General features: G+C 63.4%; 206 protein-coding genes, 1 tRNA gene, 1 other RNA gene, 9 pseudogenes and 1 riboswitch (2 of these 218 cut by a window edge). Of the genes and pseudogenes, 88 read left to right on the top strand and 129 right to left on the bottom strand.

The window, feature by feature from the left end:
• Window positions 1-190, top strand: partial view of an MFS transporter gene (locus ACSQ3Z_RS01040; RefSeq protein WP_436169562.1) — the 3' portion only. It extends 992 nt beyond the left edge of the window; the window shows 190 of its 1182 coding nt (coding positions 993-1182); its start codon lies beyond the left edge, outside the window; it ends in the stop codon at window positions 188-190.
• Here the strand turns inward: ACSQ3Z_RS01040 and ACSQ3Z_RS01045 are convergent.
• Window positions 148-1062, bottom strand: a complete 915-nt coding sequence (locus ACSQ3Z_RS01045; protein WP_436169563.1) for a LysR family transcriptional regulator — start codon at window positions 1060-1062, stop codon at window positions 148-150. The genes ACSQ3Z_RS01040 and ACSQ3Z_RS01045 overlap by 43 nt on opposite strands.
• A 95-nt stretch (window positions 1063-1157) precedes the next feature.
• On the opposite strand from ACSQ3Z_RS01045, the gene ACSQ3Z_RS01050 reads away from it, so the two are divergent.
• Complete coding sequence (locus tag ACSQ3Z_RS01050) at window positions 1158-2123, top strand: SDR family oxidoreductase (RefSeq protein ID WP_436169564.1); 966 nt, start codon at window positions 1158-1160, stop codon at window positions 2121-2123.
• 67 nt (window positions 2124-2190) lie between these two features.
• On the opposite strand, the gene ACSQ3Z_RS01055 is transcribed toward ACSQ3Z_RS01050, so the two are convergent.
• The 6 genes from ACSQ3Z_RS01055 to ACSQ3Z_RS01080 all read right to left on the bottom strand — a co-directional run bounded on the left by ACSQ3Z_RS01055 (window position 2191) and on the right by ACSQ3Z_RS01080 (window position 11194).
• Entirely contained in the window at window positions 2191-2349 is a 159-nt protein-coding gene (locus ACSQ3Z_RS01055; RefSeq protein ID WP_006203743.1) for a DUF3309 family protein, read from the bottom strand.
• Window positions 2350-2446: 97 nt separating this feature from the next.
• On the bottom strand, window positions 2447-5623 hold the full coding sequence (locus ACSQ3Z_RS01060; protein WP_436169565.1) for an efflux RND transporter permease subunit: 3177 nt from the start codon (window positions 5621-5623) through the stop codon (window positions 2447-2449).
• Window positions 5624-5697: 74 nt separating this feature from the next.
• Window positions 5698-6879, bottom strand: a complete 1182-nt coding sequence (locus ACSQ3Z_RS01065; RefSeq protein ID WP_436169566.1) for an efflux RND transporter periplasmic adaptor subunit — start codon at window positions 6877-6879, stop codon at window positions 5698-5700.
• A 309-nt stretch (window positions 6880-7188) separates the two neighbouring features.
• Window positions 7189-8610 carry a coniferyl aldehyde dehydrogenase gene (locus ACSQ3Z_RS01070; RefSeq protein WP_436169567.1) on the bottom strand — a complete coding sequence of 474 codons (1422 nt, stop codon included), beginning with the start codon at window positions 8608-8610 and terminating at the stop codon, window positions 7189-7191.
• A gap of 150 nt (window positions 8611-8760) precedes the next feature.
• The gene (locus ACSQ3Z_RS01075) at window positions 8761-9891 is read right to left on the bottom strand and encodes a patatin-like phospholipase family protein (protein ID WP_436169568.1); all 1131 of its coding nucleotides are present in this window, start codon (window positions 9889-9891) and stop codon (window positions 8761-8763) included.
• A gap of 214 nt (window positions 9892-10105) precedes the next feature.
• The gene (locus ACSQ3Z_RS01080; RefSeq protein WP_436169569.1) at window positions 10106-11194 is read right to left on the bottom strand and encodes a citrate synthase/methylcitrate synthase; all 1089 of its coding nucleotides are present in this window, start codon (window positions 11192-11194) and stop codon (window positions 10106-10108) included.
• Window positions 11195-11288: 94 nt separating this feature from the next.
• On the opposite strand from ACSQ3Z_RS01080, the gene ACSQ3Z_RS01085 reads away from it, so the two are divergent.
• Entirely contained in the window at window positions 11289-12431 is a 1143-nt protein-coding gene (locus tag ACSQ3Z_RS01085) for a citrate/2-methylcitrate synthase (protein WP_436169570.1), read from the top strand.
• An 85-nt stretch (window positions 12432-12516) separates the two neighbouring features.
• On the opposite strand, the gene phaR is transcribed toward ACSQ3Z_RS01085, so the two are convergent.
• On the bottom strand, window positions 12517-13128 hold the full coding sequence (gene phaR / locus ACSQ3Z_RS01090; RefSeq protein ID WP_436169571.1) for a polyhydroxyalkanoate synthesis repressor PhaR: 612 nt from the start codon (window positions 13126-13128) through the stop codon (window positions 12517-12519).
• Between the two features lie 302 nt (window positions 13129-13430).
• On the opposite strand from phaR, the gene ACSQ3Z_RS01095 reads away from it, so the two are divergent.
• Entirely contained in the window at window positions 13431-14609 is a 1179-nt protein-coding gene (locus ACSQ3Z_RS01095) for an acetyl-CoA C-acetyltransferase (protein ID WP_436169572.1), read from the top strand.
• An 85-nt stretch (window positions 14610-14694) separates the two neighbouring features.
• Window positions 14695-15420 carry an acetoacetyl-CoA reductase gene (gene phbB, locus ACSQ3Z_RS01100; RefSeq protein WP_436169573.1) on the top strand — a complete coding sequence of 242 codons (726 nt, stop codon included), beginning with the start codon at window positions 14695-14697 and terminating at the stop codon, window positions 15418-15420.
• A gap of 99 nt (window positions 15421-15519) precedes the next feature.
• Here phbB and ACSQ3Z_RS01105 read toward each other — a convergent pair whose 3' ends face one another.
• Window positions 15520-16770: an FAD-dependent oxidoreductase gene (locus tag ACSQ3Z_RS01105; RefSeq protein ID WP_436169574.1), complete on the bottom strand. Its 1251-nt coding sequence runs from the start codon at window positions 16768-16770 to the stop codon at window positions 15520-15522.
• A gap of 84 nt (window positions 16771-16854) precedes the next feature.
• On the opposite strand from ACSQ3Z_RS01105, the gene ACSQ3Z_RS01110 reads away from it, so the two are divergent.
• From ACSQ3Z_RS01110 to ACSQ3Z_RS01130, 5 genes are all read left to right on the top strand, one after another.
• A complete protein-coding gene (locus ACSQ3Z_RS01110; protein WP_436169575.1) occupies window positions 16855-17439 on the top strand; it encodes a TetR family transcriptional regulator in 585 nt (194 codons plus the stop codon).
• 690 nt (window positions 17440-18129) lie between these two features.
• Window positions 18130-21537 carry a helicase-related protein gene (locus ACSQ3Z_RS01115; RefSeq protein WP_436171804.1) on the top strand — a complete coding sequence of 1136 codons (3408 nt, stop codon included), beginning with the start codon at window positions 18130-18132 and terminating at the stop codon, window positions 21535-21537.
• A 12-nt stretch (window positions 21538-21549) separates the two neighbouring features.
• Window positions 21550-21936: an RNA-binding S4 domain-containing protein gene (locus tag ACSQ3Z_RS01120; RefSeq protein ID WP_436169576.1), complete on the top strand. Its 387-nt coding sequence runs from the start codon at window positions 21550-21552 to the stop codon at window positions 21934-21936.
• A gap of 150 nt (window positions 21937-22086) precedes the next feature.
• Window positions 22087-22425, top strand: coding sequence for a ferredoxin FdxA (gene fdxA, locus ACSQ3Z_RS01125; RefSeq protein ID WP_006202440.1), 339 nt, complete (start codon window positions 22087-22089; stop codon window positions 22423-22425).
• 373 nt (window positions 22426-22798) lie between these two features.
• The gene (locus tag ACSQ3Z_RS01130; RefSeq protein ID WP_296745540.1) at window positions 22799-23380 is read left to right on the top strand and encodes a CarD family transcriptional regulator; all 582 of its coding nucleotides are present in this window, start codon (window positions 22799-22801) and stop codon (window positions 23378-23380) included.
• A gap of 48 nt (window positions 23381-23428) precedes the next feature.
• Here the strand turns inward: ACSQ3Z_RS01130 and ACSQ3Z_RS01135 are convergent, their stop codons facing one another.
• The 3 genes from ACSQ3Z_RS01135 to ACSQ3Z_RS01145 all read right to left on the bottom strand — a co-directional run bounded on the left by ACSQ3Z_RS01135 (window position 23429) and on the right by ACSQ3Z_RS01145 (window position 25801).
• Window positions 23429-24190 (bottom strand): amino acid ABC transporter ATP-binding protein, encoded by a 762-nt coding sequence (locus ACSQ3Z_RS01135; RefSeq protein WP_436169577.1) that lies wholly within the window; start codon window positions 24188-24190, stop codon window positions 23429-23431.
• Window positions 24187-24867 carry an amino acid ABC transporter permease gene (locus ACSQ3Z_RS01140; protein WP_436169578.1) on the bottom strand — a complete coding sequence of 227 codons (681 nt, stop codon included), beginning with the start codon at window positions 24865-24867 and terminating at the stop codon, window positions 24187-24189. Before ACSQ3Z_RS01140 ends, ACSQ3Z_RS01135 begins: the two co-directional genes overlap by 4 nt.
• Before the next feature lie 160 nt (window positions 24868-25027).
• Window positions 25028-25801, bottom strand: coding sequence for an amino acid ABC transporter substrate-binding protein (locus ACSQ3Z_RS01145; RefSeq protein ID WP_436169579.1), 774 nt, complete (start codon window positions 25799-25801; stop codon window positions 25028-25030).
• A 327-nt stretch (window positions 25802-26128) separates the two neighbouring features.
• On the opposite strand from ACSQ3Z_RS01145, the gene ACSQ3Z_RS01150 reads away from it, so the two are divergent.
• Window positions 26129-26992, top strand: a complete 864-nt coding sequence (locus ACSQ3Z_RS01150) for an RNA polymerase factor sigma-32 (RefSeq protein WP_006202434.1) — start codon at window positions 26129-26131, stop codon at window positions 26990-26992.
• A gap of 18 nt (window positions 26993-27010) precedes the next feature.
• Here the strand turns inward: ACSQ3Z_RS01150 and ACSQ3Z_RS01155 are convergent, their stop codons facing one another.
• The 4 genes from ACSQ3Z_RS01155 to thiB form a co-directional block, all read right to left on the bottom strand.
• The gene (locus ACSQ3Z_RS01155; RefSeq protein WP_436169580.1) at window positions 27011-28480 is read right to left on the bottom strand and encodes a M48 family metalloprotease; all 1470 of its coding nucleotides are present in this window, start codon (window positions 28478-28480) and stop codon (window positions 27011-27013) included.
• Window positions 28481-28634: 154 nt separating this feature from the next.
• Window positions 28635-29420: a thiamine ABC transporter ATP-binding protein gene (gene thiQ, locus ACSQ3Z_RS01160; protein WP_436169581.1), complete on the bottom strand. Its 786-nt coding sequence runs from the start codon at window positions 29418-29420 to the stop codon at window positions 28635-28637.
• Entirely contained in the window at window positions 29417-31027 is a 1611-nt protein-coding gene (gene thiP, locus ACSQ3Z_RS01165; RefSeq protein WP_436169582.1) for a thiamine/thiamine pyrophosphate ABC transporter permease, read from the bottom strand. Before thiP ends, thiQ begins: the two co-directional genes overlap by 4 nt.
• An 8-nt stretch (window positions 31028-31035) precedes the next feature.
• On the bottom strand, window positions 31036-32049 hold the full coding sequence (gene thiB, locus ACSQ3Z_RS01170; protein ID WP_436169583.1) for a thiamine ABC transporter substrate binding subunit: 1014 nt from the start codon (window positions 32047-32049) through the stop codon (window positions 31036-31038).
• Between the two features lie 42 nt (window positions 32050-32091).
• Window positions 32092-32206: riboswitch (TPP riboswitch) on the bottom strand.
• A 134-nt stretch (window positions 32207-32340) separates the two neighbouring features.
• Here thiB and ACSQ3Z_RS01175 point away from each other — a divergent pair.
• Window positions 32341-32985, top strand: a complete 645-nt coding sequence (locus ACSQ3Z_RS01175; protein WP_436169584.1) for a thiamine diphosphokinase — start codon at window positions 32341-32343, stop codon at window positions 32983-32985.
• Window positions 32985-34805, top strand: coding sequence for an ABC-F family ATP-binding cassette domain-containing protein (locus ACSQ3Z_RS01180; protein ID WP_436171805.1), 1821 nt, complete (start codon window positions 32985-32987; stop codon window positions 34803-34805). The genes ACSQ3Z_RS01175 and ACSQ3Z_RS01180 overlap by 1 nt, the downstream gene beginning before the upstream one ends.
• A 7-nt stretch (window positions 34806-34812) precedes the next feature.
• Here ACSQ3Z_RS01180 and ACSQ3Z_RS01185 read toward each other — a convergent pair whose 3' ends face one another.
• Window positions 34813-35751, bottom strand: a complete 939-nt coding sequence (locus ACSQ3Z_RS01185; protein ID WP_436169585.1) for a homocysteine S-methyltransferase family protein — start codon at window positions 35749-35751, stop codon at window positions 34813-34815.
• Window positions 35752-35915: 164 nt separating this feature from the next.
• Here ACSQ3Z_RS01185 and ACSQ3Z_RS01190 point away from each other — a divergent pair, with 164 nt between their 5' ends.
• A complete protein-coding gene (locus ACSQ3Z_RS01190; protein ID WP_436169586.1) occupies window positions 35916-36158 on the top strand; it encodes a type II toxin-antitoxin system CcdA family antitoxin in 243 nt (80 codons plus the stop codon).
• Window positions 36158-36457, top strand: coding sequence for a CcdB family protein (locus tag ACSQ3Z_RS01195; protein ID WP_436169587.1), 300 nt, complete (start codon window positions 36158-36160; stop codon window positions 36455-36457). Before ACSQ3Z_RS01190 ends, ACSQ3Z_RS01195 begins: the two co-directional genes overlap by 1 nt.
• A 20-nt stretch (window positions 36458-36477) precedes the next feature.
• Here ACSQ3Z_RS01195 and ACSQ3Z_RS01200 read toward each other — a convergent pair whose 3' ends face one another.
• The 7 genes from ACSQ3Z_RS01200 to glmM all read right to left on the bottom strand — a co-directional run bounded on the left by ACSQ3Z_RS01200 (window position 36478) and on the right by glmM (window position 46310).
• Window positions 36478-38178: a hypothetical protein gene (locus ACSQ3Z_RS01200; RefSeq protein ID WP_436169588.1), complete on the bottom strand. Its 1701-nt coding sequence runs from the start codon at window positions 38176-38178 to the stop codon at window positions 36478-36480.
• Window positions 38179-38252: 74 nt separating this feature from the next.
• The gene (locus ACSQ3Z_RS01205; RefSeq protein WP_436169589.1) at window positions 38253-39551 is read right to left on the bottom strand and encodes an adenylosuccinate synthase; all 1299 of its coding nucleotides are present in this window, start codon (window positions 39549-39551) and stop codon (window positions 38253-38255) included.
• Window positions 39552-39761: 210 nt separating this feature from the next.
• Window positions 39762-41363 carry a phosphoglycerate dehydrogenase gene (gene serA / locus ACSQ3Z_RS01210; RefSeq protein ID WP_436169590.1) on the bottom strand — a complete coding sequence of 534 codons (1602 nt, stop codon included), beginning with the start codon at window positions 41361-41363 and terminating at the stop codon, window positions 39762-39764.
• 70 nt (window positions 41364-41433) lie between these two features.
• Window positions 41434-42609: a phosphoserine transaminase gene (locus ACSQ3Z_RS01215; RefSeq protein ID WP_436169591.1), complete on the bottom strand. Its 1176-nt coding sequence runs from the start codon at window positions 42607-42609 to the stop codon at window positions 41434-41436.
• 196 nt (window positions 42610-42805) lie between these two features.
• Window positions 42806-43678 (bottom strand): outer membrane protein, encoded by an 873-nt coding sequence (locus ACSQ3Z_RS01220; protein ID WP_436169592.1) that lies wholly within the window; start codon window positions 43676-43678, stop codon window positions 42806-42808.
• A 205-nt stretch (window positions 43679-43883) separates the two neighbouring features.
• Window positions 43884-44696, bottom strand: coding sequence for an outer membrane protein (locus tag ACSQ3Z_RS01225; protein WP_436169593.1), 813 nt, complete (start codon window positions 44694-44696; stop codon window positions 43884-43886).
• Window positions 44697-44957: 261 nt separating this feature from the next.
• Entirely contained in the window at window positions 44958-46310 is a 1353-nt protein-coding gene (gene glmM / locus ACSQ3Z_RS01230; protein ID WP_436169594.1) for a phosphoglucosamine mutase, read from the bottom strand.
• A 705-nt stretch (window positions 46311-47015) separates the two neighbouring features.
• On the opposite strand from glmM, the gene ACSQ3Z_RS01235 reads away from it, so the two are divergent.
• Together ACSQ3Z_RS01235 and ACSQ3Z_RS01240 are read left to right on the top strand one after the other, a co-directional pair.
• A complete protein-coding gene (locus ACSQ3Z_RS01235; protein WP_436171806.1) occupies window positions 47016-47672 on the top strand; it encodes a hypothetical protein in 657 nt (218 codons plus the stop codon).
• Between the two features lie 253 nt (window positions 47673-47925).
• On the top strand, window positions 47926-48279 hold the full coding sequence (locus ACSQ3Z_RS01240) for a hypothetical protein (protein WP_436169595.1): 354 nt from the start codon (window positions 47926-47928) through the stop codon (window positions 48277-48279).
• 281 nt (window positions 48280-48560) lie between these two features.
• Here ACSQ3Z_RS01240 and ftsH read toward each other — a convergent pair whose 3' ends face one another.
• The 9 genes from ftsH to ybgC all read right to left on the bottom strand — a co-directional run bounded on the left by ftsH (window position 48561) and on the right by ybgC (window position 58510).
• Window positions 48561-50495: an ATP-dependent zinc metalloprotease FtsH gene (gene ftsH / locus ACSQ3Z_RS01245; RefSeq protein ID WP_006200109.1), complete on the bottom strand. Its 1935-nt coding sequence runs from the start codon at window positions 50493-50495 to the stop codon at window positions 48561-48563.
• Window positions 50496-50616: 121 nt separating this feature from the next.
• A complete protein-coding gene (gene tilS / locus ACSQ3Z_RS01250) occupies window positions 50617-52011 on the bottom strand; it encodes a tRNA lysidine(34) synthetase TilS (RefSeq protein ID WP_436169596.1) in 1395 nt (464 codons plus the stop codon).
• Complete coding sequence (ybgF, locus tag ACSQ3Z_RS01255) at window positions 52005-53072, bottom strand: tol-pal system protein YbgF (protein ID WP_436169597.1); 1068 nt, start codon at window positions 53070-53072, stop codon at window positions 52005-52007. The genes tilS and ybgF overlap by 7 nt, the downstream gene beginning before the upstream one ends.
• A 188-nt stretch (window positions 53073-53260) precedes the next feature.
• Window positions 53261-53767, bottom strand: coding sequence for a peptidoglycan-associated lipoprotein Pal (pal, locus tag ACSQ3Z_RS01260; protein WP_436169598.1), 507 nt, complete (start codon window positions 53765-53767; stop codon window positions 53261-53263).
• A gap of 269 nt (window positions 53768-54036) precedes the next feature.
• The gene (gene tolB / locus ACSQ3Z_RS01265) at window positions 54037-55308 is read right to left on the bottom strand and encodes a Tol-Pal system beta propeller repeat protein TolB (protein WP_436171807.1); all 1272 of its coding nucleotides are present in this window, start codon (window positions 55306-55308) and stop codon (window positions 54037-54039) included.
• A gap of 79 nt (window positions 55309-55387) precedes the next feature.
• On the bottom strand, window positions 55388-56545 hold the full coding sequence (locus ACSQ3Z_RS01270; protein ID WP_436169599.1) for a TonB family protein: 1158 nt from the start codon (window positions 56543-56545) through the stop codon (window positions 55388-55390).
• Between the two features lie 8 nt (window positions 56546-56553).
• Window positions 56554-57006 (bottom strand): protein TolR, encoded by a 453-nt coding sequence (gene tolR, locus ACSQ3Z_RS01275; protein ID WP_436169600.1) that lies wholly within the window; start codon window positions 57004-57006, stop codon window positions 56554-56556.
• A 9-nt stretch (window positions 57007-57015) separates the two neighbouring features.
• Complete coding sequence (gene tolQ, locus ACSQ3Z_RS01280) at window positions 57016-57726, bottom strand: protein TolQ (RefSeq protein ID WP_436169601.1); 711 nt, start codon at window positions 57724-57726, stop codon at window positions 57016-57018.
• Window positions 57727-58036: 310 nt separating this feature from the next.
• Window positions 58037-58510, bottom strand: a complete 474-nt coding sequence (gene ybgC, locus ACSQ3Z_RS01285; protein WP_436169602.1) for a tol-pal system-associated acyl-CoA thioesterase — start codon at window positions 58508-58510, stop codon at window positions 58037-58039.
• A 53-nt stretch (window positions 58511-58563) separates the two neighbouring features.
• On the opposite strand from ybgC, the gene ACSQ3Z_RS01290 reads away from it, so the two are divergent.
• A complete protein-coding gene (locus ACSQ3Z_RS01290; protein WP_436169603.1) occupies window positions 58564-59814 on the top strand; it encodes a glycoside hydrolase family 5 protein in 1251 nt (416 codons plus the stop codon).
• 21 nt (window positions 59815-59835) lie between these two features.
• Here the strand turns inward: ACSQ3Z_RS01290 and ACSQ3Z_RS01295 are convergent, their stop codons facing one another.
• From ACSQ3Z_RS01295 to rcdA, 5 genes are all read right to left on the bottom strand, one after another.
• Window positions 59836-60744 carry a metallophosphoesterase gene (locus ACSQ3Z_RS01295; RefSeq protein ID WP_436169604.1) on the bottom strand — a complete coding sequence of 303 codons (909 nt, stop codon included), beginning with the start codon at window positions 60742-60744 and terminating at the stop codon, window positions 59836-59838.
• A 125-nt stretch (window positions 60745-60869) separates the two neighbouring features.
• A complete protein-coding gene (gene ruvB / locus ACSQ3Z_RS01300; RefSeq protein WP_006200120.1) occupies window positions 60870-61907 on the bottom strand; it encodes a Holliday junction branch migration DNA helicase RuvB in 1038 nt (345 codons plus the stop codon).
• Between the two features lie 43 nt (window positions 61908-61950).
• The gene (gene ruvA, locus ACSQ3Z_RS01305) at window positions 61951-62571 is read right to left on the bottom strand and encodes a Holliday junction branch migration protein RuvA (protein ID WP_404282964.1); all 621 of its coding nucleotides are present in this window, start codon (window positions 62569-62571) and stop codon (window positions 61951-61953) included.
• Between the two features lie 10 nt (window positions 62572-62581).
• Window positions 62582-63091, bottom strand: a complete 510-nt coding sequence (gene ruvC / locus ACSQ3Z_RS01310) for a crossover junction endodeoxyribonuclease RuvC (RefSeq protein WP_436169605.1) — start codon at window positions 63089-63091, stop codon at window positions 62582-62584.
• A gap of 123 nt (window positions 63092-63214) precedes the next feature.
• Window positions 63215-63745 carry a protease adaptor protein RcdA gene (gene rcdA / locus ACSQ3Z_RS01315; protein WP_436169606.1) on the bottom strand — a complete coding sequence of 177 codons (531 nt, stop codon included), beginning with the start codon at window positions 63743-63745 and terminating at the stop codon, window positions 63215-63217.
• Between the two features lie 533 nt (window positions 63746-64278).
• Between rcdA and ACSQ3Z_RS01320 the strand changes: the two genes are divergently transcribed.
• A complete protein-coding gene (locus ACSQ3Z_RS01320; RefSeq protein ID WP_436169607.1) occupies window positions 64279-64830 on the top strand; it encodes a DUF2269 family protein in 552 nt (183 codons plus the stop codon).
• Between the two features lie 72 nt (window positions 64831-64902).
• Here ACSQ3Z_RS01320 and ACSQ3Z_RS01325 read toward each other — a convergent pair whose 3' ends face one another.
• Complete coding sequence (locus ACSQ3Z_RS01325; RefSeq protein ID WP_436169608.1) at window positions 64903-65673, bottom strand: sulfite exporter TauE/SafE family protein; 771 nt, start codon at window positions 65671-65673, stop codon at window positions 64903-64905.
• 186 nt (window positions 65674-65859) lie between these two features.
• Between ACSQ3Z_RS01325 and ACSQ3Z_RS01330 the strand changes: the two genes are divergently transcribed.
• Window positions 65860-66381, top strand: coding sequence for an N-acetyltransferase family protein (locus tag ACSQ3Z_RS01330; RefSeq protein ID WP_436169609.1), 522 nt, complete (start codon window positions 65860-65862; stop codon window positions 66379-66381).
• 40 nt (window positions 66382-66421) lie between these two features.
• On the opposite strand, the gene ACSQ3Z_RS01335 is transcribed toward ACSQ3Z_RS01330, so the two are convergent.
• Window positions 66422-66877, bottom strand: a complete 456-nt coding sequence (locus ACSQ3Z_RS01335; protein ID WP_436171808.1) for an Lrp/AsnC family transcriptional regulator — start codon at window positions 66875-66877, stop codon at window positions 66422-66424.
• A 133-nt stretch (window positions 66878-67010) separates the two neighbouring features.
• Here ACSQ3Z_RS01335 and ACSQ3Z_RS01340 point away from each other — a divergent pair, with 133 nt between their 5' ends.
• From ACSQ3Z_RS01340 to ACSQ3Z_RS01380, 9 genes are all read left to right on the top strand, one after another.
• Window positions 67011-67916, top strand: a complete 906-nt coding sequence (locus tag ACSQ3Z_RS01340) for a DMT family transporter (RefSeq protein WP_436169610.1) — start codon at window positions 67011-67013, stop codon at window positions 67914-67916.
• A 143-nt stretch (window positions 67917-68059) separates the two neighbouring features.
• Entirely contained in the window at window positions 68060-68707 is a 648-nt protein-coding gene (locus tag ACSQ3Z_RS01345; RefSeq protein WP_436169611.1) for a thiamine phosphate synthase, read from the top strand.
• A complete protein-coding gene (locus ACSQ3Z_RS01350) occupies window positions 68667-69743 on the top strand; it encodes a tetratricopeptide repeat protein (protein ID WP_436169612.1) in 1077 nt (358 codons plus the stop codon). Before ACSQ3Z_RS01345 ends, ACSQ3Z_RS01350 begins: the two co-directional genes overlap by 41 nt.
• A 197-nt stretch (window positions 69744-69940) precedes the next feature.
• A complete protein-coding gene (gene efp, locus ACSQ3Z_RS01355; RefSeq protein ID WP_006200133.1) occupies window positions 69941-70507 on the top strand; it encodes an elongation factor P in 567 nt (188 codons plus the stop codon).
• A 25-nt stretch (window positions 70508-70532) separates the two neighbouring features.
• The gene (locus ACSQ3Z_RS01360; protein WP_436169613.1) at window positions 70533-71333 is read left to right on the top strand and encodes an inositol monophosphatase family protein; all 801 of its coding nucleotides are present in this window, start codon (window positions 70533-70535) and stop codon (window positions 71331-71333) included.
• 81 nt (window positions 71334-71414) lie between these two features.
• A complete protein-coding gene (gene trhA, locus ACSQ3Z_RS01365; RefSeq protein WP_436169614.1) occupies window positions 71415-72107 on the top strand; it encodes a PAQR family membrane homeostasis protein TrhA in 693 nt (230 codons plus the stop codon).
• 104 nt (window positions 72108-72211) lie between these two features.
• Window positions 72212-73237 carry a MotA/TolQ/ExbB proton channel family protein gene (locus ACSQ3Z_RS01370; protein WP_436169615.1) on the top strand — a complete coding sequence of 342 codons (1026 nt, stop codon included), beginning with the start codon at window positions 72212-72214 and terminating at the stop codon, window positions 73235-73237.
• 1 nt (window position 73238) lies between these two features.
• Entirely contained in the window at window positions 73239-74270 is a 1032-nt protein-coding gene (locus ACSQ3Z_RS01375; RefSeq protein ID WP_436169616.1) for a peptidoglycan -binding protein, read from the top strand.
• A gap of 242 nt (window positions 74271-74512) precedes the next feature.
• Window positions 74513-74947, top strand: coding sequence for a hypothetical protein (locus tag ACSQ3Z_RS01380; RefSeq protein WP_436169617.1), 435 nt, complete (start codon window positions 74513-74515; stop codon window positions 74945-74947).
• A gap of 63 nt (window positions 74948-75010) precedes the next feature.
• On the opposite strand, the gene ACSQ3Z_RS01385 is transcribed toward ACSQ3Z_RS01380, so the two are convergent.
• Window positions 75011-75364, bottom strand: coding sequence for a DUF1304 domain-containing protein (locus tag ACSQ3Z_RS01385; RefSeq protein ID WP_436169618.1), 354 nt, complete (start codon window positions 75362-75364; stop codon window positions 75011-75013).
• 162 nt (window positions 75365-75526) lie between these two features.
• On the opposite strand from ACSQ3Z_RS01385, the gene ACSQ3Z_RS01390 reads away from it, so the two are divergent.
• A complete protein-coding gene (locus ACSQ3Z_RS01390; RefSeq protein ID WP_436169619.1) occupies window positions 75527-77011 on the top strand; it encodes a carboxypeptidase M32 in 1485 nt (494 codons plus the stop codon).
• 116 nt (window positions 77012-77127) lie between these two features.
• Window positions 77128-79236, top strand: coding sequence for a DUF3857 domain-containing protein (locus ACSQ3Z_RS01395; RefSeq protein WP_436169620.1), 2109 nt, complete (start codon window positions 77128-77130; stop codon window positions 79234-79236).
• Between the two features lie 22 nt (window positions 79237-79258).
• On the opposite strand, the gene ACSQ3Z_RS01400 is transcribed toward ACSQ3Z_RS01395, so the two are convergent.
• Window positions 79259-81061 carry an ABC transporter transmembrane domain-containing protein gene (locus ACSQ3Z_RS01400; RefSeq protein ID WP_436169621.1) on the bottom strand — a complete coding sequence of 601 codons (1803 nt, stop codon included), beginning with the start codon at window positions 81059-81061 and terminating at the stop codon, window positions 79259-79261.
• Window positions 81062-81265: 204 nt separating this feature from the next.
• Between ACSQ3Z_RS01400 and rpmE the strand changes: the two genes are divergently transcribed.
• Window positions 81266-81487 carry a 50S ribosomal protein L31 gene (gene rpmE, locus ACSQ3Z_RS01405; protein WP_006200144.1) on the top strand — a complete coding sequence of 74 codons (222 nt, stop codon included), beginning with the start codon at window positions 81266-81268 and terminating at the stop codon, window positions 81485-81487.
• Window positions 81488-81589: 102 nt separating this feature from the next.
• Window positions 81590-82090 carry a hypothetical protein gene (locus ACSQ3Z_RS01410; RefSeq protein ID WP_436169622.1) on the top strand — a complete coding sequence of 167 codons (501 nt, stop codon included), beginning with the start codon at window positions 81590-81592 and terminating at the stop codon, window positions 82088-82090.
• Between the two features lie 9 nt (window positions 82091-82099).
• Here ACSQ3Z_RS01410 and ACSQ3Z_RS01415 read toward each other — a convergent pair whose 3' ends face one another.
• On the bottom strand, window positions 82100-82735 hold the full coding sequence (locus tag ACSQ3Z_RS01415) for a TetR family transcriptional regulator (RefSeq protein WP_436169623.1): 636 nt from the start codon (window positions 82733-82735) through the stop codon (window positions 82100-82102).
• Window positions 82736-82844: 109 nt separating this feature from the next.
• Between ACSQ3Z_RS01415 and ACSQ3Z_RS01420 the strand changes: the two genes are divergently transcribed.
• Together ACSQ3Z_RS01420 and ACSQ3Z_RS01425 are read left to right on the top strand one after the other, a co-directional pair.
• Complete coding sequence (locus ACSQ3Z_RS01420; protein WP_436169624.1) at window positions 82845-83678, top strand: NAD(P)H-binding protein; 834 nt, start codon at window positions 82845-82847, stop codon at window positions 83676-83678.
• 1 nt (window position 83679) lies between these two features.
• On the top strand, window positions 83680-84156 hold the full coding sequence (locus tag ACSQ3Z_RS01425) for a DUF1772 domain-containing protein (RefSeq protein ID WP_436169625.1): 477 nt from the start codon (window positions 83680-83682) through the stop codon (window positions 84154-84156).
• A 33-nt stretch (window positions 84157-84189) separates the two neighbouring features.
• On the opposite strand, the gene ACSQ3Z_RS01430 is transcribed toward ACSQ3Z_RS01425, so the two are convergent.
• The 3 genes from ACSQ3Z_RS01430 to ACSQ3Z_RS01440 all read right to left on the bottom strand — a co-directional run bounded on the left by ACSQ3Z_RS01430 (window position 84190) and on the right by ACSQ3Z_RS01440 (window position 85795).
• Window positions 84190-84501 (bottom strand): SelT/SelW/SelH family protein, encoded by a 312-nt coding sequence (locus tag ACSQ3Z_RS01430; RefSeq protein ID WP_436169626.1) that lies wholly within the window; start codon window positions 84499-84501, stop codon window positions 84190-84192.
• Window positions 84498-85247: a YebC/PmpR family DNA-binding transcriptional regulator gene (locus tag ACSQ3Z_RS01435; RefSeq protein ID WP_436169627.1), complete on the bottom strand. Its 750-nt coding sequence runs from the start codon at window positions 85245-85247 to the stop codon at window positions 84498-84500. Before ACSQ3Z_RS01435 ends, ACSQ3Z_RS01430 begins: the two co-directional genes overlap by 4 nt.
• Before the next feature lie 224 nt (window positions 85248-85471).
• On the bottom strand, window positions 85472-85795 hold the full coding sequence (locus tag ACSQ3Z_RS01440) for an ArsR/SmtB family transcription factor (RefSeq protein WP_436169628.1): 324 nt from the start codon (window positions 85793-85795) through the stop codon (window positions 85472-85474).
• Between the two features lie 51 nt (window positions 85796-85846).
• Here ACSQ3Z_RS01440 and ACSQ3Z_RS01445 point away from each other — a divergent pair, with 51 nt between their 5' ends.
• The 4 genes from ACSQ3Z_RS01445 (at window position 85847) to ACSQ3Z_RS01460 (ending at window position 87669) form a co-directional block, all read left to right on the top strand.
• A complete protein-coding gene (locus ACSQ3Z_RS01445; protein WP_436169629.1) occupies window positions 85847-86329 on the top strand; it encodes an SRPBCC domain-containing protein in 483 nt (160 codons plus the stop codon).
• Between the two features lie 28 nt (window positions 86330-86357).
• Window positions 86358-86750: a VOC family protein gene (locus tag ACSQ3Z_RS01450; RefSeq protein ID WP_436169630.1), complete on the top strand. Its 393-nt coding sequence runs from the start codon at window positions 86358-86360 to the stop codon at window positions 86748-86750.
• Between the two features lie 63 nt (window positions 86751-86813).
• A complete protein-coding gene (locus ACSQ3Z_RS01455; protein WP_436169631.1) occupies window positions 86814-87176 on the top strand; it encodes a hypothetical protein in 363 nt (120 codons plus the stop codon).
• Window positions 87177-87201: 25 nt separating this feature from the next.
• Entirely contained in the window at window positions 87202-87669 is a 468-nt protein-coding gene (locus tag ACSQ3Z_RS01460) for an SRPBCC family protein (protein ID WP_436169632.1), read from the top strand.
• A gap of 76 nt (window positions 87670-87745) precedes the next feature.
• Here the strand turns inward: ACSQ3Z_RS01460 and ACSQ3Z_RS01465 are convergent, their stop codons facing one another.
• The 6 genes and pseudogenes from ACSQ3Z_RS01465 to ssrS all read right to left on the bottom strand — a co-directional run bounded on the left by ACSQ3Z_RS01465 (window position 87746) and on the right by ssrS (window position 90943).
• Window positions 87746-88513 (bottom strand): TerC family protein, encoded by a 768-nt coding sequence (locus ACSQ3Z_RS01465; RefSeq protein WP_436169633.1) that lies wholly within the window; start codon window positions 88511-88513, stop codon window positions 87746-87748.
• A gap of 71 nt (window positions 88514-88584) precedes the next feature.
• Window positions 88585-89409 carry a TIGR00282 family metallophosphoesterase gene (locus ACSQ3Z_RS01470; protein WP_436169634.1) on the bottom strand — a complete coding sequence of 275 codons (825 nt, stop codon included), beginning with the start codon at window positions 89407-89409 and terminating at the stop codon, window positions 88585-88587.
• Window positions 89410-89482: 73 nt separating this feature from the next.
• Window positions 89483-89569, bottom strand: a pseudogene (locus tag ACSQ3Z_RS01475) (5-formyltetrahydrofolate cyclo-ligase); the annotation flags it as partial.
• 29 nt (window positions 89570-89598) lie between these two features.
• Window positions 89599-90048 carry a hypothetical protein gene (locus ACSQ3Z_RS01480; protein ID WP_436169635.1) on the bottom strand — a complete coding sequence of 150 codons (450 nt, stop codon included), beginning with the start codon at window positions 90046-90048 and terminating at the stop codon, window positions 89599-89601.
• Between the two features lie 62 nt (window positions 90049-90110).
• Window positions 90111-90692: a 5-formyltetrahydrofolate cyclo-ligase gene (locus ACSQ3Z_RS01485; RefSeq protein WP_436169636.1), complete on the bottom strand. Its 582-nt coding sequence runs from the start codon at window positions 90690-90692 to the stop codon at window positions 90111-90113.
• A 95-nt stretch (window positions 90693-90787) separates the two neighbouring features.
• Window positions 90788-90943, bottom strand: a non-coding RNA gene (ssrS, locus tag ACSQ3Z_RS01490) — 6S RNA.
• A 157-nt stretch (window positions 90944-91100) separates the two neighbouring features.
• Between ssrS and ACSQ3Z_RS01495 the strand changes: the two genes are divergently transcribed.
• From ACSQ3Z_RS01495 to msrB, 5 genes are all read left to right on the top strand, one after another.
• Window positions 91101-91940: an AAA family ATPase gene (locus ACSQ3Z_RS01495; protein ID WP_436169637.1), complete on the top strand. Its 840-nt coding sequence runs from the start codon at window positions 91101-91103 to the stop codon at window positions 91938-91940.
• A 94-nt stretch (window positions 91941-92034) separates the two neighbouring features.
• Complete coding sequence (locus ACSQ3Z_RS01500) at window positions 92035-92481, top strand: N-acetyltransferase family protein (protein WP_436169638.1); 447 nt, start codon at window positions 92035-92037, stop codon at window positions 92479-92481.
• Between the two features lie 8 nt (window positions 92482-92489).
• Window positions 92490-93680, top strand: a complete 1191-nt coding sequence (locus tag ACSQ3Z_RS01505) for a vWA domain-containing protein (RefSeq protein ID WP_436169639.1) — start codon at window positions 92490-92492, stop codon at window positions 93678-93680.
• Between the two features lie 18 nt (window positions 93681-93698).
• On the top strand, window positions 93699-94496 hold the full coding sequence (locus ACSQ3Z_RS01510) for an MBL fold metallo-hydrolase (RefSeq protein ID WP_436169640.1): 798 nt from the start codon (window positions 93699-93701) through the stop codon (window positions 94494-94496).
• 193 nt (window positions 94497-94689) lie between these two features.
• Window positions 94690-95091, top strand: a complete 402-nt coding sequence (gene msrB / locus ACSQ3Z_RS01515; RefSeq protein WP_436169641.1) for a peptide-methionine (R)-S-oxide reductase MsrB — start codon at window positions 94690-94692, stop codon at window positions 95089-95091.
• Between the two features lie 128 nt (window positions 95092-95219).
• Here msrB and ACSQ3Z_RS01520 read toward each other — a convergent pair whose 3' ends face one another.
• Window positions 95220-95564, bottom strand: coding sequence for a hypothetical protein (locus ACSQ3Z_RS01520; RefSeq protein WP_436171809.1), 345 nt, complete (start codon window positions 95562-95564; stop codon window positions 95220-95222).
• Window positions 95565-95773: 209 nt separating this feature from the next.
• On the opposite strand from ACSQ3Z_RS01520, the gene ACSQ3Z_RS01525 reads away from it, so the two are divergent.
• Window positions 95774-96283 carry an arsenate reductase ArsC gene (locus tag ACSQ3Z_RS01525; protein WP_436171810.1) on the top strand — a complete coding sequence of 170 codons (510 nt, stop codon included), beginning with the start codon at window positions 95774-95776 and terminating at the stop codon, window positions 96281-96283.
• Window positions 96284-96321: 38 nt separating this feature from the next.
• Here the strand turns inward: ACSQ3Z_RS01525 and ACSQ3Z_RS01530 are convergent, their stop codons facing one another.
• The 12 genes and pseudogenes from ACSQ3Z_RS01530 to ACSQ3Z_RS01585 form a co-directional block, all read right to left on the bottom strand.
• Window positions 96322-96774 carry a hypothetical protein gene (locus tag ACSQ3Z_RS01530; protein ID WP_436169642.1) on the bottom strand — a complete coding sequence of 151 codons (453 nt, stop codon included), beginning with the start codon at window positions 96772-96774 and terminating at the stop codon, window positions 96322-96324.
• A gap of 108 nt (window positions 96775-96882) precedes the next feature.
• A pseudogene (locus ACSQ3Z_RS01535) lies at window positions 96883-99039 on the bottom strand (TonB-dependent siderophore receptor).
• Between the two features lie 380 nt (window positions 99040-99419).
• Window positions 99420-99680 (bottom strand): DUF2312 domain-containing protein, encoded by a 261-nt coding sequence (locus ACSQ3Z_RS01540; protein WP_006204859.1) that lies wholly within the window; start codon window positions 99678-99680, stop codon window positions 99420-99422.
• Window positions 99681-99979: 299 nt separating this feature from the next.
• Window positions 99980-103438, bottom strand: a complete 3459-nt coding sequence (gene pyc / locus ACSQ3Z_RS01545; RefSeq protein ID WP_436169643.1) for a pyruvate carboxylase — start codon at window positions 103436-103438, stop codon at window positions 99980-99982.
• A 177-nt stretch (window positions 103439-103615) separates the two neighbouring features.
• Complete coding sequence (locus ACSQ3Z_RS01550; protein ID WP_436169644.1) at window positions 103616-104734, bottom strand: branched-chain amino acid ABC transporter substrate-binding protein; 1119 nt, start codon at window positions 104732-104734, stop codon at window positions 103616-103618.
• Between the two features lie 139 nt (window positions 104735-104873).
• Complete coding sequence (locus ACSQ3Z_RS01555; RefSeq protein WP_436169645.1) at window positions 104874-105221, bottom strand: DUF6867 family protein; 348 nt, start codon at window positions 105219-105221, stop codon at window positions 104874-104876.
• A 113-nt stretch (window positions 105222-105334) separates the two neighbouring features.
• Window positions 105335-106063 carry an ABC transporter ATP-binding protein gene (locus ACSQ3Z_RS01560; protein WP_436169646.1) on the bottom strand — a complete coding sequence of 243 codons (729 nt, stop codon included), beginning with the start codon at window positions 106061-106063 and terminating at the stop codon, window positions 105335-105337.
• An 8-nt stretch (window positions 106064-106071) separates the two neighbouring features.
• Window positions 106072-107163 (bottom strand): annotated as a pseudogene (locus ACSQ3Z_RS01565) (ABC transporter ATP-binding protein); the annotation flags it as partial.
• Entirely contained in the window at window positions 107163-108554 is a 1392-nt protein-coding gene (livM, locus tag ACSQ3Z_RS01570) for a high-affinity branched-chain amino acid ABC transporter permease LivM (RefSeq protein WP_436169647.1), read from the bottom strand. The pseudogene ACSQ3Z_RS01565 and the gene livM, both read right to left, overlap by 1 nt.
• A gap of 4 nt (window positions 108555-108558) precedes the next feature.
• Window positions 108559-109461 (bottom strand): branched-chain amino acid ABC transporter permease, encoded by a 903-nt coding sequence (locus ACSQ3Z_RS01575; RefSeq protein WP_436169648.1) that lies wholly within the window; start codon window positions 109459-109461, stop codon window positions 108559-108561.
• Between the two features lie 336 nt (window positions 109462-109797).
• A pseudogene (locus ACSQ3Z_RS01580) lies at window positions 109798-109887 on the bottom strand (proline racemase family protein); the annotation flags it as partial.
• 18 nt (window positions 109888-109905) lie between these two features.
• A complete protein-coding gene (locus tag ACSQ3Z_RS01585; protein WP_436169649.1) occupies window positions 109906-110292 on the bottom strand; it encodes an ectoine synthase in 387 nt (128 codons plus the stop codon).
• 99 nt (window positions 110293-110391) lie between these two features.
• Between ACSQ3Z_RS01585 and ACSQ3Z_RS01590 the strand changes: the two genes are divergently transcribed.
• Window positions 110392-111300, top strand: coding sequence for a LysR substrate-binding domain-containing protein (locus tag ACSQ3Z_RS01590; protein ID WP_436169650.1), 909 nt, complete (start codon window positions 110392-110394; stop codon window positions 111298-111300).
• Here the strand turns inward: ACSQ3Z_RS01590 and ACSQ3Z_RS01595 are convergent.
• The 3 genes from ACSQ3Z_RS01595 to ACSQ3Z_RS01605 all read right to left on the bottom strand — a co-directional run bounded on the left by ACSQ3Z_RS01595 (window position 111293) and on the right by ACSQ3Z_RS01605 (window position 114659).
• Window positions 111293-112294, bottom strand: a complete 1002-nt coding sequence (locus tag ACSQ3Z_RS01595) for a 4-hydroxyproline epimerase (protein ID WP_436169651.1) — start codon at window positions 112292-112294, stop codon at window positions 111293-111295. The genes ACSQ3Z_RS01590 and ACSQ3Z_RS01595 overlap by 8 nt on opposite strands.
• Before the next feature lie 15 nt (window positions 112295-112309).
• Complete coding sequence (locus ACSQ3Z_RS01600; RefSeq protein ID WP_436169652.1) at window positions 112310-113647, bottom strand: NAD(P)/FAD-dependent oxidoreductase; 1338 nt, start codon at window positions 113645-113647, stop codon at window positions 112310-112312.
• 118 nt (window positions 113648-113765) lie between these two features.
• On the bottom strand, window positions 113766-114659 hold the full coding sequence (locus ACSQ3Z_RS01605) for a dihydrodipicolinate synthase family protein (protein ID WP_436169653.1): 894 nt from the start codon (window positions 114657-114659) through the stop codon (window positions 113766-113768).
• 100 nt (window positions 114660-114759) lie between these two features.
• On the opposite strand from ACSQ3Z_RS01605, the gene ACSQ3Z_RS01610 reads away from it, so the two are divergent.
• Entirely contained in the window at window positions 114760-115419 is a 660-nt protein-coding gene (locus tag ACSQ3Z_RS01610) for a GntR family transcriptional regulator (protein WP_436169654.1), read from the top strand.
• Window positions 115420-115425: 6 nt separating this feature from the next.
• Here the strand turns inward: ACSQ3Z_RS01610 and ACSQ3Z_RS01615 are convergent, their stop codons facing one another.
• Entirely contained in the window at window positions 115426-115749 is a 324-nt protein-coding gene (locus ACSQ3Z_RS01615; RefSeq protein WP_436171811.1) for a winged helix-turn-helix transcriptional regulator, read from the bottom strand.
• Between the two features lie 156 nt (window positions 115750-115905).
• Here ACSQ3Z_RS01615 and ACSQ3Z_RS01620 point away from each other — a divergent pair, with 156 nt between their 5' ends.
• On the top strand, window positions 115906-116235 hold the full coding sequence (locus tag ACSQ3Z_RS01620) for a nuclear transport factor 2 family protein (RefSeq protein WP_436169655.1): 330 nt from the start codon (window positions 115906-115908) through the stop codon (window positions 116233-116235).
• Window positions 116236-116308: 73 nt separating this feature from the next.
• Here the strand turns inward: ACSQ3Z_RS01620 and ACSQ3Z_RS01625 are convergent, their stop codons facing one another.
• The 3 genes from ACSQ3Z_RS01625 to ACSQ3Z_RS01635 all read right to left on the bottom strand — a co-directional run bounded on the left by ACSQ3Z_RS01625 (window position 116309) and on the right by ACSQ3Z_RS01635 (window position 118904).
• Window positions 116309-116623 carry a hypothetical protein gene (locus ACSQ3Z_RS01625; protein WP_436169656.1) on the bottom strand — a complete coding sequence of 105 codons (315 nt, stop codon included), beginning with the start codon at window positions 116621-116623 and terminating at the stop codon, window positions 116309-116311.
• A gap of 272 nt (window positions 116624-116895) precedes the next feature.
• Window positions 116896-117195, bottom strand: a complete 300-nt coding sequence (locus tag ACSQ3Z_RS01630) for a hypothetical protein (protein WP_436169657.1) — start codon at window positions 117193-117195, stop codon at window positions 116896-116898.
• A 212-nt stretch (window positions 117196-117407) separates the two neighbouring features.
• Window positions 117408-118904, bottom strand: coding sequence for a CoA-acylating methylmalonate-semialdehyde dehydrogenase (locus ACSQ3Z_RS01635; protein WP_436169658.1), 1497 nt, complete (start codon window positions 118902-118904; stop codon window positions 117408-117410).
• A 372-nt stretch (window positions 118905-119276) separates the two neighbouring features.
• On the opposite strand from ACSQ3Z_RS01635, the gene ACSQ3Z_RS01640 reads away from it, so the two are divergent.
• From ACSQ3Z_RS01640 to ACSQ3Z_RS01650, 3 genes are all read left to right on the top strand, one after another.
• Entirely contained in the window at window positions 119277-120158 is an 882-nt protein-coding gene (locus ACSQ3Z_RS01640; RefSeq protein WP_436169659.1) for a LysR family transcriptional regulator, read from the top strand.
• 175 nt (window positions 120159-120333) lie between these two features.
• Window positions 120334-120693: a hypothetical protein gene (locus tag ACSQ3Z_RS01645; protein ID WP_436169660.1), complete on the top strand. Its 360-nt coding sequence runs from the start codon at window positions 120334-120336 to the stop codon at window positions 120691-120693.
• Entirely contained in the window at window positions 120690-122753 is a 2064-nt protein-coding gene (locus tag ACSQ3Z_RS01650) for a phospholipase D-like domain-containing protein (RefSeq protein WP_436169661.1), read from the top strand. Before ACSQ3Z_RS01645 ends, ACSQ3Z_RS01650 begins: the two co-directional genes overlap by 4 nt.
• A gap of 173 nt (window positions 122754-122926) precedes the next feature.
• On the opposite strand, the gene ACSQ3Z_RS01655 is transcribed toward ACSQ3Z_RS01650, so the two are convergent.
• The 8 genes from ACSQ3Z_RS01655 to rsfS form a co-directional block, all read right to left on the bottom strand.
• Window positions 122927-124183: a D-amino acid dehydrogenase gene (locus tag ACSQ3Z_RS01655; RefSeq protein ID WP_436169662.1), complete on the bottom strand. Its 1257-nt coding sequence runs from the start codon at window positions 124181-124183 to the stop codon at window positions 122927-122929.
• Between the two features lie 88 nt (window positions 124184-124271).
• Window positions 124272-125420, bottom strand: a complete 1149-nt coding sequence (gene alr, locus ACSQ3Z_RS01660) for an alanine racemase (RefSeq protein ID WP_436169663.1) — start codon at window positions 125418-125420, stop codon at window positions 124272-124274.
• Window positions 125421-125504: 84 nt separating this feature from the next.
• Entirely contained in the window at window positions 125505-126023 is a 519-nt protein-coding gene (locus ACSQ3Z_RS01665; protein ID WP_436169664.1) for an RNA pyrophosphohydrolase, read from the bottom strand.
• 70 nt (window positions 126024-126093) lie between these two features.
• Entirely contained in the window at window positions 126094-127269 is a 1176-nt protein-coding gene (locus ACSQ3Z_RS01670) for a divergent polysaccharide deacetylase family protein (protein WP_436169665.1), read from the bottom strand.
• 204 nt (window positions 127270-127473) lie between these two features.
• Entirely contained in the window at window positions 127474-128799 is a 1326-nt protein-coding gene (locus ACSQ3Z_RS01675; protein ID WP_436169666.1) for a S41 family peptidase, read from the bottom strand.
• Window position 128800: 1 nt separating this feature from the next.
• A complete protein-coding gene (locus tag ACSQ3Z_RS01680) occupies window positions 128801-130162 on the bottom strand; it encodes a murein hydrolase activator EnvC family protein (protein WP_436169667.1) in 1362 nt (453 codons plus the stop codon).
• A gap of 137 nt (window positions 130163-130299) precedes the next feature.
• Window positions 130300-130782, bottom strand: a complete 483-nt coding sequence (gene rlmH / locus ACSQ3Z_RS01685) for a 23S rRNA (pseudouridine(1915)-N(3))-methyltransferase RlmH (protein ID WP_436169668.1) — start codon at window positions 130780-130782, stop codon at window positions 130300-130302.
• A gap of 58 nt (window positions 130783-130840) precedes the next feature.
• Window positions 130841-131281: a ribosome silencing factor gene (gene rsfS / locus ACSQ3Z_RS01690; RefSeq protein ID WP_425277683.1), complete on the bottom strand. Its 441-nt coding sequence runs from the start codon at window positions 131279-131281 to the stop codon at window positions 130841-130843.
• Window positions 131282-131461: 180 nt separating this feature from the next.
• Here rsfS and ACSQ3Z_RS01695 point away from each other — a divergent pair, with 180 nt between their 5' ends.
• Window positions 131462-132319, top strand: coding sequence for a mechanosensitive ion channel family protein (locus tag ACSQ3Z_RS01695; protein ID WP_436169669.1), 858 nt, complete (start codon window positions 131462-131464; stop codon window positions 132317-132319).
• 10 nt (window positions 132320-132329) lie between these two features.
• On the opposite strand, the gene ACSQ3Z_RS01700 is transcribed toward ACSQ3Z_RS01695, so the two are convergent.
• From ACSQ3Z_RS01700 to obgE, 5 genes are all read right to left on the bottom strand, one after another.
• Window positions 132330-133619, bottom strand: a complete 1290-nt coding sequence (locus ACSQ3Z_RS01700; protein ID WP_436169670.1) for an MFS transporter — start codon at window positions 133617-133619, stop codon at window positions 132330-132332.
• Window positions 133620-133687: 68 nt separating this feature from the next.
• Window positions 133688-134275 (bottom strand): nicotinate-nucleotide adenylyltransferase, encoded by a 588-nt coding sequence (locus tag ACSQ3Z_RS01705; RefSeq protein ID WP_436171812.1) that lies wholly within the window; start codon window positions 134273-134275, stop codon window positions 133688-133690.
• 47 nt (window positions 134276-134322) lie between these two features.
• Window positions 134323-135609, bottom strand: a complete 1287-nt coding sequence (locus ACSQ3Z_RS01710; protein ID WP_436169671.1) for a glutamate-5-semialdehyde dehydrogenase — start codon at window positions 135607-135609, stop codon at window positions 134323-134325.
• 3 nt (window positions 135610-135612) lie between these two features.
• Window positions 135613-136770 carry a glutamate 5-kinase gene (gene proB, locus ACSQ3Z_RS01715; protein ID WP_436171813.1) on the bottom strand — a complete coding sequence of 386 codons (1158 nt, stop codon included), beginning with the start codon at window positions 136768-136770 and terminating at the stop codon, window positions 135613-135615.
• A 2-nt stretch (window positions 136771-136772) separates the two neighbouring features.
• Entirely contained in the window at window positions 136773-137801 is a 1029-nt protein-coding gene (obgE, locus tag ACSQ3Z_RS01720) for a GTPase ObgE (RefSeq protein WP_436169672.1), read from the bottom strand.
• A 205-nt stretch (window positions 137802-138006) separates the two neighbouring features.
• Between obgE and ACSQ3Z_RS01725 the strand changes: the two genes are divergently transcribed.
• A complete protein-coding gene (locus ACSQ3Z_RS01725; RefSeq protein ID WP_436169673.1) occupies window positions 138007-138870 on the top strand; it encodes an endonuclease/exonuclease/phosphatase family protein in 864 nt (287 codons plus the stop codon).
• Window positions 138871-139040: 170 nt separating this feature from the next.
• On the opposite strand, the gene ACSQ3Z_RS01730 is transcribed toward ACSQ3Z_RS01725, so the two are convergent.
• From ACSQ3Z_RS01730 to ACSQ3Z_RS01740, 3 genes are all read right to left on the bottom strand, one after another.
• Window positions 139041-139628, bottom strand: a complete 588-nt coding sequence (locus tag ACSQ3Z_RS01730; protein WP_436169674.1) for a GNAT family N-acetyltransferase — start codon at window positions 139626-139628, stop codon at window positions 139041-139043.
• A gap of 120 nt (window positions 139629-139748) precedes the next feature.
• Entirely contained in the window at window positions 139749-140018 is a 270-nt protein-coding gene (rpmA, locus tag ACSQ3Z_RS01735; protein ID WP_436169675.1) for a 50S ribosomal protein L27, read from the bottom strand.
• A gap of 100 nt (window positions 140019-140118) precedes the next feature.
• A complete protein-coding gene (locus ACSQ3Z_RS01740) occupies window positions 140119-140817 on the bottom strand; it encodes a 50S ribosomal protein L21 (protein ID WP_436169676.1) in 699 nt (232 codons plus the stop codon).
• 383 nt (window positions 140818-141200) lie between these two features.
• On the opposite strand from ACSQ3Z_RS01740, the gene ACSQ3Z_RS01745 reads away from it, so the two are divergent.
• Window positions 141201-141290: transfer RNA gene (locus tag ACSQ3Z_RS01745), tRNA-Ser, on the top strand.
• 820 nt (window positions 141291-142110) lie between these two features.
• On the opposite strand, the gene ACSQ3Z_RS01750 is transcribed toward ACSQ3Z_RS01745, so the two are convergent.
• Window positions 142111-142317: a hypothetical protein gene (locus tag ACSQ3Z_RS01750; RefSeq protein ID WP_436169677.1), complete on the bottom strand. Its 207-nt coding sequence runs from the start codon at window positions 142315-142317 to the stop codon at window positions 142111-142113.
• Window positions 142318-142518: 201 nt separating this feature from the next.
• Here ACSQ3Z_RS01750 and ACSQ3Z_RS01755 point away from each other — a divergent pair, with 201 nt between their 5' ends.
• A complete protein-coding gene (locus tag ACSQ3Z_RS01755; protein ID WP_436169678.1) occupies window positions 142519-143376 on the top strand; it encodes a hypothetical protein in 858 nt (285 codons plus the stop codon).
• A 358-nt stretch (window positions 143377-143734) separates the two neighbouring features.
• Here the strand turns inward: ACSQ3Z_RS01755 and ACSQ3Z_RS01760 are convergent, their stop codons facing one another.
• Window positions 143735-144088 carry a hypothetical protein gene (locus tag ACSQ3Z_RS01760; RefSeq protein ID WP_436169679.1) on the bottom strand — a complete coding sequence of 118 codons (354 nt, stop codon included), beginning with the start codon at window positions 144086-144088 and terminating at the stop codon, window positions 143735-143737.
• 109 nt (window positions 144089-144197) lie between these two features.
• Here ACSQ3Z_RS01760 and ACSQ3Z_RS01765 point away from each other — a divergent pair, with 109 nt between their 5' ends.
• Window positions 144198-144860 (top strand): hypothetical protein, encoded by a 663-nt coding sequence (locus tag ACSQ3Z_RS01765; RefSeq protein WP_436169680.1) that lies wholly within the window; start codon window positions 144198-144200, stop codon window positions 144858-144860.
• 27 nt (window positions 144861-144887) lie between these two features.
• Here the strand turns inward: ACSQ3Z_RS01765 and ACSQ3Z_RS01770 are convergent.
• A pseudogene (locus ACSQ3Z_RS01770) lies at window positions 144888-145750 on the bottom strand (ATP-dependent DNA ligase).
• Between the two features lie 684 nt (window positions 145751-146434).
• Window positions 146435-146710, bottom strand: coding sequence for a hypothetical protein (locus ACSQ3Z_RS01775; RefSeq protein WP_436169681.1), 276 nt, complete (start codon window positions 146708-146710; stop codon window positions 146435-146437).
• A gap of 431 nt (window positions 146711-147141) precedes the next feature.
• Here ACSQ3Z_RS01775 and ACSQ3Z_RS01780 point away from each other — a divergent pair, with 431 nt between their 5' ends.
• Together ACSQ3Z_RS01780 and ACSQ3Z_RS01785 are read left to right on the top strand one after the other, a co-directional pair.
• Window positions 147142-147594: a hypothetical protein gene (locus ACSQ3Z_RS01780; RefSeq protein WP_436171919.1), complete on the top strand. Its 453-nt coding sequence runs from the start codon at window positions 147142-147144 to the stop codon at window positions 147592-147594.
• Window positions 147488-147840: pseudogene (locus ACSQ3Z_RS01785) on the top strand (transposase); the annotation flags it as partial. The gene ACSQ3Z_RS01780 and the pseudogene ACSQ3Z_RS01785, both read left to right, overlap by 107 nt.
• Here ACSQ3Z_RS01785 and ACSQ3Z_RS01790 read toward each other — a convergent pair.
• Entirely contained in the window at window positions 147800-148897 is a 1098-nt protein-coding gene (locus tag ACSQ3Z_RS01790) for an MBL fold metallo-hydrolase (RefSeq protein ID WP_436169682.1), read from the bottom strand. The pseudogene ACSQ3Z_RS01785 and the gene ACSQ3Z_RS01790 overlap by 41 nt on opposite strands.
• Window positions 148898-148938: 41 nt before the next feature.
• Between ACSQ3Z_RS01790 and ACSQ3Z_RS01795 the strand changes: the two genes are divergently transcribed.
• The gene (locus ACSQ3Z_RS01795) at window positions 148939-149232 is read left to right on the top strand and encodes a hypothetical protein (RefSeq protein WP_436169683.1); all 294 of its coding nucleotides are present in this window, start codon (window positions 148939-148941) and stop codon (window positions 149230-149232) included.
• A 467-nt stretch (window positions 149233-149699) separates the two neighbouring features.
• On the opposite strand, the gene ACSQ3Z_RS01800 is transcribed toward ACSQ3Z_RS01795, so the two are convergent.
• The 3 genes and pseudogenes from ACSQ3Z_RS01800 to ACSQ3Z_RS01810 form a co-directional block, all read right to left on the bottom strand.
• Window positions 149700-150494: a hypothetical protein gene (locus ACSQ3Z_RS01800; RefSeq protein WP_436169684.1), complete on the bottom strand. Its 795-nt coding sequence runs from the start codon at window positions 150492-150494 to the stop codon at window positions 149700-149702.
• A 170-nt stretch (window positions 150495-150664) separates the two neighbouring features.
• Entirely contained in the window at window positions 150665-151102 is a 438-nt protein-coding gene (locus ACSQ3Z_RS01805) for a hypothetical protein (RefSeq protein ID WP_436169685.1), read from the bottom strand.
• Between the two features lie 312 nt (window positions 151103-151414).
• Window positions 151415-152144 (bottom strand): annotated as a pseudogene (locus ACSQ3Z_RS01810) (transporter).
• A gap of 701 nt (window positions 152145-152845) precedes the next feature.
• On the opposite strand from ACSQ3Z_RS01810, the gene ACSQ3Z_RS01815 reads away from it, so the two are divergent.
• The 4 genes from ACSQ3Z_RS01815 to ACSQ3Z_RS01830 all read left to right on the top strand — a co-directional run bounded on the left by ACSQ3Z_RS01815 (window position 152846) and on the right by ACSQ3Z_RS01830 (window position 156521).
• The gene (locus ACSQ3Z_RS01815; protein WP_436169686.1) at window positions 152846-154564 is read left to right on the top strand and encodes a hypothetical protein; all 1719 of its coding nucleotides are present in this window, start codon (window positions 152846-152848) and stop codon (window positions 154562-154564) included.
• A gap of 300 nt (window positions 154565-154864) precedes the next feature.
• Window positions 154865-155173 (top strand): hypothetical protein, encoded by a 309-nt coding sequence (locus ACSQ3Z_RS01820; protein ID WP_436169687.1) that lies wholly within the window; start codon window positions 154865-154867, stop codon window positions 155171-155173.
• A 12-nt stretch (window positions 155174-155185) separates the two neighbouring features.
• On the top strand, window positions 155186-155689 hold the full coding sequence (locus ACSQ3Z_RS01825; protein ID WP_436169688.1) for an ion channel: 504 nt from the start codon (window positions 155186-155188) through the stop codon (window positions 155687-155689).
• Between the two features lie 118 nt (window positions 155690-155807).
• On the top strand, window positions 155808-156521 hold the full coding sequence (locus tag ACSQ3Z_RS01830; protein WP_436169689.1) for an LssY C-terminal domain-containing protein: 714 nt from the start codon (window positions 155808-155810) through the stop codon (window positions 156519-156521).
• A 312-nt stretch (window positions 156522-156833) separates the two neighbouring features.
• On the opposite strand, the gene ACSQ3Z_RS01835 is transcribed toward ACSQ3Z_RS01830, so the two are convergent.
• Both ACSQ3Z_RS01835 and ACSQ3Z_RS01840 read right to left on the bottom strand, forming a co-directional pair.
• A complete protein-coding gene (locus tag ACSQ3Z_RS01835) occupies window positions 156834-158258 on the bottom strand; it encodes a DUF1254 domain-containing protein (RefSeq protein WP_436171814.1) in 1425 nt (474 codons plus the stop codon).
• Between the two features lie 654 nt (window positions 158259-158912).
• Window positions 158913-159110 carry a hypothetical protein gene (locus ACSQ3Z_RS01840; protein ID WP_436169690.1) on the bottom strand — a complete coding sequence of 66 codons (198 nt, stop codon included), beginning with the start codon at window positions 159108-159110 and terminating at the stop codon, window positions 158913-158915.
• On the opposite strand from ACSQ3Z_RS01840, the gene ACSQ3Z_RS01845 reads away from it, so the two are divergent.
• The 5 genes from ACSQ3Z_RS01845 to ACSQ3Z_RS01865 all read left to right on the top strand — a co-directional run bounded on the left by ACSQ3Z_RS01845 (window position 159110) and on the right by ACSQ3Z_RS01865 (window position 165391).
• Window positions 159110-159415 carry a hypothetical protein gene (locus ACSQ3Z_RS01845; protein WP_436169691.1) on the top strand — a complete coding sequence of 102 codons (306 nt, stop codon included), beginning with the start codon at window positions 159110-159112 and terminating at the stop codon, window positions 159413-159415. The genes ACSQ3Z_RS01840 and ACSQ3Z_RS01845 overlap by 1 nt on opposite strands.
• A 478-nt stretch (window positions 159416-159893) precedes the next feature.
• Window positions 159894-162137 carry a DUF3604 domain-containing protein gene (locus tag ACSQ3Z_RS01850; RefSeq protein WP_436169692.1) on the top strand — a complete coding sequence of 748 codons (2244 nt, stop codon included), beginning with the start codon at window positions 159894-159896 and terminating at the stop codon, window positions 162135-162137.
• Window positions 162138-162254: 117 nt separating this feature from the next.
• The gene (locus tag ACSQ3Z_RS01855; protein WP_436169693.1) at window positions 162255-163379 is read left to right on the top strand and encodes a hypothetical protein; all 1125 of its coding nucleotides are present in this window, start codon (window positions 162255-162257) and stop codon (window positions 163377-163379) included.
• 72 nt (window positions 163380-163451) lie between these two features.
• Window positions 163452-164378 (top strand): peptidyl-prolyl cis-trans isomerase, encoded by a 927-nt coding sequence (locus tag ACSQ3Z_RS01860; RefSeq protein ID WP_436169694.1) that lies wholly within the window; start codon window positions 163452-163454, stop codon window positions 164376-164378.
• Entirely contained in the window at window positions 164375-165391 is a 1017-nt protein-coding gene (locus ACSQ3Z_RS01865) for a HupE/UreJ family protein (protein WP_436169695.1), read from the top strand. Before ACSQ3Z_RS01860 ends, ACSQ3Z_RS01865 begins: the two co-directional genes overlap by 4 nt.
• 473 nt (window positions 165392-165864) lie before the next feature.
• Here ACSQ3Z_RS01865 and ACSQ3Z_RS01870 read toward each other — a convergent pair whose 3' ends face one another.
• Window positions 165865-166200, bottom strand: a complete 336-nt coding sequence (locus ACSQ3Z_RS01870; protein WP_436169696.1) for a hypothetical protein — start codon at window positions 166198-166200, stop codon at window positions 165865-165867.
• A 283-nt stretch (window positions 166201-166483) separates the two neighbouring features.
• On the bottom strand, window positions 166484-167323 hold the full coding sequence (locus tag ACSQ3Z_RS01875; RefSeq protein ID WP_436169697.1) for a class I SAM-dependent methyltransferase: 840 nt from the start codon (window positions 167321-167323) through the stop codon (window positions 166484-166486).
• Between the two features lie 283 nt (window positions 167324-167606).
• Here ACSQ3Z_RS01875 and ACSQ3Z_RS01880 point away from each other — a divergent pair, with 283 nt between their 5' ends.
• Window positions 167607-168377 (top strand): SDR family oxidoreductase, encoded by a 771-nt coding sequence (locus tag ACSQ3Z_RS01880; RefSeq protein ID WP_436169698.1) that lies wholly within the window; start codon window positions 167607-167609, stop codon window positions 168375-168377.
• A 66-nt stretch (window positions 168378-168443) separates the two neighbouring features.
• On the opposite strand, the gene recQ is transcribed toward ACSQ3Z_RS01880, so the two are convergent.
• The 4 genes and pseudogenes from recQ to uxaC form a co-directional block, all read right to left on the bottom strand.
• On the bottom strand, window positions 168444-170288 hold the full coding sequence (recQ, locus tag ACSQ3Z_RS01885; RefSeq protein ID WP_436169699.1) for a DNA helicase RecQ: 1845 nt from the start codon (window positions 170286-170288) through the stop codon (window positions 168444-168446).
• 267 nt (window positions 170289-170555) lie between these two features.
• The gene (locus tag ACSQ3Z_RS01890) at window positions 170556-170894 is read right to left on the bottom strand and encodes a cupin domain-containing protein (protein ID WP_436169700.1); all 339 of its coding nucleotides are present in this window, start codon (window positions 170892-170894) and stop codon (window positions 170556-170558) included.
• A 10-nt stretch (window positions 170895-170904) separates the two neighbouring features.
• Window positions 170905-171678, bottom strand: a complete 774-nt coding sequence (gene kduD / locus ACSQ3Z_RS01895) for a 2-dehydro-3-deoxy-D-gluconate 5-dehydrogenase KduD (RefSeq protein WP_436169701.1) — start codon at window positions 171676-171678, stop codon at window positions 170905-170907.
• 57 nt (window positions 171679-171735) lie between these two features.
• Window positions 171736-173138: pseudogene (uxaC, locus tag ACSQ3Z_RS01900) on the bottom strand (glucuronate isomerase).
• Window positions 173139-173307: 169 nt separating this feature from the next.
• On the opposite strand from uxaC, the gene ACSQ3Z_RS01905 reads away from it, so the two are divergent.
• Window positions 173308-174888 (top strand): mannitol dehydrogenase family protein, encoded by a 1581-nt coding sequence (locus ACSQ3Z_RS01905; RefSeq protein WP_436169702.1) that lies wholly within the window; start codon window positions 173308-173310, stop codon window positions 174886-174888.
• A gap of 28 nt (window positions 174889-174916) precedes the next feature.
• On the opposite strand, the gene lepB is transcribed toward ACSQ3Z_RS01905, so the two are convergent.
• From lepB to ACSQ3Z_RS01940, 7 genes are all read right to left on the bottom strand, one after another.
• Window positions 174917-175894: a signal peptidase I gene (lepB, locus tag ACSQ3Z_RS01910; protein ID WP_436169703.1), complete on the bottom strand. Its 978-nt coding sequence runs from the start codon at window positions 175892-175894 to the stop codon at window positions 174917-174919.
• A gap of 90 nt (window positions 175895-175984) precedes the next feature.
• The gene (locus ACSQ3Z_RS01915) at window positions 175985-176392 is read right to left on the bottom strand and encodes a F0F1 ATP synthase subunit epsilon (RefSeq protein ID WP_436169704.1); all 408 of its coding nucleotides are present in this window, start codon (window positions 176390-176392) and stop codon (window positions 175985-175987) included.
• A gap of 113 nt (window positions 176393-176505) precedes the next feature.
• Window positions 176506-178071 carry a F0F1 ATP synthase subunit beta gene (gene atpD, locus ACSQ3Z_RS01920; RefSeq protein ID WP_436169705.1) on the bottom strand — a complete coding sequence of 522 codons (1566 nt, stop codon included), beginning with the start codon at window positions 178069-178071 and terminating at the stop codon, window positions 176506-176508.
• A gap of 74 nt (window positions 178072-178145) precedes the next feature.
• A complete protein-coding gene (locus ACSQ3Z_RS01925; RefSeq protein ID WP_436169706.1) occupies window positions 178146-179030 on the bottom strand; it encodes a F0F1 ATP synthase subunit gamma in 885 nt (294 codons plus the stop codon).
• Window positions 179031-179063: 33 nt separating this feature from the next.
• Window positions 179064-180593, bottom strand: coding sequence for a F0F1 ATP synthase subunit alpha (gene atpA, locus ACSQ3Z_RS01930; protein WP_436169707.1), 1530 nt, complete (start codon window positions 180591-180593; stop codon window positions 179064-179066).
• Window positions 180593-181153, bottom strand: a complete 561-nt coding sequence (locus ACSQ3Z_RS01935; RefSeq protein WP_436169708.1) for a F0F1 ATP synthase subunit delta — start codon at window positions 181151-181153, stop codon at window positions 180593-180595. The genes atpA and ACSQ3Z_RS01935 overlap by 1 nt, the downstream gene beginning before the upstream one ends.
• A 235-nt stretch (window positions 181154-181388) precedes the next feature.
• Window positions 181389-181784 carry an AGROH133_08824 family phage infection protein gene (locus ACSQ3Z_RS01940; RefSeq protein ID WP_006206550.1) on the bottom strand — a complete coding sequence of 132 codons (396 nt, stop codon included), beginning with the start codon at window positions 181782-181784 and terminating at the stop codon, window positions 181389-181391.
• 358 nt (window positions 181785-182142) lie between these two features.
• Here ACSQ3Z_RS01940 and ACSQ3Z_RS01945 point away from each other — a divergent pair, with 358 nt between their 5' ends.
• Window positions 182143-185118: a hypothetical protein gene (locus ACSQ3Z_RS01945; RefSeq protein ID WP_436169709.1), complete on the top strand. Its 2976-nt coding sequence runs from the start codon at window positions 182143-182145 to the stop codon at window positions 185116-185118.
• On the opposite strand, the gene ACSQ3Z_RS01950 is transcribed toward ACSQ3Z_RS01945, so the two are convergent.
• Together ACSQ3Z_RS01950 and ACSQ3Z_RS01955 are read right to left on the bottom strand one after the other, a co-directional pair.
• The gene (locus ACSQ3Z_RS01950) at window positions 185119-185814 is read right to left on the bottom strand and encodes an aspartate/glutamate racemase family protein (RefSeq protein ID WP_436169710.1); all 696 of its coding nucleotides are present in this window, start codon (window positions 185812-185814) and stop codon (window positions 185119-185121) included.
• 31 nt (window positions 185815-185845) lie between these two features.
• Complete coding sequence (locus ACSQ3Z_RS01955) at window positions 185846-188029, bottom strand: primosomal protein N' (RefSeq protein ID WP_436169711.1); 2184 nt, start codon at window positions 188027-188029, stop codon at window positions 185846-185848.
• Window positions 188030-188120: 91 nt separating this feature from the next.
• Between ACSQ3Z_RS01955 and fsa the strand changes: the two genes are divergently transcribed.
• The gene (gene fsa / locus ACSQ3Z_RS01960) at window positions 188121-188777 is read left to right on the top strand and encodes a fructose-6-phosphate aldolase (RefSeq protein WP_436169712.1); all 657 of its coding nucleotides are present in this window, start codon (window positions 188121-188123) and stop codon (window positions 188775-188777) included.
• Window positions 188778-188892: 115 nt separating this feature from the next.
• On the opposite strand, the gene lptE is transcribed toward fsa, so the two are convergent.
• Together lptE and leuS are read right to left on the bottom strand one after the other, a co-directional pair.
• Window positions 188893-189468, bottom strand: a complete 576-nt coding sequence (gene lptE, locus ACSQ3Z_RS01965) for an LPS assembly lipoprotein LptE (protein WP_436169713.1) — start codon at window positions 189466-189468, stop codon at window positions 188893-188895.
• A complete protein-coding gene (gene leuS, locus ACSQ3Z_RS01970; RefSeq protein ID WP_436169714.1) occupies window positions 189455-192079 on the bottom strand; it encodes a leucine--tRNA ligase in 2625 nt (874 codons plus the stop codon). Before leuS ends, lptE begins: the two co-directional genes overlap by 14 nt.
• Window positions 192080-192227: 148 nt before the next feature.
• Between leuS and ACSQ3Z_RS01975 the strand changes: the two genes are divergently transcribed.
• Window positions 192228-192890 (top strand): YggS family pyridoxal phosphate-dependent enzyme, encoded by a 663-nt coding sequence (locus ACSQ3Z_RS01975; RefSeq protein ID WP_436169715.1) that lies wholly within the window; start codon window positions 192228-192230, stop codon window positions 192888-192890.
• Between the two features lie 105 nt (window positions 192891-192995).
• Complete coding sequence (locus ACSQ3Z_RS01980) at window positions 192996-194045, top strand: aldo/keto reductase (RefSeq protein ID WP_436169716.1); 1050 nt, start codon at window positions 192996-192998, stop codon at window positions 194043-194045.
• Between the two features lie 103 nt (window positions 194046-194148).
• Here the strand turns inward: ACSQ3Z_RS01980 and ACSQ3Z_RS01985 are convergent, their stop codons facing one another.
• Window positions 194149-195054, bottom strand: a complete 906-nt coding sequence (locus ACSQ3Z_RS01985; RefSeq protein ID WP_436169717.1) for a LysR family transcriptional regulator — start codon at window positions 195052-195054, stop codon at window positions 194149-194151.
• A gap of 122 nt (window positions 195055-195176) precedes the next feature.
• Between ACSQ3Z_RS01985 and ACSQ3Z_RS01990 the strand changes: the two genes are divergently transcribed.
• Together ACSQ3Z_RS01990 and ACSQ3Z_RS01995 are read left to right on the top strand one after the other, a co-directional pair.
• Window positions 195177-196358 (top strand): MFS transporter, encoded by a 1182-nt coding sequence (locus ACSQ3Z_RS01990; protein WP_436169718.1) that lies wholly within the window; start codon window positions 195177-195179, stop codon window positions 196356-196358.
• A gap of 44 nt (window positions 196359-196402) precedes the next feature.
• Window positions 196403-197437 carry an aldo/keto reductase gene (locus ACSQ3Z_RS01995; protein WP_436169719.1) on the top strand — a complete coding sequence of 345 codons (1035 nt, stop codon included), beginning with the start codon at window positions 196403-196405 and terminating at the stop codon, window positions 197435-197437.
• A 9-nt stretch (window positions 197438-197446) separates the two neighbouring features.
• Here ACSQ3Z_RS01995 and ACSQ3Z_RS02000 read toward each other — a convergent pair whose 3' ends face one another.
• Complete coding sequence (locus ACSQ3Z_RS02000; protein WP_436169720.1) at window positions 197447-198016, bottom strand: GNAT family N-acetyltransferase; 570 nt, start codon at window positions 198014-198016, stop codon at window positions 197447-197449.
• Window positions 198017-198028: 12 nt separating this feature from the next.
• Window positions 198029-198301: an usg protein gene (locus ACSQ3Z_RS02005; RefSeq protein ID WP_192181965.1), complete on the bottom strand. Its 273-nt coding sequence runs from the start codon at window positions 198299-198301 to the stop codon at window positions 198029-198031.
• A 308-nt stretch (window positions 198302-198609) separates the two neighbouring features.
• On the opposite strand from ACSQ3Z_RS02005, the gene acs reads away from it, so the two are divergent.
• Complete coding sequence (acs, locus tag ACSQ3Z_RS02010) at window positions 198610-200565, top strand: acetate--CoA ligase (RefSeq protein WP_436169721.1); 1956 nt, start codon at window positions 198610-198612, stop codon at window positions 200563-200565.
• Window positions 200565-201314 (top strand): MOSC domain-containing protein, encoded by a 750-nt coding sequence (locus tag ACSQ3Z_RS02015; protein ID WP_436169722.1) that lies wholly within the window; start codon window positions 200565-200567, stop codon window positions 201312-201314. The genes acs and ACSQ3Z_RS02015 overlap by 1 nt, the downstream gene beginning before the upstream one ends.
• A 7-nt stretch (window positions 201315-201321) precedes the next feature.
• Here ACSQ3Z_RS02015 and ACSQ3Z_RS02020 read toward each other — a convergent pair.
• The 3 genes and pseudogenes from ACSQ3Z_RS02020 to ACSQ3Z_RS02030 form a co-directional block, all read right to left on the bottom strand.
• Window positions 201322-201477 (bottom strand): annotated as a pseudogene (locus tag ACSQ3Z_RS02020) (SAM-dependent methyltransferase); the annotation flags it as partial.
• A 291-nt stretch (window positions 201478-201768) separates the two neighbouring features.
• On the bottom strand, window positions 201769-203130 hold the full coding sequence (locus tag ACSQ3Z_RS02025; protein WP_436169723.1) for a pilus assembly protein TadG-related protein: 1362 nt from the start codon (window positions 203128-203130) through the stop codon (window positions 201769-201771).
• A 313-nt stretch (window positions 203131-203443) separates the two neighbouring features.
• Window positions 203444-204313 carry a transglutaminase-like domain-containing protein gene (locus tag ACSQ3Z_RS02030; RefSeq protein ID WP_436169724.1) on the bottom strand — a complete coding sequence of 290 codons (870 nt, stop codon included), beginning with the start codon at window positions 204311-204313 and terminating at the stop codon, window positions 203444-203446.
• A 170-nt stretch (window positions 204314-204483) separates the two neighbouring features.
• Between ACSQ3Z_RS02030 and ACSQ3Z_RS02035 the strand changes: the two genes are divergently transcribed.
• Window positions 204484-205149: an HAD-IA family hydrolase gene (locus ACSQ3Z_RS02035; protein ID WP_436169725.1), complete on the top strand. Its 666-nt coding sequence runs from the start codon at window positions 204484-204486 to the stop codon at window positions 205147-205149.
• Between the two features lie 10 nt (window positions 205150-205159).
• On the opposite strand, the gene ACSQ3Z_RS02040 is transcribed toward ACSQ3Z_RS02035, so the two are convergent.
• Window positions 205160-205381, bottom strand: a complete 222-nt coding sequence (locus ACSQ3Z_RS02040; RefSeq protein WP_436169726.1) for a DUF1674 domain-containing protein — start codon at window positions 205379-205381, stop codon at window positions 205160-205162.
• Window positions 205382-205483: 102 nt separating this feature from the next.
• Here ACSQ3Z_RS02040 and htpX point away from each other — a divergent pair, with 102 nt between their 5' ends.
• The 5 genes from htpX to purH all read left to right on the top strand — a co-directional run bounded on the left by htpX (window position 205484) and on the right by purH (window position 211808).
• Complete coding sequence (htpX, locus tag ACSQ3Z_RS02045; protein WP_436169727.1) at window positions 205484-206503, top strand: zinc metalloprotease HtpX; 1020 nt, start codon at window positions 205484-205486, stop codon at window positions 206501-206503.
• 32 nt (window positions 206504-206535) lie between these two features.
• A complete protein-coding gene (locus ACSQ3Z_RS02050; RefSeq protein ID WP_436169728.1) occupies window positions 206536-206826 on the top strand; it encodes a hypothetical protein in 291 nt (96 codons plus the stop codon).
• Window positions 206823-208169: an RsmB/NOP family class I SAM-dependent RNA methyltransferase gene (locus tag ACSQ3Z_RS02055; protein ID WP_436169729.1), complete on the top strand. Its 1347-nt coding sequence runs from the start codon at window positions 206823-206825 to the stop codon at window positions 208167-208169. The genes ACSQ3Z_RS02050 and ACSQ3Z_RS02055 overlap by 4 nt, the downstream gene beginning before the upstream one ends.
• A gap of 201 nt (window positions 208170-208370) precedes the next feature.
• Complete coding sequence (locus ACSQ3Z_RS02060; protein ID WP_436169730.1) at window positions 208371-210095, top strand: heparinase II/III family protein; 1725 nt, start codon at window positions 208371-208373, stop codon at window positions 210093-210095.
• A 96-nt stretch (window positions 210096-210191) separates the two neighbouring features.
• On the top strand, window positions 210192-211808 hold the full coding sequence (gene purH, locus ACSQ3Z_RS02065) for a bifunctional phosphoribosylaminoimidazolecarboxamide formyltransferase/IMP cyclohydrolase (protein ID WP_436169731.1): 1617 nt from the start codon (window positions 210192-210194) through the stop codon (window positions 211806-211808).
• A gap of 255 nt (window positions 211809-212063) precedes the next feature.
• On the opposite strand, the gene ACSQ3Z_RS02070 is transcribed toward purH, so the two are convergent.
• Window positions 212064-213440, bottom strand: a complete 1377-nt coding sequence (locus ACSQ3Z_RS02070; protein ID WP_436169732.1) for an MFS transporter — start codon at window positions 213438-213440, stop codon at window positions 212064-212066.
• A gap of 85 nt (window positions 213441-213525) precedes the next feature.
• Entirely contained in the window at window positions 213526-218325 is a 4800-nt protein-coding gene (locus ACSQ3Z_RS02075) for an NAD-glutamate dehydrogenase (RefSeq protein ID WP_436169733.1), read from the bottom strand.
• 137 nt (window positions 218326-218462) lie between these two features.
• Here ACSQ3Z_RS02075 and ACSQ3Z_RS02080 point away from each other — a divergent pair, with 137 nt between their 5' ends.
• From ACSQ3Z_RS02080 to ACSQ3Z_RS02090, 3 genes are all read left to right on the top strand, one after another.
• The gene (locus ACSQ3Z_RS02080) at window positions 218463-219026 is read left to right on the top strand and encodes a peroxidase-related enzyme (protein ID WP_436169734.1); all 564 of its coding nucleotides are present in this window, start codon (window positions 218463-218465) and stop codon (window positions 219024-219026) included.
• A 3-nt stretch (window positions 219027-219029) separates the two neighbouring features.
• Window positions 219030-219470 carry a hypothetical protein gene (locus tag ACSQ3Z_RS02085; RefSeq protein ID WP_436169735.1) on the top strand — a complete coding sequence of 147 codons (441 nt, stop codon included), beginning with the start codon at window positions 219030-219032 and terminating at the stop codon, window positions 219468-219470.
• 124 nt (window positions 219471-219594) lie between these two features.
• Window positions 219595-219918 carry a hypothetical protein gene (locus ACSQ3Z_RS02090; protein ID WP_006201224.1) on the top strand — a complete coding sequence of 108 codons (324 nt, stop codon included), beginning with the start codon at window positions 219595-219597 and terminating at the stop codon, window positions 219916-219918.
• A gap of 4 nt (window positions 219919-219922) precedes the next feature.
• Here ACSQ3Z_RS02090 and ACSQ3Z_RS02095 read toward each other — a convergent pair whose 3' ends face one another.
• Window positions 219923-220537: a LysE family translocator gene (locus tag ACSQ3Z_RS02095; protein WP_436169736.1), complete on the bottom strand. Its 615-nt coding sequence runs from the start codon at window positions 220535-220537 to the stop codon at window positions 219923-219925.
• Between the two features lie 385 nt (window positions 220538-220922).
• On the opposite strand from ACSQ3Z_RS02095, the gene ACSQ3Z_RS02100 reads away from it, so the two are divergent.
• The gene (locus tag ACSQ3Z_RS02100; RefSeq protein WP_436169737.1) at window positions 220923-221549 is read left to right on the top strand and encodes a DUF1062 domain-containing protein; all 627 of its coding nucleotides are present in this window, start codon (window positions 220923-220925) and stop codon (window positions 221547-221549) included.
• Between the two features lie 58 nt (window positions 221550-221607).
• On the opposite strand, the gene ACSQ3Z_RS02105 is transcribed toward ACSQ3Z_RS02100, so the two are convergent.
• From ACSQ3Z_RS02105 to ACSQ3Z_RS02120, 4 genes are all read right to left on the bottom strand, one after another.
• Window positions 221608-221943 carry a hypothetical protein gene (locus tag ACSQ3Z_RS02105; RefSeq protein WP_436169738.1) on the bottom strand — a complete coding sequence of 112 codons (336 nt, stop codon included), beginning with the start codon at window positions 221941-221943 and terminating at the stop codon, window positions 221608-221610.
• A 164-nt stretch (window positions 221944-222107) separates the two neighbouring features.
• Window positions 222108-223223, bottom strand: coding sequence for an ABC transporter substrate-binding protein (locus ACSQ3Z_RS02110; RefSeq protein ID WP_436169739.1), 1116 nt, complete (start codon window positions 223221-223223; stop codon window positions 222108-222110).
• 48 nt (window positions 223224-223271) lie between these two features.
• Complete coding sequence (locus tag ACSQ3Z_RS02115; protein ID WP_436169740.1) at window positions 223272-224321, bottom strand: ABC transporter permease; 1050 nt, start codon at window positions 224319-224321, stop codon at window positions 223272-223274.
• An 18-nt stretch (window positions 224322-224339) separates the two neighbouring features.
• Window positions 224340-225609 carry the 3' portion of a sugar ABC transporter ATP-binding protein gene (locus tag ACSQ3Z_RS02120; RefSeq protein WP_436169741.1) on the bottom strand. It continues 227 nt past the right edge of the window, so 1270 of the gene's 1497 nt are visible here — the last part of the coding sequence; the start codon falls outside the window, past its right edge; its stop codon occupies window positions 224340-224342.

The raw sequence follows: 225609 nt of genomic DNA on the forward strand, positions 1-225609 counted from the left end.
CATGAGCGTCGTCACCACGATGGGTTACTCAGGCATTCTGGTGGCGCCGTCGGCGATCGGTTTCGTCGCCGAGCATTCAAGCTTCGGACCGATTTTCGTCGCGCTGTCAGGACTGCTCGTCATTGTGCTCTTGATGGCGGGACTTGCTCACCGCGCCGAATTCGCGCCCGAGCCGGCGCCGGCCGAATAGCGCTTCAGTTCCTCGTAGAGGAAATCCGCGACGCGGCGGATGCGCACGCTGCTGCGCACATCGCGGTGCATGGCCAACCACACCGGCAGCACCGGCAGTGTCAGCTCCGGCAGTACCGTCTCCACCAACGGATCTCGGTCGATCAACGGCCCCTGGCCGAAGCCAATGCCGTTTCCCGCCCGCACCGCCTCCCACAGCACGATCTGGTTGTCGGTCCTGAAGCGAAAGGCATTGCGCGTCAGCGAGATGCCGAACTGGGTAAAACCGCGAATGATCTCGTCGCTGCGGTCGAAGCCGATCAGGTCATGCCCGACAAGATCGCCGGGCTCGAGCGGCCAGCCCCGCCGCTCGAGATAGGATGATGCCGCGCAGAGGCAGAGCGGAATATCGGTGACCTTGCGCGCCACCAGTTCGTTCTGCGCCGGCTTCACCATGCGGATGGCAATATCGGCATCGCGGCGCAACAGGTTCTCGACCTGGTTCGAGGCGACGATCTCGACCTCGATGCCGGGTTCCTCGACACCGAGCCGCGCCGTCATCTCCGGCAGCACATAGGCCGCCACCACTTCGCTGGCGGCGATGCGCACCGTGCCCTCGATCGCCTCGACCGATCCCAGCGCCAGCAGCGAAAAGGCGCTCGCCTGCTCGCTCACCGCCCGGCCGCGTTCGTAGAGCGTGCTGCCGGCCTCCGTCAGTGCGTAGCCGCGTCGCCCGCGCCGGAACAGCGTCACCCCGAGTGCCTGCTCCACTTCCGCGATGTGGCGGCCAAGCGTCGGCTGACTCGCCGCCAGCTTTCGCGCGGCAGCAGACAGGCTGCCGGTTTCCGCCACGGTGACGAAACTCTTGATCAGGTTCCAGTCGATGTCAGTCATTCAAAATTGAATATCAGATTGCCAATCTCAGTCAATTTCCATTCGTTTGCAAAAGCCACACATTGGGGTCCTCAACGCAAACACGGAGACGAGAAATGACTGAGATCGCCATCCTCGGCGCCAATGGCCGGCTCGGCCGCGTGGTCGCCAAGGCCTTCATCGACGCCGGCTACGACGTCCGCACCGTCACCCGCAGCGGCAAGGTGCCGGCGGAACTCAAGGGCGCCACGGCGGTTGCCGGCGACGCGCTTGACCGCGAGGCCCTGATCCGCGCCACGCAAGGCGTCGACATCATCTTCAATGGCCTCAACCCGATCTACACCGACTGGGGCAAGTGCCTGCCGATGGCCGAAAACGTCATGGCCGCCTGCCGGGCGAATGGCGCCCTGCACCTTGCTCCGGGCAATGTCTACAATTTCGGCTCGCCCATCCCGGCGGTGATCACCGAAGACACGCCGTTCCACCCGACGACCGAAAAGGGCCGCATCCGCATCGCCATGGAGGAGCTGTTTCGCCGTGAGGCCGACGCCGGACGTGTCCGCACCATCCTGCTCAGGGGTGGTGATTTCTTCGGTGGCACCGGCAGCGGCTCCTGGTTCGACCTGATCGTCGCCGCCAAGATGAACAAGGGCGTCTATACCGCGCCCGGGCCGGTCGATCTCGTGCATGAGTGGGCCTATTTGCCGGATATGGCCACGGCCTTCGTCGGCCTGGTGGAGAACCTCGACAAGCTCGGGTCTTACGAGGCGCTGAACTTTCCGGGACATGCCGTCACCGATCTGGAGATCAAGGCGGCTGCCGAGAAAGCACTCGGACGCACGCTCAAGCTGACGACGATGCCCTGGTGGGTGTTGCGCGCCGGCAGCCCGTTCGTGGCGATGTGGCGCGAGATCGTCTCGATGTCCTATCTGCGTTTCGAGCCGCATCGGCTGGCTTCCACGCGCTTGGAAGGCATCATCGGGCCGGTCCCGCATACGCCGCTGGAGACGGCCGTTGCGGATGCCCTGAACGACATCGGCATTGCGACCATTGCCGCAACGGACAGCCGGAAGGCTGCCTGATCCAACCGGAAGAGCAACGCAGCGGCCGCCCGATGGGCCTCCGCTACCAGCTTGCCCGGGTCTCGGCTCAGATCCTGCCCATCAAGAGCAGGATCAGCAGCACCACCAGCAGGACGCCGACGATGCCCGACGGGCCATAGCCCCAGGCCCGCGAATGCGGCCATGCCGGCACCGCGCCGATCAAAATGAGGATCAGGATGATGATGAGAAGGGTGCTGATGGTCATGAGAGATCTCCCGCCTTGAAATGCCGATATGATGGGTCAATGCAAAAAGCCGCCCGTTGTTCCCGGGCGGCCTTTTAGGTCGGCTCATCAAATGCAGCTATTCGGCGGCCTTCGGGAAGGCGATTGCCGGCTCGGCGCCCAGGTCTGGTCCTGCCCCCTCAACCGAAACTTCGACCTTGCCGCGCCGGAACAGGCGGCTGAACCAGCCGCGCCGCGCGCCGGGCTTGACCTTGGCCCGGGTGAACACCATCAGCATCGACGGCGTCACCACCAGCGTCAGGATGGTGGCGAAGGACAGGCCGAAGACGATCGCCGACGACAGCGAAATCCACCATTGCGTCGACGGCGCGTTGATCGTCGTCTCGTGATGGAAGATTTCGAGGCCGAGGCCGAAGGCGATCGGCAGCACGCCGAGGATCGCCGACACCGCCGTCAACACCACCGGGCGGGCGCGTTCGCGGCAGGTCTGCAGAACCGCCTCCATCTTGTCCCAGCCCTCTTCGCGCAGCCGGTCATAGGTGTCGATCAGCACGATGTTGTTGTTCACCACCACGCCGGCCAGCGCGATGACGCCGATGCCCGACATGACGATGCCGAACGCCTCGCCCGTCAGCAGCAATCCGAGGAACACACCGATCGTCGCCATGACCACGCAGGACAGCACCAGCCAGACGCTGGTGAACTTGTTGAACTGCGCCAGCAGCACGAGGAAGATCAGGAAGATCGCCGCACCAAAGGCCTTGCTGAGGAAGGCGCTGGCCTCCGCGCTATCCTCGTTCGAGCCGGCGAGCTTCCAGCGTATGCCGCTGCCGAGATCCATGTCGGTGACGGCCTGGGTGACCTCCTGCTGGACGGCCGCGACCTGGGCGCCGGCGGCGACGTTGGCCTGGACGACCACCGTACGCGCACCGTCGATGCGGTTGAGCACACCGACCGTCGGTTCCGGCTTGCGGACGACGAAGTTCGAGATCGGCACCGCCCCTTGCGAGGTCTGCACCCTGAGCTCGTCGAGCGTCGACAGCGTGCGCCGGTCTTCCGGCAGGCGCAGCCGGATGTCGACGGCGTCATCGGCGCCCGCGGGCCGGTATTCCGAGAGCTTCAGCCCGTTGGTCACCAGCTGCACCACGGTGCCGACCGAGGTCGGGCTGATGCCGTACTGTGCCGCCTTGGCGCGGTCGACCTCGAGCGCCCAGTCGACGCCGGGTGGCGGCAGGCCGTCGGAAATGTCGATGACGCTGGGCACCTTGGCGATGCGCGCCGCCACGGCGCGCGCCTTGTCGTCGAGACCGGCCGGATCGGCGGCCGAAAGCCTGATCTGGATCGGCTTGCCGGTCGGCGGGCCGGCCTCGGGCACACGCACCTCGACATCGACGCCGGGAATGCCGGCCATGACGCCGCGCAGATCGTTCAGGATGTCGTTCGCCGATTTGCGCTCGCGCCAGTCGACGAACTCGTACTGGATCACGCCGACCACATCCTCCGGGATGTCCTGGCCACCGCCTTGCGTCTTGCCGACGCGGGTGTAGACCGACTTCACCCCCGGCCAGCCGAGCAGCCGGTTCTCCGCCTCCTTGGTCGCGGCATCCATTTCGGCAAGCGAAAGATTGCCGCGCGCGTGCACATAGAGCAGGCCGTAATCGGGCTCGACATTGGGGAAGAACTCGACGCCGGCGCCGAACTTCGAATAGGCGAAGCCAACACCGAACAACAGGGCGACGGTCAGCACGAGCACGGTGATGGGGAAGCGCACCGCCTGCTTGACCACGGCCATGTACCAGCCGTCGCGGTTGTCGTCCTCGTGATGTTTCGGCGCCTTGGCGAAGATCGCGCCCAGTGTTGGCGCGAAGACCAGCGCATAGAGCATCGAGGCCGACAGCGTGACGATCAGCGTGATCGGCATGTATTTCATGAAATCGCCGATGATGCCGGGCCAGAACAGCAGCGGCGAGAACGCGGCGATGCGCGTCATCGTCGCCGCGATGACCGGACCTGCCATGCGCCTTGCGGCAAGCGCGAACGCCTCTTCCTTCGGCATGCCTTCGCTCATCCGCCGTTCGGCGAATTCGGTGACGATGATGGCGTCGTCGACCAGCATGCCGACCGCCAGGATGAGGCTGAACAGCACGATCATGTTGATCGTGTAGCCCATCATGGCGAGCAGCAGGATGCCGATCAGGAAGGACGATGGAATGGCCAATCCGATCAGCAGCGAGGCGCGGCCGGACAGCGCGTAGAGAATGACGATGAACACCAGGATGACGGCGATCATGACGTGGTTCTGCAGGTCGCCGAGCAGCTGGTTGACGAAGACCGATTTGTCCTGCGTGTAGGTGACGTGCATGCCTTCCGGCATCGACTTGATGAAGGAGTCGGACACCGCCCGGACATTGGTCAGCGTGTCGATCAGGTTGGCGCCGATGCGCTTCTTCACCTCGATGGCGATCGCCGGCTTGCCGTCGAGCCGGGTCACCGTCTCGGCATCCTTGAAGGTAGAGCGGATGGTGGCGATGTCCTTCGCCTGGACGACCGCATCGGGCGTGGCGACCACCGGCAGATTGGCGACGTCTTCCGGCGTCTCGATCAGCGACGGCACCTTGACGGCGTATTTGCCTTCCGAGCCTTCGATGTTGCCGGCGGCAACAAGGCTGTTGGAGGCGATGACGCCTTGCATCATCTGGTCGAGCTGCAGCCCATAGGAGGACAGTTTCATTGGATCGATGACCACTTCGACCAGATCGTCGCGCGCGCCCTGCAGCGAGCCTTCGAGCACGCCCGGCACTTCCTCGATGCGATCGCGCAATTCGCGCGCCGCTGCCGTCAGCACGCGCTCCGGCACTTCGCCCGACAGCGTCACCACCAGCACCGGGAATTCGGAAACGTTGACCTCGGTGACCGTCGGCTCCTCGGCCGCTTGCGGCAGGTCGGCCTTGCCATCCTGCACCTTGCTGCGCGTATCCTGCAGCGCCGTCGCCAGGTTCGTCTGCGGCTGGAACTCGACCAGCACGTAGCCGCCGCCCTGGAAGGCGGCCGAGCGCATCTCCTTGAGCCCCTTCAGGCTCTTCAGCTTGCTCTCCATCGGCCGCAGCAGCAGGCGCTCCGAGTCCTCCGGCGAGATGCCCTGATAGATCAGGCTGACATACATCATCGGAATCGGAACGTCGGGCTCCGCTTCCTTCGGCGTCGACTGATAGGCGACCCAGCCGGCGAGCAGGAGGAAGACCAGGACCGAAATGGTCAGCCGGGCGTTGTGGATTGCGAGTCTTACGATATCCATGACTTAGGCCTGCTGTTGCTTTCGGGAGCTGCGCGGCAGCGTGTCGTCACCGGGGTGGAGCACCGGCGGTCACACTATTGGGTGCCGGCTGTCGCCTCGCCGATCAGCTTGTTGATTGTCGCCTGGTCGGCCTCGACCGGTTTGACCAAATCGCCTTCCTTCACCAGCTCCTGGCCGGCGACGATGATGCGCGCATCGTCTGGAATGCCGCCGAGCACCAGGCCGTTTGGCGTGTCGTCCACCAGGTCGATCGGGAAGAACGCGACCTTGCTGTCCTTGCCGACGGCGCGGATGCCGAGATCGCCCTTGTCGCCGAGCGTCACCACCGACCGCGGCAGCATGATCGCGTCGGTCGGCTGCGCGCTGAGCGCGATTTCCGCCGTCATGCCGGCCGGAATGCTGCCGTCCGCATTGGGGATCGCCACCTCGACGCGGAAAGTTCGGGTCTGCGACGAGGCATCGCGGCTGATGTAGCGCACCGTGCCGGTGACCTTCTGGTCATTGACCAGGCGCACATTGGCCTCGTCGCCGATCTTGATGTAGCGCAGGTCGCGCTCGCTGACCTCGCCACGGGCAATGATCGGATCGAGCTTGAGAATGGTCGCCACCTCGCCGCCCTGCATGACCGAGCTGCCAAGCTCCACCGGCACCCGGTCGATGACGCCGTCGAACGGCGCCTTGACCTCGTTGCGGTCGAGTTCGGCCTGCGCCGTCTCCAGCAAGGATTGCGCCGCCGTCAGGTTCGAGCGTGCCGTGTCGAGCAGCAGCTTGGGCAGGTTGCCGGTCTTCATCAGCCGCAGCGCCGCATCCAGTTCGGCCTGACGCTGCACCAGAAGCTGCTTGGCATTGTCGACGTTGGAGATCTTCTCTTCGGCGGCGAGCATCAGCACCAGATCGCCGGTCTTGACGCGCTGTCCCTGCTTGACCGGCAATTTGTCGATGACGCCGGCGACGCGTGTCGCCAGCACCGCGCGCTTGTCGGCCTCGGTCAATCCGGAAATGCGGATCGCGCGGGCATAGGTTTTGCGCGGCGGCGTCACCACCGCGACGGTGCGCGGCGCGGCCTTGGGCTGCTCGGCCTCGGCGGCCTTCGGCTTGTCGGTGCCCGCCGCCTTGGGCTGATCGGCTTCGCCGGCCTTGGGCTTGTTGTCAGGGGCAGCGCTGCCGACGGACGAGAACGCGCCTGTTCCCATCCAGACTGCGAATCCGATAAGCACGACAATTGCTGCAAGCTTATGAAACCTGATTTTCGGCATGTCGTTTTTTCCACTGCGGGGTCGGGCCAGGCCGCGTCTTCGAAACACGGGCGCGTCGCCGATATGGGTGCGCGCAAGGCCATGTTCAATTTGCCGTGAACGGCGAAGCGCGCTTCTACCTCAAAGTTGCATCGCAAAACAGTCAGAAAGTTTGATGGATCGTTGCGCCACCGGACAGTGTATGCCCGCCATTCTCCAGCTCTTGGCCGCCTGGCCGCCCGCCTTAACTGGGTCGGGACGTTCTGTGGCAGCAGGTGTCAGGATGATGCGAAACCTCTCATGCATTCGAGGAAACAGAGGGCAAATCTATCAGGTGATGAGCCTCAGCAGGCGGAAAAGCCGCTCGAACGTCTTGCCGTAGGGTGGGCGCAGAAGGGCGCCCGCGCTCAGCTTGGACTGGAGGAAAATCGGCTTTTCCTTGCTGAAGGTCCGAAAACCCCATTCGCCATGGTAGGCACCCATGCCGCTGGCGCCGACGCCACCGAATGGCTGGCGTTCCTGCACCAGGTGCAGCATGCAGTCGTTGACCGTCACGCCGCCGGCAATGGTTTCCTGCATCACCCGTTGGCGATTGCCGCTGTCGCGGCCGAACCAGTAGAGCGCCAGCGGACGTTCCGCCCGGTTCACGTGCTCGATCGCGTCATCGACCTTGGCGTATTCGATGATCGGCAGCACCGGCCCGAAAATCTCTTCGCGCATCAGCCGCAGATCCTCGCCCGCGTTCCTGACCAGCGTAGGCAGCATCTTGCGATCGGTGACGCCGAGTTTTTCGCCTGCCGGATTGACCTCCATGACATCGGCACCACTCTCACGCGCCTCGGCGACCATGTCGCTGAGGCGCCGATGGTGCCGCTCGCTGACGATTGCCGTATAGTCGGGATTGTCGCGCAGGCTCGGATAGAGCCGCGCCATCGCGGCCGCAAACTTCGTTGCAATCATCTCCGACTGCCCTTGCGGAACCAGCAGATAGTCCGGAGCGATGCAGGTCTGGCCTGCGTTCAAAAGCTTGCTGTAGGCGACGCTGGACACGGCTGCGTCGAGGTCGCATGACGCATCGAAGATAGCTGGCGACTTGCCACCAAGTTCGAGCGTCACTGGCGTAAGGTTCGCTGCCGCGGCCATCGCCACCTGGCGGCCGATCGCAGTCGAGCCAGTGAACAGCAAATGATCGAAGGGCACTGACACAAAGGCTTTTCCGACCTCGGCGTCGCCGACAACGACACTCATCTCGTCAGGCGCAAAATGCTCGCCGACCAGACGTTCGAGCAGGGCGGAAAATTTCGGTGTCAGTTCGGAGGGCTTGATCAGAACGCGGTTGCCGGCCGCCAGCGCAGCAGTGGCCGGCGCGATGGCAAGCTGGAAAGGATAGTTCCAGGGCGACACGATCCCGACCACACCGACCGGCTGGGGCAGAAGACGGTTGCGCCCCGGCAGGAACGGCAGGCTGGTGGCGACGCGGCGCTCCCGCATCCATCCCCGCAAATGCGCAAGCGCATGCCTTATCCCCGCGCCGACGACGAACAGCTCGGCAAGGCGTGTCTCGTGGGCAGACCGCGCGCTGAAATCGGAGTCGATGGCGGAGCATATCTCGGCCTCATGCTGCTCGGTGAGCGCCAGCAGACGCTTGAGACGATCCTTGCGGACATCAAGGCTTGGGAAAGGCTCTTTCTCGAATGCACCACGCTGCAATGCGAACTGTGCGCCGAGGGCATCCTGTCTGGTCTGCAGCATCGCAACCTCCCGTTTACGTGTAGGTAAGGCTACATCGCACCAGAGGTCGAATCCAGCACTTCCCCAGTTCCCTTGGGGAAGCACCGCGCCGACGGACATCTCGATGTCCGTCTTGCAGCAGGGCAACCACATTGCAGAAGATCGTACGATCTACGCCTGGCGGCCCGCCTGCTCCGGCCTCTTGCGCGCCGCCAAGAATTCCTTGACCCGCCGGCCGGGCGCCGGCCCGCGCACCGGCTTGAAGCCGTCGTCGAGCTCGCCGGAAAGATCGAGCGTCGGTCGCTTGCCGACGGCGTCGTAGTTCTCCTCCAGCCAGTCGCTCGCCGCAGTGCGGCCGAGATCGCGCAGATAGGCGAGAAAGGCCCATTCGGCATTGACCTTGGACGATGCCGACAGGTCCTTGAACGCCTCGTCGGCGTCGATGCGGTGCATGCGGATGTCGCGGTATTCGCCATGCGGCAGGCGGCCGGCGGCGATCAGTTCCTTGACGAAGGCAATCGAGCGGAATTCGTTCAGCAGCCCGGCATTGAAGGTGATCTCGTCGATGCGGTTCTGGATTTCGTTGGCGCTCTTTGGCGTCCCCTCGCGCACCACCGGATTGATCTGCACCAGAAGCACGTCCTCGGTCGCCGCCGTCTTGAAGAACGGGAACAGGGCCGGATTGCCACCATAGCCGCCGTCCCAATAGGGCACGCCCTTGATCTCGACGGCGCGGAACAATTGCGGCAGGCAGGCCGAGGCCATCACCGTATCGAGGTGGATCTCGCCGTCGGAGAAGACGCGCAATTGCCCGGTCTCGACATTGGTCGCCGAGATGAACAGCTCCATCGACTTGCAGGCGTGCACGTTCTTGAAATCGATCTCCTGTTCGACCACGTCGCGCAGCGGGTTGAGCCCGAGCGGATTGGCGACATAGGGCGAAAACACCCGCGACATGGTGTCGAAGAAGAAATAGCCCGGCGTGTTCTCGATCGACCAGTTGCCCCAGGCGACATCCCACGGCATACGCTGCACCGGGCTGAAGCGGCCCTTCGCCGCCACGGCGCGCCAGAAATCGTCGAGCTTCTGTCGCGCACCTTCGACACCGCCACGCACGAAGCCATCAGCCAGCGCCACCGCGTTCATGGCGCCGGCGCTGGTGCCGGAAACTGCCTGAATCTCGAGCCGCCCATCCTCCAGCAGCCGGTCGAGCACGCCCCAGGAAAAGGCGCCGTGCGAGCCGCCGCCCTGGAGCGCAATATTGATCTTCTTTTTTTCCTCCGCCTTGCCGTTCGTCGTCATGGCGTTCCTGTCGGTTTGGATGCTGCGTGCCTTGTCCTGCCCGGGAATCGGAGCAGTTCGGCCGCAACGGACTAATGTTGCAGTGCAGCATATAAGTCCTGACCAAGGCAAGAACACGAACACGGTCGCGTGATCACATGAAATTTCGGTCATGGAGAACAGCCTCTCCGCCTTGACGCGGAGAGGCAGCGTCAATCGAAACAGGTTGGAAGACTCAAGCCACCAGGTCCGGCACCGGGCCGACATAGCGCGACTGCGGCCGGATCAGCCGGCCGGTCGTCTGCTGCTCGCGCGCATGGGCGACCCAGCCAGCGACGCGCCCGGCAGCAAAGACATTGCTGAATGTCTCGGCAGGAAAACCAGCCGCTTCCAGCAGCAGCGCGGTGTAGAACTCGACATTGGTCTGGATCGAGCGCGATGGCTTGGCTTGCCGCAGCACCTCGAGCGCGGTCTGCTCCACCTCCTCTGCAAAGGCCAGCCGGCGGCCAGTTGCGCTCTCGGCGCCGAGTTGCCGCACCACCGCCTTCAGCACGTCGGCGCGTGGGTCGCGCACGCGGTAGATGCGATGGCCAAAGCCCATGATGCGCTCGCCGCGCGCGATCTCCGCGCGCAGCCAGGCGGCAGCATTGCCGCCTGGCTCGATCGCGTCGAGCATCTCGATCACCGGACCGGGCGCGCCGCCATGCAGCGGCCCCTTGAGCGCGCCGAGCCCGGCTAGTATGGCCGAGGTCAGGCCGGCCTGCGTCGAGGCCACGACGCGGGTGGCGAAGGTCGATGCGTTAAGACCATGATCGCAAACGGTGACAAGATAGGTGTCGAGCGCCTTGGCCAGGGCAGCCGATGCGTCGGTGCCGCCCAGCATCCGCAGCATGTCCGCGGCATGGTCCGCCTGCGGGTTCGGCGCGATCGCCGGACTTCCGCGCTTGCCGCGCAGCAAGGCGGGCGTCAGCACCGCCGGCGCCGCGATCAACAGCAAGGCGTCTGTCAACGTATCGCCGTCCGGCAGCAAGGCGATGCCGGCGCGCATACCGCTGTAGACATCGAGCGGCACCAGTGCCGGCAGCATCGGCTGCAAGCGCTCGAACACTTCCGCGCGTGCCCGGCCGATGGCCGGCGCAAGCTCGGCATCGCCGGGGAGATCGTCGAAGAAGCCGTCCAGCAACAGGCGAACCGCTTGCGGATAGCGCCAGCGGCCAGCCAGTTCCGGCAGCGAATGGCCCCTTATGGTGAGGCGGCCGCCAAGACCGTCGACATCGGAGAGCACGGTTTCCGCCGCCACCACGTCATCGAGCCCGTTTGCCATATCTGTCTCCTTGAGAGGTTTACCGACTGGAATTAATGGCGCATGATCAATGCATCAATCTTGATCAATAGAATCAATATAGGCTTGGAGCAACATGTCCGAGTGGCTGACACGTGAGGAAGCTCTGGGGCGGCTCAAGGTGCGACCGCAGACGCTCTATGCCTATGTCAGCCGCGGCCGCATCGGCATGCGGCCGGATCAGGCCGATCCGCGCCGCAGCCAGTATCGCGCCGACGACATCGCAGCACTTGCGACCCGCCGGGCGCGTGGACGAAGCCCGCAGGCGATCGCCGAAAGCGCCATCGCCTGGGGCGAGCCGGCCATTGCCACCTCGATCTCGACCATCGTCCACGGCCGCCTCGTCTATCGCGGCGAGGACGCAGTCACGCTCTCGGCCACCGCCACGCTGGAGCAGACGGCGAGCCTGCTTTGGGCAGCGGATGCTGGCGTGTCGTTTGGCTCGAAGGGGCCTGCCGATGGCGGCGAAGGCGGCCGCGCCGCGGCCTTCACGAGCCTTGCCCGGCTCGCGGCGGAAGGCCGGCCTTCCCTCGGACGCTTGCCGGCCATGCTGTATCAGGATGCGGCCGGCGCCATCGGCGCTCTGGCCGCGGCACTTGGCGCGGTTGCCGGACGCGGCGCCGTGCATGAAGGGCTGGCGCGCGGCTGGTCCGTCGGCGGCGCCGGCGCGGACCTGATCCGCAGGGCGCTGGTGCTGCTAGCCGATCATGAGCTGAACGCATCGACTTTTGCGGCGCGTGTTGCCGCCTCCACCGGAGCGCCGGTCGCCGCCTGCCTGATTGCCGGTCTCGCCACGCTTTCCGGTCCCCGGCATGGCGGCGCCGGCGAGGCGGCCCTTAATCTCGTCGAGGATGCGGAGCGGCTGGGAGCCGATAGCGCGGTCATGCGCTGGCTTGGCCATGACAGGCCGCTGCCAGGCTTCGGCCATCCGCTTTACCCCGAGGGCGATCCCAGGGCAGACGCCCTGCTGGCCGATATCGAGGTCGACGGCGGCCTTGCGCATCTGCGGGATGCCGTTCTCGCGGCGACCGGCGCGCGCCCGAACATCGACTTTGCGCTGGCCGCGCTGACCCGCAATTTGCGCCTGCCGCCAGACGGGCCGTTTCGCCTGTTCGCGCTCGGCCGCAGCATCGGCTGGACCGCGCATGCCGTCGAACAGGTGACCAGCAACGGATTGATCAGGCCCCGCGCCCGCTATGACGGGCCCATGAAACTCTAGATCGGCTCGGCGAATGACGGCAGCCCTGTGGGCTGCCGTTGCATCAGAAGTTTGCGGCGCCCGCTGGACCGGCGCCGTCCGGCGCTCACGACATGGTGTCGAGCTTGCGCTGCATGGCAGCGATCTGTTCCTTCAGCTCCTGAAGGTCGTCCGGCTTCTCCGGCGCTTCCTTCTTGACCGGCTCGGCCGGGGCAGGAGCAGGCCCGTTCGAACCGGCCGATGGGAATGGCGTGAACAGGCGCATCGCGTTCTGGAACATCTCCATGTTGCGGCGCGTCTGCTCCTCCAGCGCCTTGATCGGCGTGGCCATCTTCATCACGTCGATCGGCGACTTGCCGAAAGCGCCCTTCATCTGCTCGCGGAACCGTTCCTGTTCCTTGGAGAAGGCGATCATCGATTGTTCGAGGAAGCTCGGCACGATCATCTGCATCTGGTCGCCGTAGAAGGCGATCAGCTGGCGCAGGAACGGGATCGGCAGCATGTTCTGCCCGTCCTTGTTCTCCAGCTCGAAGATGATCTGTGTCAGCACCGGATGCGTGATGTCGTCGCCGGTCTTGGCGTCCTGGACGGTGAACTCCTCGCCCTTCTTGACCATGTCGGCCAGGTCCTCGAGCGTCACATAGGTGCTGGTGCCGGTGTTGTAGAGCCGGCGATTGGCATATTTCTTGATGATGATCGGATCGTCTTTCGCGGCCATCAGTATCCTCCCCGGACACCGGCGCATGTGAGTAAGCAGCCGGTAACGATTGCGCCCTTGCGAGGATATGCGCAAAAGCGTCACAATTCCAAGTGGTTTGTGCAGTGCGGCATCATTTAATGCTGCATGGCGGGCAAAAAATGCTGCGCAGCGAAAGCCGTGGCCGTTGCACTGACTGCCGGCAGCCTGCTTGCCGCGCATAGCTGGCATGCCTATTTCCGGTTTGACTTGGGTCATGGAACGGGCAAGAAAAGTCTCTAACGATACCCAAAAACACGCCACCTCGAAGTCTGGAGAAGAAAATGTCCAATGCCATCGTTGTCGCCGGCGCGGCACGCACGTCTGTTGGCTCCTTCAACGGCGCCTTCGCCGCCACTCCGGCGCACGAACTCGGCGCCGTCGTAATCCGGGAGTTGCTGTCGCGTACCGGTGTCGAACCGGGCGAGGTCGACGAGGTCATCCTCGGTCAGGTGCTGACCGCCGCGCAAGGCCAGAACCCTGCCCGTCAGGCCTCGATCAACGCCGGCCTGCCCAAGGAGACCACCGCCTGGGGCCTCAATCAGGTTTGCGGCTCGGGCCTGCGCGCCATCGCGCTCGGCATGCAGCAGATCGCCGCCGGCGACGCCAAGGTGATCGTCGCCGGTGGACAGGAATCGATGTCGCTCTCGGCGCATGCCCAGCATCTGCGCGCCGGCGTCAAGATGGGCGACTACAAGATGATCGACACCATGATCAAGGACGGGCTGTGGGACGCCTTCAATGGCTACCACATGGGCAACACCGCCGAAAACGTCGCTCGCCAGTTCCAGATCACCCGCGACGACCAGGACCAGTTCGCACTGGCCTCACAGAACAAGGCCGAGGCCGCGCAGAAGGCCGGCAAGTTCAGGGACGAGATCGTCGCCTTCACCATCAAGGGCAAGAAGGGCGACACCATCGTCGACCAGGACGAGTATATCCGCCACGGCGCCACCATCGACGCCATGACCAAGCTGAAGCCGGCGTTCGACAAGGACGGCACCGTGACCGCCGCCAACGCCTCCGGCATCAATGACGGCGCTGCCGGCGCGCTGTTGATGAGTGAAGCCGAAGCTGTCAGGCGCGGCATCACGCCATTGGCGCGCATCGTGTCCTGGGCCACTGCCGGCGTCGATCCGCAGATCATGGGCACCGGCCCCATTCCCGCTTCGCGCAAGGCGCTGGCCAAGGCCGGCTGGTCGGTCGGCGATCTCGACCTGGTCGAGGCCAATGAGGCCTTCGCCGCGCAGGCCTGCGCCGTCAACAAGGACATGGGCTGGGATCCCTCGATCGTCAACGTCAATGGCGGCGCCATCGCCATCGGCCATCCGATCGGCGCTTCCGGTGCCCGCATCTTCAACACGCTGGTTTTCGAAATGCGCCGCCGCGGTGCGAAGAAGGGCCTCGCTACGCTCTGCATCGGCGGCGGCATGGGCGTCGCCATGTGCATCGAAGCGCTGTAGCGACAGACTATCCGGGCGGCGCGAGCCGCCCGTTCCATTCTGCATGAAACGCCCGAAAACAGGGCGGTACCGAAAGGGGAAACGCATGAGCAAGGTTGCAATCGTCACGGGCGGGTCGCGCGGCATCGGCGCGGCGGTATCGGTCGCGTTGAAGAACGCCGGCTATTCGGTTGCCGCGAACTACGCCGGCAATGACGAGGCGGCGACGAAGTTCACCGCCGAGACCGGCATCAAGACCTACAAATGGTCGGTCGCCGACTATGACGCCTGCGCCGCCGGCATCAAGCAGGTCGAGGCCGATCTCGGTCCGATTTCCGTGTTGGTCAACAATGCCGGCATCACCCGCGACGGCATGTTCCACAAGATGACGCGCGAGCAGTGGAAGGAAGTCATCGACACCAACCTTTCCGGTGTCTTCAACATGACGCACCCTCTGTGGGGCGGCATGCGCGACCGCAAGTTCGGCCGTGTCATCACCATCTCCTCGATCAACGGCCAGAAGGGCCAAGCCGGTCAGGTCAACTATTCCGCCGCCAAGGCCGGCGACATCGGCTTCTCGAAGGCGCTTGCCCAGGAAGGCGCCCGCGCCGGCATCACCGTCAACATCATCTGCCCGGGCTACATCGCCACCGAGATGGTCAAGGCGATCGACGAGAAGGTGCTCAACGAACGCATCATCCCGCAAATCCCGGTCGGCCGCCTCGGCGAACCGGAAGAGATCGCGCGCTGCGTCGTCTTCCTCGCGTCCGATGAAGCCGGCTTCATCACCGGCTCGACCATATCCGCCAATGGCGGACAGTATTTCGCCTGAGGTTTCGAGTCCCCCGGCGGCAACTGATGTACCGGCCCAACGGCCGGTACAGACATACGATCCCACGATCGAGGCTCGTTGCCCTAACAATCGCAGCCGTCAGGCGGCAAGCTTCAGCGCTGGTTTGGCTGCAGGCTTGGCAGGGGAGATTGAACCCGGCCCACGCGAAGGTGCCGGCAGCCGGGCCAGCGGCGCGCGGCTGAGGCCTGACAGTTTCACGGCCATGCGACGCTTCAGCAATGGATTGAGGTTCGTCAGCGAGAGCAGCAGATTGCGGACGAACCGCTTCACCGGATTGCGGGTAAGCGCCATCTCGGTCATCTTGCCTGCCAGTTCAAGCACCTCCTGCGCCGCCGGACGGCGCAACGTTTCGTAGAGGTCGAGCTCGGCTTCCGACCGCACGCCGTTCACCACATCGCCAAGCAGTTCGCCAAGCACGACCGCGTCGATGATGCCGGTGTTCATGCCTTGCCCACCCGCGGGGCTGTGGACATGCGGGGCATCGCCCATGAGGAACAACCGCTCCTTGCGATACGACCGGACCAGGCGGTGATGCACGCGAAAGCGCGAGCTCCACGCCAGGCCGAGCACGCGAGCTCGTTGGCCGGTCGGCCCACGGCGGTCGAGCAGCGCCTGGATGTCGGCAACCGCAGGCTTTTCCGGCGCGTCATCCATTGTTGCAACGATGCGGTACGATCCGTCCGGAAGCGGCGCCACCACTACCAGCCCGGTCGGCGCAAAAAACAGCGACACTTCCTTCGGCCCAACCGGCCAGTCGAGGCGGACGTCGGCGAGCACGAACGACCCGTCATAGGCTGCGCCGTCGAACTCGATGCCGGCCGCGCCGCGCACCAGGCTGTTCATGCCATCGGCGCCGACGACGTAGCGCGCCGATATGAGCTTCTCGCGGCCGTTCTCGACCACCGTCACGCGGGCGCCGCTAATATCCTGAACAACCGCCTTGGCCTCGACTTCGCGATGAATGACGCCGCCCAGGGCTGCGATCCGCTCGGCCAACACCTGCTCGGTCAGGTTCTGGGGCAGCATCAACAGATAGGGATGCCTTGATGGAAGCTTGCCGAAATCGACATCGAGCAGCGCCCGGTTGCGGTCGCGGATGACGAAATTTTGCAGCTTCAGGGCAAGTTCGCCCAGCCGCCCGGTGACACCGAGAGGCTCCAGCGCTTCCAGCGTCTGCGCATGGATGACGCCGGCGCGCGAGGTCTGCAGGCCCTGCGCCAGCCTGTCGATCAGCACATGATCGACACCGGCCTGGTGCAGCATGATGGACAGCGCCATGCCGGTCGGGCCGGCACCAATGATCAGGACTTCCGTTGTATCGGGCAACATTTTTTTCTCTCCATTTATCAACAGATGTTGACTTTCTAATTGACGCCATTGCATTTGTCAACAGGTGTTGGCATATGAATTTTCATGACCCAGAATCAGGCGAAGACAATCAGCAAATCGGACCGCACGCGGGCCCATATCCTCGAGGCGGCGCGGCTACTGTTCGCCGAGCATGGTTATGACGGGGCTTCGATCCGCGATGTCGCGGCGCATGCCTCGATCGATCCGGCCATGGTGATCCGCTATTTCCGCAGCAAGGACGAACTGTTCGCCAGGGCGGCGGTCGTCGACCTGCATCTGCCGGAGCTGCGGGTGATTGACCGAGCCGCCATCGGCGAAACACTGATCAGGCGCTTTCTCGAAATCTGGGAAAGTCCGGCCAGCGGTCCTGGCATGACAATTCTGCTGCGTTCGGCGATGTCCAACGACTTTGCTGCCGAAAAGCTGCGCGAGGTGTTTGCCAGTCAGGTGAGGCCAGTGGTTGCGGCGGTCGGTGACCCCGCCGATGCGGGTCGACGGGCCGGTCTCGTCTCGAGCCAGTTGCTGGGTTTGGCGATGTGCCGATACCTGCTGCGGCTTCCTCCGGTCGTCGCCCTGTCGCACGATGAAATCATCCGGAACGTCGGCTCTGCCTTGCAGCGCTATGTGACGGAAGAGGACCTGGCCTGAAGCAGCCGTTTGGCATTGCTGTCCGAGCCTGGTTGTGGTGCTATGATCGGGCCGACCGATGCACCCAACACCGATCTGTGCCGGAGCGGCACGCAAAGGTTAACGGCAGTTGCCAAGTCTGTGCGAAACCCACGCCACAAGCTGTGACTTCTCGGTGGATAACCTGTTCACAACACAACATATTGGGGTGAACAAACCAAGAAAACCTGAGCATCGCTGATTCGTCGCCGATTCGTTCCGGCTTTGGCCGAAACATTAACGATGAGGGCCGAAAACATCGATCAAATCATTAAGGCCGCGTTAGGAAAAGTCAATAATTTCATAATGTTGGCTGAGGCCGATCGGGGTGCGGCGATCGTTCCCCGGCGAAGGTTAACAGCATTGTTCTCCTTGCATAAATCGGGCCAGTTTAGCGATTCAGCATGTGGTGAGACTCGCCGTCAAAAAATCCACATATAGCCGTGAACAAAACCTGAATCAGTGAGAGTCAGTGATTCGTCGCCGATTCGTTCCAGACTCGTTCCAACTCTTAATCGAGACCGGATTTTGCACGAGCCGGACGGCTCTTTGCCCCGCTTGCGGAACATTCCGCTTTCGCTTCGCGCCTGAAATCCTTATGTGTCGGCTGTCACACGCGCCACCACTGGCGTGCTCCCCGGCAACGAGCGGCAGAAGCGTATTTCCGAGCCGATGAATATCCAGCCGAAACACTCCCAGCCGCTGATCCTTTCGGGCCGCGACGTGACGGCCGTGCTCGGCCCGACCAACACCGGCAAGACCCATCTCGCCATCGAACGCATGGTGGCGCATGAAAGCGGCGTCATCGGCCTGCCGCTCAGGCTGCTGGCGCGCGAAGTCTACACGCGCGTCTGCGAGAAGGTCGGCGCCCACAAGGTGGCGCTCATCACCGGCGAGGAGAAAATCCAGCCGGTGGGCGCCAAATATTCGGTCTGCACAGTCGAGGCCATGCCGCGCGAGACCGACGCCGCCTTCGTCGCCATCGACGAGGTCCAGCTCGCCGGCGATCTCGAGCGCGGCCACATCTTCACCGACCGCATCCTGCATCTGCGCGGCCGCCAGGAAACGCTGCTCTTGGGTGCAGCCACCATGCACGGCATCCTGCAACGCCTCTTGAAGGGCGTTTCGGTGGTGACGCGGCCGCGGCTGTCGCATCTGGCCTATGCCGGCTCGAAGAAGCTGACCCGCCTGCCCCGGCGCACGGCGATCGTCGCTTTCTCGGCGGACGAGGTCTATGCCATCGCCGAACTGATCCGCCGCCAGCAGGGCGGTGCCGCCGTCGTGCTCGGCGCGCTCTCGCCGCGCACCCGCAACGCCCAGGTGGCGCTGTTCCAGTCCGGAGATGTCGATTACCTCGTTGCCACCGACGCCATCGGCATGGGCCTCAATCTCGACCTCGACCATGTCGCCTTCGCCCAGAACCGCAAATTCGACGGCTACCAATTTCGCGACCTCACGTCCGCCGAGCTCGGCCAGATCGCCGGCCGCGCCGGCCGCCATTTGCGCGACGGCACGTTCGGCGTCACCGGCCAGGTCGATCCGCTCGATGAGGACCTGGTCAAGAAGATCGAAAGCCACGATTTCGACCCGGTGAAGGTGCTGCAATGGCGCACTGCCAATTTCGATTTCGCCAGCCTTGATGCGCTGAAGCGCTCGATCGAGACCAACGCACCGGTCGAGGGCCTGACGCGGGCGCTGCCGGCGGTCGACGCGCAGGCGCTCGAGCACCTGTCGCGCGACGTGGATATCCGGGCTCTGGCCACAGACGCCAAGCGGGTGGCGCTGCTGTGGGAAGCCTGCGCGCTCCCCGACTACAGGAAGATCGCGCCGGCCCAGCATTCCGACCTCATCGCCTCGATCTACATGGACCTCGCCCGGCATGGCCATGTCGACGAAAACTACATGGCCGAGCAGGTGCGGCGTGCCGACACGACAGACGGCGACATCGACACGCTGTCGCACCGGATCGCCCAGATCCGCACCTGGACTTTCGTTTCCAATCGGCCCGGCTGGCTGGCCGATCAGGCACACTGGCAGGAAAAGACGCGCGAAATCGAAGACAGATTGTCGGATGCGCTGCATGAGCGGTTGACGAAACGCTTTGTAGACCGCAGGACTTCCGTCCTCATGCGGCGCCTTAGAGAAAATACCATGCCTGAAGCCGAAATTAGCCCTACCGGAACCGTCCTTGTCGAAGGCCATCATGTCGGCGAGTTGCAAGGGTTCCGCTTCACCGCCGACCAGAGCGCCGGCGGCGAGGATGCCAAAGCCGTGCGCACGGCGGCACAAAAGGCGCTTGCCACCGAATTCGAGGCGCGCGCCGAACGTTTCGGCGCCTGCGCCAATGGCGACATCGCACTCGGCTCCGACGGCACGCTGCGCTGGATCGGCGCGCCGGTCGGCACGCTGGTCGCCGGCGACGAGCCGCTGAAGCCGCGCCTTGTGCTTCTGGCCGACGAGCAACTCACCGGTCCCGCCCGCGACAAGGTCGCGGCGCGCGCCGAGCGTTTCGTCAACTTCCAGGTCGAATCCCTGCTGAAGCCGCTGGTCGACTTGAAGAACGCCGACCAGATCACCGGCATCGGCCGCGGCATCGCCTTCCAGCTGGTCGAGAATTTCGGCCTCATCAACCGCCGCGACATCGCCGAAGAGATGAAGTCGCTCGATCAGGAAGGCCGCGCCGCGTTGCGCCGGTTGGGCGTGCGCTTCGGCGCCTACCATGTCTTCGTGCCGGCGCTGGTCAAGCCGGCGCCTGCCGGACTGGTGACATTGCTTTGGGCGCTGAAGAATGACGGCAAGGACAAACCGGGCTTCGGCGACGTGGTTCACGCCCTGGCCTCCGGCCGCACCTCGGTGGTCATCGATCCCGTCTTCGACAAGTCCTTCTACAAGCTCGCCGGCTACCGCAATCTCGGCCGACGCGCGGTCCGCGTCGACATCCTCGAGCGGCTGGCCGATCTGATCCGTCCCGCGACCAACTGGAAGCCGGGCCTCGGACAGCGCCCCGACGGCGCCTATGACGGCCACGCCTTCATGGTGACGCCGCCGATGATGTCGATCCTCGGCGCCACTGCTGACGACATGGAAGAGATCCTGAAAGGCCTCGGCTACCGCGCCGAACCGAAGCCTGCCGCCGAGGTCAAGGCGCGGCTCGAAGCGCAGGACGATGCCGCGCGCGAGGCAGCTGCCGCAAAGCTGGTGGCGGAAGAAGCTGCGCGCGCCGAGCAGGCCGTGACGGCGGAAGCCACGACTGAAGTCGCAGTCGAGGCGCCGGTGGAGGGTTCTGAGCCTGATGCCGCTGTTGAGGCCTCAGCCGAAGCACTTGCCGAGCCCGTCGCCAAGGCAGTAGCGGAGCCTGTCGCGGAAGAGCAGACGGTAGCTGCGGCTGAAGTCGCGGACGAGACCGCGCCCGTAGCGGAAGCCGCAGCGGAAATACCGGCCGAACCTGCGTCGGTCGCCGAACCAGAATCCGAACCCGAGGTCGCCGAGGTTGAAGCCGCGACAGTCGAGGCGACCGAAGCTGCAACGCCCGCTCAGGAAGCGCTGCCGGCCGAGCCAGCCACGGTGGCGGAGGCCGCTGCCGGCGAGCCCGCTCCGGAAGCCGAGCAGCCAAAACCCATCCTGTTGTGGCGGCAGGGCCGTTTCGAGCAGCGCCCACGCCATCGCCATCACGACAACCGCCGCGACAATCGCCCGCGCAACGGCCAGGCCGCGCAGGGCCGAAGCGATGCCCCGGCGGATGCCGGCGGCGGACAGCCGGTGACCGCACCAGGCGAGCGGCCGGCCTACCAAGGCCGACGCGACCAGCGCGACGGCGCCGGCAAGCCGCGCTTCGATCGCTCAAAGTTCAAACCCAAGCCCCAGGGCGAAGGCGGCCGCGAAGCCAAACCGCAGGGCGAGCGTCCCGATCGCCGCGACAGCCGACCCGACTGGAAGGGCGGCAGGCCGGACGGCAAGGGCGGTGCACAAGGCGGCAAGCCTGCATTCCAGGCAAAACCGCGAGAGGAACGTCCGGTGCGTTTCGATCCGGACTCGCCCTTCGCCAAGCTCGCCGCTCTGCGCGACCAGTTGAAGAAGTAAGTCAAAGGTCCGATGGTTGCCGAAGGCCGCCAGAGAATAGACAAATGGCTGTTCTTTTCCCGCGCGGTGAAATCGCGCTCGCTGGCGGCGAAGCTGGTGGTCGCCGGACGCGTGCGCATCAATCGCGACAAAGCAGCGCAGGCCTCGGATCTGGTCAAGCCTGGCGATGTCCTGACCATCACGCTGGAGCGGCGCATCTTCGTCTGGAAGGTACTCGAAACGGGGGTCCGGCGCGGCCCGGCTGAAGAAGCGCGCCTGCTTTACGAGGACATGTCGCCACCGCCGGCACCGAAGGGCGAGGCCGTTCCGGATGCGATTCCGGCGCTGCGCGACGCCGGCAGCGGCCGGCCGACCAAGAAGGAACGACGCCAAACCGACCGGCTCATCGGCGAGGATTGAAGGCACGAGCAACTTTCGCCAGTGTCGCGCTCTGGAATTCCATTCCGGAGACGCCGACATCCTTGGGAATAGCCGCCCTTGCCAGCGGCAGGCAAAGGCGCTACCTCACCAAAAAAGCCCGACAAAAACGGGACGTCCCGGAGCCGACCGATGACCTACGTCGTGACCGACAATTGCATAAAATGCAAATACATGGACTGCATCGAGGTCTGTCCGGTCGACTGTTTCTACGAAGGCGAGAACATGCTCGTCATCCACCCCGACGAGTGCATCGACTGCGGCGTCTGCGAACCGGAGTGCCCGGCTGACGCGATCAAGCCCGATACGGAACCCGGCCTTGAAAAATGGCTGCAGGTCAACACCGAATACGCCGAGAAATGGCCCAACATCACCGCCAAGAAAGAGCCGCCGGCAGACGCCAAGACCTTCGATGGTGAGGCCGGCAAGTTCGAGAAATATTTCTCCGCCGAGCCCGGCGAAGGCGACTGACGGTCGTGCCGGTTCGGCCGGCATGACGCAGCGTAACGGGCATGAGACACGAACCGTCTTGACAGGCGGCGATGGCCGGTTGCCTTCGCTAATGCAGCAAAACCTTGATTCTTCCGACTTTTTGTGCTACATCAGCCAAACATGCCGGTGACACAACATCGATTTATGGCGCAAACGCCCCAAATCACTGAAAGGTGAACTTCTCAATCTGGACCAGAGCGATCTGGGGCAGGCGGTCGCGATATTGCGGTTTGCCGGTCCCGGCTTTTCCGGATGGGTTCGTCTGTTGTGCGGCTAACGGTCGGCCACCCCGATCGCGCGAAGTTTCAGCCGGCGCCGCCATGCCGGCGCTACAACAAGGAGTTCAGGGCGTATGGCAACGATCACCCCGCAGAAGAAGTCCACCGCAGCGCGTCACGGTTTCAAGACCGGCGAGTTCATCGTCTATCCGGCGCATGGCGTCGGCCAGATCGTGTCGATCGACGAGCAGGAAGTGGCAGGCCACAAGCTGGAACTCTTCGTTATCGACTTCCAGAAGGACAAGATGCGCCTGAAGGTGCCGGTCGCCAAGGCGACCTCGATCGGCATGCGCAAGCTGTCGGAAGAGGACTATGTCGACCGCGCGCTGAAGGTGGTGCAGGGCCGCGCCCGCATCAAGCGCACCATGTGGTCGCGCCGCGCCCAGGAATATGATGCGAAGATCAACTCGGGCGACCTGATCTCCATCTCGGAAGTGGTGCGCGACCTCTACCGCGCCGACAACCAGCCGGAGCAGTCCTATTCGGAGCGCCAGCTTTACGAGGCGGCACTCGACCGCATGGCGCGCGAGATCGCCGCCGTCAACCGCATGTCGGAGACCGAAGCGGTGCGCCTCATCGAGGTCAACCTCAACAAGGGTCCGAAGCGCGGCGCCAAGGCCGACAACGAGGAAGCCGAGCAGGAAGAAGCTGCCTGAGCTTTTCGCTCTTTGAATTCAGGAAAACCCGGCCTCGCGCCGGGTTTTTTATTGGGACTCGCCCGCCTCCTGCTTCAGCGTGGCGATGAAGCGCCTGGTGCGCTGATGCTCCGGGGTGCTGAACACCACGGAAGCCGGGCCTTTCTCGACGACGACACCGGCGTCGAGAAAGACCACTTCCTGCGCGATCTTGGAGGCGAGCCTGAGATCATGCGTCGCCATCACCATGGTCGTGCCTTCACTGGCGAGTTGGCCAAGCACGTCGACCACTTCCTGCGCCAGTTCCGGGTCGAGCGCCGATGTCGGCTCGTCGCAAAGCAGCACCTTTGGTGACGGCGCGAGCGCCCGCGCGATCGCCACGCGCTGCTGCTGGCCACCCGACAGCGTCGCCGGCCAGGCATCGGCCTTGTGCGCCATGCCGACCTTCTCGAGCAGAGCCATCGCCCGTTCTCGCGCCCTCTCAACCGGCCATTTCAGTACCGTCACCAGCCCTTCCATGACGTTCTCGATCGCGCTGCGGTGTGGGAACAGCTGGAAGTTCTGGAACACCATGCCGGTCTGCAGCCGCAGGCGCCGGATGTCCCTTGTGGCGACCTTGATGCCAGGCCGGAATTCGAGCGTCTCGTCGCCGATGCGCACCGTGCCGGAGGTCGGGATCTCCAGCAGGTTGATGCAGCGCAGCAGCGTGCTCTTGCCGCCGCCGGAGGGGCCGACAAGGGCGGTGACGCTGCCTTCCTCGATGGCGACGGTGACGCCCTTCAGCACAAGATTGTCGCCGAAGCGCTTCTCGATATTGGTGAGGCCGATCATGCCCGCGCCTCCAGGAAGCCGCCATAGCGATTGAGCCTGGCCTCCAGCCGCGTCTGCAGCGCCGACAGCACCGAGCTCAGCGCCAGATAGAGCGCCGCCGCCTCGACATAGAGGATCAGCGGCTCATAGCTGGTGGCGACGATGCGCTGCGCCGCCTGGAACATTTCCGGCACCGTGATGGCAGCGGCCAGCGAGGTGTCCTTGACCAATGAGATGAAGGTGTTGGACAGCGGCGGCACCGCGACGCGTCCGGCTTGCGGAAGGATCGTGCGGCGCATTGCCTGGCTCCAGCTCATGCCGATCGAATAGGCTGCCTCCCACTGCCCCTTCGGCACTGAACCGATGGCGGCGCGGATGATCTCCGACGTGTAGGCGCCGATGTTGAGCGTGAAGCCGATCAACGCGGCGGGAAAGGCGTCGAGCAATATGCCGACCGACGGCAGGCCGTAGAAGATCAGGAACAACTGCACCAGCAGCGGTGTCCCGCGAAAAATCCAGACATAGAAGCGGGCCACGGCAACCAACGGTTTCGGGCCAAACAGCCTGATCAGCGCCGTGGCCAGTCCGGCCGCGAGGCCGAAGGCAAACGACAGCAGCGTCAGCGGCACGGTGAAGATCAGCGCCGCCCACAACAGCGTCGGCAAGGAGTCCAGCATCAGTTGCAGCCAGTGCGGCACAGAAGGCCTCCTTGCCAGATCATCCGCGGTGCATCAGCCGGCATCCGTCGAGGCGCGGACACAGGACCGGATATCACGCGAAAACCGGCGAGCCGTCAAAGACGGGTCGCCGCAATATATGGAAAGCGGGCCGGTATCGGCCCGCCCGAGAAAAATGCGTTTACTGCGAGACGTCCTGGCCGAAATAGGTGTCGGCGATCTTCTTGTAGGTGCCGTCGGCCTTGATGTCGGCCAGCGCCTTGTTGATGGCGGCGACCAGTTCCGGATCGCCCTTGCGCACGATGACACCGGAGTAATCGGCGTTCTCTTCCTGCGCAGCGATCTTCACTTTGGCGTCGGGCTTGTGCTTCTTGAAGTCGAGGAAGGACAGGCTGTCGTTGATGGTGGCGTCGGCACGACCAGTGAGCAGCAGCTGGATCGACTGGTCGAAGCCGTCCGTGCCGACGAGCTCGGCGCCGTTGGTCTCGGCGAGCTTGCCGAAATTGGACGTCAGCGACTGTGCCGACTTCTTGCCCTTGAGATCGGCGAAACTCTTGATGTCGGTGTTGTCGCCGCGAACGATCAGCACCGCCTTGGAGGCGATATAGGGATCGGAGAAGTCGTACTTCGCCTTGCGCGCATCGGTGATGCCGACCTCGTTGATGACGGCGTCATAGCGGTTGGCGTCGAGGCCGGCGATCAGCCCGTCCCACTTGCCTTCGAGGAATTCGACTTTCACGCCGAGCTTGTCGGCGATCGCCTTGGCGATCTCGACGTCGAAGCCGACCAGCGCGCCTGAAGCGTCATGATAGGTGAAGGGCGCATAGGTGCCTTCCGTGCCGACCTTGATGACGCCAGCCTGCTTGATCTGGTCGAGGTTGGCGCCGGCGTGGCCTGACGTAACCGCCAGAACCTGCAGCGTTCCGGCAACGATGAGCGAAGTGAGCCATTTCATTTTTCTGTGATCCCGTCTTGGCCGGTGGTCGGCGCTTTGTGAAGGGCCGGAAACTGGCAGATGCAGCTCGGCAAAATAAGGAATTGGATTTCAAAGATAGGTCATTTCCGAAATCCCATTCTCAAAATCCGCACCGACGAACGCGGCGCCAACCTTCGGCGCTCCCGCAGCGCTCCGCTCCGTTCAACCGCAGGACGATCGCGCCGGGGAACATTCCTCGGCGTGGCGAGTTTTGCTGTTGTAGGGCGCAGCGCCGACATTTCAACCGAAGCGCCGACAAGATCGCGGGGGCGAGCCCGCCGGCAAGACCCGGAACAGGAGCGCGGCATGATCGAAGATACGGCAGGACGAACCATGGTCCGCGCGGCGATGAAGGCTCCCTATCTCGAGCGCGAGGAGGAGCATCTTCTGGCCTTGCGCTGGAAAGAGGACAACGACCAGCAGGCGCTGCACCGGATCACCGTCGCGCATATGCGGCTGGTCATTTCCATGGCCTCGCGGTTTCGCCATTACGGCCTGCCGCTCGGCGACCTGATCCAGGAGGGCCATGTCGGCCTGCTGGAAGCCGCGGCGCGTTTCGAGCCGGACCGCGAGGTGCGGTTTTCGACGTATGCGACCTGGTGGATCCGCGCTTCGATGCAGGACTACATCCTGCGCAACTGGTCGATCGTGCGCGGCGGCACCAGCTCGGCGCAAAAGGCCCTGTTCTTCAACCTGCGGCGCCTGCGCGCCCGGCTGGCGAACGGTGCCGAGCCAATCTCCAACGCCTCGCTCTACCGCGAAGTTTCCGTCGCGCTCGGCGTCTCCGAGGCCGACGTGGCAATGATGGATTCCCGCCTTTCGGCTCCCGACTCTTCGCTCAACGCGCCGCTTGCCGACGATGCCGGCACGGCCGAGCGCATGGATTTCCTGATCTCGGACGATCCCTTGCCGGACGAAATCGTCGGCGACACGATCGACATCGAACGCCGCTCGCTTTGGCTGAAGGCAGCGCTCGGCGCGCTCAATGCCCGCGAACTCAGGATCATCGAGCAGCGCCGCCTGACCGACGAGGGCGCGACACTCGAATCGCTCGGCGAAGCGCTCGGCATTTCCAAGGAGCGCGTCCGCCAGATCGAGGCTCGCGCCATGGAAAAGCTCAAGGTCGCGCTGGTGGAACAGAACCCGGAATTCATGGCGACAGCCGCCTGAACCTTGCCGTCCTGAACCTTATCTATCTGTGACGATCTTGACCTTGTCGCCGGTCGAAACGGCGGCGCCCGGCGACATCGCGTTGAGCACCCTAAACAGGTCGAGCTTGCGGTCGACGCCGACCATCTGCGCGGCGAGCGAACCCATGGTCTGCCCCGCCTGCACGGTGACGACGCGGATATGCAGCGGCTTCAGCGCCGCCTTTTCGGCCGCGCTGAGGATGCGGAACGAGCCGCTGACCGAGCGCGCCACCGGCTCCAGCGTGGTGCTGGCCGAGGGTGCCGCCGTCAGCAGCCGGTAGACCTGGCCGCCGGCGCGGATCACCGCGATGTCGAATTGCCAGCCGTCGGCGCCGGCATGCGCTGTCGCCGCCTCGTTGCCGTTGATGGTTTCCTGCTTCACGCTCGCATCGTCGAGGCCGGCCACCCAGCCGCTGCGGATATAGTCGGTCAGCGGCCGGTTCTTGTCGATCGCAACGCCATCGAAGCGGATCGCCATGTCGCCCGGGCCGGTCGCCGTCACCGCAACCGCCGAATTGTCGATGACGAAGCCATCGGGCACGGTAAACGACACGCCGAGGCCAGGATGCAGGAAGGTCTGGCCGCGCACATAGCCTTCTTCCGGCGTGTCGCCGTAGAGCAGACCGTCTATGCCGGCGAGGAAAGCATCGCGGTCGCGCGTGCCCACGCCCGGCGGGCCGAACTGACGGGCATGCCGCTGTGCCAGGTCGATGCGCTGCGGCGTATTGGGGTGCGTCGCCAGGAAGTCGAGGCTGGCATCGGTGGCGCCGCTGATCGAGCGGAAATCGGTATAGGCCGACATCGACTGCAGGAAGCGGCCGGCGGCGTAAGGATCATAACCCGCCTCGCCGACCGACTTGATGCCGATGGCATCTGCTTCGAGCTCCTGGTTGCGCGAGAACTGCGCAAGCCTGAGCTTGCCGCGGATGAGTGCGGCCTTGGCGGTCGGGCTGTCGCCGAGCACATCGGAGACGACCTTGGTCGCCAGCCCCTCTTCGGCCTCCAGCTGCTGCCGCTGCAGGCCGTGGTTGGCGGTGACATGGCCCATCTCATGCGCGATGACGGCGGCAAGCTCGGCCGAATCATTGGCCAGCGCCAGCAGGCCGCGCGTGACGTAGAGATAGCCACCAGGCAGCGCGAAGGCGTTGACGTTGGGCGAATTGAGGATGGTGATGCGGTAGGTCTGGGTCGGATTTGCCGACACCACCGTCAGGCTGCCGACGACCTTGGCCACCATGCGCTCGAGCTTGGGATCGGAATATTCGCCGCCATAGGTGGCAAGGATGCGCGGATGCTGCGCCTTCGCCATCTCGGCGAGCTTGCTGTTGGCGACGACATTGTCGACGGTGACGGGCCTGTCGGACGGCTGGAAACCGGATTCCTGCACATCCGGCGGCGTGAACATCTGGCAGCTTGCCAGCGCCACGGCCAAGCTGGCCAGCGCAAGGAATCGCGCCAGCGGCTTCATCAACACTCTGTCCTTGCCGGTCGGCAGATCGGCGTCCCTTCTGTTCTTTGCGGCAAATCACGGCCAATGCCGGACCAGTATGGCCGGACCTAGCCACACTCCTCCGGTCAAGGCAAGCAAACGCCGCATCGTCCAAATCCGGTTTGGCCGTAAATTATGTCCGCTTCCGGGCAATATCTTGTGATCCGGCGTTGACCGGACCCGAGCCGATATAGCGCCGGAAGGCTTCCGGTCCAGAGCCGTCGAAGAAATCGGCCGCCGTCCCCGCCTCGGCGACCGTGCCATTGTCCAGAAACACCATGTTCTGGCCGATGCGGCGCGCATCTTCGGGCTGGTGGGTGACGAACAGAACCGTCATCTTCCGCTCGGCATGGACACTGGCCAAAAGATCCAGCATGTCGTCGCGCAAGGCCGGTCCGAGCGAGGCGAATGGCTCGTCGAGCAGAAGCACCGGCCGGTCGCGCACCAGCACGCGGGCAAGTGCGACGCGCTGCCGCTCGCCACCGGAGAGTTCGCGCGGCAGCCGGCTTTCCTTGCCGGCTAGGCCGACGCGCCGCAGCGCCTCGGCAATCGCCTCGCGGTCGGCGCCGGTCAGGCTGAGCGACGGCGAACGGCCGAGCCCGACATTGCGCTCCACCGAGAGATGGGCAAACAGATTGTTTTCCTGGAACACCATCGACACCGGCCGGGCCGAAGGCGGAGCGGCGCTGACATCCGCCTCGCCGATCAGCACGCGGCCCGACCCTGGCGCCTCGAAACCGGCCACCAGATTGAGCAGCGTCGATTTTCCAGAGCCGCTTGGCCCCATGATGGCGGTGATCCTGGAAGCGGCAAACTCGACATCGAAGAGAAACGACGCCTCGCCATAGCTGAACGAGACCTTGTCCAGCCGCACTGCTGCCCCCCGTTTCACGTCGGCGCCATCATGGGTGGGCGTCATGCTCGTTCTCCCCGCCCCAGCCGGTCCGCGACAAGCACGAGCGCCAGGCAAACCAAGCCGAGCAGCAAGGCCAGGCCGGCGGCATCCGCCGTCCGGTAACTGCCCATGCGCGCCAACAAAAGATAAGGCAAGGTCTGCACCGAATCGCTGCCGAACAGCGCGATCACGCCGAGATCGCCGAGCGACAGCGCCATGGCGAAGGCAAAGGCAGTGGCCAGCGGCCGCCTGAGCGATGGCCAGTCGACCAGAATGAGCCGGCTCCAGCCCGAGATGCCAAGTTGCGCGCAAAGCCGTTCATGGCGTTCGCTTGCCGCATCATAGGCGGGACGCACGGCACGGATGGCGAAGGGCATCGCCATCACCGCGTTGACGGCAACGACCATGACAGGGGCGACGGCAAAGACGTCGCTGACCGTACGCAACAAAAGGAACCAGCCGGCACCGACGACGATGGGCGGCACGACCAGCACGAAGCCGGCGCCGGTATCAGTGGCATGTTCGAGCAGCGTCCGAGGGCCGGCGCCCCGCATCAGCGCGAGTGCCCGCCGCGCCATGATGAGCGACAGCGACAGCGCCACCGCCAGCAGTGCCGACAGCAAGGCAAGCGCGACGCTGGTCAGCGTCGCCTGTCGCACGGCAGCCTCGCCCGCCAGCCGGCCGAGATCGGCGCCGAGCCCGGCTGCCAGCGTCGCTGCCATCGGTCCGGCGACGAACAGCAGTGCCAGGCAGATCAAGGTGACGTTCAACGCGGTCTCGGCCGTGCCGGCGGAAAGATACCGTCGCGGCGCCACCGGCAAATTGGCATCGCCAACCGTGTTGGCGCCGAGCCGCATCAAGGCCAGCACGACGACGAAGGTCAGAGCGATCTGCAGAAATGTTAGCGTTACGGCCCGCGCGGGATCGAAATCGAACCGCAGCGCCTGGTAGATGGCAACCTCCAGCGTCGTGGCGGCCGGGCCGCCGCCCAACGTCAGCACGATGGTGAAGGAGGTGATGCAGAGCATGAAGACGAGCCCGGCAATGCCCGGCAACGCCGCGCGTAGCGCCGGCCATTCGATCAGGCGGAAGGCCGGTTTTGCGCCCATGCCGAGCTGGCTCGCCAGGCGCCATTGGTTGGCCGGGATCGTCCCCAGCGCTTCGAGGAACAGCCTTGTGGCCAAAGGCAGGTTGAAGAAGACATGGGCCATGAGAATGCCTGACAGCCCGTAGATACCCGGCCAGCCCTGGTCGCCGAGCAAGCCGGCGAAATAACCGGCATTGCCATAGAGCGCTAGGATGCCGAGCGCCGCGACGATGGCCGGCAGCGCCAACGGCAGGGCGAAAAGCTGCAGGATCAAGCCGCGGCCGAAAAAGCGCGGGTGCCGCGACAGGGCGCGCGCCACGAACAGCGCCGGCATGACGGAAAGCAGCGTCGACAAAAGCGCCTGCCAGAGTGTGAAGCGGGCGACACGCAGGAGGTACGGGTCGAAGGCCGACGCAGCACCGGAAAGGTCGCGTGCGCCTTCGAGGATGAGCCCGGCAGACGCGCCGCCGATCAGCAGTGCAATGGCGGCAAGCGCGACGATGCCGGCGGTGACACGGGAATCGGTCGAACGCGCCGGCGCCATCCCGACCCCTACTTGCTCATCACCGCCAGCCATTCGTCGACCCAGGCCTTGCGGTTGGCCGCGACTTCTTCCGGGCTGAACAGCAAGGTCTTGGTCGGCTTGACCAGCTTGTCGAAGGCCGGGTTGAGCGTCTTGTCGGTCTTGCCGGCCGGGAACATCCAGTTGGTTTCCGGAATAATATTCTGGAACTTCGGCCCGGTCATGAAGGCCATGAACTTTTCCGCCAGCGGGTTCTTGGCGCCGGTCGTGGTGATGCCAGCAACCTCGATCTGCAGATACTCGCCTTCCTCGAAGGCGGCCGCCTGGTAGCGCTCGGTGTTTTCGGCGACCATGTGGTAGGCCGGCGACGTCGTGTAGGACAGCACCATCGGCGCTTCGCCCTTGGTGAACAGGCCGTACGCCTCGCTCCAGCCGGGCGTCACTGTCAGTACTTTCGACTTGAGCTTGGCCCAGGCCTCCGGCGCCTTGTCGCCATAGACCGACTTGACCCAGAGCAGCAGGCCGAGGCCCGGTGTCGAGGTGCGCGGATCCTGGATGACGATCTTGTCGGTTGCATCGCCCTCGACCAGTTCCTTCAGGCTCTTCGGCGGCACTTTCAACTTTTCGGTGTCGTAGACGACAGCGAAGTAGCCATAGTCGAACGGCACGAAGGTGTCGTCGCTCCAGCCGCCCGGCACGTTGACGTCGGACACCGCGCCATGCGGCGCAAACAGGCCGGTAGCCTTGGCTTCGGCGGTCAGATTGGTGTCGAGGCCGAGCACGATGTCGGCCTTGGTCGAGGCCCCTTCGAGCTTGACGCGGTTGAGCAGCGCCACGCCGTCGGCGACCGAGACGAAGTCGAGGGTGCAGCCGCATTCGACTTCGAATTCCTTCTTCACCACCGGGCCCGGACCCCACTCGGCGGTGAAACTCTCATAGGTGTAGACGGTGAGTTTTTCCTGGGCCGATGCCGGCCCGGACACGGCAAAAACGGATGCCGCGAGGACTGTTGCTGAGACAAGCGAGTGTAAAAGCGTGCGCATCGGCGCCTCCTTCGTTCGTGTGAAAGGAATTGAGGCGCCGGGTTGTCCGAAACGTCTAATCCCTCCGCCGGTACAAACCGGATCAGGTTCAGCGGGTTGGCGAGACTGCCTCTCAGCCGGTCCGCGAAGATCGCGTCCGGCACCCCGTTAGAGCGTTTCGACACATAGGCCCGGCCGATCAGCCGCGCAAGCGGAACTTTGCCGGGCATCCAATGCATGTTGCCCAAAGACGCGACGCACTTAAGGCGCGGCCTTCCGTTTCGCAGGCAGGGCTGGTAAGGGCCACGAGATATGAGCACATTCACCATCCTGCTTGGCGGCGATCTCATCCGCACGCCGCTGCTCGACCGCCAGATCGAGGGCACGCGCGTCATCGCCGCCGACGCCGGCATCGGCCATGCCCGGATGCTGGGGGTGATGCCCGAACTCTGGGTCGGCGATTTCGATTCCGTTCCCGCGGATTTGCCCGCCGATCTGGCCGCCGTGCCGCGCCACGTGTTTCCGCCCGAGAAAGACCAGACCGACGGCGAACTGGCGATATCAGCCGCACTCGAACGCGGCGCCACCAGCCTGGTTCTCGCCGGCGCCTTTGGCGGCAAGCGTGCCGACCACGCCTTCCTGCACCTGGCCCTCGCGGTGCGCCTGGCCGAAGGCGGAATGGATGTGCTTTTGACCAGCGGCGCGCAGGAAGGCACTCCGCTTTTGCCGGGAAAAGCCGGTTTCGACTATGCCGACGGCACGCTGTTTTCGGTGCTTGGTTTCTCCGATCTTGCCGGCCTCAGCGTCACCGGCGCCAAATGGCCGCTCGACCATGTCGAGGTTGCGTTCGGCTCGTCGTTGACCATTTCCAACGAGGTCAAGGGCCGGCTCGAAATCGCCTTGGGCAGCGGCCGCGCGCTGCTGCTTGCCCACCCATACCCCTTGCCCGAAAGCTGATCATGGCCCCGCTTCTCAATCTCGACGGGGTCAAGCTCACCTTCGGCGGCACGCCGCTGCTTGACGGCGCCGAACTCAGCGCCTCGGCCGGCGACAAGATCGCTCTGGTCGGCCGCAATGGCTCCGGCAAGTCGACGCTGCTGAAGATCGCCGCCGGGCTGATCGAGCCGCAGGACGGCGAAGTGTTCCGCCAGCCCTCGGCGACCGTGCGCTATCTGCCGCAAATGCCTGACATGGACGATTTCGCCAACGTTCGCGCCTATGTCGAGGCGGGACTGGGACCTGCCGACGATCCCTACCGCGCCACCTATCTGATGGAACACCTCGGCCTCACCGGCGAGGAGAAGCCGAATGATCTCTCCGGCGGCGAGGCAAGGCGCGCAGCACTCGCCCGCGTCATGGCGCCCGAGCCCGACATCTTGCTGCTTGATGAGCCGACCAACCATCTCGATTTGTCGGTGATTGAGTGGCTGGAAGAGGAGCTTGCCCGCACCTCGTCGGCACTGATCCTCATCTCGCATGACCGCCGTTTTCTCGAGCGCGTCTCGCGCGCCACAGTCTGGCTCGACCGCGGCCAAACCCGGCGGCTGGACAAGGGCTTTGGCCATTTCGAGGAATGGCGCGACCAGGTTCTGGAAGAGGAAGAGCGCGAGCAGCACAAACTCGGCCGCCAGATCGTGCGCGAGGAGCACTGGCTGCGCTACGGCGTGACGGCGCGGCGCAAGCGCAACATGCGCCGGCTTGGTGAACTGCAGACCATGCGCCAGCGCTTTCGCGGCCATCGCGGCGCCGAAGGCACGGCGACACTGGTGGCCAGCGACGCCGCCGAATCCGGCAAGCTGGTGATCGAGGCCAGGAACATCGAAAAGAGTTTTGGCAACCTCACCGTGGTCAAGGGCTTTTCGACCCGCATCCAGCGCGGCGATCGCGTCGGCCTGGTCGGGCCGAACGGCGCCGGCAAGACGACGCTTCTGAAGATGCTGACCGGCGAACTGACGCCGGATGCCGGCTCGGTGCGGCTCGGCGTCAATCTGGAGATCGCCACGCTCGACCAGAAGCGCGAGGCCGTCGACCCAGCCGAGACGCTGGCGCATTACCTCACCGACGGGCGCGGCGAGAACCTCGTCGTCAATGGCGAGCAGCGCCACGTCGTCTCCTATATGAAGGACTTCCTGTTCAAGCCGGAGCAGGCGCGCACGCCGGTGCGCGAGCTTTCCGGCGGCGAACGGGCGCGCCTGCTGCTGGCCCGCGTGCTGGCCAGGCCGGCAAATCTTCTGGTGCTCGACGAGCCGACCAACGATCTCGACATGGAGACGCTGGAGTTGCTGCAGGAACTGGTCGCCGGTTTTGCCGGCACTGTCATCCTGGTCAGCCACGATCGCGATTTCCTCGACCGCACCGTGACCAGCGTGATTGCGCCTGACGGCGGTGGCCGCTGGATCGAATATGCCGGCGGCTATTCCGACATGCTGGCACAGCGCGGCGGCACCAGGCTGGAAGACCGCAAGGCAAGGCCGAAGGCGGAGGCTGGCGAGGCGGTTGCGACCAGCAGGCCCGAGTCTTCTGCTCCGAAGGCCCCGGCGAAGAAACTGTCGTTCAAGCAGAAATTCGCCCTGGAATCCTTGCCCAAGAAAATCGAGGCGATCGCCGCTTCGATTTCCAGGCTGGAGAACAACATCGCCGATCCCGCCTACTACGAGCGCGACCCGGCCTCGTTTCAGAAGACCATTGCCGCCCTCGACAAGGAACGCGCCACGCTGGCCGCGCTCGAAGAGGAATGGCTGGAGTTGGAGATGCTGCGCGAGGAGATGGAAGGATAGCCGCCTGTCACAGGCAGGCCTCGCAGATCGCGGCAATGTGCCTTGCGTCCGTACCGCAGCAGCCGCCAAGCACGCCGATATGGCCGAAACGGTCGCGCATCGCGCGATAGCGCCGGCCGAGGTCGACCGGATCGCCCGGATCGAGCTCGGTCGCCGCGTCAAGCTCGGCATGGCTCTTGGCGGACGCGTTGGCGCGCATGCCGCGAATGCGGCCCACCCAGCCTCCGCCGCCGGCAAGAACGGCGTCGAAATGGCTGGGGTGCGCACAGTTGATCATGAAATAGGCCGGTGCGCCGTCGGTTTCGTCGTCAACGGTTTCGATGGCATCTTTCAGGCTCTCGCCGGAAGGCAGGCGCCCATCGATCTCGACAGTGAAGGAGATTACCGACGGAAGGCCCGATGCCATTGCGGCGCAGGCTATCCCGGTCGCCTCGTGCGAATAGGTCATGGTGATGGCGCTGACCATGTCGGCGCCGGCGTCGCGGAACGCCTTGATCTGGTCGATGTGATAGTTTTCAGCTTCGGCCGTCGTCATGACCGCATCGACCCGGTAGCCGTCGCCGCGCGGTCCGACCACTCCATTCACAAGGACGACCATCCCGCGCGCGGCGAAAGGCGCAGCGAGCGCCCGTGCCCACGAGACAGCGTGCCGGTTGGCGGCCGACAGCGCCTTGTCCGAATAGCCGAGTTTCCCGCCCCAGTCCGGATTGGCGCGCCATGTCGGCGTGTCGAGCACGAAGCCGACGCCGTGCTGTTCGGCGATATCCAGAAACTGGCGGAAATAGCGAGCGAGCCTCTCTTGGCCTTCTTCCTCGCCAAGCAGGGGAAAGGCGGCAAAGAACGGCAGATCGAGCCCATCCATGAAGACGAGCGACGTTTCGAGTCCGCCATCCGTCAGGAGAACGGTTTCGCCCAGCTCACGAAGATCGATCTTCGCATTGGTCATCGCCGTGCCCGATTTCGGCCTGCCGTTTGTGTGAGTATAGCATCTGAAGGCAATTTCGCCCATGTCCCCAGGAAGCAAGCTCGTGCGCGCGCGATCAGACACCGCATCGCCATTGCCGCGGCGCGCAAATGCGCATAGATTATGCGCATGTTGCGGAGGTCACCATGCGCAAGCTAGCCTCGAACGCGATCCGCCAGCCGGCGAACCTGTCGATCGATTCCAATCTCATGAAGGAAGCCAAGGGGCTGGACGTCAATGTCTCGCGCGCCGCGGAAGCCGGCATCGCAGAGGCCGTGGCTGCCGAAAAGACGCGACTGTGGAAGCTGGAGAACCGCGCCACGATGGAGGCGTGGAATGAATACGCCGAAAAGCAAGGAATACCGCTAGAAGAGCACCGGCAATTCTGATGGCCCGCTATGATGTCTTCACGGGTCGCGTCGAAGGCAGCTATTTGCTGAACGTGCAATCCGATCTGCTCGACCACCTCAAGACACGAGTGGTGATCCCGCTTCTCCCGATCCAGGCCGCACCGCCGGCGATTCGAAAACTGCATCCCATCGTCGAGATCAACGGCCGAAAGCTGCTTGTGGCCACCCATCTGATCGCCACGGTTCCGACCGGCGAACTGGGTGAAATCAGGTTGAACATCACCAAGAATCACGACGACATCGTCGGCGCGCTCGACATGCTGTTCCAGGGTTTTTGAATTGTCGGGCCGAGCCTTGCTCAGCCCGACGTCTTGGCCTGCCAGGCCTTCAGCGCCTCATCGAATACCTTCTCGCCGGGGATGCCCTTCTCCATGGTCAGCAGCGCCCGCCGTCCAGTCTTGTAGACAACCGGCACGTCGATCCAGTCCTGGCCGCGGAGCAGGGTCAGGTTGGCGTCCTCATCCGCCTTGGTGTCGTTGAGCGCGACGAGGAAGAAGCCGTCGGCGATCTTGGCCGGGATGCCGATCAGCGGGCTGCCGGCATCCTGCTCCGAGCTCTTCATAGCGATGCGCAGGATGTTGTCGACGCCGCCGCCGTCAAAGCCTTCCGGCGTCAGGAAGATCATCTCGATGATGTGGCTGGCCGGCAGCGTCTGGTCGGTGTTGCGCCTGATCGTCATGCGCAGCTGGATGTCCTTGCCCGGAATGGTCGCTTCGGCCCGGATCGCCGGCTCGGGCGGCAGGTCACCGCCGGGCGATTCCTGCACCAGAGACCAGACGATGTTGCCGGGCTCGGCCGAGCCTTGCGCGGTGCTGGTGCGCTCTTCGTAGAAGATCGCTTTCTGGCCGACCGGCAGCGCGGTCTCGGCGGGCGCGGCCGCCGGCGCGGCAGGCGCGGCCGGTGTGGTGCCAGCCGCCGGCGCAGTTGGAGCGGCGGCAGTCGCGTCAGCCGGTGCTGCGGGCGGCGCGGCACCGTCGGCTGGCGGCGTTGTTGCGGGTGCGGGCACTGCGGGAGCGCCTGCGGCTGCAGCCGGTTGACCAGCTGGCGCGGGCGCCGGAGTGGCCGAAGATGGCGCGGTCGAAGGTGGCGTGACCGGTGGCGGCGTGGTCAACGCGGCGACGGATTCGCCTTCGCCTATGCCGCTTTGTCCGGCGGCCGGACCGGGATCGGTCTCCTTGCCCTCGGGCGTCAGGCGCTGGGTGAACTTGGTTGTCTCGGCGGTGTCGGTGGCGCCCGCCGCCGGCGGTGCCGCGGCATCGGCCGCCGGCTTGGCCGGGGCCGCCGGTTTCACCAGCGGCTCGGTGGTGACGGTCTTCGACCCGCTAGGGCCGAACATCGAGCCGAACGCGTCCTTGTTCAGCCAGATGCCGTATCCGCCGCCGGCAATCACCAGCAGCACGGCCGCGGTCGCAATCAGCCCGCCATAGCTGCGTTTGCGCACAGCGGGGCGCAAGCGCTGGAACGTGTCCGCCGCCGCCGGTTGCTCGTCATTGGCAAAGACGTCGTCCTGGCCGTTCGGCGCCGACGCGTCCATCCCCGGAAGGCGGGTATCGGCATTGTCGAATGGCGGCGTCTGCGGCGCCTTCTGCCAGCTCGGTTCTGCCTTGGCAGCGGGCGGCGCTGGCCTGAAGGTCTCCGACTTCGCGGGTTCCGGCTGGGCCATAGGCGGCGGCGGCCAGGTCGGTTCCGTCTTTGCCGGTTGCCGAGTGTGGCTCGGCTGGTTCTTGTTGCGGTCTATGGACGAGAAGATGTGCTCCAGCTCCGCCAGCGGGTCGGCGGCAGGCACGCTCTTGGCGTAGTTCCGCTCGACGCTGGAAATGGCATCTTCAAGCGTGCGCTTCTGCTGGTCGGCGACCGACGGAGCCAAAGGCGGAACGTGATCCGCAAGCTTCTTCGCGATCGTCGCCCGGGCCTTGTCGTAGACCCTTGCGCGAATCTCCGGTGTGTTCTCACCGAGACCGTCGATCGTCTTTTTCAGAACAGCAACGAAATCTGCCATGCGTCAGTCGACCTGTATTTTGTTCCCGGACCGGCCCCCGCAAATCAGCCGCAATGCCCGGAAAGGCTCAGAAACTAGTCTTGAAACGGATCGGTCACAAGTATCGTATCGTCCCGTTCCGGGCTGGTGGAAAGGAGTGCTACCGGCGCGCCGATCAGCTCTTCGATGTAACGGACATATTTGACCGCCTGGGCCGGCAGATCGTTCCAGCTGCGCGCACCGGCGGTGGTGCCTTTCCACCCCTCCAGCGTCTCGTAGACCGGTTCGACGCGGGCCTGCGCGCCCTGGCTGGCCGGCAGATAGTCGATCGTCTCGCCGTCGAGACGGTAGCCGGTGCAGACCTTGATCTCGTCCAGCCCATCGAGCACGTCGAGCTTGGTCAGCGCGATGCCCTTGATGCCGTTGACAGCGACCGCCTGGCGCACCAGCACGGCGTCGAACCAGCCGCAGCGGCGCTTGCGGCCGGTGACCACGCCGAATTCATGGCCGCGCGTGCCGAGAAATTCGCCGATCTCGTTCTTCTGCTCGGTCGGGAACGGGCCTTCGCCGACACGCGTCGTGTAGGCCTTGGTGATGCCGAGCACATAGCCGATGGCACCGGGGCCGACGCCGGCGCCGGCCGCCGCCTGGCCGGCCACGGTATTGGACGAGGTGACGAACGGATAGGTGCCGTGGTCGATGTCGAGCAGCGTGCCTTGCGCGCCCTCGAACAGGATGCGTTCGCCGGCGCGGCGCCGGTCGTCGAGAACCTTCCAGACCCGGTCCATATAGGGCAGGATTTCGTCGGCGACCGAAGTCAGCTCGCCCATGATCGCGTCATGCGTGACCTCGGCATGGCCGAGCCCGCGGCGCAGCGCATTGTGGTGCGTCAGCAGCCTGTCGACCTTCAAGGGAAGCGTTTCCAAATCCGCCAGATCCATCACCCTGACCGCGCGACGGCCCACCTTGTCCTCGTAGGCAGGGCCGATGCCGCGGCGGGTCGTGCCAATCTTCGTTCCGGAATTGGAGGCGGCGTCCTCGCGGAATCCGTCCAGCTCCCGGTGCAGCGACAGGATAAGCGCGGTGTTTTCGGCTATTTTCAGGCGATCCGGCGTCACCTCCACGCCTTGCGCCTTCAGTTTCGCCACCTCGGCGACGAAGGCGTGCGGGTCGAAGACCACGCCATTGCCGATGATCGACAGCTTGCCTTGCCGCACCACGCCGGACGGCAGCAGCGACAGTTTGTAGACCTTGCCGTCGACGACCAGCGTGTGGCCGGCATTGTGGCCGCCCTGGAAGCGCACGACGACGTCCGCCCGTTCCGACAGCCAGTCGACGATCTTGCCCTTGCCTTCGTCGCCCCACTGCGAGCCGACGACCACCACATTGGCCATGTTTCTTTTCCCTTGAGATGCCGACCGGCGGCCTTGAAACGACAGGCCTCTATAGCGTCAAGAGCAGGCCGATGCGACCATTCTTTGCCGCTGGAAACGGCCTGAGGCACAACAATTTTCGCCTTCCGCATCATTTACTTGAGGAGCCGCCGCAAAAACAGAAAGGCGCGGACGGAACCGCGCCTTCGATAAAGCTTTGCTGGAATCAGGTCAGGCACTGCCGACGTCGAACCGCAGCCGCTTGGCCGAGTCGATCGACTTGTGCGCCCGCACCTGTTCCAGCACCTTTTCCGGGAACGGCGCATCGAGATAGAGCAGCGCGATGGCATCGCCGCCGGGCCGGTTGCGGCCAAGCTGGAAGTTGGCGATGTTGACGCCGTTCTCGCCGCACACCGTGCCGAGCAGGCCGATGATGCCGGGTGCGTCGGCATTGGTCGTGTAGAGCATGTGCTGGCCGACCTCGGCGTCGAGATTGATGCCCTTGATCTGGATGAAGCGCGGTTTGCCGTCGGAGAAGCAGGTGCCGGCGATCGAGCGCGTCTTGTGCTCGGTCTTGACGGTCAGCTTGATGTAGCCGTCGAACACGCCCGATTTGTCGCGCTTGACCTCGGCGACGATGATGCCGCGCTCCTTCACCATGATCGGCGCCGATACCATGTTGACGTCGGAGACCTGCGGCCGGATCAGGCCGGCAAGGGTGGCGCTGATCAGCGCGCGCGTGTTCATCGTCGCGGTCGAGCCGTCGAACAGGATCTCGACCTCCTTGATCGGATCCTCGGTGACCTGGCCGACAAAGGCGCCGAGCACTTCGGCGAGCTTGACGAAAGGCTTCAGCCGCGGCGCTTCCTCGGCGGTGATCGACGGCATGTTGATGGCGTTGGAAACGGCGCCCTTGATCAAATAGTCGGCCATCTGCTCGGCCACCTGTAGCGCGACGTTCTCCTGCGCCTCCGTGGTCGAGGCGCCGAGATGCGGCGTCGCCACGACATTGTCCATGCCGAACAGCTCATTCCTCTCCGCCGGTTCGACCTCGAACACGTCGATGCCGGCGCCGGCCACTTTGCCGCTCTTCAGCGCCGCCACCAGATCGGCCTCGACGATCAGGCCGCCGCGCGCGCAATTGATGATGCGCACCCCGTCCTTCATCTTGGCGATCGCCGACGCGTCGATGATGTCGCGCGTCTTGTCGGTCAGCGGTGTGTGCAGCGTGATGAAATCGGCACGGGCGAACAGCTCGTCCAGTTCGACCTTCACGACGCCAAGTTCTTCCGCACGGCTGTCCGACAGGAACGGGTCGAAGGCGATGACATGCATCTTCAGCCCGACGCCGCGTGTAGCGACGATGGAACCGATATTGCCGCAGCCGATCACGCCCAGCGTCTTGCCGGTGATCTCGATGCCCATGAAACGGTTCTTTTCCCATTTGCCGGCATGGGTGGAGGCATTGGCCTCCGGGATCTGGCGCGCCAGCGCGAAGATCATGGCAACCGCGTGCTCGGCCGTGGTGATCGAATTGCCGAAGGGCGTGTTCATCACGATGATGCCCCTGCGGCTCGCCGCCGGGATGTCGACATTGTCGACGCCGATGCCGGCGCGGCCGACTACCTTCAGATTGGTGGCGGCATTGATCAGCTTTTCGGTGACCTTGGTCGCCGAACGGATGGCGAGGCCATCATACTGGCCGATCACTTCAGCGAGCTTTTCCTTGTCCTTGCCGAGGTCGGGCAGGTAATCGACCTCGACGCCACGGTCCTTGAATATCTGCACGGCGGTGGTGGAAAGTTTGTCTGAGACGAGAACGCGGGGCGCCATGGCGGCCTCCTTGAAAATGGGATTGATCCGTACGGGAATCGGCGGCCCGAAGGCCGCCGCGCAATGAAACTCAGGCGGCCGCTTTCAGCGATGCCTTCTGCAAAGCAAAGGCCCAGTCGAGCCAGGGCAGCAATGCTTCGAGATCGGAGGCCTCGACCGTCGCGCCGCACCAGATGCGCAGGCCGGGCGGTGCGTCGCGATAGGCGCCGACATCGTAGGCGACGCCTTCCTTGTCGAGCGCTGAGACCAGGCCCTTGGCGAACGCCGCCTGGCCGTCAGCATCGAGTGCTGCGACATCCGGATCGGTGAAGGAAAGACAGACGGAGGTGTTCGATCGCGTCGCCGGCTCCACGGCCAGGTGTCCGAGCCACGAGGACTTGGCGACGAAGCGATCGAGCACCGCGGCATTGGCGTCGGCGCGGGCGATCAGGGCGTGGAGGCCGCCGATCGACTTCGCCCACTGCAGCGCGTCCAGATAATCCTCGACGCACAGCATCGACGGCGTGTTGATGGTCTCGCCCTTGAAGATGCCTTCGATCAGCTTGCCGCCCGAGGTCAGGCGGAAGATTTTCGGCAGCGGCCAGGCCGGCTTGTAGGTCTCCAGCCGCTCGACGGCGCGCGGGCTGAGGATCAGCATGCCGTGCGCGCCCTCGCCGCCCAGCACCTTCTGCCAGGAGAAGGTGACGACATCGAGCTTTTGGAAATCGAGCCTTTGTGCGAAGGCCGCCGACGTCGCGTCGCAGATGGTCAGGCCTTTGCGATCGGCCGGGATGAAATCGCCGTTCGGCACCCGCACGCCCGATGTCGTGCCGTTCCAGGTGAAGACCACGTCACGGTCGAAGTCGACCTTCGCCACATCAGGCAGTTCGCCGTAGCCGGCTTCGATCCTGCGCACGTCAGCGAGCTTCAGCTGCTTGACCACATCGGTGACCCAGCCGGAGCCGAAGCTCTCCCAGGCGACCATGTCGACGCCGCGCTCGCCGAGCAGCGACCACAGCGCCATCTCGACCGCGCCGGTGTCCGACGCCGGCACGATGCCGATCCGGTAATCCGCTGGGACCTGCAGGATCTCGCGCGTCAGCTCGATCGCCTGTTCGAGCTTGGTCTTGCCGATCTTGGCGCGATGGGAACGTCCGAGCGCGGCATTCTGGAGTGCCTCGACCGACCAGCCGGGGCGCTTTGCGCAGGGACCTGAGGAGAAATTGGGGTTTGCCGGACGGAGTCCGGGGTTCGTAAGCGTCGTCATCGTGGTCTATCCTTCCAGATAGTGGCCCCTCGTTGGGGAGGGGTGGCCCACGGACGGCGATATGCGTTCGGGCTTCCGGCGTCAAGAGGAAAGTTTTTGTCGCTGGCGGGATACTCGCGCGCCATGCAGTCTTAGGCGCATAAAGCAAACGGCGAGCCCGAGGCTCGCCGTCGATTCCTTGGGCTTCATTGCGCGCCTACCAGAGATCGTAGCGCAGGCCGAGTTTGACCGTCTGATAATTAATGCCTTTGTGAATGCCGAACGCGCCGTCATCATAGGCGACATATTTGGCGCTTGGGATCGAGAAATACTCGTAGCCCAGGTCAACCGAGACGTTCTTGCTCACTTGATAGGACAGGCCGGCGCCGATCGAATAAGCGAGATTGTATTTGGCCTCTGAGTCTTCCGACCCGCTGTATCCAGCCGGATCGTTACACTGGAAGCCACCCGCGCCCGACGTCGGATCGGGATCGATCGGAATGCAATCGCGCTCGCCCTGGGTCTTGAAATACTTGTTGTAGGCAATACCGACGCCGCCACCGATATAGGGTGTGATGCCTACATAGGTGCCGAGGTCCACATAGCCATTGGCCATCACGCTGTAACCCTTGTTGGTGCCGTAGTTTGAGGCCTCGCAATCCTGGGTCGTAGCCGTGGGAACAATGATGAAGCCGCCAGCCCCGTCCGGAAACAGGCTGTTCGTCGTGCCGGCGCACCCGCTTGGCACCAGTGCATGGTCGCCGAATTCGTTGGTCGGCAGAATTCCGCCGTTGAGTTCGACCCGAAGATAGTCGTTGATGTGATAACCCATGCCGATACTGCCCGTGAAAAGGCTGCTGTCGGACGTGAAAGTGGTCGATCCGCTCGCCGTTGTCTGTTGATCGAACGGATGGCTGAACGCGTAACCCAGATCGCCGCGCAGATACCATCCCGAACCGACCTCGACCGGCACATAGTCGGGTGCCTGGTCGACATAGATGGGCGGATCGTAGTCGGCCGACGACGCCTGCGTCACCGGCATCAGCACGATTGCGGCAAGCGCCAGCGCTATACGCGATTTGAGTACCATGGTCCCCAGGCTCCCGAACTTGGCGCGCATTGCAATCGCACGCGCCGTTTCAGGAAGCATTGTTAACCATAGTGGTTAAGTGCCGGTTAAGGATAACAGAGCGTTAGCGAATTGATTTCGAAGGGGCCTTCGTCGCAGGCAAAAGCTCAAACGAAAACCGCCCGGCAGAGCCGGACGGTTGAGGAACTCCTGGATTTCTCAGCGCCTACTTGGTGTAGACCGGCTCCGGTTGATAAGCAACCACAGGCGCTGCGCACCCATTGTTGCCGCCGAACTGATAGCGCAGACCGCCGCGTACCTCGTTCGTGCTGATACCGTCGTCGAAGCCTGGACCCGAGCTGGTAGTATCAAACTCAAACATGCGGCCGCCCTGGATGTGGCTGAAGCGGTAGCCTGCATCGAGGATGATCTTGTCGGTCAAGCAATAGGAAGCGCCCGCCATAAGCGCGTAGGCAAAACGCCAGTTGGTCGACCCGGGGTTGGTCTCGGTGGTGTTAGGATCGCGGACCGTGTCCCACTTGATGCGCGCGCCGCCGATGCCGGCGCCGATATAAGGCGTGATCCCGTGATAGGTGCCGAGATCGGCATACGCGTTTGCCAGCAGCAGGAAGGCGCTCATTTTCGAAACCTCGGTCGATGTCGTGACGAGATCCGAGGTCTGGCCGTTGAAGTCTGACTTGAACCAGTAGTCGGCAGTTAGATCAGTACGGAAGTAGTCGTTGACCTTGTAGCCAATGCCGCCGCCGAGCGAGAACCCGCCCTTTAGGTCGCCGAAATCGAAATCGTTGGTGCCGGGCGGCGGGCCGTACGTGATGTAGTCGATGCTACCCAAATTCGACCAGTGATAGTCGATGTCGCCGCGAATGTACCAGCCGCCAAAATCGGCCGGTTCTTGATAGGCCACCTGCGGCGGCGCCTGCTCGACCACGGGCGGTTCCACGAAATCGGCGGCGAAGACCGGTCCGGCCACGCCCGCCAACAGCGCGGCGAACAGTGCCATTCTTGCTGCATTGAACATGCTTGTCACCCCTAAGAAGCCTCGGAACGACGAATCCGCCCGAATGTGATTGACCTCGGCGTGGATAATGAATTGCAAAGGTTAAAAGGCGTTTAACCGTATCGATTAACCACGAATCTATAGAATTTTAGAAGTACAGCATGTTTGCCCCGGGCAACAGGCTGTTGCGGAAACACAAAAAGGCCCGCCTGGAGGCGGGCCTTTGCAACTCTGGAACAGACGCTTTTTTGCGCCGCCGCGCCCTCTCGGACGCGCCAGGGGTCAGGCGGCGCTGCGGGTCTCGGAAATGATGCCGACGATGTCGTTGACGACCGCCTCGACCAGTTGCGGATCGTCGCCCTCGGCCATGACGCGGATCAGCGGCTCGGTGCCGGAAGGACGGATGACCAGTCGCCCGGCCTTGCCGAGGCGGTGGCGGGCATCCTCGATCGCCGCCTTGACCGGCGCCTCCTCGAGCGGCTTGCCGCCGGCGATACGCACATTCTTCAAAAGCTGCGGCACCGCCTCGAACTTCTTCGACAGTTCGCTGACCGGCCGGTTCTGTCGCTTGATGCAGGCCAGCACCTGCAGCGCTGAGACCAGGCCGTCGCCCGTGGTCGAGAAGTCGGAGAGCACGATGTGGCCCGATTGCTCGCCGCCGACATTCAACCCATGCGCGCGCATATGCTCGACGACATAGCGGTCGCCCACCTTGGTGCGGTGCAGTTGCAGCTTCATGTCGCCAAGGAAGCGCTCAAGGCCGAGATTGGACATCACCGTGGAGACGACGCCGCCGCCGGCCAGCCGCCCGCTCTGGTGCCAGGACTCGGCGATCAGCGCCATGATCTGGTCGCCATCGACGATCGTGCCGTTCTCATCGACGATGACGACGCGGTCGGCGTCGCCGTCGAGCGCGATGCCGATATCGGCGCGCACCTCATGCACCTTCTTCTGCAGTCCGGCCGGATGGGTCGAGCCGCATTCCTTGTTGATGTTGAAACCGTTGGGCTCGACATTGATGGCCACCACCTCGGCGCCGAGTTCCCACAGCGCCTCGGGCGCCACCTTGTAGGCGGCGCCATTGGCACAATCGACGACGATCCTGAGTCCCGACAGCGACATCGAGCGCGGCAAGGTGCGTTTGGCGAATTCGATATAGCGGTCGTGCACGCCGTCGACGCGCTTGGCGCGGCCAAGCCCATCGGAATCGGCAAGCGCCAGCTCTATATCCTTGTCGAGCATCCCTTCGATGCGCTCCTCGATCTCGTCGGAGAGCTTGTAGCCGTCGGGGCCGAACAGCTTGATACCGTTGTCGTAATAGGGGTTGTGCGAGGCCGAGATCATCACGCCGATATCGGCGCGCAGCGAACGCACCAGCATGGCAACCGCGGGCGTCGGAATAGGACCGAGCAGGAACACGTCCATGCCGGCGGCGCACAGGCCCGACACCATCGCGTTCTCGATCATGTAGCCGGAAAGCCTGGTGTCCTTGCCGAGTACCACGCGGTGGCGATGGCTGCCGCGCTGGAACGACAGGCCGGCGGCCATGCCGACCCGCATGGCGATCTCCGCCGTCATCGGAAATTTGTTGGCGCGTCCGCGAATGCCGTCGGTGCCGAAATACTGCCCTGCCATACCTGCCTTGGTCCCCGTCGATTTTTCAGCCGCCCGTATTGCCACAATTGGGCTGCGTCCGAGCATCACATTGTGTGATTATGTATTACGATTCCTTAGAAAATCATTGTTGCGGGTAATTCAAGCGATTCGTCAGTCTACCACGATGACACTGTCTCGCCACAATAGACCAGTCGCGGCGGGCAGAACGGCACGGATTCGCCAGGCAACTCTTGGCCCGGCGGCCTTGGTCCGCAACGATTTCATCACCTTGTCGGCAGAACCCAGTTTCCGGCGACGTCCGCGCCAGCTAGCATCTGGCGCAACCGGTCGTTGAGAGCTATTGATTCCGCAAAGGGACATCTTGGGCGGCAGCAACGGAGAAACGCCATGCTCATCCACAGACTTGCAACACTGACGGGCCTTGCCGTCGCAACCCTGTTCCTGGCGGCGCCGGCCAACGCGCTGACCATGGCAGAGTGTAGCACCAAGTATAACGCGGCCAAAGATGCGGGAACACTTGGCGGGCAGACGTGGAACCAGTTCCGCAAGGCCGAGTGCAGCACCGACGCGGCGGCGACGACCGACACCAAGCCGGCCAAGAAGACGACCAAGGCCGACACTAACGCTGCTGCTGCCAGTGGCGACGATGCGGCCAAGGGTCTGACGGCGAAGGAATGCAGCACCAAGTACCAGGCCGCCAAGGCCGCCGGCACCCTGAACGGCATGAAGTGGAACGACTTCCGCAAGACCGAATGCGCCGCCGGCGCCACGGCCGCAGCCGAGCCCGCCAAGGCGACAACCAAGGCCGCCGCGGCCAGTGACGACGATGCGGCCAAGGGTCTGACGGCGAAGGAATGCAGCACCAAGTACCAGGCCGCCAAGGCCGCCGGCACCCTGAACGGCATGAAGTGGAACGACTTCCGCAAGACCGAATGCGCCGCCGGCGCCACGGCCGCGGCGGAACCCGCCAAGGCAACGACCAAGGCAGCCGCCGAAGACGGCAAGGGCCTGAGCATGGTCGATTGCAGCACCAAGTATCAGGCGGCCAAGGCAAGCAACTCGCTGGGCGGCAAGAAGTGGAACGACTTCCGCAAGAGCGAGTGCGGTGCTTCCGCCTCCGACGACGACACCGTGCCGGCCACCGACGAGGCGACCTACACCAGCGACCCCGAGAAGCCGACGGTTGCCGCGCCCGGGGGCGTCAAGTTCCCGACGGCGATTTCGAAGAAGTTTGCCGGCGAGACCCCTGCCAAGGGCCGCATGCACACCTGCCTCGAACTGTACTATGCCAACAAGGACGCCAACACGTTGGGCGGCCTGAAGTGGATCCAGAAGGGCGGCGGCTTCTACAGCCTCTGCAACGCTAAGCTGAAGAGCTGATCGCGAAACTTCGAGCCTGATCAAGAACCCCGCGGACCTTCCAGGCCGCGGGGTTTTTGTTTGCGCGACAGTTCCTCTGAACAGAGGATTTGACTGCTTTTTGATTAAGCTAACGGAGGCTGCGGATGATCCCTGCCACCAGCTTCCAACATCTATGAGCTTGGCCGCGTGCCACCACGCCTTCGTCATCAACTCTGAGGGACTAAGCCGTCACGGTAGGAGCGGAGCTCTTGACCTTGAGCGTGTCGGCGCGATGGCAGGCGATGCCGGCGCGCAAGCACTCTTCGAGCAGCAGGCCTTCATGGCCGCCGGTCGGTTTGCAGACCACGAGGTCTGCATGCTTATGGCTCTTGAGGAAGGCGCGGATCGCGCGCCGCTGGTTGTCGATGACATGGGTGGTGGTGCCGTCGGCGATGGTGATGGTGTCCTAGGCGATATCGAAACCGAGGCACCGCTGCGGCTGTTGATGCAAGCAGGCCATGCTGGTGGTATCCTTGTCAGGCTTCGGATTGTTTGCGGGCGTGGCAGCGCCAGCGGCCCAATCAACTCTCCAAGCGATGGCGGACAAGCAGGGACCTTGATGACGTCGGGTGTTACCCGATCCTAGGGACGGTCGCCTGCCGCCGGGACTGCCGGCTGTGATGGGCCTGCAGTCCTGGCCGCCAAACTACCTGATCCTTCTCAAACAATCCTGGGGTCTGCGCCGCGTCGCTTCGCTCCCTGCTTCGCCCAGGATGACGAGGTGCAAAGACCTCGGCCAATCTTCAACGTGTGCGATACCTCTGAACGGAGCAATCGACGGTCGCCAATGATCGGCAACCAGTCCTCCAAACAAAAACGCCGCGGGCCAGCCACGGCGTTCTCGAAATCACCCCTTTTGCCCGAACCTCAGCTCGAAGGCTGGGGCTCCATGCCGCCTTCGGGCTCTGGGCCCTTCTTGCGGCGGCCGCCGGTGCCGGCTTTCGGCACGGCCGAGCCACGGCTCGGCGGCGTATCGTCGCCGAGGTCGCGGGCCGGCTTGTGGCCGGCGATCAGCTGCTTGATCTCCTCGCCGGTGAGCGTCTCGTATTCGAGCAGCCCCTGCGCCAGCGCGATCCATTCCTTCTTCTTCTTGGTCAGCACGGCTTTCGCCGTCGAATAGGCGTCGTCGATCAGCCGGCGCACTTCGGCATCGATGATCTGCGCCGTCTCTTCCGAGATGTTCTGCGTGCGCGCCACCGAGTGGCCGAGGAAGACCTCTTCCTGGTTGTCGCCATAGGCGACATGGCCGAGCTTGTCGGAGAAGCCCCAGCGCGTGACCATGGCGCGCGCCAGCTTGGTTGCCTGCTCGATGTCCGAGGAGGCGCCCGAGGTGATGTTCTCCTTGCCGAACTTGAACTCCTCGGCGACGCGGCCGCCCATCATGATCGCAAGACGCGAGACCATGTATTTGTAGCTCATCGAATAGCGGTCGCCTTCCGGCAACTGCATGACCATGCCAAGCGCACGACCGCGCGGAATGATGGTCGCCTTGTGCAGCGGATCGGCGGACGGCACGTTCAGCGCCAGGATGGCGTGGCCGGCTTCGTGATAGGCGGTCAGTTCCTTCTCGGCCTGCGTCATCGCCGACGAGCGGCGCTCGGCGCCCATCATGATCTTGTCCTTGGCGTCCTCGAACTCGGCCATGGTGACGAGGCGCTTGTTGCGCCGCGCCGCCATCAGCGCGGATTCGTTGACGAGGTTCATCAGGTCGGCACCGGAAAAGCCCGGCGTGCCGCGCGCGATGACCTTGAGGTCGACGTTCGGCGCCAGCGGCACGTTGCGCACATGCACCTTGAGGATCTTCTCGCGGCCGACGATGTCGGGGTTCGGCACCACCACCTGACGGTCGAAGCGACCCGGACGCAACAGCGCCGGATCGAGCACGTCGGGCCGGTTGGTCGCGGCGATCAGGATGATGCTTTCGTTGGATTCGAAACCGTCCATCTCGACCAGCAGCTGGTTCAGCGTCTGTTCGCGCTCGTCATTGCCGCCGCCGAGGCCGGCACCGCGATGGCGGCCAACGGCGTCGATTTCGTCGATGAAGATGATGCAGGGCGCATTCTTCTTGGCCTGGTCGAACATGTCACGGACACGGCTCGCGCCGACGCCGACGAACATCTCGACGAAGTCCGAACCGGAAATGGTGAAGAACGGCACGTTGGCTTCGCCGGCGACCGAACGGGCGAGCAGCGTCTTGCCGGTGCCGGGAGGGCCGACCAGAAGCACGCCGCGCGGAATCTTGCCGCCGAGGCGCTGGAACTTTTGCGGATCGCGCAGGAATTCGACGATCTCTTCCAGGTCTTCCTTGGCTTCGTCGACGCCGGCGACGTCTTGGAAGGTGACGCGGCCATGCGCTTCGGTCAGAAGCTTGGCCTTCGACTTGCCGAAGCCCATGGCGCGGCCGGAGCCCGACTGCATCTGGCGCATGAAGAATATCCAGACGCCAAGGATCAGGATCATCGGCAGCCAGGAGATCAGGTAGCCGAACAGCGAGTTGGAACCGTCGGATTCAGGCCGGGCATTGATGGTGACGTTCTTGTCCTGCAGCCGCGTGACCAGCGAAGGGTCGCCGGGCGAATAGGTCTGGAAGCCGGTCGAACTGTCGGTGTAGGTGCCGGAGATGCGCGCGCCGGCGATCGTCACCGTCTTGACCCGGCCCGCCGCGACATCCTGCAGGAACTGCGAATACGGCACATCGCTCGAGGCGCCCCGCGTCTGCGGCGTCTGGAACAGGTTGAACAGGGCGATGAGCAGGACCGCTATGATCGCCCAGAGCGCGAGGTTGCGATAATTCGGATTCATCTAATGTCCCGTTAGCGCCCGCACGCGGACACACATGATGAGAGGAAGCTTGAGCCTAACATAGGGAGAGCGCCTCCCCTTGCCAAGCATAACAGCACGTCTGGGTTAAGCTTTCGCCCCATCATCGCCCGGCACTATGGCCGCGGAAAGGCAGGGCCGGTAGCGGCGCCGCGCCGATCAGCCCGGCAACGGCAGCGGCGGGTGCCAGATCGAAGGACGGCAGGAAGCGGGCAAAGGGTGCCACGACGGGAGACAAGCCGACCGTGGTCGGCACGCCGCTGTCGCCCGCAAAACCCAGGCATTCGGCTCCACGCCACAGCGCCGGCTCGGCGGCCAGCGCGGCGCGCGCAAGGCTGGACGGTATGCCGTCTTCGGCAATATCCCGCTTTGCAGCCGCGGCCTGTCCGAGCGGCGCGATCAACAATGCGCCTGAGCTGTCGCCCAATGTGATACGCCGACGGCCGTCCCAAAGGACATCGCCGGTCGCCGGCACGGCCAGGGGCAGGCCGCGCGCTTCACGGCGCAGGAAGATGCCGGCGCGCCGCGCGTCGACCACCGTCCGCGACAATGTGGCGCAAAGCGGTCCGGCCCGCAGCCGGGAAAACAGCGCCTGGCTGCGCGCCTCGTCGGGCAGGAAGGATACGCCGCCAATAGTCGCCAGCAGGATGCGCATGGCGTAGACAGCAGCCGGGGCATCACCAGATGCCGCAAATGCAGGATCCAAACGGACGAGCCCCGGGACTGGACAACAGGCAAAGTCACGGATCAGCACGGCTGCGCGCTGCCCGAGTTCTTCGCGCTCGGCGCCAGCCTGCCCGGCCCGCGCGATCAGCTCCGCGAAACGCCGCTCGCCGTCCTCGCCGGCAAGTGCGGCCCGGATGCGCGGCCGTTCGAAATGCGCGTCGACATTGGTTGGATCCTCGGCCCAGCCGGCATTGCGGTGCCGCAGCATGTCGCGCAGCGCTTCGCGCCGCATGCCGAGCAGCGGCCTGACGATCCAATGCCGCCAATCGTAGAGCGTGGCCGGCGCCATCCCGGCGAGGCCGCGGCCTGCCATTTCGGCAAGTCCTCGGCCCTCATCCCGCGCGTGCCGCATCAGCACGGTCTCGGCCTGGTCGTCGGCGGTATGGCCGGTCAGGATCAGGTCGATGCCTTCCTCTTGCGCGGCCTGCGTCAGCAATCGATAGCGCGCCTCGCGCGCGGCGGCGGGCAGGCCGCTCGACGGCTTTGGTCCGGACCAGCGAAGGGTGCGATGCGCGATGCCGCGCTCGGCGCAGAGGCTGGCTACGGCTCGCGCTTCCGCCGCCGCGCCAGGCCGCAGATCATGATCGATCGTCACCGCCAGCAGCCTGGTGGCCGGCGCGGTGCGGTCGAGATGGTTTTTGAGGAGAAGGAGGAGGGCGGTCGAGTCGCTGCCGCCGGATACGGCTGCAATGGCGCCGTTGGTAAAGTCGATCTTGGAAAAATCCGAAAGGTCAGGCCCAGTAAGGTCAGGCCTGGTATCGAGCGTCAGCACGCCGCGAGCGCCCTTTCCTGCTTGATACGTTCCTTGAGCGCGCTGGAAAGGTCGGGATAGCGCTTGCCGATCTCACCGAAAGTGGCGCAGGCCACGTCGTTCTGCTTCAGGCCGACCAGCGATACGCCGAGCTTCAAAAGCATGTCGGGAGCCTTCTTGGCCTTCGGATAGTCCTTGCTGGCAGCGAGGAAGATCTCGGCCGCGTCGCGGTATTTCTGCTGGCCGAGCAGCGATTCACCCAGCCAGTAATGCGCGTCCGCCGCCTTGGCGTCCTTGGGGAAGCGGCTGATGTGGTCGCGGAAACCCTGCTCCGCGGTGCCGTAGTCGCCCGACAGGATGAACTGGTAGGAGTTGCGATAGAGTTCGTCGGGATTGTTGGTGGACGGCAGCGCCGCGACCACCGTGCCGTCGGCCTTGGGCCCGGTTGCCGGAGCCTCGGTGGCTGGAGCAGCCGACTCCGCCGGCGCGCTCGCCTGCGTGTTGCCACCGGCCTCGACCACGTTGCCGTTCTTGTCGACGGTAATGGTGCCGAAGGTCTTCGGCGGCGCGCCGTTGATCACCTTGCCGGGATCGCCGGTCTGCGATTCGACGATGACCTCGCCGACGCTCTGGCCATCGGCCGGCGGCGTGGCCGCATCGGCAGGTGCCTGCGTCGCCGGGGCCTCGGCGACGCTGTTGTCGGTATTCTCCGGCGCCGCGTCCGACTTCTTCTGTGCCGGCTGCTGGGCCCCCTGGGTGCCCCCTTCAAGCTGCTGGAAGCGGAACTCGTTGTCTTCCTGCTGCTTGCGCATCTGCTCCTGCATCTGCAGGATCTGGAAATTGAGTTCCTCGATCTTGCCGTTCATCTGCCGCAGTTGGTCTTCCAAACCGGTGGCGCCGGCAGGATCCTGCTGCGCGACCTGCTGCTGGTCCGGCTTTTTCTTCTGGCCGAAAATACCCAGCGTCGGCAGGTGGAAGGAGAACCCGCTGTCTGCTGGCTGCCCGGTCTCGCTTGCCGGGGCGGCGATGCTTGATACGAGCAGCAGCGCAAGCGTGCCGCTCAGGACCGTTCTGAAATGCATTATGTCTCTCGCCGTGAAAATCGTTGGTCTGTTGCGCCCTTCCGATCAGAGTGGGACCAAGCGCCCTCGGCTCATAGCAGGGCCCGAGACTTCGGCCAAATTTTGTTTGGCCGAAGGATATCGAAGCGGCACATGAAAAAGGCGGCCCCGAGGCCGCCTTTCGCACAGGTGTGTTGTATTTTTGCCGATCAAGAACCGGCGCCGCCCAGCGTGGTGACGGCGCGGCGATTCTGCGACCAGCAGGAGATGTCGTCGCAGACCGCGACCGGACGTTCCTTGCCGTAGGAAATCGTCTTCAGGCGCTGCGCCGAGACACCCTTGGCGACCAGGAAGTCGCGGGTGGCGGCGGCGCGGCGGGCGCCAAGCGCCAGATTGTATTCGCGCGTGCCGCGCTCGTCGGCATGGCCTTCGATGACGATGGCATACTGCCTGTACTGGTTCAGCCACTGCGCCTGGCGGGCAAGCGTCGTCTGCGCGTCGGCGCGGATCGAGGACGAGTCGGTGTCGAAGAAGATGCGATCGCCGATGTTGACGGTGAAGTCCTGCGCCGAGCCGGGGGTCGCCGCGCCGGCGCCGTTGAGGCCGAGATCGGCGGCGCTGTTCGGGGTCTTCTTCGAGGCGCAACCGGTAATGGCGAGCATCGCGACCAGCGCGATCATCACCGGGTTTCGAGTAAGTGCTGCGATACGGCCCATGCCGCCTCTCCTTCGCATTTCGAGTGATTTCGTTGATCACCCAGTAACCACGTTTGGGTTAACCGGCATTCAAGAAACACGGTTAAAATTTGGTTTCGGCCGCCGTCCGCAGCCCTTTTGGCCGAGGCCACAATGGGCGCGGACCGTAGGCGGAAATGCGGCCAAAACGCGACCAAGACGTGAAAAAAGCCCCAAAATGGGGCTTTTCCGGCAGCGTTACCGAATTGCAACTGAGCACGGATGCTCGACTCGAGCATCCGTTGCCGGGACTACTCGAGCAGCGGCGACCAGGCCGGATCCGAGGCAAAGTTCGAGGTTGGGATCGACTGTTCGTTGCGGCCGGTAAGATCGACCGAAACCAGCTTCGGCCCGCCATTGGCATCGCGGAAGAACATCAGCACGCGGCCGTTCGGCGCCCAGGTCGGTCCCTCCTGCTGGAAGCCCGAGGACAGGATGCGCTCGCCGGAACCGTCGGTCTTCATGACGCCGATCTGGAACTCGCCGCCGGTCTGCTTGGTGAAGGCGATGAGGTCGCCGCGCGGCGACCACACCGGCGTCGAATAGACGCCGTCGCCGAAGGAGATGCGGGTTTGGCCCGAACCGTCGGCGCCCATGACATAGATCTGCGCGCGGCCGCCGCGGTCGGAGGTGAACACCACCTTGCTGCCGTCCGGCGAATAGGATGGCGAGGTGTCGATGGCGGTCGAATTGGTCAGCCGGGTGGTCGAACGGCTTCTCAAATCCATGGCGAAGATGTTGGAGTTGCCGTCGTCGCGCAGCAGGCTCATGATCACCTTCTGGCCGTCAGGCGAGAAGCGCGGTGCAAAGGTCATGCCGGGAAAGTTGCCGACCAATTCGCGCTGCCCGGTCTCGATCTGCAGCAGATAGACTTTCGGCTGGCCGCTCTCATAAGACATGTAGGTGATTTCCTGCCGGTTCGGCGAGAAACGCGGCGTCAGCACGATCGCCCGGCCGTCCGAGAGGTAGCGGACATTTGCGCCGTCCTGGTCCATGATGGCGAGACGCTTCTTGCGCGCGTTCTTGGCGCCGGATTCGTCGATGAAAACGACTCGGGTGTCGAAATAGCCCTTCTCGCCGGTCAGCCGCTCATAGATGGCATCGGCGATGATGTGGGCGACACGCCTGGTGTTGGCGTCGTTGGCGAAGAACTGCTCACCCGACATCTGCTGGCCGGCAAAGGTGTCCCACAGCCGGTACTGGGCGCGGATGCGGCCGTCGGCCTCCTTGCCGACGCTGCCGGTCACCAGCGCCTGCGCGTTGATCACCTTCCAGTCGTCGAAGCGGGGCTGGGCGTCGGGATTGGAGATCTTCTCGATGAAGGCGCTCTTGTCGATCGGCGCGAACAGACCCGAACGCTTGAGATCGGCGCTGACGATGTTGGAAATCTCCGCCCCCAGCGCATCGCCGCCCTGGAAGTCGGTGATGGCGATCGGCAGCGGCTCGACATTGCCCTTGTTGACGTTGAGCTCGACGAGCGCCCACGCCGGCAGCGGAGCCGCGGCTGTCATGCCCAGCGCCATCGCTGCAATCGTCAGGAGCGGCTTGAGGAAAGATCTCATATCTTCTCGCTTCTCTTCTTTGATTGTGTGGATGCCAGGCCTAGAGGCCAAGCATCTCCCTTGGATCGAAGGTGACCCGGATGTCGTTCCAGATGTCCTGCTTGCCGGCGGGAACCTGCAGGCCGGCCATGTCGCATTTCTGCACCGCGCGCACGGCGCTTTCGTCGAACTGGCGGTTGCCGCTCGATTGCTCGACTGCTGGACGGCCGTCCAGCTTGCCGGAGGTGTCCAGGTTGAACCGGACCACGACGACGAAATTCTCGGAACCCTCGAGCCCGACCGGCAGGGTCCAGCAACCACCGAGCTGACTTTCCAGTGCCCCCTGCTCCGACTTGGAAAGCTTCGCGCCCTGATCTTTGTCGCCGCCAAGCGTCGATTGCTGGGTCGAGCGCTTGGCGCCGCCGCCGGACGGCTTCTGCTTGTCGAGCATGGCGGAAATCTCGTCGGCGTTGAACTGCTTGTCCTCGGACTTGGGCTTCGATGAGGCTTCCTTGACCGGCTTTTCGGCGTCCTTGCGGTCCGGCGCCTTGGCGCTTTCGGCCTGCGCCGGCTGCGGCTTCGGCCGGGCTTCCGGCGCCGGAGCGGAGTCCGGCAGCTGCGTCGTCTCGGTCGGCGGCTCCTGGGCAATGGCCTCGGCGACGGCGTCGGGCTTGACCTCCGGCTTCGGCTCGATCGCAGCAGTCTTGTCCTCCGGCGGCGTGGGCGCAGGTTCCTTGGCCGGCGTCGGCTTGGGCTCCGTCTGCTTCACCGGTTCGGGCTTGACCTCTTCCTTCGGCTGCGGCACCGGCGCCACTTCCGTCGCCGGGATAGGCTTCGGCTTTTCCTGCGGCTTCGGCACGTCCTCGGGCTTCGGCTTCTCGACCGGCGTTGGTGCCGGCGGCGGCGCCGACGTCATATCGACCGGCTTCGGCTTGGCCTCCGGCGTTATCGGCTTGTCGGTATCGACGCTGTTTTCGCCAATCTTCTGGGCAGCGGGAATGATGTCGGGACGCTGGGTCGGCACCGGCGCCGGCTTGTCATGCATCACCGCCTTCTTGTCGCCCTGCAGCACCTGCGCCACAGCTTCCGTCGGCACGATGTCGACCGACACGGATTCCACATCGGCCGCCGGCAGCGCAGCCGGCGACGTCAGCGTGAACAGCCCGAGAGCGAGCGCCACCGCATGCAAGATTACCGATGTGGTGAGCCCGGTCCTCATCTTCTTGTCTATTGATCCTGTTCCTGCAGCGAAACCAGGCCGATATTCTTGTAGCCGGCGGCCGAAATGCGGGCCATGACCTTCATGGCGGTGCCGTAGTCCGTCAGCTTGTCGCCACGGATGAAGATGCGCTCGTCATAGCCGGTCTTCGAGATCGCCTGCAGCTTCGCCACCAGTTCCTCGATCGGGATCTCGGTTTCCTGCAGATAGATCTGGCCGGTGGCGTTGATGGAGACGGTGATCGGCTGGGTGTCGACATTCATCGCCTTGGCCTGCGTATCCGGCAGGTCGATCGGCACGCCGACCGTCAGCAGCGGTGCCGCGACCATGAAGATGATCAAAAGCACCAGCATCACGTCGACCATCGGCGTAACGTTGATTTCCGACATCAGCGCATGATGGCGGCCGCGCCGCCTGTGGCCGCGCCCGCCGCGTCCCGACATGCCTACGGACATACCCATGTTTGTACCTCAGGCCTTCTGCGCGACTTTTTCATCGATTTGGCGCGAGAGTATGGCGGAGAACTCATCCGAGAACCCTTCCATGCGCACCGCGATCTTGTTCGCGTCCGATGACAGCTTGTTGTAGGCGATGACGGCGGGAATGGCCGCGAGCAGGCCGATGGCTGTGGCCAACAGCGCTTCGGCGATGCCGGGCGCCACCACCGCCAGGCTGGTGTTCTTCGACGCTGCGATGGCCTGGAACGAGGTCATGATGCCGATGACGGTGCCGAACAGGCCGATGAAGGGCGCGGCCGAGCCGGTGGTGGCGAGGAAGCCGAGCCGTCCCTCCAGCCGCTCCATCTCGCGCGTCAGCGCCAGGTCCATCGCCTTGTCGATGCGGGTCTGCAGGCCGAGCGGCGATTTCGCACCCTTCTCGAAGCTCTTCTTCCATTCGCGCATGGCAGCGACGAAGATCGCGCCCATGCCGGTCGTCTTGCGGTCGGCGAGCGTGCGGTAAAGCTCCTCCAGCGACTGTCCCGACCAGAACACCTGTTCGAAGCGGTTGAGCGCCAGCCGCATGCGGGCATAGGCGACCAGCTTGTCGACGATGATCGCCCAGGTCCAGATCGAGGCGCCGAGCAGACCGATCATGACCAGCTTGACCACCCAGTTGGCCTGCATGAACAGCGCCCAAATCGACAGATGCGCGCCCGGTTCGGCGAGTGCGATGTTTTCCATGGTTACGTCCTTAAAGATTTTCCGGGCATTGCTGGCGGCTGGCCCATGGGCATCCCTTGTGATCCGTTCGCGCGAAGCTTGAAGCTTGCGGAGCAACCCCGAAATGCGCCGTTCTCGGCCTTTTCAGGGCAAATGTTGGTCAAAGGAAGGCGTTCGGATTCCGCCAATCTTCACCAATCTCTTCATGAACCGTTATGGTTAAGGATGGGTTAGGACATACAGCGCGGCGCATTGCCGCGCCTCTGGATCACTTGGCTGGCGGCTGCGTCTGTTATTCGAATGGTCGCCGAGGTCGCCTATGCGAGAAATATCAGCCGTTTGCCTTGGGTAGGAAAGCCGCCACCCAATCCTTCGGAAAGCGCCTTGGCCTTCCATTCTCGCCGATGATCGCTGCCTCGACCCGCGCTTTGACCAGCACTTCGCTGCCGCGCTTCAGCTGTTGCGCCATGACGATGCGGGCGCCGGAAATGTCCTCGGTGCGCGTGTCGATGGTCAGGATATCGTCCATGCGGGCCGGCGAGCGGAAATCGATCTCCATGCGCCTGACCACCCAGACGATCTTTTCGCCATGCTTGCCGTCGGCCAGCTCGGTATGGTGGACGCCGGCGAGCCTGAGATAGTCGGAACGGCCGCGCTCGAAGAATTCGAGATAGCGCGCATGATAGACGACGCCGGAGAAATCGGTGTCGGCATAGTAGACCCGCGCCATCAGCCGGTGGCCGAATTCCGTCAGCGCGCCGGAAAGCCCAGCCAGAAGCGTTGCCGATTCACCATGATCGTCCATCGCGCTTTCCTTTTCGAACCCGACGAGGCAGGTGTTTGTGGCGCAGGAACCGGATGGCACTGTTGAGAGCGATGATCAAGACCTTGCTGGCAACGCTGCTGGTGCTGGCTTCAGTGGCGCTGCATGGCCAGGCGGCAACCTTCTCCATGAAGCGCGGCCTCAACCTCGACCAGTGGACGACTTGGGTCGGCGAGGAGAAGTGGAACGACCCCAAAGCCATCCTGCCCTTTCCGGAATGGCGCAAATTCCTCAAGGACGCCGATCTCGAAGCGCTGAAGGACGCCGGTTTCGATTTCCTGCGCATGCCGGTCGACCCCTCGCCGTTCCTCTCCGACGAGACGGTGGCGCTGCGCGACGACCTCTATGCCAGCGTGCTGGACTCGGCGCGCATGATCAACCGCGCCGGGTTGAAGGTCATCGTCGACATGCACCTGATCCCGTCCGGCGGCAACCGCAAGATCGGCATGGGCGACGTGATGGACGACCCCGAGGCCTTCGACGCCTATGTCGAGATGGTGCGCAGGATGGCGCGCACTCTGGCCGCCGAAGATCCGCGCCAGGTCGCTTTCGAGCCGATGAACGAGCCAATCGTCGACTGCGACGGCGACGGCACCAGCCTGTGGCCCGACCGGCAGCTGAAACTGTTCGCGGCGGCGCGCGCCTCGGCGACGAAGCTCACCCTGATCCTGACCGGAGCTTGTTATTCCAACGCCGCCTCGCTGGCGAAGATCGATCCGAAGATGATCGCCGACGACAACATCATCTGGACCTTCCATTCCTATGATCCGTTCCTGCTCACTCATCAGGGCGCAACCTGGGCCGGCGATTTCATCCGCTATGTCACCGGCCTGCCCTTTCCGCTGACCGCGGTGCCGCATGCTCAGCTCGATGTGGCGCTGGATACGATCCGCGCCCGGATCAAGGCCGAAGCGCCATGGACACGACAAAACGGCATGCTTGCCTATCTTGACGAGCAGGTCGCCAGCATGGACACGGACGAAAAACTGCTTGGACTGATGGACGCGCCGTTCAAGACGGTGGAAAGCTGGGCCAAGGCCAATGGCATCAAGCTGGAAAACATCACGCTGGGCGAGTTCGGCATGATTCGCCAGGAATACGGCAATTCCTATGTGATGCCGGGCGATTACCGCGCAGCCTATGTCAGGGACATGATCGCGCGCGCCGAAGCGCACGGCTTTTCCTGGTCGGTGTGGAGTTTTGGCGGCGCCTTCGGCATCGTCGATGCCTTCGATGGCGACAAGGCCGAGCCTGAAGTGATGGACGCGATCAGGTCGCTTCACTGAGGCGCCTGAGGTTGAAGCGCTTCAGACGGAACCGAGATCGATCTGCAGGATTTCGGGGCGCATGCCGAAGCGCACCGGCATGATGCTGAAGCCGAGCCCGCCGGATACGATCAGGTTGCGGTCCTGTTCCACGACATGGCCATAGGCGTAGCGGTTGCCATACCGTGATGGCACGACAGGCGAATAGCCGAACAGCCTGACTTGTCCGCCATGGGTGTGGCCGGACAGGGTGAGCGAAACCTGCGACGGCACCTTCGGAAAGATATCGGGTTCATGCGCCAGCAGGATGACGGGCGCGCCGTCGCTGACTTTGGCAAGCGTGCCGTCGAAATCGTCCAGGCCCTTGAAGCCGGTCCGGCCCCACTCTGCGCCCGGCCGCAAGGCAAGCTGGTCGGCAAGTCCGGCGACCCAGAAACCGTGTCCGTCCTTTTCCAGGCGGATGGCATCGTTTTCCTGCACGGTAATGCCGACGCCCTCGAGCGCCGTGCGCGCCACTGTCGGCCCGGCTCCGGCCTTTTGCGCGGCATGATCGTGCCACCAGTCATGATTACCGAGGATCGACAAGACGCCGAGCGGTGCCTTGAGACCTGACAGAGCCGAGGCCCATTCCAGTTCAGTCACCTGGTCCGTCACCAGGCGCATGCCAGCAATATAGTCGCCAAGCAGTACGATCAGGTCCGGCTGCAAGGCGTTCGCCTCGGCAGCGAGCGAAGCAATCCGCTCGGGCGTCATCCAGGGACGGCACGCATGGATGTCGGCCAGCGCGACGACGCGCAGTTTGAGACCCGCCGGCCAATGCGGTAGTGTCAGCGAGTAACGCTTCACATGCGTCAACAGCATCGGCTCGATGCCGACCGCATAGGCGCCAAGCGACACCATCGACAGGAGCGAGCCGCCGATGAGGCGCAGGAAGCCACGTCTGGTGATCATCAATGAGCCCCGGCCTCTTGAGCAAGACTTGCCATGAAGCGGGCAATTGCGCCTTCACGCTGGCGGAGGCGAGGAGATTTTGCGCAGAAGAGCCGTTCCTCGGGCAACCGAAGAACAAATCTCCGTTACTCTTCCTGGAACAGGCTGATCTGCTGCTGCGCCAAATCCTTCGGCGCATCGAGGCCGAGGTGCCGCCAGGCGTTGGCGGTCAGCACACGCCCGCGCGGCGTGCGCTGGATGAAACCCTGCTGGATCAGGTAGGGCTCGATGATGTCCTCGATGGCGTCGCGCGGCTCGGAGAGCCCCGCGGCGATGGTCTCGATGCCGACCGGCCCGCCGCCGAAATTGCGGGCGATCATCGACAGATAGCGACGGTCGAGCGCATCGAGGCCGAGCGCATCGACCTCCAGCCTGGTCAGCGCCTCGTCGGCGATCCGGCGGTCGACATGACCGTCACCGGCGACCGATGCAAAATCGCGCACGCGGCGCAGCAGCCGGCCGGCGATACGCGGCGTGCCGCGCGCGCGCCGCGCTATCTCCAGCGCGCCGTCGTCGCCCAATGGCATCGACAGAATCCGGGCGCCGCGGCGCACGATCTGCTCCAGTTCCTCGACCGTGTAGAAATTGAGCCGGACCGGAATGCCGAAACGGTCGCGCAGCGGATTGGTCAACAGGCCGAGGCGAGTGGTGGCGGCAACGAGCGTGAAGCGGGCAAGGTCGATCTTGACGGAACGCGCCGCCGGCCCTTCGCCGATGATCAGGTCGAGCTGGAAATCCTCCATCGCCGGATAGAGGATTTCCTCAACCGCCGGATTGAGCCGGTGAATCTCGTCGATGAACAGCACGTCACGGTCTTCGAGATTGGTCAGCAGCGCCGCCAGATCGCCGGCCTTGGCGATGACCGGACCGGAGGTCGAGCGGAAATTGACGCCGAGCTCGCGCGCCATGATCTGCGCCAGCGTCGTCTTGCCGAGACCGGGCGGGCCGACGAACAGCACATGGTCGAGCGCCTCGCCGCGCCCCTTGGCGGCGTCGACGAAGACCTTGAGGTTGGCCCGCACCGCCGCCTGGCCAACGAAGTCGTCAAGCGTCTGCGGCCGCAAGGTCTGCTCGGCATCCTCGCCGCGTTTGTCGGGGGCGATCAGGCGGGGCGAAAGGCTCATGCTGCCTTCCTTGCACAGGGCAGGGAACGGAACAAGCAACGCCTCACCGCGCCAGTTCCTTCAGCCCAAATCGAATGAGCTTCGAGGCATCGGCGCCCTCGCCGGCCGTCTTAAGCGCCGCCGAGACTGCATTGGCGGCGATGTCGCGCGAATAGCCGAGATTGACCAGCGCCGAGACGGCATCGGTGATCGGCGCAGGTGCGACGCCCTCGCCGAGCTCCTGCTTCAGACCGATCGTGCCGGAGGCAGCACCGGCATAGGCCGGCGCCTTGTTCTTCAGTTCGGTGACGATGCGCTCGGCCACCTTCTTGCCGACGCCCGGCGCGCGAGAGACCATGGCGATGTCGCGCAACGCGATCGCATTGGCGAGATCGGCCGGCGCCAGCGTCGACAGGATCGCCAGCGCCACCTTGGCGCCGACACCCTGCACATTGTTCATCAGCAACCGGAACCATTCACGCTCCAGCACCGACTGGAAGCCGTAAAGCCGGATCATGTCCTCGCGCACATAGGTCTCGATGAACAGCACCACCGCCTCGCCGGGCGCCGGCAACGCGGCAAGTGTGCGCGCCGAGCAATAGGCGACATAGCCGACGCCATGCACATCGACGAGGCAGAAATCCTCCTCGATCTCGTCCAGCGTACCCTTCAGCTTGCCGATCATACGTGATCCCTCATGCCAGAGCCGCCATCCGGTAGGCGACGCTTTGCCGGTGATGTGCGTGGCAGATGGCGATGGCCAGCGCATCGGCGGCATCGTCGCTGTCGAAGGTCGCCTTCGGCATCAGCACCTTGACCATCATGTGGATCTGCTTCTTGTCGCCATGGCCGACGCCGATCACCGCCTTCTTGACGGCGTTGGGCGCATATTCGGCCACGACCAGCCCGGCGCGCGCCGGCACCAGCATGGCAATGCCGCGCGCCTGGCCGAGTTTCAACGTCGCCGTCGCATCCTTGTTGACGAAGGTCTGCTCGACCGCGGCCTCGTGCGGCATGGCGGCGTGCAGCACCTCGGCCAGCCCGTCATGCAGCTGGCAGAGCCGAACCGCCAGCGCCGCCTTGTCGTCGGAACGCACGGTTCCGGAGCCGACGAAGCGCAGCGAATTGCCGAGGCTCTCGACGATGCCCCAGCCGGTGCGCCTAAGCCCCGGATCGATACCGATGATGCGAATCGCTTCCCCCATCCGCCAACTTTACCCTTGGCGGCAAGCGATGCCAGTGAAATGTGAACAAACCAGAAACGATGCCTCACAGCAGCTCACTGGCTGATTGAGAGTTCGCTCTGTTGGGAGAAATGCCGCGGCTTTTCAGCCGCGGGCAAAGGCCGTGTTCAGCAAGCTGATCTGGTCGGAAACCGGATTGGCGCGACGGACCGCCGGAGGCGCGTCGGCGAAGGTGTTGCCGTAGATCTCCTCGTCCATGCGGCGCACCAGCGCCTGCAGGCGCAGCGAGCGGGTGACGAGGTCGAGAAAATCCGCCGGCAGTTCGGCCCAGCCGAGCGCTTCGTCATGCGCCGAAGCGGTGTCGAGACGCACCTTGGACTTTTCGGACGCGACCTGGTCGCGGGTCATCTCGCCGGAATTGGCTGCCCGCTGCAAAAGCAGCCAGGAAGCGACCTGCATCAACCTGGTGGTCAGCCGCATCGACTCGGCCGCATAGAGGGTTGCCGCCGTCCGCGACAGCTTCTTTGCCTCGGCGCGCCCCTTGCCGTCGAGATACTCGGCCGCCTGCTCGACCAGGCCCATACCCTCCTGGTAGAGTGGCTTGAAGGACTGGGAGAAAACCCGGCGCTCCGCCAATTTAATGGTTTTCGCGCTCCCCTTGGAAGGCTCGTTCATCGATACGCCCCTGCACTGCCGCAAGCCGATTCGGCATCGTATGCCGTCACGCCCTGAACCCTAAATGACTGAAGCTTGAAAATGCGCTTCGCCGCCGGTGAAGGCAAGCACATGTTTAACGAAGGGTTAACGGCGGAGGCGGCGTGGATGTCGTGCCGGCCGCGGACAAAAAAAGAGCCGCGGATAAGGCGGCTCTCAGGAGTTTAACAGGGAGGCGTCAAACAAAGTGGCTCCAACCACTCGGTAAGAATCCAGATCACTGGATGCGCATAGTAAACGCCCGTAAAGCTTAATGAACCCTTAACGGGGCCGGAAAAACTCTCATCGTGCCGCAAATCTGTACCGCTTCGGGACAGGGCAGGCATCGCCGCACCCGTGGACAAACGGGCTCGATCGAGCGGCGTGCGCATCGTCGATACAAGCCGGTCTCCCTCCCGACATCGTTCCGAAACAGCCGCCACGCTAAACGCCCGCTCCTCTGAACCGGGCGGCCGCGTCGCCTGCAATCATTTGGGATATCCAGGGAGAGACCCATGGACTGGTACTCGATCGTCAAATTCCTCCACATCGTCTCGGCCACCCTGTGGGTCGGCGGCGGTTTCGTGCTGTTCCTGCTTGGCGTGCTTGCCGAGCGCGCCGGCAACATCGAGGACAAGCTGCTGGCGATGCGCGCCAGCGGGCAGCTGGGCGGCCGTTTCTTCGCGCCGATGTCGATGCTGACGCTTATCTTCGGGCTCATCATGTGCGGCTTCTGGACCGGCTTCTCCGTCCTCTGGATCCTGATCGGCCTTGCCGGCTACGCCACCACCTTCTCGATCGGAATGTTCATCTTCAAGCCGACCGCCGAGCGTATTGCCGGCATGATCGCCAAGGACGGCGTGACGCCGGCCGCCCTTGCCGTGGGCCAGCGCATGATGAGCGTGGCGCGCTTCGACTATGCGGTGATGCTGGTGATCGTCGCCGACATGGTTCTCAAGCCGACCGCGCACGACCTCGCCGTCCTTGCCGGCATGGCGCTGGTCGTGGCGGCAGGCGCAACGCTCGCCTTTGGCGGCAGCCGCCGGCTGATGCCGAGCGCTGCCTGAAGCCGATGATGGTTGGGGGCTTCCGGATGGCCGCCCTCGTCGTCTCCCGATCTCATCGGAATGGAACAGGCTCTAGAAGAGGCCGGCAATCCCGTCCCACAGAAGCTTGACCGCGACGACCGCCACGGTCGCGTAGGTGAACGGATAAAAAACCTCCGGCCGCATGCGTCGCACCAGCCAGGCGCCGGCGATGGTCGAGAGCGGCGCCAATGGCATCAGCACCGCCGATGCGGTCAAATTGGTGGTGTCGAACTGGCCGAGCGCGAAGTAGGGGATGAGCTTCAGCGCATTGGTGGCGGCGAAGAAGATCGCCGATGTCCCCGACAGCACCTTCGGATCGAGCCGGATCGGCAGCGCATAGACCTGGAAGGGCGGGCCGCCGACATGGGCAACGAAGCTGGTGAAGCCGGCGACGGTGCCCCAGAAGGCTGCCGCCACGCGGTTGGGCGCCGCGGCATGGTCGGATCCGTGGCGGAACTGCAGATAGAGCCAGCGCAGCACGAAGATCAGCGCGACCGCGCCGACGATCAGCCGCACCATCTCTTCAGTGACCAAAGCTGCCGTCAGCCAGCCGAGGCCAATGCCAATCACCGCGCCTGGCATCATGTCGACCAGCATCTTGCGGTCGTAGACGCCCCACCATGTCCAGACCGAAACGATATCCATCAGGCACAGGATCGGCAGCAGGATGGCGGCGGCCTGGACCGGCGGCATCGTCAGCGCCATCAAGGGCACGCCGACAAAGCCGACCGCCCCGCCAAAGCCGCCTTTCGATAGGCCGACGAGAATAACCGCCGGAAGGGCGGCGGCATAGAACCACGGATCGGCGAGCAGACCTGACATGAGAGGAGAGAGGTGGCTGGAGGAACGGCGGGAGCCCTGCAATAACCCAGAAACCTTCGCGCCGCGACAGCCAATATTGGAGGCAGCGGCTGCTGGCGATCAACTGTCCGTAACTCGCCGCTCCAGATTTGCGGCGAGGCTGCTGCCGATGCATAAGGTCGCCGGCCTGTGCACGAGGTTTTGAGAATGAGCGAAATCATTATCCGCCGCGCGGAAGAAGCCGACCTCCCGGCCATCGTCGCCATGCTTGCGGACGATCCGCTTGGACGTGGCCGCGAAGATACCAGCCTACCGCTTGCCAAACCCTATCACGATGCCTTTGCGGCCGTAGACGCGGATCCCAACCAGTTTCTCGCCGTCATGACCGAAGGCAGCCGCATCATCGGCACGCTGCAGATCGCCTACCTTGCCGGGCTGTCGCTCCAGGGAGCCTTGCGCGGCCAGATCGAAGCCGTCCGCATCGCCGACGACCGGCGCGGAACAGGACTGGGGCAACGGCTGCTCGAGTGGGCGGTCGAAGAATGCCGCCGACGCGGCTGCAAGCTTGTCCAACTGACGACCAACAAGAGCCGCCTCGACGCGCATCGCTTCTATGAGCGGCTCGGCTTCAAGGCCAGCCATATAGGCTACAAGCTGGAACTCTCGAGCAATTCCAGGAAAAGTGTGAAACGGTTTTCCGTCCGGAATTGCGTCAAAACAAACAGATAGAGCGGTTCTGCGTTTCTGTGAAACAATGAACCGCTCTGGATCAGCTTCGTCCGGCGAGGGCCTCCAGCGGCGGCGGGCGGCGCCTGATCGGCTGCGCCTTGATGATGGCCGTGCTGGTTTCCGCCTTGTCGGCGATACGGTCGAGCAGGTGGTCCAGTTCGCCGATCGAACGCACGAACAGCCGCGCGACAAAGCAGTCGTCGCCCGTGACCTTGTCGCATTCGCCGAACTCTGGGATCTCCTCGATCAGCTTCTGCACAATATGCAGCTTGCCGGGCAAGGGGCGGATGCGCACGATCGCCTGCAGCGAAAAGCCCAGCGCCTGCGGATCGATCTCGATGGTGAAGGCCCGGATGACGCCGCGCTCCTCGAGCCGCCGCAGCCGCTCCGAGACGCTCGGCGACGACAGCCCGACCTGCTGCGCCAGATCCTTCAGCGAGGTTCGCGAATCCTTCACCAGGATCTCGAGAAGCTTCCTGTCCAGCTCATCCAGCATTTTTACTTCCTGAAATAAAAGCCCAAGAGCGCCTAATAAAATAAGGCTCTCTCTCGCCACCGCCTTTTCTATCTCATGGAACGCGCCCGAGCAACATGGGATTGTCAGGCATCGACGATCCTGGGAGCAAGCGATGGACAATACGGCGCGCGGCACGATCGAGATGACGGCGGCCATGGCGATCCTCGGCACGATCGGCTGGTTCGTCGTCATGTCGGGCCAGCCGATCATGGACGTGGTGTTCTGGCGCTGTGCCTTCGGCGCCGTCACGCTGCTGGTCATCTGCGCGGCACTTGGCTTGCTGCGCGGCAGGCTGACGCTTCGCATCGTGGCGATCGCCGCTCTCGGCGGCGCGGCCATTGTCATCAACTGGCTGCTTCTGTTCAGCGCCTTTTCGCGCGCCTCGATCTCGATCGCGACCGCCGTCTACAACACCCAGCCCTTCATGCTGGTCGGCTTCGGCGCGCTGTTCTTCGCCGAACGGCTGACCCTGACCAAGCTGACCTGGCTTGGCATTGCCTTCGCAGGCATGCTGCTGATCGTGCAGGCGACGCCTGACACCGGCGATGTCGGCACCGACTATTTCACCGGCATCGCGATGGCGCTTGGGGCGGCCTTCTTCTGGGCCGTCGCCGCCATCGTCACCAAGAAGCTCAAGGGCACGCCGCCACACCTGATCGCGCTGATCCAGGTCTGCGTCGGCGTCGTCATGCTGGTGCCCTTCGCCAATCTGTCCCAGCTTCCCGCCGACGCATGGAGCTGGGCCATGCTGGCGACGCTCGGCGTCGTCCACACCGGCCTGATGTACATACTGATGTATGGCGCCATCCAGAAGCTGCCGACGCATCTGCAGGGATCGCTGTCCTTCATCTATCCCGTCGTGGCGATCCTGGTCGATGTCGTTGCCTTCGGCCATCGGCTGCATCCCGCCCAGATCATCGGCGCCGCCGCCATCCTGATCGCCGCCGCCGGCATGAATCTCGGCTGGACACTGTGGAAGTCGAAGCCACCGGTCGAAAGCCCTCAAGCCGTCAAATGATCCACAGACTGGCTGCCCGCCGACGTTCGTAAACTAAGGCCATCGCAACGATCCCCGCCCGCCTGTTCAAGGCGGGCGCTTTGCTCTATGCCGCAATGCAACCATCTTCGCCCGGCATAGGCGAAAACCAGGATCGAAAGCCAATGAACGACGCCACACCGCCCAACCGCTGCCGCATCGTGCTGATCGCGCCGAAAGACGCGCCGGCCGAGCGCATTGCGGCGGCCTTCGAAGGCGGCGACGTCGCCTCGCTCATCCTGCCTGAAAACGGCATGGACGAGGCCTCCTTCCAGGCCTTCGCCGAACAGATCGTGCCGCTCGCACAGGCCGCCGGCATCGCCGTCATCATCGCCGGCGACAGCCGCATCGCCGGACGTGTCCAGGCCGACGGCATCCATGTCGAGGTCTCCAAGGCCGAACTCGCCGAGACCATCCAACATTTCCAGGGGAAAATGATGGTCGGCGCCGGCGGCGCCAAGACCCGCGACGATGCGCTGGAACTCGGTGAAGCCAGGCCCGACTACATCTTCTTCGGCCGCTTCGGCTACGACAACAAGCCTGAGCCGCATCCGCGCAACCTGTCGCTCGGGCAATGGTGGGCGGATATGATCCAGATTCCCTGCATCGTCATGGCCGGCTCCGACATCGCTTCCGTCGAAACCGTGGCCGCCACGGGTGCCGAATTCGTGGCGCTGTCCAGCGCCGTCTTTGCCGACGGCATCGACCCGAAGGCGGCGATCGCCACCGCCAATGCGATGCTTGACGAAACCGCGCCGCGTTTCGAGGACTGACGTGCGCTGGCCGCGGTTTCCTCTCCTGGCTCTGGTCGCGGCCGTTGCGGCCCAGTCCGCCTCTGCCGCGCAAAGCGTTCCGCTGCCGCAGCCCAAGCTTGATGCAGGCACGCATGTCGACAAGCCGATCGAGACGCCGCTGCCCCAGCCCGCCACCACGGCCCCGCTGCCGTCGGCCGACACCATCAACCCCGATCGTTTCGGCGCCAAGCCGGCGGATCCGGCCTACGGCGCCTTTCAGCGCGGACTCTACAAGACCGCCTACAATCTCGCTTTGGTGCGCGCGCAGAACGGCGATCCGGCGGCCGAGACGCTGGTGGCCGAGATCCTGTCGCGCGGGCTTGGCGTGCCGCTGAACGCGGCGGAAGCTGCGAAATGGTACGCGCTTGCCGCCGAGCAGGGCGTGCCGGAATCGCAGTTTCAGTACGCGCTGATGCTGCTCGACGGCCGCTACGTCAACAAGGACGAGAAGGGGGCCTATGCGCTGATGCAAGCCGCCGCCGAGGCCGGCAATCGTCTGGCGCAGTTCAATTTCGCGCAATTGCTTGTCCAGCAGGACCCGGGTGATGTCGGCATGGCCAAGGCCGCGTCCTACTACGAACGCGCCGCAGCCACCGGGCTCGCCGACGCGCAATATGCGATGGCGCAGATTTATGCCAACGGCATCGGCGGCAAGCCGCGCGACGATGCCCGGGCACGCACCCTTTTGGCGCAGGCCGCCAGGCAGAATTACGACACAGCGCAGATCGACCTCGCCACCTGGATGATCGAAGGGCGCGGCGGCACGCGCGACCTTAAATCCGGCTTCGGCTGGATGAAGCAGGCCGCTGAGGGCGGCAACGTCGCGGCCCAGAACCGCCTCGCCAAGCTCTACATGGAAGGCATCGGCACTGACCCCGACCTGGTCCTGGCCGGCGCCTGGTACATCGTCGCCCGCCGCGCCGGGCTGATCGATCCGCAGATGGACGATTTCCTGCAAGGCCTGACCGACGACCAGACCAGGCAGTCGCTGCAGAAGGCCAACCGCCTGCCTTGACCGGCCACGCATTGTCATGCGCAGGCCGCACGCGGACGGCAGGCCTGCGAGGGAACGGCCTCACCACGGTCGGGCCGCCGTGCGTCGCTCCCTTGCCTCTGCAGCGTGCCTCGCTCCCTTGCCTCTCCAGCCGATTTGTGGTCTTGGAGGCGCCAAATCGCCGTCAGGGCGACAATCTCATTCCGGAACAACTCAACATGGCCAAGATCAATGGCAACGAAATCCGTCCGGGCTACGTCATCGAGCACGATGGCGGCCTGTGGGTGGCGGTCAAGACCAACACCGTCAAGCCCGGCAAGGGCGGCGCCTACAACCAGGTCGAGCTGAAGAACCTCATCAACGGCACCAAGCTCAACGAGCGCTTCCGCTCGGCCGAGACGGTCGAGCAGATCAGGCTGGAGATGAAGGACTTTTCCTTCCTCTACGAGCAGGGTGACGCGCTGGTGTTCATGGATACCGAGAGCTACGAGCAGCTCGAACTGCAGAAGGATTTCGTCGGCGACCGCGCCGCCTTTCTACAGGACGGCATGATGGTGACGGTGCAGCTCTATGAAGAGCGGCCGATCGGTATTTCGCTGCCCGACCAGGTGACGCTGACCATCACCGAGGCCGACCCGGTGGTGAAAGGCCAGACGGCGGCCTCGTCCTATAAGCCGGCGATCCTGGAAAACGGCATCCGCGTTCTCGTGCCGCCGTTCATCGGCGCCGGCGAGCGCATTCTCGTCGACACCAACGAAATCACTTACATTCGCCGCGCCGAGTAGGCAGCGAGCAGCGGGAAGAACAAAAATGGCGCGTTCCGCGATCCTCAATGTCATGGTTCAGGCTGCGATGAAGGCCGGGCGCTCGCTGTCGCGCGACTTCGGCGAAGTGCAGAACCTGCAGGTATCGATGAAGGGGCCGGGCGACTATGTCAGCCAGGCCGACCGCAAGGCCGAGGACATCCTGTTCACCGAACTGTCGAAGGCTCGGCCGGGTTACTCCTTCCTGATGGAAGAGCGCGGCGCCGTCGAGGGCGATGACGGCCAGCACCGCTGGATCGTCGACCCGCTCGACGGCACCACCAACTTCCTGCATGGCATTCCGCTGTTTGCCATTTCGATCGCGCTCGAGCGCCAGGGCCAGATCGTCGCCGGCGTCATCTACAATCCGGCCATGGACGAGCTCTACACCGCCGAGCGTGGCGGCGGCGCCTTCATGAACGACCGCCGGCTGCGCGTCGCCGGCCGCACCAAGCTGGTCGACGCCGTGATCGGCTGCGGCATGCCGCATCTCGGCCGCGGCCAGCACGGCAATTTCCTTGTCGAACTGCGCAACGTGATGGCCGAGGTTTCGGGCGTGCGCCGCCTCGGCTCCGCCTCGCTCGATCTCGCCTATGTCGCCGCCGGCCGCATGGACGGGTTCTGGGAAGTCGGCCTGTCGGCCTGGGATATCGCCGCCGCCCTGCTCTTGATCCGCGAAGCAGGCGGCTTCGTCTCCGACTTCAACGGTGGCCAGGACATGCTGGACAACGGCTCGGTCGTCGCCGGCAACGAGATCATCCAGCGCGCGCTGTTGAAGACGGTGAAGAAGCCGGTTACGCCGCGCTGAAGCGCCGCAGTCGCAAAATCGCAACCAAAGCTTGAAATACTGTCCGGCAACCGCCCAGATACGGGCGATGCAGGACTATTCATGAGCGACACCGGACCGCAATCCCAGCTCGACATCCCGTTCATGGGCCGCTGGCACTATTCGCGCGCCGAAATGATCGCCGATGGCATCGTGCATGCGGTGGGCATCGTGCTGGCGATCTCGGCCGGCTCGGCATTCCTGGCGCTGGCTGCCTTCCATGCCGGTCCGGGCGAGTATATCGCCGCCGCCTTCTATGTCGTGTCGCTGCTCACCGTCTTGTCGGTGTCGCTGGCCTACAATCTCTGGCCGGCGTCTTCGCCGGCGAAGTGGATCCTGCGCCGCTTCGATCACGCCGCGATCTATCTCCTGATCGCCGCGACCTATACGCCCTTCCTCGCTCAGCTCGACGGCTCGCCGCTGGCTGTCTCGATGATCGTCCTGGTCTGGGTCTCGGCGGCGATCGGCATCGCCATAAAAGTGCTTCTTCCCGGCCGCTTCGACCGGCTGGCGGTCGTCTTCTATCTCGCCATCGGCTGGAGCGGCGTCGTCCTGGTCGGCCCGCTGGTGCAGACCTTGCCGACGATGTCGATCGCGCTGATCGTTGCCGGCGGCATCGTTTACTCCTGCGGCGTCATCTTCTTCGCCTGGAAGGGGCTGCGCTTCCACAACGCTGTCTGGCACGGCTTTGTCATCACCGGCGCCGGCCTGCATCTGGCCGCGATGGTGGACTGTCTGGTGATAAACCGCTTCTGAGCTTTGGCGGGCAATATTGCCAAGCGCCATTCAATTTGGTCACAATTCCGTTTAGAGTCGCGAACAAGTTGATCGACGGCAGCGGCATCGGAAACGGGGCACGAATGGCTTTTCTCAGATCCTTCGGCATCGGCAGACGCTCCGACGTTCTGATCTACGACCCCCATAAACTATCGAGCCCGCAGGTTTTTCTGCTGACCATGCTGATCTTCCTGGTCATCGTGGGCTTCATCGCCGCCATCCTGACCCGCCAGGTCTCGAGCGCATTCGTCACCAATCCGGGCCTTAACGGGCTGATCATCGGCGTGCTGGTGGTCGGCATCCTGCTTGCCTTCGCCCAGGTCGGGCGCCTGTTTCGCGAGGTGCGCTGGGTCAACTCCTTCCGCGCCGGCTCGGAAACCACCGAACCGGTGCTGCTGGCACCGATGAAGGCGATGATCGGCCGCTCGTCGACGGTGGCCTTCTCGACAAGCTCGATGCGCACCATGCTCGATTCGATCGCCACCCGCCTCGACGAAAGCCGCGACACCTCGCGCTATCTCGTCGGCCTCCTGGTGTTCCTCGGCCTGCTCGGCACCTTTTGGGGCCTGCTCAATACCATCGGGTCGATCCGCGAAACCATCGAATCGCTCGATCCCGGCACCGGTGACGCCGCCGCCGTGCTGGATTCGCTCAAGCAAGGCCTATCGGCGCCGCTGGCCGGCATGGGCACCGCCTTCTCGTCCTCGCTGTTCGGCCTGTCCGGCTCGCTGGTGCTCGGCTTCCTCGACCTGCAGGCCGGCCGTGCCCAGACCCGATTCTACACCGAGCTGGAGAACTGGCTGTCCTCGGTCACCGATCTCTCCTCCGACATCGTCGTTGCCGATCCAGTCAGGAACGAGCCGTCCGACGAGATCCGCCTGTTGTCGGAAAGGCTGCGCAGCCTGCAGGAAAATGGCGGCGGCTCCAATCCGCGCGTCGCCACCGCCATGGCCAATCTCGCCGACGGCATCTCAGGCCTGGTCAAGAACATGCGCTCCGAGCAGCAGATCATGCGCGATTGGGTCGAGGCCCAGTCCGATGAGCAGAAGGCGATGCGCAACACGCTGGAAAAGATCGCCGACGCCCTGAAGAAGCAGGGAGTCCACTAGCATGGCTCTCGCCAGGGCGCGGCGCGCCGATCGCCGCATCGACTATTGGCCGGGTTTCGTCGACGCGCTGTCGACGCTGCTCCTGGCGATCATGTTCCTGCTCACCGTGTTCGTGCTGGCGCAATTCCTGCTCGGCCGCGAAATCTCCGGAAAGGACACGGTGCTCAACCGCCTCAACTCGCAGATCAACGAACTGACCCAGCTTCTGGCGCTTGAGCGCTCGTCGACGCAGGACAAGGAGGATTCGCTCGCCAATCTGCAGGCTTCGCTCTCGGCGTCGGAGGCGGAAAAGAGCCGGCTCCAGCAATTGCTGGCGCAAGGCGCCGGCGCCGGCGACGCGGCCAACCAGCGTGCCACGGCCCTTTCCGGCGAGCTCGACAGTCAGCGCCAGATCAGCCAGCAGGCGCTGAGCCAGGTCGAGATCCTCAACCAGCAGATCGCAGCACTTCGCAAGCAGATCGGCGCGCTCGAAGACGCGCTGAACGTGTCCGAGACGCGCGATCGCGACTCCAACACCAAGATCGCCGATCTCGGTCGCCGCCTCAACGTGGCACTTGCGCAGCGTGTGCAGGAGCTGAACCGCTACCGCTCCGATTTCTTCGGCCGCCTGCGTGAAATCCTCGCCGACCGCGAGAACATCCGTATCGTCGGCGACCGTTTCGTCTTCCAGTCGGAAGTGCTGTTTCCGACCGGCTCCGAGGTGATCAACGATGCCGGCAAGGTCGAGATGAAGAAGCTCGCCGATGCCATCATCGAGCTGCAGAAGGAGATCCCGCCGGAGATCAACTGGGTGCTGCGCGTCGACGGCCACACCGACAACAAGCCGCTGTCCGGCACCGGCCGCTACCGCGACAATTGGGAGCTGTCGACGGCGCGCTCCACCTCGGTGGTGAAGTTCCTGATCGAGAACGGCGTGCCGGCCAACCGGCTGGTCGCGGCCGGCTTCGGCGAGTTCCAGCCGCTCGACCCCGCCGACACCGACGAGGCCCGCAACAAGAACCGCCGCATTGAACTGAAGCTCACCGAACGGTGATCGCGCATCACGCGAATTTGTTCGCCGGCTCAACGCTAGGGCGCAGACATCAGGCCGACAAGGCCTGAAAAGATTATCTTTTTTTAATTACACTTCGCCGCCGGCCGCTTCTAGTTTCCGCAGCGGAGGCCGAGAACCACCGGCGATGACTCCCATCATCGCGGCACGACGGAACCGGACGGCCCGTGACTGGAAGTTGGGCGCAGCAACCGCCCCTTCCACAGTAAGAGGAGGACGCAGCCATGCGCTCTTATGCTTCCAAGGCAACAATCAGGACTGCAACGATCGCCGCCTTTCTCGTGGCGGTTCCTTTGTCCGGCGCCTATGCCGCCGGACATCACAAGGGCGCTCTCGACGCAACCGACCCGACCGATATGGTCGGCCCGCGCGTGACCGGCCTGATCGAACAGGCGAAGGGCGTTGACGAAGGCATCGCGGACGCAAGGCAGGCGAACACGATCACGCCGGCCCAAGCGCAGCAACTGCACATGCGCGCCGCCCATATCAGCCAGGCTGCCGCAAGAACGGCTGCCGCGGATCATGGCAGTATACCGGCCGCGCAGTATCATGATTTGCTGCGCCGGCTCGACGATGTCGACCAGGCGCTCCGGATCGACACCGGCACCGGCTTCCTGATGGGTGACGGCGCCGATGGTGGGCACTATCCGAACGGCTGATCATCGGAACAAGAGGAAGGGACGACCTGGCGCCCAAGGGGCTCGCCCCACGGGCGTCTTTTTTCACCAGCCCAGCCAGAGCACGATCAGGGCAAGCACGGCCGGCACGGTCTGGATGAACAGGATCTTCCTGCTGACAGTCGCCGCGCCATAGAGGCCCGCTATGGCGACAAAGAGCAGGAAGAACACCTTGACCTGGAAGCCGGCCGCGCCAAGAGCGAGGCCCCAGATCAGACCGGCAGCAAGAAAGCCGTTGTAGAGCCCCTGGTTGGCGGCGAGAACCTTGGACGCCTTGGCAAAGTCAGGTGTCAGGCCGAACGCCTTGTGGCCGCGCGGCGTATCCCACAGCACCATCTCCAGATAGACGATGTAGCAGTGGATCAGCGCCACCAGCCAGACCAGAATGTTGCCGATCATTTTTCCCCTCCGTTTGCCGTCTTTGCGGCCAGCCAGCATTGATCACGCACGGGCCTCGCGGCGCAAGGTGCCTTGAGCTTAGCCCGCGCGAGGCTCAGGGTTGCCAACCTCGGCATGTTGGTATCTTTTCCCGCCAGCCAATCGAAGCTGACGGAATCCACAATGTCCTTTCAGAAACTTGACGGCCTCGGCCACAAGCTCGAAGCGCTGGAACATGCGCTCGCCATCCTCGGCGCCGACGAGGCGACCCATATGGCGGTAGGCGGCGGCGAGAAGCGCGCCGAGGCGATGTCGGCGCTCGCCGGCATGCTCCATGCCCGCGCAACGGCGCCCGAGATATCTGACTGGATCGCCGCAGCCGAACAAGAGGTGCTGAACGAGGAACAGCAGGCGGCGGTCAGGGAGTTGCGCCGGCAATACACCAACCTGACCTGCCTGCCGGTGGAGTTTGTCGAGCGCCAGACGACGGCGCGCATGCGCTCCGAACAGCTCTGGCGCGATCTGCGCGCCAAGAACGACTGGGCAGGCTTCCTGCCGGCGCTGGAAAGCGTAGTCGCCCTGGTGCGCGAGGAGGCGGCATTGCGCGCCGATGTGCTCGGCCTCGCCCCCTACGACGCGCTGATGGAACAGTACGATCCCGGCAACCGTGCCGCCGACATCACGCCGGTGTTCACCGAACTGAAGACCTTCCTTACAGGCTTTGTGCCGGAAGCACTGGCGGTGCAGGAGGCGCGGCTAGCCAAGCACCCGCTGAAGCCGCTCTCCGGCAGCTATGCGATCGACAGGCAGCGCGAACTCGGCCTTGCCATGATGGCGGCCGTCGGTTTCGACCTGACCCACGGCTCGTTGTCCGTGTCGCACCATCCCTTCTGCGGCGGCGTGCCGAGCGACGTGCGCATCACCACCCGCTACAAGACCTCGGATTTCCTGTCGGCGCTGATGGGCGTGCTGCACGAGACCGGCCATGCGCTTTACGAGCAGAACCTGCCCAAGGCCTGGTCGCATTGGCCGCTCGGCAAGGCGCGCGGCATGGCGGTGCATGAAAGCCAGAGCCTGTTCGTCGAAAAGCAGATCGGCCGCAACCCGGCCTTCTGGCGCTGGGCGCTGCCGATGGTCGAAAAGCATCTCGGCGAGGCCTGGTCGATCGACGACATCCTGCCGCATGTGCACCGGGTCGAACGCGGCCTGATCCGCGTCGACGCCGACGAGGTCACCTACCCGCTGCATGTCATCCTGCGCTACGAGCTTGAACAGGAGCTCGTTTCGGGGCGGCTGGAAGCGGCGAACCTGCCGGAGGCGTGGGACGCCAAGATGCGCGACTATCTCGGCCTCTCGACCATCGACAACCCCGCTGACGGCCCCATGCAGGACGTGCACTGGCCGGGCGCCGCGTTCGGCTATTTCCCGTCCTACACGCTGGGCGCCATGATGGCGGCGCAGCAATGGGCCGCGCTGACGCGTGACCACCCGGCTGCCGACAGTGATCTCGCGAAAGGCGACTTCAGTGCCATCAACGATTGGCGCCGTGAAAAAATATGGTCGCAAGGGTCGCGCTGGTCGACGCCGGACCTGCTCGAACGCGCCACCGGCGAGAAGCTGAATGCCGTGTATTTCACCGACCATTTGCGCAAACGCTATGGCAGATGAACGCCTTCGTCCTTTGCCACCGCCCCCTCATGGAGGCTGAAAAACCCGCGCAATAGACTTTACTTTGACTGAAAAGCCTCTGAAGAAAGAAGCTCCTTCAAAGTAAGCGAGCGTGGATGCCGGCCCGTAGCAGTTTTCGTGAGGTCAGGTCTTTCTGGTGCCTCATCGTTTTTTTGGTCTTACTGGTCGGCCTTAGTTCTCCTGCCAGGTCCGATGAGACGGTTCTCAAGGCTCCGGCGGAAAGCTGGACGAAGCTGATCGACGTTCCGACGGCAGACCCTGCACGAGCGGATCAGGTCAGGAACGGACTGTCCTGGCTGCTGTTGGACGAGCAGATCGTCCATCGGCCGGGCGGCCATGATGATTTTTCGCGCACGGTCTACAAGATTGTCGACCGACCTGGCCTTGAGCAAGGTGCGGGCATCGACCTGCAGTTCGACCCGTCGCGGCACAAGGTTACGCTGAACCATTTGCGCATTATCCGCGACGGCATCGTTCTGGACCGGCTGGCTGACGCGAAGTTCGACATCTTCCGGCAGGAAAAGGATGCTGAACGGGGCGTCTTCGACGGCTGGTTAACCGCTCATATCAACATCGATGACGTGCGTGTTGGCGACACGATCGACTACGCAACGACCTACAAGACAACGCCGCTTATCGGCAAGGATCTGTTCTTCTTCAATTTTTCGACCGAATGGGAAGAGCCGGTAGCGCTCATTCGCTCCAGCGTCACCTGGCCTGCCGATCAGCCGCTCGAGGTCAAGGCAAGGGGAACGCAGGTCAAACCGACAATCTCCTCGTCGGGCTCCGATACCGTCTATTTGTGGGAGATTCCAAGCCCGAAGCCGGTCAAGGTCGAGGACAACCTCCCGACCGAGTATCCGGCCCGAGGCTCGGTCGATGTGGCATCGACAGCAGACTGGCAAGGTGTGGTCGACGCGGTTGCCCCATACTACAAGCCGGCCACAACTTTCCCGCCGGCATTTGCAGCGCAACTCGACGCCATCACTCTCAAGCGTCCCATGCCCGAAGACCGCATGATACAGGCGATGCGGCTGGTGCAGGATCAGATACGTTATGTCAGCCTGTCGATCGGTACCGGATCCTATATTCCGCGCGACCCCGCGACGGTCATTTTGAGCGGATTTGGGGACTGCAAGGACAAGGCCTTGCTGCTTACCTCGTCGCTCGTGCGGCTTGGCATTTCCGCGCAAGTTGCGCTGACCGATCTCGACGAGGGGCGCGCGCTGGACCAGCATCTGCCGGCATTGCGCGCCTTCGACCATGCCATCGTCAAGGCGACGATCGGAAAGGAAACATATTGGCTGGACGCCACCAACTATCTTCAGGGCGGCAAGGCGCACGATTTCCCGCAAGCCGATTACGGCTTCGCACTGCCTCCCTTCGGCACCGGCAAGTTGGAGAAGATGCCCAGCGCTGTGCCTGCCAACCCATCGGTGCAGGTTGCCGAGGAGTTCGTTTTTCCCGACAAGCTGGGCGATCCGCTGTCGCTGACGGTATTCTCGACCTACGTAGGCGCCGACGCTGATTCAATGCGCAGCAGATTGGCGGGCCGATCGCTGAGCGATCTGTCGGACACGTATCTGAAATACTACAGCAAACAGTACCCAGGCATTCAAAGCGTGGCGAAGCTGGAGATAGTCGATCGCCGCGACGGCAACATCGTCAGCGTGAAAGAGAGTTACAAATTGCCGGCGCAGGCACTGGCGGCCAACGATCTGGCCAAGGACTTTCCGATTCGGGCGTCCGATCTCGGCAACTTTCTGCCGACCCCGACAATTGTGGGCCGTACCGGTCCTGTCTCGCTCGGCTCTGCGCTTTACCGGCGCCACAAGGTTACGGTGCGCAACCTCAAGGCCAGGTTCTCCGGTGGGCCGATGAAGAGCATCGCGACGCCCTACGTGTCGCTCAAGGCATCGTGGAGCAACACGCCGACCGAGTTCGAGGTGGAATGGAATTTTAAGACGCTGGCAACGGAAGTGCCGGCCAAGGCGATTGCCGACTACCTGAAATCCGTCGACGATATTTCGAGGGAACTCGAGTGGCGGTACGACTTCACCTACCAGGATCCGGAAGACCCACCCGCCAATGTAGAGGTCAGAGATCCGGGTCTGGAACAAGAACGTGTTTTCGCCAGCCTGCTTCTCTTGTCCGTGTTCCTCGGCGTTCCCCTGTTCATGGCCTATCGTCGCAGCAGACGCTAAGCCACCGCGACTCCGGCGCCGGCTACTCGGCCGCGCCCTTGAAGGCGCTGGCGCCTGTCTCGAACTGCAGCTTGGCCAGCCGTGCATAGATGCCGCCCTTGGCGACGAGGCTCTGGTGGGTGCCTTCCTCGACGATGCGGCCAGCCTCCATGACCAGGATGCGGTCGGCCTTCAGCACCGTCGCCAGCCGGTGGGCAATGACTAAAGTGGTGCGGCCCTGCATCAGCCGCTCCAGCGCCGTCTGCACCAGCGTCTCGCTTTCGGCGTCGAGCGCCGAAGTCGCCTCGTCGAGCAGCAGGATCGGCGCGTCGCGCAGGATGGCGCGGGCAATCGCCACGCGCTGGCGTTGGCCGCCGGACAGTGTCACGCCACGCTCGCCAACCTGGCTGTCATAGCCCTTCTCGAGCTTGAGGATGAACTCGTCGGCAAGGGCTGCGTTGGCCGCCGCCTCGATCTCGGCCTCGCTGGCGCCGGGCCGGCCGAAGCCGATATTGTCGCGCGCGCTGGCCGCGAAGATGGTGACATCCTGCGGCACGATGGCGATGCGCTCCCTGACATCAGCGGGATCGGCCTCGCGCAGGTCGACGCCGTCGATGACGATGCGGCCGGTCTCGGGATCGTAGAAGCGCAAGATCAGCGAAAACACCGTGCTCTTGCCGGCGCCCGAGGGACCGACGATCGCCACCGTCTCGCCGGGCTTGATCTGAAAACTCAGGCCGTGGACGGCGGCGCGATCGGGCCGTGCCGGATAGGAGAAGGAGACGTCGTCGAAGCTGATCGCGCCTTTCGCCTTGGCCGGCAGCGGCGCGGGATTGGCCGGCGACTGGATGGCGGGCTTCTCGGCCAGGATCTCGGTCAGCCGCTCCGCCGCGCCCGCCGCCTGGGCAAGCTCGCCCCACACCTCCGACAGCGCGCCAAGCGCGCCAGCGGCAAACACCGAATAGAGCAGGAACTGGCCGAGCGTGCCCGGAGACAACGTGCCGGCAAGCACGTCGCGCGAGCCGAACCAGAGCACCGCCACGACCGAGGAAAAGATCATGAAGATGGCGAAGAAGGTAAGGAAGGAGCGGGCGAAGATCGAGGCTCGCGCCGCCTCGAAAGCGGCTTCCACGGCGGTCGAGAACCGGCCGGTGACCAGTTTTTCGTTGGTGAAGGCCTGCAGCGTGCGCACCGCGCCGATCTGCTCGCTGGCATAGGCGGTGGCGCCGGCAAGCGTGTCCTGCGCCTGCCGCGACTTGCGCCGCACCGAGCGCCCAAAGGCGACCAGCGGCAACACGATGACGGGAATCGCTGCGATGACCAGGCCCGATAATTTCGGGCTGGTGAAGACCATCATCGCCACCGCGCCGAGGCCGAGGATGACGTTGCGCAGCGCCACCGAGGCGGTGGCGCCGACTGCTGATTTCACCTGCGTGGTGTCGGCCGCGAGCCGCGACACGATCTCGCCGGATTGCGCGGTGTCGAAAAAGGCCGGCGACAGCGTCGTGACATGGGCAAACACATCGCTGCGGATGTCGGCGACGACGCGCTCGCCAAGCGTGATGACGAAATAGTAGCGGCTGGCCGAGGCAGCCGCCAGCAAGGCGGCCATGACCACCAGCATGGCGAAATATTCAGCGATGAAGCTGGAATCGGAGGCGGAAAATCCGTGGTCGATCATGCGCCGCACGGCGAGCGGCAAGGCCAGCGTCGTCGCCGCGGCGACGATCAGCGAGATGACCGCGCCGATGACCATTTTGCGGTAGCGGGTGATGTAGGGAAAAAGACGCCGCAGCGGTCCGAGCGAGCGCCGGCGCCCGTCTTCCTCGCCGCTGATATCCGCCATGACCGTTTCCTCTGGCCGCTTCCAGGTGGGCGCTTCAATATGCGCCTGCCGCGGCCTTGTGATTCAATTCTGGCTGATGTATAGGCTCGCCGACCGTTTTAGAAGCCGTGGCTCCTCAATAGCTGCGGCTTCGGATTTTAGAAAGGGGCGCATCGACGCAGGCCATGGGCCCGTCGGCAGCGCCGGCAAGCCAGGAACCGAACCATGAAGACCGACATCCATCCCGACTACCACACGATCAAGGTCGTCATGACCGACGGCACCGAATACATGACCCGTTCGACCTGGGGCAAGGAAGGCGATACGATGAACCTCGATATCGACCCGACCACCCATCCGGCCTGGACCGGCGGCCAGCAGACCCTGCTCGACCGCGGCGGCCGCCTGTCGAAGTTCAAGAAGCGTTTCGAAGGCTTCGGCATCTAAGCCGCATCAGCCTTTCTCGGATCAAAAAACCCGCCTTCGAGGCGGGTTTTTTGTTGACCTCAAGCAGCCGGTGATGGGACGCAAGCGGTCAGGGAGGACACTATGTCTAATCTCGACGACGAGCGGTGGTCCGACCTCAAGGGCGGGTACAAGGTTGTCTATGACCCACGACCGGCCTTGCGAACGCTGGCCGTTCACTACGGCGACAAATCGGCCTGGGATGAACTCTGGAATGAATTGCATCATCAGGGGGATGTTGGAGACGCGTCTTACGGCGCGGTCGTTGAAATCGTCCGCATCTCCGAAGACCACACTCCGGCTTACTGGGGTGCCTATGGTCTGGCCGCAACGATCGAAGAAGCGCGACTGCTCGACGACCGGAACCCGCAGGTTCCTGCTTGGATCGAACCGCATTACAAGGCAGCGTGGCGAACGCTTCAGCACCTGGCATTGCGGGATCTGGCCACTTCCACCGATGACGAGACGGTGAACTGCGCATTGGCCGTCATCGCGCTTTATCGAGGCCGGTTCAACCTCGGCCGCATGGCGATGTGCACGGAGGATGAGCGCGCGGAAATGCTGAGGAATTATTTCGGCCGCTAGCGCGCGGCCCTACTCGGCAAGCAGTTCCCGCAGCGCCATGCGCTTGTAGGCCGCGACCAGCCTGTCGCCCTCCTGCCGCTCGACCGAGATCGCCAGCCGCATGGCAGCTTCGCCCATCTGCCAGACGAGAAACGCCGTCGTCTCCAGCGCTACCGGGTCGGCGGCTGGACGCAGCCGCCTCAGCACCGCGATGAGGAATTCGGCATTGGCGCGGCTGTCCGCCAGCTCAAGCTCGCGCAGCGCCTTGTCTGCCTGCGTGCCCGACCAGATGTCGCGCATCACCGGTTCGGCCAGGAACAGCCGGTAGTAGATGTCCACCAGCTCCGAAAAGGCCTGCCGCAGGCCTTCGGCATCGCCGACATCCTTCAGCGCAGCGGCGATGCAGGCCTGGCTCTCGGCGGTGTAGCGCTCGGCCAGCGCCCAGACGATCGCCCGCTTGTCCGGGAAGAACTGGTAGAGCGAGCCGATCGACACGCCAGCCCTTTCCGCCACCTCACCCATGCGCATGGCGTCGCTGCCTTGCTCGGCGATCAGCGCCGAGGCAGCAGCCAGCATCCGCTCGACCCGCTCGCGGCTGCGCTGCTGGCTGGGTGCCCGGCGCGGCGATCCGACCTGCCCCTCCTGCTCAACGGTCCTGCCTTCCATGGCCCCTCCAGAATTTTTCAGCGAACGCGCTTGACTTGCAGAATACGAGGGTTTATCACGTTTTGCAAATGTGAGGATTGCTCATGTTTGGAAAAGAGAGGAAACCGAAATGACTGACACCACTTCAAAACCAATCCTGATCCTCGGCGGCACCGGCAAGACCGGCCGCCGCCTCGCCGAGCGGCTGACGGCGCGCGGCCTTCCGGTGCGCATCGGCTCGCGTTCGGGCAGCCCGCGCTTCGACTGGGAGGTTCCCGCGACCTGGGGCCCGGCCGTGCAGGGCGTCAGCGCCATCTACATCAGCTACTATCCCGACCTCGCGGTGCCGGGCGCTGCCGAAGCTATCGGTGCCTTCGCTAGGCTAGCCGTGGCCAATGGCGTCACCCGACTGGTGCTGCTGTCCGGCCGCGGCGAGGCCGAGGCCCAGCGCGCCGAAGAGATGGTCAAAGCCTCGGGCGCCGACTGGACGATCCTGCGCTGTGCCTGGTTTTCGCAGAACTTCAGTGAAGGCTTTCTCGTCGAGTCCTTGCTCGAGGGCGAAGTGGCCTTGCCAGTCGGCAATGTCGGTGAGCCCTTTGTCGATGCTGACGACATTGCCGACGCGGCCTTCGTCGCGCTGACCGAGCCAGGCCATGCCGGCCAGCTCTACGAACTGACCGGCCCGCGCCTGCTGAGCTTCGCCGACGCGGTCGCCGAGATCGGCAAGGCCGCCGGGCGCGACATAGGCTTCAAGCGCATCTCGCACAACGAATTCACCGCGGCCATCGCGGCCCACGACCTGCCGCCGGAATTCGCCTGGCTGCTCAACGAGCTGTTCACCGAGGTGCTCGACGGCCGCAACGAGACGCTGACCGATGGTGTCCAGCGTGTGCTCGGCCGTGCGCCGAAGGACTTTTCCGCCTACGCAAATGAAACCGCCGCTACCGGCGTGTGGAGCAACTGAGATGATCAAGCTTCTTCCCACCCTCACCATCATTGCCGCAATCGGCTCGGGCGTCGTCGGCGGCGTGTTCTTCGCCTTTTCCAACTTCGTCATGGCGGCGCTTACCCGGCTGCCCGTCCCAAGCGGCATCGCTGCGATGAATTCGATCAACGTCACGGTGATCACCCCGACCTTCATGACGGCGCTGTTCGGTACCGGCCTGCTCTGTCTGGTACTTATCGCCGCCGCCATCATGGGCTGGAGCCAGTCTGGCTCGTACTGGTTGCTTGCCGGCGCCGTGATCTACCTGATCGGCAACCCGATTGTGACCATGGTCTTCAATGTGCCGCTCAACGATGCGCTCGCCGCCGTCGACCCAGCCAGCGCCAATGGCGCCGCCGTGTGGGCGAACCATCTGAACCAATGGGTGATGTGGAACCACGTCCGCACCATCACCGCCATCGTGTCGATGGCCTGCTTCATCTTCGCATTGCTCTGAAAATGGCTCTACGCAAATACAAAAGACCTCGCCTTAGGCGGGGTCTTTTTGCGTGTGACCCTTGCGGTCGGAATGGCCGAGATCGCGGTCCGGATCGATGACGTCGCGCACCAGCTGCTTGAGCTTCGCGGCATCCGGAAAGCCGTCGTCGCGCTTGCGGTCCCAGACAAGCTGATCATTGCAGGAAATGGTGAAGATGCCGCCGGTGCCGGGCACCAGCGCCACTTCGCCGAGATCCGTGCCGAAGGTAGAAAGCAGCTCCTGCGCCATCCAGCCGGCACGCAGCAGCCATTGGCACTGCGTGCAATAGGTGATGCGGATGGTGGGCAGCGGCTTGTCGCTCATGCCGCGCTGAGTTTCGCCATGGTCTCGTCGTCGACTTCGAAATTGGCGTAGACGCTCTGCACGTCGTCGTCATCCTCGAGCGTGGCGACCAGCTTCATCAGCGACTGCGCCCGCTCCTCGTCGACCGGGATGTTATTCTGCGGCCGCCAGATCGGCTTCACCGATTCCGCTTCGCCGAGTGCGCCTTCCAGCGCCTTGGAGACTTCGCCGAGATTTTCGAAGGCGCAATAGATGGTGTGGCCTTCCTCGTCCGACTGCACGTCGTCGGCACCGGCCTCGATCGCCGCGTCCATGACCTTTTCGGCGCTGCCGGCTGACGCCGGATAATAGATCTCGCCGACGCGGTCCCACATGAACGACACCGAGCCGGTTTCGCCCATCGCCCCGCCGGCCTTTGTAAAGGCGGCGCGCACGTTCGAGGCCGAACGGTTGCGGTTGTCGGTCAGCGCCTCGACGATCAGCGCCACGCCGCCCGGCCCGTAGCCTTCGTAGCGCACCGCTTCGTAGTTTTCGGCATCGCCCATCGACGCCTTGTTGATGGCGCGCTGGATGTTGTCCTTCGGCATCGACACCGCCTTGGCATTCTGCACGGCAAGGCGCAGGCGCGGGTTCATCGACGGGTCCGGCGTCCCGGTCTTGGCGGCGACGGTGATTTCGCGCGCCAGCTTGGAAAACATTTTCGACCGCACCGCGTCCTGGCGGCCCTTGCGGTGCATGATGTTCTTGAACTGTGAATGGCCAGCCATGGCACCCCTGTCGTCTTCGGCTAGAGCATTTGCGGCCGGGCGGTTTCACCCGGCGTTTGCGAAAATGCTCGAATTCAAATTTCAGAACGTCCCTGGTACGCCCGGATGGACATATGGCGCTCTCTGTCGGAATGGCCGGCTTATAAATAAATCGGCTCAATTCGTCCAGCCGCGCCGTTGGCGACATTGGGCGGGATCAGCCCGACGGCCTGGCACGCGGCCGTTCACGCCTCGAGATCGGACTTCAGCCGGTCGATGATGCTGATTGCGTGGCCGGCATACTGGCTGATCCAGCGGTCATGGATCTGCTTGATCGGTAGCGCGTTGAGATGGTTCCAGCGCTCGCGCCCCTCGCGCCGCGCCACAATCAGCTCGGCCTCCTCCAGTATCTTGAGATGCAGCATGACGGTACAGCGATCCATATCGGGAAAGGCATCGCACAGCGTGCCTGTGGTCTGCGGCTGGTCCTTCAGCCGATCCAGCAATTCGCGCCGGCGCGGATGCGCCAGCGCCTTGAAAACATTGTCGTCTTGCGATCGGCTTGACATGTTATGTTTCTATAACATATCGTTGACCCAAGCAAGGAAGGAGCTGTGGATATGCCTCTTGGATTCAAGATATCCGGACGCATCGACAAGCCGGTCGCCGAAGTCTTCGACGCGGTCGTCAATCCGAACAAGCTCAGCGGATATTTCACCACCATTGGCGGCGCCAGCGCACCGCTGGTGGCGGGCACCACCGTGACATGGTGGAAGACGGTGCCCGTCGAGGTCGACGAGGTCGCGAAAGACAGCCGCATCGTGCTGCGTTGGGACGCCACCGACGCCGACGGCAAGCCGGCCTACAAGACGCGCATCGAAATGAATTTCGAGCCGCTGGACGACGGTGGCACCTTCGTCACCATCGCCGAGACCGGCTGGCATGAAGGAGAGGCCGGATTGAAGAAGTCCTACCTCAATTGCGAGGGCTGGTCGCAGATGCTGGCCTGCATGAAAGCCTATGTCGAATACGGCATCAATTTGCGCGACGGCTACTATCGCAGCGAGCTGAAGGGCGAACCCGCCAACGAGACCAATATCTGAGCGACCTTGATGAAGACGGAGGCCTGCGATGAAGAAAGTAACGCCATTCCTGATGTTCGAGGGCAAGGCCGAGGAGGCGATGAGCCTCTACTGCGAGACCATTCCCGACAGCAGCATCCTTGACGTTACCGGTTACGGCTCCGGCGAAGACGGCCCGGAAGGAACGGTCAAGCTGGCGCGGCTGTCGATCGGCGGCCTGGAGGTAATGCTCTACAACAGCCCGGTGCACCATGCCTTCACGTTCACGCCGTCGGTCTCGCTCTACGTGGATTGTTCCTCCGAGCAGGAGCTGACCCGCATTGTCGAGACAATGGCAAAGGACGGCGCGTTCCTGATGCCGCCCGACAATTATGGCTTCAGCCGCCGTTTCGCATGGCTGAACGACAGGTTCGGAGTTTCCTGGCAGGTCAACCTGTCATAGCGAGCGACGCGGACCGAACCGGCTGATGAAGACAACTTCTGAACGCAGGAAGTGGAGCCAGCAATGACCGCGAAAATCACCGGCGGCGTCAACATCGCCATGAAGGTACCGCCGCACCAGTATGAGGCGACGATCGCCTTCTACCGCGATGTCGTCGGCCTGAAGCCGTTCACTGCCAAGGCGCCGGCAATCGGCTTCGAGTTCGGCCCAAACCGCCTGTGGATCGATGAAGCGCCGATGATGAGCCAGGCCGAAATCTGGCTGGAGCTGTTCACAGACGATTTCCCGGTCGCCGCGGATCATTTCGCCAGGGCTGGCGTTGTGCGCTGTGACGCCATCGAGCCCTTGGGCGAAGGCTTCCGTGGCTTCTGGATCGCCAATCCGGCCAGCATCGTCCACATGGTGCGCGAACCCGGAGCCTGGTGAGGGCCAAGCCTGAAAGGAGACCGCCATGGAAATCCGCGAAGCACCAACCGCCGAAACCGGCATGCTGATCAGGCGGCCTGTTGCCGAGGTGTTTGAAGCGATCGTCGATCCAGCTGTCACCACGAAATTCTGGTTCACTCATTCCAGCGGCCGGCTGGACGCAGGCAAGCCGGTTCAGTGGGAATGGCGCATGTACGACGTCTCGACGGCGGTCGATGTCAGCGAGATCGTCAAGGACAAGAAGATCGTCATGCAGTGCAGCGACCCGCCAACCATTGTGGTCTGGACCTTCACCGAGATGCCGGGCAACACGACCTTTCTCGAGGTTCGCAATTTCGGCTTTGCCGGTAGCGGTGACGAGCAGGTCAAGCAGGCGATCGATTCGACCGGCGGCTTCTCGCTCGTTCTGGCCGGCGCCAAGGCGTGGCTGGAGCAGGGCCTGACGCTTGGCCTGATCGGCGATCGCCATCCGAAGGGCGTGCCGGCGAGCTAAGAGCAATTTCAGGAAAAGTGTGTAGTGGTTTTCCGTCCGGAATTGCGCAAAAACAAAAGGTTAGAGCCGGCCAGCCTCAGTGCCCGCCGCCGGACCTTGCCTTCCTCCGCCGCCGCGCCAGCATGTTGAGGCCTTCGACCAGCGCCGAGAACCCCATAGCGGCGTAGATGTAGCCCTTGGGCACATGGTAGCCCATGCCGTCGGCGATCAGCGTCATGCCGATCATCAAAAGGAAGCCCAGCGCCAGCATGACGATGCTCGGGTTCTTGGCGATGAAGTCGGCGAGCGGCCCGGCCGCCAGCATCATCACGGTGACCGCCACGATCACGGCGATGTACATGATGGCGATCTCGTCGGTCATGCCGACGGCGGTAATGATCGAATCAATCGAGAAGACCAGATCGAGCAGCAGAATCTGGAAGATGGCGCCGGCGAGCGAAATCTGCAGCGTCTCGCCGAGCATCGTGTCCTTGTGGTCGTCGGGATCGACCGTGTGGTGGATTTCCTTGGTCGCCTTCCAGACCAGGAACAGGCCGCCGGCGATCAAGATCAGGTCGCGCCAGGAAAAGCCGTGGCCAAGCGCGGTGAACACGGGCGTCGTCAGCTGGACGATGATCGAAATGGTGGCAAGCAGCACCAGCCGCATGATCAGCGCCGCCGAGATGCCGAGCCGCCGGGCGCGGGCGCGTTGCGCTTCCGGCAACTTGTTGGTCAGGATCGAGATGAAGATCAGATTGTCGATGCCGAGCACGACCTCCAGCACCACCAGCGTCAGCAGCGCGACCCAGGCGGTCGGGTCGGAGAAGAAGGCGAAATGCGGCGCCAGGAATTCGATGAGCTGCATGGAGGTCGTCCCCTCTACGATCTGAAGCAGGTGTCGCCGGCAATTAGGTATTGCGTGCGTCTATATCAATGTCACGACCAGAAGGACGGCGCGGTTTCCTCGAGCCGTGGCCCGCGACGAAACGGCGCGATCTTCTCGGCCAGCCCGGTGCGATCGGAAATATCGACGCCGACACCGCACAGGGTAGCCGGACCGTTTGCCGCCTCGAACCGCCCTTTCGGCACTTTCGACAGGAAGCGGTTGAGTGGCTCCTCCTTGTCCATGCCGAGCGAGGAATCATAGTCGCCGCACATGCCGGCGTCGGACATGTACCCAGTGCCGCCATTGAGGATCTGGTGGTCGGCGGTTGGCTGGTGGGTATGCGTGCCGACGACAAGGCTGGCGCGGCCGTCGACGAAATGCGCAAAGCACATCTTTTCCGAGGTCGCTTCGGCGTGGAAGTCGATGACGGCCGCATCGGCCTGTTCGCCGAGCGGACAGGCGGCGAGCTCGCGTTCGCCGGCCTGGAACGGATCGTCGAGCTCGGGATGCATGAAAACACGGCCCATGATGTTGGCGACTAGCACGCGCGCGCCGTTTCTGGCGATGTAGACGCCGGAGCCGCGCCCCGGCGTACCCTTGGGGAAATTGGACGGGCGCAGGAAACGCTCCTCGCGCGGCGCGAACGCCAAAGCGTCGCGCTGGTCCCAGACATGGTTGCCGGTGGTGACGACGTCAGCTCCCGCCGCGATCGTGTCGCGAAAGATCTCTTCGGTGATGCCGAAGCCGCCGGCGGCGTTCTCGCCGTTGACGACGACGAAGTCGAGCTTGAAGTCAGCGATCAGGCCGGGCAGTTGTTCCCACACCGCCGTGCGTCCAGTCTTGCCAACCATGTCGCCGAGGAAGAGAAGTCTCATAAGATCCCGAGCCGAAAGTCCATGAAGCACCAGCTGCATGACTTTCCGCAAAAACCATGCACCCCAAGACTATCTACAATTGCGGAGTGAAGCGACGCAACCCGCTCTCGGTGAGTATTTCCGGAATGATCACGTCGTGATTCTCATCCGGCACCTGCGCGCCCGCAACGCGATCGGGCTAGGCGACGTCTACGGCGCGTTCCGTCGGCGTAGCCAGAAGAACCAGACGTAGAAGGCGGTGAAACCACCGGTAGCGGCAAGGAGCAACAGCGCGCCGCGCCAACCTTTGGCTGCGGCGGTATCGAGGTTCGACGGATCGGCAGGGTCGTAGTACAACTCTACCTTGTCGCCCATGGACACTCCATAAAGACCGATAACCTTTTCCTTTCCGGACCAAGTCATCGGCGCGTTGTTAGCCATATAGGTGACAGCGACATTGATGCCATCTTTGGTGAGGCCGTTTTTCTGCATTTCAGTGTAGGGATTGACATCCGTCACGGTGGCGACCGTCTGATACCAGACGACCTGATGATACAGAGAGGTTCCGATGATGTGCAATCCCATCGCAAACAGCACTACCGCGATCAGGGCGAACGGCATCAGGAGGAAACGCATTAAGACCATAGCTATTGCTGCCATCGAATCGGATTGTATTACAGAAGTACTATCCGATATGTCTTAGAAACGCGTTAAGCAGATCATCACATATCGAACCGGCGCAACCCGCTCTCGGTGAGTATTTCCGAGATGATGACGTCATGGTTCTCGTCCGGCACCTGCGCCACCTCCTGGCAGTCGAAGGCGATGCCGATCAGCCTGGGCGGCTGCCCCTTGTCGACCAGCTTGGCGATCGCGCGGTCGTAGTAGCCGGCGCCGTAGCCGATACGGTGGCCACGCGCGTCGAAAGCGGCAAGCGGCACCAGCATCACCGCCGGGTCGAGCACCGCGGCCTCTTCATGCGGGCCGATTGTGCCGAAGCCCATCTCCACCAGTGGCGTGCCACGCACCAGTTCGCGAAAGACGATGGTGGTCTTGTCGAGGATCGCCGGCAGGCAAAGCCTTGCGCCCTTTTCGCGCAAGGCGAACATCAGCGGCCGGACATCGACCTCCGAACGCATCGGCCAGAAGCCGGAGATGATCTGGCCCGGTTCGATCGCGATCTGGTCGCGAGCGGTCTCGGCCATTTCGAGCGCGATTTCCACGCGCCAGAATTCGTCGAGCGCATCACGTCGCCCGAGCGCTTCCTTGCGAAGATGTCTTTTCAGGTCTCTCGAAGATGTCATGCGCCAAGGTAGAAAAGGTCAGATTGGGGATGAAGTTTTGGAAGCGACGTTTTCCACCTTATGATCCACCGGAATGCGTGGATGCCTTGCGAAAATGACGATCCACACAACCGGTGGAGAAGTCGATCCCGGGTGCCTACAAAGTAGGTGGGCGCCGTGTGAGAAAACCCACGGGTCTTCCCAGGGACAGCTCCCTAAGGATCGTTAAGGCCCCGGGGAAAAGTGTCTCCTGCCGGGAAGCGCAGACCGCCGACCCCAATATAGGCCGATGGGCGGCCAAGCGCCAGAGACACGGCATGGTTGGCGGCCTTATCATTCAGAATTTCCGCCATACGCAGCGCCCGAGCTCGTGCTTGCGCCGGGGTGGCCGCATCCTTACGGTCGGCTCGATCGAACCGAGGAGCAAAAATGCGTTTCGAAGGCACGGCGGCCTATGTCGCCGACAAGGATCTGATGGTGGCCGTCAACGCGGCGATCGCGCTGGAGCGGCCATTGCTGGTCAAGGGCGAGCCCGGCACCGGCAAGACGGAACTTGCCCGCCAGGTGGCGGCCGCGCTCGGCCTCGAGCTGATCGAATGGCACGTCAAGTCGACCACAAGGGCGCAGCAAGGCCTCTACGAATATGACGCCGTCTCGCGGCTGCGCGACAGCCAGCTCGGCGACGACCGCTTCAACGACATCAGGAACTACATCAAGCGCGGCAAGCTCTGGGAGGCCTTCGCTGCCGGCAGAAAGGTCGTGCTGTTGATCGACGAGATCGACAAGGCCGACATCGAGTTCCCCAACGACCTGCTGCAGGAACTCGATAGGATGGAGTTCTTCGTCTACGAGACCGGCGAGACGATCCAAGCCGCGGTCAGGCCAATCGTCATCATCACCTCCAACAACGAGAAGGAACTGCCGGACGCCTTTTTGCGCCGCTGCTTCTTCCACTACATCCGCTTTCCCGATGTCGAGACGCTGCACAGAATCGTCGACGTCCACTATCCCGGCATCAAGCAGAACCTGGTGCGCGCCGCCCTCACCCAGTTCTATGAGATCCGCGACGTGCCGGGGCTGAAGAAGAAGCCGTCGACCTCCGAGGCGCTCGACTGGATCCGGCTGCTGGTTGCCGACGACATCGCGCCTGAAGACCTTCGCGCCGATCCGAAGAATGCGCTGCCCAAACTGCACGGCGCGCTGCTGAAGAACGAGCAGGACGTGCACTTGTTCGAGCGCCTGGCCTTCATGGCGAGACGGCAGGGGTAGGAAAAGACCGGACAGCGCTTATCCCCTCGCTGGACCGTTGCCGCCAACCGGGCGCCGAGGCAGCTTCAAGCCACAAGCTTCGGAGGAGAACGAAATGACCGAGATCACCATCCGCCCCTTGGCGCAGTCCGACCGTGCCGATTGGCAGCGCCTGTGGACCGCCTATCTCACCTTCTACGAAACCAAGTTGCCGGAAGAGGTCTATGCCGTCACCTGGAAGCGGCTTTTCACGGTCGGCGAATTCGAGCCGAAGGGTTTTATCGCCACGCTCGACGGCAAGGCTGTCGGCCTCACCCACTATCTCTACCATCGCTCCTGCTGGTCGCAGATGAACAACTGCTATCTGCAGGACCTGTTCGCCGACCCGGCGGTGCGTGGCAAGGGCGTCGGTGCGGCCCTCATCGAAGCGGTCAAGCAGGAGGCCGGCAAGATCGGCGTCAAGAACGTCTACTGGATGACCCACGAAACCAATGCCACCGCACGCAAGCTCTACGACTATGTCGCGCGGCGCACCGGCTTCATCGAATATGATCTGCTGTAGATAGCGTCATGTTCATCCCCTTCTTCCTTGAGCTGAAAGCAGCACGCGTTCCCGTCTCGCTTCGTGAATATCTGTCGCTGCTGGAGGGGCTGGAGGCCGGGCTGGTCGACTATGACGTCGAGGGTTTTTACTACCTCGCCCGCACTGCCCTGGTGAAGGACGAGCGCCACATCGATCGTTTCGACCAGGTGTTTGCGCATGTCTTCAAGGGCGTCGAGGCGCTAGACGGAAACGCCGCTATTGACGTCAGAGACATCCCCGAGGAGTGGCTGCGGCGGCTCGCCGAAAAGCATCTGTCTGACGAAGAGAAAAAACTGGTCGAGTCGCTCGGCGGTTTCGACAAGCTCATGGAAACGCTGAAGCAGCGGCTGGAGGAGCAGAAGGGCCGCCATCAGGGCGGCTCGAAATGGATCGGCACCGGCGGCACCTCGCCTTTCGGCGCCTATGGCTACAATCCCGAAGGCGTGCGCATTGGTCAGCACGAAAGCCGCCACCGCCGCGCGGTGAAGGTGTGGGACAAGCGCGAGTTCAGGAATTTCGACGACGCCGTCGAACTCGGCACCCGCAACATCAAGATCGCGCTGAAGCGGCTGCGGCGCTGGGTGCGCGAAGGTGCAGAGGAGGAGTTCGACCTGCCCGGCACCATCCACGCCACCGCCGAGCACGGCTATCTCGATGTCAAGACGCGACCCGAACGGCGCAATGCGGTGAAGCTCTTGATGTTCTTCGATGTCGGCGGCTCGATGGACGACCACATCAGGAGCGTCGAGGAACTGTTTTCAGCCGCCCGCGCCGAATTCCGCCAGCTCGAATATTTCTATTTCCACAACTGCCTCTACGAAGGCGTTTGGAGGGACAATCGCCGCCGTCTCGCCGAGACGATCCCGACCTTCGACCTGCTCCACAAATACGGGCCGGACTACAAGGTGATCGTCGTCGGCGACGCCTCGATGAGCCCGTACGAGATTGCGCACCCCGGCGGCTCGGTCGAACACTGGAACCCGGAGGCAGGCGCCATCTGGCTCGGGCGTCTCTTGCAGCAATGGCCGAATGCCGTCTGGCTCAACCCGGAAAACCAGAAGAACTGGGGCTTTACCCATTCGATCGCTATGATCCGCGACATCTTCGGCGGCCGCATGTTCCCGCTGACGCTGGCCGGGCTCGAGGCCGCGACGAAGCAGCTTTCGCGCAAGCACTGAGCAATTCCCGGAGTCACCATGACCTGCTTCCTTTGCCTGCAATGCGGTGTCCAGTTCGCAGCGAGCGAAGCACCGCCGCGACACTGCCCGATCTGCGAGGACGAGCGGCAATTCGTGCGCTGGGAGGGTCAGGCCTGGATCACGCCGGAAGAGCTCGCCGCCACACATCGGCTCGCGGTGAAGGACGACGCCGGCGTGCTCGCCTTCGGCGTCGAGCCGCGCTTCGCCATCGGCCAGCGGGCGCTGCTGGTGCAAACGCCGCACGGCAATGTGTTGTGGGACTGCGTCTCGATGGTGAGCGACGAGGCGGTGGCCGAGATCAACCGCCGTGGCGGCCTGGCTGCCATCGCCATCTCGCACTGTCACTATTATTCGGCGATGGTCGAGTGGAGCGAGGCCTTTGGCGGCGTACCGATCTATCTCCACGCCGACGACCGTCAATGGATCATGCGGCCGGACAAGGCGATCGTCAGCTGGGACGGCGAAACGCGAGCCATAAACCCCTCGCTGACACTCATCCGCTGCGGCGGCCACTTTGCTGGTGGCCAGGTGATGCACTGGAAGCGCGACGGCGGCAACGTCCTGCTGTCCGGCGACACCCTGCAAGTCACGCCGACCCGCCGCCATGTCAGTTTCATGTACAGCTACCCGAACCAGATTCCGCTCAACGCGGCGGCGGTGCGCCGCATCGCGGTGGCGCTGGAGCCATTCGAGTTCGACCATATCTATGGTGCCTGGTGGGGCCAGAACATCATCGGCGGCGCCAAGGCGGCATTCGCCGCTTCGGTCGCGCGCTATCTCGCGGCTATCGCATGAGGCGTGATCGAAAATGCGGGCAAAACCCGTAACAAATGCCTATGTTGGAGCGAACATAGGTTGCAACTCGCGCATGACCCCGAACCTCCGGTTCGGAAAGGATTATGCGCAAACCAAAGTGCTACAGCGTCCTTTGCGCGTCCGACGGACGCGCGGCGCTGTAGTAACAAGCCGCCAAGGCTGAGGAGATCAAATGGACACCCACGCCTACCCCGTTACCCGCACCGATGCCGAATGGCGCGCACGGCTGGCGCCGGAGCAATTTGCCGTCATGCGCAACCATGGCACCGAACGTCCCGGAAGCTGCGCCCTGCTCTACGAGAAGCGCGCCGGTAGCTTTTCCTGCGTCGGCTGCGACCAGCCGCTGTTCGAATCCAAGCTGAAGTTCGAAAGCGGCACCGGCTGGCCGAGCTTCAACGACCCGGTGCCGGGCTCCGTCGAGAACACGATCGACCGCAGCTATGGCATGGTCCGCACCGAATGCCATTGCGCCCGCTGCGGCAGCCATCTCGGCCATGTCTTCGAGGACGGCCCGCCGCCGACCGGCCTGCGTTACTGCATCAACGGCGTGGCGCTGAAATTCGAGCCGGCCTAGAGCAATTCCAGGAAAAGTGTGAACGGTTTTCCGTCCGAAATTGCGTCCAAGCAAAGAGATGGAGTCGACCAGAATGGAAGGCGGCTTCGGCCGCCTTTTTCTTTGCAGCCAACAGGCATTCGAGCCTGTCAGACCACGACGACCAGGATCAGCCAAAGCGCGGAACCCAGCATCATCAGCGAGGCTTTGGCGCCTCCGGATTTTTCCGCACTGCGCCAGACGGCAAAGGTCAGGAAGATGTTGTAGGGCACAGGCAGGAAATGCACCGCCAGGACTACGGCGAGCGGCAGCTTCATCCCGAGCAGGATCAGCGCCACCACCGACAAAGCGATGTTGATCGCCGTGCCGACAAACACCAGGTCGCGCCAGAACAGCCGATCGAGCGCCACTAGGCCTTGCCAGCGCGAGCGGAAGAAGCCCGGCATGCGGCTTGCCTTGCCGTCTTCGCCCGCGAAGGGCTCCGGAGCACTCATTGCCGCGGCCTTCTTTTTAACGGCGGCCGACATGCCGAACGCCGCGAGCCTGTCGACGCGATGCTATAGTCGAGTATGCGCGAGCCTATTATTTGAACGATTGTCATCAAACCGTCGTGAAACCTTCCTACGTCGCCCCTGTCGGCATCTTCGGCAATCTGTCGGAACTGCCGGCCAATCATCCAGTCGCCTGCCAGCGAGGTCTTGAGATGAGCGACAATTTCTACAACGTCCTGTTTCTTTGCAACGCCAATTCGGCGCGATCCATCATGGGCGAGGCCATCCTCAACCGGATCGGCGCCGGCAAGTTCAAGGCCTTCTCCGCCGGTTCGCAGCCGAAAGGCACGGTCAATCCTTATGCGCTGCAACTGCTGGAAAGCCTCAACTACGATACGGGCTTTGCCCGCTCGAAAGGCTGGAACGAATTTGCGGCGCCTGACGCGCCGGAAATGAACTTTGTCTTCACGGTCTGCGACAACACCGCGAACGAGACGTGTCCTATCTGGCCCGGCCACCCGATGACGGCGCTCTGGGCGATACCAGACCCGGCCAAGGCGGACGGCACCGACGCCGAGATGCACCTCGCCTTCGCCGATGCCTATCGCATGCTGAACAACCGCATCTCGCTGTTCACCAACCTGCCCGTGCACGCGCTCGACCATCTGACGCTGCAAAACCATCTCGACGAGATCGGCCGCGACACGCCAAAGCCGAACTGACCGGGCCATTGCGATCCCATCGGGATGGCGGCAGGCGATCACGGACCGTCGCCGCCATCTCCGAGCACTTCGATCACGGCGCGCTCGAATCGCGAGCATTCCGTCACCAGCCAGTCGGCCATCGCCGGCCAGTTGTCCTCGGCAAAGCAGTTCACGCGCCACAGCGAATTGATGCCGAGGCCCTCGCAACTCTGTTCCGGCCTGAGCTTCAGCCTGTCTTCGATCGCCGGCTGGAACGGCCTCAACCGCGACCAGGCCTCGGTGGCACCGAACTTCTCGTTGCGACCGAAGAAAACGCCGACATGGTTCTGCGCCGGCGCGACATACATGGAAAGGACCAGGGCGAAGTCTGGTAGCCCGCGCTGCCAGAACCAGGGTCCGCGCCGCACCAGCCGGACCCTTTCTTCCGGATGCCGTTCCGCGAACAGGGCCCAGAAGCCGCGTTGGCGGAATTCCGAACCGCGGCGGGCGCCAAAATCGAATTCGCTCATGGTTGGTTCGATGCTCGTTGCAGCCTTGGATAGCAGAGGCTGCCTTACATCACACCATCATGCTGACATGCAACGATCACGCCCGGCCATCGCCTGAGAGCACGGAACCTACCAGCGATACTTCAACGACGCGGTCATGTTGCGGCCCTGGCCGAGATAGCAATAGCCTTCGTTGCACACCGTCGCGCGGTCGTCGGCGATGTTGCGGACGGCAAAGGCCGCGGTGACGCCGTCATACTTCTTGTCGATGGCGCCGAAATCGTAGGACGCGGAGGCATCGAGATAGATGGCCGCGTCATTCTTGCTGGTGTTGGCGGTGTCCGTATAGGTCTCGCTGAGGAACCGTACCCCGGCCCCCACCGACAGGCCTGGAACGGCACTGCCTTCGTCAAATTTGTAGTTGGCCCAGAGGGTTGCCACATGTTCGGGCGTTACCGAAGGGACCTTGCCGATCTCTGTAGGATCGAGCGCGGCGGTGATCTCGGCATGGTTGAAGGTATAGGCAGCAATCACATCCAGCCTATCCGTGACGGCGGCACGCGCCTCCAGTTCCAAGCCCTTGCTGGTCACCTCACCCAGCGAGCGATAGGTCGCGACGGGATCGACCAGAACCGGCTTGTTCTTCTCGACAAGATGATAGGCGACCGCCGACAGCAGGATATCGGTCCCCGGCGGCTGGTATTTGACCCCCAGTTCGAACTGTTCGCCCTTCAACGGCTCGAGAATGGTGCCCGAAACCGACTGGTTGGTAATCGGCTCGAACGAGGTCGCGTAGCTGGCGAAAGGGGCGATGCCATTGTCGAACAGATAGAGAGCGCCGGCCTGGACGCTGAAGGCATCCTTCTTCACATCCTCGGGCGCGCCGCCCAAAAGCTGAACGCGCGTCTGTCCGACCCAGGTCTGGCGGCCGCCAAGCGTGAAACGCCATCTGTCCATTTCGATCTGGTCCAGCGCATAGATGCCGGTCTGCCGCAGGTCCGCGTCGGACTGCGCAAGAGTTTAATCCGGCGTCGGGCCGGAAACGCCATAGGTCGGATTTGCGATGTCGAAGTCGAAGGCTGGATTGACGGGATCCGCTCCGTAGCCGAAGGACGACGTCAGGTCCGTATAGTCGAGGCCGAAGAGCACTGTGTGCGCCAGCGGCCCGGTGTCGAACTTGGCTTCGAGCTGATTGTCGACCTGGAAGACGTTCATCTCGTCGCGGATCGAACTTGCGCCGCGATGGGCAACCGTACCGGTCCAGCTGTAGATGCTGAGGTAGCGCGACTGCAGGTCCAGATGCGAATAGCGGAGGTTCTGGCGCAATGTGATGCCGCCGTCGAACTCGTGCTCGAACTTGTAGCCGATTTGCTGCTGCCGCACCTTCTGATAGTCATAGTCCGGATCGCTGGAGCGCAGCTGGAGAATCTTTCCCGATGGGTCGGTCACCGCGCCGACGTTGGTGTCGGTCTCGTCGGCCTGCACGAGCCCATAGATCGTGAAGGACGTGGCGGCATCCGGAGCCTAGGTAAGCGAAGGCTGCAGGAAATAACGGTCGTCGGCGATATCGAAATTGGTTTCGCCGTTCCGCGCCAGGCCGACGACCCGGTACAGCAAGTCGTTGCTGCCCTCCTGAACCGGGCCGCTGAAATCGAATGCTGCCTGCGCCCTATCCTGTGTCCCGTAGAGCAGCTCCACCTCGCGGATCTTCTCTTCGGTAGGAAGCTTCGACACCTTGTTGATGATGCCGGCCGGCGTGCCGGCGCCGTAGAGGACCGATACCGGCCCCTTGATGACCTCGACGCGCTCGAGCGAATAGGGGTCGGTGCGGAAGGTGCCGTAGTTCATGTATGGCTGGCGCAGGCCGTCCTTGTAGTCGCCGATCGTCGTCGTGCCGTAGCCGCGGATGTAGATCTGGTCAAAACGCGGATCGAAGCCATAGCCGCCGGTTGTCACGCCCGCCGAGTAGCGGACCGCTTCGATGATGTCCTGCGCGCCGCGCTGTTCCATCTCCTTGCGCGTCACCACCGAGACGGAGCGCGGCGTCTCGATCAGCGGCGTGTCGGTCTTGGTTGCGCCGGAGCTGCGCTTGGCGACGACCGTCTTGCTGTCCTCCTCGGACGCGCTTTGAGCGGCCTTGTCGCTCAACGTGATCTGCTCCAGCACCGTCGTGCCGCCCGATGCGGGAGCGCCGCTTTCCTGTGCCGCCGCATGACCTGCGCAAAGCAGCGTCGACAGCCAGGCAATCAGCCACTTCCGATGGAAAGCACCCGTCGCTGTCACGATGAAACGCCATTTGAATTTGCCCCACTGCCTCTGACCGCCGCAGGGCCGCCAGAGGCGCCTGGGCTCGAATTGTCGACTATTTGTGTCAAGTTCAATGTTGACTATGAGACTCATGTTTCATAGTCAACCGGTTATCAGGCATGCGTGAAGACAAATCGCATCCGCAGGGTGGAGACGCTAACGAAGCTGGGAAAGAAAAGGGCATCGCACCAGCGAGGCGCGCCTTGACGATGTCTGCGGCGATGTCGGCGACGGTGCCCCGCCGCCGCTCATCATGTCGCGACAGATGCGTCTTCCGGGCTTAAGGCAATTCCCGGGAAGGCGCGAGGCGAGGCTGGCAGCGCCGCGCCTGTGTCAAAAAGAAAGGGCCGGGCCGGTTCTTACACCATGCCGAGAGCGGCTTTGTACAGATCGAGGATGCTTTCCTCTTCCTGCCGCTCAGCCTGGTCCTTCTTGCGCAGCCGGATGATCGAGCGCATCGCCTTGGTGTCGAAGCCGGTGCCCTTGGCTTCGGCGAACACTTCCTTGATGTCGTCGGAAATCGTCTTCTTTTCTTCCTCGAGCCGCTCGATGCGCTCGATGAAGGCGCGCAACTGGCCGGCGGCAACAGTCTGGCTGGTCTCGGTGATGTCGTCGGCCATTTTTTCTCCACGTCGTTTCGGCGCCGCGCTCAGGCGATTCTCGCCGCGGCAAATTCGAGCGGGTTCGATGCCCGAGCGGGCGGCGCGGGTCAAGCCGTTATCGATGCGACATGAAGGGTTGGGCACACCCTAAGGTGTGTTGAGATTCGGGTCAGGCCGAGCCGGAGTCGAAGACGGACGCGAAGCGGCCAAACAAGGTGGTTTCCGAGAACCGGAGCGGAGCGTACTTAAAGTACGTGAGCACCGGAAGCGCAGGAAGCCGGCGTTTGCAGGCCGGCATCACCTGAATATCGACACCCTTAACCGAAGGCGATCAGCAGATCCTTCGCATCGATCTGGTCGCCGGCCTTGACCAGCACCTCGACAACGGTGCCGTCGCGCTCGGCATGCAGCGCCGTTTCCATCTTCATCGCCTCGATGGAGAGCAGCACGTCGCCGGCCTTGACCGCCTGGCCGGCGGCAACGGCAAGCGCGGAGACCACGCCCGGCATCGGCGCGCCGACATGCGCCTCGTTGCCCGGCTCGGCCTTGCGCCGTGCCTTGGCAGCGGAGGCGCCATGCGCCCTGTCCGGCACCTTCACGCGGCGCGGCTGGCCGTTGAGCTCGAAGAACACGGTGACCATGCCCTTCTCGTCGACATCGCCGATCGCCAGGCAGCGCACCACCAGCGTCTTGCCCTTCTCGATGTCGACGAAGATCTCGTCTTCCGATTTCATGCCGTAGAAATAGGTCGGCGTCGGCAGCACGCTGACCGGCCCATAGATCTCCTGCGTGGCGGCGAAGTCGGAAAACACCTTCGGGTACATCAGCCAGGAGGCGAATTCGTACTCGCTGAGCTTGCGCTCGAGCTTCTGCTCGATCTCCTTGCGGCTGGCCTTGAGATCGGCCGGCTTGAGCAGCGAGCCCGGCCGCGCCGTGATCGGCTTGTCGCCCTTCAGCGCCTTTTTCTGCAGCGCTGGCGGCCAGCCGCCGGGCGACTGGCCGAGATCGCCGCGCAGCATCGACACCACGGAGTCCGGGAAGGCGATGTCCTTGCTGGGATTCTCGACATCGGCGACGGTCAGGTCCTGGCTTACCATCATCAGCGCCATGTCGCCGACGACCTTGGATGACGGCGTCACCTTGACGATATCGCCGAACATCAGATTGACGTCGTGATAGGTCTGCGCCACCTCGTGCCAGCGTGTCTCCAGCCCCAGCGAACGCGCCTGCTCCTTGAGGTTGGTGAACTGGCCGCCCGGCATCTCGTGCAGATAGACTTCCGAGGCCGGTCCCTTGAGGTCGCTCTCGAACGCGGCGTACTGGTTGCGCACCGCTTCCCAGTAGAACGAGATGTGGCGGATCCATTGCGGATCGAGTCCCGGATCGCGCTCGGTGCCCTTCAGCGCCTCGACGATCGAGCCGAGACATGGTTGCGACGTGTTACCCGAGAAGGAATCCATCGCAGCGTCGATGGCGTCGACACCGCTTTCCACCGCCGCAAGCACCGTAGCCGCCGACAGGCCCGAAGTGTCATGCGTGTGGAAATGGATCGGCAGATCGGTCTCCCCGCGCAGCGCCTTGAACAGCACGCGCGCCGCACTTGGCTTCAGCAGGCCGGCCATGTCCTTGACCGCGATGATATGGGCGCCGGCGGCCTGCAGTTCCTTCGCCAGCCCGACATAATATTTGAGGTCGTATTTGGCCCGCGCCGGATCGAGTATGTCGCCGGTGTAGCACATCGCCGCTTCGATCAGCTTGCCTTCGGCGCCGACCGCGTCCATGGCGACGCGCATGTTCTCCACCCAGTTCAGGCAGTCGAAGACGCGGAACAGGTCGACGCCGCCGCTAGCCGCTTGGCGGACGAAATGCTGCACGACATTGTCGGGGTAGTTGGTGTAGCCGACGCCATTGGCGCCGCGCAGAAGCATCTGCAGCAACAGGTTGGGCGCCGCCTCGCGCACCAGCGACAGCCGCTCCCACGGATCCTCGGTGAGGAAGCGCATGGCGACGTCGAAGGTCGCACCGCCCCAGCATTCGAGCGACAGAAGCTGCGGCAGCGCCCGTGCATAGGTGCCGGCAATACCGGCGATGTCATGCGTGCGCATGCGGGTGGCGAGCAGCGACTGGTGCCCGTCGCGCATCGTCGTGTCGGTGACCAGAACCTCTTTCTGCGCACGCATCCACGCCGCGAATTTCTCCGGGCCGAGCGCATCGAGCTTCTGCTTGCTGCCGCCAGGCACATTGCCGTTCAGATAGGGCACCACCGGTGCCGCCGCATCGGCCTTGGGCATCGGACGGCCGCGCGTCTCGGGATGGCCGTTGACGCTGACATCGGCCAGATAGTTGAGCAGCTTGGTCGCGCGGTCCTGCCGCTTGACCTGCTCGAACAGCTCGGGCGTCGTGTCGATGAACCTGGTCGTGTAGGAATTGTCGGCGAAGCTCGGGTGATTGATGATCGCTTCGAGAAAGGTGAGGTTGGTCGCCACGCCGCGGATGCGGAACTCGCGCAAGGCGCGGTTCATGCGGGCGATGGTCTCGGACGGCGTCGGCGCCCACGCCGTCACCTTTTCCAGCAGCGGATCGTAGAAGCGGGTGATGACCGCGCCCGAATAGGCGGTGCCGCCGTCGAGACGGATGCCAAAGCCGGTGGCGCCGCGATAGGCTGTGATGCGGCCATAGTCCGGGATGAAATTGTGCTCGGGGTCTTCGGTGGTGATGCGGCACTGCAGCGCGTGGCCGTTCAGCCTTATATCCTTCTGCGCCGGCACGCCCGATTCCGGCGTGCCGATGGCAAAGCCGTCGAGGATGTGGATCTGCGCCTTGACGATGTCGATGCCGGTCACCTGCTCGGTGACGGTGTGCTCGACCTGGATGCGCGGATTGACCTCGATGAAATAGAACTTGCCGGTGTCGGCGTCCTGCAGGAATTCGACCGTTCCGGCGCCGACATAGGCGGTCTCGCCGGCGATCTTCAGCGCATAGCCGCACAACTCCTGGCGCAGCGCCTCGCTGAGATAGGGCGCCGGCGCGCGCTCGACGACCTTCTGGTTGCGGCGCTGGATCGAACAGTCGCGCTCGAACAGATGCACGGCGTTGCGATGCGTGTCGCCCAGCACCTGCACCTCGACATGGCGGGCGCGCTCGATCAGCTTTTCGAGATAGACCTCGTCCTTGCCGAACGCAGCCTTGGCCTCGCGCTTGCCTTCCATGACCTCGCGGGCGAGATCGGCCTCGGAGCGGATGGCACGCATGCCGCGGCCGCCGCCGCCCCACGATGCCTTCAGCATCACCGGGTAGCCGATGGTCTTGGCCAGCGCCTTGACCTGCTCCATGTCGTCCGGCAGCGGCTCGGTGGCGGGCACGACTGGCACGCCGACCTCGATTGCCAGGTTGCGCGCCGCGACCTTGTTGCCGAGCCGGCGCATCGTCTCCGGCTTGGGGCCGATGAAGGTGATCCCGGCCACCGCACAGGCCTCGGCGAATTCGGGGCTCTCCGACAGCAGCCCGTAACCGGGGTGGATGGCGTCGGCGCCCGAAAGCCTGGCGACGCGGATCACCTCTTCGATCGACAGATAGCTTTCGATCGGCCCCATGTCCTTGCTGAGATGCGGCCCGCGCCCGACCTGGTAGCTTTCGTCGGCTTTGAAGCGGTGCAGCGAATATTTGTCCTCCTCGGCCCAGATCGCCACGGTTTTGAGGCCAAGCTCGTTGGCCGCGCGGAAGACGCGGATGGCGATTTCGGACCGGTTGGCGACGAGGATTTTCGTGATGGCCAAGGACTGCGCTCCAAAGGCGGAGAGGATGGGGGCTGCCGCAATGATTAGCGTGAAAATGCTGCAGTGCAAACGGATTCGCGCGACATCTAAACCGATTTAAATGGTTTGTTCGCGCCAACAACGAAAAATGCCCGGCGCAGCGCGCCGGGCATTTCCGGATTTCAGTCTTTTGCCGGCTTATTGCTCGACGTACGTGTACTTACCGTCGTCGCCCTTCTTCCAGGTGTACATGACGTAGTCCGGGCGGGTGATGTCGCCCTTCGCGTCATAGCCGATGTCGCCGATGGCCGTCTTCCACGGGCCACTCGCCTTGATCTCTGCTGCAACCTTCTGCGCGTCGTCGGAGGCGCCGACCTTGGCGGCGGCGGCGGCGACGATCTGCAGGGCAGCATAGGAGTAGAGCGTGTAGGCTTCAGGCTCGAAACCGGCAGCGCGGAACTTCTCGACGAGTTCCTTGGCGTTCGGGTTCTTGCGCGGATCGGGAGCGAACGTCATCAGCGTGCCGTCGACGGCGTCGCCGGCGATCGACGCCAGTTCGTTCGACACGATGCCGTCGCCGGACATGAACTGGGCCTTGAGGCCCTGGTCGGCGAGCTGGCGCATGATCAGGCCAGCCTCGGTGTGCAGGCCGCCATAATAGACGACGGAGACGCCGGCGTCCTTCATCTTGGCGATGAGGGCCGAGAAGTCCTTGTCGCCGACATTGATGCCCTCATACATGGCTTCGGTCACGCCGGCGGCGTTGAGCGACTTCTTGGTTTCGTCAGCGAGGCCCTGGCCATAAGGCGTCTTGTCGTGGACGACTGCGATCTTGCCGTCCTTGAAGTGCGCGGCGAGATAGTCGCCGGCAACCTTGCCCTGTTGGTCGTCGCGTCCGCAGGTGCGGAACGTGTTCCACAGGCCGCGCTCGGTCAGCTGCGGATTGGTCGCCGAAGGCGTGATGACGAGGATGCCGTTCTCGGCATAGACATCCGACGCCGGGATGGTGACGCCAGAGTTGAAGTGACCAACGACATACTTGACGCCGTCGGCGACGAACTTGTTGGCAACCGAGATGCCCTGCTTCGGATCGGACACGTCGTCGCCGATCTCGAGCTTGATCTGCTCGCCGTTGATACCGCCGGCCGCGTTAATGTCGGCGGCAGCCTGCTCGGCGCCCTTCTGCAACTGGGCGCCAAACGCTGCGTTCGGACCAGTGATCGGACCGGCGACGCCGATCAGGATGTCAGCCCACGCGTTGCCACTGAACGCGACAAGCGCGGTCACGGCGACGGCGGACAGAAGTGACTTTCTCATGTAAAACGCTCCCATTTACGGAGTGGGCGTGGATGATACTTTCATGCGATGCCCACTCTTGCTCGCAGAAAGCGTACTTTGCCGATTTTCAGGCGCTTGTCACGCCGATTCATCCCTGAAACGGCGTTAATCATGAACGTCAGCCTTTTGGTTTCCAGCTCAAAAGCGATGCTCTTTCGTAGAGCCAATTATACTGCGTCACCATCTGGTTGGTGCGCGTGTATTGATAGCCGACGAAGCCAACTATTATCAGCACGATGGTATCGATGATGTAGTAATGCAGCGAAAACATCGTGCCATCGAACAGCGCGTGATGGATGAACCTGATGCCGATGCCGAGGCCCAGCATGAACAGGAACAGCTGGAAGAAGCTGCGCCAGGTCTGCGCGCTTGCCTTGCCCGTCATCCATGCGGCCCAGCCGCCGAGCAGGCAGGTGACGAAGAAGAACTGCCAGATCGAGGGTTCCTCGTAGAGAATGCCCTGCATGATTGATGTCTCCTTAGCATGATCCCGAAAAGTTGCAGACTTTTCGGACAAAGATCATGCGACAAACAAACAATTTGGAGCGGAATAACGAATGCACACATTCCGCTCCGAACTCAGTGGTGTCCGCCTTCGAGATAGGCGGCGCGCACTTCCGGATTGGCGAGCAACTCCTTGCCGGTGCCGCTCATCGTCACATTGCCGTTGACCATGACGTAGCCCCGGGTGGCGAGCTTCAGCGCGCCGAAGGCGTTCTGCTCGACCAGGAACACGGTCAGCCCCTGGGTGCGGTTCAATTCGCGGATGGCGTCGAAGATCTGCTTGACGATCAGCGGCGCGAGACCCAGCGACGGCTCGTCGAGCAGAAGCAGCTTCGGTCGCGCCATCAGCGCGCGTCCGATCGACAGCATCTGCTGCTCGCCGCCCGACAGCGTGCCGCCGCGCTGGGCGATGCGCTCCTTCAGGCGCGGGAACAGCGTGAACACCCTCTCGACGTCCTCATCGTAATATTTGAGGTTGTCGAGGCTGGCGCCCATCTGCAGGTTTTCCATCACCGTCATGCGCGGGAAGATGCGGCGACCCTCCGGCGACTGGGCGATGCGCATGCGCGCGATTTCGTGCGTCGGCATCTGCGTGATGTCGGTGCCGGAAAAGGTGATGGTGCCGGCGCGAGCCCGTGGCGCGCCGAAGATGGTCATCATCAGCGTCGACTTGCCGGCGCCGTTGGCACCGATCAGCGCCACGATCTCACCCTCTTTGACGCTGACGTCGACGCCGTTCAGCGCCCTGATATTGCCGTAGTAGGTCTCGACGCCCTTGATATCGAGCAGCGTTGTAGCGGCCATTACTTACGCCCTCCGCGCGGCTTGGCTGTCGAGGATTTCCCAGCGGGCTTGGCCGTGGCCCGCTCGGCAGGCTTTCTTGGCGCGGCATTGGCCTTTGCATCGACCTGCTCTGCTTTCGAGGCGCCCTTCGACACCCTGACGCGCTCGCCCTCGCTACGGCCGATCGTGTCGGTCACCGGTCCGGCAAGAAACGAAGACGACGTGGCTGGGCCGTGCGCGGCGTCGGGACCGATGTCCAACTGCTCGATGACGTCCTCGTCGCCGACCTCGGTCAGCACCGTCTCGACCTCCTCGTCGTCGACGCCGAGATAGGCGGCGATGACGCGCGGGTCGGTGCGCACCGATTGCGGATTGCCGTCGGAGATCTTGCGCCCGTATTCGAGCACCACGACATGGTCGGAAATCTGCATGACCACCGACATGTCGTGCTCAATCAGAAGGATCGATGTGGTGTTCCTGATGTCCATCAGCAGCGCATTGAGCGCCGCCGATTCCCTCGGGTTGAGGCCGGCGGCCGGCTCGTCGAGGCACAAAAGCTCCGGACCCGTGCACATGGCGCGCGCAATTTCCAGGCGCCGCTGCGCGCCATAAGGCAGGTCGCCGGCCGGATCGTCGGCGCGGTCGACGAGGTTGGCCTTCTCCAGCCAGTGCTTGGCCAGGTCGATCGATTCGGCCGATGCCTTGCGGTAGCTCGAGAAGCCGAACAGGCCAAGCATCGTATAGCCCGACGCCTTCATCAGCTTGTTGTGCTGGGCAACCAGAAGATTCTCCAGCAGCGTCATGCCCGAGAACAGGCGGATGTTCTGGAAGGTACGCGCCACCTTGGCGCGCGCCGGGATCTCGTGGTTCGGCAAGCGCTCGAGCAGGTAGCTCGAGCCGTCGCTGCGGTTGAGCGTGATCATGCCTTCCGACGGCTTGTAGAAGCCGGTGATACAGTTGAACACCGTGGTTTTGCCGGCGCCGTTCGGACCGATCAGCGCGGTGATTTCGCCGCGGCTGGCCTGGAAGGAAAGGTCGCCGATGGCAACCAGACCGCCGAACTTCATCGACAGATGCTCGACCTGCAGGATGGCGTCGTTCATGGACGGGTCCGCATTCATCAGCCGTGTCCTTCCTTGGTGAAGGACCCCGACACCGACCTTCGCTCCTTTAGGAAGGCTGTCGGTTCACGGCTGCCGACGAAGCCGCGCGGCTTCCACAGCATGACGATGACCATGGCCATGCCGAACAGCAGCATGCGGTAGAGTTCGGGTGTGAAGTCGGGACCGAAGATGCGCTTCAGGAAATCGAGTTCGCGCAGGATTTCCGTACCGCCGATCATCACCAGCGCCGCAACGGCGATGCCGCCCAGAGAGCCCATCCCGCCCAGCACGACGATGGCCAGGATGATCGCCGATTCCAGGAAGACGAAGGATTCCGGGCTGACGAAGCCTTGCCGCGCGGCGAAGAACGAGCCGGCGAAGCCGCCGAACATGGCACCCGTGGCAAAGGCGGTGAGCTTGGTGGTGGTGGTGTTGATGCCGAGCGAGCGGCAGGCGATCTCATCTTCGCGCAGGGCTTCCCAGGCGCGACCGACCGGCAGGCGGCGCAGCCTGATGGTGACGAATGCGGTGAGCAGACAGAGCAGCAGGATGAGATAATAGAGGAAAATCTTGTAGTAGGCGCCAGATTGGGCGATGCCAAGAACCTTGGAGATGTAGTTCGGATCGGAGACGTTGAACGACATCAGGCCGAAGAAAGAAACCTTTGGAATGCCGGAAATGCCGGCCGAGCCATTGGTCACCTCGCGCCAGTTGATGATCACCAGCCGGATGATCTCGCCGAAGGCCAGCGTCACGATCGCCAGATAGTCGCCGCGCAGGCGCAGCACTGGAAAGCCGAGCATCACGCCCCAGAACGCGGCCATCAGGCCGGCGGCCGGCAGCAGGATCCAGAATGACAGGCCGAAATGCGTGCCGAGCAGTGCGTAGGCATAGGCACCGACCGCATAGAAGGCGACGTAGCCGAGGTCGAGCAGGCCGGCGAGACCGATAACGATATTCAGGCCCCATGCCAGCATCACATAGATCAGGATCTGGATGCCGAAATTATCGACCCACTTCAGCGAACCTTGAAAGCCGACCAGCATAACGATCACGATCGGATACAGGAACAGCACGGTGATGCCGATGGTGTTGAAGTTGCGGCGCACGAAACCGGGTTGCGCCGCGACTGCCGGAGCCTGGGCCTTTTGTGCCTTGGCGCGCTCGAGCGCTGGTTGCGCGAAGCCGACATAGAGGAAGCGTCCGGCAGCGGTGAGGATCACCACTATGGCGAGCAGCCCCCAGCGCTGCACCAGGATCAGCTCGTTGGAGATGTTCTGGTCGGTCTTCAGGCCGATGAACAGCACGAACAGGCCGAGCGCTATGGCGCCGGCATAGAGCGCCTCGCGAAAGGCACGCTGGATGGGGCTGGCGACGACGTCGCGCTCCGGGGAAACGGTGACTGCCATGAGCTCAGACCTTTTCGACTTCTGGCCGGCCCAGAATGCCGGACGGCAGGAAGATCAGCACGATCGCCAGGATGGAGAAGGCGGCGACGTCCTTGTAGTCGATGGAGAAATAGGCCGACCACATGCTCTCGATGAAACCGATCAACAGCCCGCCGAGCACGGCGCCGGGCAGCGAGCCGATGCCGCCGAGGACGGCCGCGGTAAAGGCCTTCACACCGGGCGTGAAGCCGTCGGAAAACACCACGACGCCATAATACATCAGGAACAGCGTGCCGGCGACGGCGGCAAGGGCGGCGCCCATAATGAAGGTGATGGAGATGGTGCGGTCGACATCGACGCCGAGCAGTGCCGCCATCTTGCGGTCCTGCTCGCAGGCGCGCTGCGCCCGGCCAAGCGAGGTCCTGTTGACGAGGTACCAGAAGATCGCCAGCAGGATTGCCGTAACCAGAACGATGATGATCTGCTTCAGCGACACGCTGACGCCCTCGATCGTGTAGACCTTGGACACCATCGGCGGGACCGGCTTGTTGCGCGGGCCTTGCGTCACCTGGACGTAATTGGAGAGTGCGATCGACATGCCGATCGCGGTGATCAGCGGCGCCAGCCGGAACGAGCCGCGCAGCGGCCGGTAGGCCACCTTCTCGATCGTCCAGTTGTAGAGGCTGGTGAGCAGCATCGCCACGATCATCATGATCAGCAGCGCGATGACGATCGGCACCGAATAAAACAGGGCGCCGAGGATGAGGAAGACGATGAGGGCGGCGAAGGCCCCGACCATGAAAATGTCGCCATGGGCGAAATTGATCATGCCGATGATGCCGTAGACCATCGTATAGCCGATTGCGATCAGCCCATAGATCGATCCCAGCGTCAGCCCATTGATAAGCTGCTGGACGAAGTACTGCATACTGCCGTGGCTCCCCTGGAATGTCGCCTTTGCGGACGCATTCCTTTTCGTATTTCCCCTAGTCGTAAAGTTTCGAGCCCGGATTGCAACGTGATTTTTTCAATCGTCGCGCGTCTTTTGCCGGCACGCCTTTCGATTGCCCGTTTTTTGCTACCCGACCTCTGGACTATCGCGGACCCTATCATTGGCATAACGCAATGTCTTTGACGATTCGGCCGCATCATGCACCCTGTTTCGAAGAAATCGCCGTCAAGATTAGGTGATGAGCGGGATCGTTGCGCCGGCCGAGATCGCCCCGTCTGCGCTCCTCCTGTTTCCGCAGGGTCAGGATTCTCCCTATTTGACGACGAACCCGTGCGCGAACGGATCGCGGTCGCCGATGAAGATGGTGTTCCGTCCGGTCATCCGCGCCCAGCCGCCGATCGATGATCGCCTCGCCAGAACTCAGTAGGCCGATCCGCCATCCTGACCAAGAACGTGCCGCTCGGTGCCGTTCAGCGGCGGGTTGAAGACACTGACCAGGACCATGTCGCTGGCCGCGTCCGCACGCAGATAATGCTCGTCATGCTCGTCGAGCACATAGATCGTGCCCGGCTCGATCCGGTGCACCCGACCGGCCATGTCCTCGACCTCGCCTGCGCCGGCGATACAGTAGCAAGCCTCGAAATGCCGCCGGTAATGCAGGCGTGATTCGCTACCTGCACGCACGACGGTATGGCAGACGGTGAAGCCCATGCCGTCCTGCTGCGTCAGCAGGCGATGGCTCGTGCCATTGCCCCAATCGACGAAGAAGTCAGATTTTTCTACATCAGTCAGTTGTCTTGTAAACATGATCGCTCTCTAGAAGGCTACACCGACCGCAGGAATGCCGCAGCGAAGGCACGCTTTCAAATGATTGCTTCTCACGCGATATGTTAGTAAATTTTACAGATGGACTACATCCCACTGAATGCCGTTCGCGCTTTCGAGGCGGCTGCTCGCCATCTGAGCTTTTCGGCTGCCGGCGAAGAGCTTCACGTCACCCATCCCGCCATCAGCCACCAGATCAGGCGGCTGGAGGAATGGCTGGGCGTTTCGCTCTTTCACCGGGATGCCCGCAAGGTTCGCCTGACGGAAGCGGGGGTGATCCTGCAGGCCTCGGCGAGCAGCGCGCTTGCCGAACTCGGCGCCACGTGCCGCCGAATACGGCGCAATGCCACGCTGGAGACCTTGTCCGTCGGCTGTATCCCTTCCATTGCTAGCCGCTGGCTGGTGCCGCGTCTGGCAGACTTTACCGCCCGTCATCCGGGTATCGGCATGAGGGTCGCCTACGCCAAGGCCGACGAAAGGCTCGGCGACGGCCAGAACGACGTGCTGATCACGCTCGGCGCCGATCCATCTCCCGACGTCACCAGCCTAAGACTGTTTTCCCGCTTCAATCGGCCGGTGTGCAGCCCGCACTATCTTGCACGCAGGGAGCATCTGCGCACGCCAGCCGGCATCGCCGCCGCCGACCTTCTGCACGACGAGAGCCGACACGGCTGGCGTGAATGGTTTCTGGAGGCCGGACTACCCGAGGTCGATGTAGGCAACGGACCGGTCTTCGCCGACTTCAACATTCTTGCCACGGCGGTCATCGCCGGTCACGGCGTGGCGCTCTGTCCGGTCGAGGTTTTTCGCGACGAGTTAAGGCGTGGCGACCTGATCGTTCTGTCGGAGGTGGCGACGAACCGCGACAAGGGCTACTTCCTGACAATGTCGGCGCAAGCATCACCGGCAGCGCTCAAATTCGCCGACTGGTTTCGCCAGGAGGTTTCCGCCGAGAAAGAATCTCAGGTCGGCCCAATCGACGTCACTTGACGATGAACCCATGCGCGAACGGATCGCGGTCGTCGATGAAGATGGTGTTCAGTCCGGTCATTCGCGCCCAGCCGCCGATCGAGGGGATGATCGCCTGCTTGCCCGCGACGCTGACTTCCTTTTCGACCCGGCCTTTGAACAGCGAGCCGATGATCGATTCATGCACGAAGCTGTCGCCCGCCTTGAGTTTGCCCTTGGCATGCAGCTGCGCCATCCGCGCCGAGGTGCCGGTGCCGCAAGGTGAGCGGTCGATCGCCTTGTCGCCGTAGAAGACGGCATTGCGCGCATCCGCTTCAGGATGTGTCGGCTTGCCGGTCCACAGCATGTGCGACAGCCGGTTGATGCCGGGATTCTCGGGATGTTCGAATGTGTACTTCTCGTTCAGCCGCTGCCGCACCACCGGGCTCCAGGCGATGAGATCGCCGGCGGAATGGTCGGCCATGTCGCGATAATTCTCCTGAGGCTCGACAATGGCGTAGAAATTGCCGCCATAGGCGACGTCGACCTTGATCTCGCCGAGCTGCGGACATTCCACCGTCAGGCCCTCGGCATAGAGGAAGGACGGCACATTGGTGATGCGCACCTCCTCGACATACTCGCCGACCTGCTTGTACTCGGCGATGACCAGGCCGGCCGGCGTGTCGAGCCTCAGCACGCCCGGCGTCTTCGGCTTGATCAACCCGTGCTCGATCGCCATCGTCACCGTGCCGATGGTGCCATGGCCGCACATCGGCAGGCAGCCCGAGGTCTCGATGAACAGGATGGCGATGTCGCAGTCCTCGCGCGTCGGCGGGTAGAGGATCGAGCCGGACATCACGTCGTGGCCGCGCGGCTCGAACATCAGCCCGGTGCGGATCCAGTCATATTCGGCAAGGAAATGCGCGCGCCGCTCCATCATCGTCGAACCCTGGAGCCGCGGCCCGCCGCCGGCGACCAGCCGCACCGGATTGCCGCAGGTATGGCCGTCGATGCAGAAGAAGGATTGCCTGGCCATGACGTCTCCTGGAACTCAAAACCGTTGTGGACTGAAAGGCGCGAGATCGATCGGCGGAGTCTGCCCGAGAACGAGATCGCGGATCAAGCGGCCGGTGGCCGCCGACTGGGTCAGGCCGAGATGGCCGTGGCCGAAGGCATAGAGGACCGACGGGCTCTTCCGGGCACCGCCGATGACCGGCAGCGAATCCGGCAGCGACGGCCGGAACCCCATCCATTCGCGACCGCCGGCCGGATCGAGCCCCGGCAGGAATGCTTTCGCCTTTTCCAGCATGGCCTTCGAGCGCGCGAAATTCGGCGGGCGCTCGATGCCGCCGAGTTCTACCGCGCCACCGACGCGCAAGCCCGTTTCGAGCGGCGTGATGACGAAGCCATGGCCGGAGAAGATCAGCTGCCGCTTCACGTCGAAGGCGGTCTTCGGCAGCGTCGTGTTGTAGCCGCGCTCGGTCTCGAGCGGGATGCGCTCGCCGAGATCCTTGGCCAACAGATGCGACCATGCCCCGGCGGCGACGACGAGCTGCCTTGCCTTTCTGGTGGCGCCATCGGCAAATGTCAGCGTCGCGCCATCTTGCCTCACGTCGACCCGCTCGACCCGCACCTTTTCAAAACGGGCGCCTAACCTCTCGGCATAGGCCCAGACCGCCTTGCCGAGCAATTTGGGATCAGCCACGGTTTTCCATCCCGGCACGAACGTGGCCTTGATGAAACGCGGCGAAAGCCCCGGCTGCAAACCTGCCAGCTCCTCACCCTCTACATGGCGGAAGCTGATGCCGAAACGCTCGCGCGCCGCCCAGCTCGGCAGCGAAGCGCGAAACTCGGCCTCGCACTCGTAAAACTCCAGCGAGCCGTCCTCGCGCAGCATCGGCCGCGTGCCGGAGCGATCGAGCAAGGCCATCCATTCTGCCTCGGCAAGCTTCATCATGCCGGCCTGCGCTGCGAGGCTCGCCTCATAGCGATCGCTGCGCCCGGCGCGCCAGAAACGGAACAGCCAGGGCAGGAGTTTCGGCAGATAGGCGGGCGGAATGCTGAGCGGCCCCAGCGGATCGGCAAGCCATTTCGGCAATTGCCTGATCATGCCCTTGTGCGCGAGCGGCAGCACATCGGAAAAGGCGAAGGCGGCGGCATTGCCGGAGCTTGTCTCCTCGCAAATGCCCGTCCGGTCGAAGATCGTGACCTTTCGTCCCGCCTCGGCCAGATAGGCCGCGGCACAGATGCCGATGATGCCACCCCCGACGATGGCGATGTCTTCCCCTTCTCCCCGTTCAAGGGGAGAAGGTGCCCGAAGGGCTGATGAGGGGCGGCGCCCTTCGTTTGCCGGTTCGGAATTTCCTTGCACGTTGGTGCTGCCCTTCATCTGGCTGCCGCCATTGCCCTTCGCTATCGCTCCGGGCGTTCACCGTTCGAAAAGCCAGTACTGGCTTTTCGTCCGCTACGCGGACCACGCCTCACCCCCGTGAGCGGGGAGAAGAGACCTAGAACTGCGGCAGCTTCGGCCGCACCGCCAGCGCGTCCTTGACGATCTTCTCGACCGCCTTGCGGCGCTCGCCCGACAGTGGCTGGCGTGGCATGCGCACGCGGTCGTTGGTGTTGATCGCAAACACTTCCGCAAGCTTGATGTTCTGCACCAGATAGGTCGACACGTCGAGGTCGAGCAGCGGCCGGAACCAGCGATAGATGGAGAGAGCCTCCTCGCGGCGACCCTGCTTCATCAGCTGGTAGATGGCGACGGTCTCGCGCGGGAAGGCGGTGACCAGCCCGGCCACCCAGCCGATAGCGCCGACCGACAGCGCCTCGAAGGCGAGATTGTCGACGCCGGTGAATAGATCGTAGCGTGTGCCGAGGCGATTGATGATCTCGGTCGAGCGGCGGATGTCGTCGGAGGATTCCTTGATGGCGACAAAGCGCTTGTCGGCCGCCAGCTCCTCCATCTGGTCGACGGTGACGTCGACGCGGTAGGCGAGCCGGTTGGAGTAGATCATGACAGGCAGGTCGCCGGCCTCGGCGACGGCGCGCAGCGCCGCGATCGTCTCTTCCGGATTGGTGTGGTAGATCGGGCTCGGCACGACCATCAATCCGTTGGCGCCTTCCTTGGCGGCGCGGCGTGCGATGTTGGCGGCTTCGCGTGTGCCGGCCTCGTTGACCGTCAACAGCACCGGCTTCTTGCCAGCAACCTTCTGCGCGGTCTTCAGCACCTCGATCTTCTCGTCATGCGACAGCATCGGCCCTTCGCCGAGCGAGCCGCAAACGATGATGCCGTCGCAACCGGCCTCCATCTGCAGCGCAAAGCAGCGCTCCATCTCGGCATGGTCGAGGCGGTCGTCCTCGGTGAATTTGGTCGTGACGGCGGGGAATACTCCGGTCCACATGTCTATCTCTCCATCTGATATATCAGTGATATATTTGATAAGAAACCCGCTGTCAACGCGGAATCTGTTATGATATATCTAACATATATCAGAGGGCACGATGGCATTGTGGGATGATATATCTGGCTCCGAGCCAGCGGCGGCGAAGGCCTATCGCACGCTTGAGCACATGATCGTAACGCTCGAACTGGCGCCGGCCAGCTTCGTCACCGAAGGCGCGCTGATCGAGCGCCTCGGCCTCGGCCGCACGCCGGTACGCGAGGCGATTCAGCGCCTGGCCTGGGAAGGCCTGCTGGATGTCCGGCCGCGCGCCGGCATCGCGATTGCTCCGCTCCATCCCGGCGACTGGCTGCGCGTCCTCGACGCACGTCGCGGCGTCGAGGTGGTGCTGGCCCGCTCGGCCGCCCGCTTCGTCACCCGCGAGGCCGCCGACCTGTTTCACGAAGCCGCCCTTGCCATGCAGAAGGCGGTGATCTCGGGCAATGTGCTTGCCTTCATCCAGGCCGACAAGGCGCTCGACGAGGCGCTGGCGCTGGCTGCCGACAATCCGTTCGCGGCGCGGCTGGCCGCGCCCCTGCAGACCCACAGCCGCCGCTTCTGGTTCCGCTACAAGGCCGATACCGGGTTGGCCGAATCGGCCGAGCACCATGTCGCGCTGATCCGCTCGATCCTCGATGGCGACGAGGAAGGAGCAGCAAAGGACGCCAAGCGGCTGATGGCGCTGCTGCGTGGCCATGCCGAGACGGCGGCGACGCGGTAATCTAAGTCAGCCTTCGGCCGGACCCTTGTGCGCCGCCCATTTCAACAAGGCGTCGAGAGCCGGGCACAGCGCTTGACCCCAGTCGGTCAGGCAATACTCGACCTTCGGCGGCACCTGGTGGTGCACGATGCGGCGCACGATGCCGTCGGCCTCCATCTGCCGCAGTTGCTGGATCAGCATCTTCTGCGAGATCGCCGGGATCGCCCGTTCGAGATCGGAAAAGCGCAGCACCTTGCCGCCGAACAGGTGAAACAGGATCACCAGCTTCCAGCGACCTTCGAGGATGCGCAGTACATTCTCCACGCCGTTCGCCGCTGACAACGGCGTCAATGCCTCGACCTTGCTTGCAGGTTCCACCTTACTTTCAGGTAAGTACCTTACTTTTTCGTCGGTTCTTGTCATTTCCGCAGCATATCTCATTTTAGAGACCGAACAAGCACTGCGGACGTCAGGCCGACAGCGGTTATCGGAACCGGAGACGAGCCCATGACCATAAAACTTCCCCAGCCGCTGGTGGACTATTTTGCCGCCAAAAACAGGCACGACATCGACGGGATGCTCGTCCCCTTCTCGCCGGACGCAACCGTCCGGGATGAAGGCGAAACCCATCAGGGGCCAGCCGCCATCCGCAACTGGATGGAAGCAACCACACGCAAATACCGGGTGACCGTCGAGGTCGCCGACGCGACGGTCAACGGCCATGCGTGGCGGGTCGCCGGCATCGTGTCGGGCAATTTCGCCGGCAGTCCGGCGGCACTCCATTACAACTTCACGCTGGACGGCGACCGGATCACGACACTGAAGATCGGCGCGTGACCATGCTGCCGGCGAGGCCATCGTTCATCGGCTTTCGACGGCGGGGGTGACGCAAGGCATGGCGCCCGTTCCGTCATGCATCGTGGCCGGACTGGGCCACCACGTTTTCCCAATTGTTGCCGGCTGCGATGATGCAGCTTGTGCCGGCGACATCGGTGACGACGATCGTCCAGGTTCCGCTCTCACCGACGAAGACTTCCATGATCGCGGTCTGACCGATCAGCCCGAGCGCAAACTGCCTTTCCTGGAAATTCTCACTCAGATGCGCGACGAGAACGCCGTGCTCGACGCAGAACTGGTACTGGGCGCTGGCGGCACTCGTGCCCATCGCCAGCGCGCCGGCAAGAACCAGGGTTTTCACCCAAGCTGACAGAGATTTGCGTGCCATAAAGCACCTCCTTTGCCATCGCGTCCCGGCAAGAGGAAGTGATTTGACGGCCTCATTTTGCCGGGACGATCCAGGCCGGTTCCGACGTCTTCATCGCGTCGCTCCTTTCTGTGTTCCGGTCTGCCGTCCAGCGGATGTTCCCGCTATGTTCCATATATGGTGTTGACCAAGGAAAATAACAAGCGGGCGCCGCGCGAGGACGCCCGCTTGTTCCCTTTTGGATCCGAAGGACAGTCGCGGTCTGGCCATGCCGCAACAGCCTTGGAAAACCTTCAGGTGCCCGGCAGGGCAGCCACCATCGTCGCACCGTCCCAACCTTCGCCCGCCATGATGACGCAACTCTGACCTTGCGTGTCGGTGGCAAGGATCGTCCAAGTGCCCTGCTCGGAAACGAAGACCTCAAGGATCACGCTTGGATTGACCAGGCCGCGCGCTGTTTCGCTTTCGTGGAATCTATCGCCAAGCGCCTTGACCATGTCGGCGCGCGCCGCGCATTGCTCGGCCGCCGTTGCCGGGGCAGCAATGGACGCGGACGCTGCCACGCAAAGTATCATTGCCGTGAGACGTGTCATCTCACACCTCCTCACACCAGGGTGACGCCCCTAGACATTCGCCACCGCCATCAATTGATCCGCCGCGCTCCTGCGCGGCGGGATTGTGGTGTAAGGCTGCTGCCACCCGCCTGGTTCCATCACATTAGCGTTCTGGCGGATATCGGCCGCGATCCAAAGCAAAAGGCCCGGCGCTGGTGCCGGGCCTCTATTTTCGGTCGGTCGAAACTGGATCAGTTCATCGTCGGAATGACGAACTCCGCGCCGTCCTTGATGCCGGACGGCCAGCGCGAGGTGACCGTCTTGGTCTTGGTGTAGAAGCGGAACGCGTCCGGGCCGTGCTGGTTGAGGTCGCCGAAGGACGATGCCTTCCAGCCGCCGAAGGTGTAATAAGCGATCGGCACCGGGATCGGCACGTTGACGCCGACCATGCCGACTTGGACCCGCGAGGCGAAGTCGCGCGCGGCATCGCCGTCACGGGTGAAGATGGCGACGCCATTGCCCATCTCGTGGTCGTTGGCGAGCTTGATCGCGTTCTCGTAGGTCGGCGCGCGCACCACCGAGAGCACCGGCCCAAAGATCTCTTCCTTGTAGATGCGCATGTCGGCGGTGACGTTGTCGAACAGGCAGCCGCCCATATAGTAGCCGTTCTCGTAGCCCTGCATGGAGAAGCCACGGCCGTCGACGACCAGGCTGGCGCCTTCCTTGACGCCGATGTCGACATAGCCCTTGACCCGCTCCAGCGCCTGCGCCGTCACCAGCGGGCCGAAATCGGCGGAAGAGTCCGTCGACGGGCCGACCTTCAGGCTTTCGACGCGCGGGATCAGCTTTTCCATCAGCCGGTTGGCGGTGTCGTTGCCGACCGGCACAGCCACCGAGATCGCCATGCAGCGCTCGCCGGCCGAGCCGTAGCCGGCGCCGATCAGCGCGTCGACGGTCTGGTCCATGTCGGCGTCGGGCATGATGATCATGTGGTTCTTGGCGCCGCCGAAGCACTGCACGCGCTTGCCGGCCGCGGTGCCGCGCGAATAGATGTAGTGGGCGATCGGCGTCGAGCCTACGAAGCCGACGGCCTTGATGTCGGGATCGTCGAGGATGGCGTCGACCACTTCCTTGTCGCCATTGACGACATTGAGGATGCCAGCCGGCAGGCCGGCCTCGAGAAACAGTTCGGCGATGCGGATCGGCACGCCCGGGTCACGCTCGGACGGCTTCAAGATGAAGGCGTTGCCGCAGGCGATCGCCGGGGCGATCTTCCACAGCGGGATCATCGCGGGGAAGTTGAACGGGGTGATGCCGGCGACGACGCCGAGCGGCTGGCGCATCGAATAGACATCGATGCCGGGGCCGGCGCCGTCGGTGAATTCGCCCTTCATCATATGCGGCGCGCCGATGCAGACTTCGACCACTTCAAGGCCGCGCTGGATGTCGCCCTTGGCGTCGGCAATGGTCTTGCCATGCTCGCGCGCCAGGATATCGGCCAGCTGGTCATAGTCCCTGGCCACCAGTTCGAGGAATTTCATCAGGACGCGAACGCGGCGCTGCGGGTTGGTGGCGGCCCATTTCGGCTGTGCCGCCTTGGCGTTCTCGACCGCCGCGCGCAGTTCCGCCTGCGAAGCCAGCGCCACCGTGCCACGCACGGAGCCGTCCATCGGCTGCATGACGTCCTGCTTGCGGCCGCTGGTTCCGGCGACATGCTTGCCGCCGATGTAATGACCGTACTCGATCATGATCTCTCTCCCTTGGTTTGGATGAGGCATTGTCCGCCTTTGCCGGGGTGATGGCAACGCGAGCCAGAACGCAACCGTTGTGCGGTAAATAGAGTGCGCTCGGCGACTGTGCATCAAATCCCGCAAATGATAAGTGTTGTTCGATTGCTGTAAGGACTGAACGGTTGCGTTCCTTCACACCCCCCTCTGGCCTGCCGGCGATCTCCCCCGCAAGGGGGGAGATCGCCGGCTTCAGCGCACCGCTCATTCTTGCCACGATGGAGATTGGCGAAAGCCGGGATGACATCCAACCTTCCCCCTTGCGGGGGAGATGTCCGGCAGGACAGAGGGGGGTGGGCAGGAACGCGGCGCTCGTTCCCAAGGCGGCCCCCCATGAACTGGGATGACGTCCGCATCTTCCTCGCCGTGGCGCGCGCCGGGCAAATCCTCGGCGCCGCCAGGCGGCTGGAGCTCAACCACGCCACCGTCTCGCGGCGCATTGCAGCACTCGAGGATGCGCTCAGGACAAAACTCTTTCGCCGGCTGACCACCGGCAGCGAACTGACGCCGGCCGGCGAACGCTTCCTCGACATCGCCGAGCGCATGGAGAGCGACATGATCGCCGCGCGTTCGACCGTGGCCGGCGAAGGCGACGACATCTCGGGCACGGTGCGCATCGGCGCGCCCGACGGCTTCGGCGTCGCCTTCCTGGCCAAGCACCTCGGCCAGCTGACGACACTTCACCGCGAGCTCACCATCCAGCTGGTGCCGGTGCCGCGCTCCTTCTCGCTGTCCAGGCGCGAGGCCGACATCGCCATCACCGTCGAGCGGCCGACCGAGGGCCGGCTGGTGGCGGGAAAACTGGTCGACTACACACTCGGTCTGTTCGCCTCCCGCGCCTATGCCGAGGCGCATGGCCTGCCGCAAACGGCCGCCGAGCTTGGCTCACACAACCTGATCGGCTATGTGCCCGACCTCATCGTCAGCCCCTCGCTCGACTATGCGGCCGAGTTCAGCGCCGACTGGCGCACCAGCTTCGCCATTTCGTCGGCGCTCGGCCAGGCCGAAGCCGTGCGCTCCGGCGCCGGCATTGGCATCCTGCACACCTTCGTCGCACGCTCGATGCCGGAGCTGGTGCCCGTCGACATCGTGGCCCCGATCCGCCGCGCCTACTGGCTGGTCTATCACGAATCGGTGAGGCCGCTGCGCCGCGTCCAGGTGGTCGCCAATTTCATCACCAAGGCAGTGGAGCGCGAGCGAACGCTGTTCGTCTGAGCGCCTTGCCCTTGCCACAAAATCGGCCAGTGTGGCATCAGCCACCGAGCGGCAAAGCGCCGGGTGGCACATTTTCGAAAGCTGGCGCGGAAACAATGCGAGCCGTTCTTGCCATCCTGCCGCTGGTTTTCCTGTCGGGCTGCGCCAACCCCTGGACCAAGGTACCGAAGCGGAATTGCCGAAGCCGATCCGCTATGCCATGGCCCGCCCCTCGCCTTTCGTCTTCGGCAATTATTGCGGACCGGGCACGCGCAGCGGCGACCTGTCGTTGCGGCCGGTCTCCCGCCTCGATGCGGCTTGCCAGAGCCATGACGCCTGCTACATCGCCCGCCAAAATCATTGCGATTGCGACGGCGCGCTTGTCGCCTCGGCACGGACGATCCGTGACGACAAGACCGCGCCGAGGACCATGCGCAACGAGGCTGAGCTTTTGATTGCCACGTTCGCTGTCCCCGTCTGCAAGGTGTTTCCGCAAGGCTTCATGCCGCCACGCGATCCCGCCCAGCTCAAGGCGATGAACGGGGCGACAGGGTGAGTCAGCGCAATATCGGATGCCTGGTCCTGGCCTGGCTGGCGCTGGCAGCGCTGGCCGGTTGCGCCAGCCCGCATCATCGCACATGCGACTTCTTTCCCGGCGAAACCGCCTGCGCGCGCCCGTCCCTGTCGGCCAAGGCGCCCGGACCGGAAATCGCGGCTGCCCAGTATTTCGGCGAGTCTGGCGAGAGCGATTACGAGAAGCAGTTCCTGGCGCTGCTCGCCCACAACGAGATCGGTGCCATGGACCGGGCGAACGGCACAGGCCCCTTCGGCCACGACCGCCACGACATCGCCAACAGCGATTTCCAGGCGACATACCGGACGCTTGAGCGGCTGGCGAAGCCAGTCGTCGCGACACAGGTGCCGCCGACGCATGGCAAACCTGGTGAAGGCCACTTCACGGCGCGTTGGCGGGTGTCGCGGCAGACGCTCTATGTCGACGCCGCGGCCCGGCCTTCCGAGCCCAAGACGTTCGGCTTTTCCGGCCTGCAGGCGCGCTCGGTCGAGATCGTGCTGCGCCAGGCCGGCAGCCAGCCCGTAGACATCGGCGGCGCCTGCGACGGAGCGCTGGCGATCCGCGCCGGTGGCCGCTCCCGCACCATAGAGCGGGGTTCGGCCTTCAGCTTCCGCCTGCCGGCGAGCGACACGTCCATCAGCCTGTTTCCGGACGAGACGCTGAACCGCTGCGACTTGAAAATCCGCTCCAGCCTGGCGCCGGCCGGCGCACTGCTCACCATCCTCCGCGAAGAGACCGCCGATCGGGCGCTTGCGGCACTCGACAGCCTTTACCAGCGCTGCCCGGAGCCCGCTCCGGCCGGGCTGGGGGAACTCGACCGCGTCTTCTATGCCAGCCGCTGGCTGTCGCTGACCTGCGCGATGCCGCTCGCTGAGCCGCACCTGCTGCGCAAGTCGCGTGATGGTTTCAACGCCAAGGTCGAAGCCTTGCTGGGCGCAAGGCTGCCGGACAGCGCTTTCGACAAGGGCGATCCCGAACTGCCGCTCGATTTCTCGCACGCACCAAGGCTGAAGCTGATCTATCTGTCGTCGCTGGAATTCAAGGCGGATTTTTCCGGCCGCATCATCGAGCGGCTGGTCCGCCACCATGCCGCCCTGGGCACCAAGGTGCGCATCATGGTGACCGACGTGCTGGAGCGCGAGAAGGACGACGCCATGCTGCACCGGCTGGCGGCGGAGTTCCCCAACGTCGAACTGCAGGAATACCGCTGGCAGGCCGACCGCGGCGCACCGATCGACGAGCAGCTGTCGCAGCTGCACAAGACCCACCACGTCAAGATGCTGGCGACGCTGGCCGAAGACCCCGGCCGCTCGCGCGTCATCATCGGCGGCCGCAACATCCATGACGGCTTCCTGTTCCACAAGCCGGTCGACCTGTCGCATTACCCCTACCTGCAGCAATACGGCAAAACCGACGGCTTCTCGCTGAACTACTATTCGAACTGGAGCGACTTCGACATCGAGATCGCCGACCCGGCAACTGTCGAAACGCTCGCCGCGCATCTTTCGACCCTGTGGCTGCACGATGCCGACACCGACATCTCCCGGCCGTTCTCCATCTCCGTCCGAAGCAGAGGCCGGCAACCGTCAGGCGTGGCGCGGCATTTCATTTCCGTACCCTATGAGGACGGGCATGCGCTGGAGAATTACTTCGTCGAGCTGGTCGACACCGCCGAGCACCACATCCAGATCGTCAATCCCTATCTCAATTTGACGCCAAAGCTCGCTCTGGCCTTCGACCGGGCGCTGGCGCGCGGGGTGAAGATCGATATCGTCGGCCGCATCGACCTCAAGGGCGACATCGGCGGCAAGTTCCTCACCGCGCTCAACAAGCTGTTCGTCGAGAAATATGGCGACCGCATCGACATCCGCGAATTCAAGGCGCCCGACGTCGTGCTGCATTCCAAGATCATGATGATCGACGAAAGGCTGGTGACGATCTCGTCGGTCAACCTCAACAACCGCAGCTTCTTCCACGACTCGGAAAACGGCATGATGGTGCTCGATCCCGCCTTCTACCGCCCGCATGAAGCCGGTCTATGACGACTATCTCGCCCATTCGAACCCGGTATCCACCGAGGTGACGATCCCCTGGGCCTACCGGCTGCTGTTCTCAGAGGGCTGGGTGAAGCAGGCGTTTTGAACATCAGCGGAGCAGAAGAAACGCTCTGTAGCGATCCTGCTGTCCCTCCAGCCTCGACCGACTCGCCGCGCCTCTATTTCAGATACCGGTCCGGGCTGAGGTCGCGTGCGTTGATCTCCGGCACCCGGTTGGAGATGATGTCGGCCAGCACCCTGGCCGAGCCGCAGGCCATGGTCCAGCCGAGCGTGCCATGGCCGGTATTGAGGTAGAGGTTGGACAGTTCGCTTTGGCCGATCAGCGGCGGCCCGTCCGGCGTCATCGGCCGCAGGCCGCACCAGAAGCTCGCCGCCTTGAGGTCACCGCCGCCCGGAAACAGATCGCCGACCGAATGCTCCAGCGTGCGCCGGCGCGTTTCGTGCAGCCTGAGATCGAAGCCTGAAATCTCCGCCGTGCCGCCGACGCGGATGCGGTCGCCAAGCCTGGTGATCGCCACCTTGTAGGTCTCGTCCATCACCGTCGAGACGGGTGCGGCGGCGGCATCCTTGACCGGCACCGTGATCGAATAGCCCTTGACCGGATACACCGGGATCGGCCGCTTCAGCTTGCGCATGAACTGGGCCGAATAGCTGCCCATCGCCATCACATAGGCGTCGGCCGATCGTCCACCCTTGTCGGTGTTGATGTGTTTGATGCGATTGCGGGTCCTGACGATGTACGAGATCGTCGTCCCGTATTCGAAGGTGACGCCGCGCGCCACGCAGAGCTCGGCCATCCGGTCGGTGAACATCTTGCAATCGCCGGTTTCGTCGCCGGGCAGCCTGAGGCCGCCGACGAATTTCCCGCGCACGCCGGCTAATGCCGGCTCGGCTCCGATGCAGCCTTCGGGATCGAGGAGTTCATAAGGGACGCCGTATTTCTTCAGCACCTCGACGTCGCCGCCGGTGCCGTCGAGCTGCTTTTGCGTGCGAAACAGCTGCAGCGTGCCTTTGGTCCGCTCGTCATAGGCGATGCCCGTCGTCTCGCGAAGCGCCTTCAGCGTATCGCGGCTGTATTCGGCTAAAGGCACCATGCGCGACTTGTTCAGCGCGTAGCGTTCGGCCGTGCAATTGCGCAACATCTTGAGCAGCCATGTCCACATATGCGGATCGAAGGCGGGCCGCACCACCAGCGGGCCATGCTTCATCAGCAGCCACTTGATCGCCTTCAGCGGAATGCCGGGCCCCGCCCATGGCGAGGCATAGCCGGGCGAGACCTCGCCGGCATTGGCAAAACTGGTCTCCAGCGCCGGCCCCTTCTGCCGGTCGAACACCGTCACCTCGTGGCCGGCCTCGGCGAGATAATAAGCGGTGGTGACCCCGATCACACCGCCGCCCAACACGAAGATCTTCATCGCATAGCTCTCCACGACGACGTCTCGTCAGGCCGGGTCGTCATGCTCTGTCTGCCGGATTTTCGAGCGCCCGCCAAGTACCGCGTTGCTACCCGTTCACATAGCGCCGGTAAAAGCGAGGTCCGAGGCTGGTCAGGATCTCATAACCGATCGTGTCGGCATGGCCGGCCGCCTCATCGACGCTCTGCGACGGGCCGAGCAGTTCGACAAGGTCGCCCTCGCCGAGCGTGCCGGCCGGCAGCGCGGAAATGTCGAGGATGATCGAATCCATCGACACCCGTCCGAGAAAGGGCAGCCGGACAGCGTCGAACCAGGCGGCGGAAGCGGCGCGGCGATGCCAGCCGTCGGCATAGCCGAGCGAGATCGTCGCAGCTCTCAACGGGCCGGTTGCGCGAAATGTGTGGCCATAGCCGACGCCGGCACCCTTTTCGAGGCTGCGCGTCTGGACGACCTTCGCCTGCAGCCTCACCACAGGCAGCATCGGGTTCGGTTCGCCCGGCGTCGGGTTGATGCCGTAGAGCGCCGCCCCCGGGCGGGCAAGGTCGAAATGAAAGGCCGACCCCAGGAAGATGCCGGAGGAATTGGCGAGCGAGGCAGGGGCCTCGGGCAGCATCTTGCGCAGCCGTTCGAAGGCCAGCCACTGCCGCTCGTTGGCCGGATGCTGCGGCTCGTCGGCGCAGGCGAGATGGCTCATCACCAGGACGACGTTGACGCCGTCGAAAGCGCGCGGATCCTGGCTGATCGCCTCGACCTCCGCCGGCTGCAGGCCGAGCCGCGACATGCCGCTGTCGACCTGGATGGCGGCCGGCAGCTTGCATCCGGCCTGCTGGCCGGCGTTGCTCCAAGCCTTCAGCTGGCCGGCGCTGTTGATGACAGGAACGAGGTCCGCCGCAACCGCCTCTGCTTCGGAGCCTGGCGGCAGGCCGTTGAGGACATGGATCGCCGGTCGGGGTCCGAGTGCCCCGCGCAGCGCCAGGCCTTCGGCGAGCAGCGCGACGAAGAAAATGGTGCAGCCCTCGGCCGACAGCGCCCTCGCCACGGGGGCTGCCCCCAGGCCATAACCGTCGGCCTTGACGACACCGGCGCACGGCACGCCGCCCAGTTGTGCCTTCAGCCGCCGGTAGTTTTCACGGATGGCGCCGAGATCGATTGTCAGGATGGCGCCGGCCACCGCTTCACTAACAGGTTCGCCTGGTGCGGCGATGCTCTCGGGAAGGTTTTTGGAGGCGTCGTTCATGCCGACCCTGTGTGAAGCAGCTCAGCATCAATAAGACCACGAAACCGACGCAGCGACCATGCGCGATCGCGATGACAGCGCTTCTTACGCCACCAGATGCCGGAACGCCGCCACCACGTCCTCATAGACCTTGCGCTTGAACGGCACGATCAGGTCGGGCAAATCCCGCATCGGCCGCCACGCCCATTGGTCGAACTCGGCCGTGTGGCCGCCCGGTGGCGGGTTGATCTGGATCTCGCTCTCGTCGCCGTGAAAACGATAGGCGAACCATTTCTGCGTCTGGCCGCGATAGCGGCCCTTGAAGGCGATGCCGACCAGATGCGCCGGCAGGTCGTAATTGATCCAGTGCGGCGCCTCGGCCAGCAGCGAGATGCTGCGCATGCCCGTCTCCTCGTAGAGCTCCCGTTCAGCCGCCTCGAGCGGATCCTCGCCCTTGTCGATGCCGCCCTGCGGCATCTGCCAGAGCTGCGTGGTGCCGGCGAACTCGCTGTCGGGCTCAGCGATGCGATGACCGACCCAGACCAGCCCGGCGCCATTGAGGATCATCAACCCAACGCAGGGACGATAAGGCAGTGTCTCGGGATCGATTTTCTTCTTTGACATCAGTCGGATTTCCAGCCGTTTTGAGAGTTCGCTCCGACGAGGCAGTGGCGAGCGGTATTGAGAACGGCTGCTAGCCTTTTTGCGGATCGATGGCCACCGCTGAAATCGGCACGATCTCGATGCCGCGCTTCTTGGCTTCCGTCACCCAGGACGACACCGTGTCGACCGTCAGATCGAAAGCCGAGCCGATGCCGACGGCGGAGCCCTTTGCCCGCGCTGTGGCCTCGAGCTCGTCCAGCTTCTTCAGGATGGCGCCGCGATCCTGCACCGCATCGATCGACATGTCGCCGGCGACGAACGGCACGCCGTCCTTGAGCGCCAAATCGGGTGCCAGGCTGCGCGCCGACGAACCGTCATCGACATAGGCGAGGCCGCGCTTGCCAAGCTCGGCCATGAACGGCCCCATCGCCGCGGAATCGGCCGAGAAGCGGGCGCCCATATAGTTCATCACACCAGTATAGTTGGTCGTCCGCGACAGCGCCCAGTGCAGGCTCTTCAAATTCTCGTCCGGGCTCGCCGCCACCGTCAGCGTGTTGCGGCCGGGATTGACGTTGGGATAGTCGAACGGTTCGAGCGGTACCTGCATGACGATCTCGTGCCCGCTCTGTCTGGCTGCCTGCATCCAGCGGCCAATGCTGTTGCCTTGCGGCGCAAAGGCCAGCGTCACCTCGGCCGGCAGCTTGGCGATGGCAGCCTGCGTACCGGTCTGCGACACGGAGAGCCCGCCGATGACGATCGCCACGCGGGCACCGCGCGAACCCGACCACGGCCGCGCATAGACGTCGAACGGACGCCTGCCGTCGGCGGCGCGCATCGGCAGCGGCCCGGTTTCGCTGGTCTCGATCAGCGCCCTGTCGGGAATATGCGCGATCTTCAGGTTCTGGCCGACCGTCGAGGGGTCGCGAATGACGATCGCTGCCTTCGGCGGACCGTCGCCTTCTTCCGTCTGCACATGGATGATCTGCGGCCCGCCAGTCTTGGGCGGGGCTTCCGTTTTCGGTGTCGCCTCGGCAACCGGCGCTGCGGCCGGCGCCGGCGCGGCCGTCACCTTCGGCGTCGAAACCGCGACCTCTTCCGGCTTGCGGAACGGCTTTTCGCGCAGCGCGATCGCGCCGGAGATACCGACAACGGCCAGCACGGCGAGCGTGGCCCCGACCGCGCCGGCGCTGAACCCGCGCGACGCAGTGCGCGGCGGCCGGATCGTCTGTCCGAGCGGGCGTTCGATGTCCTTGCCGATGTCAGCCAAGTTGTGTCCCCGGAAGCACGACCCTTAAGTGAAAGTCACTTTTTTCGAGACATGCTGCGCAAAATTCGCAATCGCCGGCACGTTAACCCAGACGCTTGGCGAGCCAACCGCGCCCCCCGAATCAAACTGCCGGAGCCTCGCGGCTCCGGCAGCATCGCATTGCTTTGATCGGGCTGCCAGAGCCTTGCTCTGACCACTCGGTCCTTACTGGTTCAGCACGGCCTTGTCCGGATTCGGCGGGAACGCCGGATCGGTCTTCTGGCCACGCAGCAGCTCTTCGGCATAGATCAGCTGCAGGTCGTCCTTCGGATCCGGCGGCACATAGGCGGCCGACCCGGAGCCGGTCGAACCCTCGTCGGCACCCTTGATATGGCCCTTGAGGTCCGATTCGCCGCGCGTCAGGTCCCTGCCTTGCAGATCCGGTGGCAGCGGCTGCTCGACCTTGATGTCGGGCGTGATACCCTTGCCCTGGATCGACTTGCCGGACGGCGTGTAATAGAGCGCCGTCGTCAGGCGCAGCGCGCCGTTCTCGCCGAGCGGGATGATGGTCTGCACCGAGCCCTTGCCGAAGGACTGGGTGCCGACCACCGTGGCGCGGCGCAGGTCCTGCAGCGCGCCAGCGACGATTTCCGAGGCGCTCGCCGAACCGCCATTGACCAGCACGATCAGCGGCTTGCCCTTGATGTCGTCGCCCGGACGGGCGTCAAAGCGGGTGACGTCCTTCGGATCGCGGCCGCGCGTCGAGACGATCTCGCCACGGTCGAGGAAGGCGTCGGACACGCTCACCGCCTGGTCGAGCAGGCCGCCCGGATTGAGGCGCAGATCGAGCACGTAGCCCTTGAGCTTGTCGTTCGGCACCTGCTTCTTGATGCTGTCGATGGCGTTCTCGAGGTCGTCATAGGTCTTTTCGGTGAACGACGTGATCTTCATGTAACCGATGTCGTTCTCGACCCGGAACTTGACCGCCTTGACCTTGATGATGTCGCGCACGACGGTCAGCTCGATCGGCTTGTCGGCGCCTTGGCGCAGGATGGTGAGCTTGATCGGCGTGTTGACCGGCCCGCGCATCTTCTCGACCGCGTCGTTGAGGGTCAGGCCGCGCACCTCATCGCCGTCGATCTTGGCGATGTAGTCGCCGGCAAGCACGCCTGCCTTTGCGGCTGGCGTGTCGTCGATCGGGGTGATCACCTTGACCAGGTCGTTTTCCATGGTGACTTCAATGCCGAGGCCACCGAATTCGCCCTTGGTCTGCACGCGCATGTCCTGCGCCTGCTCCGCATTCATGTAGGAGGAGTGCGGATCAAGCGAGGTCAGCATGCCGTTGATGGCGTTTTCGACCAGCGACTTGTCATCCGGCGGCGTCACATACTGTGCCCGGACGCGCTCGAAGATGTCGCCGAAGATCGCCAGCTGCTTGTAGGTCTCGGAGCCCGCAGCGTTCGCCGTTGAGCCGGGTGCGCCGTAGACCAGGCTCATCGCTGATGCGCCCATCAGCGCACCGGCAAACAGAAGCGACAGTTTCCGCATCATTTCACGTCCTTCCAGAAAAACGGTCCGCCCACCATGGGGCTGGATCGACGGGTTTTCCATCCTTGCGGAACTCGACATAGAGTTCCGGCGTGGCATTTCCATTCTTCGAGGCCGAGGTGCTCGCAACCCGGGCCTCTCCCATCGCGCCGACCGGCTCTCCTGCGAGCACCGGCTGGCCAGTCGCGACGCTGATTCTGCTCATCCCCGCCAGAACGACATGATAGCCGTCGCCTGCGTTCAGGATCAAGAGTTGACCATAGGAGCGAAAAGGCCCCGCATAAAGCACATTTCCATCCGCCGGTGCGGTGACGATGGCGCCCGATTGTGTCGCAACCATGTCACCAAGCATCACCGCGCCGTTACCGTCATCGGTGCCGAAACGCTGTTTTATCCTGCCGATGACCGGCAGCGCGATCTGCCCCTGCAGCGCCGAAAACGGCGCCGAAGCGGTCAGCCGATTGCCTTCCGGCACTGGCAGCGCAGCCAGTTCCGTCTGCGCCGGAGCCCCTTCTTGTGCGGGAACGCCTTGAACCGGAGCCGTGTCGCCGTCAGCCGATTTCTGCTCGCCTGCCTTGGCCTGGTCCGCCGCCTTGCGCGCCTTGTCGGCCTCGAGCGAGGCGATCAGCTCCTTCAGGCTACCGGCCTTGGCCGCCAGTGCCTCGGAGCGCTGCTTTTCGGCCGCCAACGCCGTTTGCGTGTCAGCTTCCAGCTTCTGCTTGGCTTCGAGCAGCATGGTGAGCCGTTTCTTTTCCGCCGTCTGCTCGCCGACTGCAGCCGTCAGCCTGGCTCGTTCGGCCTCGATCGAGGCCGTCACCCGCGTCTGTTCCTTGAGGTCGGCCAGCAATATGTCGGTCTGCTGGCGCAGTTCCGGCACCACGGCGCCCAAGAGGATGGCGCTGCGCACCGACGACAGCGCGTCCTCCGGCTTGACCAGGATTGCCGGCGGCGGATTGAGCCCCATGCGCTGCAGCGCGCCCAGCACTTCGGCCAGCACGTCGCGCCGCGCGTTGAGCGAGGCGCGGACTTTCTGCTCCTCGCCCTTCAGCCCTTCCAGCTTGGCGCCGATGTCCTCGATGTCCTGGCCGAGCTTCTGCTCGGTCATCGCCGACTGGATCAGCGCCGCGGTGATCGAGGCATGATCCTTCTTGACCGCCGCTATGTCGGCCGCGAGCCTGGCCAGCCGCTCGGAAGACAGCGTGATCTCCTTCGAGACCTGTTCGTACTCGGCGCGGCTCTTGTCCGGATCGGGCGCCAGGTCGAGCGTGTTCTCGGCCCTGGCGGCACCGAGCGACAGCACGAACGTCGCCGCCGCAATACCGCAGCCGCGCAGAATGCTCGCTCTGGTTCGTCCAATTTCAGACATTGAAGCCCGACTCTACGCGTGGCTTCGTTAACGAACAATCAACCATGTTCGATAGGTTTGCCAATGGCGCACAATCTGCCGCCGCATTGGGGCGGAAATCCGGGCGGAGGGCGCCGATGCACAGGATTCGGCCTGGTCTATGAGCGATGATATGGATGCCCCGAAAGGATGGTGGCGATCCGGTAGAGCTGTTCGCCCAACATCACCCGCACCAGTTGGTGCGGCCAGGTCAGCGCGCCGAACGACACCACCAGATCGGCCTGGTCGCGCAGCGACTGGTCGTGGCCATCGGCGCCACCGATGGCGATGACCAGCGCCTTGCGGCCGCCGTCGCGCAGCAGCCCGATGCGGCCGGCGAAATCCTCGGAGGAAAGACTTTTGCCGCGTTCGTCGAGCAGGATCAGCGCGGTGCCTTGCTGCAGCTGTGTCTGCAGTCTCTGGCCTTCTTCGCGCCGCCGCTCATTGGCGGTCTGGGCGCGGCCTTCGGCAATCTCGACAACGCCTGAGAACTCGAGCCCGACCGGAGGGCCGCTCTTGGCGAAGCGCTCGAAATAACGGTCGGCGAGCAGCTTCTCGGGGCCGGCTTTCATCCGGCCCACGGCATGAACCGTAATCTTCATCCCTGCCTCGAAGAGCCGTCGATGCATGCACAGCGGCATGCATCGAAACAGATGCGGCTCAGTGGAGCGTCTCTTCCTCGAGGTCCGGCGCCTGCCACATCTTTTCGAGATTGTAGAATTCGCGGACTTCGGGACGGAAGACATGGACGATGATGTCGCCCGAATCGATCAGGACCCAGTCGGCACCGGCCAGCCCCTCGACGCGCGCCATGCCGAGACCGGCATCCTTGAGCGCCTTGAGCAGGTGATCGGCGACAGCCGAGACATGACGGTGCGATCGGCCCGATGCGACGACCATATAGTCGCCGAGGCTCGATTTCCCCTGAATGTCGATTGAGACGATGTTTTCGGCCTTGGAGTCTTCCAGACTGGCAAGGACTGTCTTGATGGCGCGGGACACGGCGTCGTTTACGCTGATCCCGGCCGGCGAAGGCACGATGTCGGCCTTCTTCCGCAGTGCTGTTCTCAGTGTATTTCCTTTCGCAGCAAGAACAACCAAATCACCCGCCAAATCAGGTGACACCACTTACATAGGCAGAGTTCCGTTGCAGTTTCAAGACGGGGGTCGCTGCCGTCGCCAACGCGGTTCCCTTCGACTGGTTCCACGCACCGATAAAAATCGGAACTTTTGGCGACATGTGCGGGTTATCGGCTCGCCCTCCCAACCGGATTTCCCAACATGCCTATCGACCCCCAGAACACACTCCTCACTGTGCAGGCGGGCCTTGCCCAACTCAGCACCCTGATCGTCTCCTATTCCTTCTCGGCCATCGGCGCCGTCATCCTGCTCGTCGTCGGCTATATCGTGGCCGGCCTCGCGGAGCGCTCGATCTTCGCCGGCCTGAAACACATCCACGGCTTCGACGCGACGCTGCGCCATTTCTTCTCGAAAATCGTCCGCTACGCCATCCTGATCCTCGTCGTCATCATGGTGCTCGGCCAGTTTGGCGTGCAGACGGCGTCGATCATCGCGGCCGTCGGCGCCATCGGCCTCGCCATCGGCCTGGCGCTGCAAGGCACGCTGCAGAACATCGCCGCCGGCATCATGCTGCTGGCGCTCAGGCCGTTCCGAATCGGCGAGTTTGTCGAGGTCGGCCCCATTTCCGGAACCGTCGAGGAAGTCGGCCTGTTCGCCACCAGGCTGCGGACGGTCGACGGCGTCTACGTGCTTGCGCCCAATTCGACCCTCTGGAACCAGCCTGTCCGCAACTTTACCCGCAACGGCGTCCGCCGCGGCGACATCACGCTGACCATCGGCTCCTGGAACGACATCGATTTCGCGCAAAAGACGATGCTCGGTGTCGCGGCCGCCGAGCGGCGTGTCAGGCGAGAGCCGGCGCCGATCGCCTTCGTCTCGACCGTCGGCGACACCGGCGTCGCCGTTGCCCTGCGCTATTGGACATCGGCGGCGGATTTCTTCGCCACCCAGATCGATCTCACCAAGCGCATCAAGCAGGCCTTCGATGCCGAAGGGCTTTCGGTTCCCGCGCCGCCGCCGGACGCGCAGCGGCCGGAACCCTCCAGCACCCGGCAATAGCGAGGCCCCTTCAGCTGTCGCGCTGCTGATCCGGCGCGAAGGCAAGCTCCACCGGCAACGGCGCCTGCGCGCTCATCGGCGCGAAGCTGCCGGTTTCGGTCGTCGGCACCGGCTGCGTCGTCACCACCCGCCACAGCACGAACAGGCAGAAGACCGACGCAATGACGATTGCCACATAGATGAAGGCATGTGTCCCATAGAAGGCGGAAAGCCCGGTCACGATGCCCGGCACGAGAAAGCCCGACAGCGACCAGGCAAACAAAAGCGAACTCGACAACGCCACCATGTCGTTCTTGCTGGCGCGATCGGCGGCATGCGCGCTGGCCAGCGAATAGATCGATTCCGAAGCGCCGTCCCACACGATGTAGATCACCACCAGCGCCGCCAGCGCGCCGCCATCGAAGCCGATGGCAAGCATGCCCGCCGCCACAGCGAGCGCGGCAGCGGCGATCAGCACATAGCGCCGGTCGGTGCGGTCTGAGATCCAGCCGAGCGGTATTTGCAGGATCAGCGTGCCGACCGGCATTGCTGCCAGGAGCAAGGCCACGTCGGCCTGGCTGTAGCCCTTGGCCGTGGCATGGATCGGCGCAAAGCCCGCGATCGCCATCGACAGGCCGCCGACGGCCAGCATGCCGGCGACGCCGACCGGCGAGATCCGCCAGGCACGGGCGAGCGCCACCGACGCGGCCTGTGGCGGCGGCGGCTGGGCAAGCCGCGTCATGCCGACCGGCAGGATCGACAGCGCGGTGAAGGCGATGCCGATCAGCGGCGCGGCCGCGGTCTGGATATCGACCGCCGCCAGCGTGGCATAGCCGACGCCAAGCCCGGCGACATAGGCGACGTAGAACACCGCCATCACGCGACCTCGAATGCTGTTGGCGACGGCATCGTTCAGCCAGCTCTGCGCGACGATGAACAGGCCGACGATGGAAAAACCGTAAAGCGCGCGGGCGGCGATCCACAGCAGCGGAAGCGGCCCGGCACCGATCGCCGCGTTGGAAAGCGCGATCAGCGCCGACAGCACCATGAAGGCGCGGGCATGTCCCACCCTTCGCACCAGCGGCCCGGTCAGGATGCAGCCGGCGAGGCCGCCGGCCGAAAGCCCGGTGATGATCAGCCCGGCCCAGGTCGGATCGAAGCCGCCGGCGCCGAGGCGAACCGGGATATAGGCGAACATCAACCCATTGCCGACCGCGATCAGTGCCATCGACAGCACGACGCTGGTAATGGCGATCAGCGGCGCCGGCGCGTTGCCATCTTCCGGACCGGGTTCGAATTGATTTTTCTTTGAAATCGCCATGTCCGGTCAGGATCGCCTACCAAACGGACAAACGCAGCCGCAAATGCGACATGGCCGGGCGGCCTGGCTCAGTCTTTCGCAGCCTTGCGAATGGCGCTCGACGACAGCGACGAGCGCGGACCGTGGATGAAGGTCCAGGCCGGTGCCTTCATGCGGGCGAGACGTGGCGCGTCACCCTCGTCGACGCGGGCATAGTCGAAGGTCTTGGCTACGACCGACGACAGGAAGGAGAGCGTGGCACCTGGCCGGTCGATGACGGCGATCGGGAAGGTCATGACGATCTGGCGCCAGCGCTGCCAGCGGTGGAAGTCGCGCAAGCTATCGGCGCCCATGATCCAGACGAAGTCGACGCCGGGATTGCGCGCCTTGACCAGTGCTAGCGTATCGGCGGTGAAGCGCACATGATGCGCGGCCTCGAAGGCGGTGACCTTGATCTTCGGGTTCTTGGCGATCTGTTCGGACTGTTGCAGGCGCTCGTTGAGCGGCGCCAGCTCGCGCGCGCTCTTCAGGGGATTGCCGGGGGTCACCATCCACCACAGCTGGTCGAGCGCCAGCCGTCTCAGTGCGATCTCGGCGACCAGCGCATGGCCGGCATGCGGCGGGTTGAACGAGCCGCCGAACAGGCCGACCGCCACGCCCCTGCCGGCATGCGGCATCTTGAGATGCGAATGTCCGACGCCTGGCCAAGACTTGGAAATATCGCTCAAGGCCGTATCTGGCCAGACCCGCGCACGCGGTATTTGAACGAGGTCAGCTGCTCGACGCCGACCGGGCCGCGCGCGTGCATCTTGCCGGTGGCGATGCCGATCTCGGCACCCATGCCGAACTCGCCGCCATCGGCGAACTGGGTCGAGGCGTTGTGCAGGAGGATCGCCGAATCGATCTCGTTGAAGAAGCGTTCCACCACCTGCGCATCCTCGGCGAGGATTGCTTCGGTGTGATGCGAGGAAAACGTCTCGATATGCTCGATCGCGCCGGCGATGCCGTCGACCAGTTTTACCGCCAGGATGGCATCGAGATATTCGGTCACCCAGTCGGCTTCGGTCGCCGGCTTGGCGTCGAAGAACAGCTTCATAACCTCGGCGTCGGCATGGATCTCGCAGCCCGCCCCGCGCAACGCGTCGAGGATCGGCACCAGATGGGTGGAAGCGACGGCACGGTCGACCAGCAGCGTCTCGGCGGCGCCGCAGACGCCGGTGCGCCGCATCTTGGCATTGACCGCGATCCTGACCGCCATGTCGAGGTCGGCCGAGCGGTCGATGTAGAGATGGCAGATGCCCTCGAGGTGCGCGAAGACCGGCACCCGGGCCTCGCTCTGCACCCGCCCGACCAGGCTTTTGCCGCCGCGCGGAATGATGACGTCGAGATTGCCGGAAAGACCCTTCAACATCTCGCCGACGGCGGCGCGATCGGTGGTCGGTACCAGCTGGATGGCATCCTCGGGCAATTTGCCCGCCTTCAGCCCTTCAACCAGGCAGGCATGGATGGCGGCCGACGAATTCAGCGAATCCGAACCACCGCGCAGCACGACCGGATTGCCGGCCTTGACGCAGAGCGCGCCGGCATCGGCCGTCACATTCGGACGGCTCTCATAGATGACGCCGACGACGCCGAGCGGTGTCCGCACCCGTTCGATATGCAGGCCGTTCGGCCGGTCCCATTCCGCGATGACATCGCCGACCGGATCACGCAATTCGGCGATTTCGCGGATGCCCTCGGCGATAGTGCGGATGCGCGCCGGATCGAGCTTCAGCCGGTCCATGAAGGAAGCGGAAAGCCCGGACTCGTGGCCGTTCGAGATGTCGATGGCGTTGGCGTCGAGTATGTCCTGCTCGCGGCGCAGGATCGCGTCGGCCATGGCGACGAGAGCGGCATTCTTGGACGCGGTAGTGGCAATGGCCAGCGGTCGGGCGGCGGCACGGGCGCGACGGCCGATATCGGCCATCAGCGCAACAGTGTCATCCCCGGATTTTTCATGCAGCTTCAGCATGGCTCATCCTCCGCTGGATACTTGGTCACCGGCCAATACTTGGTCGCTAGAATGGCTCACCACAAGGTCGTCGCGGTGGATCATCGCCGAACGCGCCTCGTAGCCGAGCACGGTTTCGATCTCGGTCGTCTTCAGGCCTGCGATCCTTACGGCATCGGCGGCATCATAGGCAACCAGCCCGCGCGCGATCTCGCGGCCCTCCGGCGACAGGATCGCCACCGTGTCGCCGCGCGAGAAATTGCCGCTGACCAGCTTGACGCCGGCCGGCAGCAGCGACTTGCCCGACAAGAGCGCACCGATGGCGCCGGCATCGACGGTCAGCCGTCCCGCTGGTTCGAGCTGGCCGGCGATCCAGGTTTTGTAACCCTTGACCGGATTGGCGCTCGGTCGGAAGAAGGTGGCCCGCTCGCCGCGTTCGATAGCCATCAGCGGCGACAGCCGCGTACCGGCAGTGATGACCATGGCGGTGCCGGCGGCGGTGGCGATCTTGCCGGCGTCGAGTTTTGTCCGCATGCCGCCGCGCGACAGCTCGGATGCAGCGGCTCCCGCCATGGCTTCGATATCGGGCGTGATGCGATCGACCACCGGAATGAATTTTGCTTGCGGGTCGCGCGCCGGCGGCGCGGTGTAGAGCCCGTCAATGTCGGAGAGCAAGACCAAAAGATCGGCGCCCATCATGGTGGCGACGCGCGCGGCCAGCCGGTCGTTGTCGCCATAGCGGATCTCGGAGGTCGCCACCGTGTCGTTCTCGTTGATGACCGGCACCGCCTTCATCTTCAGAAGCGTCGAGATCGTCGCCCGCGCGTTGAGGTAGCGGCGGCGCTCTTCGGTGTCGCCCAGCGTCAGCAGGATCTGGCCCGATTTCAGGCCGCCCTTGCCGAGCGCGTCAGACCAGGCGCCGGCCAGCGCAATCTGGCCGACGGCGGCCGCTGCCTGGCTCTCTTCGAGCTTCAGCGCCCTTTTTCCGAGGCCGAGAATGGTGCGGCCAAGCGCGATGGCGCCGGACGACACGACCATCACCTCGGCACCGCCATTGGCCAGCACCGCGATGTCGTCGGCCAGCGAATCCAGCCAGTCGCGCTTCAGGCCGCTGGCGCGGTCGACGAGCAGCGCCGACCCGATCTTGACGGTGATGCGCCGATATTTCTTCAGCGACTGCATGGTCATTGCCAGCGCGTGTCGACCGGCGCGGCGACCTTGTCGCGCGCCTCGGCCACAACGGCCATCAGCGCTCGTTGCACCGCTTCGACGCCCTCGCCAGTGACGGCCGACAAAAGCATCGGCGCGCGGCCGGCGGCGCGTTTCAGTGAAGCCGCCTTCTTCTTGCGCTCATCGGCATCGAGGATGTCGACCTGCGACAGCGCCACGATCTCGACCTTCTCGATCAAGCCATTGCCATAGGCGTCGAGTTCGGCGCGCACGGTCTTGTAGGCCTTGCCGGGATTTTCCTCCTGCGCCGAGACCAGATGCAGCAGCACCCGCGTGCGCTCGACATGGCCCAAAAAGCGATCGCCGATACCGACGCCTTCATGCGCGCCTTCGATCAGGCCGGGAATGTCGGCGATGACGAATTCGCGGCCGTCAATGCGGGCGACGCCGAGGCCGGGATGCAGCGTGGTGAAGGGATAGTCGGCGATCTTCGGCTTGGCGGCCGTGACCGCCGCGAGAAATGTCGACTTGCCGGCATTGGGCAGCCCGACCAGGCCGGCGTCAGCGATCAGCTTCAGCCTGAGCCAGATGTTCATCTCCTCGCCCGGCAGGCCGGGATTGGCGCGGCGCGGCGCCTGGTTGGTCGAGGTCTTGAAATGCTGGTTGCCGAAGCCGCCATTGCCGCCCTTGGCCAACAGGAAGCGCTGGCCGACCACGGTGAGGTCGCAGATCAGCGTCTCGTTGTCTTCCTCGAAGACCTGGGTTCCGGCCGGCACCTTCAGCGTCACGTCGGCACCCTTGGCGCCGGTCATGTTGCGGCCCATGCCATGCGTGCCGGTCTTGGCCTTGAAATGCTGCTGGTAGCGATAGTCGATCAGCGTGTTCAGCCCGTTGACCGCCTCCAGCCAGACATCGCCGCCGCGGCCGCCGTCGCCGCCATCCGGCCCGCCAAACTCGATGAATTTTTCGCGCCGGAACGACACCGAACCGGCGCCGCCGTCGCCGGAGCGGATGTAAACCTTGGCCTGATCGAGAAATTTCATCGGATTTTCGGGTTTCTGCTAGTGGGCTTGCGCGATTGCTCTAAACCAAGGCGAGGCGAAGGGCGAGGCCGTTTTGCGAAGGATTGCGCCGACGCCGGCTTTTGCTGAGGCGCGGGACGCGGTAGCACTGTGAGCTTGCGCCTGACCCCGGCGAAGATCGATTTCGGCTTTCGGGGGCAGAACGCCGGGCTGGGGAAATGCTGGCATGAAGCTTGTGACCTACAACATCCAGTACGGCATCGGGCTCGACGGCCGCTACGATGTCGGCCGCATTGCCGAGGCCGTGCGCGGCGCCGACGTGATCGCGCTGCAGGAGGTTACCCGCAACAACCCAAGGAACGGCAACCACGACATGGTGGCTGAGCTCGGCGACGCGCTTCCCGACTACTTTGCCGCCTATGGCAGCAATTTCGAGGTCAATGTCGGCTCGCACCTGGAAGCCGGCCGCGCCATCACCACGACGTTCCAGCTCGGCAACATGGTGCTGTCGAAAACGCCCATTCATCTGTCGCGCAATCTCCTGTTGCCGCGCAGCCGCAGCCTGGAAGCGATGAACTTCCAGCGCGGCGCGCTGGAGGCGCTGATCGAGACGCCGCTCGGCTTCATCCGCTTCTATTCTACCCATCTCGACCATCGCAGCCCGGTCGAACGCCAGAGCCAGATCCGCTTCCTGCGCCAGCGCCTGCTGAACTATGCGCTCGAGGGCGGCGGACTGTCAGGCATTCCCGAGATCGGCCTGCCCGACCTGCCCTACCCGGAAGCCTTCATCGTCATGGGCGACTTCAACATGCTGCCCGGATCGCCCGAATATGTCGAACTGGTTGGCCGCCCGGATCATGAGTTCGGCATGCCGCTGACAGCCGATCTCGCCGTAGACGCTGCCCAGCGCCTCGACACGCCCGATCTCGTCACCTGGGTCGACCCCAAACGGCCCGACGATGCGAGCCGCCACAAACGTATCGACTATGTCTTCACCTCAGCCTCGCTCGCCGGAGCGCTGAAGCGCCTGTGGGTCGACCGCCAGGCGGTCGGCTCGGACCATCTGCCGGTCTGGCTCGAGACGGCTTGACCTCGAGCCTGGTCCCAACCTTTTGCGCCGAGGTGTGTCGAGGTCCAGGTCAGGCCGAGCCGAGAGTGGTGGCTTCCGAGAACCGGCGCGGAGCGTACCTAAGTACGTGAGCGCCGGAAGCGCAGGAAGCCATCATTCGCAGGCCGGCCTGACCTAAATATCGACACGCCTCAGAAGTGCACCCAGTTCCTGAGGCTGGTCCAGGTCTTGCGGTCGAGCCGATAGCGCTCGACCGGCACCTGGCCGGCGACGATCGAGTTCAGCATGCCCTGGCCGGCATACTGGAACCCGCATTTGTGGATGACCCGGCGTGAGGCCGGATTGATGACCCGCGTCGAGGCTTGCAGCACCTGAACCGTGGTTCTCTGGAAGGCGAGGTCGACCAGCGCGTGCGCGGCCTCGGTCGCATAGCCGCGCTTCCAGTGGGGTTCGCCGATCCAGTAGCCGAGCTCCAGCCCGCGATCGGTGGTGTTGAGGCCGGCGCAACCGACGAAAGTGTCGGTTCCCGCCAGCGTCAGCGCATAGACGATGCCGGCGCGGCGCGATGCCGTCATGGCGAGGAAGGCGCGGGCCTCGGCCTCGCCATAGGGGTGCGGCATGCGGGCCAGCATTTCAGCGATATGGCGGTTGTCGGCGAGCGCCACCAATTGCCCGATATCGCTGTCACGCGGGCGCCGCATGACCAGCCGCTCGGTGGCCAGGACCGGGCAATCTATCGCGTAACTTTCGTCGTCCGTGTCGTCCGCTTCGGCAACCATGTCAAAGTCCTCCAGGCGCAAGAAAAAAGGGAGATGGAAACCCATCTCCCCTGATCCTTTTCCTGGCCTGGCCAGACACCGGTTCCCGAGATGGGCGCCGGTGTTGTGGTGCGGAACCGGCTACTCCGCTGCTTTGGAAATCGGGTTCACCGATACGTAGGTTCGGCCGTTGGCTTTCTTGTTGAAGGTGACTGCGCCAGCTTCCAGCGCAAACAGGGTGTGGTCCGTGCCCATGCCGACATTGACGCCGGGATGCCACGAGGTGCCGCGTTGACGAACGATGATGTTGCCCGGAATCACGGCTTCGCCGCCGAACTTCTTCACGCCGAGACGCTTGGAATGCGAGTCGCGACCATTGCGCGACGAACCGCCAGCTTTCTTGTGTGCCATCTAACTAACTCCGATGCGCCCTGGGGGCGCTTGAATGGTCTTATGAACGCGTTCGCGTTCCGTTTCAAGTCCGATCCGGTGATCGTTTCGCCGGTTCGCCTTACTTCTTCGCCAGCTCCTTGGCCTGCTCGCGCCAGTCCTTGATCTGGTCGGCGCTGAACGGCATGTGCTCGTCGATCTTGGCCACATCCTTGTCGGTCAGCTTGGCGAGCTGCGCAAAGGTGATGATGCCCTGCTCGGCGAGGTCCTTGGCCGCGACCGGGCCGATGCCCTTGATCACGGTCAGGTCGTCCGGCTCACCCTTCGGCGCCTTGAACAGCGGCGCAGCGGCGGCGGTCTCGGCCTTGGCTTCTTCCTTCGGAGCAGCCTCTGCCTTGGCTTCCTTCTTGGCCTTGGCCTCCTTCGGCGCGGCCTCGGCCTTCGCCTCGACGGCAGCCTCTGCCTTGGCTTCCGGCTTGGCGGCGGCCTTCTTCGCCGGCTTGGCGCCACCCAGCAGGATCTCGGCGATCCGGACGGTGGTCAAAAGCTGGCGGTGGCCGATCTTGCGGCGCGAATTCTGCCGGCGGCGCTTCTTGAAAGCGATGACCGTGCGGTTCTTGCCCTGCTCGACGACTTCAGCGGTGACCATGGCGCCGTCGACGAACGGCGCGCCGAACGTGACGTTCTCGCCTTCGCCATGCGCCAGTACATTGCCGATCTCGACGATATCACCGACCTGGGCTTCGAGTTTCTCGATCTTCAGGAGATCGTTGGCGGCAACGCGATACTGCTTGCCGCCCGTTTTGATGACTGCGAACATTTTTTGCCTTTCGCTGTTCGGTCGGCCTTGATGAACCGCTTCAGGCGGTTCGGCCGTCTTTTTGTCAGTCTGCGGGTTCAAAAAACAAGCGGCGCGGAAGAACCCTCCACGCCGATTGCGCGCTGTCCCTAACCGAAGGTTGGGCTGAAGTCAAGGCAAACGGCTGTATCTCTGACGCGCCCGGCAAACCATCATCGGTCGCCACGATATTGCTGCCGGCAAGGTGACGAGGACACCCGTGAAACATCTTGCCCCGAACGGTTCGCGCCATAGCGATCCCGCAGCGGTTCGCAGAAGCCGGAAATCAGGCAGATAGGGCCTTGTAACCTGCCCGCCCAGCCGTTATCTAGTGCGCCGCGCCGGCAACGGCGGACCATGACCGCGGAGAGGTGGCAGAGTGGTCGAATGCACCGCACTCGAAATGCGGCATGCTCGCAAGGGCATCGGGGGTTCGAATCCCTCCCTCTCCGCCAATCCCACGCCAATTCAACGATATATTCCAATTACATAGCGGTTTCATCGCATCGGAATTGTTGGTTCAAAACCAACTAAATGCTGGAACCGCGCCCAAATGGGCCGCTTGCGCCGTCACGGCCATGGCATATCCAACGGCACCATACCAAGGTGGGAAGGGCACGCCTAAGTGTCTCTGGACATCCATGGATGTCTCCACGGGCACATAAGAACTGACACCAGCCTCTGGCGAGCAAGCCACTGGCGCAGATTTCGCCGTCGGGGAGCCCCGAAACGCGCTCCCCACAACCGTTGGACCAACAACCGGCACGGCCGCTATCGGCGTGAATTAAGCGGGCTAATGGTTTCCAGCCCAGGACTCGCGGCGTGGTATACCATCACTATCCGGGGAAACATTGGATACGCAGCCGCTCAGCGCCATCAAAATCAACACCAAAAATAGTCGCATCTTTTCCTCCGAATTGGGGGCTACCCGCTTTCTCTCACAGCGATAATCACGTTGGTTTGCAGATGATAGATGCCATTTGCTCTGCAATTATGACGCCGATCGCTGTGCACACGTATGCGCTGGACATCTCACAAACCTGCACGTTCGCCCTCGCTATCAGGATCTGAAGGCAATGTTCGCTGATCAATGCCGAAAATTGCAACATCGATACACAGAAGCGAGCGGTCGGCAGCGCGGCGGCTTTGTGGTGGCGGACGGTCTTAATAAAAGGCCGGGCAGCTTGATGTTTCGATAATTTCAAATCGAGACACTACCTCACCCTTCGCTGATCATCATCCGATCCCTATCGGGGGCGATCGCCGTAGCGCTGATCACGGAATGGTAATCGACGCTCCAGTCTTTGCCTCATCAAGAGGATCGTTGACGATTGCCAGCCTGCCGGACCCAAGAGCCGCGCTCCAATCGACCGGCGAAGATTTCGATTGGTCGCTCGGCCAGCGGGTGAGAATCTGCAATTTATACCCCGCCGTTTCCGGGCTGGCGGTCGGCTCCAGATTGCTGACAGCATCGGCATCCAAAACACGTTTATTTCGACTTGTGTCCTTTGCGGTGGGGTCATCGTTGGGGAAGAGTCGACGTTAGAGCATCCACTTCCGCAATGGCTCCACAAATATGCTGGCGATATAGGCGATAGGAAAGCTTCCGCCTTCCGAGTGTCTGAGACAATTCAGCCGACTTGGCGTCAGCTTTCCTTAAGTTCCCATAAGGAATGCAACAGGTTGTTTGCACGGAAACTCGAAGACCCGTCGATCACGGCTGTCAAAGCCATGGTTGAAGGCGGGAGACTGACGTGGACCCAGCTTGATGCGGCCTTCGACTGGCTGGACAAGATAAAATCCGCTTCTGCACATATGGCGATTGCGTTGCGTGGTCACAGTCTTCGACTCGGCTACGACGATATATCGTTCCCCAACAAACGCGTGGGAGCCTTTGATCGCATAGCGATAATTTATAGGATCTCGGAAGGGACGCCTCCACTTGATCTGTGGGAATGTCTTAATGATGGATTTTTGACAACGCCGACAGCAATCACGCTCCGAGTGAAAGACTTGGTTATTGTGTATGCCAGCAATAACTATTTGCTGTCAGCAGCTTTCGGGCTCGGGAGCGGCTTGATGCAGAACGGTTCGGCCACGTACATTCCCGGTACGGGAATTTTCGCCCCGGGCTTTGGAACTCGTTTTTGTCGCATCCCTCCTGCCAAGATTCTGGCCCAGCCGATGCGCCGGCAACATCAGAAAGAAGGTTTGTTAGATAATAACGCTGCTCTTCAGGAAAATGGCGATGGCAGGGTTTACGAGCTAGTTGGAAGCAGGTGGACTAGGGCAAGGAGTTGCGACTTCTCAGTTCTTCCAAGACTCAATAGTCGACTCGGATACGCGTTGGCTGCCCTCGAAACTGTCGAATGGATCATCCTTTCTAAAGAGCAAGACTATGGCCGATATGGGACTTCGGAAAGTTTCTTCCTAAAAAGCCTTCCTAAGCTGCAGGATGAAAAACGAGACCTAATACAGCTAGTTTCCACCCTGCGAGGCGGCTTGACCATACCTGAAAGCGACCGCATTACAGGTCCGTAAAGCTGCGTTAAAATCCATGTTCAATCCCCAATTGGTAGACTCACTCGATCCATCGGCAGCTAGTGTTTCCATCAGCCAAAAAAGGGAGGGAGGCCTCGAACCGGGAGGAACGATGTTGTCTGCTCAAAAAGAAGACTATCGAACGAACAGAGCCGACTATGTGATTGCGAAGTGTGGCAGAGCCGCCGCTGATGACGATCGCGATGAGATACTGGCAAGGTCCCTGTGGCTAAGAGATTGGCGGTCCGCCAAATTGGCCGCAAACCCGTGTGAAAGTTTGCCGGCCCATGATAAGCCCCATCCACCGATTGGATGACGCGGGCAACGGGCGCCGGCCAACTCTCATCAAAGATGATCCTCACGCCTCTCGAAAGTCGGTTTCCAGCTCCCGCTGCTGGCCTTCGTAGTCGGGAATGTATGTGAAGAATACCGGTCGGCGGTCCCGCCCGGCGGCCTTGCATTTCGAGCAGCCGAAGAGCCTGACCAGGTCGGCGTGCATCGAACCGTGATCAGGGCCAAGCCTGTCGATCAGCGCTGCGATATCGAGCTTTGTCGACTTACCGCACATTGGATGCCCGCAATTGACGTAGACGGTTTTACGGGCGGCCAAGGTGTCGGCGAGAGTCTTTTGAGGCATGGCGATCTCCGTTGAAGGGGTTCGCTGCACGAAGATGGTCCTGGCAAGGGCTTTTGGCGTCATCGCGTCGAACATCGACGGCGAACTAAAGAACAGCCATTGCAGGAGCGCTGCTGCCTAATTTAGAGGTTCTATTGCTGCGCGCCGTTGCGAATGCAGGTGAGTCTCTCGGGAGGGGCGCGACATGGCGAATGAAATGCAAATAACTATGGCATTCGGCAGCAAAGAGAGCGCCGGCACCGCCGCCTTGGCAGCCGTATTCATGGAGCGATTTACCGGCGAAGCTGCCAGCGTGGAAATGCTACGAGGGTTGGCGGGACCGAATGACACCTTTCAACTGATCATGCGCTGGAAGGGATGGCTAGCGTTCGCTGCGATCGTAGGCCCTTTCTGGGCCCAATACTCTGGTTCCGCTGGAACGGATGCCTGGGAAAAAACGAAAGTGCTCTACGAAGAATGGTCGGGAACTAACAACTCGGTGCAAGATGCCTCAGGGTTCACGGCGCTTTTTGAAATGCTAAAGCAGGCTCGCAAAGACGGTATTTCCATCATCTTCGCCTTGCGAATGAACAGTGAGAACTTCAAAGGGCGCAACATTGGCATCGAGCTTACCGACGTTAGCCCAGAGACCATCGCCCGAGCTATCGCTGTGCTTGCGCGGTCAGGCGAAGCAATCACACGCGCTCTGGAAGAGCAGGGCTTCAAGGAAGCCGACGTCGAAAACAGTGATTGTAGCGGCGCCATTACGGTGCATGCGGATGGCAGTGCGGAAATCTCTGTCTTCTCGGGCCGGGGATCTGATACCTTGTTGCTTAAGTTCGACGCGTCTGGAAAGCGCGTTGAGTAATTCTCCCTGTCGTGTTGGCTGAAAGCGTCACTCTTCCCTGAAATCCTGCAACGATGCATGCCGCAATTCGTCCTCGCCGCGCAGGTGCTTCACGCGGCCGATCAGCCCCGGCTTGACCCATTGCGTCGCCGGCCGCTTCATGCCCTTGGGCGCGCCGTGCCTGCGTGCTCCTGGACGCGCAGCCAGAGGCGTTCGCGCATCTCCCGGTTCAAGGTGATGAATGCGCTGCCTACAAAGCGCCCAGTGCCGCGCTCGGCCATCAGAGCAAAGGCTGGCTTACCGGCCTCGCGCTCGGTGCCGAGCAATTCGTATTCGTCGATGCTGTAAGCCTTCGTTTTTAGCCAGGCCGTCGAGCTGCCGCTTCGGTATTTGCTGTCCTTGCGCTTCGACACCATGCCCTCGAGTCCGGCTTGTTCGACGAGGTGGAAAATGGTCTTGGCATCGCCCGGCAACGCCTGGCTGAACTGGATGCGACCACCGTCCGGGATCATCTCGGCCAGGATCTCGCGACGGTCTTCCAGCGCCATGTCGCGCAGGTCGTGGCCGTTAAGGTGCAGGAGATCGAAGGCAACGAAATAGAGGTCGTGTTGGCGCCGTGTGATGGCCTTTCGCAACTCGCCGAAGTCAGACAGGCCGGCATCATTGAGCACGATGATCTCGCCGTCGATGATGGCGTTCTGGACGACGTTCAGCCCCTTGGCCGCGTCAACCAAGTCTCGATACTTCACCGACCAATCTAGCCCGCGTCGCGTGAAGATCCGAACGTCCGCGTCATCGATGACGATCTGCGACCGGTAGCCATCGAACTTGACTTCATGAGACCAGCCGTCGCCCTCGGGCGGCTTCTCGACCAGGGTCGGCATTAGTGGCGGGATAAACTTCAAACGCATGCATCGACTCGCAAAACCGCGATTCAATTAGCATGCGCTTAATTAGTTCCGGGACATTTTAACGAAACGTTGACCGCGCTGTCCCAGAATAGGACGGCGCGGTCAATTCCTACCCTGGCTGCGCAGGCGGCTCCGGCAACCCAGCCCCCGCCGCACTGTCGGAGCCGCTACCACACCCCTCTAAGCTACCAGCAATGGTTGAATCAACGGTTACCGCACGTGCTTTCTAGTGCGCTTTCCCGTTCGTTAGACCTTGATGCAACCGCCACAAGGAAGCCCGCCAGCGCGGCTGCAAGCCCCGAAAACATAAGCCATGAAGGGGAAAAAGCCCGCTGCCTGGGGGGTGGGCTGTTGGGGCGGCAGCGGGCTTCGTTGCTAGGCAACATCGAGACCATGAGCCGGCGCTAATGCGGAAGACCTTAACGGAACCCGGACAATTTTACCGATCGGCCCGTCGCCTGTGGATACTGCGCAAACGCTGTGTGGCGACCGTCTATTGCCGCTTGGTGCTTTCTTGTCGTCGCGGCTCGGCTGAATGAAAAACCTCGCCGCTTCATTTGCGAAGCGGCGAGGCCCCCAACCGCCCCAATTGCCGGGCCCCAACACACCCGGCGCTTCTGACACCGCAATTCTGGTGCCAGCGGCGAATGACCCGTTGCGGGACAGGCGCCAAACCGGCAGCGTTTACTGGTGGCCAACCATCGTGCAGAAGTCGCCATGCGTCTGGGCTGTGGCTATGTCGCCGCATTCCTGCGTTATCGCGGCGCGATCCTCGTCTTTCAACGCCGTCCACGCGGCCTTGAAGTCGGCTTCCGACTTTAAGGTCTTCATGTCAGCAGCGGTGTAGAAGGGCGCCATTTTCGTCGGCTCGTCGAGGGCGCCGCCGCCTTTGCCGGCAAGTGCGGCGCCGGTCATCATCGAAAGCGCCATCGCGCCCGTGCAAAGCATCTTGAGGCTCATGGTCATTCTCCTGGTTGCTTTTAGGTTCGTCCAAGCACCGATCCATGCAGGAACGCGTCACCTTGGCCGATTGCTTTACTTTAGGGGACGTAACTAACTGTATCCTACAGATAGAACTTGCAGGCGGGACCAAGACAGTCAGTCTTGATGGCGGTCAGCTCGATGTCCGCGAGATCTATGAGGCCTCAACCTGCAAGGCGTGTACGATCTTGTGCGGACTACGATCCGGTCCGGTACGCATCCCCTGCTTACTTCAGGATAGTCACATCTTGATCCTCCTGAGCGACGGCTCCTGATCGATTGTGTTGATTTAGTCGGCGTTGATCGACTGCCTGTGCCGTGATTCCATCCACCTGTTGATTCCGGAGGGAATGGGACGATGATGGGATTGCAGGTGGCATCTGCGCAGTTGTTCTACGATTTCTGTCTCGATGATCATGTCCCTGATGACCACCTCCTTCGAAGGATCGACCAGTTCCTCGCTCTGGAGGTACGCTCGGAGCCTGAGCGAAGGCTTGGTGGGCGGCGAAGGGTTTGGGGTGGACGCCAGCTTGATCGCGGCCGATGCCAACAAACAGCGCTCCATTCCGGGCGACGAGTGGCGCGCCGCCGATCTTGGCGCTGGGGCCGGTCGAGCGGTGCGAGAGTATCTCGCAACCCTGGATGACGCCGCATTCGGGGCGGCCAGTGAGGTCACGCCGAAGTTCATCTCACCCTCCGATCCGTCGGCGCAGTGGACCGGAGCGCACAAGGGTCATGCCTTGCTACAAGACGCCGCGCACAGGCATCACCAGTGCGGGCACGCGGCTTTACCGCGCCAGCCAGCACGACTGCAAAGTCTGCAAGCTGAAGCCGCAGTGCTGTCCGAACATGCCCTTCCGTAAGATCCCCGAGATCTGAATTGGGATGCCCGCGATGTCGCCAGGGCAATTGCCGAGACGCCGGAATATGAGCGGTCCCGCCATCGACGGAAGAAGGTCGAGATGCTGTTCGCGCATCTGAAACGCATTTTTCGGCTTGGGCGTCTGCGACTGCGCGGTCCCTCAGGCGCGCGCGACGAATTCCTCCTCGCCGCTACCGCCCAGAATCTCAGGAGATTGCCAAAGCTCCGACCACCGGCCGGGCCGATGATCGCTGCCTTGGCGCCATGCGGCCGACATCGGCCGACGACGAATGCGTCTTCAGGACCTCCTGTGCCATGCTGTTCGATTTGCCGGCCGCCGCGTCAGCAGCCGCGCCCGCTGTCAACTGATCGACAAGGCCTTGCGCAATGATTTCGCAGACAAAGACATCCACGCCGCGCGCGAGTTCGATGAGGTTCTTCGAGTATCCGGTGTCGCCCGATAACACGATCGAGCGTTCCGCGGTGTCGATACGGTAGGACAGCGAGCGGTACGGCACCATCGCCTTGACACTCTCGGAGAAGTGGGTGTTTTCGACGGCTGTCACCGCGACTCTTTCATCCTTCAACACCTTCGTCGGCGTGGCAGTTGCGGCGACGTCGTGGCCAAAGAACATTCCCTGGGGCGTTGTTCTGCCTTCGCCCGCCTTGCGAATCTCGGCGGTGGCGCGGAGGAACGAGAGCGCGCCTTTCACGAGCGCCGCCGTGCCGTCTCCGCCCACGTTTGTCGGTGTCGCTTTGCCGCCCGTCCATTGCTCCGTCAGCAGCGCCACGATGTCGGACGTGTGGTCGTCGTGCAGGTGCGATAGGAACAGCGTGCTGATTGGCTGAAGGCCGACGCCCGATGCCACGAGCGCGCGCATCGTTCCGTACCCGCAGTCGAAGAGATACGGCACGCTATCGACCACCGCGGCGCTCGCGGTTTGGCCGCGCGCGAGGTCGACGCCAGATGCGCCGCGCGTGCCGAGCAGCAGGAGATGCGTGCCGGCCGGCGGCGGTCCGCCGGCCGCTACAGTCTGGGTAAGAGCGCGACCCTGGAGGCCTGTGCCGAGCGGCCAGGTGGAGGAGCCAAGCCAGATCGTACAAGCGGATATCGTCTGACATGACCCGTAGGGAGATCCAGCTCCCGGTGGCGACATCGCGCAATAGCCTTGGTTGGCTCGGGAAGACGTTGCGGGTTCTTTGGGGACCGCCTGCCACAAGCGTGTCAATCCTCGGCCATGGGCAGATACAGCTTCGCCAGCAACAGTCCGCCTACGTAACTTACATACTGATACTGGCACCATCAAAAAGACTATGCGCAGTCTAGCGCATAGGGAATGGCGCTATGGCAGCAAACAGCGAACCTCCTGGCAGGGAGAAGGCATATTCGGCGGCAGTGCGACGCTTTCCGCATGCCGAATTTGCGATCCGCAAATTGATGGGCCGTAGCGAGGCATTCCGCGACATCTGCGAGGAACTTTTAGAAGCCGAAATTGCTCTGTCGAATGTACCCGGCACGCCGCCTGAACTTCACGAAGCCAGAAGGGCCGAGTGGGAGGAGTTGGTGGATCGGCTGGTCGCTGAAGTCGGAGCTGCTCTACTGGAGGCTGAAGCATCCCAAAATCGGTCGCCGCGATGATGGCGGCAGGCAGGAACTAGGCAAGAACTTTCGAACCCTATCGCCTCAAACTTTACGGTGTCGAAGCTTGTAGGCGAGCCGATTAGTTGACGGGGGCGTATACATTTGTGCCGGATTGGAGGAACGACTGCGTGTCGTTGCGACCAGCATCTCCACCTTGCTGGAGGAAGGGGAGGTATCGGCCACGGGCAGCAACACATTCGTCGGACGGGACGCGCACCCCCACAGCAGGCCAACCAACGCCGACGCCAACAAAACGGTGCTGATACGCCTGACTTTGGACAGGCTCCCGAAACAGTTCCCCAACTCTCCTCCCGTTTCGAAGTCGTCCCAAAGCGTCCTCGGATCGCGAAGCCGCCCTGCAACCGGGAGCGAGAACGATCAGCACTGTACTGCTAGCGCGAACTTCGCGATGCGATTGCTCGGACACGCGGACATGATCATTTGAACCCCCGGCGCAGATCCGATCAGAACCGAAATCTGGCACCGATGATTGGTCCCTGCATTGCTATGTCAAACACAAATCCGTCGTTGTCGTAGTCTACGGCAAGATAGCGATAGCCCGCTTCCAGCGTGACCGAATCACTATACCGGTATTGAAGGGTGCCCTGCACTTGCCAATCGATGTCGGCGCCGACACCGAAGCCACCGACATCGGCCTCGCCGTGGAGGCCGAATCCGTTGCCGAGAGCAACATTGCCGGCCACACCAATCAGGGGATCGACCCAAGTCTTGCTGCCGCTGGCCTCCCTTACGGCGAGAGGGCCGGTAACAGTCAAATCCGTATCTAGGTACCAGAGCCGTCCTCCAGCCAGAACGTCCAAGGTCGCGGTGCCAGTGTCGACGACCCGATAGGAGCCGCCGAAGGTCCACACCACCGTGTTCATGTCCGCGTTGGCCGAAAGACCCAACGGGCCGGCCGACGTGCCATCAGCCTCGAGTCCCAGGTAGATGAAGTCGGTGAAAAGAGCGTAGCGGCCATTGCGCGCCTCACCGGCAAGCATGACCGGCGGGGGAGACCAGTCAATGTGGTTGAAAATCTGGCTGAAATCGACATCGATATCCGCCGGCTCCAGGCCCCTGACGCCGACCCTGCCGTTCATGCCTGCCATCCAAAAATAGGGCTCTACGGTGAAAGTCCAGACCGGTGAGGGCGCGGCTTCAGGAAGTTGCGTCGCAGCGTCCGCGGCGATCGCCGGCACCGCAACCAGCGCTGCCGCTGTTCCCGCCGAGGCCAGCACGAGAGCTCGGATGATTCCCATGTCGAAGTCCCCTCTAATTCCGTCTTTTACTTCATGTCCGATGCGATCGTCTTGCGTCCGCAGTGACAAACATACATGTACTCGCGCTGCTCAGCTAATAAATATCGGATTCCGTTCGTTTTTCATATGGATCATCGTACCCCCAAACTGTTTCAAAAGGCGGCGCAAGCCTACTTGTTCCTGCAGGTTCCAAAGCCAACGATTGACGCATCTGCTGCCATCAAGGAGATTGAAGCTGCGTCGCTGTTGTCATGGACGGTCAGTTGCCAGCCGAACGCACCGTCGATTCCGTGGATGATCAATTGATCTGCCGACTTGGCAACGGTGTCAAACTTGTCGGCCCGGGCGTATCCGTCCTCGTCGACCGATCCGACCATGCTGTTTTCGAAATCCACCGTTACCTTCAACGGCAGTGACATACCTGCAATTTTTTCGTCGGCTGCGCAGGGTTGCCCGGCCATGCAGGAATTCATCGACTTGAAGTCGCAGTGGAGCGTCGGGATTGGCGGCGGTGCATCGGCAGGTGGCTCTTTCGAGGTCTGGGCGAAGGCGCTGCCTATCGGAACGATTACGCCGACGAGCAGAACGAGTCTCACAGCTTGCATCATTGTACTCTCCTATATGATCGTGTTCAGCGGCAGTAATAGGGAACGGGCGCGACTAGCGGGCAGGTTGGATAGGCTGGATAGGGAGAATATGCCGGTAGCGGGTATACGTAACGTGGCGGGTAATAGAGCGGCCGAGCGATCGCAGCACCAGCAATTGCCCCTGCAGCGAAGGCGCGCCCGCCACAGGCAAAACAACCGCCCACGCGAAACCAAGCCTGCGACGGGGACACAAAAGTCGTGGCAATTGTCAGAGCAGCAAATACGACTGCACTAGTCTGCTTCATTTTCCTTATCATCGTTCTCTCCTTGGGCTCATTTTTTTGGGTACAGGAATGTAACGGCAGCTCGAAAACCGAATCCGTCAGGCCCGCTGTCCGGGCTCGCAGCCCAGTAGCGAACGCCCGCGCTCAAGCTGATCGGCTGCTTGTCGATCACGACCAGCTTCGAGACCTGGAAGTTGATCGGGACCGACCACTCGCGTGCTTCCCAATTGTAGGTGCTCTCCAGGTCGAGATTGAAGGTCCAGGCGTCCTTGGTCGTGTACGCGATGAAAGGCTGCAGATAGGTGGCATTGATATTGCTGCGGTCGCTGTCGCCGGCGAACGACCAGATGTGGTTCGCCAACATACCCACCGTCCATCCGTCCTTTTGCGTCAACACCACTGCTGTCGGTGGGCTTGGACGGCGAGAAGAACAGGCTCTGCGATATGTCGCCGAGCCCGAACTGGTCGCCGGATGGTCCTGCAATGTCGTGCTGCCAGGCGACAGGTAGGATGGTGCGCGATATCAGGTTCCAGTTGTCGTTGAGCGTGATCGGGATGACCGGCTGCACATTGACGTAGGCTTTGTCACCATCATTCGGGCCATAGCCGCTGTCGTAGTTGAACTGGAAGGGCACGCTGATCAGCGAGGCGATCGGGTTGGATAGCTTCTTGGCGAGATCCTGGGTGTTATCCTGGGCCCACGCGGTTGTGCCGATGAGCAGAGCCGGGAGCAGGGCCGCTATAATTTGCAAACGCCGATTGCCAGACAGAAATTCCAAGTTAGCCTCCGTTCAGTTCTGCCACTCTCTGTCGCTTACCGTGGCGGCCAGGGATTGAAACGCGATTTCCAGGGAGCGTCCGTGTCCAGCACGGCTCCGACTTCCCCAACCAACCGGTCCACCGGTTCCTGCCATTCGGCTCGTCTAGACTCGCGCACTGCCGGCGGAACCTTTTCAATCCTTGAGAGTGCGAGCTCCGCTTCAGCAAGTTCCTCGCACATATCCTGAAAGCCCTCACTTCGGTCCATCAGCCGATGGATCGCCAATTCAAATTGCGGGAACCGACGCACCGCCGCCGAGACCGCTCTTTGTCTATCAGCCGGTTCGTCGTCCATCCTCATGGCGCAAATTCGTATTTTCCCGAAACCACCGTAGCCTATCGCATGGAGGCGGCTGCGGAAAGTAAGTTACGTGGGCGACAGGGTAATTTCTGAACATCCATAGCGAGCTCGGTCGGCACCAAGCCTATAAAATCGCGAATTCAAACTGCGCTGCCCGTGAGGCCGCCTAACTATTGATCCGTCGTCATCCGCCGCTGCATTGCACAAGTCGTCGCCGTTATCCCAATGTTATCCGTTCAGACTACTACGAGGATTGCAAGAATTGGCTCGCGCATATAAATTACGCAGCGACGGGTAACCGGCGAAAAAAGAAATATAACTGGGAGTAGTCACCCCAGAACGTCAGGTGAGGGAACCAAGGTGATCCGGGCGGAACCAGCCGGAGGGAGGGAGCATACGCTCACCCCAGAGGATTGTCGCGCCCAGCTTACCCTGATCCTCAATAGTACAGACTTCGAGGCCACCGGTCGCGAGCACCGCTTCCTCAGCCATGTAGTTGAGGAAGCATTGTCGGGACATGGCGATCGCATCAAGGCCTATTCGATCGCAGTCGAAGTGTTCGGCCGCAGTGAGTCGTTCGACCCGCAGACGGATCCGATCGTCCGCATTGAGGCTGGTCACCTTCGGCGCGCGCTCGAGCGTTACTATTTGACGGCCGGACACTCCGACCCAATTCTCATCACGATCCCAAAGGGCGGTTACGTTCCAACGTTCTCGGAGCGATCGCAACCGCCGCTGGCGCAGCCGACAGCGCCGGTTGTTTCTCCAACTGTCGCGGAAGCTCCGGTTCGCCGGACGGCATCGCGGCTGTTGCTTCCGGCCATCCTTGTGGCCTTTCTCGCCGCCGGGGCATCTGTACTGGCGTGGTGGTGGCCCTCTGCCAGGCCAGGCGCGCCGGAAACACCCCGCGTGCTTGTCGAGCCTTTTGAGAATCTAACCGGCACCCGCGCTGCAGCAGCGATCGCGAGCGGATTGAAGCAGGAAGTTGTCAGCCACCTTTCCAAGTTCAAGGACATTGTGGTCATGGAGTCGGCCGCAAAGGGGGAAGATCCGTCGATCTCTCCGCCGCGATTTGTCCTGGCCGGAAGCATCAACCTGGCGGCCGATGCCTTTCAGCTCCGAGTCAGGTTGATCAGCAAGGCCGACGCCTCGGTTCTGTGGGCGAACAGCTATGATGGCGGACTGAAGGTCGCTGATCTCGTAAAGGCCCAGGCCGATATTGCCAGCAAGGTGGCGACCAGCCTGGCCCAGACCTATGGTGTCATTTTCCAGGCAGACGCCAATCTCCACGTCGACAATCCGCCCGATGATTGGGCCGCCTACTCTTGCACGCTTTCTTTCTATGCATACCGGGTCGACGTCGATCCAGAAACCCGTTCTTCGGTACGCGCTTGCCTTGAGAAAGCCGTGGCCCGCTTCCCCACCTACGCCACCGCCTGGGGTCTTCTTTCGCTGGTCTACACGGATGACTATCGATTCAAGTTTCCTGCCGACCCCGCCTCGTCGGCAGCAGCGCTCGAGCGCGCCTTGGTCGCGGCAAGGCGCGCTACGGAAATTGACCCTGTCAACATCCGGGGACGCCAGGGAGAAATGCTTGCGCTCTACTTCCACAAGGAGATCGATGCGGCATTGAAAGTGGGCAAGCAGACTTTGACCATCAACCCGAACGACACCGAGTTCATGGGCGAATATGGAGAGCGCCTGGCGGTTTCCGGAAATTGGCATGATGGATGCCCGTTGATTGCGGATGCGCGCCAACGCAATCCAGGTTCTTCAGCCTACTACGAGTCGGATCTGGCCCTTTGCGCCTATTTCAGCGGCGACTATCCATTGGCAGCTATGTGGATCAAGAAATCGCCGGCTCCGTCGAATGCGATCTACCATGTAATTGCCGCTGCCGTTTTCGGCGAAGGAGGATACAAAATCGAGGCTGATCGCGAGCGTGCCTGGCTGGACAAAAATCAACCGGATTTGATGAAGAACATGCGCCAGGTGGTTTCGGACGGGTTGGCCCGTTCGCAAGACGTCGAGTTCGTCCTCGGCTCGCTAAGGAAAGCCGGCCTCGCCATCGCGGACTGACTTTTCGCGTCTTATTCTCCCTCGGTCGAATCCCCGGCACTACCCGCTGCGCCGCTGCAGTGTCCGGGCTTGATGCGGCTGACGGCCGCACAATTCGCCAGGGTCACTTACACCTTACCCCACGTAAGTTACGTTCCGGCTCCCGACACCTGCGCTTAGTCTGTGAGGTCGACGGACAGCAAGTCGGCAGTATCTCCGCCGCAATATCCAAGCTGACGGGCCCTAACAAGGCCTTTTCACTGAAGCGGAGCTGGCGTTTCGATGTCCGATACGTGTGACGCAGACGAGATGGAGGGAACCATGAAACACATTCACAGCAGGATCTACGCACTGACGATGATCCTCGCAGCATCCACTTTCCTCGTTGGCACGGTTGAAACCACAGCGGCAGACGAAATTCCGGCAATCCTCGTCACTCCAGACAAGGTCGAGACGCGCATTGGCACAATTCAGACCGACGACATGCAACCAAACTCCAATCGCAGACAGGAGGCAGAGCCTGATGCAGCCGGCTCGCACTCCCGATTGCGTTGGCCGCACTGTGACTACCGGCCAAATCCTCACGAGAGTGCTTCCTTAAAGCAATCGAACTCGCATTCATTAGGCTAGAAAGACAACTCGATGGACGACGGGTCAGCTCCGAAGCCGGTTTTGGAAATTGTTTTCGGCACGTTGATAATGATTGTCATTATTTTCGTGCACGGCGCGGGAATTCGGACAATCAATCAGCGCTTCAGCGAATCGTGGGTTCATGTGAATGACACCACGGCATATTGGCGCCTCAACCTGTTGCTCGCCATCACGATAGCGTCTCTGGCAGCCTTGCATTTCGCCGAAACGCTCCTCTGGGCCATCCCTGTATCTTTGGCCGGATTAATCCCTTCAATGCGTGACAGCTACTACTACGTCTTGGAGAGCTATACGACGCTCGGCGAGGGCAGCATTAGTTTGCCTGATCGATGGCGTCTGGTCGGACCAATCATCGCAATGTCGGGCTTGTTCACCTTCGGTTGGACGGGGAGCGTGCTGGTAAACATCATGACCGAATTCGGCAAACTCGACAGAGTGAGAGCCAGGGAAATGAGGGATGACAGGCCTTCTGAAGGGGCTGACCCCGAACCATGACTACAGGTCAGCGGGTCATGGGCGGCAGCGCCGCCCTCTCCGTGATCGGCAGCGTGGGAATTGGCGAAGTGCTGCCGTGCCACCGCAGCCCGGCAGCGAATAGAGGATGGAATTGCCCATGCGGCGTCGAACCAAAATACGGACTGCCACCACCGTCGGACTTGGTCTGGCGATCGTCTATTTGCTCATCGCCTATTTCGTCGTGCCGGAAATCTGGGTGTTTCGAGATGCCTCACGCGTGTCGGACTTTGGCAGCATGCTCACGCATACGGAGCAGGATATACCGGGCGATCCGATCAACATCGGGCTCGTCGGAACAAAAGAAGAGGTCATTCGCGCATTCGTGGCAGCCGACTGGGACCCTGCCGACCCCATCACGCTCCGTTCTTCCATCGATATCGGTCTCAGCGTCGTGCTCCACCGACCCGATCTGGATGCGCCTGTCAGCGCTTTGCTTTTTGAGGGGAGGAAGCAAGACCTGGCTTTCGAAAAACCGGTCGGAGACAGCGCGGACCAGCGCAATCATGTCCGTTTCTGGCTGACCAAGAAATTGGGCAGCGATAGCCGTCCGCTTTGGCTGGGTTCGGCCAGTTTCGATCGCGGCGTCGGACTTAGCCATGACACCGGCCAAATCACCCACCACATAGGCCCCGATGTCGACGCGGAACGCGATCTGGTCATCAGCGACCTGATGGCAGCCGGACAGCTTTCCTCCAGCTACGAGATCCCCGGCATCGGTGCCACCAAAGACGGCCGCAACGGCGGTGGTGATCCGTATTACACGGACGGGACGGCTCTCGTTGGTATGCTGAAAGGACGTTCGCCCATTTAGCCCGCCAGAGCGGAAGCGGAGTCCGCGTTTGGTCGACGCCAAGCTGTTTTCGTTCAAGCCTCCGGCCAACGCGAAAAAGCTGGAACGGATGGCAAGAACCGTGACGGCGTCTGCAAAGCTGATCGTTTGCGCTCGACTGATCCCGGTCACGGCTAGATCTAGGGTGACCAGGAGGATCATCGCCCCAAAAATTCCAAGCCTGTGTGTCCTCTTGTTGATGATCCTTTTAGCGGTTTGATGGTTGTGCATCGCGGACGGGTCGATCTGCCCCGAACAGTCGACCTTGACGTGCGGCCCCTTCGCTCAATGCTATCAATTTACCATCGCAATCGGGGCCGGCCTCCACGTGCCTTCGCCTGCCGGCAGGATCGACGGCGCTTCAGACTTCGGCCAGTACAGTCGCATCACCATGTAGATAGGCCCGTCCGGCGCCGGCAGCCAATTGGCATCCTTGGCCGCGCCGGGCGACTCCTTCTGAATGTAGAGCGTCAGCGAGCCATCCGGATTTGTCTCCATCCGCGGTAGCATCGGCGAGTTGATAAGATACCGGTCGATGGGGTTCTTGATCAGCAGCTGCGTCTTGCCGTCATACATCGTCAGCGACCAGAAGGCGTTCGCCGGCGGGAGTTGGCCCTTGGGGAAAGTCAAAGTGTAGTCGTGCTTGCTTCCGTCGAGGGTGTTGCCATCGCCGTCGGTCCGCGTCAGCGGATACATCGCCTCGACCGCATCATTGCCATAGATTCCCACCTGCGCCGCCGTGGCTCGCGCCAGCCAGTCGCCATTGTAGTGGGCGCTGTCGCCCGGCAGGGAGCTGACCTTCCAGCCGTTTATATCTTTGCCGACATGCGCCGCAGCCTCATCGACCTTCCGCTGTCCCTCCTTCATGCCGAGAGCGATCTCGAGCTTGTGCTCGATGGAGAGGTCCTTGAAGTTGAAGGTCTTGCCAGGTCCGACGCCGATGCGGGCGAGTTTGGCCCGGATGTCTGCCTCGTTTGAAACCGGCGGGGCGAACTGCAGGGCGAAATCGAGATACTCGAGGAAGTTCGTCTTCACGAGCTCCTTGTCGATCTTCGGAAACTCGATGGCTGGCGCGGCCGCCGGCGCCGGCTGCTTCAGGAAGGCCGAAAGCGTCTGCACCTTGTAGCCGGCCTGGACTTTCTTGACTCCTTCGAGGTCGTCAGGGTTGAAGAGCTGGGTGCGATATATCGCCAGCGAGAGATCGGTGCCCGACCGAAACACTCTCTTGATCCCGGCAGGCGTCGCGCCATTCCAGTTCGGCGCGACAATCATGTAGTCGCCTGCCTCGCTTCCCGTGGCGCGGGTACCGATATAGCCGAAGTTGTAAGTGTTTCCGTCACAGAGCTGGATGGAGTAGTACCGCTTCGGATCAACCGCAGGGACCGAGAGAACCATCGGTTCCGCCCGCAGGTCCATCCACATCAACGAATAGGGTGTGTCGCTGTTCGGTGTTACTACCGCTGTGTCCTTGTACGTGAACACGTTGGACTCGTTCTTGAGCTCGTTGAAAGGGGCCTTGAACTGGCCGGAGTTTCGGTCGACCGCGTATTCGTACATGATGCCGTAGTTCATCACGATGGGCAGGCCGAAGATGAATCCCTCCTCGGCAATGGCCTTGGCCTCCAGGATGCCGGGGGGATCTCCGGACATAGCCGGAAGGGCCGTTGCCGCCAAAAGAAGGCCCGCTGCTGCGAGAGCGGAAAGTCTGAGCCGGGTCATCTCGGAAGTTCTCCTTGTCGATGCGCTATCGGTCAACGGGGCTTGGCTTGTCGTCCTACGGTTCGCCTTCGCGCTAGCTAAAAGATCGGCCGTCTTGATCTTTCGACGAATTGCTCTGCCGCAAAGCAGTTCCAACGTCGGCGACCAATCTGTCCACCAGCTCTTGCCACTCGGCCCTCCTGGCTTCCTGTAGCTCGGCAGTGGTGTTCGGAACGTCGGCCAGTGCCTGCTCGGCATCCACGAGTTCCTCGCACATGTCACAGAACGCCTCGCTTCGGCTCATCAGTCTGCGGATCGCTAACTCGGCGTGCGGAAACCGGCGCGTTGCCGCCGAAAATGCCTGCTGTTGGATAGTCTGGGTCCGCTTCGCTGCCATGAAACAGAATAGGCTCGGGATGCAGGTGCCGCCAGAAGCCATGGTGTAACTTACATGGGTTTACATAGTTGCCTGGACCGTAGGGACGATCCCGAAATCGACACTTCCTTCTTCCGGTCCGGGCCGTTGCTACACGGCGCGCATGAACGGAGCGCCATCAAGCCATCGCAACTTGCATTGCGAAGCGTCGGCTACCCGTCTACACTATTAGTTAAGCCGCCGCTCCCAAACGAACTTGGGCAGTCGCAGACATGCGAGGGCCCGTGACGCACGCGATCTCACCCGTAAACGGGGGCGCAGTTCTCCCCGTCGACGCTTGTCGCGCTCAGCTCGCTCGTATCCTCAGCAGCTCCGACTTCGAGGCGACCGATCGCGAGCACCGCTTTCTTGATTATGTGGTCGAAGAAACGCTGTCTGGACGCTGGGATGACGGTTGCCCGCTGGTTGCTGAAGCGCGCGAGCGAAATCCTGTTCATTGGCTTACTTCGAAACCGCGCTCGCCCTTTGCTCCTATTTTCAGGGCGACTATCCGGAGGCTGTGGCTTGGATCAAGCGAACCACTGTCCCCAGCAACGCCATCTACCATTCCATTGCCGCAGCTGTATTCGCCGAAGCAGGATACGTGGCTGATGCAGACCGCGAACGTTCCTGGTTGAAAGCCAACGCGCCGGTTTTGACGCAGAATCTTCGGCGCGAGGCGTTTGAACGTTTTGCACAACCCGAAGACGCCGAAGTCTTTCTGGCCTCGCTGAGAAAAGCTGGCTTGGACGTTCAGGACTGAACCCGGCAACGGGCGACACTTCCGCGTAGTTTACAGTTATTTACCTCCCGCCCTTTTGCGCGATGCCGTAACGGTAGCCAAATTGGTGCCGACTACGCCTGACTGCCGCCTTCGTTCCGTTCTGGAGCAAGGGTAAGGACAGCTTCCTCTCGGACCCGCCGAATGCCGACCTCTCAATCCTGGAGGGGGGCGAACTCAAACAGGTCGTCGTCGTGCTTGAAGACCCAGTCCTGGAGGGCCGAGATCTGACCTACACGGTGAAAGTGATTGACGGGCAGATGCCCGACAAGGGTTCGGACGTTTCGATATTCATTGACATCATAGGCATGCCGCTGACCCCTGTTTCCTACGCTGGCGTGGCGAGACGTTCTTTCAGGCGGGCAGTATTCTACTGAGGTGGCCAACCGATCGATCGCGACGAGCCGCAAGGACGATGAAAACTGGACTGAACTCCAGATGACGGTTCGAGGAGGACTACATGCGTAGGTCAAGTGGAACGACGATTTTGCTCGCTTCGGCGGCATCATTCCTAATCTTGGTTTCTGCGGAAGCCCAAGAGCGGCAGGCATTCTTTGGCGAGACGCACGTTCATACGGGCTGGTCCTTCGACGCCTACATCTTCGGCAACACCAAAACCTCGCCGGCCGACGCCTACAAATACGCGAAAGGCCAGACCATCAAGCACCCGCTCGGCTACGACATCAAGATCGGCACGCCGCTCGACTGGATGGGCGTCACCGACCATTCCGAGTATGTCGGCACTGTTTCGCTCGCCAACACTCCCGGCTCGGATATCGCCAAACTGCCGATCGCGCAGAAGCTGATCGTGCATTCGCCCGCGGACATCCAGCGCATCTACCTCTGGCTCGGCGGAACGATCGTAGACAGGAAACCGATCGAGGAGCTGATTTCGCCGCAAGTCGCTGGATCCGTCTGGAAGCAGAACGTCGACATCGCCGACGAGGCCAACGAGCCGGGCAAATTCACGGCCTTCTGCTCTTATGAATGGACGTCGACTCCAAACAACCGCAACATGCATCGCAATGTCTTCTTCAAGGATTGCGCCAAGGCCCCGCAGGTGCCGTTCAGCTCGATCGATTCCAGCAACCCGTCGGACCTCTGGAACTGGATGGATGGTCAGCGCAAGGACGGCAACGAACTTCTTGCGATCTCGCACAACGCCAACCTCTCCGACGGCCACATGTTCCCGACCGATGTCGATGAGAAAGGGCGGCCCATCGACGCTACCTGGGCGGCATCCCGGGATCGGAACGAACGGCTGACCGAGATCAAGCAGATCAAGGGCGCATCGGAAACCCATCCGACGCTGTCGCCCAACGATGAATTCGCCAATTTCGAAATCCTGACCTATCTGCTCGGCGATCCAGCAGGGCGCTTCCCGCAGGTCCCTGGCAGCTACATCCGGCAAGCCCTCAAGGATGGGCTGTCGATGAACGGGGCTCGGGGCTACAACCCTTACAAGACTGGCTTCGTCGGCGGATCTGACTCACACAACACAGGCGTGCCTTACCGCCAGGATAACTTCTACGGCGGCCATGGGCATGCGGACGGCGAAATGAAGCAACGCATGGCGGGCTTCTTGTTCGCGGGTCTTGACACCAGGCTTGAGAACCCGGCTGGACTGACCGGAATCTGGGCCGAGGAAAACTCCCGCGCGTCGCTCTTCGACGCCATGCAGAGGAAAGAAACCTTCGCCACCAGTGGACCGCATATTCAAGTGCGCCTCTTCGGCGGCCCCGATCTGGCCGCGGCCGCGGACCAGACGGACTGGGTCAAAGCGGCTTATGCCGGTGGCGTTCCGATGGGCGGCGATTTGCAGCCGCTCGGAGAAGCCAAGGCGCCGTCCTTCGTCGTATGGGCGCTGAAGGACCCGACTTCCGGCAACCTCGACCGCATCCAAATCATCAAGGGCTGGAGCAAGAACGGTCAGAGCTTCGAAAAAGTCTTCGATGTAGCCTGGGCTGGAAACCGCACGCCTGACTCCTTCACCGGCGCTATTCCGCCGATCGGCAGCACTGTGAACATAGCCGAGGCAAGCTACGCCAACACGATCGGCAGCGTCGAATTGAAGGGGACATGGGCGGACCCTGAGTTCGATCCCAGCCTCGACGCCTTCTACTATGCCCGAACCCTTGAGATTCCTACGCCGCGCTGGACCACCATCCAGGCCAAGGAAGTCGGCATAGCGCCTCCGGACAATGTTGCGGCAACGGTCCAGGAGCGGGCATGGACCTCGCCGATCTGGTATACGCCGACTCAGGAACAGAGGACGGCCGCTAAAGGCACCACAGTCGCCGACCTTCAGGCGCAAGGCGCTACTGCGTTGGACGACAAGGCGCTTACCGAGCTGGTCGTCGGCAAGACAACCTGGGTTCGCAACACAGTCTCCGGTGATGTCTTCAGCATCGCATGGACCACGTCGGGACAGCGCCTGATCGGCAACATCAACGGCGCGATCCCGAAGCCGAGCGAAGTGGGCGACGTGTTCCATGGTGGCTCGTTGGGCGTGGGCACCGCTTACGCCATCAAGGACGGAGCCATCGTGACCACCCTCGGCAACATGCCGTACGAGGCGACCGTGTACAAGCTTGGCGACAAGTACTTTGCCGCGCGCAGCAACGAGTTCGGCTACGCCAACTACGACGTCGTTCCGACCCCGCAGGCGCTCGATCCGCTGGACCAGCAGAAGTCGCCTTTCTAGGGAGCCGAAGGAAATGGCCCAGGCAGCGGTCTAGGCCATTTCTGTGGAGCGCAGGCTGATACTGTCTGGGTGGCCATCATGCGAATCCTGAGCTTACTGTTCAGCCTTGGAGTAGCGATGGCTTTTGCCATCGGCGAAGGGCGGGCCTGCGCCATTTGCTTTTCCGGAACGGTGATCACACCCGGTCAAAAGCTGGACTCGGCCGACCAGGCCGTTCTTGCCGTTCCGTCGTCCGATCGGGGCGGCTTCCGCGTCATAGGCGTCGTCAAGGGCAACGTCGCCGCGGACGAGGCCATCGCGGAATCGACCGTCTCGTTGGGTGTAGCAAAGCTCGTGATGCCCCTGGATGGCGGGACTGCAGTCGCCAAGCTGCCCGCGACGGCAGTCGGCAGGCCTGTGCTGCTCGTGCGAAACAGAACGTCCGAGACTTGGACAAGCATCGGAACGATCGGGGCAGAATACGCCGGCTGGCTGCGGCAATTGGCGGCGACCAAGCATGGCGGCGATAACCGGCCTGCCAAATTGTGGCCGTCGAAGGTTATGGCGTGGTCATCTTTGACGGAAGCCGAATGGCAGGAACGTGTTGCAGTCGTTGTTCCCTATCTCGAGGCTGCTGAACCGCTTGCCGTCGAGATCGCCTATGGCGAACTGAAGCGAGCGCCCTATAAGGCGATGCGCACCTTGAAGCCAGAGCTGGAAGCCGCAAAAATCAGAATCTGGATCAACGATCCCAAACTGTCGTCCAGGCTTTCGGTGCACACGCTGCTTCTCGGCATAGCCGGGGATCAGAATGACGCTGCCGAACTTGAGAAACTGATCAACCAAGCGTTGCTGGCGCGGGACACAGCGAACCTTTCGGCGATGCTTGCCGCCGATCTGGAATTGCGCGGGCCATCGCGCCTCGATTGGCTTCACGCGACGTTTTTCGCAGATCGCCAGCGCACGCTGCCGGAGATCGATGCGGCTCTGCTTGCGCTGAGCGTACAGGGCGAAGCGGACGCCGCAGTGCCGCGCGAACAGGTGATCGAAGCCTATCGCTCCTTCATCAACGCGCGAAAGCCGATGGCCGGCTTCGTGGCAATGGAGCTCGCAAATTGGGAAGCGTGGGATGCAACCGCGGACTATGTCGACATCATCAGGTCGAAAGCCGTGAAAGACCCTGCCGGGCAATTTGCGATCCTCAGCTATCTCAAGAGCAGTCCCCTGACCGCCGGCCAGGCGGCATTGTTGCCTGCCGAATGACTCCGATGGGCCACGCAGTCAACCAACAGGTCGGTGCACAAAGCACTTCCAACGGGAACGACGGGTAGCATCATGCCAAGACATGGATTGCGGCAGATCCTTAGCGAGCCGCTGCTGCATTTTTTCGTCGTCGGGGTTCTCCTCTTCGGAGGCTACCGCTTCTTTTTTGCTGAACCGGAGCAGGCAGCCGACCCGCAGCGCATAGAATTGACCGCCGACGATATCCGCCAGCTGGCGCTGACGTGGCTTGCGCAAGGGCGGCCGAAGCCAAGCCTGGTTGAAATGCGCAGCCTCGTGGAACAGAAGGTTACGGAGGAGATCCTATTCCGGGAAGCGGTCGCCCTGGGCCTCGATCAGGATGACCAGATCATCAAGCGGCGCCTTGCGCAGAAGATGGATTTCCTGGCGGCCGATCTGGCAGCCCTGGAAGAGCCTACAGACGCCCAATTGGCAGATTGGTATTCGAAGCATTCTGACCGCTTCGCGCTGCCCCCGCATGCCAGCTACCGGCACCTGTATTTCTCTCCGGACAAACGCGGGGAGGGCGCGCGCAACGATGCGGCCGCGGCACTTGCCGTCCTGGCTGGCAAACCGGCGGATGCGCCTGAGGGCAAGGCGCTGGCCGATCCATTCATGCTGCGCAACTACTATGGCGACACCACGCCGGAACAGACTGCGAAAGAGTTCGGTCCGGCTTTTGCGGATGCGCTGTTTGGCCTGAAGCCCGGTTCGTGGCAGGGGCCGCTGCAATCCGGGTATGGCTGGCACATTGTCTGGTTGGGTTCCATCGAGCCCGGCCGCGTTCCGCTTTATGCGGAAGTGAAGCCCGACGTGAAAACGGCGTGGCTGGATGACCGCTATCAAGAGGTGAAGCGCACGGCGCTTCAAGAGATGCGCTCCCGCTACACAGTGGCGGTCGCTCCGCTCGATGCGGTCGATCTGCGCGACCTGAAAAGTCCGGAGTCGGCTGGGGCGACCCTGGACGCTGCATCTCCATGACGGCGCAGCATTTACACAGCGCAGGCCTTCGCCTCGCCACAGCGGTAGCCATGCTGGTACTGGCGTTGGCCGGCACGGCGGGCGCGCATGAGATACGGCCGGCCTACCTTCAGATCGATCAGGTCGGAGCAGGCCGTTTCAGCGTGCTGTGGCGGACCCCGCTGCTGTCGGGCATGCGGCTGCCCGTTGTGCTGCAATTCTCCGACGGCGTCGAGAACGTCACCGAACCGACGGACCGCCAACTCCCCGACTCAGTTGTAGAGCGGCGGATCGTTGAGGCCGCCGGCGGCCTGCCGGGCCAGCGGATCGATTTTGTCGGACTTCAAGCGACGATAACGGACGTACTGGTGCGTGTGAAACTGCAGGATGGAACGGTAACCACGACGCTTGTCCGGCCTTCCCAGCCCTGGATCGATATCCAGGCCCGGCAAAGCCCGTTGGAGGTCGTGAAAGTGTTCGTCGTCAGCGGCATCGAACATCTTCTGTTCGGCTTCGACCATCTGCTGTTCGTGGCGGCGCTGATACTGATCGTCCGCCGCTGGGGCATGCTGCTGAAGACGGTGACCGCCTTCACCGTGGCTCATTCGATCACGCTCACCTGCGCCACGTTGGGTTGGGTCAACCTCCCGTCGGGGCCTGTCGAGATAATGATCGCCTTCAGCATTGTTCTCGTCGGTGCGGAGATCATCAGGATGGAGCGCGGCGGAACGAGCGTGGTGATAGAATGGCCGTGGATCGTGGCGTTTTTCTTCGGACTGCTCCACGGTTTCGGCTTCGCAGGCGCGCTTGCCGATTTCGGGCTGCCTCAGGGCGACATTCCGCTCGCCCTGTTCTCGTTCAACGTTGGTGTCGAACTCGGGCAACTGATGTTCATTGCGGCGATCCTCTTGGCAGTCAGCGCGCTGCGCAGGATCGTTGACGTGCCGCGAAACGCGATCATCGCATCCGCCTACGTCATCGGCATAGTGGCCGCGTTCTGGACCGTTGAACGTCTGCACTCGACTTTTACGTGACCGCTCGCGCAGTCCAAACCCACTGAAATTCAACGCGCCCCCGTTGCTCCCGCCACGGCGCCGCCTTGCGCTTTGGAAAGCTGGGCGACAGCCGTTGGCCTGCTTTGGGTCGGATGGGGAGAAGGAAACCGGTTACGCTATCGTTCTTCCCTGCACCACAAGCAGACCTACTCCTTCCGGCCCCAAAACAGGACGCTTTTGTTTGGCGCCGAGCGTCGGCAATTGGCGCGTCCCGCTGGTTCAAATATCTGACTCGCAGAACGCCAGAATCGAGCATCGAAAGACTGGCTGGGGTCGTATCAAGCTGTAGCGCGAACGGCAGGCAAGAGACCCGAGGCAGCGTTCAAAACGAGCGCCCACCAAAGTCACCGTTTATTCTCCATTAGCGTTGTTCGGGCCACTTTCATTGCGATGCCCTCCAGGTATAGACTCGACCGCGTCTTGCCGCATTAAGGCACGACGCGGAAACGGTCCTATTCTTTCCACATCGTCGAGCGGAGAAGAGCCTGCGTGTGCTCTGCCAGGTCGAGTTCACCGCGCGCCTCGATCTTCAAAAGATATCGGGCCTTGGCCCGGCGATCACCTTCCCTGACCGCAGGATAGGCGCATACAGCCAGCAGCGCCCTTTCCTCAGCCCGGCTGGCTCTGTCGTGGTCGCGGTTACTGCCGTCCATTTCGTGGATCACTTTGCCGAACGCCGCGTACATTGCCCTGTGCGCCTTGATCAGCGCCCGCAGATCGCTGGACGGTTCGCGCCGAGCGAGCGTCGGAGGCGAAGAAGCGGGAAAGCGCAGCGCCGCAAAAGACACGCAAGCCTGCTCCCGTCGTGCGCGCGAAGCCGAGACGTGAACAGCAACGCGAAGCGGCAAAGCCGCGACCGGCGGCGAAGTCAAAGGCAGCCTCGCAGGCCCCGTTGGCGCGTCAGCCCAAGTTCCGCAACTGCAGGCGCATAGACGGCACCTTCCAGGTTCCCGCATCCCAGAAATGCCCATTGAGCGGCTACGCGCATTATTGAGAGTCTGAACCGCCCTATCTCTTTGTTTTGACGCAATTCCGGACGGAAAACCGCTTCACACTTTTCCTGGAATTGCTCTAGAGGCGCGACCAGGCGCCAACCTCATACCTGCAGACCACAACGCTTTGATTTGCAATTACCTCGGCCCGCATTCGCTCTTGCAGGCTGTCGGGGCCAAGTTCCGAAACGCTGATAACGCCCGACTGCTCCATGACAGGAGCCATGGTCACGGCGAGATCGGACAAGAGGTCAATGCCGCTTAGCGTATCAGACCCGCCACCCGCCAAGGCACTCACCGCCATAGTCGGGGCTGGCAGTCCGGCCTTGATGAAGGCGGAATGGAGTCCAAGTCCCATGTTGAGGTTTGTCCCCACTCTGTGAAAGGTCTCGACTATGCACCGAAAGCAGTTGTCGTAAATCGGCGAGGAAGGCGACGATGCTGTCCCGGTCCAGTCGACTTCGTGGAAAACGATAATGCCTCCAGGCCGCAGATGCCTCGCTATTCCCCTCAGCATGGCGACGGGATCTGGCGAGAACATCAGAACGTAACGGCCCACAATTGCATCGAACGGACTGTCGAACGCAAAAGCCGCTGGATCGCACTCGTTAAAGGTAACGTTGTCCAGGGCGAGCTGCCTGGCCCTTTCCCGAGCAGCTTTGACCGCTACCGATGATCTGTCGGAACCGACGACCTTGCCCGTAGGCCCGACCATTTCGGCGGCAAGAAAGGCAACATCGCCAGCGCCGCTGCCGATATCAAGTACCCGCATCCCGGATTGGATACCTGCCCTGCTGAAATACTGACGCGTCATCGGATCAACCAACGCCGCCTGAGTCGCCAAGCGACGCAGCTCCCGATCCGAATGGCCCAGTTCGTATTCGTGATGCCGCTTCTGCTTGATCTCTTCCTCTGGCATGGCTGTGACCCCCTCTGTCACAATGAACGATATGCTTGTTCACCAAAGCGAGCCATCAATCGGCGGTTGTCGCTGATTGGGTCATGTCGGTTGGTGCTAGGCAAAGCGCCCCCAGCCACCTCTGTTCATAGGCCTTGATGTGGATGTATGCGAGCAAGGGCGTCTGCATCCGCTCACGCAGTAAGTTTATTTGACCGCCTTCGATTGAACGCTAGGCTGAGTACTAAGCGCCGATTGCCGCATGGGGTCGGTTCCCGTCCCATGCGTGTTGAGGCCGCCTGCTGTGAGCGTTTACGACAGATTTTCCCTGGACGGGCGCGTGGCGCTGATCACCGGAGGCGGGCGGGGACTCGGTTTCGAGATTGCGCTCGCGTTTGCCGAAGCTGGAGCCCATGTCGTTGTGACCGGACGCACCGCCGCAACGCTCGACGCCGCCGTCGCCGCCATCACACAGGGCGGCGGCAGCGCGCAGGCGGCGATCTTCGACATGGCGGACCTGGAGGCGGGCCGCGCCGTGATCGCCGATATCCACAAGGCCTGCGGCCGTCTCGATATCCTCGTCAACAATGTCGGCGCCCGCGACAGGCGGCCGCTCGCCGCGTTCAGCGACGACGCTGTCCTTGACCTGATCAAGACGGACCTCTTGTCGGCGATCTCGCTGTCGCGCGAAGTGGCGGAGATCATGAAGGCCCAGGGCCACGGCCGTCTGATCGCGGTGACCTCGATCGTTGGCGAGATGGCGCGGCCGGGCGATGCCATCTATCCTGCCGCCAAGCAGGGGCTGACGGGCTTGATGCGCAGCATGGCTGTCGAGTATGGCGCGCACGGAGTGACGAGCAACGCCATCGCGCCGGGAATGTTCGCCACCGAGACCAATGCCGCAATGGCGGAAAACCCGGATATGGTTGCCTTCGCCCGCCAGCGGGTTCCGTTGCAGCGCTGGGGTCGGCCGCGGGAGATCACTGGTGCTGCACTTTTCCTTGCCAGCGATGCGGCCTCCTTCGTCAACGGGCATGTGCTGACTGTTGACGGCGGCAGGTCTGTACAGTTGTGACGATTTTCGGTCGAAACTTGCCGTTCGTGCCCGGAACAATCGCTGCGGGACGTTGGTGCGGGATTTTCAGACCGATCCACCAGATTGATGCGCGGCGATCGCGCTCAGAAAAGCGTGGCCGAACTCCCTGAGCTTGGCAGCACCCACGCCGTTCACTTCGGCGAAGGCGTCGAGGCCGCTCGGGCAGCGCGCGGCCATATCGATCAGCGTGCGATCGGAGAAGATCACATAGGCAGGCACCTGGCGCTCCTTGGCGAGCCGCAGCCGCAGTGTCTTGAGCGTGGCCAGCAGCGAAGCGTCTAGGCCTTCGGTATCCATGGCGGCGCCCTGGGCGGAACGCATTTTGCCGCGGCGCTGCCGCGTCTCGGCGCGATACAGGAACGGAACCTCGCCACGGCCGAGTGCATGGCCCTTGTCGGAAATGGCGAGGCCGCCATGGCCGCCCGGATCCGGCATCAGAAACCCGCCCGCGACGAGCTGCCGTATCAGTGACAGCCAGAAATCCTTCTTGTGCGCCGCACCGCTGCCGAAGCTGGCGAGCCTGTGATGGATCCTGGCCAGGATCCTCTCGGTTTCATGGCCGAGCAGGACATCGATGATGTGCGCCGCACCAAAGCGCTCACCGGTCTGCGCGATCGCCGCCAGGATGAACCGCGCCTCGGCTGCGCCATCCGCGCGAGGCGTCTGATCCAGGCAGTTGTCGCAGTTGCCGCAGGACGAAGCTTCCTCGCCGAAATAGCCGAGCAGCACCTGACGCCGGCACTCGGCCGTCTCGCAATAGCCGATCAAGGTGTCGAGCCGGCCGTGCGAGCGCCTCTTGTGCTCCGCCGGCGTCGCCTCGTCCTCGATGAAAAGCCGGCGCATGCGGATATCGCCGAGGCCGAAAAGCATGCGCGCCTCCGCCGCCCGGCCATCGCGGCCGGCGCGGCCGATCTCCTGGTAGTAGGCCTCCAGGCTGCCCGGCAGATCGGTGTGGAAGACATAGGCGACATCGGGCTTGTCGATGCCCATGCCGAAAGCGATGGTCGCCACCATCACCACGCCGGGCAAGGTCATGAAGCTGTTCTGGTTGGCGTCGCGCGCCTCCTTGCTCATGCCGGCATGATAGGCGAGCGCGGTGACGCCGTTCTTCTCGAGGAACGCCGCCACATCCTCCGTCTTCTTGCGCGACAGGCAATAGACGATGCCGCTGCGGCCGGCGTGGCGCTGCACGAAGTCGAGCAACTGGCGCTTGCTGTCCTGCTTGGGCTCGATGCCGAGCTTGATGTTCGGCCGGTCGAAACCCAGCACCAGCGTTTCGACGCGCCCGGCAAACAGCCGCGCCTCGATGTCGGTGCGCGTCGCCTCGTCCGCCGTCGCCGTCAGCGCGATAATCGGCACGTTCGGAAAGATGTCGCGCAGCCGTGACAGCTCCTCATATTCGCGCCGGAACGCCGGCCCCCATTGCGAGATGCAATGCGCCTCGTCGATGGCGATCAGGCTGATATCGAGCCTTACAAGCGCCTCGAGCATGCGATCGGTCATCAGCCGTTCCGGTGCGAGATAGAGCAGCCGCGTCTGGCCCGCCGCGACGCGTCGCCATGCCGCGACATTGGCCTCCCGGTCGATCGAGGAGTTAATCGTGTCGGCGGCAACGCCGGCAAGGCGCAACGCCGCGACCTGGTCCTGCATCAGCGCCACCAGCGGCGAAACGACGATGGTGAGCCCACCCAAGACCAGCGCCGGAACCTGGTAGCAAAGCGACTTGCCCGCACCAGTCGGCATAACCGCCAGCACGTGGCGCCCGGCCAGCAACGCCTCCGTCACGACTGCTTGGCCGGGGCGGAAATCATCGAAGCCGAACACATCCTTCAGGACGCGCCGCCTGACATCGTGTCTGTCCGCCGGAACGCTCGCCGCCGATATCTGCATCACCTTGCCGCCTGCTGTTGAAGCGAATGTGCGGATTTGAGTCCGCCCGCGATTCCGCTGGCGTTCGACTCGCCAAGGACCTGCCGTCCTGCTTGGCCGATAAAGCTGGGCAGTTCCAGCCCTGTTAAGTCTATTTTCACCATCATGCGGCACAGTTGCAGTCCTGCGGCGATGTTTTGAGTACCGCGGCGCCACAAGCGCCCAGGCAACACACCCGCGCTTCTCCGGAAGCGCGGGTTTTCCATTTCTGGAACAGGCCGAAAAGGGTCAGTCGAGGAAATCGCCGCGCTGCGGCGCAAAGCTGTCGACCAGGCGGCCGTCCTCCAGCGCCTTGACGCCATGCACCAGATTGGACGGGACGATGAAGCTGCTGCCCGCGTCCAGAATTTCGCCCCTGCCGTCGATGGTGACCTCGAAGCGGCCTTCGGCGACATAGCTCGCCTGCACATGCGGGTGCGAATGCGGCGCGCCGATGCCACCCTTTTCGAAGGCGAACTCGACCATCATCAGCTCATCCGTGGTGAGCAGGACGCGTCTGCGGTTGCCGTCCGGCGTCGGCGTCCAGGCGCCCTCGCCGGCATGCGAAAAGATTTTTGTCCCGGTCATTTGCTCTTCCTCATCGCGCCAGCCAGCCGCCGTCCACCGGCACCACGGCGCCATGCATGTAGTTTGATGCCGGCGCCAGCAGGAAGACGGCGGCGTCGCCGATGTCTTCCGGTCCGCCCCAGCGCCCTGCCGGAATGCGCGCCAGGATCGCGGCGCTGCGGTCTGGATCGGCGCGCAGCGCCTCGGTGTTGCTGGTCTCGATATAGCCCGGCGCGATGGCGTTGACGTTGATGCCTTTTTGCGCCCATTCGCAGGCGAGCAGCCTTGTGATGCCGAGCACGCCATGCTTCGACGCCGTGTAGGAAGCGACTCGGATGCCGCCCTGAAAACTCAGCACCGAGGCGATGTTGACGATCTTGCCGCGCCGTCCCGGATCGGCAAGCACATGCCTGGCAAAGCCCTGGCTGAGCATGAAAACCGTCTTCAGATTGACGTCGATGACATCGTCCCAGTCGGTCTCGGTCAAATCGACGGCATCGGCACGGCGGATGATGCCGGCATTGTTGACCAGCCCATCGAGCGGCCCGCTTTCATCCCAGACCTGGTCGAGCATCGCCTGGGCAGCCATCGGGTCGGCAAGGTCGCAGTGCACCGCCTCGAATCGTCCGCCCACCGCGACGATCCTTTCAACCGTCTCGTCCATCGCGGAACGGCCGACGCCGACCACCATGCCGCCGGCGCGCGCGATCGACACGGCGATGCCCTGGCCGATGCCGGTGTTGGCGCCGGTGACCAGGATGCGTTTGCCGGCAAGGCTGAAAGCGGAGAGGTCGGTCTTGCTCATCGTGTCCATTGCCTGTCTGTCAGGCGTTTGGCGGCCCGCGGGAGCTGGCGAGGCACCTTAGAGCCGGTAGGCCTTTTTCACCAGATCGTAGGCAAGCTCCCGTGCCAGTTCGTGCGCCTCGTCCTCGCGTAGCCGATGCTCCGCGACGAGACGCGCCAGAAAGGCGCAGTCGACCCGGCGCGCCATGTCGTGGCGGGCGGGTATGGATGGAAAGGCGCGGGTGTCGTCATTGAAGCCGACCGTGTTGTAGAAGCCGGCGGTCTCGGTGGTCATTTCGCGGAACCGACGCATGCCCTCCGGGCTGTCGTGGAACCACCAGGCCGGCCCGAGCTTCAGCGCCGGATAGACGCCGGCAAGCGGCGCCAGCTCGCGCGCATAGCTGGTCTCGTCGAGTGTGAACAGGATGACCGTCAGGTCGCGCTCCAGCCCGACACAGTCGAGCAGCGGCTTGAGCGCCGCCGCATAGTCGGTCCGGGTCGGGATATCGAAGCCCTTGTCGCGTCCGAATCTCTGGAAGATAGCAGGCGCGCCGGGAACCGGGATGGATCTGCAGCACCAGCCCATCGTCGCGGCTCATCTTGGCCATTTCGGTCAGCATCTGGGCGCCAAACAGCTTTCGTTCACGCTCGTCGTCGGAGCCGCCGCGGATGCGGCTGAACAATTCCGCGGCTGCCGCATCCGAGAGATTGGCGGTCTCCGCCGTCGCATGACCGTGATCCGACGAGGTCGCGCCAAAGCTCTTGAAGAACGCGCGGCGCTGCCGGTGGGCGTCGAGATAGCCGGCCCATGTGCCGGTATCGCAGCCGGTGATCTCGCCCAGACGGTCGAGATTGGCGGGAAACCCCTCGAAATCGGGATCGACGACGGCATCCGGCCGGTAGGCGGTAACGACGCGGCCCTGCCAGCCGCTGTCGCGGATCATCCTATGCCATTTGAGATCGTCGAGCGCGCCCTCGGTCGTCGCGATCACTTCGATGTTGAAGCGCTCGAAGAGCGCGCGCGGGCGGTAGTCGTCGCGTTGCAGCAGTGTTGCGATCGTGTCGTAGTGGCGGTCTGCCGTGCCGGCACTCAGCGGCTCATCGATGCCGAACAGATGGGGCAAGCACATGGTCGAGCCACAGTCGCGTCGGCGTGCCGCGAAACAGGTAATAATGTTCGGCGAAGCGCCGCCAGATCGCCCTGCCGTCAGTCTCGACCGGCGACCCGTCGAGGGTCGGCACGCCGAGGTCCTCCAGCCGCACGCCCTGGCTGAACAGCATGCGGAAAATGTAATGGTCGGGCACGACGAGCAACTGCGCCGGATCGGGAAACGGCTCGTTGAGCGCATACCAGCGCGGATCGGTGTGGCCATGCGGGCTGACGATCGGCAGGTTCTTTATGCCGGCATAGAGGCTGCGGGCGAGCAAGCGCGAAGACGCTTCGGGTGGAAACAGCAGATCCGGATCGGCCAGCGCGATCATCGAAAGCGGCTCCTCCCAAGTGCGATATCGGTACGGTCGGGCAGGAATGATGTCAACGTCGTTGCCGGGATTTGGTGTCCTTGCGACAAGAGGAAACTGGTGTTACGCCGCTTGCGATCCGCCGCGCAGGAGCACCTATGCACTCCACCCCGCCAGCCCGATTGAAGCCATGACGCGCCGCCATCTGTCCGACGCGACGCTGCGGCCACTGCCGGAGCAGGTCGCAATCCCCTCATATGATCGCAAAAGCGTCACGCCGGGTATCGTCCATCTCGGCGTCGGCGCCTTCCACCGCGCCCACCAGGCCGTCTATGTCGACGACTGCCTGGCGGCGGGAGAGATGGATTGGGGCATTGTCGGCGTTTCCTTGCGCAGCGCCGACACACGCGACGCGCTGGCACCGCAGGACGGGCTCTACACGCTGGCGGTCAGGAGCAGCGGCGGCGTACAACTGCGCGTCGTCGGCTCGATCCTGTCGCTGCTGGTGGCACCGGAGGATCCGGGCGCGGTGCTGGCCGTGCTCACCGATCCGCGCACCCGCATCGTCACGCTGACGATCACCGAAAAGGCCTATCTGAGGGCGGCGGGCGGCGGACTCGACGCCGCCCATCCCGACATTGTCCATGATCTGGCGAACCCCCATGCGCCGAAGACCGCGCATGGGTTTCTCGCCGAGGCGCTGGCGCGCCGCCGTGCCGCCGGCACGCCACCCTTCACCGTGCTTTGCTGCGACAATCTCCCTGCCAACGGCGCCACGTTGCACCGGCTGCTGGTCGAGTTCGCCGCACTGCGTGATGCAAGGCTCGGTGCGAAACACGATGCAGGGCTCGGTGCGAAGCACGATGCCAGGCTCACGAGTGATGCCCGGCTCGCCTCTTCAGGCAATGCCTCGCTCGCCGGCCATATCGCCGACGAGGTCGCCTTTCCTTCAAGCATGGTCGACCGCATCGTGCCGGCGACCACCGATGCCGACCGGGTGCGGATCACCGGAGAGCTGGGCGTCGAGGATGCCTGGCCCGTCATGACCGAGCCGTTCTGCCAGTGGGCGATCGAGGATGATTTCCCGGCGGGCCGGCCGGCCTGGGAGAAATTCGGTGCCACCATGGTCGGCGATGTCCGGCCTTTCGAGGATATGAAGCTCAGGTTGCTCAACGGCTCGCATTCGGCGATCGCCTATCTCGGCCTGCTCAGCGGCCACGCGACGGTCGACCGCGCCTTCGCCGATCCGGCTATCCGGCAGTTCGTCGATGCTTTGTGGGCCGAAGCCATTTCGACGCTGCCGGAGGATGCCGGGCTCGACACAAGCGCCTATACGGCGGAACTCGCCGAGCGCTTTTCCAACACCGCTCTCGCCCACCGCACGGCGCAGATCGCCAATGATGGCAGCCAGAAACTGCCGCAGCGCATCGTTGCCTCCGCCGTCGAATGCGTCGAAGCCGGCACTGAGCTGGTGCATCTCACACTGGTGGTGGCCGCCTGGATCGCCGCCTGCTCGGCGCGCGGAAGGACCTTGCCGGAGGGTCATTTCACCGATCCGCTCGACGCGGCACTGACGGCACTTTTGAGCCAGCAACTGCCGGCGAACGAAACCGTGGCGGCAGTGTTCGACCTGGCCGGCTTCGCCAGCGACCATGCTGAGCGCCAGATGCTGATTGAGCTCGTGGCCGTCCATCTCGTGCACCTGCGACGGGACGGTCCGGCTCTGGCCTTTGCAGCGCTCGGCATAGAGAGCGATTTGGCCGGACCTTGAGTTGGCTCAGACCCGGCTCGCTTCAGACCTATTTGCCGGCCGAACCATCCAGCGTCTGCCGAGACGAATAGTCGGTGCCTTTGGAATTCCAAAACAGTCGCACAGCCTTGCCAACCAGATTTTCATAGGGAACAAATCCGACAGAGAACCGGCTGTCGGAGGCATTGTCGCGATTGTCACCAAGCACGAAATAGTGGCCCTCGGGGACCTCAAACTCGCGCGTGTTGTCGCCGATGGAATTGTCCGTCAGGTCGAGAACGGAATGGGTGGCACCCCCCGGGAGGGCCTCGCTTTGACGTTTGGCGTTCGAGAACTCTTCGGACGAAAAAGAACCGATATCCTCGTGTCCTACCGCCACATCGCTGATGTGAAGCACCCCATCGATGATCTGGATCTTCTCGCCGGGAAGGCCGACGATCCGCTGGATATAGTCCACGCTCGGGTCGGGCGGATATTTGAACACCACCACATCTCCCCTCTTGGGTTCCGCGCCGAAGACGCGTCCCTCGATCGGAAGCAAGTTGAACGGCACGCTGTAGCGGCTGTAGCCATATGCCGTTTTGGATACGAAGAGATAGTCGCCGTCCTGTAGCGTCGGCACCATGCTGCCGGAGGAAATCGAAAAAGGCTGGAACAGAAACGAACGGATCGCAAAAGCAGCCACGGGCGAGCTGAGAAAGACCAACACCAGCACTGAAAACCCGTGCGAATACCATCTGTCCGGCTTGAATCGGTGCGCAAAGGGCACGACGAGCGCCACCCACACGGCCATCAAACCGATGCCTGAAAGATTGGCCACCCAGCCAAGATCGACGCCCGGCAACACCGGAAAACCGGCGTAGATGATCGCGAAAGTGATGGCGCAGATGACCACCAGGCTGGCGACCGCCAGTCTTCCGTTGCCGATCCAAAGGAACCCGCCGAACGGGCCGCCAAAGGCCGACACCAGGGCCGTCGACCATCTGGATCGCGAGCCTGTTTCTCGTTGCGCTGTCTCTTCCGTCATCGGCCACCCCCCATGCCAAGGCAGCCGGACTGTCCACCAAACAAAAAAGCGGGGCAAGCCCGCTTTTTCAATCTATTGTTGTGGGGTGCCTCAAGCCGGCGGGATGGCGCCTTCCAGCGTGGTGAGCTGGCTAAGGAACTGCTCGGCCTTGCTGCGGGCCTCGTCGTCCTTGGCGTCGGCTGCGTCTTCCTTGGCTTCCTGGATGCGGCGTGCCAGGTCGGCACGGTCGATATCGCCGACGGCGACTGCCGATTCCGCAAGCAGCGTGCAGCCGGCCGGAACGATGTCGGCAAAGCCCCCGAACACCACGTAGCGCTCTTCCTTGCCGCCGGCTGTCTTCACAGTGACGACGCCGGGCTTGATCGTGGTCATGACCGGCGCGTGATGCGCCATGACCGTCATCTCGCCTTCGGCGCCCGGAATGACGACGGACTCGACCTGCTCGGACACCAGCAGGCGCTCCGGCGAGACCAGTTCGAATTGGAAAGCTTCAGCCATGATCAATTTAGCGAGCAGGGAATAGTGAGTAGTCAGTAGTGAAGGGGTCCAAACGGCCCGGCTCACACACTTGCTATTCTCTACTCACTACTCACTACTCCCTATTCGCTTGCCTATGCCGCTTCGGCCGCCAGGCGCTGTGCCTTCTCGACCGCTTCCTCGATGCCGCCGACCATGTAGAAGGCAGCTTCCGGCAGGTGATCGTAGTCACCGTTGCAGAGGCCCTTGAAGCCCTTGATGGTGTCGGCGAGGTCGACCAGCTTGCCCGGCGAACCCGTGAACACTTCGGCGACGAAGAAGGGCTGCGACAGGAAGCGCTCGATCTTGCGGGCGCGAGCCACCGTCTGCTTGTCCTCTTCCGACAGTTCGTCCATGCCCAGGATGGCGATGATGTCCTGCAGCGACTTGTAGCGCTGGAGGATCGACTGCACCTGGCGCGCGACGCCATAGTGCTCTTCACCGACGACCAGCGGGTCGAGCATGCGCGAGGTCGAATCCAGCGGGTCGACGGCGGGATAGATGCCCTTTTCCGAGATCGCGCGGTTGAGCACGGTCGTCGCGTCCAGGTGGGCGAAGGAGGTCGCCGGCGCCGGGTCGGTCAGATCGTCGGCCGGCACGTAGATGGCCTGCACCGAAGTGATCGAGCCCTTGGTCGTCGTGGTGATACGTTCCTGCAGCGCACCCATGTCGGTGGCCAGCGTCGGCTGATAGCCCACGGCCGAAGGAATACGGCCGAGCAGCGCCGACACTTCCGAACCCGCCTGCGTGAAGCGGAAGATGTTGTCGACGAAGAACAGCACGTCCTGGCCCTGGTCGCGGAAATATTCGGCGACCGTCAGCCCGGTCAAGCCGACGCGAGCGCGGGCGCCCGGCGGCTCGTTCATCTGGCCAAAGACAAGTGCTGCCTTGGAGCCTTCGCCGCCGCCCTTCTTGTTGACACCGGATTCGATGAACTCGTGGAAGAGATCGTTGCCTTCGCGCGTGCGCTCTCCGACGCCGGCAAACACCGAGAAGCCGCCATGCGCCTTGGCGACGTTGTTGATCAGTTCCTGGATCAGCACCGTCTTGCCGACGCCTGCGCCGCCGAACAAGCCGATCTTGCCGCCGCGAGCGTAAGGCGCCAGCAGGTCAAGAACCTTGATGCCGGTGACGAGGATCTGCGCTTCCGTCGACTGATCGACATAGGACGGCGCCGGCTGGTGGATGGCGCGCATTTCGATGCCGTCGACCGGGCCTTCTTCGTCGACCGGCTCACCGATGACGTTGATGATACGGCCGAGCATGCCCGGACCGACCGGCACGGTGATCGGCGCGCCGGTGTCATAGACATCCTGGCCGCGGACCAGACCTTCGGTCGAATCCATGGCGATGCAGCGCACGGTGTTCTCGCCGAGATGCTGGGCCACTTCGAGCACCAGACGGTTGCCGACGTTGATCGTCTCCAGCGCGTTCAGGATCGCCGGCAGATGTTCGCCGAACTGCACGTCGACAACGGCACCGATCACCTGCCGAACCTTGCCGACCGCACCCGTCTTCTTGATGGTAACGGCTGGCGTCTTGGCTGCAGCGGCCTTGGCCGGCGCTGCCGCCTTCTTGGCCGGAGCGGCCTTCACTGCTGCTGCCGGAGCCTTTGCTGGTGCCGCCTTCGCTGCGGTCTTCGGGGTCGCTGCTTTCGCCATCGTCTTTACCCTTTTTCGTCTCTCTGTTTCTCACACGATCCGCTTGAAGGTCGGCGACCTTCGTGGGAGCGCGCCTAGAGCGCTTCGGCGCCCGAAATGATTTCGATCAGTTCCTTGGTGATCTGCGCCTGCCGCTGGCGGTTATAGGTGATCGACAATTTGTTGATCATGTCGCCGGCGTTGCGGGTCGCATTGTCCATGGCGCTCATCTTGGCACCCATCTCGCCGGCCGCGTTTTCGAGCAGCGCCCGGAAAACCTGCACGGAGATGTTGCGCGGAATGAGGTCGGCGAGGATTTCGCCCGGCTCCGGCTCGTATTCATAGACGGCGCTGCCGCCATCCGTCGCCTCGGCCGGGGCGGAAGCCAAACCGGCCGGAATGATCTGCTGCGCCGTCGGGATCTGGCTGATCACCGACTTGAACTGCGAATAGAACAGCGTGCAGATGTCGAAGTTGCCCTCGTTGAAGAGGTTGACGATCTTCTTGGCAATGGCATCGGCATTGACGAAGCCAAGCGTCCTCACTTCGCGCAGGTCGACACGATCGAGGATCAGTGACGCGTAATCGCGACGCAGGATGTCGAACCCCTTCTTGCCGACGCAGATAATCTTGACCTGCTTGCCATCGGCCAGCAGCTTGCGAATGTGATCGCGGGCGAGGCGGGCGATCTGCGAATTGAAGCCGCCGCACAGGCCGCGCTCGGCGGTACAGACGACGAGCAGGTGCACGTCATCCTTGCCGGTGCCGGTCATCAGCGCCGGGGCATCGCCACCGTCGCCGATCGCCTGGGTGATGTTGGCCAGCACCGCGCCCATGCGCTCCGAATAGGGGCGCGCCGCTTCCGCCGCTTCCTGCGCGCGACGCAGCTTCGCCGCGGCGACCATCTGCATCGCCTTGGTGATCTTCTGCGTCGCCTTGACCGAGGCGATACGGTTACGAAGGTCTTTTAATGAAGGCATGCTTCAAACCTGATCCAACCCAATCGGCTTCGTTCAAGCAAAGGTCTTGGCAAAGGCGTCGATTTCCGCCTTCAGCTTGGCGCGCAGATCGTCCGACAGCGCCTTCTCCTTGCGGATACCGTCAAGCACGGCCTTGCCGGCCGAGCGCATATGGCTGAGCAGGCCATGCTCGAACTTGCTGACCTGGTTGATCGTCAGCTTGTCGAGATAGCCGTTGACGCCGGCAAAGATCACCGCGACCTGCTCCTCGACCTTCAGCGGCGAGAATTGCGGCTGCTTCAAAAGCTCGGTCAGGCGCGATCCGCGGTTGAGCAGGCGCTGCGTGGCGGCGTCGAGATCGGAGCCGAACTGCGCGAAGGCCGCCATTTCGCGGTACTGTGCGAGCTCGCCCTTGATCGAGCCGGCGACCTGCTTCATCGCCTTGATCTGCGCCGAGGAACCGACGCGTGACACCGACAGGCCGACATTGACCGCCGGGCGGACGCCCTGGAAGAACAGGTTGGTTTCCAGGAATATCTGGCCGTCGGTGATCGAGATGACGTTGGTCGGGATATAGGCCGACACGTCGTTGGCCTGCGTCTCGATGATCGGCAGCGCAGTCAGCGAACCACCGCCATTGTCGTCATTGAGCTTGGCCGCCCGCTCGAGAAGGCGCGAGTGCAGGTAGAACACATCACCCGGATAGGCTTCGCGGCCCGGCGGGCGGCGCAGCAACAGCGACATCTGGCGATAGGCGACCGCCTGCTTCGACAGATCGTCATAGCTGATCAGCGCGTGCATCCCGTTGTCGCGGAAATATTCGCCCATGGTGCATGCGGTGAACGGCGCCAGGTACTGCATCGGCGCCGGGTCGGAAGCGGTGGCGGCGACGATGATCGAATAGTCGAGCGCGCCGCGCTCTTCGAGAACTTTCACGAACTGCGCAACGGTCGAGCGCTTCTGGCCGATGGCGACGTAGACGCAGTAGAGCTTTTCCTTCTCCGGCCCGTTGTCGTGCACCGACTTCTGGTTGAGCATCGTGTCGAGGATGATCGCGGTCTTGCCGGTCTGACGGTCACCGATGACCAGCTCGCGCTGGCCACGGCCGACCGGGATCAGCGCGTCGATGGCCTTGAGGCCGGTCGACATCGGCTCGTTCACCGACTTGCGCGGGATGATGCCGGGCGCCTTGACGTCGACGCGCTTGCGCTCGGTCGCCTTGATCGGGCCCTTGCCGTCGATCGGATTGCCGAGTGCGTCGACGACGCGGCCGAGCAGGCCCATGCCGACAGGCGTGTCGACGATGGCGCCAGTGCGCTTGACGATGTCGCCTTCCTTGATGTCGCGGTCGGCGCCGAAGATGACGACGCCGACATTGTCGGCTTCGAGGTTGAGCGCCATGCCGCGGATGCCGCCGGGGAACTCGACCATTTCGCCGGCCTGGACGTTGTCGAGGCCGTAGACGCGGGCGATGCCGTCACCGACGGACAGCACCTGGCCAACTTCGGAGACCTCGGCCTCCTTGCCGAAATTCTTGATCTGGTCTTTCAGAATTGCGGAAATTTCCGCGGCGCGGATGTCCATCAGCCGACCTCTTTCAGTGCAAGCTTGAGCGAATTGAGTTTGGTTTTTAATGACGTATCGATCTGGCGCGAGCCCATCTTGACCACCAGTCCGCCGAGCAGCGACGGATCGACGGTGACGGTGATGGCCACATCCTTGCCGGCAACGCTCTTCAGCGCCGCCTTCAGTTCGGTCTGCTGGGCAGGGGTCAGCTCATGCGCCGACGTCACCTCGGCGGCGGCTTCGCCACGATGCTCGGCGGCGATCTGGCGGAACGCCTTGATCATGCCCGGCACCGCGAACAGACGGCGGTTCTTGGCGACGACGCGCAGGAAATTGCCGGTCAGCCCGGTGATCCCGGCCTTGTCGGCGATCGCCGCGATCGCCTTGGCCTGGTCCTCGCTGGAGAACACCGGGCTCTTGATCAGGCGCATCAGGTCGGCGCTGCCTTCCAGCATCGCCTCGAAACTGTTGAGGTCGGCTTCGACCTTGGCAACGGAATTTGCCTGCTGGGCGAGTTCGAACAGCGAACCCGCGTAGCGTTCTGCGACACCTGAGATTGGCGATGACGATTGGGCCACGGACCGTCTTTTCTCTTGTCTGACAGGCCGCAGATTGTTGGCGCGAGCGAGAACTCTGGCTAAATCTTTGACCTTACTGCATTTTTCCAAGCACGAAGACGCGGCTTCCGCTATCCCCGGCCGAAAGTCGATTGCCGTCTAGCACAGGCCTTTTAAGACCGCAATGCGTCGTTCCGCATGGTTTTCAGGCACTTTTGTCGCATCCAGCGGTGGAGTTCGACCGAAGCCGTTGGATTCAAGGCAAAAAGCCGAAGACAAAGGCCAGCGGCAGCGCCGCCAGCACCAGTTCCACAATGATCGATGCCCAGTTGAAAGGCGTGTTGGCGCCGTCCGACATCATCGACAGCAAGCGGCCGAAGGCGGTGAACAGCCAGGAGAAGCCGAGCGCCATGTAGAGCCACGGCTGCGCCAGCAATATGCAGCACAGGCTGACGCCGAGATAGAAGCCGGACATTCGGCCGCGCCCTTCGGCGATCGCCGCCGCTTTCTCGGGCTTGACCTGCAGCCTGAGTATCCGGAAGGCGAGGTTCGGCGCCAGGAACAGCACGAGGCCGAGAGCCAAGGTCACGACGGCGCTCGACCATGCCAGCCACTCGCCCTGGCTCGTCGGCCATGGAAACACAAAATCCATCTGTCTCGATCCCCTCACAGCAATGCAATGTGCATTGAATGTCGCCGGGAAGGGAAGTCAAGCGCGCAACCGGGCGTCGGGGTTTCGGCATCAAAGCGCGGACCTGTTTCGGCTGCACCCTGGGACCGGTTTTGCTGCCGATTCAACTGGTATTTAAGAAAATTCTTAAGCAAGGCAGCTGCGGCGTGATTGTCTTCAACAGTATATGCCTTGCCCTGATGTAACGTTGGTATTATGCTTTCAGCGTCCTCTTAGCCGATTTCTTGTTTGCCTCGGCAATTTCACATGTTTTGCAATCACATGTGAAGTCTGCACAGATGAATTGCGGCCGGCAGGATCTCAGAATTCGGAGAAGATCATGCCAGGTCTTTGTCGAACGTTGCATCTGGCCAGGATCTGGGTTGTTGCGGCAACCCTCGTTGGGATCGCGCAAGGCGCGCGCGCGGACTGTATCGCCGAACGGCCGACGGCCATGGTTCCCGCCAATCCTTTGGCCTGTCAGCAGCTTGAGCCCACGATCCGGAAGCCATCGGCACTGTCCTTGGGGGATTACGAGAACAAGCTCAATCAGTATCTGGGCAGTTATTGTTATCGCAACGAAGCTGCAGGATGGGTGCACGACAAATATGTTCGCCAGGCCGGACCGCGGATCGCGACCCTGGTCAACGGCACCTGGCAGGGCGTCGACCACGGAACCCATGCGCCCGTGATGATCTGGTATTCGCCGGAGATGATGGACTGGCTTCGCAAAAATCGCTCGGCCAATGGCGAGGTCGATCACCCGCCGCCGGTTCCCGACGGCGCCATCATGGTGAAAGAGATGTTTTCGGAGCCGGCGTCGGATTGCCGGACAGTCGATCCTCGCAAACTGTTCCCGATCAGTGGCGCCGCGATCATGATTCGCGATGCCGGCGCCTCTCACGACGGCTGGTTCTTGGGCTGGTACGGCTTTGGCAGCCAGAGCGGCTGGACGCCGGATTGGCCGGCTCTGCCGGCCGACAACAACAGCATGCCGAATATGGGCTTCGGCCAATACTGCATGAACTGCCATGCTTCGGCGGCCGACAATCTGACCTTCGCATCCCCCAAGAACGTCGAGGGTGAGCCCGGCAAGCCACTGAACTACCTGGCGCAGGATTTCTTCAAGGGACCGCCGACGCCGACCTTGCACCAGGCCGTCGTTCTGCCGGTCAATACCAGGCCGCGTCTTGGCGAACCGCTCTATAGCCCGAACGCCGACGTGATCGCGGCGCTGAAGGCGTATGTCCGCGAGATGCCGACCTATGAGAACGTGTCGCGAATGCCTTCCGAGACTTACGACAACACCTGGGTCGGGGCCAAAGGTCCCGATGCGTCCGATACCTTCCTGACGTCGAGCCAGTGCCTCGGCTGTCATGACGCCGGCAGCACCGGACTCCAGTTCGACATGACCAAGCCGAACCCGCATGGCGATGGCTTGATCAATCTGTCTCCGCTGGCAACTTGGCGAACCTCGCCGATGGGGCTGGGAGGCCGCGATCCGATATTTTTCGCGCAGCTGGCGAGTGAGACGCAAAGCTTCCACCCCAAAATGTCTGGCGTCGTCCAGGACGTTTGCCTCGGCTGCCACGGCATAGCCGGAGAGCGGCAGTTTCACATCGACGAGAAGGCGCGCTCGGGCAAATGCGAACTGTTCTCGCGCGACATGGTCGATGCGACGCCGTGGCCGGCCGACAATCCGAGCGCGGCGCACGCCAATTACGGCATGCTTGCCCGCGACGGCATCACCTGCACGTCCTGTCACCGCATGGTGCTCAACACCAAGGCCAGCGAGCCGCTCGCCGATGCGCCGCAGAACGCCTGCGTGAACGAGCGGCAGGCGCTGCTCAATCCGCATGCGAGCGGTTTTGCCAAGACCTTCACCGGCAGCTTCATGGTGGGTTCGCCCGACGCTCTCATCGGCCCGTTCGAAAAGCCGGAAGTCCGGCCCATGCAGACCGCCCTCGGCATCAAGCCGGTTCATGATGCCACGATCACGAGTTCCGAGGTTTGCGGGACGTGCCACACGGTTCACCTGCCGGTTCTGCAGGGCGAGAACACGCTGGCCCATATCTACGAGCAGACGACCTATCCGGAGTGGGCGTTCAGCGCATATCGAACCGGCAGCACGCCGGACGGCCCGCTTCCACTGGGCGCCGGCGCCACGCCGCAGAGCTGCCAGGGCTGTCACATGCCATCAAGGGAGCCGGACGGAACGCCGACGATGAGCAAGATCGCCAGCATCCAGGAAAATCTGAATTTTCCGCAGACCGAGTCCAGCGACGCACCGGATCTTTCGGTCCGCGAAGGGTTTGCTCGCCACACGCTGGTCGGCCTCAACGTCTTCCTGGTCAAGATGGCGCAGCAGTTTCCCGATGTCTTCGGCATCAGGACGCGCGATCCGATGATGGGCAAGAAGGCTCTCGATCCTCTCGTCCTCACCGAGCAGGCGATGCTGGACCAGGCGTCGCAGACAACCGCCACCGTCGCCGTCAGCGATATTGCCATGACCGCGGAAGCGCTTGACGCCAAGGTGACGGTGAAGAACCTGGCCGGTCACAAGTTTCCCTCCGGAGTGGGTTTCCGGCGCGCGTTCCTCACCTTCAGCGTGCTCGACCAGAACGGCGAGCCGCTCTGGGTCTCCGGCCGGACCAACGCCGCTGGCGTGATCACCGACGCGGATGGCAAGTCGCTCGATGGCGAGCTCTGGTGGAAGGACGATTGTTCCGGCCGCATCCACCCTGGCGAGCGGCCGCATCAGCCGCACTATCAGAAGATCACGCGACAGGACCAGGTTCAGATTTATCAGGAACTGGTTTCCGCGCCGCCCGCCAATTCGCCGAACCCGATCTGCAACGCGGAGGCCAAGCCGGAAGGTGAGCTGACGACCAGCTTCCTGTCGATCTGCACCGAGGTGAAGGACAACCGGATTCTGCCGGCTGGCTTCTTGCCGCTCGAAGGCCGGCTCGAAATCGCCAAGGCGCTGGGCGCGGATGAGGATCTCGCCATCGATGTCGGCACGACCGCTGTCGAAGACGATCCCGACTATGTAGCGGGCGGCAGCGACACACTGAGCTATTCGATACCGCTTGCCGATTTGCCGAAGGGCACACACGCTGCCAGCGTCGAGGCGGACCTCTACTACCAGGCGACGCCGCCCTCCTATCTGCAGGATCGGTTCTGCACCGCCAAGGGCCCTGACACCGATCGCCTGTACTTCCTGACCGGACATCTCAATCTGGCCGGCACCGAAGCAAAGGGATGGAAGCTGAAGGTGGTCGGCACGGGAAATGTCGCCGTGGCCGCCCAGCCTTGATTACTGCAGCATGAATTCGACCGCCGCCTCAGCATGGATGCGCGTGGTGTCGAACACCGGAACGTCGAAATCCGGCTGGCCGATCAGCATGGTGATCTCGGTGCAGCCCATGATGACGCCGTCGATCTTTTCTTCGCGCCGCAAGCGGGCGACTTCATCGATATAGGCCGCCTTCGATGGCCCGCTGACGATGCCCTGGCAGAGCTCGTCGTAGATCACGCGATGCACCATGTCGCGCCCGGCCTGATCCGGCACCACCGGTTGAAGGCCATATCTGTCGGCAAGCCGGCCCTTGTAGAAATCCTGCTCCATGGTGAAGCGAGTCGCGAGCAACGCCGGGCGCTTCACACCGGCATCCTTGACGGCGACTGCCGTGGCATCGGCGATATGGATCAGCGGGATGGATACCGCCGCCTGCACCTCATCCGCCAGCTTGTGCATGGTGTTGGTGCAGACCAGCAGGCCTTCTGCACCGCCCGCCTCCAGGCTGCGCGCGGCCTCCACCAAAAGCACCCCGGCGCCCTGCCAATCGCCTTCATGCTGCCGTTCTGCGATTTCGGCGAAGTCGAACGACCACAACAAGAGCTTTGCCGAATGCAGCCCGCCCAGCCGCTCGCGCACGATCTCATTCAGCAGTCGGTAGTAGATCGCGGTCGATTCCCAGCTCATGCCGCCGAGCAGGCCAAGGGTTTTCATCTGCTCCGCACTCCGATTTGCACGATCAATCTCACAGAAAGCTCTGCGGATCGATATCGACCTGCACCCGGACCGAGCCGCGCAGCTTCGGCCCTTCGGCCAGCATGGTGCGGATAAAACCTTGCATGTCGGCGCGCCGCTCGCCCTGGATCAGCAACCGGAAGCGGTGGCGGCCGCCGAGCAGTGACAGCGGCGCCTCGGCCGGGCCGAGCACGAACAGGTCGCTGGCCTGAGGCGCTGCGCGGCGCAGGCCCCGCGCATGGCCCTCCGCTTCCGCCCGCGTCGCGGCGCTGACGATGACGCCGGCGAGCCGGCCGAAGGGCGGCAGTGCCGCCCGCTCGCGCTCGGCGATCTCGCGCTCGTAAAAAGCCTCGGCATCGCCGGAGACGATCGCCCGCATCACCGGATGCTCGGGCTGGAAGGTCTGCAGCAGGCCGAGGCTCTTCTTGCCGGTGCGGCCGGCCCGTCCCGTCACCTGGCTGAGCAGCTGGAAGGTGCGCTCGGCGGCGCGCGGATCGCCATTGGCGAGACCGAGATCGGCATCGACCACCCCGACCAGCGTCATATTGGGGAAGTTGTGGCCCTTGGCGACCAGCTGCGTGCCGATGACGATGTCAGCCTCGCCATTGGCGATGGCCTCCAGCTCGAGCCTGAGCCGCCGCACCCCGCCCATAAGGTCGGACGACAGGACGATGGTACGGGCGTCCGGGAAATGCGTGACGACTTCTTCGGCGATGCGTTCGACACCCGGCCCGCAGGCGACGAGATGGTCGAGCGTGCCGCATTCCGGGCATGCCTCCGGCCGCTTCTCGTTGTGCCCGCAATGATGGCAGACGAGCTGGCCGCGAAAGCGGTGCTCGACCAGCCAGGCCGAACAGACCGGGCAGCCGAAGCGATGGCCGCACACACGGCACAGCGTCAGCGGCGCATAGCCGCGCCGATTGAGGAAGAGCAGCGACTGCTCCTGTCGCTCCAGTGTCCGCTTCATGTGGTCGAGCATCAGCGGCGACAGAAAGCCGCCACGTGCCGGCGGCGCGCGCCGCATGTCGATGGTCTTCAGGTCGGGAAGCGACGCCTCGGCGAAGCGCCCCGAAAGCACCGCCCTGCTGTAGCGGCCCTGGCTCGCATTGACCCGGCTTTCGACCGACGGCGTCGCCGAGGCGAGCACCACCGGAAAGCCGCCAATATGGCCGCGCACCACCGCCATGTCGCGGGCATTGTAGAAGACGCGGTCCTCCTGCTTGTAGGCGGGGTCGTGCTCCTCGTCGACGACGATCAGCCCGAGATCGCGGAACGGCAGGAACAGCGCCGAGCGCGCGCCGGCGACGACCCGCACGCCGCCTTCCGCCACCTGCCGCCAGACCCTTTCGCGCATCCTCGGCGGCAGGTCGGAATGCCATTCCGCCGGCTTGGCGCCGAAACGATCCTGGAAGCGTTCCAGGAAGGCATGCGTCAGCGCGATTTCCGGCAACAGGATCAGCACCTGCCTGCCCTTGTCGAGCGCGGCCGCCACGGCCTCGAAATAGACTTCGGTCTTGCCGGAGCCGGTCACTCCGTCGAGCAAGGTGACGCCGAACGCGTCGGCCGCGACGCCGGCGCGCAGCATCACGGCGGCATCCTCCTGGTCGGGCATCAGGGCGGGCTGGGCATAGGCGGGATCGGGCGCTGCGACCACCGGCCGCGGCGGGATCATCACGGTCTCGAAAACGCCTTGCGCCCGCAGGCCGTCGATGACCGTTGAGGACACACCGGCCGCATGCGCCAGCCCCGAGCGCGTCCAGGCAAGCCCGCCTTCGGCCGTCTCAAGCACCCGTGTCCTCGCCTCCGTCATCCGGTCGGGCCGGAGCATGGTGCGCTGCAGCCCTTCGATCCAGGGTTCCGGGTCGAAGGCTTCCGGTGCCCGCAGCAGCATGCGCGCCACCATGCCGGGCGGCGACAGCGTGTACTGGGCGATCCAGTCAATGAGGCGGCGCATGGCGCGGTCGATCGGCGGGCAGTCGAAGACCTGCTCGATCGGCCGCAGTTTCTTCGCGTCGACCTTTTCGACGACGCCGTCCCAGACAATGCCGGCAACCTGGCGCGGACCGAGCGGCACGCGCACGATCGAGCCCAGCACCACCCGCATGCCGGCCGGCACGGCGTAGGTGTAGGGCCGCTCGGCGGGCATCGGCACCAGCACGGGCGCGGCTGCGACAAAGGGCGAATCTTCTTCCATGAGGCGTGACCTTGCCCCGACTTTGGTCTAGAGCAAAGGCCGACCCCGAATGTGCATGCCATGCACATGAAAATCTTCAGGAGACCCCGTCATGAAATTTTTTGTCGACACCGCCGATGTCAAGGAAATCCGTGAGCTGAACGATCTTGGCTTGCTCGACGGCGTCACCACCAATCCCTCGCTGATCCTGAAGTCCGGCGGCAAGATTTCCGAGGTCACCAAGCAGATCTGCGACATCGTCGACGGTCCGGTTTCGGCCGAAGTGGTGGCAACCGAATTCAAGGACATGATGGCGGAGGCCGAGGTGCTGGCCAAGATCGCGCCCAATGTCTGCATCAAGGTGCCGCTGACGCTGGACGGGCTGAAGGCCTGCAAAACGATCCGCACCCAGATGAACCGGATGGTCAACGTGACGCTGTGCTTCTCGGCCAACCAGGCGCTGCTGGCGGCCAAGGCCGGCGCCTCCTTCATCTCGCCGTTCGTCGGCCGCATCGACGACACCGGTTCGGACGGCATGGAACTGATCCAGGAGATCCGGCAGATCTACGACAATTACGACTTCCAGACCGAGATCCTGACCGCGTCGGTGCGCACCGTGAACCACGTCAAGCAGGCCGCGCTGATCGGCGCCGACGTCATCACCGCACCGCCGGCGACGCTGAAGGCGCTGGTCAAGCACCCGCTGACCGACAAGGGCCTCGAGCAGTTCCTCGCCGACTGGGCCAAGACCGGCCAGAAGATCGGCTGAGATCAGGGTTCACGCATCAAACGAAAAAAGGCCGGGCAACCGGCCTTTTTGTTGCGAACAGCCAAGTGGGAAACGCTCAGAGATGGCCGCCGCAGTGGAGTTTCCAAACGGTCTCTCAGGCCTTCTTGCCGTGCTTGACCAGATCCTGGGCGACCGACAGGCGCAGCAGTTCCGCCAGTTCGCGCGCGGCGCGGTTCTCGGCGTCGAGCTGCGCCCGGTAGGAAGCATATTCCTGGGTTGGCTTGTCGAACGATGACGGCACTGAGCGCTTGCCCCTGGCGATGACCGTACCGGTCTTGGCGTCGGTCAGCACATAGTTCGCGGTGAGCGTCACCGTGCCGGCCGTCGGTTCGTCCTCGTCGGTCTGGATCTGCACAACGGCAGCCGATTCGACCAGTTCGCTGACGCCGAGATCGAGCGTGTAGACCGGCGAGGCCGGCTCGCCCGCGCCCTGGCCGAGCCCGAAGATCAGATTGTTGCGCACCTGCTGGGCGTAGCGGGTGTTGACCGGCTTGATCGAGATCGACGCCAGTTCGGCGGCGGCGCCGACAGTCGAGCCGGCGGTGAGCGGCGCATTCGAATAGAGCGGACGCACCGTGCAGGCCGAAACCAGCGCGGCCGAGGCGACCAGGCCGCACAGTGCGGCACGGCGCAGAAAACGCGTCGTCTTTCCAAGCTCAGGCAACGACATTGACGATCCTCTGCGGCACGATGATCACCTTGCGGGGCGCCTTACCCTCCAGCGCTTTCTGCACGAAGTCGAGGGCCAGCACCGCTTTTTCGACGGCACCTTGGTCCGCGTCGCGGGCAATTGTCAAATCCCCGCGCTTCTTGCCGTTGACCTGCACCGGCAGCACGATCTCATTGTCGACGACCAGCGCCGGATCGTAGACCGGCCACGGCCGTTCGGCGACCATATCGGTGCCGCCGAGCGTCTCCCAGCACTCCTCGGCCAGATGCGGCATGACCGGCGCGACCAGGTGCACCAGGATCTCCACCGCCTGCCGGCAGGCGCCTTTCAGCGCTGGATCGGCCTTGCCTTCGGTCACTTCGTTGAGCGGCGCGGTCAAGGCATTGGCCAGCTCGTAGACGCGGGCAATGGCGCGGTTGAAGGCGAGCTTCTCGATGTCCTCGCCGACCGCCTTCAGGATCTTGTGCGCGGTCTTGGAAACCGCGCCGGCCTCACCGTCTTGCGCCGCTGCAGGGTGGATGCCGGCAAGCGATTCGGCAGCCGTCGACACCAGGCGCCAGACGCGCTGGACGAAGCGGTGCGCGCCGGCCGCACCATCGTCGGTCCATTCGACGTCGCGCTCGGGCGGCGAATCCGACAGCATGAACCAGCGCGCGGTGTCGGCGCCGTAGCCGTCGGTGATCTCTTCCGGGCTCACCGTGTTCTTCTTCGACTTCGACATCTTCTCCAGCGGGCCGATCACGGCCTCATCGCCGGTGGCGATCTCGATGGCGCGGCGCTTGCCGTCGACGTCTTCCAGCCTGACCTCGCCGGGCGACAGCCAGCGGCCGTTGGACGCGCTGCCGACGCGGTAGGTTTCGTGCACCACCATGCCTTGCGTGAACAGGCCCTTGAACGGCTCGGCCAGGTCGAGATGGCCGGTCTCGCGCATGGCACGGGTGAAGAAGCGCGAATAGAGCAGATGCAGGATCGCATGCTCGATGCCGCCAATATACTGGTCGACCGCCAGCCATTCATTGGCCGCCCGGGGATCGGTCGGATCGTTGGCCCAGGGCGCGGTGAAGCGGGCGAAATACCACGACGAATCGACGAACGTGTCCATCGTGTCGGTCTCGCGCCGTGCCGCCTTGCCGCATTGCGGGCAGTCGACATGCCGCCAGGTCGGGTGGCGGTCGAGCGGGTTGCCCGGCCGGTCGAACTCGATGTCGTCGGGCAGCCTGACCGGCAGGTCAGCCTTCGGCACCGGCACCACGCCGCAATCCTCGCAATGGATCATCGGGATCGGGCAGCCCCAATAGCGTTGGCGCGAAATACCCCAGTCGCGCAGGCGGAAATTCACCTTGCGCTCGGCCATCGGCCGGTTGCCTATGGTTTTCTGCTCGAGCAGCTTCGCGACCTCGTCGAACGCCTTCTCTGGCTTAATGCCGTCGAGGAAGCGCGAATTGATCATCACGCCGTCATCGACATAGGCTTCGTCGATGATCTGGAACGTCTTTGCATCGGCACCTTCCGGCATCACCACGGGCACCACCGGCAGGCCGTATTTGTTGGCGAAGTCGAGGTCGCGCTGGTCGCCGGACGGGCAGCCGAAGATGGCGCCTGTGCCGTATTCCATCAGCACGAAATTGGCGACATAGACCGGCAGCGTCCAGCTGTCGTCGAACGGGTGGACGACACGGATGCCGGTGTCGAAACCCTTCTTCTCGGCGGTCTCCAAAGCCGCCACCGAGGTGCCCATGTGACGGACCTCCTCGATGAACTTGGCCAAGGCCGGATTGTCTTCCGCGGCCTTCTTGGCCAGCGGATGATCGGCGGCGACAGCCATGAAGGACGCCCCGAAAATGGTGTCGGGCCTGGTCGTATAAACTTCGAGCTCATGCTCGCCACCAACGGGTGCCGCCAGCGGCCAGCGGATCAGCAGGCCTTCCGAGCGTCCGATCCAGTTGTGCTGCATCAGCTTGACCTTCTCCGGCCACTCGTCGAGGCCTTCGAGCGAATCCAAGAGGTCCTGCGCATAGTCGGTGATCTTGAAGAACCACTGCGTCAGCTCGCGCTGCTCGACCAATGCGCCCGAGCGCCAGCCGCGGCCGTCGATCACCTGCTCGTTGGCGAGCACGGTCATGTCCTCCGGGTCCCAGTTGACCTTGGAGGATTTGCGCGTCACCAGCCCCTTCTCGACGAAGTCGAGGAACAGCATTTGCTGGCGGTGGTAGTAGTCGACGTCGCAAGTGGCGAATTCGCGCGCCCAGTCGAGCGACAGGCCCATGACCTTGAGCTGCTCGCGCATGGTGGCGATGTTCTCATAGGTCCAGTCCTTGGGATGGACCTTGTTCTGCATCGCCGCATTTTCAGCCGGCATGCCGAAGGCGTCCCAGCCCATCGGGTGCAACACGCTGAACCCCTTGGCCCGCTTGTAGCGCGCCACCACGTCGCCCATCGTGTAATTGCGGGTGTGGCCGATATGGATCTTCCCCGACGGATAGGGGAACATCTCCAGCACGTAGTATTTCGGGCGCGGGTCGTCGTTTTGAGCTTCGAACAGCTTCTTGGCGTCCCAGGCCTTCTGCCATTTGGGCTCTGACGCGCGCGGATTGTATCGTTCGGTTGCCATCGGATGTTTTTCACTTAAAAGCAGGCACGAGCCACCGGACAATGGCCGGCGGCCAGCGAAAATGTCGTCGCGGTGTTCATCATGGATTGCCGGACCCGTCAACTGCGGCGATCCGGCCAAGATCGATAGAGACAGGCAGGATATAGGCATGGCGAACGCCGTCGAACAGCTTTTCACGGTCAAGGCGAGGATCGCCGCCGCCGCGCGGGAGGCAGGACGTGCTGCCGATGCCGTAACGCTGGTGGCGGTGTCGAAAACCTTCGGAGCCGCCGATATCCGCCCGGTGATCGAGGCCGGCCAGCGCGCCTTCGGCGAGAACCGGGTGCAGGAAGCGCAAGCCAAATGGCCAGCTCTGAAGGAAGCATTCCCGGATATCGAACTGCACCTCATCGGCCCGCTGCAGTCGAACAAGGCGAAGGAAGCAGTCGCCCTGTTCGACATCATCGAGACGATCGATCGCGAGAAGATCGCGGCCGAACTTGCGAAGGAGATCGCACGCCAGGGCCGCTCGCCAAAACTCTACGTGCAGGTCAACACCGGTTCCGAGCCGCAGAAGGCCGGCATCGAGCCGCGCGAGGCCGTCGCGTTCGTCGCCCGCTGTCGCGACATCCACGGCCTCGCCATCGAAGGTCTGATGTGCATCCCGCCGGCCGATGAGAACCCTGGCCCGCATTTCGCGCTGCTGGAAAAGCTCGGCCGCGAGGCCGGCGTCGCAAGTCTGTCTATGGGCATGTCCGGCGATTACGAGACGGCCATCGCCTTCGGAGCGACCGGCGTCAGGGTCGGCTCGGCAATCTTCGGCAGCCGATGACGGAAGTTTAGGCCAATCCCAACAGTGCAATTGCTCCAACGCTTGAAACGAAACGTGTCGTTCCTATTTGGCTAGTGTCTTCTTGCACTCTCCCGGAGCCGCACCATGCGCTATAACCAACTCGGAAACACGGGGATGTTCGTCTCCGAACTTTGCCTCGGCACCATGACCTTCGGCGCCGCCGGCGAAAACGCCCAATGGGGCCTGATCGCCAGCCTGAACCAGAAGGGCGTCGACGACATCGTTGGCCGGTCGATTGCCGCCGGCGTCAATTTCTTCGACACGGCCGACGTCTATTCGTTCGGTGAGTCCGAAAAACTGCTCGGCCAGTCTCTGAAAAATCTCGGTGTCGACAGGTCGGACGTGATCGTCGCCACCAAGGTTCACGGCGCCATGGGCAGCGGTCCGAACCAGCGCGGCTCCTCGCGCGGCCATATCATGGATTCGGTCGACGCCAGCCTCGAACGGCTGCAGCTGGACCATATCGATCTCTACCAGCTGCACGGTACCGACGCGGTGACGCCGATCGACGAGACGCTGCGGGCGCTCGACGATCTGGTGGCCAGCGGCAAGGTCCGGTACGTCGGCGTCTCCAACTGGCAGGCCTGGCGTATCGCCAAGGCGCTGGGCATCGCCGAGCGCAAGGGCTTTGCTCGCTTCGAGACGGTGCAATCCTATTACTCGATCGCCGGCCGCGACCTCGAGCGCGAAATCGTTCCGCTGCTCAACGAGGAAAAGCTCGGCCTCATGGTCTGGTCGCCGATGGCGGGCGGCCTGCTCTCCGGCAAATACGGTCCGGGCGCGCCCGGCAATGGCGAGGGCCGCCGCGCCTCCTTCAATTTCCCGCCGGTCAATGAGGACCGTGCCTGGGCGGCCGTCGCCGTCATGCGCGACATCGCCAAGAAGCATGATGTCAGCGTCGCGACGGTGGCGCTCGGCTATGTGCTGGCAAAGCCCTTCGTGATGAGCGTCATCATCGGCGCCAGCCGCATGGAGCAGCTAGAGCAGAACCTTGCTGCGACAGAGCTGAAGCTCGACGCCGACGATCTCGCCAAGCTGGACGAGGTCTGCGCCCTGCCGGCCGAATATCCCGGCTGGATGCTGGAGCGGCAGGCGGCCGGTCGGCGCCCCGCGCCTTTCGTGCCGAAGACATAGTCCTACTATCGCCGGCCTAAGGGTTCGGGAGCCGCTAGAGCAATTCCAGGAAAAGTGTGCAACGGTTTTCCGTCCGGAATTGCGTAAAAACAAAGTACGTCTTTCAGAGCCGCACGGTCTCGACCAGAAAATCGAGAAAGGCGCGTACCCTCGCCGGCAGATGCTTGCCCTGGCCGACATAGACGGCGTGTGTGAGCTCCTCGTCGCCGGGATTGAAATCCTCCAGCAGCGGCACCAGACGACCGGCGGCTATGTCGGGTTCAATATGCCAGCGCGCCAGCCGGGCGATGCCCGCGCCTGAAAGCGCCATCAGCCGCATCGCTTCGCCGTCGCTGACCAGCGCGTTTCCGGTGGTCGGGACCACGGTGGGGCGGCCGGCCTTGTCGACAAAGGCCCAGCCGTCGATATGGCGCGCGAAGCGGAAGCCCATCCGGTTGTGGCGGTCGAGATCGGCTGATGTCCGCGGCGTGCCATGCCGTTCGAGATAGGACGGTGCGGCGACCACAGCTGTCCGGCTTTGCCCGAGCTTGCGCGCCACCAGCCGGGATTCGCCGAGCGGCCCGGCGCGGATGGCGACATCGGCGCGCTCCTCCATCAGGTCGATGACATGGTCCGTCAAAACGAGGTCGACCGAGATCTCGGGATAGCGTTCGAGAAAGCGCGGCAGCAGCGGGATCAGCCGGTGCTGGCCGAAGGGCACATAGCTGTTGACCCGCAGCAGGCCGTGCGGTGCTGCCCCTGCCGCCGCCTCGCGCTCGGCCGCCGCCATGTCGGCGAGGATGCGCACGCCGCTGTCATGGAAAGCGATGCCCTCCGGCGTGAGCTGCAGCCGTCGCGTCGAGCGGCTGACGAGGCGCGCGCCAAGCCGGGCCTCCAGCCGCGCGATCAGCTTGCTCACCGCCGATGGCGTCATGCGCAGTGCCCTCGCTGCCGCCGAAAAGCTGCCCGCCTCGACGACGCGGACAAACACTTCGATCTCGCCGGACCGGTTAATATCTGGTCTCGCCATTCGTGAATCTATTTCACAGAAAGTGTGCCCGGAGCAAGGCTGGTTCACAGTTGGTTGCGACACGATCTTGCTGGTCGGGACGCGGGGACAAGCGTCCTTCCGCGACCAATAGGACGACCGCCATGCCTCTTGCTCTCTATGCCCTTGCCGCCGGCGCCTTCGGCATCGGCGTCACCGAATTCGTCATCATGGGCCTGCTCATCGACGTCAGCACCGATCTCGGAGTCTCGATCTCGGCCGCCGGCCAGCTCATTTCCGGCTATGCGCTGGGCGTCGTCATCGGCGCGCCGCTCTTGACCATCGCCACCGGCCGCTGGCCGCGCAAGACCGTGCTTCTGGCGCTGATGGCGATTTTCACCATCGGCAATCTCGCCTGTGCTTTGGCCCCCGACTACTGGACGCTGATGGGCGCCCGCGTGCTCACCGCCTTTGCCCACGGCACCTTCTTCGGCGTCGGCTCGGTGGTGGCGACGGGGTTGGTGGCGCCCAACAAGAAAGCGTCGGCGATCGCCCTGGTGTTCACCGGGCTCACCATCGCCAACATTCTCGGCGTGCCCTTCGGCACCTGGCTCGGCCAGGCCTTCGGCTGGCGCGCGACCTTCTGGGCGGTGACGTTGGTCGGGCTCGCCGCCTTTAGCATCATCCTCCTTCTGGTGCCGCGCGGCCAGGCAGCGCCGGAGAAGACCAACCTCAGCGCCGATCTCGCCGTCCTTGCCCGCGCACCGGTATTGCTCGGCTTCGCCACCACCGTGCTTGGCTATGCCGGCGTGTTCGCCGTCTTCACCTACATCGCTCCCTTGCTCACCGAGATCAGCGGCTTTGGCGAAGCGGCGGTGTCGCCGATCCTGCTCGTCTTCGGCGGCGGCCTCATCGCCGGCAATCTCATTGGTGGCAAGGCAGCCGACCGCTGGCTGGTGCCGTCCGTGCTCGGCAGCCTCGTCGTACTGGCGCTGGTGCTCGCCACCATGACCCTCGCCTTGCACAACCAGGTAATGGCCGTCCTCTATGTCGGCCTGCTCGGCGCTGCCGCCTTCGCCACCGTGGCGCCGCTGCAGATGTGGGTGCTGGAAAAGGCCGAAGGCGCCGGACAGAGCCTCGCTTCCTCCTTCAACATCGCCGCCTTCAATCTCGGCAACGCCGCCGGCGCCTGGCTGGGCGGCGTGGTCATAGCCCACGGCCCCGGCCTCGGTGCCGTCACCTGGGTCGCCGCCTTGCTGCCGCTTTCGGCGCTCGGCGTGGCCGCACTGGCGCTGCGCCTCGATCGCGACCCGGCGCTAAGCGAACCGGCATCCACCCGCTCGTGACAGTCTTCGGACAACACCCTTTCGACCTCACAAGGAGCAAGAAAATGGACTATCGACACCTTGGTGCATCGGGCCTGAAGGTTCCCGTGCTTTCATTCGGCGCCGGCACGTTCGGCGGTTTGGGGCCGCTGTTCGGCGCCTGGGGCAACAGTGACGCGGACGAAGCGCGGCGGCTGGTCGACATCTGCCTTGAGGCCGGTGTCAATCTCTTCGACACAGCCGATGTCTATTCGAACGGCGCTTCCGAAGAGGTGCTCGGCGCGGCCATCAAAGGTCGCCGCGACGCCGTGCTGATCTCGACGAAAACCTCACTGCCGATGGGCGATGGACCAGCCGACTACGGTTCCTCGCGGTCGCGGCTCATCAGGGCGGTGGAGGACGCGCTGAGGCGTCTCGGCACCGATTACATCGACATTCTGCAACTGCATGCCTTCGACGCCGCAACGCCGATCGCGGAGGTGCTGTCGACGCTGGACGACCTCGTGCGCGCCGGCAAATTGCGCTATGTCGGCGTCTCCAATTTCTCCGGCTGGCAGGTGATGAAATCGCTCGGCCTGGCCGACAGGCACGGCTATCCGCGCTACATCGCGCATCAGGTCTACTATTCGCTGGTCGGCCGCGACTATGAATGGGAGCTGATGCCGCTCGGCCTCGACCAGGGCGTCGGCGCGCTGGTGTGGAGCCCGCTCGGCTGGGGTCGCCTGACCGGCAAGATCCGTCGCGGTGAGAGGCTGCCGGAAAAGAGCCGGCTGCACGACACGGCCAGTTTTGGGCCGCCTGTCGAAGACGAGCATCTCTATCGGGTGGTCGAAGCGCTCGATGCGGTAGCGCGGGAAACCGGCAAGACCGTACCGCAGATCGCCATCAACTGGCTGCTGCAGCGCCCGACCGTCTCCTCTGTCATCATCGGCGCCCGCAACGAGGAGCAACTGCGCCAGAACCTCGGCGCCGTCGGCTGGACGCTGACGCCAGAGCAGATGAAGAGGCTCGATGCCGCAAGCGAAGTCACCGCGCCCTACCCTTATTTCCCCTATAGGCGCCAGGAGGCATTCGCTCGGCTGAGCCCGCCAGCGGTCTGACCGTCGTCGTCAAAAGGCTCGTTCCATCAGGATGCAGGGTAACATCGGCCCAGGGCCAATGCGGACTTCGATCCGCCCCATCGACCTGAAACCCAACGCCGAATAGAACGGCTCTGCGTTGAGACTCGCGTGGCATTCGAAACGGCGCGCACCTGACGACCGTGCATCTTCCTCGCAACGCCGGTAAAGCGCGTGCCCGACCCCGCGGCGCAACCATTCGGGATGAGTGGCGAAATGTCGGATGTGCGCAAGTTCGTCCTTCACTTCAGAGCTTCCAGGCCGTTCCCAGGACCAGCCGCCGCAGCCAACGGCAAAGTCACGCTCATTTACCGCGAGATAGTAGGTGCCGGCAGAAAGTAGCGCCGGGTTTGCGCGGGTGATCAAAGGCAGCGCAGCGTCAAGAATGGTCTCGTCGTATGCTGCGCGCATCAGGCCGGGGTAGGACGCAAGAAGCAACTGATTTAGCCCGGACTCGTCCTCTGGCGTGGCGCGCCTGACGGTGAAGGTGGAGGACATGCACAGCATCCGTCTTGTCCAGCGGCCAACCTTCGATGGATCGCTGGACTTGTGGTCGAACATTAGGTTTTGAGCCTAATGCAGCACGAACTCGCCGTCGACCTTCCGCCACTCATTCGGCGCAATCAGCTTCTGGTGCGTATAGGTCACCGAATGCAGCGGCCCGTCGAGCTTGGTCTTCCAGAATTCGATGAACCGGATCAGCACCGGGAATTTCGGCGCGATGTCGTAATCCTGCCAGATGTAGCTCTGCAGCAGATGCGGATGGTCGGGAAAATGATAAAGAATCTTGGCTGTGGTCAAGCCATAGCCTTTGAGCATCAGGTCCATTTCGGAATGGTCATGCATTGCAGCCCCCTGCATCGATTCTCCTTTCCTCCCGACATCGGATTGTGCGCCTTGTTATTTAACTGTCTATTGATTTTTCCTGATCGCATCCGGGTTTTCCGCGCGAAAACATGCAGTTAGCAGCGACCATGGTCGAGTGCTGACAAGCATTGCACGATGCCCCTGCGGCATCCCGCCACGCGAATCCAACGTCTAATATTGCCGTCATCGCGGAACTGTTAATAATGCGCGCGAAATTCGCGGCCGCATTGCCGCGATGCCCGCCGGCGCTCAAGCCGGCGGCTTGGTTTCGGGAGGGAAGTGAAGAAATGTCCGAGGTTCATGTCCATCACGTCCAACCGGTGTGGAAGAAGAACGCGCTGATCGACAACGACACCTATCTCAAATGGTATGCCGACAGCGTCAAGAACCCGGACAAATTCTGGGGCAAGCACGGCAAGCGCATCGACTGGTTCAAGCCCTTCAGCAAGGTCAAGAACACCTCCTTCAACGGCAAGGTCTCGATCAAATGGTTCGAGGACGGGCTGACCAACGTCTCGTACAACTGCATCGACCGGCACCTGAAGAAGCGCGGCGACCAGACCGCCATCATCTGGGAAGGCGACAATCCGTACGACGACAAGAAGATCACCTACAATGAGCTTTACGAGCACGTCTGCCGGCTCGCCAATGTAATGAAGAAGCACGGCGTCAAGAAGGGCGACCGTGTCACCATCTACATGCCGATGATCCCGGAAGCGGCCTATGCGATGCTTGCCTGCACGCGCATCGGCGCCATCCATTCGATCGTCTTTGGCGGCTTTTCTCCCGACGCGCTCGCCGGCCGCATCGTCGACTGCGAATCGACCTTCGTCATCACCGCCGATGAAGGCCTGCGCGGCGGCAAGGCCATTCCGCTGAAGGAAAACACCGACAAGGCGATCGACATCGCCGCCAAGAACTTCGTGATGGTCAACAAGGTCGTCGTCGTGCGCCGCACCGGCGGCAAGGTCGGCTGGGCTCCGGGACGCGACGTCTGGTACCACGACGAAATCGCTTCGGTGAAAGCGGAATGCAAGCCGGAGAAGATGAAGGCCGAGGATCCGCTGTTCATCCTCTACACATCCGGATCGACCGGCAAACCGAAGGGCGTGCTGCACACCACCGCCGGCTATCTCGTCTATGCCTCGATGACCCACCAATATGTCTTCGACTACCATGACGGCGACATCTACTGGTGCACCGCCGATGTCGGCTGGGTCACCGGCCACAGCTACATCGTCTACGGACCGCTCGCCAATGGCGCCACCACGCTGATGTTCGAAGGCGTGCCCAACTACCCTTCGCAGGCCCGCTTCTGGGAGGTCATAGACAAGCACAAGGTCAACATCTTCTACACCGCGCCAACGGCGCTGCGCGCCCTGATGGGCGCCGGCGACGCCCATGTGACGAAGACCTCGCGCAAGTCGCTGCGCGTTCTGGGCTCGGTCGGCGAGCCGATCAATCCGGAAGCCTGGGAGTGGTATTTCAACGTTGTCGGCAACGGCAAGGTGCCGATCGTCGACACCTGGTGGCAGACCGAGACCGGCGGCATCCTGATCACGCCGCTGCCCGGCGCCACCAACCTCAAGGCGGGTTCGGCGACGCGACCCTTCTTCGGCGTCAAGCCGCAACTGGTCGACAACGATGGCAAGGTGCTCGAGGGGGCGTCCGACGGCAATCTCTGCATCACCGATTCCTGGCCAGGCATGATGCGCACAGTCTATGGCGATCACGACCGCTTCGTGCAGACCTATTTCTCCACCTACAAGGGCAAGTACTTCACCGGCGACGGCTGCCGCCGCGACGAAGACGGCTACTATTGGATCACCGGTCGCGTCGACGACGTCATCAACGTCTCCGGCCACCGGATGGGCACCGCGGAAGTCGAATCGGCCTTGGTCAGCCATGACAAGGTTTCAGAAGCCGCGGTCGTCGGCTACCCGCACGACATCAAGGGGCAAGGCATCTACTGCTATGTCACGCTGATGGCCGGCGAGATACCGAACGAAGATCTGCGCAAGGAACTCGTCAGCCATGTCCGCAAGGAGATCGGCGCCATCGCCACGCCCGACAAGATCCAGTTCGCGCCGGGCCTGCCAAAAACCCGTTCCGGCAAGATCATGCGCCGTATCCTGCGCAAGATCGCCGAGGACGACTTCGGCGCGCTCGGCGACACCTCGACACTGGCCGATCCGGCCGTCGTCGACGACCTTGTCGCCAACCGGCAGAACAAGAAGGCTTGATGCAGGACAAGGCTGCCCTGGGCGCGGTTGCCCAACTCTGGCGCTATCCGGCGAGTTCGCTCGCCGGCGAGCGCCTGGAAGCGATCTCTGTCGGCCCCGAAAGCATCGACGGAGACCGCATGTTCGGCCTCGTCGATCGATCGGACAATGAGATCGCGCGGCCCGACCGCGACGCGAAATGGCACAAGGTGCCGCTCATCCGCACCCGGCTGGTCCATGACCGCATGCTCGAGATCGCCGTCCCCGGCGGCGACTGGCTGAGCGCGCCGGGCGCCGAAAGCGACCGCGCCATCTCCGCCTTGCTCGGCTTCGAAGCTTCGATCCGGCCGTTCCGCCGCGAAAACGCCGCGCCTGACTATGCCGGGCCGCTGACCACAGAGCGCTACCGCAAGGCCCCCATCCATCTGCTGACCACCGCCTCGCTGGCGCGGTTGAAGGCGCTGCACCCGGAAGGCGCCGCCGACCCGCGCCGCTTCCGCCCCAACATCGTCGTCGACATGGCGGCGGTCGAAGGCTCGTTCCTCGAAACGGAATGGATCGGCAGGAAGCTCGCGATCGGCGACCTGCATCTGACCATCTCCGAGCCATGCCGCCGCTGCGGCTTCACCATCATCGCCCAGGACGGCTTCGACCATGACCCAGCGATCCTGCGCAACCTGGTCCGCCACAACGCGCACAATCTCGGCGTCTACTGCACCGTCGACCGGCCGGCGCGAGTCGAGGTCGTCGCGCCGATGCGGTTCCTGTAGCTAAGATTTAGCTATACAGATCCGCCCGTGTCGGCGGCAGGCCGCTCGGACCTCGTGCGCGCCTGGTGGCGACGGTCTGGAAAATCTGCGCCGAGGCGCGTTCGAAGGTGATCGAACAGCCGGAGAGATAGAGCAGCCAGAGCCGCGCCTTTGCCTCGCCGACGGCAAAGGTGGTCTTGCGGCTTTTCAAATCCGCGCCTTGTCTTTTGCTGCGACGCACCCCATCATGAGGATGTGTTCAACAGATCGAAAGGAGGTGATCCGATGTCGAGTGATTTCGTTTTCCAGAACGTGGCCTCAGCGGATTGCACTTTCGGGAAGCAGTCTTCCCGTTAAGGCGCGAGATGCGCGGCAGGTGGCGTGAGAGCGTCGCCGCCAGAGACCGCGCCATGGACGGAAACACGGAAGGCCGCCGGCTTCGAAAGAAGCGGCGGCCTTTTCCGTTTGCAAATTGCTACCTGGTCAATGCCAGGGTCTCGATGTTGCGTGCGATCTCCAGGAACGCCGCGTTGAGCTCGGTCCCGTTGGCCGCCTGATAGAAGTGCTTGATCTTGCCTGTGTCGGCGCTCGCGCAATCCTGCAACGTCGCCTTGGCATTTTTCTCCTGGAGGTCGAAGCCTATGGTGAAGATTTCGATGCCCTGGTCGCGCATGGCGGCGCACAGCGTCTTTGCCGCGGTGCGGGTCGGTTCCTTGCCGGCGTCGTTGTAGACCTCGCCGACGCTGCTGGCGTCGAAATAGGACAGGTTGAACTCACCGTCGGTCATCAGGATCGCGATCTTGGCGACCCTTTTCGGGTCCATCTTTGCCGGCCGCTGCGAAGCCTTCATCACGCTGCCCCAGTTCTCGGAAAGCATGTACCAGGCCCATTGCACGCCGATATGGCCAGCGGTGCCGCCCGAGGCGGCAAAGGTCTTGATGACATTCTTCAGCGCATCGGCGTCCGTCGTCAGCGGCACCAGGGCAGCGGCCGGGCAAGCTGCGGTGCGGCTGTTCTGTGCGAAGCCCGACAGGAAATAGTCGCGATTGACCATGCTGACATCTGGCCCTGCGTCCGAATACTGATAGGTGCCCTTGCGCTCGGTGGCACAATTGTCCGGGCGTGACGACGCAGAGACATATTGCGGGTCGTCATTGCCCGGGGCCTGTTTGCGCTGGCTGGCCTTGGTTTCGACATAGACGCTGCTTTCCGCAAGCGAGCCGGCATTGACCGAATTGGCGTAGGGTACGATGGAAACGCGCACCCTGGGGTTGGCCTGGTTCTGATTGTCGAGGAAGCTGTCGACCGCATTTGCGGCGGCGGCCCGCAAGTCCTTTATCTTTTGACCGGCCATCGATCCGGTCACATCGAGCATCATGGCCACCTCGATCGTCTTGTCCGAGTAAAGCGCGGTAGTGGAGACGCCCACGCGCTGCATGTCGCCCATGCTGAACAGCGGGAAATAGAAGGCGACATCGACGTGGACGTCCGCCCTGACGGTCCTGGCCGTCCTGTCGACCGTCAATTTGTCGAGAACGATTTGGTCAGCCCGCAGGATGCCGGCCGCGCTGTTGGCGTCGAGAAAAGCCTGCACCGACTTGTTCGCATCGGCCTCGTTGATGTCGCCGGTGGTTATATCCCGTGCTGTCGAGGTCACTGCCGCGTCGACGACGCCCTGCAGGCTCGATTTTGCGTTGTAGAGCTGGGAGACATTGACCGCGAAGCCGACACCCAGCGCCAGCACCGACACTGCCGCGCCGAAGACGATGGCGAAGTTTCCGCCGCGATCCCTGGCAAAGCCGCCAGCCGCCTGAACAAAACCCCTGAACTGCAGCATCTTTCCGCCCTCCACGTGCCGCGGCCTCGAAACCGCATGAGGGAAGGTGCAGGAATCCGGCCGGATGGCGCTGCCGCGACCGCGAAAGCCGTTATCTCCTGTCAAGCCATTGTTTTCACTTGCTTTCGAAGCGAAGCAAGGTGAACAGCCGGTAAACAGAAAACCCCAGCCGCGACTTCCTTTACGAAGTGCTTACCATGATCCGCCTTGTGCCCCCGGTGTGGCACCTTTCGGTCCCGATCCGGTACAGACACCTTGTCCCGAAGCGGATCACCCGTCGATCTCAGGCACAAGCCGGCCGCTAATGGCGTCGTCAGGCCAGCATCTGGGCGCTGACGGTCCTGTCGACGCCGTGATAGGGCGGATTGAACAGATTGCGTTCCTGTTCGTAGGTCCAGACCTTGAACAGCGAGAGCCGGTGCTGGCCGAAACTGTGCAGCAGCGGCACGTCGGTGGCGTCGCGGCCGCGCGCGATGACGACACGGCCGATCCTCGGCACATTGTGGCGGGGATCGAACGTGTACCACTTGCCGTCGAGGAAGACCTCCATCCATGCCGAAAAATCCATCGGCGCCGGATCAAGCGGCACGCCAATGTCGCCGAGATAACCGTTCACATAGCGGGCCGGGATGTTCATGCAGCGGCAGAGCGCGATCGCCAGATGGGCAAAGTCGCGGCAGACGCCGACGCGCTCCTCATGCGCCTGCGCCGCCGTGCGGGTCGAGCGCGCATAGCCGTAGCCGAACGACAGACGGTTGTGGACATAGTCGACGATCGCCTGCACCCGCGCCCAGCCGGGCAGAAGCTGGCCGAAGCGCTGCCAGGCGAGGTTGCCGAGATGGTCGGTCTCGCAATAGCGGCTGCCCAGCAGATAGACGAGCACCTCATCGGGCAGTTGCGCCACCGGTGTTTCCCTGGCCAGCGTGTTGACATCGTCGGCCTCGCCGCTGTCCTCGATAACCGCATCGTAAAGGATGCGGAACCCGCCGGAGGGGGCGGTGAAACGGCGGCAGCTGTTGCCGTGGCGGTCGTGATAGACCCTGGTCGGAACCGAGGGCGACGTCAGCACGCGCGTCTGCCGCTTGATGTCGGCCTGGCGCTCCCGGTGGATGTCGAGCAGCGAAATGATCGGCGTTGCTGCGTCACTCTCAATAGCGATTTCGTAGCCGAGCCTGATCAGCATCGCGGTCCCCCCTTTGGTCTTCTTGGAAGTGAATGACCTCAACGCGCAAAGAGGACCATGGTTCCGCGCAGCGAGCCGAAAAGGTGACGCCACGGCTTCCAATGGCAAGGCCATGACGCTACGGTCGCACCCTCCCAAACCGACCCCCCAAAACAACACCAGGATATCAGATGTTTGCAGGCAGAAAATTCGCGGCCTTTCTGTTCGACATGGACGGCACGGTAATCAACTCCATCGCCGCCGCCGAAAGGGTGTGGACGCAGTGGGCGCAGCGCCAAGGCCTCGACGTCGCCGCATTCCTGCCGACGATCCACGGGGTGCGGGCGATCGAGACCATCGGCCGGCTCAATCTTCCGGGCGTCGACCCGGTGCGCGAGGCCGATGCGCTGTTGCAGGCCGAGGCCGCCGACCTCGATGGCATCCTCCCCATCGCCGGCGCCGTCGCCTTTCTGAAGTCGCTGCCACCCGAACGCTGGGCCATCGCCACATCAGCGCCGCGCGAGCTGGCGCTGCTGCGCATGAAGGCAGCCGGCATCCCGGTTCCGGCCGTCATTGTCGCCGCCGAGGATGTCACCCGCGGCAAGCCAGCGCCCGATTGCTTCCGGCTGGCAGCTGAACGGCTCGGCGTCGACGCACGCGATTGCCTCGTCTTCGAGGATGCCCCCGCCGGCATTGCGGCGGCCGAGGCAGCCGAAGCCACTGTCATGGTGATCAGCGCCACGCACAGCCATCCGCTGCAGACGCGGCATGCGGCAATCAGCTCCTATGACAGGCTCGGCATCGCCGTCGATGACCGCGGCTGGATCGCCCCCGCACCGGAGCTGGCCGCGGCCTAAGGCCGACCCGCTAAAAGTCGCTGGTCAGGCCCTTCACTTCCCAGTCGCCATAGCGGCCGGGCTCCTTGCCGCCGCGGCCGCCGATTTCCTTCTGCAGTGCGGCTTCCTTTTCGCGATATTCTTCACGGCGTGCCTTGGCTTCGGCCAGCGCGCGGCTGGCCGCCGGCGTCAGCGGCCTTTGCGATAGGTCGCGATCCGGGCCGGTGTCGGCTTTGATGGTCTGGTCGGTCATGCGATAGTCCCGGCGGATTGAAACAGGGGCAGGCGTTTCCCATCATATAGCCATGAACCCGCAAGGATCGACCCCTTTTCGCCACCACGGACGGATGAGACGATGAACACCCTTCGCACCGCTATGCTTCTCGCCGCGATGACCGCGCTGTTCATGGGCGTCGGCTTCCTGATCGGCGGCACGGGCGGCATGATGATCGCGCTGCTGATCGCCGCCGGCACCAATCTGTTCAGCTATTGGAACGCCGACGAGATGGTGCTGTCGATGAACCACGCCATCGAGGTCGACGAGAAGAACGCGCCCGAATATTACGCCATCGTCCAGGCGCTCGCCCAGCGGGCCGGACTGCCGATGCCGAAGACCTATCTGATCGACAACCCTCAGCCCAACGCCTTCGCCACCGGTCGCAATCCCGAGAATGCCGCGGTGGCGGCCTCGACCGGGCTGTTGCAGCGGCTGTCGCATGAGGAGGTCGCGGCGGTGATGGCGCACGAACTCGCCCATGTGCAGCACCGCGACACGCTGACCATGACAGTCGTCGCCACGCTTGCCGGCGCCATCTCGATGCTCGGCAATTTCGCCTTCTTCTTCGGCGGCAGCCGCGACAACAACAACCCGTTCGGCTTCGTCGGCGTGCTGGTGGCCATGCTGGTGGCGCCCTTCGCCGCCATGATCGTGCAGATGGCGGTGAGCCGCACCCGCGAATACGAGGCCGACCGGCGTGGTGCCGAGATCGTCGGAAACCCGCTTTGGCTGGCTTCGGCCCTTGACAAGATCGCCCGCAGCGCCGAACGCATCCCCAACCCGGATGCCGAGCGCAACCCGGCCATGGCCCATCTCTTCATCATCAACCCGCTTTCCGGCGAGCGCATGGACAGTCTGTTCTCCACACATCCAAACACCGACAACCGCATCGCCGCCCTGCAGGCGATGGCGCGGGAGATGGGCGGTGCGTCGCAGGCGGCACCCCGCCAAGCGCCGACGCCACGCCAAGCGGACGAGCAGCCATCGGCGGGGCCGTGGGGCAAGTCAGCCGAGCCGCAGCCGCCGGCTGAACCGGCGCGGCCGAAATCCAACCCATGGGGACGCAACCCGACCGGACCCAAAGGTCCGTGGTCGTGAGCGGCGCAACAGGCAGAAACGACGAGATCTCGTTGGCGGAAATGCGCGATCTTTGCGCAAGGCACTGGAACCCTATCGGCGTACCGATGGCGAACATAGCAACATCAAGCGAACTGGGATTCCGCCCGCTTCCTCAAGATGAATATGATACCTATCTGCTCCATGTCATCCGACTTGTCGGCAATGGCGCGTCGCCGCGGCAAGTTGCGGACTACCTGAGCACCGTGGAGAACGAATACATCCAGATGATTTCTCCCTCAGGAAGCAAAGACAATTTCGTCAACGCCGTCTTCGGACTAGCCAAACGAACATCGACTCAATGAAGTCGCTTCCAAGCCAGGCTTCAGAGGTAGCCGGCCTTGCCGCGCGCAAGGCAGCGGCGCGCCTGCTCGCCGCCGTCATCGATGCGCGCACGCCGCTCGACGGACTGACCGATCACGATAACGGCCACCCGCAATACAAGGCGCTCGACCTGCGCGACCGCGCGCTGGTGCGCGCCATACTGGTCACCGCGCTGCGCTATCGCATGACGATTGCGGGCCTGCTGGCGCGGCGCCTGGAAAAGCCGCTGCCGGCCAATGCAACCGTGCTGTCGCACATACTGCATGTGGCGGCGGCGCAGATTCTGTTCCTCGACATTCCCGACAGCGCCGCCGTCGACCTTGCCGTCACCCATGCCAAGTCCGATCCCCGCACGCTGCGCTTCTCCGGCCTCGTCAATGGCGTGCTGCGCACGCTCGCGCGTTCGAAAGAGGCCGAATTGGCCGCGGCTCTCGCCGCCACCGATGAAGCGCCAAAATGGTTTTCCGACCGGTTGAAGGCCGCCTATGGCCCGGAAAAGACCAAACAGATTCTTGCCGCCCATCGCCATGAGGCACCGGTCGATTTCTCGGTCAAGTCCGATCCGGCACTGTGGGCCGAACGGTTCGGCGGCATCGTGCTGCGGACCGGCACGGTGCGCGTGGAAAAACTCAGCGCCTCCGTCCCCGACCTGCCTGGCTTCGCGGACGGCGCCTGGTGGGTGCAGGATGCCGCCGCCAGCCTGCCGGCCCGGCTGTTCGGCGACGTGAATGGGCTCCGTGTCGCCGACCTCTGCGCCGCGCCCGGCGGCAAGACCGCGCAGCTCATTCTTGCCGGCGCCAAGGTCACCGCGGTCGACACATCGAAAAACCGATTGATGCGTCTGGCGCAGAATCTCGAGCGGCTCGGCCTCTCCGCCAAGATCGTCCAGGCCGATCTGCTCGACTATCAGCCGGAGGAATTGTTCGACGCCGTTCTCCTCGACGCGCCCTGCTCGTCAACCGGCACGGCGCGGCGGCATCCCGACGTGCCATGGACAAAAACCATGGCCGATGTCGAAAAGCTCGCCGGGCTGCAGGCAAGGCTGCTCGCCCGCGCCGTCGGCCTGGTCAAACCGGGCGGGCGGATCGTCTTTTCCAACTGTTCGCTCGATCCGATCGAAGGCGAGGAGTTCTACCGTGTCTTCCTCGCCGGCACGGCGGATATCGTCGACGATCCCGTTCAGCCAGGAGAGTTTGCAGGCCTCGATGCGTTCCTGACGCCGCAAGGCACGCTGCGCACCACGCCCGCCGACCTGGTGCTTGAAACACTTGGGGTATCCGGCCTCGACGGCTTCTTTGCCGCCCGCATGCGCCGGGCTGGTTAGAGCGCCGCGCGGCCTCTTGGGCGCGCAAAGGACGCTCTAACTCCTGGAGACCAAGAATCTGTTTTTCCTAAAGTTTGCTGACTTTTTTAGGGAGGATCAGGCCGCAACAGCGTGAACTCCTTCACGCCGGCGAAATCCGCCTTCGCATAAGTTCTTGAATCATATAAGCTTGTCGTTGGGTAAGGACGACCAGGAGGGGATTTGGCACTTGCTGCCGGCAGCACGACGCGTCTCTGGACGCTTGTCGCGAGGGAGTTCTGGCGCAAGACGCGCCGGCGCCTGCGTGCCGGGCCTGTCTATCGCTGGCGCTATTCCGGCCGCACGCCCGAACGCGTCCTGATCGCGCCGCCTGACCTGAGGCTCGCCGATCCGCAGATCGCACTCGAGATCTATTACGGCCGCTATCCACTGTCGGGACATATGGTCGAGACCGGCGGCAAGTCACCCTTCCAGATCAACGTGCCCAATCGCGGCTGGCAAAAGACACTGCACGGTTTTCGCTGGCTGCGCCATATGCGCGCCGCCGGAACCGAGCTTGCCGCCGCCAATGCCCGCGCGCTGGTTTCCGACTGGATCGCCATACACGGCAACCAGATTTCCGGCATAGCCTGGGAGCCCGGCACCACCGCCAAGCGGGTCATTGCCTGGCTGCAGCATTCCTCGGTGGTGCTGCAGGGTGCGGAATTTCCCTTCTATCGCGCCTTCCTGAAATCGCTCGCCGTGCAGATCCGCTATCTCCGGTCGATGGCGCGGGAGATGCCTGACGGCAAGGACAGGCTGCGCGCCCGCATCGCGCTCGCCTTTGCCGCTTTGTCGCTGCCGGCGCCGGCCTCGGCGCTGCGCAGCGCCACCCGCAACCTGGCGGAAGAGCTCGACCGCCAGATCCTTCCCGACGGCGGCCATATTTCGCGCAACCCGATGACGGTTCTGGAGCTTCTCGCCGACCTGCTGCCGCTGCGCCAGACCTATGCCAACCAGGCCGAGACGCCGCCGCCGGCGCTGATGGGCGCCATCGACCGCATGCTGCCGGCGCTGCGCTTCTTTCGCCACCAGGACGGCAGCCTCGCCCGCTTCAACGGCATGGGCGCCACCATCCACGACCGCATCGCCACCATCCTGCGCCACGACGACACGGTCGGCGCGCCGCTGCTGCATGCGCCGCACTCGGGTTATGAACGCCTGTCGATGGGTGGCGTGACCGTCATCGCCGACACCGGCCTGCCGCCGCCGATCGATGTTTCCAACGCGGCGCATGCCGGCTGCCTTGCCTTCGAACTTTCGTCCGGCCGCCAGCACTATGTCGTCAATGCCGGCATCGACACCTACGGCGCCGCCGAATTCCGGCCGCTGGCCCGCGCCACGGCCGCGCACTCGACCGCCACCATCAACGACACCTCGTCGGCGCGTTTCAGCCATTCGCTGCGCGTCAACGATCTCTTGGGCTCGCCGCTGATCGGCGGTCCGCAGCATACGCCCTGCAAACGCACCGACCAGAAGGGCAGCCAGGGTTTCATCGCCCGCCACGACGGCTATGCCGCGCGCTTCGGCTTCCTGCACGAGCGCGAGCTGACGCTGACGGCCGACGGCAATGTACTGACCGGCAGGGACCGCTTCCTGCGCCCCGGCAGTGCTGCGATCCGCAACAACGGCCGCGACTTCGTCACCGTGCGCTTCCACATCCATCCCGATGTGGAACTGCTGCAGGACGAGCATGACCGGCTGGTGCTGACCGGCGACCAGACCGACACTTGGGTGTTCACCTGCAAGGAAGTCACGCCGGAAGTCGAGGAATCGATCTATTTCGCCGGCCTCGGCGGCCCACGCCGCAGCCGCCAGATCGTGCTGGCCTTCAAGGCCTCTGAGATATCGGAGGTTCACTGGCAGCTGACCAGGACCAGCATCGCCGGCTATCCCGAAAACAACTGACTGTCTGCCGTGACGAAGCGCCCGGCTTGATTTCCGGGCCTCATATGCTACGGCCCGATCACGCTTCCCAATCCAGTCGTGAAAGGCCGCCAGCCCATGGCCGTCGCCAGCAAAAACATTCCAGCGCCCGACCTCGTCCCGATCCGTCGCGCGCTGCTGTCCGTCTTCGACAAGACCGGCCTCATCGATTTCGCCAAGGCGCTCGCCGCGGCCGGCGTCGAGCTGGTCTCCACCGGCGGCACCGCGAAGGCGATCGCCGAAGCCGGCATGGCGGTGCGCGATGTGTCCGAGCTGACCGGCTTTCCCGAGATCATGGACGGTCGCGTCAAGACGCTGCATCCGTCGGTGCATGGCGCCCTGCTCGGCATACGCGACGATGCCGAGCATGCCAGCGCGATGCGGACCCACGGCATCGAGCCGATCGACCTCGTTGTCTCCAACCTCTATCCGTTCGAGGAGGTCCGCCGCTCCGGCGCCGGCTATGCTTCGATTGTCGAGAACATCGACATTGGCGGCCCGGCGATGATCCGCGCCTCGGCCAAGAACCACGCCTATGTCGCCATCGTCACCGACCCCGGCGACTATGCCTCGGTGCTCAACGCGCTGGAGATGAATATCGGCTCGCTGTCGCTGGATTTCCGCAAGAAGCTGGCGGCCAAGGCCTTTGCCCGCACCGCCAGCTACGATGCGGCGATCTCCGGCTGGTTCGCCGAGGCGCTGGAGATCGAGCATCCCACGTGGCGCGCCTTCGGCGGCCGGCTGGTTGAGGTCATGCGCTATGGCGAGAACCCGCATCAGGGCGCCGGCTTCTACGTCAATGGCGACAAGCGGCCGGGCGTCGCCACCGCTCGCCAGCTGCAGGGCAAGCAACTTTCCTACAACAACATCAACGACACCGACGCCGCCTTCGAACTGGCCGGCGAGTTCGACCCGGCCCGCTCCGCCGCGATCGCCATCATCAAGCATGCCAACCCATGCGGCGTCGCCGAGGGCGCTTCGCTGAAGGCGGCCTATGCCAAGGCACTGGCCTGCGACCCGGTCTCTGCCTATGGCGGCATCGTCGCCATGAACTGCATCCTCGACGCCGAGGCGGCCGAGGAGATCGTGAAAACCTTCACCGAGGTGATCATCGCGCCCGACGCCTCGGAGGAAGCGGTTCGCATCGTCGCCGCCAAGAAGAACCTGCGCCTGCTGGTCGCGGGCGGCCTGCCCGATCCGCGCGCCGCCGGCACGACGGTCAAATCCGTCGCCGGCGGAATGCTGGTCCAGGGCCGCGACAATGCGGTGGTCGACGACCTCAAGCTGAGTGTGGTGACGAAGCGCGCGCCGACGCCGGCCGAGATGGCCGATCTCAAATTCGCCTTCCGCGTCGCCAAGCACGTCAAGTCGAACGCCATCGTCTATGCCAGGGACGGCGCCACCGTCGGCATCGGCGCCGGCCAGATGAGCCGAGTCGATTCCTCGCGCATCGCCGCCCGCAAGGCGCTCGATTCAGCCGAGGCGGCCGGGCTGGCGGAACCGCTGACCAAGGGCTCGGTCGTCGCCTCCGATGCCTTCTTCCCCTTCGCCGACGGGCTGATGTCAGCGATCGAAGCCGGTGCCACCGCCGTCATCCAGCCGGGCGGCTCAATGCGCGACGATGACGTCATCGCCGCCGCCGACGCGCATGGCATCGCCATGGTGTTTACCGGCGTGAGGCATTTCAGGCACTAGAGCAATTCCAGGAAAAGTGTGAAACGGTTTTCCGTCCGGAATTGCGTCAAAACAAAGAGATAGAGCGGTTCGGCGTTTCCGTGAAACGATGAACCGCTCTAGGCGCCGGCAGGGAGGCGTTCTGAGAATTCGCTCCGCTGAGTCGGATGGCGTGGTTTTCGAGAACCGAAGCGGAGCGGACATTCAAGTCCGTGAGCACCGGAGGCGCAGAAAACCGCGTCAGGCGGCCAGCGGAGTAGAATTATCGAACATCTCTCATTCCACCGGCTGGTCGGCCGGATATGGCGTCCTGATCAAGATCGCCATGCCGACGCCCAAGAACAGCACGATCGCCGCCATGCCGAGCCGCGATGAACCGCTGGCCAAGGTGATCGTTGCCACCATGAAGGGTGCGGCAAAACTGGTCGCTCGACCGGCCAGCGCATAGATGCCGAAATAGCGGCCCGATTCAGCGGCGGTGACGCTGCGCGCCATATAGGAGCGCGATGAGGCCTGCACCGGACCGAAGGCAAGCCCGATCAGCAGGCCGTAGAAGATATAGGCCTTTTCAGCCGGCGTGCCGAACAATCCGCCGCTATCGGTTTCGGGCATCATCCAGGCGCCGAACAGCGTGTAGCCCGGGCCGGTCGAGACGATGCCGATCGTGGCGATGCTGAGCAGGACCAGCGAGATAAGCACGATGGTCTTGGAGCCAAGCGCCGTATCGAGACGTGCCGCAACCAGGCAGCCGACAATGGCGACGACATTGAGGATGATGCCGAACATGCCGATCTCGGTGATCGACCAATGGAACATTGCCGCGGCAAAGGTGCCGCCCAGTGCCAGCAGTGCGTTGACGCCGTCCTGGTAGATCATGCGGGCGATGAGGAACCGAAAGATGCCGCTGCGCTGGCGCACTTCGGCGAGCGTCGACTTCAGCTCCGACAGCCCCTCGCGCACCGCCGGCCCGATCGCAATGCCCCTGATGGCGTCCGGCGTGAAGAAGAACATCGGCAGGATGAACAGGAAATACCAGCCGGCCGAGAGCGGTCCGGTGGCCCGCGCATCCTCGCCAAGTTTCGGATCGAGCCCGAGGATGGGATCGAGGCCGATGATGGTCTTGCCGGTCTCAGGCGAGCCGGCCATGCAGGTGACGACGAAGATCAGCGCGATCATGCCACCGAGATAGCCAAGGCCCCAGGCCATGTTGGAGATGCGGCCGATCTCGCTCTTCGGCACCAGCCGCGGCATCATCGAATCGTTGAAGACAGTCGAGAATTCCGCCGCAACGGAGGCGATCGAAAACAACGCCACGATCAGGAAAAGGTTCGAACCGGGCGCGGCGAACCAAAGCAGGGTCAGACTGGTGATCTTGATCGCGGCGAAGAAGGCAATCCACGGCTTGCGCGGCCCGGTCTGATCGGCGATCGAGCCGAGAATCGGCGACAGCACGGCGATAACCAGGCCCGCCGCGGCTATGCCGTAACCCCAGGCCGCCTGACCCGTCTCCGGATCGCTGGCCATGCGCGAAACGAAGTAGGGCCCGAAGATGAAGGTGGTGACGACGGTGAAAAACGGCTGCGCCGCCCAGTCGAACAGCATCCATCCCCAGATGCCGCGTCCCGATGCCCGCTGCACTGCTACCTCGGTCATGTCCCCTCCCGCAAAACGGCGCCCGAAGCAGGGCGCCGTGTAGCTCTATAGCGCAGTTCCTGCGGGCAATCTCGTCCGATCTGGCTCACATCCCCGTCAGATCGCTCATCAGCCCCGAGGCGACCGACAGCCGCGACACGGTGATGTCGCCGCCTTCGGTTAGTGCCTGCAGGCGCTCGCGGATGCGCCCGACGCGCTCGCCGCCGGCCTCCAGCCAGGCCGCCACCGGGTCGGCCGCCTTGGCATGGCCGGTGAGTGCGGCCACCGCTATGCCGCGCCTGGCCGCGCCGATCGTGTCGGTCGCGCGGGAAAGAGCCAGTTGATCGTAGTAGTCCGAAGGCGTGATCGAGCGTGCCGCATCCTCGACTCGCGGGATGCGGAAGGCGTCGCTGACGGCGAAGAAGGCCTTGGCGGCGGCGACGATATCGGCATTAGCCGTGCGCGCCGTCAGCGCGATGTCGGGGATCAGCTCCGCAACATCGGTCAGCGCCAGCTGCGCGGCAAGCTTTTCCGGCGCGCCGGCCTTGAACAGGCCATGCCGCCGCTCCTCGATCCGCTCGCGCGAGAAGGCCGGCAGCAGCGAGGCGAGTTTCGGCTCTAGCGCCTTGCGTGCCTCCTGCAGCTCGGCAATCCGCTGGCCGAGCGCCGCCGTGCCGGCTTCGTTCTTAAGATACCAGCCGCTTGTCACGAAGATAAGCCGACTAATTGACTGGTAGAGGTCGAGCTGCACCTGGCCGTCGATCTGGTTGTCGAGCGCGTCGATCTCGCTGTAGAGCGCCGCCAAGGCAAAGCCGTCCCGCACCACGGCGAAGGTCCGCACCACGTCGGCGGCGGTTCGGCCGGTGGCTTCCTGCAGCCGGTTGACGAAGGACGGCCCGCCGCGATTGACCAGGTCGTTGGCCAGGACGCGTGTGATGATCTCGCGGCGCAGCCGATGGCCGCGGATCTCGGCGGCGTATTTCTTCGCCATCCGATCCGGGAAGTAGCCCATCAGGTCCCTGTCGAAATGTGCATCGTCCGGCACGTCGCTGGCGACGATGTCGGAGAACAGCACGATCTTGGCATAGGCGAGCAGCACGCCGAGCTCGGCCCTTGTCAGCGGCTCGCCGCGCGCCTCGCGCTCGGCGAGGGCCGCCGGCGACGGCAGCGTCTCGACCGCACGATCGAGCAGGCCGCGCGCTTCGAGCGCCGACATGAACCGGCTCTGATGCGCGATATCGGCCAGCCCGCGCTTGCGCGCCATCGAAAGCGCCAGCGTCTGCTGGTAGTTGTTGGATAGCACCAGCCCCCCGACCTCGTCGGTCATCTCGGCCAGCAATTTGTTGCGCGCCGGCCGGGTCAGCGATCCCTTGCGCATGGCCGAGGCCAGCGCGATCTTGATGTTGACTTCGACGTCCGAGCAGTTGACGCCCGCCGAATTGTCGATGGCGTCCGAATTGCAGCGGCCGCCGGCGAGCCCGAACTCGATGCGCGCCCGCTGCGTCACGCCAAGATTGGCGCCCTCGCCGATGACCTTGGCGCGCACGTCGAGCGCGGTGATGCGGATCGCGTCATTGGCGCGGTCGCCGACATCGGCATTGGTTTCGGTGGAGGCCCTGAGATAAGTGCCGATGCCGCCGAACCACAAAAGATCGACCGGCGCCTTGAGGATGGCGTTCATGATCTCGACCGGCGTCGCGGTGGTCTTGCCGAGGCCGATCGCCGCGGCGGCCGCCGCCGGCAGCGTGATCGACTTCTGGCTGCGCGAGACGATGATGCCGCCTTCCGACAGCTTGGTCGTGTCATAGTCCTGCCAGCTTGAGCGCGGCAAAGCGAACATGCGCAGGCGTTCCGCCATCGAGGCCGCCATGTCCGGATCGGGATCGATGAAGATGTCGCGATGGTCGAAGGCGGCGATCAGCCGCGTCTGCGGCGACAAGAGCATGCCGTTGCCGAACACATCGCCCGACATGTCGCCGACACCGACGACGGTGAAGGGTGAGGTCTGGATGTCGCGGTTCATCTCGCGGAAATGCCGCTTGACCGCTTCCCAGCCGCCCTTGGCGGTGATGCCCATCTTCTTGTGGTCGTAGCCGGCCGAACCGCCGCTGGCGAAGGCATCGTCGAGCCAGAAGCCGTGCTTCTCGCTGATGGCGTTGGCGGTGTCGGAGAAGGTCGCGGTGCCCTTGTCGGCGGCGACCACGAAATAGGGATCGTCCTGGTCGCGCCGGACCACGCCGGCCGGCGGAATGACCTCGTCGATGCCGATATTGTCGGTGATCGACAACAGGCTGGAGACGTAGTTCTTGTAGGCCGAGGTGCCGGCTTCGAAGATCGCGTCGCGCCCGGCGCTCATCGGCAGCTTCTTCGGATAGAAGCCGCCCTTGGCGCCGACCGGCACGATGACCGCGTTCTTGACCTGCTGCGCCTTGACCAGGCCGAGCACCTCGGTGCGGTAGTCCTGGGCGCGGTCCGACCAGCGCAGGCCGCCGCGCGCCACTGGACCGAAGCGCAGATGCACGCCTTCGACCTCCGAGCCATAGACGAAGATCTCCCGCCACGGCCGTGGCGCCGGCAGCCCATCGATCGCCTGCGAGTCGAGCTTGATCGCCAGCGACTGGCCTTTCGCTTTCGTATCGGCAACGAAATGATTGGTGCGCAGCGAGGCTTCGATCAGGTTGAGGTAGCGGCGGATGATCGTGTCGTCATCGATGTTGGGCACCTCTTCCAGCGCATCCCTGATCTTGGCTTTCAGGTGCTTGGCCGCCACCACGCCTTCCGTCTCGGCTGTCGGCCCGAGGCGGGCGACGAACAGCGCATGCAGGCCGCGTGCGATGTCAGGATAGCGGTTGAGGGCTGCGGCGATGAAATCCTGGCTCTGCGGGATGCCGGCCTGCTGCAGATAGCGGCCGTATGCGCGCAGGATGGTGACTTCGCCGGACCACAGGCCGGCGGTCTGCGCCAGGCCGTTATAGCCGTCATTGTCGATGTCACCGCGCCAGACCGACAGGAAGGCGTCCTCGAACAGGCCGCCGCCATCGCCGAGATCAATCGGCTTGCCGTAGCTGTTCTCCAGCTCCATGTCGTGGATGAAGACCTTGTCGGCCGCTTCCTCGCCGACCTCGAAGGTGCGCTCGCTGATGACGCGGAAACCGATATTCTCCAGCACCGGCACCCGCCGCGACAGCGCCACCGGACTGCCGTGGTGATAGATTTTCAGCGCCGCCTGCTGCGGCTGCTGGTCGGCATGCCGGTAATAGTCGATGGCGATCGGATTGGCGGCACTGATTTTGCCGATGCGCCCGGCATCGGCCAGCGCCACCGCCGGCGAGAAACTATCCCTATAGCTTTCCGAAAAGCGCGCAGCGATGGCCGTCATCGCTGCATCCGCGCCGGTTTCGGCCGCAGTTTCGCGCAGCGCGTCGTCCCAGGTGCGCACGATGTCGCGGATCGCCGCTTCGATCGTCGCCTGCTCGACCTTCGGCGTCTTGCCGCCAGAGCGGCCGATGATGAAATGCACGCGCGCCAGCCCGCCCTCCGGGAAGGCCGGGTAGTAGGCCGACAGCCGGCCTTCGAACACGGTCCTAAGATAGGCGCCGACCTTCTCGCGCACCACGCTGTCGTAGCGGTCGCGTGGCACGAAAACGAGGATCGAGACGAAACGGTCGAACTGGTCGGCGCGCACCAGCGCCCTGACGCGCGGCCGTTCGATCAGCCCCAGAATGGCTTCGGCGTGCTTCCTGAGGATCGGAATCGGAACCTGGAATAGCTCGTCGCGCGGATAGCTTTCCAGCACGTTGATCAGCGCCTTGCCGGAGTGATCGCCGGGATTGAAGCCGGATTTGGTGATGACGGTCTCGGCTTTCGACCTGAGATAGGGGATCTTCATCACCGAGCGCGTGTAGGCGGTCGAGGTGAACAGGCCGACGATGCGCAGTTCGCCCGAAAGCGTGCCTTTTGCGGTGTAGGTCTTGACGCCGATGTAATCGAGATAGATGCGCCGGTGCACGGAAGACTTGGCGTTGGCCTTGGTGACGATCAGCGGTTCGGGCCCATGCAGGAAGGCGCGGATTTCCGGCGTCGTCGTCACCGCTTCGGTGCCGCGCCTCAAAACCAGCACGTCCGGATCGGACAGGATGCCGAGGCCGGGCTTCTCGGCGCGCTCCAGCGTGCCGCTCTTCTCGCCACCGGTATATTTGAACTCGCGCATGCCGAGGAAGGTGAAATTGTCGTCGCGCAGCCATTCAAGGAAGGCGATCGCCTCGGTGACATGCGCCTTGTCGAGCGGCACCGGCGCGTAGCGGAATTCGGAGATCGCCTGGTCGAGGCGGGCCAGCATCGGCTTCCAGTCGGTGACTGCGGCGCGCACGTGGCCCAGCAGCTTCCTCAGCCGTCCGGCCAGGGCCTCGGCCTGGTCGGCGGACAGGCGGCCGATATGGACATGGACGACGCTCAGCCGGTCATGGCTGAGATCGCCCTTGGCAAAGCCGCCATCGCCGAGGATCTCATCGACGCCGCTCTTGCCGTGCCTGACGACGACGACCGGATGGGTGACCAGCAGCGGCTCGCCGGCGCCCTCGGTGATCTCGCCGAGAATGGAATCGAACAGGAACGGCATGTTGTCGTTGACGACGGTGATGATCGTCATCGGCCGGCCCTGGCGCACGACCCCGCACTCGACGTCTATGGCGACGACGCAGTCGCCCTTCCTGTGCCTGGCGATGGCGCGTCCGGCCAGATCGGCGGCGCGTTCGAGGTCGGCGGGATCATAGGCGGCGACGTCTTCGGCCGGTGCCCGGGCAAGCAGGTAATCGGCGAGCCTGCCGGCTTTTTCGCTCCCCTTTGCCGCGTCTTTCTTTGCCGGACTCGCTTTTTTGGACTGGCTTCCTGTTTTGAGGCTGGCCATGGTGTCAAATCCCTCCCGTCATATGCTTTTGCGACTATGGTAGCAGATGACCGGTATTTGGCGACAAAGGTTTGACGGCTTGCGAAGAAATATCGCAGCGCCGAAACTGACCGCCGAACGAATGAGGAGGAATGCCGATGACCGGCAAGATTATGGCGCTCGACCTTGCTCCGGCGGAACTGAGCGAGGCGACAAAAGCCTATTTCGCCAAATGCCAGGAGAAGCTCGGCCTCGTTCCCAATGTACTGCTGTCCTATGCCTTCGACGAAAAGAAGCTGCGCGCCTTCACCGACATGTACAACGACCTGATGCTGGGCGACTCCGGCCTGTCGAAGCTGGAGCGCGAGATGATCGCGGTCGTCGTCTCCTCGATCAACCATTGCTACTACTGCCTGACCGCGCATGGCGCGGCGGTGCGTCAGCTTTCCGGCGACCCGATGCTCGGCGAGATGATGGTGATGAACTTCCGCGCCGCCGACCTGTCGGACCGGCAGCGCGCCATGCTCGAATTCGCGGTCAAGCTGACCGAAGAGCCGGCAAAGATCGTCGAGGCCGACCGGGCAGCGTTGCGCAAGGCCGGTTTCTCCGACCGCGACATCTGGGACATCGCCTCGACCGCCGCCTTCTTCAACATGTCGAACCGGGTGGCGGCAGCGATCGACATGCGGCCGAACGACGAATACCACGCCATGGCGCGGTGAAACATGACAGTAGACACTACAGGCAAGTGGTGGGTTGGCAGCGAACCGAGCGACATTGCTGAATTCCTGAGAGGCTATGCCTCCGAAGGGTATGAAGTCGACGAGTTCCGACTTGCGCGATGCAGATGCGGTTTCACATCGTTTCTTCTCGATGCCGATGACGATGAAGGCGTGGCGCGACGAACATGCACGGTCTGCGGGTCCGAACATTTTATCTGCGACAGTCAGGAGTTTTGGGACGAATCCGAGCCGGAACGCTGGGTGTGTATTGAATGCGATTCCGAAGCCGCAAACATCGGAGTCGGGTTTTCCAACTATCCGAAACGTGGCGGCGTCCGCTGGCTCTACGTTGGGGTTCGATGCTCGGCTTGCGGCGTCTTGGGTTGTTTCGCGGGGTGGAAAGTAGGCACGTCGGATAGCATGGACCTGCTGGATAAAGTCTAGTAGCTCACCACTTCGTATATCAGCGATTACGCATTCTCGTTGCGTGTTCGTCTATTTGGTCCGATGATCAGCGAGCGGCATGGACCGCATGCCGGTTCGATGCCGCTGATCAAGGGAGGAGAACATGGCGAAGTTTCTCTACGTCTATCATGGCTCCGGCAAGATGCCGACCGACGAGGCCGAGCGGAAGGCCGCAACGGATGCCTGGACCGGCTGGTACGGCAAGCTCGGCTCGGCCGTGGTCGACGGTGGCAATCCGGTCGGCATGTCGAAGATGGTGCTGCCCGGCGGCAAGGTCGAGAACAATGGCGGCAGCAATCCGACCGCCGGCTACACGATCGTCGAAGCCAAGGACATCGACGATGCCGTCGCCAAGGCCAAGGACTGCCCGATCCTGATGGATCCGGCCTTCAGCGTCGAGATCGCGCCGATCATCGAAATGATGTGACGGGTCAGGATCGCGCCGCAATCGCCGCGGCGGCGCCGGCCATGGTGCCGGCGCTGACGCGGTTGGCGATCTTCATCGCCCGCTTGCTCTTCAGCAGCCTGCGCGCCTGCGCCGCGGCGAGCACCCAGGCAAGATCGATGGCGATTAGGACAACTGCCATGGTCGCCGTCAGCTCGACCCAGCCGACGACGCTGACCGAGGCGAGGTCGATGATCGTCGGCAGCAGCGCCAGATAGAACATCATGATCTTGGGGTTGCCGAGCGTGACCGCCATGCCGGCGAGGAAGAGCTTTGCCGGTGAATCCTCGCTCGGCATCTCGCCTTCCTTCGCCTCGACCGGTGCGGTCCACATCTTCCAGGCAAGATAGACGAGATAGGCGACGCCGATCCATTTCACGACGACGAAGGCGAAATGGAAGGTCTGTGCCACCACAGCCAGCCCGAACACCGCCAGCGACAGCCAGATGCCTTCGCCGATCCACATGGCGAGCAGGAACGGGAACACATCGCGGAATCCTTTGGCGATCACCCGCGCCACGAGGGCGGCGATCGATGGACCGGGCGAGCCGGCTGCGACGAAAAGAGCGGCGGCAAAGATCAGGAGCGACGTGAGCTGCATGTCTCTGTTTGAGACATTCGACCCAAAACTAGCGCAACTGGTCCGGAGACGGTAGCGCCGGAAAGAGAGACTTGCTGGACCACCCGCCCAAAGGCTAGAAATGCCGCCCCGACACGATTTTCGAGTTTCACTTTGCCTACGTAACCGCCGGTCTCGTCAACTCCCCCGACACAGTGCATGGCGTCGCATCCGCGATGCCTCTTTCATTTCATGTGTTCCTCAGGGTGGCGGTTCGAGACCGGTTTGGCACTGCTGAACCGCTGTCGCGCGCAAGCCGCCCGTGACGCCAGTTTTCCAATCGCCGCAGCCTCTCGCCACGCCGTGCCCGCATGGGCTCTCGACATCGCCGGTCTGACGAACTTCCCGACGGGAAGGATTTTTCGGCATGTCCGGTTACTTGCGTATCCGCTGGGCGATCGCGCCCAAATTCGCGCCTCGACCCCTCATCAATTGCAACCGTTGCGGCAGCACCAAGCCGTATCAATGTAGCGAGAAATTCCGCGTCAACGCCAACGGCAAGCGCATCGACGCCTGGCTGATCTATCGTTGCATCGATTGCGACAATTCCTGGAATTTCGGCATTCTGGAGCGGTGCAGTCGCCGCGACATCGAGCCTGCCCTGCTGCAGGGTTTCGAAAGCAACGACCCTGTGCTGGCGCGCCGCCATGCCTTCGATGTCGTAGCACTGCGTAGCCGGGTCGGGCGCGTCGAGGAGTTTCCCGAAGTCGCCGTCGACAAGCAGACCCATGGCGACGCACCGGAAGTCACAAGCGCCTTGGAACTCCAGCTCGGGTTGGAAATGGTCATCTCTCTACGGCTGGACCGGCTGCTCGCCAGCGAGCTCGGCATCTCCAGGTCGAGGCTTCAGACGCTGGAAGAGAGGCAATTGCTGACCATCGACCCGGAAGGGGCCAAGGCCCTGCGCAAGCCGGTGCGAACCGGAACGGTGATCCGCATCGATCTGTCCGGCGAACCCGATTGCGAAGCCATCATTGCGGCTGCCGGCGGATGAGCCGGTAAGCATGCAGTCGGAAGAGCATCCGAGGTGACGATCGGAGCGCCCGGCAGGGTCATCTTGCCGGCGCGTATTCGTTCATCTCGAAGACATGGTGGTGGACGCGGCCGGTGAACATTTTCAACAGCTCGCCGGTTACTTCGCGGCTCTCGAACCGAACCGAGGATTGAAGCGCCCGTTCGCACGTTGCCATGTCGGGATAGCGGATCGCGAGCACCATGGCGTAGACCGGCGCTCCTTCGTCGCGGGCCATGCCATCGAGGACGCGGATTTCCTGCGCGCCGGGAAACTGCGTCCACAACGGCACCAGCCTCTCCTTCACGAAGCGGCGAAACTCCGCCTCGCTGCCCGGGTGGATCTCGCCCTCGAATAGGGCATAGCGGACGATCATGGTCTCTCCTGGCATGACAGAAATCCGGTGGCCGTGCGGCGAACAACCGTACGGCCTGTCGGACCGGTTGAATTTCGCTAGTGCATGTCGCGTAAAAGTGCGCAGCGCGACGCGCCTTCAAGGCGCGGGCGCACGGTCTGTCATCCGCCCGCGTCGGTGGATGCCTACTTGCCCCAGATCTTCTTGTACTGGTCGCGATAGCCGTTGTCGGGGTCGAAGGCGTTCTTCGGCCCGCCGTCGAACTCGACATTGTCGGCCGTCACGACATGCAGCGGCGACAGATAGCCGGACCATTTTTCGCCGGCGATAGCGCGGTTCAATTCGTCGACCAGTTGCCAGCCCTGCAGGTTGAGCGGCTCGGCGACCGTGACCTTCTGGAACTGGCCGGCGCGGATGCGCTGATAGGCCGATTCCGAACCGTCGCCGGCGGCGACATTGATCGGCGCGTCGGTGCCGGCCTTGCCCGCCGCGGCAAGCGAGGGTCCCATGAAGTCGAAATAGAGGTCGTTGATCGCCAGCGAATGCGTCCAGGCATCGCCGTATTTCTGCAGCAGCGAGGTGGTGAGCTGCGGCATGCGCTGCGACGTCTCGGCGATCGGCGTGTCGACATATTCGAGCACCTTGCCGCCCAGCCTCTCGATCTCGGCCTTCATCTTGTCGGCCTTGGCGATGGCGATGGCGTAGGTTGAATCGGTGAAGATGATGACGCCAGGCTTGCCCTTGGCGTCGGCATAGGCCCAGTCGGCCGCGGCCGTGGAAACCTGCATCGCGTCGGTCGAGACGTTGGCGAACACGCCGTTCTTCTCGTCGGGTCCGATCACCGGCCCGGCATGCCAGGAAACCAGCGGAATGCCGGCGGCCTTCGCCTGCTCCAGCGCCGGCGCCTGTTCGACGGCGTCGAAGCCGTTGATGACGATGCCGCTCGGCTTCAGCGCCATCGCCTGGCCGAAGGCTGCGGTGCGGCCGCCGATCGAGCCGGCACCGTCGATGACCTTGACTTCCCAGCCGATTGCCTTGGCCGCTTCCTCGACGCCGGTGGTGACGCCGAGAATGCCGCCATTCTTCAGATCGCCGGCGAGCACGACGATGGTCTTGCCTTCCTGCGCCCTCGGACCTGTGGTCGGACCGTCCCAGGCGGTGACCTTCTGGGCATATTTCTGGACCACCGCCATCGCGTCGGCCATGGCGTCGGCGCGCGCCTGGCCGGCGAACAGGGCCGGTGCAGCGATGGCCACGGCCATCAGGGCGACGGATGATCTCAGGAATGTTCTGCGCTGCATGTTGGGTTCCTCCCTTGGGTTTTTGAAAACAGACCGGCCGTCCGGTATTCAGCTTCCGGACGGATCTGGTTTGCGGGCTATTCTGGCGGCACCGCGCTTGCGCTGGGCGTAGCCGGCGATGCCGATGGCAACCAGCAGCGTAACGCCGTTGAACAAAGGCTCGACGAAGAACGAGCCGCCGAACTGCTGGATGCCGGAAATGCCGACGGCGAGGATGATGACGCCGGTCATCGTGCCCCAGACGTTGACGCGCCCGGGCATGATGGTGGTCGAGCCGAGAAAGGCGCCGACCAGCGCAGGCAGGAGATATTCCAGACCGACGCTGGCCTGGCCGATGCGCAGCTTGGACGCCAACAGCACGCCTGTCAGCGCCGTCAGGAACCCCGACGAGACGAACGCCCCGATGACGAAACGGCGCACCGGAATGCCGTTCAGCGCCGCCGCCTTCGGATTGGCGCCGATGGCATAGATGTAGCGGCCGATCGGCAGATATTCGAGGATGACCCACAGCGCGATGGCGATTGCCAGCACATAGAGGCCGGTGATCGGCAGCCCGAACACCATCGTGCCGTTGAGCGCATAGAACCCTTCCGGCAGCACGCCGACGACCTGCCGGCCACCGGTATGCCAGAGCGCCAGCGCATAGAGCACGGTGCCGGTGCCCAGCGTGGCGATGAAGGAGTCGATACGGGCGACTTCGACCAGCAGGCCGTTGAGGAAGCCGGTTGCGGCGCCGAGGGTGAGCACGATCAGCACCGCCAACGGCCACGGAATGCCGAGCATGGTCTGCAGGCTGATGGCCAGGATGTGCCACAGCACGATGCCGTAGCCGACGGTCAGGTCGATGCGGCCGGACGCCATCGGGATCATAGCCGCCAGTGATAGCAGTGCGATGATCGCCTTGTCGGAGATGATCGAGCGCAAATTGAGCAGTGTCGGAAATGTATTCGGCAGCAGGATGGAGAACAGCAGGATCAGCAGGACGGTCAGGATCACCAGGCCGTAGACCGGCAGCAGACGGGTGATCTTCTGCCTTGCCGGCAGGCTGGCCATTTCACCGCGGGTCGGCTCGAGTGCGCTGGATTCGATCGATGGCATGGAGATCCTCCGGGACGGTCAGGCGGCTTCGGAAGCCGATGCCGCGGTGATCACCGCGGACGTGGTCAGTTCGGGTCCGGTGAGTTCGCGCACGATCCGGCCGCGCGAAAACACCAAAGCGCGATGGCAGATATGGGCGATCTCCTCGAAGTCGGTCGACACCACGACGACGGCGAGGCCGGCTTCGAGCGCCCGGCCGATCAGCCGGTAGACCTCGGCCTTGGCGCCGACATCGACGCCGGCGGTCGGGTCTTCGGCGATCAGCAGCTTGCGGCCGGTATGCAGCCAGCGGCCGACCACCACCTTCTGCTGGTTGCCGCCCGACAGCGCCTCGATCGGCAGACTCGGATCATTGGGCCGCAGCCCGACCGATCCGCCGATCTCGCGCGCCAGCGCGGCTTCCTTGTAGGGCGCCAGAAACGAGAACAGGCCGCGTTTGCCGGCGCCGGGGTTGAGAAAGCTGTTCTCGCGGATCGACAGCGAAGCGGCGATCGATTCCTCGGTCCGGTCGCGGGCGATCAGGCCGACGCCGGAGCCCATGGCGGCGATCGGGCTCGACAAATCGGGCACGACGCCGTTGATCGTCACCGAGCCGGAAAAGCCCTGGCAGCCGAACAGTGCCCGGCCGACCAGTTCCTGCCCGGCGCCGCGCAGGCCGACCAGGCCGAGCAGCTCGCCCTTGCGCACGTCGAACGACACCGGGCCGGCCCCGGCGCAGACCAGGTCGCGAACGGCGCACACCGTCTCGCCGGCCTGCGTCTCTGCCTTGGTGAAGACCTGGCTGACCGGACGGCCGACGATCATCTCGACCAATTCGTCCGGCCTGGTGTCGGCGACCTGCTTCTGGCCGACCAGCCTGCCGTCGCGAAGCACGGCAACGCGGTCGGCGATGCGGAAGATCTCGTCGAGGCGATGCGAGACATAGATCATGCCGACGCCGCGCTGCTTGAGCGGGCGGATGGCATCGAACAGGCGGTCGACCTCATCGGCTGGCAGACTGGCGGTCGGCTCGTCGAGCACCAGCACATCGGCCTCGGTGGCCAAGGCGCGGGCGATGGCGACCAGCGATTTCTCGGTGCGGGTCAGATCCTGGACCCGCGTCGTCGGATCGAAATCGCAGCCGACCAGTTTCAGCGCCTCGCGTGCCCGCTCTTCCGTCGAGCGCCAGTCGATGAGGCCGGAGCGCAGCGAAAACCCCTGGGCGAGGCCGACATTCTCGCCGACCGTCATCCATTCGATGAGACCGAGATCCTGGTGAATGAAGGCGACGGGCTGGCGCTGGTTCGGC

The organism is Mesorhizobium sp. LjNodule214 (genome assembly GCF_964252735.1).
GTDB lineage: Bacteria > Pseudomonadota > Alphaproteobacteria > Rhizobiales > Rhizobiaceae > Mesorhizobium.

Coding starts and splice junctions, on each gene's coding strand:
- ACSQ3Z_RS01525 (WP_436171810.1), top strand. CDS start 95,774: ATGAGCGACAATTTCTACAACGTCCTGTTTCTTTGCAACGCCAATTCG.
- ACSQ3Z_RS01115 (WP_436171804.1), top strand. CDS start 18,130: ATGAATATCCAGCCGAAACACTCCCAGCCGCTGATCCTTTCGGGCCGC.
- ACSQ3Z_RS01700 (WP_436169670.1), bottom strand. CDS start 133,619: ATGGCGATTTCAAAGAAAAATCAATTCGAACCCGGTCCGGAAGATGGC.
- ACSQ3Z_RS01425 (WP_436169625.1), top strand. CDS start 83,680: ATGATCAAGCTTCTTCCCACCCTCACCATCATTGCCGCAATCGGCTCG.
- ACSQ3Z_RS01775 (WP_436169681.1), bottom strand. CDS start 146,710: ATGAGCCTCAAGATGCTTTGCACGGGCGCGATGGCGCTTTCGATGATG.
- ACSQ3Z_RS01725 (WP_436169673.1), top strand. CDS start 138,007: ATGAAGCTTGTGACCTACAACATCCAGTACGGCATCGGGCTCGACGGC.
- ACSQ3Z_RS01050 (WP_436169564.1), top strand. CDS start 1,158: ATGACTGAGATCGCCATCCTCGGCGCCAATGGCCGGCTCGGCCGCGTG.
- pal (WP_436169598.1), bottom strand. CDS start 53,767: ATGGGCCGTATCGCAGCACTTACTCGAAACCCGGTGATGATCGCGCTG.
- ACSQ3Z_RS01820 (WP_436169687.1), top strand. CDS start 154,865: ATGAAACACATTCACAGCAGGATCTACGCACTGACGATGATCCTCGCA.
- ACSQ3Z_RS01985 (WP_436169717.1), bottom strand. CDS start 195,054: ATGGCGAGACCAGATATTAACCGGTCCGGCGAGATCGAAGTGTTTGTC.
- ACSQ3Z_RS01855 (WP_436169693.1), top strand. CDS start 162,255: ATGGCTTTTGCCATCGGCGAAGGGCGGGCCTGCGCCATTTGCTTTTCC.
- ACSQ3Z_RS01225 (WP_436169593.1), bottom strand. CDS start 44,696: ATGTTCAATGCAGCAAGAATGGCACTGTTCGCCGCGCTGTTGGCGGGC.
- ACSQ3Z_RS01295 (WP_436169604.1), bottom strand. CDS start 60,744: ATGATCACCAGACGTGGCTTCCTGCGCCTCATCGGCGGCTCGCTCCTG.
- tolR (WP_436169600.1), bottom strand. CDS start 57,006: ATGGGTATGTCCGTAGGCATGTCGGGACGCGGCGGGCGCGGCCACAGG.
- ACSQ3Z_RS01380 (WP_436169617.1), top strand. CDS start 74,513: ATGCGCTCTTATGCTTCCAAGGCAACAATCAGGACTGCAACGATCGCC.
- ACSQ3Z_RS01350 (WP_436169612.1), top strand. CDS start 68,667: ATGCGATGCTTGACGAAACCGCGCCGCGTTTCGAGGACTGACGTGCGC.
- ACSQ3Z_RS01695 (WP_436169669.1), top strand. CDS start 131,462: ATGCCTATCGACCCCCAGAACACACTCCTCACTGTGCAGGCGGGCCTT.
- atpD (WP_436169705.1), bottom strand. CDS start 178,071: ATGGCGAAAGCAGCGACCCCGAAGACCGCAGCGAAGGCGGCACCAGCA.
- ACSQ3Z_RS01130 (WP_296745540.1), top strand. CDS start 22,799: ATGGCAACGATCACCCCGCAGAAGAAGTCCACCGCAGCGCGTCACGGT.
- ACSQ3Z_RS01335 (WP_436171808.1), bottom strand. CDS start 66,877: ATGCTGGATGAGCTGGACAGGAAGCTTCTCGAGATCCTGGTGAAGGAT.
- ACSQ3Z_RS01240 (WP_436169595.1), top strand. CDS start 47,926: ATGGCAGGCGATGCCGGCGCGCAAGCACTCTTCGAGCAGCAGGCCTTC.
- ACSQ3Z_RS02075 (WP_436169733.1), bottom strand. CDS start 218,325: ATGGCCAGCCTCAAAACAGGAAGCCAGTCCAAAAAAGCGAGTCCGGCA.
- ACSQ3Z_RS01830 (WP_436169689.1), top strand. CDS start 155,808: ATGCGGCGTCGAACCAAAATACGGACTGCCACCACCGTCGGACTTGGT.
- ACSQ3Z_RS01510 (WP_436169640.1), top strand. CDS start 93,699: ATGACCTGCTTCCTTTGCCTGCAATGCGGTGTCCAGTTCGCAGCGAGC.
- ACSQ3Z_RS01065 (WP_436169566.1), bottom strand. CDS start 6,879: ATGCCGAAAATCAGGTTTCATAAGCTTGCAGCAATTGTCGTGCTTATC.
- ACSQ3Z_RS01600 (WP_436169652.1), bottom strand. CDS start 113,647: ATGAAGGGCAGCACCAACGTGCAAGGAAATTCCGAACCGGCAAACGAA.
- ACSQ3Z_RS01075 (WP_436169568.1), bottom strand. CDS start 9,891: ATGACGACGAACGGCAAGGCGGAGGAAAAAAAGAAGATCAATATTGCG.
- ACSQ3Z_RS01460 (WP_436169632.1), top strand. CDS start 87,202: ATGGAAATCCGCGAAGCACCAACCGCCGAAACCGGCATGCTGATCAGG.
- lepB (WP_436169703.1), bottom strand. CDS start 175,894: ATGACGGAAGAGACAGCGCAACGAGAAACAGGCTCGCGATCCAGATGG.
- ACSQ3Z_RS01235 (WP_436171806.1), top strand. CDS start 47,016: ATGAAGTGGAACGACTTCCGCAAGACCGAATGCGCCGCCGGCGCCACG.
- ACSQ3Z_RS01080 (WP_436169569.1), bottom strand. CDS start 11,194: ATGGCAAACGGGCTCGATGACGTGGTGGCGGCGGAAACCGTGCTCTCC.
- ACSQ3Z_RS01200 (WP_436169588.1), bottom strand. CDS start 38,178: ATGGCAGATTTCGTTGCTGTTCTGAAAAAGACGATCGACGGTCTCGGT.
- ACSQ3Z_RS02070 (WP_436169732.1), bottom strand. CDS start 213,440: ATGACCGAGGTAGCAGTGCAGCGGGCATCGGGACGCGGCATCTGGGGA.
- ACSQ3Z_RS01450 (WP_436169630.1), top strand. CDS start 86,358: ATGAAGAAAGTAACGCCATTCCTGATGTTCGAGGGCAAGGCCGAGGAG.
- livM (WP_436169647.1), bottom strand. CDS start 108,554: ATGGCAGTCACCGTTTCCCCGGAGCGCGACGTCGTCGCCAGCCCCATC.
- ACSQ3Z_RS01610 (WP_436169654.1), top strand. CDS start 114,760: ATGGCATTGTGGGATGATATATCTGGCTCCGAGCCAGCGGCGGCGAAG.
- ACSQ3Z_RS01390 (WP_436169619.1), top strand. CDS start 75,527: ATGTCCTTTCAGAAACTTGACGGCCTCGGCCACAAGCTCGAAGCGCTG.
- ACSQ3Z_RS02105 (WP_436169738.1), bottom strand. CDS start 221,943: ATGATCGTCCGCTATGCCCTATTCGAGGGCGAGATCCACCCGGGCAGC.
- ybgF (WP_436169597.1), bottom strand. CDS start 53,072: ATGCATTTCAGAACGGTCCTGAGCGGCACGCTTGCGCTGCTGCTCGTA.
- ACSQ3Z_RS02015 (WP_436169722.1), top strand. CDS start 200,565: ATGCAGGACAAGGCTGCCCTGGGCGCGGTTGCCCAACTCTGGCGCTAT.
- ACSQ3Z_RS01155 (WP_436169580.1), bottom strand. CDS start 28,480: ATGAAGCCGCTGGCGCGATTCCTTGCGCTGGCCAGCTTGGCCGTGGCG.
- ACSQ3Z_RS01530 (WP_436169642.1), bottom strand. CDS start 96,774: ATGAGCGAATTCGATTTTGGCGCCCGCCGCGGTTCGGAATTCCGCCAA.
- ACSQ3Z_RS02035 (WP_436169725.1), top strand. CDS start 204,484: ATGTTTGCAGGCAGAAAATTCGCGGCCTTTCTGTTCGACATGGACGGC.
- ACSQ3Z_RS01120 (WP_436169576.1), top strand. CDS start 21,550: ATGGTTGCCGAAGGCCGCCAGAGAATAGACAAATGGCTGTTCTTTTCC.
- ACSQ3Z_RS01825 (WP_436169688.1), top strand. CDS start 155,186: ATGGACGACGGGTCAGCTCCGAAGCCGGTTTTGGAAATTGTTTTCGGC.
- ACSQ3Z_RS01875 (WP_436169697.1), bottom strand. CDS start 167,323: ATGCCAGAGGAAGAGATCAAGCAGAAGCGGCATCACGAATACGAACTG.
- ACSQ3Z_RS01445 (WP_436169629.1), top strand. CDS start 85,847: ATGCCTCTTGGATTCAAGATATCCGGACGCATCGACAAGCCGGTCGCC.
- ACSQ3Z_RS01410 (WP_436169622.1), top strand. CDS start 81,590: ATGTCTAATCTCGACGACGAGCGGTGGTCCGACCTCAAGGGCGGGTAC.
- ACSQ3Z_RS01185 (WP_436169585.1), bottom strand. CDS start 35,751: ATGACCAATGCGAAGATCGATCTTCGTGAGCTGGGCGAAACCGTTCTC.
- ACSQ3Z_RS01605 (WP_436169653.1), bottom strand. CDS start 114,659: ATGTGGACCGGAGTATTCCCCGCCGTCACGACCAAATTCACCGAGGAC.
- ACSQ3Z_RS01095 (WP_436169572.1), top strand. CDS start 13,431: ATGTCCAATGCCATCGTTGTCGCCGGCGCGGCACGCACGTCTGTTGGC.
- ACSQ3Z_RS01340 (WP_436169610.1), top strand. CDS start 67,011: ATGGACAATACGGCGCGCGGCACGATCGAGATGACGGCGGCCATGGCG.
- ACSQ3Z_RS01560 (WP_436169646.1), bottom strand. CDS start 106,063: ATGGCCGCTACAACGCTGCTCGATATCAAGGGCGTCGAGACCTACTAC.
- ACSQ3Z_RS01975 (WP_436169715.1), top strand. CDS start 192,228: ATGGCGAACGCCGTCGAACAGCTTTTCACGGTCAAGGCGAGGATCGCC.
- ACSQ3Z_RS01400 (WP_436169621.1), bottom strand. CDS start 81,061: ATGGCGGATATCAGCGGCGAGGAAGACGGGCGCCGGCGCTCGCTCGGA.
- ACSQ3Z_RS01740 (WP_436169676.1), bottom strand. CDS start 140,817: ATGTTCGCAGTCATCAAAACGGGCGGCAAGCAGTATCGCGTTGCCGCC.
- phbB (WP_436169573.1), top strand. CDS start 14,695: ATGAGCAAGGTTGCAATCGTCACGGGCGGGTCGCGCGGCATCGGCGCG.
- ACSQ3Z_RS01270 (WP_436169599.1), bottom strand. CDS start 56,545: ATGAGGACCGGGCTCACCACATCGGTAATCTTGCATGCGGTGGCGCTC.
- serA (WP_436169590.1), bottom strand. CDS start 41,363: ATGGCGCCCCGCGTTCTCGTCTCAGACAAACTTTCCACCACCGCCGTG.
- ACSQ3Z_RS02090 (WP_006201224.1), top strand. CDS start 219,595: ATGGCGAAGTTTCTCTACGTCTATCATGGCTCCGGCAAGATGCCGACC.
- ACSQ3Z_RS01635 (WP_436169658.1), bottom strand. CDS start 118,904: ATGATCGAGTACGGTCATTACATCGGCGGCAAGCATGTCGCCGGAACC.
- thiP (WP_436169582.1), bottom strand. CDS start 31,027: ATGGCGCCGGCGCGTTCGACCGATTCCCGTGTCACCGCCGGCATCGTC.
- fsa (WP_436169712.1), top strand. CDS start 188,121: ATGAAATTTTTTGTCGACACCGCCGATGTCAAGGAAATCCGTGAGCTG.
- ACSQ3Z_RS01205 (WP_436169589.1), bottom strand. CDS start 39,551: ATGGCCAATGTGGTGGTCGTCGGCTCGCAGTGGGGCGACGAAGGCAAG.
- ACSQ3Z_RS01085 (WP_436169570.1), top strand. CDS start 11,289: ATGTCCGAGTGGCTGACACGTGAGGAAGCTCTGGGGCGGCTCAAGGTG.
- ACSQ3Z_RS01470 (WP_436169634.1), bottom strand. CDS start 89,409: ATGAGACTTCTCTTCCTCGGCGACATGGTTGGCAAGACTGGACGCACG.
- phaR (WP_436169571.1), bottom strand. CDS start 13,128: ATGGCCGCGAAAGACGATCCGATCATCATCAAGAAATATGCCAATCGC.
- ACSQ3Z_RS02115 (WP_436169740.1), bottom strand. CDS start 224,321: ATGCCATCGATCGAATCCAGCGCACTCGAGCCGACCCGCGGTGAAATG.
- ACSQ3Z_RS02085 (WP_436169735.1), top strand. CDS start 219,030: ATGACAGTAGACACTACAGGCAAGTGGTGGGTTGGCAGCGAACCGAGC.
- ACSQ3Z_RS01375 (WP_436169616.1), top strand. CDS start 73,239: ATGGCTCTCGCCAGGGCGCGGCGCGCCGATCGCCGCATCGACTATTGG.
- ACSQ3Z_RS01220 (WP_436169592.1), bottom strand. CDS start 43,678: ATGGTACTCAAATCGCGTATAGCGCTGGCGCTTGCCGCAATCGTGCTG.
- ACSQ3Z_RS01440 (WP_436169628.1), bottom strand. CDS start 85,795: ATGTCAAGCCGATCGCAAGACGACAATGTTTTCAAGGCGCTGGCGCAT.
- ACSQ3Z_RS01835 (WP_436171814.1), bottom strand. CDS start 158,258: ATGACCCGGCTCAGACTTTCCGCTCTCGCAGCAGCGGGCCTTCTTTTG.
- purH (WP_436169731.1), top strand. CDS start 210,192: ATGGCCGTCGCCAGCAAAAACATTCCAGCGCCCGACCTCGTCCCGATC.
- trhA (WP_436169614.1), top strand. CDS start 71,415: ATGAGCGACACCGGACCGCAATCCCAGCTCGACATCCCGTTCATGGGC.
- ACSQ3Z_RS01925 (WP_436169706.1), bottom strand. CDS start 179,030: ATGCCTTCATTAAAAGACCTTCGTAACCGTATCGCCTCGGTCAAGGCG.
- ACSQ3Z_RS01575 (WP_436169648.1), bottom strand. CDS start 109,461: ATGCAGTACTTCGTCCAGCAGCTTATCAATGGGCTGACGCTGGGATCG.
- leuS (WP_436169714.1), bottom strand. CDS start 192,079: ATGGCAACCGAACGATACAATCCGCGCGCGTCAGAGCCCAAATGGCAG.
- ACSQ3Z_RS01520 (WP_436171809.1), bottom strand. CDS start 95,564: ATGAGTGCTCCGGAGCCCTTCGCGGGCGAAGACGGCAAGGCAAGCCGC.
- ACSQ3Z_RS01865 (WP_436169695.1), top strand. CDS start 164,375: ATGACGGCGCAGCATTTACACAGCGCAGGCCTTCGCCTCGCCACAGCG.
- ACSQ3Z_RS02005 (WP_192181965.1), bottom strand. CDS start 198,301: ATGCATGACCATTCCGAAATGGACCTGATGCTCAAAGGCTATGGCTTG.
- ACSQ3Z_RS01455 (WP_436169631.1), top strand. CDS start 86,814: ATGACCGCGAAAATCACCGGCGGCGTCAACATCGCCATGAAGGTACCG.
- ACSQ3Z_RS01495 (WP_436169637.1), top strand. CDS start 91,101: ATGCGTTTCGAAGGCACGGCGGCCTATGTCGCCGACAAGGATCTGATG.
- thiQ (WP_436169581.1), bottom strand. CDS start 29,420: ATGACGCCCACCCATGATGGCGCCGACGTGAAACGGGGGGCAGCAGTG.
- lptE (WP_436169713.1), bottom strand. CDS start 189,468: ATGTCGTTGCCTGAGCTTGGAAAGACGACGCGTTTTCTGCGCCGTGCC.
- ACSQ3Z_RS01540 (WP_006204859.1), bottom strand. CDS start 99,680: ATGGCCGACGACATCACCGAGACCAGCCAGACTGTTGCCGCCGGCCAG.
- ACSQ3Z_RS01665 (WP_436169664.1), bottom strand. CDS start 126,023: ATGTCAAAGAAGAAAATCGATCCCGAGACACTGCCTTATCGTCCCTGC.
- ACSQ3Z_RS02055 (WP_436169729.1), top strand. CDS start 206,823: ATGAAGTCGCTTCCAAGCCAGGCTTCAGAGGTAGCCGGCCTTGCCGCG.
- msrB (WP_436169641.1), top strand. CDS start 94,690: ATGGACACCCACGCCTACCCCGTTACCCGCACCGATGCCGAATGGCGC.
- rcdA (WP_436169606.1), bottom strand. CDS start 63,745: ATGAACGAGCCTTCCAAGGGGAGCGCGAAAACCATTAAATTGGCGGAG.
- ACSQ3Z_RS01550 (WP_436169644.1), bottom strand. CDS start 104,734: ATGAGAAAGTCACTTCTGTCCGCCGTCGCCGTGACCGCGCTTGTCGCG.
- ACSQ3Z_RS01370 (WP_436169615.1), top strand. CDS start 72,212: ATGGCTTTTCTCAGATCCTTCGGCATCGGCAGACGCTCCGACGTTCTG.
- ACSQ3Z_RS01480 (WP_436169635.1), bottom strand. CDS start 90,048: ATGGCAGCAATAGCTATGGTCTTAATGCGTTTCCTCCTGATGCCGTTC.
- ACSQ3Z_RS02100 (WP_436169737.1), top strand. CDS start 220,923: ATGTCCGGTTACTTGCGTATCCGCTGGGCGATCGCGCCCAAATTCGCG.
- rpmA (WP_436169675.1), bottom strand. CDS start 140,018: ATGGCACACAAGAAAGCTGGCGGTTCGTCGCGCAATGGTCGCGACTCG.
- ACSQ3Z_RS01620 (WP_436169655.1), top strand. CDS start 115,906: ATGACCATAAAACTTCCCCAGCCGCTGGTGGACTATTTTGCCGCCAAA.
- ftsH (WP_006200109.1), bottom strand. CDS start 50,495: ATGAATCCGAATTATCGCAACCTCGCGCTCTGGGCGATCATAGCGGTC.
- ACSQ3Z_RS01940 (WP_006206550.1), bottom strand. CDS start 181,784: ATGGATTTTGTGTTTCCATGGCCGACGAGCCAGGGCGAGTGGCTGGCA.
- ACSQ3Z_RS01980 (WP_436169716.1), top strand. CDS start 192,996: ATGCGCTATAACCAACTCGGAAACACGGGGATGTTCGTCTCCGAACTT.
- ACSQ3Z_RS01955 (WP_436169711.1), bottom strand. CDS start 188,029: ATGGAAGAAGATTCGCCCTTTGTCGCAGCCGCGCCCGTGCTGGTGCCG.
- alr (WP_436169663.1), bottom strand. CDS start 125,420: ATGAACGACGCCTCCAAAAACCTTCCCGAGAGCATCGCCGCACCAGGC.
- ACSQ3Z_RS01905 (WP_436169702.1), top strand. CDS start 173,308: ATGACGCGCCGCCATCTGTCCGACGCGACGCTGCGGCCACTGCCGGAG.
- ACSQ3Z_RS01055 (WP_006203743.1), bottom strand. CDS start 2,349: ATGACCATCAGCACCCTTCTCATCATCATCCTGATCCTCATTTTGATC.
- ACSQ3Z_RS01135 (WP_436169577.1), bottom strand. CDS start 24,190: ATGATCGGCCTCACCAATATCGAGAAGCGCTTCGGCGACAATCTTGTG.
- ACSQ3Z_RS01790 (WP_436169682.1), bottom strand. CDS start 148,897: ATGGTGCCAGTATCAGTATGTAAGTTACGTAGGCGGACTGTTGCTGGC.
- ACSQ3Z_RS01765 (WP_436169680.1), top strand. CDS start 144,198: ATGGCGAATGAAATGCAAATAACTATGGCATTCGGCAGCAAAGAGAGC.
- ACSQ3Z_RS02000 (WP_436169720.1), bottom strand. CDS start 198,016: ATGTTCGACCACAAGTCCAGCGATCCATCGAAGGTTGGCCGCTGGACA.
- ACSQ3Z_RS01110 (WP_436169575.1), top strand. CDS start 16,855: ATGACCCAGAATCAGGCGAAGACAATCAGCAAATCGGACCGCACGCGG.
- ACSQ3Z_RS01840 (WP_436169690.1), bottom strand. CDS start 159,110: ATGAACAGGATTTCGCTCGCGCGCTTCAGCAACCAGCGGGCAACCGTC.
- ACSQ3Z_RS02030 (WP_436169724.1), bottom strand. CDS start 204,313: ATGCTGATCAGGCTCGGCTACGAAATCGCTATTGAGAGTGACGCAGCA.
- ACSQ3Z_RS01175 (WP_436169584.1), top strand. CDS start 32,341: ATGAGCACATTCACCATCCTGCTTGGCGGCGATCTCATCCGCACGCCG.
- ACSQ3Z_RS01070 (WP_436169567.1), bottom strand. CDS start 8,610: ATGCTGCAGACCAGACAGGATGCCCTCGGCGCACAGTTCGCATTGCAG.
- ACSQ3Z_RS01215 (WP_436169591.1), bottom strand. CDS start 42,609: ATGACGACGCTTACGAACCCCGGACTCCGTCCGGCAAACCCCAATTTC.
- ACSQ3Z_RS01290 (WP_436169603.1), top strand. CDS start 58,564: ATGGCACTGTTGAGAGCGATGATCAAGACCTTGCTGGCAACGCTGCTG.
- ACSQ3Z_RS01360 (WP_436169613.1), top strand. CDS start 70,533: ATGGCGCGTTCCGCGATCCTCAATGTCATGGTTCAGGCTGCGATGAAG.
- ACSQ3Z_RS01150 (WP_006202434.1), top strand. CDS start 26,129: ATGATCGAAGATACGGCAGGACGAACCATGGTCCGCGCGGCGATGAAG.
- ACSQ3Z_RS01465 (WP_436169633.1), bottom strand. CDS start 88,513: ATGCAGCTCATCGAATTCCTGGCGCCGCATTTCGCCTTCTTCTCCGAC.
- ACSQ3Z_RS01595 (WP_436169651.1), bottom strand. CDS start 112,294: ATGGCCAGGCAATCCTTCTTCTGCATCGACGGCCATACCTGCGGCAAT.
- ACSQ3Z_RS01890 (WP_436169700.1), bottom strand. CDS start 170,894: ATGACCGGGACAAAAATCTTTTCGCATGCCGGCGAGGGCGCCTGGACG.
- kduD (WP_436169701.1), bottom strand. CDS start 171,678: ATGAGCAAGACCGACCTCTCCGCTTTCAGCCTTGCCGGCAAACGCATC.
- ACSQ3Z_RS02095 (WP_436169736.1), bottom strand. CDS start 220,537: ATGCAGCTCACGTCGCTCCTGATCTTTGCCGCCGCTCTTTTCGTCGCA.
- ACSQ3Z_RS01585 (WP_436169649.1), bottom strand. CDS start 110,292: ATGTTTACAAGACAACTGACTGATGTAGAAAAATCTGACTTCTTCGTC.
- ACSQ3Z_RS01950 (WP_436169710.1), bottom strand. CDS start 185,814: ATGAAAACCCTTGGCCTGCTCGGCGGCATGAGCTGGGAATCGACCGCG.
- rpmE (WP_006200144.1), top strand. CDS start 81,266: ATGAAGACCGACATCCATCCCGACTACCACACGATCAAGGTCGTCATG.
- ACSQ3Z_RS01710 (WP_436169671.1), bottom strand. CDS start 135,609: ATGCTGAAGCTGCATGAAAAATCCGGGGATGACACTGTTGCGCTGATG.
- fdxA (WP_006202440.1), top strand. CDS start 22,087: ATGACCTACGTCGTGACCGACAATTGCATAAAATGCAAATACATGGAC.
- ACSQ3Z_RS01780 (WP_436171919.1), top strand. CDS start 147,142: ATGATCATGTCCCTGATGACCACCTCCTTCGAAGGATCGACCAGTTCC.
- glmM (WP_436169594.1), bottom strand. CDS start 46,310: ATGGCAGGGCAGTATTTCGGCACCGACGGCATTCGCGGACGCGCCAAC.
- ACSQ3Z_RS01640 (WP_436169659.1), top strand. CDS start 119,277: ATGAACTGGGATGACGTCCGCATCTTCCTCGCCGTGGCGCGCGCCGGG.
- ACSQ3Z_RS01915 (WP_436169704.1), bottom strand. CDS start 176,392: ATGGCTGAAGCTTTCCAATTCGAACTGGTCTCGCCGGAGCGCCTGCTG.
- ACSQ3Z_RS01630 (WP_436169657.1), bottom strand. CDS start 117,195: ATGACACGTCTCACGGCAATGATACTTTGCGTGGCAGCGTCCGCGTCC.
- ACSQ3Z_RS01345 (WP_436169611.1), top strand. CDS start 68,060: ATGAACGACGCCACACCGCCCAACCGCTGCCGCATCGTGCTGATCGCG.
- tolQ (WP_436169601.1), bottom strand. CDS start 57,726: ATGGAAAACATCGCACTCGCCGAACCGGGCGCGCATCTGTCGATTTGG.
- ACSQ3Z_RS01850 (WP_436169692.1), top strand. CDS start 159,894: ATGCGTAGGTCAAGTGGAACGACGATTTTGCTCGCTTCGGCGGCATCA.
- ACSQ3Z_RS01555 (WP_436169645.1), bottom strand. CDS start 105,221: ATGCAGGGCATTCTCTACGAGGAACCCTCGATCTGGCAGTTCTTCTTC.
- rlmH (WP_436169668.1), bottom strand. CDS start 130,782: ATGAAGATTACGGTTCATGCCGTGGGCCGGATGAAAGCCGGCCCCGAG.
- ruvA (WP_404282964.1), bottom strand. CDS start 62,571: ATGATCGGCAAGCTGAAGGGTACGCTGGACGAGATCGAGGAGGATTTC.
- ACSQ3Z_RS01590 (WP_436169650.1), top strand. CDS start 110,392: ATGGACTACATCCCACTGAATGCCGTTCGCGCTTTCGAGGCGGCTGCT.
- ACSQ3Z_RS01320 (WP_436169607.1), top strand. CDS start 64,279: ATGGACTGGTACTCGATCGTCAAATTCCTCCACATCGTCTCGGCCACC.
- ACSQ3Z_RS01060 (WP_436169565.1), bottom strand. CDS start 5,623: ATGGATATCGTAAGACTCGCAATCCACAACGCCCGGCTGACCATTTCG.
- ACSQ3Z_RS01395 (WP_436169620.1), top strand. CDS start 77,128: ATGCCGGCCCGTAGCAGTTTTCGTGAGGTCAGGTCTTTCTGGTGCCTC.
- ACSQ3Z_RS01430 (WP_436169626.1), bottom strand. CDS start 84,501: ATGAGCGACAAGCCGCTGCCCACCATCCGCATCACCTATTGCACGCAG.
- ACSQ3Z_RS01655 (WP_436169662.1), bottom strand. CDS start 124,183: ATGAAGATCTTCGTGTTGGGCGGCGGTGTGATCGGGGTCACCACCGCT.
- ACSQ3Z_RS01730 (WP_436169674.1), bottom strand. CDS start 139,628: ATGGTTGCCGAAGCGGACGACACGGACGACGAAAGTTACGCGATAGAT.
- ACSQ3Z_RS01705 (WP_436171812.1), bottom strand. CDS start 134,275: ATGCCGCATGCCGGCAGGGGCGTGGCGGTCGGCCTGTTCGGCGGCTCG.
- efp (WP_006200133.1), top strand. CDS start 69,941: ATGGCCAAGATCAATGGCAACGAAATCCGTCCGGGCTACGTCATCGAG.
- acs (WP_436169721.1), top strand. CDS start 198,610: ATGTCCGAGGTTCATGTCCATCACGTCCAACCGGTGTGGAAGAAGAAC.
- tolB (WP_436171807.1), bottom strand. CDS start 55,308: ATGGCGCTGGGCATGACAGCCGCGGCTCCGCTGCCGGCGTGGGCGCTC.
- ACSQ3Z_RS01435 (WP_436169627.1), bottom strand. CDS start 85,247: ATGGCTGGCCATTCACAGTTCAAGAACATCATGCACCGCAAGGGCCGC.
- ACSQ3Z_RS01800 (WP_436169684.1), bottom strand. CDS start 150,494: ATGGGAATCATCCGAGCTCTCGTGCTGGCCTCGGCGGGAACAGCGGCA.
- ACSQ3Z_RS01990 (WP_436169718.1), top strand. CDS start 195,177: ATGCCTCTTGCTCTCTATGCCCTTGCCGCCGGCGCCTTCGGCATCGGC.
- ACSQ3Z_RS01415 (WP_436169623.1), bottom strand. CDS start 82,735: ATGGAAGGCAGGACCGTTGAGCAGGAGGGGCAGGTCGGATCGCCGCGC.
- ACSQ3Z_RS01995 (WP_436169719.1), top strand. CDS start 196,403: ATGGACTATCGACACCTTGGTGCATCGGGCCTGAAGGTTCCCGTGCTT.
- ACSQ3Z_RS01625 (WP_436169656.1), bottom strand. CDS start 116,623: ATGGCACGCAAATCTCTGTCAGCTTGGGTGAAAACCCTGGTTCTTGCC.
- recQ (WP_436169699.1), bottom strand. CDS start 170,288: ATGCAGATATCGGCGGCGAGCGTTCCGGCGGACAGACACGATGTCAGG.
- ACSQ3Z_RS01500 (WP_436169638.1), top strand. CDS start 92,035: ATGACCGAGATCACCATCCGCCCCTTGGCGCAGTCCGACCGTGCCGAT.
- ACSQ3Z_RS01795 (WP_436169683.1), top strand. CDS start 148,939: ATGGCAGCAAACAGCGAACCTCCTGGCAGGGAGAAGGCATATTCGGCG.
- ACSQ3Z_RS01675 (WP_436169666.1), bottom strand. CDS start 128,799: ATGATGCGGAAACTGTCGCTTCTGTTTGCCGGTGCGCTGATGGGCGCA.
- ACSQ3Z_RS02080 (WP_436169734.1), top strand. CDS start 218,463: ATGACCGGCAAGATTATGGCGCTCGACCTTGCTCCGGCGGAACTGAGC.
- ACSQ3Z_RS01385 (WP_436169618.1), bottom strand. CDS start 75,364: ATGATCGGCAACATTCTGGTCTGGCTGGTGGCGCTGATCCACTGCTAC.
- ACSQ3Z_RS01760 (WP_436169679.1), bottom strand. CDS start 144,088: ATGTTCGACGCGATGACGCCAAAAGCCCTTGCCAGGACCATCTTCGTG.
- thiB (WP_436169583.1), bottom strand. CDS start 32,049: ATGCGCACGCTTTTACACTCGCTTGTCTCAGCAACAGTCCTCGCGGCA.
- ACSQ3Z_RS01860 (WP_436169694.1), top strand. CDS start 163,452: ATGCCAAGACATGGATTGCGGCAGATCCTTAGCGAGCCGCTGCTGCAT.
- atpA (WP_436169707.1), bottom strand. CDS start 180,593: ATGGACATCCGCGCCGCGGAAATTTCCGCAATTCTGAAAGACCAGATC.
- htpX (WP_436169727.1), top strand. CDS start 205,484: ATGAACACCCTTCGCACCGCTATGCTTCTCGCCGCGATGACCGCGCTG.
- ruvB (WP_006200120.1), bottom strand. CDS start 61,907: ATGAGCCTTTCGCCCCGCCTGATCGCCCCCGACAAACGCGGCGAGGAT.
- ACSQ3Z_RS01145 (WP_436169579.1), bottom strand. CDS start 25,801: ATGAAATGGCTCACTTCGCTCATCGTTGCCGGAACGCTGCAGGTTCTG.
- ACSQ3Z_RS01805 (WP_436169685.1), bottom strand. CDS start 151,102: ATGATGCAAGCTGTGAGACTCGTTCTGCTCGTCGGCGTAATCGTTCCG.
- ACSQ3Z_RS01325 (WP_436169608.1), bottom strand. CDS start 65,673: ATGTCAGGTCTGCTCGCCGATCCGTGGTTCTATGCCGCCGCCCTTCCG.
- ACSQ3Z_RS02040 (WP_436169726.1), bottom strand. CDS start 205,381: ATGACCGACCAGACCATCAAAGCCGACACCGGCCCGGATCGCGACCTA.
- ACSQ3Z_RS01420 (WP_436169624.1), top strand. CDS start 82,845: ATGACTGACACCACTTCAAAACCAATCCTGATCCTCGGCGGCACCGGC.
- ruvC (WP_436169605.1), bottom strand. CDS start 63,091: ATGGGGGAAGCGATTCGCATCATCGGTATCGATCCGGGGCTTAGGCGC.
- ACSQ3Z_RS01105 (WP_436169574.1), bottom strand. CDS start 16,770: ATGTTGCCCGATACAACGGAAGTCCTGATCATTGGTGCCGGCCCGACC.
- ACSQ3Z_RS01945 (WP_436169709.1), top strand. CDS start 182,143: ATGCCAGGTCTTTGTCGAACGTTGCATCTGGCCAGGATCTGGGTTGTT.
- ACSQ3Z_RS01195 (WP_436169587.1), top strand. CDS start 36,158: ATGGCCCGCTATGATGTCTTCACGGGTCGCGTCGAAGGCAGCTATTTG.
- ACSQ3Z_RS02025 (WP_436169723.1), bottom strand. CDS start 203,130: ATGCTGCAGTTCAGGGGTTTTGTTCAGGCGGCTGGCGGCTTTGCCAGG.
- ACSQ3Z_RS01505 (WP_436169639.1), top strand. CDS start 92,490: ATGTTCATCCCCTTCTTCCTTGAGCTGAAAGCAGCACGCGTTCCCGTC.
- ACSQ3Z_RS01485 (WP_436169636.1), bottom strand. CDS start 90,692: ATGACATCTTCGAGAGACCTGAAAAGACATCTTCGCAAGGAAGCGCTC.
- ACSQ3Z_RS02110 (WP_436169739.1), bottom strand. CDS start 223,223: ATGCAGCGCAGAACATTCCTGAGATCATCCGTCGCCCTGATGGCCGTG.
- ACSQ3Z_RS01045 (WP_436169563.1), bottom strand. CDS start 1,062: ATGACTGACATCGACTGGAACCTGATCAAGAGTTTCGTCACCGTGGCG.
- ACSQ3Z_RS01680 (WP_436169667.1), bottom strand. CDS start 130,162: ATGTCTGAAATTGGACGAACCAGAGCGAGCATTCTGCGCGGCTGCGGT.
- ACSQ3Z_RS01330 (WP_436169609.1), top strand. CDS start 65,860: ATGAGCGAAATCATTATCCGCCGCGCGGAAGAAGCCGACCTCCCGGCC.
- ybgC (WP_436169602.1), bottom strand. CDS start 58,510: ATGGACGATCATGGTGAATCGGCAACGCTTCTGGCTGGGCTTTCCGGC.
- ACSQ3Z_RS01190 (WP_436169586.1), top strand. CDS start 35,916: ATGCGCAAGCTAGCCTCGAACGCGATCCGCCAGCCGGCGAACCTGTCG.
- obgE (WP_436169672.1), bottom strand. CDS start 137,801: ATGAAATTTCTCGATCAGGCCAAGGTTTACATCCGCTCCGGCGACGGC.
- proB (WP_436171813.1), bottom strand. CDS start 136,770: ATGCAGTCGCTGAAGAAATATCGGCGCATCACCGTCAAGATCGGGTCG.